Raw genomic sequence first — 229800 nt, 5'->3', positions numbered from 1 at the left:
CCATGCTTCAGGCGATCGGCCTGCTCGAAGGCGGGTTTCAGGGTCTGATCGAAATCGCGGGGACCGATGCGTCAAAGCTGTCGGGCGATGCGCGCACGGCGCTGCGGCGGGATCACATCGGCTTTGTCTATCAATTCCATCACTTGCTGCCCGATTTCACGGCAACCGAAAATGTCGTCCTGCCGCAATTGATCGCCGGAACGCCCAAGGCCGAGGCGACCGCGCAGGCGCGCAGCCTTCTCGAAACGCTGGGGCTGGAACATCGGCTCGATCATCGGCCCAGCCAGCTTTCGGGCGGCGAACAGCAACGCGTCGCGGTGGCGCGCGCGCTTGCCAATCGCCCCTCGCTGGTGCTGGCGGACGAGCCCACCGGCAATCTCGACGAAGCGACCGCCGACCGGGTGCTCGACGAATTGCTGCGGCTGGTGCGCGGCCAGGGCAGTTCGGCGCTGATCGCCACGCACAACGAACGGCTCGCCTTTCGCATGGACCGGGTGCTGCGCCTGCATGAAGGCGTGCTCGAATAGCCTTGCGCGCCCGTGCCGTTGCCGTACCCTGTTCGCCATAACGATACGGGAGAAACGCCGTGGCCGAACCGCGCACGATTGCCGATTTTACCGCAAAACTGCCCAATGGCGACGAGATCGCGCTGAGCGAAAAGCTGGGCAAAGTCCTGCTGGTGGTCAACACCGCCTCGAAATGCGGCTTTACCCCGCAATACGATGGGCTTGAGGCGTTGTGGCGTGATTATGGCGACAAGGGCTTCGAAGTGCTCGCCTTTCCCTGCAACCAGTTCGGCCATCAGGAACCGGGCAGCGCGGACGAGATCGAAAGCTTCTGCAAGGTCAATTTCGGCGTGAGCTTTCCCCTGTTCGCCAAGATCGACGTCAACGGCGATGATGCCACGCCGCTCTACCAATGGCTCAAGGCCGAAGCGCCGGGGATCGTCGGCACCAAGGCGATCAAATGGAATTTCACCAAGTTCCTGATCGACCGCGACGGCAAAGTCGTGCGCCGCTATGCCCCCACCGACAAGCCCGCGAGCATCGCCAGGGACATCGAGAAACTCCTGTAATCAGGACAGGTGATAACCGGACAGGGCATCTCCCGATTTTCCTTGGGCACGCTTATATAGTGGCCCATGCCTTACGCCCCGTTCGTCCCGCTTCGCATCTATTCCTCCTACACCATGCTCGATGGCGCGGTGGACCCCAAGGCGATTGCCAAGACGGCGGCGGAGCGCGGGTTTCCGGCGGCGGCGATTACCGATCGCAACGGGCTCTATGGCTCGGTTGCCTATGCCAAGGCGTGCAAGGATGTCGGCGTGCAGCCGATCATCGGCACGATGCTGGCCGTCGCGCGGCCCGAACGCGGCGGTGCGGCGCAAAGCGGTTTCGGGCCGGGCGGGCAGCAACAGGCGCCGACGATCGACTGGATCGCGCTCTATGCGCAGAATTCGACCGGTTATGACAATTTGTGCCATCTGGTCAGCCGCGCGCATCTCGACCGGCCGCTCGAATTTGCCGCGCATGTGCGGATCGAGGATCTGGACGGGCATACCGACGGGTTGATCTGCCTGACGGGCGCGGGGGAAGGGGCGCTCACCCGCCTGTTCGCCGATGGCCAGCACGCGGCGGCGGAAAACTATGCCGAGACGCTGGCCGCACTGTTTCCCGACCGGTTTTACATCGAACTGGCCCGGCGCAACGATCCGGCGGAAGAACGCGCCGAGCCCGCCCTGATCGATCTCGCCTATGCGCGCGACTGGCCTTTGGTCGCGACCAATCCGGCCAGCTTTGCCGAGCGCAGCTTCTACCCTGCGCACGATGCCATGTTGTGCATCGCCAGTTCGACTCACGTCGACAGCCCCGACCGCCCGCGCTCCTCGGTCGAATGGTGGATCAAGCCCGCGCTGGTGATGGAGGAACTGTTCAAGGACATTCCCGAGGCGCTGGCCAACACGCTCGTCATCGCCCAGCGCTGCGCGGTCATGCCGCCCAAGCGCAAGCCGATCCTGCCCAGCCTTGCCGGTGACCAGGAAGGCGAAGCGCGGATGTGTGCCGCCGACAGCCGTGTCGGGCTGGTCCGTCGGCTTGAGCCGTATTATCCCGCCGAGGCGCACGAAGATCTGGCCCGCCTGCTGACCCTGGGGCCGGATGGCGATCCGCAAAGTTCGGATTATCCCGCGCTGGAGGCCGCCGGGATCTGGGGCGAAGTCAACGACTATCGCAACCGGCTCGAATTCGAAATCGGCATCATCAATCGCATGGGGTTTGGCGGCTACTTCCTGATCGTTGCCGACTTTATCAAATGGGCCAAGGACAACGGGATTCCGGTGGGGCCGGGGCGTGGTTCGGGCGCGGGCTCGCTGGTCGCCTGGGCGCTGACGATTACCGACCTCGATCCGATCCGGCTCGGCCTGCTGTTCGAACGTTTCCTGAATCCCGAGCGCGTGTCGATGCCCGACTTCGACATCGACTTTTGCGAAACCCGGCGCGGCGAAGTGATCCGCTATGTCCAGGCCAAATACGGCATGGATCACGTCGCGCAGATCATCACTTTCGGCAAGCTCAAGGCGCGGGCGGTCCTGCGCGATACCGGCCGCATCCTGCAGATGAGCTATGGTCAGGTCGACCGCCTGTGCAAGATGGTGCCCAACCATCCGACCGACCCCTGGCCTTTGCCGCGCGCGCTCAACGGCGTGCTCGAACTGAAGCGCGAATACGACAACGATCCCGAAGTGCGCCGGCTGATCGACCTTGCCATGCAATTGGAAGGTCTGCCGCGCAACAGCTCGACTCACGCGGCGGGCGTGGTGATCGGCGACCGGCCTCTGGCGCAACTGGTGCCGCTCTATCGCGATCCGCGTTCGGACATGCCGGTGACCCAGTTCGACATGAAGCATGTCGAGGATGCGGGGCTGGTCAAGTTCGACTTTCTCGGGCTCAAGACGCTGTCCGTCCTGCGCAAGGCGGTCGACCTGCTCGCCCGGCGCGGCATTTCGATCGATTTGTCGATGCTCGCCTGGGACGACGCACAAGTGTACCGTTTGCTGCAATCGGGCGACACGGTCGGCGTGTTCCAGCTCGAATCCGAAGGCATGCGGCGCACGCTGGCTGCGGTCAAACCGACCAATTTCGGCGACATCATCGCGCTCGTCTCGCTCTATCGCCCCGGCCCGATGGACAACATTCCGCTATTTGGTCGGCGCAAGAACGGGCTCGAATCGATCGAATACCCGCATGACAAGCTCGCCGGGATCCTGTCCGAAACTTACGGGATTTTCGTCTATCAGGAACAGGTGATGCAGGCGGCGCAGATACTCGCCGGGTATTCGCTCGGGGATGCCGACTTGCTGCGCCGCGCCATGGGCAAGAAGATCCAGGCGGAAATGGATCAGCAACGGCTGCGCTTTGTCGCCGGTTGCAAGGACATGTCAGACATCGACGCGGCCAAGGCCAACGAACTGTTCGATTTGATCGACAAGTTTGCCGGATACGGCTTCAACAAGAGCCACGCGGCGGCCTATGCCCTGCTCGCTTATCAGACCGCGTGGATGAAGACGCATTATCCGCATGAATTCTATGCCGCATCGATGTGTTTCGACATGCATCAGTCGGAAAAGCTCAACGTCTTTGTCGATGACATGCGCCGCAACGGGATTGCGCTCGCCGGGCCCGACATCAATCGGTCGGAGGCCGAATTCAGCGTCGAGCGGACCGAGGAATCCTATGCCGTGCGCTATGCGTTGGCGGGCCTGAGGAACGTCGGCGAAAAGGCGATGGACGCGATCGTCGCCGAGCGGGAAGCGAACGGGCCGTTTGAATCGCTCGACGACATGTTCCGCCGTTTGCCTGCGGGCGCGATGAACCGGCGCCAGTTGGAAGCGCTGGCCGCAGGCGGCGCACTCGATGGCCTTGAATCGAACCGGGCCAAGCTGATCGCCAATGCCGAATTGCTGATGGCCGTCGCCGACGAGGCGGCCCGCGCGCGGACATCGGGGCAGCACGGCCTGTTTGGCGGCGACGATCATGTCGAACAGGCAACGCGTCTGGCCGAAACCAGGCCATGGACCCGCGCCGAACAGATGGCCGCCGAACGCGAAAATTTCGGGTTCTATTTTGCCGCGCATCCGGTCGGAGAATATCGCGCGATTGCCGTTGCGAATGGCGCGCGGACGTATTCCAGTCTGATGGCGGCGGGCGCTACCGCTGCCGGGCGGACCGGCGCGGTGATGGCGGCGATGGTCGAGGCGGTGCAAAAGCGCAAGACGAAGCGCGGCAAGGACTTTGTCATGGCCGACTTTTCGGATTCGAGCGGCCTGTTTTCCGCATCCTGCTTCGAGGAAGGCCTGGTCGAACCGTTCGTGCAATGGGCGCGCGAGGGGACGTGCGTCCTGCTCAATGTCGAACTGGACCGTCCCAATGTTGATGAGCCCCCGCGCGTGACCGTGCGCAGCGCACGACCGCTCGCGTCGGTGACCAACGCATCGAAAATGATCCTGCAATGCGAAATCCTGCGCCCCGAGGCGGTTGGCGAACTGGCCATGCTGTTGCCGCGTGCGCCCGATGCGCGCGGCGAAGTGCGCGTGCATCTGCGCACCGGGCGCGGGCGCGAGCCCTGGGCGATCCTGGGGCAGGATTTCCGGCTCGACAGCGAATTAATCGAACGGTTGATTCCGATCGAGGGGCTTGCCAATGTGGCGCTGACGGCGAAGCCCGACAGACACCTGCGGCTCGTCGAATAGCAAGATCACTGGAGAATGGATGATGCTGGGCGGGATGCAGGACTGGAAACTCAGGGTCACCGCCCTGATCGATCATGCCGCCCGCGAAAGCGGCACGCGCGAAATCGTCTCGCGCTGGGCTGACGGCAGCGAAAGCCGTACCAATTGGGCCGGGGTGCGCCGCGATGCCTTGCGCATGACGCAGGCGCTGCGCGCGCTGGGGATCAAGCCCGGCGAGCGAATCGCCACACTGGCGATGAACCACCACCGTCACCTGATCAGCTGGTACGGCGCGGTCGGTGCCGGGGGCATTCTGCACACGATCAATCCGCGCCTGTTCGACGATCAGCTCGAATATATCGCCAACCATGCCGAAGACCGCGTGTTGTTGTTCGACCGGCAGTGGACGGCAATCGTCGAGCGGATGAAGCCGCGCTGTCCGACCATCGAGCACTATATCTGTTTCGACAGCGATCAGCCCGCACCCCATTTTGAAGACTGGATCGCCCCTTTCGACGGCGAAACCGAATGGGCAGACGGCGACGAGCGTGACCCGTGCATGCTGTGCTATACCAGCGGCACCACGGGAAATCCCAAAGGTGTGCTCTACGAGCACCGCTCGACCATGCTTCACGCGATGGCGTGCATGACCGCGCCGGTGTTCGGGCTCGACACGCGCACGGTGATGATGCCGATCGTGCCGATGTTTCATGCCGCAAGTTGGGGCACGCCGTGGGCGGGCGCTGCGGCGGGGGCCAAATTCGTCTATTCGGCGGTCAACGATCCGGCGGTGCTGTGCGACTTGTTCGAGCGCGAAAAAGTGACTGCCGCCGCCGGCGTTCCGACCGTGTGGCTGGGCGTGTTGCAACATCTGGAAAGAACCGGAAAACCGATTCCGCCCAGCCTGTCCCAGGTCGTCTGCGGCGGCTCTGCCATGCCGCGCGCCATGGTCGAACGCTTCATGAAAGAAGGCATTCGCGTCGCCCATGCCTGGGGCATGACCGAAACTTCGCCGATCGGCACGACCGGCGCGGAAACCGCCAACTGGGACGAACTGACTTTCGACGAACAAGTCACGATCAAGGCGATGCAGGGGCGTCCGCCATTCGGGGTCGAGCTGCGCTGCGTCGATCTGGGCGATGCGGACAAAGTCCTGCCGCGCGACGGAAAGACGGCGGGCGTGCTGCAAGTGCGCGGCCCGTGGGTGGTCAAGCGCTATTTCAAGGCCGAACACGACGCGACCAATGCCGAAGGCTGGTTCGACACCGGCGATGTCGCAGTGATCCATCCCGATGGCACGCTGCAACTGACCGACCGCACCAAGGATGTGATCAAATCAGGCGGTGAATGGATCAGCTCGGTCGAGCTGGAAAATGCGGCGATCGGCCATTCCGCCGTGGCCGAAGCGGCCGCGATCGGCGTCTTTCACCCCAAATGGGATGAACGCCCGCTGCTGATCGTGGTGAAAAAGCCCGGTGCGGATGTCGATGAGGCAGAACTGCGCCGCTATCTCGGCGAGCACGTGGCGAAATGGTGGGTGCCCGACGAAATCGCCTTCGTCGACGAACTGCCCCACACGGGCACCGGCAAGATCAGCAAGAAAGACTTGCGCGATACCTTTCGCGATTACCGTTGGAGAGCATGATGGTGCAGGACACGGGCTTCATCGACCCCGATCGGGCAAATTTCGACCGGTTCAAGGCGCTGCCACGCGACACGCCGATCCACATGCTCAATCTTGTCCGGTTCAGGCCGCTGGCCGTGTACCCCGCCGGCCATCCGCTGGCGGACAAAGGGTTGACCGGCGCACAGGCCTATCGCGAATACATGCGCACGATCCAGCCCGTGCTTGAACGCGCCGGTGGGCGCATCGCCTGGTCGGGCGGATTCGAATGCGTGGTGACCGGCCCGGCGGAATGGCCGTGGGACGAAACCTTCGTCATGGCCTATCCCGACGCGCTGTCATTCCTGGGCATGATCAAGGACCCGGACTATGCCCCCGTCGTGGTGCACCGGCAGGCCGCTGTTGCCGACAGCCGCCTTGTCCGGTTTTCGCCGCAAAACCGCACGCCTGGCTAAAACAGCGCCAACTGACCGTCGGCGGTGGGCGGGCGAAAGTGGCTGCAATCGAGCACGGGCCGGGTCTGCGCGATTCCGGCGCGTTGGCGGGCAAGGCGAAACCGGGTGCGGATCAGATCGGCCCAGACGCCCTGCGGCTTCATCCGGGTGAAAAACGCCGGATCGTTGTCGCGGCCCTCGCGCATCGAACGGATCGTGGCCATGACTTTGTCGGCGCGGTCGGGGAAATGCGCGTCGAGCCATTCGCGGAACAGCGGGGCGACTTCTTGCGGCAGGCGGATCATGATCCAGCTTGCCGATCGAGCGCCTGCCGCACCGGCGCGGGCGAGGATCGCCTCGAGATGGCTGTCGGTGATCGCCGGGATGATCGGTGACACGTTGACCCCGACATGGACCCCGGCTTCGGCCAGCCTGGCGATGGCCAGCAGCCGCTTTTCCGGAGTCGATGCGCGCGGTTCGAGCGTCGCCGACAGCCGCGCATCGAGCGAGGTCACCGAAATCGCCACGGCAATCAGATTGTCGCGCGCCATCTGCGCAATCAGGTCGATGTCGTCGCAGATCCGTGCCGACTTGGTGGTGATCGTGACCGGATGGCGCGCCTCGGCGCAGATTTCGAGAATTTGCCGCGTCAGGCGGTATTGGCTCTCGATCGGCTGATAGGGATCGGTGTTGGTGCCCATCGCGATCGGCGCGGGGCGATAGCCCTTTGCGCCCAGTTCGCGGCGCAACAGCCGCGCCGCATCGGGTTTGGCAAACAGCCGCGTTTCAAAATCGATCCCGGGCGACAGATCGTGCCAGGCGTGCGTCGGTCGGGCGTAGCAATAGACGCAGCCATGCTCGCAGCCACCATAGGCATTGATCGAGCGGTCAAAGGGAATATCGGGCGAGGTGTTGCGCGACAGGATCGTCCGCGCGGCCAGCGCGGTAACGTGCGTGCGCAATTTGGGCGGTATGCCGTCGATCGATGCCGCTGCATCGAGCCAGTCGCCATCAGCCTCGCGCGCGGGCAGATGATACCGCCCGCTCGCGCGGTTGCTGATTGCGCCTCTGCCCTTGATCGGTTCCATGGGTGGAACGTACCAAGAACAAAGGCGCTATTCCAGTCAAATCAGGCGTTATGAAAAATCAGATTCGGGCATCATTCGTCGTCGTACAGGCCCCAACCATCGGATTCGCCGTTGAACGACTGCGCCAGCGCTTCGAGCCGCGCTTCGATCTCGCTGATCGCTTCGGGGGTGGGGACGAGTTCGATGGTCACCGCGACTTCCCACGGATCGACTTCGTCTTCGGGTTCGAGCACGTCGATGTCGATGCCTTCGCCCGCCGCAGCTTCGGCAAAGGATGCGGCTTCGGCTTCGCTGGGGAAGACATGGGCGAATTCAACCGCACGGACCAGCGTCAGGTCGAGCCCATCGGCTGCGAATTCCTTGAGATAGGCGGTGTTTTCTTCGAGAAGGGCCATGAGAATGCCTCTGGGCTTGAGGGGAAAGGGGGGCTTGAGAAAAAATGGATTTGGTCGGGAGGATAACGCCGGTTCTTGGCAGTTTCGGGACGGTCAGGCCCCTTGCGACGCCCGGCTTATTTCTCGGTCAGACGCGGCATCAGCTCGACGAAATTGCAGGGCCGGTTACGGCTGTCGAGCTGTTCGTCGAGGATCTTGTCCCACCCATCCTTTACCGCACCGTTCGATCCGGGCAAGGCAAAGATATACGTCCCGCGCGCCACGACCGCGCAAGCGCGCGACTGGATCGTCGACGTGCCGATGGTCTGATAGCTGACCCAGCGGAACAGCTCGCCAAAACCGGGAATGTCGCGCGTCTTGACCCGGTCGAGCGCTTCGGGGGTGACATCGCGTCCGGTCAATCCGGTGCCGCCGGTGATGATCACCGCGTCGATGCCGCGATCGTCGATCCAGTTGTTGAGCCGGGCGGCAATGCGCAAGGCATCGTCCTTTTCGATCGCACGCGTCACCAGCGCATGGCCTTTGGCGCGAATGCGCTCGGCCAGAATGTCGCCCGACGTATCGTCGTCAGGCCCGCGCGTATCGGAAACGGTCAGAAGAGCGATGGTGATCGGCTTGAATTCACGGGTCGTATCAATCGCCACGCGACGCCAGCCTTACGTTTTGCGCGCCGCCGAGCCCGGGGAATTTCGGCCACAGGCCCTGAACCAACCCCAGTCGGCTTTCCGACGGGCCGCCCGCCTGACGTTCGTACATCCAGTAATTGCGCATGACAGCAGAGACATAGCCGCGCGTTTCCCAATAGGGAATCGATTCCATCCACAGCAGCGGATCGCCATGATCACGGATCTGCGCGTTCCAGCGATCGACCGGCATCGGCCCGGCGTTGTAGGCGGCGATGACTTTGGGAAGGAGGCCCTGCGTCGCCGGTTTGTCGCGCAACACCGTGAGGTAGGCCTGCCCAAAGGCAAGGTTCACGTCGGGCAGTTCGAGTTGCTTGTCGCGCCCTTCCATCGCCGGATCGAAGCGCACGAGCAGGCGCGCCGTTCCGGGAAGCACCTGCATCAGCCCACGCGCGCCCGCCGGGCTGGTCACTTCGGTGCGAAAATTGGATTCCTGCAGCGTATGGGCAAACAACAGCGCGGGATCGACTTTCCAGCCGTTGGCCGGAACCCATTTCGGCGCCGGGAAACGTGCTGCGTCATCGGCATGGGCGCCGGCGGGCGCGTTGCTCGCCATCCACAGCTGCGTCGCGGGCAGGCCAAGATCGCGCGCCAGGCGCGACAGCGGGGCATAAAGCGACGGATCGCCGATCCGGGCCTGATGGCGCAAGACCTGATCGGCAAGCCCATCGGCGCCGATTTCCGCCAATTGCACCGCCAGCCGGACATTGCCCAGCGTGCGCAGTTTCTGCCAGTCGTCGTTGCTGAAATCGGGCGGTGCGGCAGCGGCGGATTCGCGCAGGCCGAGCGATTCTGCGGCCATCATGCCATAAAGCGTATCGCGCGCCGCCGCTGCCGCGCGCAACGAAGGGACGACGCGTTCGGGCTGCCGCGCCCGCAACCAGGCGCGCGAGGCCCAGTAATTGCCGGCGGACGCGAGTTCGGGATTCTGTGTCAGCCCGGCGGCGCGCGCAAAGGATTCGGCGGCGGCGGGATAATCGTTCAACCGCCAGGCCGCGAGCCCTGCGGTCCACATCGCTTCGGCCACCCAGGGCCCGCTGCCGCCGTCAAACGCCGAAAGCGCCACGCTCCGCGCGGTCATGTCGTCGTTGTTGATATAGAAGGCCCAACCGATTTTCTGGCGCCATTCGGCCCGCGCCTCGCTCGACAGCGTGGCGTCGATGCCATCGAGCAGCGCGCGCGCGCCGGTCGGATCGTCGGCCTTGATCCGGGCCTCGATCGCGCCGGCGACGGCGTCGGGCATCGTCCCGTCGGCGGTGCGGTGCGGCTTGGCCCGGCGCGCCATGGCCGGTTGGGCAAACAACTGCTGCGCATCGGGCAACGCGGCGGGCAGGGTAGTCGCCCCGCGCTTGATCGCCAGCCGCGCCAGCGCGTCGGACCAAGGCAAATCGGGCGCTTGCGCGATCAGATCGGTCAAAGGCTGCAATTCGGCGCGCGGCGAACCGGGGGCAAGGAACATCTGCGCGCGGGCCACGGCATGCAGCGGCCCATCGCTCCGCTTGTCGAGCAATTGGCGCGCGCCGCTCCAATCCTGCTTTGCCATCGCGGCAAAGATCTGGCGGTAATAGTCGCGATCGTCCTGGGTCAGCAGGCTGGGAACGGCAGTGCGGTCGGCGCGGCTGCGGAAGTAGTCGGCGGCTGCCGAATTGGCGCGCGCGGGCAGGCTCAGGCCCACACCCGCAACGGCGGCAAAGGCGCAAACCGATACCCGGAGGCGCAACAACACCGTCACGCCTGATCGAACCCCATTTTCACCCGAATTCCCACTTTGCGCATAGCCCCGTTATATCATGTCATTCGATGATGCCGGTATCCCAGTCAAGCCAGCGATTCCACAGTCCGGCCTTGAGCGCCGGCCGTGCCACGATCGCTTCGAGATCATAGACGGATAACGCCGGAACAGTTGCACCATTATGGTTGAACGGAGGTAAACGCGTGGGGTTATTCGGTGAATCGTTGCGCAGGAGCGTTGAAATGCCGTTTTGTCCGAACAGGATGGCCCGTTGCGGCCTGACCAGCGCGATATGGTGCGCCAGCAGGTCGCCCAGCCCCTGCTCGGCGAGCGCGGCCCAGTCGGGCGCCGCGACTCGGGCGGGAAGAGCCGCCGCGCAATAGACTTCCGCACGCGATAGCCCGGCGGCCGCCAGAAATCCGTCGAGCAAACGCCCAGCCGGGCCCGACAACAGTGATTCGCTGTCCTGCGCCTCGGGCATCGGCACCACGATCATCATTGCGGGCGCTTCGGGCCCCGCAGGCGGTACGCGCAGCGCGCCATTGGCGGCAAGCGCGGGCTCGGTCATCCACCATGCGGCAAATCCGGCCAGATCGGTGGGCCAGGCATCGCGTCCTCCGGCGATCGCCACCGCTACGGCGGGCGGTGCTTTTTCGACCGCCCTGGCCTTTGGAGGAGGGCTCGGGCGGGTAACCGCAAGCCAATCGCGCGGCGTATCGGCAAAGTCCGCATCCACGCCCGCATCGCGCCACCAGGCCAGCGCAGCCTCGACAGCCTGTGCAAGCCCAGGGGCCGAAAGGCCGGAATACTGGCCGGCGGCGGCGCTGTCGCCCGCTGTGAATTGCGAAATCGGTGGAACCATGTAAGCGGTATTGACCTTGAGCGAGACAGCTTTCAAGGCAGAGCAGAGATTCAATTACGCGGTTAATCCTGCCGTTGGGCAAGAAGGCCGCATTTGCGCGAGACGGAGCGGGGAATGAGCGAACGGGAATCGATGCCCTATGACGTTGTCATCGTCGGCGGCGGACCGGCGGGACTGGGGGCTGCGATCCGGCTGAAGCAGGTCAATCCGGACCTGGCAGTCTGTGTGCTCGAAAAGGGCTCGGAAATCGGCGCGCATATCCTGTCGGGCGCGGTCGTCGATCCGCGCGCGCTTGACGAATTGCTGCCCGACTGGCGCGATCGGGGCTGCTCGCTGGCCGATACGCCGGTGACCGATAACTGGCACTGGGCGCTGACCCGCACGGGCAAAGTGTCGATTCCGCACTGGCCGATGCCGCCGTTCATGTCGAACCATGGCACTTATACCGGCAGTCTCGGCAATCTGTGCCGCTGGCTGGCCGAACAGGCGGGCGAGCTTGGGGTCGAGATTTTTCCCGGCTTTGCCGCTGCCGAAGTGCTGTTCGACGAAAACGGCGCGGTCATGGGCGTCGCCACGGGCGATATGGGAATCGGCAAGGACGGCGAGAAAAAGTCCGATTATCAGCCGGGCATGGAGCTTCATGCCAAGTATACGCTGTTTGCCGAAGGCGCGCGCGGCCATCTGACCAAGCGGCTCAAGGCGCATTACGATCTCGAGCGCGATTGCCAACCGCAAGTCTATGGCATCGGCATCAAGGAATTGTGGGACATCGATCCCGACAAGCATGTGCCGGGCCGGGTGCTGCACACCCAGGGCTGGCCGCTGTCGGAATCCAATTCGTGGGGCGGCGGGTTTCTCTATCATCAGGCGAACAATCAGGTCGCGCTCGGGTTTGTCACCGCGCTCGATTATGCCAACCCCTATGTCTACCCCTATGAGGAATTCCAGCGCTGGAAACAGCATCCGGAAATCCGGGCGATCCTCGAAGGCGGGCGCCGCGTGTCCTATGGCGCGCGCGCGATCAACGAAGGCGGCTGGCAATCGGTGCCGCACCTGGCGTTTCCGGGTGGCGCGCTGATCGGTTGCTCGGCGGGCTTCGTCAATGTGCCGCGCATCAAGGGCAGCCATACCGCGATGAAGTCGGGCATGCTTGCCGCCGAAGCGATTGCGGCGGCGATCGGCGCCGGGCGCGAACATGACTCGCTCGAAGAATATGACGCCGCCGTGCGCGAAAGCTGGATCGCCACCGAGCTGAAACTGGTGCAGAACGCGCAGCCGCTGGTGGCCAAATTCGGCGGTTCGCTCGGCACCGTGCTGGCGGGCGCCGACATGTGGGCGCGCGTGCTCAAGGTCAATCCGTTCAAGGGCATGAAGCATCACACCGATGCCGAAGCGACCCAGCGCGCCGATCTGTACAAGCCGATCGCCTATCCCAAGGCTGACGGCGTGATCAGTTTTGACCGGCTGACCAATGTCGCCTATTCCTATACCAACCACGAAGAAGATCAGCCGTGCCATCTCGTGCTGACCGATCCCGACGTGCCGGTGAAGATCAATCTGAAACTCTACGCCGGGCCCGAGGCGCGCTTCTGCCCGGCCGGGGTCTATGAATTCGTCGGTGTCGACGAAGGCACCCCGCGCTTGCAGATCAACGCGCAAAACTGCGTCCACTGCAAGACGTGCGACATCAAGGACAAGACCCAGAACATCACCTGGATCACGCCCGAAGGCGGCGGCGGGCCAAACTACCCCAATATGTAAGCTTTTTCAGGCGCCGCCCCCCCATGGGGGCGGCGTTTGGGGGTTGCCCGAGGACGCATTCGCCTGCAGGGACATGTGCGATGGCTGCCGATCCCTTTCGTGAAACCGCTTTTGCCAAGATCAATCTGGCGCTGCATGTCCGCAAGCGCCGGGACGATGGCTATCACGAGCTCGAAACGCTGTTTGCCTTTGTCGATGCGGGTGACGAACTGGTGGTCGCTCCGGCGGACCGGGACAGCCTGATCGTCTATGGCGAATTTTCCGGCGCGCTCGATTGCGGTGACAATATCGTCGAGCACGCGCTGGCGCTTCTTCCGAGGCAGGACCACTGGGCCGTCAGCCTCGACAAGCGGTTGCCCGTCGCGGCGGGGCTGGGTGGCGGGTCTGCCGATGCCGGGGCGATCTTTCGGCTGGTGGAGCGGTTGCATGGCTTGCCGGACGACTGGGCGAGCCTTGCGGCGGGGCTCGGCGCCGATGTGCCCGCATGCGTGCGCAGCCGCGCGGCTTTGGGTCTTGGCACAGGGACCGAGCTTGTCGAAGTGAGCAATGATCTGGCTGGTGCGCCGGTTTTGCTGGTCAATCCGCGTGTGCCGCTGCCGACCGGGCCGGTGTTTCGCGGCTGGGACGGCCTCGATCGCGGGCCTTTGCCGAGTGGCGATTTGCGCACGATCGCCATGCATGGCCGCAACGATCTCGAACCGGGCGCGATTGCGCTGGTGCCCGCGATTGCCGATGTGCTGGGCTGGCTGGGGCAAAGCGGGGCGTGGCTGGCGCGGATGTCGGGCTCGGGCGCGACCTGTTTTGCGCTTTATGCGGATGCTGCCGCGCGCGATGCCGCTGCGGCGGACGTGCCCGCCGCATGGTGGCATTGCGCCGGAAACCTGCGATGAGCGGCCCCTTTCGCGTGATTGGCGATACCGCGCCGGGCGGAATCCTCGTTGTATCCGACCATGCCTCTGCCCGCATTCCCGACGACATCGATCTGGGCATCGATCGCGCCTTGCTGCGCCAGCATGTCGCTGTCGACATCGGCGTTGCCGCCATTGCCGAGGCGCTGGTCGAGCGACCGGGCTTTGCCGCGTTTCTGGGCGATGTCAGCCGACTGGTATGCGATTTCAACCGCGACGAACATGGCCCGAGCGTGGCGCCGATCGCCAGCGACGGCCATGCCATTCCCGGCAATGCGCTCGATCATGACGGCCATGAAGCACGGCTGGCGCGGTTTTACCGGCCCTATCACGCAGCCCTGGCCGATCTGATCGACCGCATGCGACCCGGCCTGATCGTTTCGCTGCACAGTTTTACCCCGCATCTGGCGAGCCGCCCCGATGAGGCGCGCCCCTGGCACATCGGCATTCTCTACAATCGCGACCGGCGCGGCGCGGCGCTGGCGCTCGACCTGCTGCGCCACGAACCGGGCCTCGTCGTCGGCGATCAGCAACCCTATTCGGGCGCGGTACTCAACGCGACGATGAACCGTCATGCCGAAGCGCGCGGTGGCCTCTATTTCGGCGCCGAAATTCGCCAGGATCTGATCGCGGATGTGGCGGGTCAGGCGCAATGGGCCGATCGTGTCGAACGGGTTGCGCGCGCGGTGGCGGCTGCCGCCTGATCGTTGCAAATTAACCTTTCGACCTTGGCCTTGCTCTCGTCTAGGGCACCCGGTCACACAGTCCGTCACTTGCCGTACCAATTCGGAGTCGCCCGCAATGCCGCCCTATCGTTCCCGCACCACCACCCACGGTCGCAACATGGCCGGCGCCAGAGGTCTGTGGCGCGCGACGGGGATGAAGGACAGCGATTTCGGCAAGCCGATCATTGCGGTGGTCAATTCGTTCACGCAGTTCGTGCCGGGGCACGTCCACCTGAAAGATCTTGGCCAACTGGTTGCGCGCGAGATCGAGGCCGCAGGCGGCGTTGCCAAGGAATTCAACACGATCGCGGTCGACGATGGCATTGCCATGGGCCACGACGGCATGCTCTATTCGCTGCCCAGCCGCGATCTGATCGCCGATAGCGTCGAATATATGGTCAATGCCCATTGCGCCGACGCGATGGTGTGCATTTCCAACTGCGACAAGATCACGCCGGGCATGCTGATGGCGGCGCTGCGCATCAATATCCCGGTGGTGTTCGTCTCGGGCGGGCCGATGGAAGCGGGCAAAGTCCTGCTGCGCGGCAAGGAACACGCGCTCGACCTGATCGACGCGATGATTGCCGCTGCCGATGACAGCTATACCGACGAAGAAGTCACCACGATCGAGCGCTCGGCCTGCCCGACGTGCGGATCATGCAGCGGCATGTTCACGGCCAATTCGATGAACTGCCTGACCGAAGCTTTGGGGCTGAGCCTGCCGGGCAACGGCTCGATGCTGGCGACCCACGCCGACCGCGAACGCCTGTTCCGCGAAGCGGGGCGGGTGATCGTCGATCTGGCGCGCCGCTGGTACGAACAGGACGATGCGAGCGCCTTGCCGCGCACGATCGCGGGCTTTGCCGCGTTTGAAAACGCGATGAGCCTCGACATCGCGATGGGCGGGTCGACCAACACCGTGCTGCATTTACTCGCCGCCGCGCACGAGGGCGAAGTCGATTTCACCATGACCGACATCGACCGCCTGTCGCGCCGGGTGCCGTGCCTGTCGAAAGTGGCCCCGGCCAAGTCCGACGTCCACATGGAAGACGTTCACCGCGCGGGCGGGATCATGGCTATCCTGGGCGAACTCGAACGCGGCGGGCTGATCAACACCGATCTGCCGACCGTGCACAGCCGCACGCTGGGCGATGCCCTGGCGCAATGGGACATCGGCCGGACCAATTCGCCGGCGGTGCAGGAATTCTTCCGCGCGGCGCCCGGCGGCGTGCCGACGCAAGTCGCCTTCAGCCAGAACCGCCGCTGGGCCGAGCTCGATCTCGACCGCGCCGGCGGGGTGATCCGCAATGTCGACAATGCCTTTTCCAGGGACGGCGGACTTGCGGTGCTGAGCGGCAATATCGCGCTCGACGGCTGCATCGTGAAAACGGCGGGCGTCGATGACAGCATTTTGAAATTTACCGGCCCGGCAGTCGTGTTCGAAAGCCAGGATGCGGCGGTGACCGGCATTCTGACCGGACAAGTCAAGGCGGGCGATGTCGTGGTGATCCGCTATGAAGGGCCGCGCGGCGGGCCGGGCATGCAGGAAATGCTCTATCCGACCAGCTATCTGAAATCGAAAGGCCTCGGCAAGGCTTGCGCATTGATCACCGACGGGCGCTTTTCGGGCGGCACGTCGGGGCTGTCGATCGGCCATGCCTCGCCCGAAGCGGCCGAAGGCGGGACGATCGGGCTGGTCGAAAACGGCGATGTCATCGCCATCGACATTCCCAATCGCACGATCCGGCTCGATGTCGCCGACGACGTGCTCGCCGCGCGCCGCGCCGCGATGGAGGCCAAGGGCGACGATGCCTGGAAACCGGCCAAGCCGCGCCCGCGCAAGGTTTCGGTCGCTCTGCAGGCCTATGCCGCAATGGCGACGAGCGCGGCGCGCGGCGGCGTGCGCGATCTCGCCCAATTGAAAAAGCGGACCAAATGAAAAGGGTTTTGATCGAGCGCGCTTGACCCGGTGGGCAAAGCGCCGGATGGGAGAGGCATGCGCAAGGTTGCTTTCCTGATCCCGTTGCTGCTGGCGCCGTTGCTGTTGGCAGGGTGCGGGCGCCCGGCGGGCGATCCCGAGCCCGACATGCGCCCGATCGACTGCGCGCTGAACGGTGCGAGCGGCTTTGCCCCGTTGTGTCAGGTCGAACAGGCGGGCGAAATGCTCGTCATTCATGAGCCCAGCGGCGCGTTTCGCCGCTTGCGCAAAGTCGATGACGGGCGCGGCGTGGTCTCGGCCGACGGGGTCGAAGAAGCCCATGTCGCCTGGATCGCCGATGGTCGGCTCGAAGTCGCGATCGGGCCGGATCGCTATCGTTTTCCCGCCAAAGTGAGGCCGGACCCCAAAGTGAGCCCCGACCCAAAGTGAGCCCCCACGATGCCCCGAAACACTGATCAGGTGCTGACCGTCGCGGCGATGCGCGCGGCGGAACAGGCGCTGATCGATGCCGGTGCATCGGTCGAAAGCCTGATGGAGATGGCCGGGCACGGCGCCGGGGCCTATGTTCATCGCGTGGCAGGCGGGCGCGCGGTGACGATCCTGTGCGGGCCGGGCAACAATGGCGGCGACGGCTATGTCATCGCGCGCCACTTGTTCGAACGGGACGTGCCGGTGCGCGTCATCGCTGCGCTGCCGCCAAAGACTCGTGCGGCGCTGGCGGCGCGCGCGGCCTTTGCCGGGCCGATAATCGACGGGGTGCCCCCAAAATTGCCGCGCGGCGATGTGTTCGTCGATTGCCTGTTTGGCAGCGGGCTGACCCGCGCAGTGGACGCCGATCTCTTCGCCATGCTGAGCGCGCTGTTCGATCGGCACCATCATCGCATCGCGATCGATTTGCCGAGCGGGATCGAAAGCGACAGCGGCGCCGTGCTTAATCCCGGCTTGCCTGCGTTTGACCTGACAATTTCGCTCGGTGCGTGGAAACATGCGCATTTCGCCATGCCTTCGACGGCACTGATGGGCGCCTTGCGGCTGATCGACATCGGCTGTGCGGCGCAGGGCGATGCGGCCGGCGTGTTGCAGCGACCGCGCCTTGGCATACCAGCGCCCGATGCGCACAAGTATCGGCGCGGTTTGCTGGCTATCGTCGGCGGAGCGATGCCGGGCGCGACGTTGCTGTCGGCCAGTGCGGCGCGGCATGCCGGGGCAGGCTATCTGCGGCTGATCGCCGGGGCCGATCCGGGGCCGGTTCCTTATGATCTGGTCATCGTGCGCGAAACACCGGCGCAAGCGCTGGGCGACGGGCGCGTGGCGGCGGTATTGGTGGGGCCGGGGCTTGGCCGCGACCCCGGCGCACGCGAACGTTTGGGCGCGGCGCTGGCGGCGGGGCTGCCGACGGTTGTCGATGCAGACGGCCTTGTGCTGCTGCGTCCGGGGCAATGTGCCGGGGCGCCCATGGTGCTGACCCCGCATGAAGGCGAACTGGCCGCGCTCGAACGCGCGTTTGGCCTGCGCGGCGAAGGCGTGAAGCACGAGCGCGCCTTGCGCCTGGCAGCGGCGACCGGTGCCGTCGTGCTGGCCAAGGGGCCCGACAGCGTGATCGCCGCGCCCGATGGTCGCCTGATCCTCGCCCCGCGCGCGTCATCGTGGCTGTCGGTGGCGGGAACGGGCGATGTCCTGGCGGGGATCGTGGCAAGCCGATTGGCGGTTCACAAGGACGCCTTGCGCGCCGCGTGCGAGGGCGTTTGGCTGCATAGTGAGGCGGCACAGCTCGCCGGGCCCGCTTTTGCCGCCACCGACCTTGCCGAATGGGTGCCGCAGGCTGTACGGGCCTGTTTGTGATAGATACATCAGGATTGATCGTTCGCGTTGCCGCCAAAGGCGACGGCGCCACTGCCGATGGCCGCTATATGGCGCTTGCCGCGCCCGGCGACGTTATCGAGGCAGACGGCACGCTGACTCATGGCCCCGACCATGTCGAGCCGGCCTGCCGCCATTTTCCGACATGCGGCTCGTGCCAGTTGCAGCATTTGTCCGACCGCGCGCTGGCCACTTATGTCGGCGAACGCGTCGCGGGGGCGGCGCGGGGGCAGGGGATCGATCCTGACGAAGTGCCGCCCGCGCATGTTTCGCCCGCAGGGGCCCGGCGCCGCGCGACGCTCCATGCCCAGGCAATCGGCAAACGCGTGGTGATCGGCTTCCGCGAACAGGCATCGCATCGCATTGTCGATTTGAAGCAATGCGCCGTGATCGAGCCCGCGCTGTTTGCGCTCGTCGCCCCGCTGCGCGCGCTGTTGGGGGTGAATCCCGACCGCAAGCTGTCGGTCGATGCCGAAATGACGCTGTGCGATCAGGGCGTGTCGCTTTCGCTTTCGGGCTATGAGGCCGAGGGCCTTGCCGCGACCGAGGCGCTGCTCGATTTTGCGCGCGAGAATGCGCTGGCTCGGCTGACGCTCGACAACGGGCTCGGCCCCGAAACCGTGTGGGAGCCAGAGCCCGTCACGGTGACGTTTTCGGGAACCCCGGTGTCGCTGCCGCCGGGTGCCTTTCTTCAGGCCACCGTCGATGGCGAAGCGGCGCTGGTCGATGCGGCGCGCGAATGGCTGGCAGGCGCCGCGACCGTGGCCGATCTGTTTTCCGGGCTCGGCACGTTCGCTTTTGCCTTTGCCGCGACGGGTGCCAAAGTGCTGGCCGTCGAAGCCGCGCGCGATGCGCATATGGCCTGTCAGGGCGCGGCGCGGATGACGGGGCGGCCGGTCCATGCGCTCCATCGCGATCTGTTCCGCAATCCGCTGCGCATCGAGGAGCTTGATCGCTTTGCCGGAGTCCTGCTCGATCCGCCGCGGGCGGGCGCGCGCGAACAAGTCGAACAGATCGCCGGCTCGCGCGTCGCGCGGGTGGTCTATATCAGCTGCAATCCGGCAAGCTGGGCGCGCGATGCAGCGCATCTGATCGCGGGGGGCTATCGTCTGGCCGGGCTTCGCGCGGTGGGCCAGTTCCGCTGGTCAACGCATGTCGAACTGGCCAGTTTCTTCGTGCGCGATTAACGGCCCATCACCGCAAAACAGTCCGCCGCCGCGCGGATCGCCAGCACGACGAGGCAGGCTGTGTAAATGTTGAACAGCGCAAAGCGCACCGGGATGCGGTTGACCAACGCCTGCCACAGCGAATGCACAATGCGCAAGCCCACGTAGCCCCAGGCCAGCGCGACATCGATGCGATCCGCGCCCATCAGCGCAAGGATCATGGTCACGGCGTAGAACAGCGTCGGCTGTTCGGTCAGATGCGAATAATTGTGCGATTTCCAATTGATACGCGGCGGCAATACGGTTTCAAGATCCTGCCCGCGACCACCGGGCGGCGCCTTGCCGAGCCCGGCAACGCCGCCAAGCGCGGGTATCCGGGTCAAGCCCATCCAGCCGAGCATGATCAACGTCCAAAGCACCAGTACCGCCGCCGGTGCCAAAATCGCCGCGTGCATGGCTTCTTGCATCGCATCCCCCTGTTGTATCCTTGCAGTCCAGACTGCGCACGGTGGGGAGCGGTGTCAAACCCTCGCTATCGACTCTCGCTGCAACTCTCGCGTCAGGGCCGACTGAGCGTGATCAACTGGTAATAGCGCAAGGGGCCATGCGCCTTGGCAAAAGTCAGCCCGTGCGATGCGGCGATCCGTGCGGCATGGACGCTCATGTCGTCGCGCGGGGTGACATGAAACAGCCGCAACCAACCGCGCAACAACGCCGAGAGCGGGCGCGGCAAGTCGGTCAGATCGCCGAAATCGACGATATGCAGCCGTCCTCCGGGCGCCAGCAGCCCGGCGGCATGGGCAATCGTGCCCTGCCAGTCGGGGATCATCGACAGCGCATAGGACAGCACGACATGATCGAACCCGGCGGTCCCGAACAGGCTTTGCGGATCGAATGCTGTCGCATCGCCCGCCGCCAGCCTTGCGCGGTCCCCCAGTTTGGCCGCCGCCAGCGTCAACATCTCCTGCGAAATGTCGAGGCCGTAAAGCCGCATATCGGGCCAGGCCCGCTCCACTTGGGCAAGATTGCGTCCGGTGCCGCAGCCCAGTTCGAGCACGCTTTCGCCGGGCCGCGCGTCCAGTTGGGCAATCAGTCGGTCGCGCCCAAACAGGTAATATTTGCGCGTCAGATCATAGATATGTTTCTGGCGGCGATAGACGCGGTCCATCAGGGCGCCATGCCCGGCAACGGCGCTGGTCATGCGGGCAACTCGTAAAGGTGAACCCCGCCATAGATCGACGAGCGGTCGCGGCGGGTATAATCGGCCGATGCCTCGGCATGATAGGTCCAGCGCGACAGGATCGCATCATCGACCCGCCCCGGCAGGAGGCTGGGCTCGGCAGCGGTGCGGAACAGCACGCGCGCGCCGGGCCGCGCGGTGCGGGTCACTTCGCGCCACAAGTCATTGAGCTGCGCATCGCTCATCCAGTCCTGCGCATCGAGCAGGACATAGCGATCGAGCGAGGCAGCGGGCTGGCTGGCGAGATATTCGGTCAGATTGGCATGGCGTACATCGACCCGGTCGACCCGCGCGCGCACGTTGTCCCAGTTCGCCTGTTGCAGATAGGGCGGCAGCGGCGCGTCGGCCTCGCGGCCATAGCCGCGCGAAAACGCCTGCCAGGCGAAATAGTTGTCCTCGACCGCGAAATCGCAGGCCAGCTTTTCAAGGCGGCGGCGCAGGACTTCGGCCATCGGCTGATTGCCCGCCAGCGCGTCGAACTGCGCCGGGGGAATGCCGAGGCCAAACAGGGCGGCGGGCTGTTCGGTCAGCCAACGGACGAATTTCTTGTCGAACACCGGCGCCAGTTGCGCTTCGAACACTTCGCGCTGCGCCGCGCGGGTCGGCGCGGTCAGGATCGTTTTCAGGTCGATGCGATAGATCTTGGCCAGCAAGTGCGCCATGCCGATGAACCCGCCGAGCAGCCCGCGCTTGTAGATCCCCTTGCGAAACCCGCCGATGCGGCGACGCAACGTCAGATCGCGGCCTTCCCAATAGCGCCGGGTCGGCTCGTCGAGATAAGGCGCAACATAGGCGTGATAGGCGGCAAGGTTCGACGGCTTGTCCGCTTCGGCGAAAAAGCGGCGGAAATGCGCGTAATCGGGCAAGTGCCTGGCCGAGGCGAGCTTCAGCTTGCCCAGCGCGACATGCGCGGTGTTGAGATCGACCGCCGTGATCGCGGCAGGATCGGCAACGAGATAGGACAGGACATTGCACCCGCCGCTGGCAATCGCGATCATGCGGCTGTCGGGGCGGATCGCCAGCGCCTCCATATCGACTTCGGGATCTTCCCAGATCTGCGCATAGACGAGGCCGCGAAAGGCAAAGGCAAAGGCATGGTCGAGCACTTTGCCGGCAACACCCGCGCCCTTGCGCACCACAGCCTTGGCAATCGGCGGTTTTGCGCCGTTTATCGTGGCGTCTGCGGTCTCGCGCGGCAATTTCATGACCATCCGTAATAACCCTATGACTTATTGTGATGCGGGTTTTAAGGCAGTCCTGTTGCGGATTTGTGGCAAGCGCCTGGCGAATGTGACTCTGCCGGGCCCCCACATCACGGACCGGTACATCCGCCGTAGCAACGATGCAGGACCGCCGTTTGCGTCTTGTGAAGGTTTTACCCTTATTTAACGACAGTCGGATACGCGCGTCATGCGGGTTTGCGGGAGGGATACATGGCCATTCCAAACTTGTCCGGCGAGCAGATGCGTACGGTGCTCAAGTCCCTCGAACAGGCCCTGTATAGCCATGAGCAATGGGCTGAAGCTCTTTACGGCGCCTTGATCTGCCGTCTGGAGCCTGATCAACGGGATGTCAGCAGCGAGGCCCATCGTCTGTGCCGCTTTGGTCAATGGTATTACACATCGGGTATCGCCGAACTTGGCCACCACCCCGGTTTCCTCGAGATCGGTCTCGAACATGAACGCATGCATCAACATGCGGCGGATCTGCTGCGCGCCTCTATGAATGGCCTGACGATCCCGATCCACGCCTATGAGCGGTTTGGAACCGCGTTGAAGCGTCTGCGTCTCGAATTTGAGACCCTTGAGTATGAAATCCATGAGGCGCTGGTAAATCTCGATCCCTTGACTGGAACGCCGAACCGCGCCGGGATGCTTACCAAACTTCGTGAGGAGCGCGAACAGGTATCGCGCGGCATGCATAACTGTGCTGTCGTGATGATGGATCTGGATTTATTCAAAACGGTCAACGACCAGTACGGACACCGCGTCGGAGATCGTGTGCTGAGCGAATTTTCCTACTACGTGATGGCTCAACTGCGACCTTATGATAAGGTTTTTCGTTATGGGGGAGAGGAGTTTCTGATTTGCCTGCCGGACACCGACCTCGAAACAGGGTGGGTCATCATCGAACGGCTGCGTGAGGGGCTCGCGGCGTTGCTGTTCGACGCCGACGGAGGCAGGCAATTCCAGGTTACCGCTTCCTTCGGCATAACTCTTCTGGATCCCCGGGTTCTCGTAGAACGATCGATCGATCGCGCCGACAAGGCCCTCTACGCAGCCAAGGGCAAGGGACGAAATTGCGTCGTGACCTGGGATGTTTCCATGGACATCTGGCCCGTGAAATCCGAAAACCCTGATTAGGATCCAAGGCTGGAACGACTGCTCTTGAAGCGGAATCTGCGGTCAATCCGGCCGGGACACACCAGAGTTCGCAGCGCTCACTGATAGCGCAACGTGTTCTCGAACCCAACATTGGCCTTGGTCATCCGGGTCAGTTTTCGAAGATTGGCGCGGACATATCTTTCAAAGCGCCGATCATCATAAATACCCGTAATCCGATACTCATCCCGACCGAGCAATTGCTTGAGGCGATCCGCGAAACTGGCCTGATCATCCTTGCCGGCGGCGGTTTTCAGGGCTTGGCAGACCCATTCTTCGGCGGCTGCCTTGTCATAGTCGTCCTGGGCTTCATAGCCCTGCTTGTCAGCCGCCGCCTGATCAAGGCGCGCTGCGTCGATGCGGCATTCCAGCCATTTGCGGACCAGTGCGCTGTCCCACGCCTTTAAAGAAACGCTCATCATGCTCTCCAACCCCGGCCCGCGACGACAAGCTGCGACTAATGGTCCAATTCTGACATTCGCTACCGCTTTCGGCCAGTCAATCCTCGGCGATCAGCATTCGCGCATAAGCAGCGCGATCGACATTGCCGCCCGACAGGATGACTGCCGTGCGGCCGTCGGCGGGGACTTTACCGGCGATCAGGGCGGCGAGGGCGACGGCGGCGCCGGGTTCGATCACCAGATGCAACGCAGCAAAGGCCAGTCGTTGTGCCGCGCGGATTTCGGACTCGGTGACGGTGGCACCGGTTACGCCGTTGTCGCGCAAGACGGTGAAATTGATCGGAAAGGTGGCCAGCGTCTGGAGCGCGTCGCAGGCGGTGGGCGGGGCATTGGCGGCGACGGTTTCGATCGTGCCGGTGGCAAGGCTGCGGGTGACGTCGTCCCAGTGTTCGGGCTCGACCAGCACGACTTGCGCGTCGGGGCAGGCCAGCGCGAGGCCGGAGGCAAGGCCGCCGCCGCCGCAGGGGCACACGATGCGCGTCGGCGCGCCGCCCGCCTGGCTGGCCATCTGGTCGGCCAGTTCGATCCCGGCGCTGCCCTGGCCTTCGATCACCCAAGCATCGGCAAAGGCGTGGACGAGGATCGCGCCCGATTGGGCGACGAGTTCGGCGGCGATGGCGTCGCGCGATTGCGCGCGCCGGTCATAGAGCACCACGTCCGCGCCCAGCGCCCGTGTTGCGGACAGCTTTACCCCCGGCGCGTCGGTGGGCATGACGATAGTCGCCGCGATCCCGAGCCGAGCCGCCGCCCAGGCGACGCCTTGCGCATGATTGCCGCTCGATACCGCGACGATCCCGCGCGCGCGTTCGTCCGCCGTCAGGTCGGTCAGGCGATGCCAGGCGCCGCGAATCTTGAACGCGCCGACGGGTTGCAGGCTTTCCACTTTGCACCACACCGTCTCGCCGGAAGGCAGGGCCAGCGGGAGCAGCGGGGTGCGCGGCAAGAGCGCGGCAATCTTGCCGGCGGCGCGCAGTACGCCTTCGCGCGTCGGCAGGCGGCTTTTTGACGGGGATGAAACGGGACTTGGGTTTGTCATCGTGATATTCTACACGCGCGCTCCATTGCCTGTCGCGCCCTTTTGCGTGACGGTCCATTCGTGTTTCGGAGAATCCCCATGGCCAAGGTCCTTGTCATCGGCGCCGGCGGCGTCGGCTCGGTTGCTGTCCACAAGATGGCAATGAACCCCGGCATTTTCAGCGAAATCGCGCTGGCAAGCCGGACGAAGTCGAAATGCGACGCGATTGCCGCCTCGGTCAAGACGCGCACCGGGGTCGATGTCGCGACCTATCAGATCGATGCCGACGATGTCGCCGCGACGACCGCGCTGCTGCGTGACATCAAGCCGGTGCTCGTGGTCAATCTCGCGCTGCCCTATCAGGATCTGGCGATCATGGATGCCTGCCTTGCCGCCGGCGTCAACTATATGGACACCGCCAATTACGAGCCGCGCGAAGAGGCGAAGTTCGAATACAAGTGGCAATGGGCCTATCAGGAGCGGTTCCGCGCGGCAGGGCTGACCGCGCTGCTCGGTTCGGGCTTCGATCCGGGCGTGACCAGCGTCTTTGCGATGTGGCTGAAAAAGCACAAGCTCGACACGATCCGCACGCTCGACATTCTCGATTGCAACGGCGGCGATCATGGTCAGGCCTTTGCCACCAATTTCAACCCGGAAATCAACATCCGCGAAGTGACCGCGCCCGCGCGCCACTGGGAAAACGGGGCCTTTGTCGAAACCCCGGCGATGAGCGTGAAGCAGAGCTTCGACTTCGAAGCGGTCGGCCCCAAGAACATGTACATGATGTATCATGAAGAGCTGGAAAGCCTGGCGAAGTTCATCCCCGAAATGGAGCGCGCGCGCTTCTGGATGACCTTTGGCGATGCCTATCTCATGCATCTGACCGTGTTGCAGAATGTCGGCATGACGCGGATCGATCCGGTGATCTATGAAGGCAAGGCAATCGTCCCCCTGCAATTCCTGAAAGCCGTGCTGCCCGAACCGGCCTCGCTCGGCGCCACGACCAAGGGCAAGACCAATATCGGCGACATTGCCACCGGCACCAGGGACGGGGTCGAAAAGACGTATTATATCTACAACATCTGCGACCACGAAGATGCCTATGCCGAAACCGGCAACCAGGCGATCAGCTATACCACCGGGGTCCCGGCGATGATCGGCGCCGCGCTGCTGGTACAGGGCGTGTGGAGCGGGGCGGGCGTGTTCAACATCGAACAGATGGATCCCGATCCGTTCATGGACATGCTCAACACGCAGGGCCTGCCGTGGCAGGTCAAGGAACTCGACGGGCCGCTGGCGTTTTAATCCAAAATTCGCGGAAGGGCGAATTTTGAAGCGGCACCGGCCCGCTCCCCCACCCGACCACCCATAGGGTACATCCGTCGGGTGGTCGGGTGGGGGAGCGGGCCGGCTCCGCAACCTTGCAATGGAGCGACGACGATGGAAACCAGGGCTGGCGATCCGGGGGCTTTTGCCCATTTCGACTTGTCGCGGGTCGACAGCCCCGCTTTCGTCGTCGATGCGGCGGCGCTGCGGCGCAATCTCGGCGTGTTGGCGGATGTCCGCGACCGCGCCGGGATCAAGCTGCTTGCCGCGTTGAAAGCATTCAGCATGTGGCGCGTGGCCCCGTTGATCACGCGGTATCTCGACGGGGTGTGTACCTCGGGCCTGTGGGAAGCCAAACTGGCGGGCGAACATTACGCCGGTGGCGAGATCGCGACCTATTGCGCCGGGTACAAGGCCGAAGACCTGCCCGAAATTTGCCGCCTGTCGGATCATATCCTGTTCAATTCGCCGGGCCAGATCGCGCGCTTTGCCGATGCCCTGGCGGCCGCACGGCTGCGCGGCGACAGCTTTGACGTCGGTCTGCGCATCAATCCGCTGCATGCCGAAGGCGAAGTGCCGCGCTATGACCCGTGCGCGCCGCATTCGCGGCTCGGCTTTCCTGTCGACCAATTGGTCGAGGCGCATCTCGAAGGCGTCGACGGCATTCATTTCCATACCCTGTGCGAACAGGATTTCGAGCCGCTGCGGCGGACGTGGGATGCGGTCAAGCCCCGATTGAAGCCGTTTTTCGGGCGCCTGAAGTGGCTCAATTTCGGCGGCGGGCACCATATCACGCGCGCCGATTACCAACGCGACGACCTCGTCGCGTTCCTGAAGGCGGTGAAGGCCGAGACCGGTTGCGACATCTATCTCGAACCGGGCGAGGCAGTCGCGCTCGATGCGGGGATTCTGGTCGGCACCGTGCTCGACGCCCATGAAAACGGCATGCCGCTGGCGATCACCGACATTTCCGCGACGTGTCACATGCCCGATGTGATCGAGGCGCCCTATCGCCCGGCCATGCTCGGCGAACAGGGCGAAGACAGCGGCGATGATCCGGTGCGGCTTGGCGGGCCATCATGCCTCGCAGGCGATGTGATCGGCGATTATCGCCTGCCGGTGCCGTGCGAGCCGGGCGCGCGCTTCGCCTTTCTCGATCAGGCGCATTATTCGATGGTCAAGACCACCACGTTCAACGGGGTGCCGCTGCCGTCGATCTGGCTGTGGGACAGCGAAACCGACGCGCTCGAACGCGTGCGCAGCTTTGCCTACGAGGATTTCCGCGACCGTCTGTCGTAAAGGCTTGGATTTTCCCCGGACTGCGGCAGACTGCGATGGGACATCACAGGCTGCATACCGGGAGAGAATGCCATGACCGAACCCCTGCTCGACGCCGTTGCCAGCAATCCCGTCACGATGGGCTGGATGCAGGGGTTTCCGCCGCCGCGCGACAAGCAAGTGCTGTGGCGCGAAGGCGATCATTGGCGCTTTCCCAAGACTCGCTGGGCCTTTTCGCATTACCGCGAATTGCTGCCGACAGTGCGCGTCGCAGGGCGCGCCGCTGCCGCGCTGCCCCGCGCGATCGACGAAGATCTGGGCAAGCTGTCGTTTACTCCGCTGGGCAGCGAAACCCCGATGACGCTCGATCAGGGGTTGCTGGCGACATACGCCGATGGCCTGCTGGTGGTCCACAAGGGGCAAGTGATCTTTCAGCGCTGGTTCGGCGCAACCGGGCCCGAAACGCGCCACATTGCCTTTTCGGTGACCAAGAGCTTTGTCGGCACGATCGCGGCGACGCTGATCGCGCAAGGGCTGCTCGACCCCGCCGCGCCGGTTGCCGCCTATGCGCCCGAACTGGCGAGCAGCGGCTTTGGCAATGCCACCGTGCGCCAGGTCATGGACATGACGACCGCGGTCGATTTCAGCGAGGAATACACCGATCCGAAATCGGGCATCGGCGCCTATAGCGCGGCGGTCGGCTTCATGCCGCCCCCGACAGACTATGACGGCCCGCGCGACATGTGGTCGTTTCTGGGCGCGATTGCCGCCAGCGGCGATCATGGCTGGGCCTTTACCTATCGCACATGCAACACCGACGTGCTCAACTGGATCGTCACGCGCGTCACGGGCAAGAGCTTTGCGACCAATCTGTCGGAACGGTTCTGGCAGCCGCTGGGCATGGCCGATGCCGACGTGATGGTCGATTCGATCGGCACTCCGTTTGCGGGCGGCGGGCTGTGTCTTCGCCTCGAAGACCTCGCCCGGTTTGGCGAAATGATCCGCCAAGGTGGGGAGGGGGTGGTCCCGCCCGCCGCGATCGCCGCGATCCGCCTCGGCGGGCGGCCCGATCAGTTCGACACGCCGCACTATCCCTCCTTGCCGGGATGGAGCTATGGCAGCCAGTGGTGGCACAGTCATGGCGCAGATGGCGGCTTTTCCGCACGCGGCATTCATGGTCAGGCCTTGTGGATTGCGCCGGAGGCCGATCTCGTCATCGCGCGGTTCGGTTCGCACCCGGTGGCCGGGAACGCCGGGAACGATCCCATTTCGATCCCCATGTGGCAGGCTGTCGGTCGCCACTTGCGCGGTTAGCGACCATTTTGTTTCAGTTTTTTGACAGCTTTGAGATCCAGCAAATTTTTCCCTTGAATTGGGGGGGGGAGGGGCTATTTACGCCCTTCGCTGCCCCATGGGGACTTCCAAACCGCAAGGCAGCTTTGTCCAACTATTCGTTTGGGGGTCCCTTGAGTTGCACCATTATCTCGATGCTTTGGCCGTAGTCGGCGCCACCGCGCCCGATCAACCCGCCATTCTCAATCGCCCGCATGCCGCTGCGCGTGCCGCCCGCTTCTTTGTCGAGAAGTTTCCGGGCAAGACGCTCTATGCGGTCAAGGCCAACCCGTCGCCCGACCTGATCAAGGTGCTGTGGGAGACCGGGGTCACTCACTATGACGTCGCCTCGATCGGCGAAACGCGGCTCGTGCGCGGGCTTTTGCCCGATGCGACGCTGTGCTTCATGCATCCGGTCAAGGCGCCCGGCGCGATCGTCGAAGCCTATCGTGATCATGGCGTGCGCACGTTCAGCCTCGATTCGATCGAGGAACTGGACAAGATCCGCAAGGCAACGACCGAAGCGAACGGCGGGATCGAGCCCACCGATCTGACGCTGTGCGTGCGTCTGCGCGTCTCCTCTGAATATTCCGAGCTGAGCCTGGCGTCCAAATTCGGCTGCGAGCTGGCCGATGCGCGCGAACTGCTTCAGGCCGCGCGGCAACTGGCCGATTGCCTGGGCATCTGTTTCCACGTCGGCAGCCAGGCGATGACGCCGTTTGCCTATGTTCAGGCGCTGGAAAAGGTGCGCGCGGCGATCGTCGATGCCTCGGTCACGGTCGACATCATCGATGTCGGCGGCGGCTTTCCCTCGATCTATCCGGGGATGGAGCCGCCCCCGCTCGAAGATTTCTTTGCGCTGATCGACCGCACCTATGAATCGCTGCCGGTGTCCTATTCGGCGGAACTGTGGTGCGAACCGGGCCGCGCGCTGTCGGCGGAATACAATTCGATCGTGGTGCGCGTCGAACGCCGCCGCGACAACGAGCTGTATATCAACGATGGCGCCTATGGCGCGCTGTTCGATGCGGCGCATGTCGGCTGGCGCTTTCCGGTGCGGCTGTTGCGCGCCGAAGGCAGCACGGCGGAGCTGGTTCCGTTCAGCTTCTACGGCCCGACGTGCGATGACATGGACCACATGGCCGGCCCGTTCGATCTGCCCGCCGATACCGGCGCCGGCGATTATATCGAGATCGGCATGCTGGGCGCCTATGGCGCGGCGATGAAGACCGTATTCAACGGCTTTGGCGCGACCGAAGTCTTTGAAGTGTCGGACGAGCCTATGGCCAGCCAGTATCGCGGCGACCGGCGCGATCCGCGCGTCAGCGATAACGTCGTTTCGCTGCGCTGAGTCGAAATAGACGCCTCCCCCGCCGGGGAGGCGTTTATGCGTCGAAGCCGATGAAACGGGCCGCTTCCTCGACGCTTTTGCGTCGCGAGACGACGGCATTGGCGGGAAAGCTGTCATCGGGCCAACCCATCGCGACGCAGATCATGATCACCTGATCGTCGGCGATCTGCGCGTATTCGCGGACCACCGGGCTTTGCATGATGCCCTGGCTGTTGATCACGCAGCCAAGCCCCCGCGACCAGGCGGCATTGACCAGAGCCGTCGTCACCGCGCCGCAATCGAACGGCGCGATGTCTCCGCCAAACAGCGCGCGATCATACGTCACCACGATCGAGACCGGCGCATCGAACTGGCGAAACCCGCGCAAGACCCAGTCCTGCCGCTTTGGCTTGTCTTCGCGCGCGATGTCCATCGCTGCAAACAACTGCTTGGCGATGTCCACCTGTCGTTCGCGGTGCGCGCCTTCATAGACTTCGAATTTGCGAAATTCGCGCGATTCCGGGACACCTTCCAGCGTGCGGCGCGTGTTTTCGGCGCGGATGCGATCGAGCGGCGCGCCGGTGACGACGCTGAAATTCCATGGCTGCGTGTTGAGCGATGACGGCGCGCGCATGGCCAGGTGCAGCACTTCCTCGATCAGCGCGCGCGGCACCGGTTTTTGCAGAAACCCGCGAATGCTGCGGCGTCCGAGCACCACTTCGTCATACGACAGCCCTTTGTCCAACACCATCTCTCCCGTTTCATCTCTCAACCGATCGATTAAACGGTTTGTGGCGCAGGACAAGACCCACTTCAAATTAGCTTGGGTCATGGTCTTGCAGACCAGACCCAAACGCAAAACGCGCCGGACCATGGCTGATCCGGCGCGCGCGCGAACACGGTGTCCGTGGTGCAGCGGCTCAGGCGGCCTTGCGCTTTTCGAGCGCGAGGCGCTGCCAGATTTCGACGAGCGCCTGGGTCAGGTCGACCATCATGGCGCGGGTATGCTGCGGGCCCGGTGTAAAGCGCAGCCGCTCGGTCCCGCGCGGAACGGTCGGGAAATTGATCGGCTGCACATAGACGCCATATTCGGCCAGCAGGATGTCGCTGACCTTTTTGGCGCGCACCGGGTCGCCGACCATCAGCGGCACGATGTGCGTGGTCGAATCCATCACCGGCAGGCCCGCCTCGGCAAACAGCGCTTTCAGCGTCGCAGCGGCTTCCTGTTGCGCCTCGCGCTCGACATTCGAGGCCTTGAGGTGACGCACAGCCGCGAGCACGCCCGCGACCAGCACCGGCGAAAGCGACGTGGTGAAGATAAAGCCCGGCGCATAGGAGCGGATCACATCGATGATCCGGCGATCGGCGGCGATGTAACCGCCCATCACGCCAAACGCCTTGCCCAACGTACCTTCGATGATGTCGATCCGGTGCGCCGCGTCATCGCGTTCGGAAATGCCGCCGCCGCGCGCGCCATACATGCCCACGGCGTGGACTTCGTCGATATAGGTGAGCGCGTTGTATTTTTCGGCCAGATCGCAAATCGCGTGGATCGGCGAAATGTCGGCATCCATCGAATAGACGCTTTCAAACGCGATCAGCTTTGGCAGCGCGGGGTCGGTTTCGGCCAGCAGCTCTTCGAGGTGTTCGACATCGTTATGACGGAACACGCGCTTTTCCGCGCCCGAATTGCGAATGCCCGCAATCATCGAGGCGTGATTCAATTCGTCGGAAAAGATCACGCAGCCGGGCAGGACTTTGGCCAGCGTCGACAGCGTCGCATCGTTCGAGACATAGCCCGAGGTGAACAGAAGCGCGGCTTCCTTGTCATGAAGGTCGGCCAGCTCGGTTTCGAGGTCGATGTGATAATGCGTGTTGCCGCCGATGTTGCGCGTCCCGCCCGAGCCGGCGCCGACATCGTGCAGCGCCTCTTCCATCGCGGCGATCACTTTGGGGTGCTGGCCCATGGCGAGATAATCGTTCGAGCACCACACCGTGATCGGCTTGGGCCCATTGTGACCGGCAAAGCATCGCGCGTTGGGATAGGCGCCCTTGTTGCGCAGGATGTCGATGAAAACCCGGTAACGACCCTCGGTATGCAGCCGATCAATCGCGGAGTCGAAAACCTGATCGTAATTCACCCGCCGCTCCTTTTCGCTCGGAAGGCCATGCATGCCCCCGGCGGTCTGTCCAGCCCATCCTTCTCCCCAGGTAATGGGCTTGATCATCGCTTTACCCCTGTTTCTCGGCGTTTGCCAACCGGTTTCAGGCCTTATCCAAAGGTCTCAGGCAACGTTCTGATATGGATCAAAACGTTCTGATATGGATCAAAACAGGGCAATCCGTTCGAGGCCCGCTGCGGAAAGCGCAGGCGTCAGCTCGGCGAGATCCTTCTCGTCGCGGGTAAACAGGGCCAGATCGGGCTCGCAGCGGGCAAATTCCTGCCCCTGGGTCAGCGATACGATGCGCCGGGCGATCCCCTCGGCCCCATCGACGAAACGCACGCCGGGACCAAAGCTTTCGTGTAATTCGTTGGCGATCAAGGGAAAATGCGTGCAGGCCAGAACCACCGTATCGATCCGGTCGCCCCCCGGCATGGCGCGCAAGGCGGCCACTGCGCGGCGGGCGGCTGCCGGATCGACCGGATGCCCGCGCAATCGCGCCTCGGCTGCGGTAACGAGTTCGGGCGCGCCATGGCGCAACAGGATCTTGTCTGCGGCGAAGAGGGCCTCGAGTCGATCGACATAGCCCTGGCGGATCGTCGCTTCGGTGCCGAGCAAGCCGATCACGCCGCTTTGCGTCATCGCCGCAGCCGGCTTGATCGCGGGCACCGTGCCGACAATCGGCACTTCGAGCACGTCGCGCACCGCCGCAAGCGCGATCGTCGATGCCGTGTTGCAGGCAATGCACACCAGGCGCGGGCGCAACCGCTCGGTCATCCGCCCGAGCAGCCCCGACACCCGCGCGGCGATTTCGGCCTCGGACTTCTGTCCATAGGGAAGCCCCGCATTGTCGGCGACATAGATCACCGGCGCCTGCGGCAAGAGCCGACGCAAGGCCGCCAGAACCGACAGGCCGCCCACGCCGGAATCGAACATCAGGATGGGCTGGCCCGGATCGTGTCGGGCAGGGTCATGTTCTGTCTGTGGGGCCATGATCCCCCGCGATATGGCCCCTGGGAGTCGAAACGTCGAGATCCCCGCGCCACTTTTACCCTCTCCCTTTTGCGCGCGGTCATCGCTACACGGCGTGGAAATGGTTTGGAGGCATGCTTACCGATGATCGGCGATCCCTTGCGTCATGTGCTGTTCGCCGTGCTCCTTGGCTATGGCCTTGGCGCGATCCCGTTTGGGCTGATCCTGGCGCGGATCGGCGGCGCGGGGGATCTTCGCGCCATCGGGTCGGGCAATATCGGCGCGACCAATGTCCTGCGTACCGGGCGCAAGGGGCTGGCTGCGGCGACGCTGCTGCTCGATCTGGCCAAAGGCGCGGCGGCGGTATGCCTGGCGCGGGCGCTGTGGCCGGGGTCCGAAGGCGCGGCGGCGGCAGGCGCGGTGATCGGACATTGCTATCCGGTCTGGCTGCATTTTCGCGGCGGCAAAGGGGTGGCGACCTTGATGGGGGTTTCGCTCGGGCTCGCCTGGCCGATCGGGCTGGTCTATGCGGTTGTCTGGCTCGGCGTGCTCGGCCTGTCGCGGATTTCCTCGCTTGGCGGGATATGCGCCGCGGTCGCCGCTCCGGTCGCCGCGCTGGCGCTCGGCCATGGCGCCTATGCGCAAGTGCTGGCGCCGCTCGCGCTGCTCGTGGTGTGGCTGCATCGCGCCAATATCGCGCGGCTGCGTGCCGGGACCGAGCCGCGCGTGGGCAAGCGGGCATGAGCCTTGCGCTGCCGGAGGCGGAACGGTTCGCCCGTGTGCGCCTGTTGCGCTCGCCGCATGTCGGGCCGGTTACTTATTATCACTTGCTCAGCCGCTTTGGCAGCGCCGAAGCCGCGTTGCCCGTGCTGCCCGATCTCGCGGCGCGGGGCGGGGCGCCCTATCGGCTTGCGGCGGCGGATCGGATCGAGGCCGAATTCGAAGCCGCCATGCGGGGCGGGGCGCACTATCTGTTTCACGACGGCCCCGATTATCCGCTGGCCTTGCTGGCAATCGATCATCCGCCGCCGGTGCTGAGCGTGCGGGGCGATCTGTCGCTGTTCGATCAGCCCGCCGTGGCGATGGTCGGCGCGCGCAATGCCTCGGCGGGCGCGGTGCGCATGGCGCGCGATTTTTCCGCCGGGCTGGCTGCGCGCGGCTTTGTCGTCATTTCGGGGCTGGCGCGCGGGATCGACGCAGCAGCGCACCTCGGCGCGCTGGGCGGGCGGCGCGGAGATGGCGGCACGATCGCGGTCATCGCCGGGGGGATCGACGTGGTCTATCCGCCCGACCATGCCGAATTGCAGGAACGCATTGCCAACGAGGGCTTGCTCGTTGCTGAAATGCCGCCGGGCACCGAGCCGCAGGCGCGTCATTTCCCCTCGCGCAACCGGATCATTGCCGGGCTTGCCGCCGGGACCGTCGTGATCGAGGCGGCGCCCAAGTCGGGATCGCTGATCACCGCGCGGCTGGCGGGGGAATATGGGCGAGAGGTCATGGCCGTGCCCGGATCGCCGCTCGATGCCCGCGCGCAAGGCTGCAACCGGCTGATCCGCGAAGGCGCGATCCTGGTGCAAAGTGCCGAGGACATTGCCGAACTGGTCGAAACGTTCGAAGGCACCGCGCGGTCTACTTTCCGTGACAGCGGGATTGCCGATTACCAGGGCAGCGATCCCGAAGAGGCGGACAGCACCGATCTCGTCGAACGCATCGCCGGGCTGCTTGGCACCGCGCCGGTGGCGATCGACGAACTGATCCGCCAGAGCGGCGCCGCCCCCGGCACGGTGCAGGACGCCTTGCTCGATCTCGAATTGGCCGGGCGGCTGGTGCGCCATGCCGGCGGGCGGGTCAGCCTGATGGCGTGACTTTGGCGCTTAATCACTTGACGGCACCCCAAGGCTTTCCCCACCCTCGCGTGTACGTACACGTAGCCCATCCCGTTTTCAGGACATTCGGCACTCGCCCATGAAGCTGGTCATCGTTGAATCCCCGGCCAAAGCCAAGACGATCGAGAAGTATCTCGGTCCCGGCTACAAGGTTCTCGCATCGTATGGGCACGTCCGCGACCTGCCGGTCAAGGATGGCTCGGTCCGTCCGGATGAAGACTTCGCGATGGATTGGGAGCTTTATGCCGACAAACAGGCGCGGATCAAGGCCATCGCCGATGCCGCCAAGGGCGCCGAACGTCTGATTCTCGCGACCGACCCTGATCGCGAGGGCGAAGCGATTTCGTGGCATGTGCGCGAATTGCTGGCAAAGCGCCGCGTCCTGCCCAAGGATGTGCAGCGAGTGACGTTCAACGCCATCACCAAGGCGACCGTGACCGCCGCGATGGCGCAACCGCGCGAGCTCGATCAGGATCTGATCGATGCCTATCTCGCCCGCCGTGCGCTCGATTACCTGTTCGGCTTTACGCTCTCGCCGGTGCTGTGGCGCAAATTGCCCGGCGCGAAATCGGCAGGCCGCGTGCAATCGGTGTCGCTGCGCCTGATCGTCGAGCGCGAGCGCGAGATCGAAGCGTTCCGGTCGCAGGAATATTGGTCGGTCGCCGCCCGCATGGAGCATGGCGGCACGCCCTTTACCGCGCGTCTGGTGCGCTTTGACGGGGAAAAGCTCGACCGCCTGTCGCTGGGCGACGAAGGCGCCGCCAATCGTGCCAAGGCCACGGTCGAAGCGGCGACTTTCCGCGTCGAGGATGTCGATACCCGGCCCACCCGGCGCCATCCGCAGCCGCCGTTCACGACTTCGACCCTGCAACAGGAAGCCGCGCGCAAGCTCGGCTTTTCGGCCAGCCACACGATGCGCGTGGCGCAGACGCTGTATGAAGCAGGCGCGATCACCTATATGCGTACCGACGGGGTCCAGATGGATTCCTCGGCCATTTCAGAAGCGCGCAAGGTCATTTCCGACCGCTATGACGGGCATTACCTGCCCGAAAAGCCGCGCCTTTACGAAACCAAGGCCAAGAACGCGCAAGAAGCGCACGAAGCGATCCGCCCGACCGAATTCACCCGCGATCATTTCGGTTCGGGCGACGAAGCCCGGCTTTACGATCTGGTGTGGAAGCGCGCGCTGGCCAGCCAGATGGCCTCGGCCAATATCGAGCGCACGACGGTCACCTTGCGCGAAGGCACCGGCAAGCACGAACTGCGCGCCACGGGCCAGGTCGTGCGCTTTGCCGGGTTCCTTGCGGTCTATGAAGAAGGCCGCGACCAGAAAGCCGACGCAGAGGACGATGAAAGCGGCCTGTTGCCCGTGATGCGCGCCGGGGATCTGCCGGCCAAGCGCAGCGTCGAGGCGACCCAGCATTTCACCCAGCCGCCGCCGCGCTATTCCGAAGCCTCGCTGGTCAAGCGGCTCGAAGAGCTCGGCATCGGTCGACCTTCGACTTATGCCTCGACGCTGCAGGTGCTCAAGGACCGGATGTATGTTCGGGTCGAAAAGAACCGCTTCTTTGCCGAGGAATCGGGTCGGTTGCTGACCGCGTTTCTCGAACGGTTTTTCGATCGCTACGTCGCCTATGAATTCACCGCCGGGATGGAAGAAGAGCTTGACGACGTGTCGGGCGGACGCGCCGCCTGGAAAGACGTGCTCGCCGCATTCTGGCGCGATTTCAAGCCGAAGTCGGACGAAGTGATGGAGCGCAAGCCGAGCGAGGTGACCGCCGAGCTTGACACGTTCCTGGCCGATTACCTGTTTCCCCCGCGCGCCGACGGCACCGATCCGCGCCAGTGCCCCAAATGCGAAGGCGGGCGGCTCGCGCTGCGCGGCGGGCGTTATGGCGCATTTGTGGCGTGTTCGAACTATCCCGAATGCAAGTTTACCCGCAAATTCGCCCAGGGCGGCGACAATGGCGACAGCGGCGCGAGCGAAGATGCCGCGCTTGGCCGCGATCCGGTCACCGACCTTGAAGTCGTGCGCCGCACCGGGCGGTTTGGCCCCTATATCCAGTTGGGCGACGGCAAGGAGGCCAAGCGCGCCTCGATCCCCAAGGACATCGCCGAGCTTGATCTCGAATGGGCGCTCAAGTTGCTGTCCTTGCCGCGCGAAATCGGCGCGCACCCGGAAACGGGCAAGCCGATTACCGCCTCAATCGGTCGCTATGGCCCCTATCTGGCGCATGACGGCAAATATGCCCGGCTGCGCTCGACTGCCGAAGTGTTTGAAACCGGCATGAACGCCGCCGTGGTCAAGCTGGCCGAAGCCGCTGCCGGCGCGGGGGCCCGCGCGGGGCGGGCGACAGAGCCGCTCAAGGTGTTTGGGCCGCATCCGGTTTCCGGCGTGGACGTGCGGCTGATGGCCGGGCGCTATGGCGCTTATGTCACCGACGGCACGACCAATGCCACCTTGCCCAAGGACAAGGCGCCCGAAACGCTGACGCTCGAAGATGCGGTGGCGCTGATTGACGCGCGTGCGGCGGCTGCTCCGGCCAAAGGGCGCAAGAAGGCACCGGCCAAAAAGGCCCCGGCGAAAAAGGTTGGCGCAAAAGAGGCGGGCACAAAAGAGGCCGCGCCCGCCAAGGCGAAGAAGCCGCCCGCCAAAAAGAAAGTTGCAGCGGAATAGGGCGTGTGCCGCTGCTGAAACGGGTCCAGGAGACGCTGAGGCGAGGACGAAACGATCCTCGCACGTTACGCGGCGAAATTCTCCTGGCCTCGGAATTCCCGAGTGTGGTCGTTACGCTGTTATCGGGCCATTTGCTGGGCGGCAGGATGCGGGGCAGCCTGCCACTGGTCGGGCCCGATGCAGCAGAAGGCGCCCGTCGCGTGGGCGCGGGCCCGCAGGGGCGCGGGCAGAGCGCTGCACGCCAACACCGCGCCTGATGATTGGCGCTGCCTGAGATAGGCAAGCGGGTCGGTCAGCCTGCCGCTCCATTGCGGTTCGAGAACCGATATCTTGTGATCGGGCAAGGGCGCATCCATGAAGGTGAAATACGTCACGTCATCCACCAACAGGCGCGCGGGGTGGCCTTGCGGCGTGATGCCACAGGCTGCGGCGGCACGCAGGATCTGGCGGCGTACCCCGCCATAATCGGCCAGCCCCACCGAATCGGACTGCCCGGGCAGATAACCGCCCTTGCCTATCGTAGCGACCAGCGAGGGGCCGTAAATTGCCAGAATCGCCATCGCGCTGATGGGCAACGCGAGACCGATCGTGATCGCCACGCGGCGCAAGGCGGTGGGCACGCGTTCGGGCAAGACGCGGGCGGACAAGGCCAGCGCATAAGTCAGCGTCAGGAGCGGCAGGACAAAGCTGGCCTCATAGACATTGCGCACCACCTGCGACACGCACCACGCCGAGGCGCAGGCGAGCGTGACCCCGGCCAGCCACAGCGAGCGATCCATCCGCCGCCCCCACCAAGCCGCGACAAGGGTCCACACCGTCAGCACGAAGCCGGCCAGCCACAGGGCGATCATCACGACCGTCCATGCGATCTGGGTCGGCTTGCCCACCAGGTGAGGTTGCAGCCAGTTGGACATGGGCGTGACATCGGGTGTCGCCTGCGCGACATAGACGGGCAATTGGTAATTGGCGATCAGGCGCAAGGGCGCCATGGCCCAGCCGCCGCCTGCCAGCAATTGCAGGCCCAGGCTCTGCCTGGCATGCTCGGCGGCGATCAGGGGGTCGCCGGGACAGGCCAAGCGCCCGAACCAATAGCGCGCGGATACCGCCGTCACCGCGAGAAGCGCCAGAATGCACAGTCCCTGGATCATCCAGGCCCGGCGCGGCGGTGCCGCCGCGATCATCGCGGCGATGAACAAGGGCACGAGGATCAGCGCCTTGAAATGATAGGACAGCGCAATCACGCCCAGCATCAGGATCGACACTGGCGCCCACCAGCGCGCGGGGGCATCTCTGGCCGGGCCGCAGGCGATCAGCAGGCTGGCCGTCGCGGCCAGAATGATCGGCTGTTCGGGGCGGCTCCACACCAGCAGCCACGGCATCACGCCCAGCCCCATCAGGCCACAGCACAGCATCGTCAAATGGTTGCGGCGCTGCTGATCCCCAGCGACCCGGCGGATCAGCACCAGCAGCATGGCCCCCCACATCAGCGCATAGGCCACGCCCGAGAGGCGTACCGCAAACGGCGCGGGCCAGGCGGTGTTGAAGAATGCCGAATACCAGCGCACCGGCCACATGAACCATGCCGGTGCGGCCAGCGTGTTGGGCCCGCACTGTTCGGAATACAGCTTGTCCACGCCATCGATGCCGGCGCGTTCCTGAAGGCGCCACCCCACCTCGTCCGTGTAGAGCGGCAGGGCCAACCCCACCAGCAACATCAAGAACAAAATGGCAGGTGTCGATTTCGGCAACCAGCGCGCCAAACGCGATGCCGGGTCGAGTGAAGTATTCATGAAGGGCAATTTGCACAACGTGTGTTGGATCGCAACCGGGATGCCCCAATAGAACCGGGCAATCGGGTGCGTTTGCGCGGGCCAAATCGGCGAAATGCTGAATCCCTGCGCCCCTTGATGATTGGGACGTGGAGCACAAGAAAGACAACGCGGGACGAGGTGCTGTATGGTGACATTGGTTTTCTGGACTATTTCTCGAATTTTCCGGATCAACGCCAGTTAATCAATGTGGTCTATCTGCTTGATGAGATGGCGCTTCTGTCGCTTTTGGCAGTGCCGGCCGGGGCCGTGACGTTTTTCGACATCGCCCGCTTCGGCGAAAACAAACTCTATCTGCGGCGCAGGTTTCCGCCGTTTCAGCAGTGCTTTGTGGCCTGGGTGGCGGGTCGCGACCGTCAAACCAATCGGCGTTCATTCCAAAAGAAGGGTGCTACCGCGCCGCCCGCAAATTCAGCCGGTGTGTTTTAGCCGGTATAGGCCGAAATGGTGCGTGCCAAGAACAAACTCGCTATAGCGTTCATAGTCATGCGCCAGAAAATCGGCCACCACCGCCCGGGTGATGTGGTTGGGCATATAGACCTCCGTCCATTCGCCGACCAGCACGACATCGGGGCGCGATATCATGATACGCGCCACTTCGCGGCCGGAGTCGACGCCGATCGCCGGTGCTTCGGTCCAGGTGTTGAGGTGGATGGAAAAGGCATAGCGCGTCGGGATGCAGGCATCGACGCTGCGATAGAGCCCCGGCTCGCCATCGAACTGATAGAAACAGCCGCCGTGCATTTCGCTCCGGATCAGTTGGGTCATGGCCTCGAACTGGTCGGCAGTGCCGCGGTTCTTTAACTGGATGCCCATGACCGCCAGTCCGCCGACCGCACTCGCCACCAGCAGGAAACGACCGAACCAGCGTTCAGCCGGGACCGGCCGCGCCAGAACCGGCGCCGACAAGACCGCCAGCGGGGTCAGCATCGGCGCGACATAATGGTCATACCAGGTACCAAACACGAGGTATCCGATGACCGCCGCCACCGCCCATGTACGCAGCACCGCCGGGACGACCGGATGGTGCGGACGCGGCATCGCCATGAAACGCGGCGCAACCAGCACCGCCAGCCAGAACGGGGTCAGCGCGATCAATTGTGTCGCCAGCCGCGGCCACGAGGCATTGCCGTCGGGCAGGCGTTGCAGGATCGAGATGAAATTGGCCTGAAGGAATTCCGGGCCGTGGCCGATCGCGGCAAACCAGCCATAGGCCAGCGCCGTCGGCGCCAGCGCCGCCAATGCCCAGGCGAGCCCGGCGAGCGCGAGCCGCCGCCAGGACCAGACATCAGCCCAGCCGCGCGCCAACAGCATCAGGCCAAAGGCGATCCCTTCGAACAGCACCGAATATTTGATCTGCAGCGCCAGACCGACCAGCAGCATGATCGCCATGCCGCGCATGACAAGATGCGGCGCTTCGGGGCGCTTCCACGCTTCGACCAGCAACATCGCGGCCAGCGCCATCAACAGATTGTAAAACACCGGTGCCTGGCCAAAGGCGCAGGAAAAAGCCGGCATCGCGAAAATGTAGACGGCACCCGCCAACCACGCCGACGAAGGGCGCGAAATTTCGCGAGCCAGACGCTGCACAACCAGCGCGGTAGCCGCAGTCGAGGCTATCCCGAACAATTGATAGATGCGAACCGGATCGCCCGGAACGAGCAGGAACATGCGATAGAGCAGGAAGAGACCGATCGGCTTGCGGTCCCAGATGTCGACGAAAGGCAGTGCGCCGTGATTCCAGCGATCGGCGACCAGCAGATAGAATTGCTCGTCGACATGAACGACGGGATTACCAAATAAAATCAAACGGAACGCAAGCGCAACTGCGGCGTATTGAAGAAACGTGAGCCATGCCCCGGACAGCCCGAACGAACTGATAGGCAGGCGAGCCGGCAGGCCGCCAGCCGCCGGTACATAAGTCGCGCCTGCCAATTCCTGCATGCATTCGCTCCGCGTTCCCCGATACCGGTCCCTAACGAACCAGAGCGGCGATTCCTTCCGAAAATAGCTGCGCGTTACAATTATAAACCCAAGATGAACGATTGGCGGCGCAATTCCTGCCGACAATCGTTCATGAAACCCCGCCACCCGTGGAGCCAGCCTTGGTCCGGGCTGTCAAGCTCTTACTGAACCCAGTCGAGCCCGATCTCTTCATAAAGATCGCGGCTGTCGGCCCAGTTTTCCTCGACCTTGACATGAAGGAACAGGTGAACGCGTACGCCGAGCAGCTCTGCCAGTTCCTTGCGCGCGGCTTCGCCGATCACTTTCAGCTTGGAGCCGCCCTTGCCCAGGACGATCGGTCGCTGGCTGTCGCGCGCGATAACGATCTGCTGGTGAATCTCGACCGAGCCGTCGGGCCGGACCTTGTAGCTTTCGGGCCGTACTGCGCTGTCATAGGGCAATTCGTCGTGAAGCTGGCGATAGAGCTGTTCGCGCGTGATCTCGGTGGCCAGCAGGCGCTCCGACGCGTCGGACACCTGATCTTCGGGATAGTGCCAGGGGCCTTCGGGCATCAGCGCACCCAGCCGGGCCTTCAACTCCGCAACGCCATCGCCGGTCAGCGCCGAGATGAAGAACACTTCGTCGAATCCGCCGGCGGCGCTCAGTTCCTGTGCAGCGACCAGCAAGGGCTCCTTGGCGGTGGAATCGACTTTGTTGAGCACGAGAATGCGCCGTTCGGGCCGCGTGGCCAGCGTCGTCAGAATCGGTTCGAGATATTCGCGACGCTTCTTGCGCGCATCGACCACCAGGACAATCGCATCGGCGGCCTCGGCGCCGCCCCAGGCGGCATGGACCATCGCGCGATCGAGCCTGCGGCGTGGCTCGAACAGGCCGGGCGTGTCGACCAGCATGATCTGTGCCGGGCCTTCGAGCGCAATGCCCATCAGCCGGGCGCGCGTGGTCTGCGCCTTGTTCGAGACAATCGCGACCTTTTGGCCGACGAGCGCGTTGACCAGCGTTGATTTGCCCGCGTTGGGCGCGCCGATGATCGCGACAAGACCGCAATGCGGCGCAGCGGTCGGTTCGGAGGAGGGGGGCGTGTTGGTGATGTCGGTTCCGGTCATGCAAAAGTCTTCATGAAATCGCGGGCGGCGGCTGTTTCCGCCTCCTGCTTGCTCGATCCGCGCGCGGTGCATTCGCCGACGCCCGCCACTTTGACCGATACGATGAAAGTGGCGGCGTGGTCGGGGCCTTCGCGCGCGGCCAGGGTGTAGACGGGCGGCTTGCGGCGATTGCCGGCGGCCCATTCCTGCAAGGCCGCCTTGGGATGTTTGCGCTGTCCGGCGCCGGAGGCCATCGGCGCGGCCCAGGCGCGCCGCACGAAGTCGCGCGCATCGTCAAAGCCGCGCTCGATGAACAGAGCGCCGATCAGCGCCTCCATGACATCGCCGAGGATATTGTCGCTTTGCGCGCCGCCGTCGTCGCGCGCCTGCTTGCCCAGTCGGATATGCGGCGCGATGCCCAGCGCGCGCGCAACATCGGCGCAGGTTTCACGGCTGACCAGCGCATTGAGCCGCTGCGACAGCTTTCCTTCGCTGGCGTCGGTATCGGTATAGAGCCAATCGGCAATCGCCAGACCCAGAACCCGATCGCCGAGAAACTCAAGCCTTTGATAATCGCGCGCTTCGCCCAGAGAGCCGTGCGTCAGCGCTTCGCGCCAAAGATCCTCGCGGCCCGGATCCTCGCGACCGGAATCATCACGACCGAAATCATCACGACCGAAATCATCACGACCGGGCGCGTCGCCGAACAGCTCCAACAGGAACTGCCGCGTGCCGGGCTCGATCGGCGCGCTCAGAACAGGCCTCCGATGCGGTTCCACCGCGCCGCCGTGAACCAGGTCCAGGGCAGGAACCAGTTGGCGCCGCCATCGGTCGACCACATCACGATCGTGGCGCGCCCGACCAGGTTTTCCTGCGGCACGAGACCGATGCCGCCGCCTTCCATGGCGGGGAAACGGCTGTCCATCGAATTGTCGCGATTGTCGCCCATCAGAAACAGGCGGTCGGCCGGGATGGTCACCGGCACTGTGTCATCCTGCGGGCGATAGCCGAGGTCGAGCACGTTGTAGCTCTTGCCCTCCGGCAGCGTTTCCTTGAACTGCGGATAATGACAGGTCGGCGTACCGTCTTTTTCGAGCACTTCGAATTCGGGCGAAACGCAATTGGTGTTGGGCGAAATGCGGATGACGAAATCCGCTTGGCGCACTTTGGGCACCGCCATGCCGTTGATGAACAGCACGCCGCCCTTCATCTGGATGGTATCGCCCGGCAGCCCGATCACGCGCTTGATATAATCGACATCGTTGCCCGGGGGCGCCTTGAAGATCACCACGTCGCCACGGGCCGGCTGATGCGGCAGGATCCGTCCGGGGATCAGCGGCAGGCTGAACGGCATCGAATATTTCGAAAAGCCATAGGGCCATTTTGCCGCGAGCAGATAATCGCCGTTTTCGAGCCGTGGCAGCATCGATTCCGACGGAATGTTGAAGGGCGAAAAGATGAAGCTGCGGAAAATGCCGACGATCAGGATCAGCTTGATCAGGAAGACGAAGAAATTTTCGTCTTCTTTCTTGGGCTTGTCGAGCGTTTCGCCGCGTGCAATCTTTGCCGCGATCGCGGCGACGGGGTCAGCCGAGGAATCGCGAGCGGGCTTGGTCGCAGCGCCTTCCGGGCTCTGTTCGGGCTTATCGTTCATCGTCGCGGTCATGTTGGGCCGGTTGCGTTCCGTCAAGCGTGTTCATCAGGGAAAATGCGATAGACGTTCCCTAAAGCGACACCGTCGCCACGCATAGCAATGCGCAAGGCGTTGATCGAGCCATGCCAACGCTTGGCGGAAAAGCCGAGGTCGGGCACAAGACACCGCAATCCACCTGGCGCGAAATTTGGAGTTCATGATGACCGATGCCCCCGCGGCGCTCTGGAATGCGCTTGAGACGCTCGAATTTCCGACGCTTGGCGCGCTGTTTGCCGTGCCGGGGCGGCTCGATCGCTATTGCACGACGCTCGACCTGCCCGGCGGGCCGATTCGGTTTGACTGGTCCAAGACGCATCTGTTCCCCGCCGCCGAAGCGATCCTGGCGCGTCTGGCCGAGGCGCAGGGCCTTGCCGAAAAACGCCGCCAGCTGATCGAAGGCGAAGCCATCAACAATACCGAAGGCCGCGCTGCCGAACATACCGCCCAGCGCGGCGTGGGCGCGCCGGCCAGCGTGGTCGAGGCCGAAGCGCTGCACGAACGCATGCAAGGGCTGGTCGAAGCGATCCATGAAGGGCTGTTCGGCGAAGTGCGCTCGCTGATCCACATCGGCATCGGCGGGTCGGCGCTCGGACCGGCGCTGGCGATCGACGCCCTGACTCGCGACGGCGCGCGCGTTGCCGTTCATGTCGTGTCGAATATCGACGGCTGCGCGCTCGAAGCGGCATTCCGGGGCTGCGATCCGGCAACGACGATGATCGCGGTAGCCTCCAAGACGTTTACCACCACCGAAACGATGACCAACGCCGCTTCGGCGCTCGACTGGCTGCGCGAAGGCGGGGTTGACGATCCCTATGGCCGCGTCGTCGCGCTGACCGCTTCGCCCGAAAAGGCCGTCGAATGGGGCGTCGATGATACCCGCGTGCTGCCGTTTTCCGAAAGCGTCGGCGGGCGCTATTCGCTGTGGTCGTCGATCGGCTTTCCCATCGCGCTGGCGATCGGCTTTGAAGGGTTTGCCGAATTCCTCGCCGGAGCGGCGGCGATCGATCACCATTTCATCGAGGCCCCGATCGACAGCAATGTCGTCGTGCGCGCCGCCTTTGCCGACCTTCTCTATACGCAGGCGTTCAAGTGCCAGACCCGCGCGGTCTTTGCCTATGACGAACGCCTCGCGCTTTTTCCCGACTATCTGCAACAGCTCGAAATGGAATCGAACGGCAAACGCGTGACCGCCGATGGGCAGCCGCTGACCCGGCCGAGCGCGCCCGTCACATGGGGCGGCGTGGGCACCGATGCGCAACATGCGGTGTTTCAGCTGCTGCATCAGGGGACGCATATGATCCCGGTCGATTTTCTGGCGATCAAGATCCCCGGCCACGATCTCGATCCCCTGCACCATCAGATCCTGTTGTCGAACTGCTTTGCGCAAGGCGCGGCGCTGATGGCGGGCAAGGCTTCCGACGACGGCGCGCGCGCCTATCCCGGCAATCGCCCTTCGGCAACGTTCCTCGCCGAAGATCTCAATCCGGCCACGCTCGGCGCGCTGATCGCGTTTCACGAACATCGCACGTTCGTTTCGGCGGCGCTGCTGGGGATCAACCCGTTCGATCAGTTCGGCGTGGAACTGGGCAAGGCGATCGCCAAACAGATCGATGCGGGCGACGGCGAAGGCTTTGACCCGTCAACCGAAGCGCTGCTCGCAGCGGCGGGTCTGCGGGGCTAGAAAATCGCGCAGGACACGCCATATCGTGCGCTTCCATTTTTACAGGACCAACCCATGCCGCAATCCGCGTTCGACTATGACCTGTTCGTGATCGGCGCGGGCTCGGGCGGGGTGCGCGCGAGCCGCATTGCCGCCGGGCATGGCGCGCGGGTTGCGGTGGCGGAGGAATTCCGCATCGGCGGGACATGCGTCATCCGGGGTTGCGTCCCCAAAAAGCTGTTGGTCTATGCCTCGCAGTTTGCCGATGATCTGGGGCACGCGGCAGACTATGGCTGGACTGTCGAAGGCGCGCGATTTGACTGGCCGAAATTGCGCGACGCCGTTGCGCGCGATGTCGATCGGCTCAACGCCGCCTATACCCGCACGCTTGAATCCAACAAAGTCACGCATTTCCTCGATCGCGCCGAGATTGTCGGCCCCAACAGCGTGCGGCTGAAAGCGTCGGGCGAGACGGTGACTGCCGCCAAAATCCTCATCGCGACGGGTGCCTGGCCGGTCATGCCCGAATTTCCCGGCGCCGAGCATTGCATCACGTCGAACGAGGTGTTTCATCTGGAAACGTTGCCGGCCAGGGTGGTGATTGCCGGCGCGGGCTATATCGCGATGGAATTCGCGGGAATTTTCAACGCGCTCGGCTGCGCCGTGACCGTGGTCAACCGCAGCGACACGATCTTGCGCGGCTATGACATCGATTTGCGCGAACGCCTGCTGGCGATCACCCGCGCGCGCGGGATCGCCTATCGCTTCGACGCCCCGTTTGACCGCGTCGAAAAAGGCGAAGACAGCAGCCTGCTTGTCCATGTCACCGACGGGGGCGCGCCGATTGCCGCCGATGTCGTGCTCGTCGCCACCGGGCGCCGACCCAATACCGCCGGGCTGGGGCTGGAAAACGCCGGAATTGCGCTTGGCACGCGCGGCGAAATCCCGGTCGATGCCGACGGGCGCACGTCATGCCCCAGTGTGTTTGCCGTGGGTGATGTGACCGACCGGGTGCAATTGACTCCGATCGCGATCCGCGAAGGCCATGCCTTTTCCGACACCCAATTCGGCGGCAAACCCGGCGCCGTGTCCTACGAAGCGATCCCGAGCGCGGTATTTTCGCAGCCGCCGCTGGCATCCGTCGGCCCGACCGAAGCCGAAGCCCGCGCAACGCACGGCGACATCAGGATCTTCACCAGCGATTTCCGCCCGATGAAGAATATTTTCAGCGAGCGCATCGAACGCGGCTTCTACAAGCTTGTCGTCGATGCCGCGACCGATCGCGTTCTGGGTATTCACATGATCGGCCCCGACGCCCCCGAAGTGCTTCAGGCGGCGGCGATCGCGGTCAAGGCCGGGCTGACCAAGGCCGATTTCGATGCGACTGTCGCGCTGCACCCCTCGATGGCCGAAGAACTCGTGCTGATGCGCTGATTCCCCATGCCGTCAATTCCGTTGCACATAGCAACTGAATGGGTATTGTTGGCGCGATAATGACACGAACAGGGGAAATCGATGCAGTTCGCGGGCAAAGTGGCGCTTGTTACCGGCGGGACCGACGGCATCGGGCGGCAAATCGCGCTGCAATTGCAAGCTCTGGGCGCGCAGGTGATCGTGACCGGGCGCGACCCCGATCGGCTTTCGCGCGCGCGCAGCGAAGGGATGGAAACGATCTGTGCCGATCTGACCGGGTCCGCTGGGGTCGACGCGGTCCTGCAGACGCTCTCGGGACGGACGATCGACGTACTGGTCAACAATGCAGGCATGGGGGCGGCGCATGATTTCCGCGCAGGCATGCCCGATCCGGCCGATGACGAGCGCACGCTCTGGCTCAATGTCCATGCGCCGATCCGGTTGATCGTCGGCCTGATGACGGCATTGCAGGCCCGGCCCGAGGCGATGATCGTCAACGTCACCTCGGGGCTCGCCATCGCGCCGAGCGCGGGAGCGCCGGTCTATTGTGCGTCCAAGGCGGCGATGCGCAGCTATACCCAGTCGTTGCGCGCGCAGCTCAAGGCGACGCGCGTTCACGTGCTCGAAGCGTTGCCGCCGCTGGTCGATACGGCGATGACCAGTGAGCGCGGCGGGCGCAAACTCTCGGCGCAGGAATGCGCGCGCCAGATCGTGGCGGCGATGCGCGCCAATGCCGATGAAGCCAATGTCGGCATGGTGCGTGCTCTGAAAGCGATCAATCAGGTCGCGCCCTGGGCGGTACGGCGGATCATGATCGGATTCTAAAAAACAACAGAGGGGGAAGGGGGCAACATGACGGGCACGGTCCTGGTCACCGGGGGCAGCGGCTATATCGCCGGATTCCTGATACAACAGGCGCTGGCCGAAGGCTGGCAAGTGCGCACCACACTGCGCAATCCGGCGCGCGAGGTGCGCTTGCGCGGCCTGTTGGGCGGCACTGCCGACAGCCTGCGTTTTTTCACGGCGGATCTGACCGCCGATGCCGGTTGGGCCGAAGCGATGGCCGGGTGCAGCCATGTCGCGCATGTCGCCTCGCCATTCAGCACCAACGCCCCCGATCACGAGGATGACTTGATCGTACCGGCCCGCGAAGGCGTGCTGCGTGCGCTTCGCTTTGCGCGCGAGGCGGGCGTTACGCGGTTTGTTCAGACATCGTCGGTTGCCGCGATCGCTTATGGCCATGGGAAAGGCGTACACCGGTTTACCGAGACCGACTGGACCAATCTGGCGGGCAACGATGTCTATGCCTATGTCAAATCCAAGACGATTGCCGAACGCGCCGCGCGCGACTGGATTACGGCTGAGGGCGGGGCAATGGAATTCGTCTCGATCAACCCGGCGGCCGTGCTCGGGCCGGTATGGAGCGATGATTTTTCCGCCTCGATCGAGGTCGTGCGGCAATTGCTGGGCGGGCTGCTGCCCGGATGCCCCGATCTCGGCTTTGGCATTGTCGACGTGCGCGATGTTGCCGATCTGCATCTGCGCGCGCTGACTGCGCCGGGAATTGCGGGCGAGCGGTTCATCGCTTCGGGCCCGTTCATGAAGCTGGTCGATGTGGCGCGCGTGCTCAAGACGCGGCTGCCGGACCATGCGCGCAAAGTCCCGATGCGGCGCCTGCCCGATTGGCTGGTGCGGTTTTCGGCACGGTTTAACCCGATGATCCGCCAGATCACCGGCGAACTGGGCAATGTGCGCGATGTCGACGCCGGCCATGCGCTCAAAGTGCTGGGCTGGAAAACGCGCCCGGCGGAACAATCGATCGTCGATTGCGCGCTCAGCCTGATCGACCGGGGGATCGTTCGCGTCTAGATTCCGGCATACCACTGGTAATCGTGGGCATCTTCCCAGAAGCCGCCTTTGCCGCCGTGAAGTCCTGACAAGCTTTCGACCGCTTCGATGCGCATGACGTATTTTGCGTGTTTGTAGCCCAACTGCCGCTCGACGCGCAGGCGCAGCGGCGCGCCGTGGCCGATGGGCAGCGGCGCCCGGTTCATGGCGTAGGCCAGGATCGTCTGGGGATGGAATGCGTCGACCAGATCGATGCTTTCGTAATAGGGTTTGCCGGCCAGGCTGTCGGCGCAGTGAAACACGATATAGCGCGCGCGGGTACTCAGCCCGGCGCGGCGCAGCAGCAGGCCCAGCGGCACCCCGGTCCATTCGGCAATCGCGCTCCACCCTTCGACGCAATCATGCCGGGTGATCTGCGTACGCGACGGCGCCGCGCGCAAGGCACCGAGCGACAGCGACAACGGCTGCGCAACGAGTCCGTCGACCGCCAGCGTCCAGTCGGCAAATCCGTTTGCCGCATGGCGCATATAATCGGCCGCCGTGACGTGCGTCGAACCATTGACGCGAAACACCGGCGACAGGTCGGCGCGGGTGAATTCGCTCGCCAGCGCCTGCCGATCGCCGATCAGCCAGCGTTGTGCGCTGCGCGAGGCCCTTTCACCCCATGACAGCGTCTCGCGCACGGTGGGCGAGGATGACACGCGATCACACCCGGCGAGCAGCAGGCTGCCACCGCCGACGAGCAGATTGCGCCGGGAAACAAGTCCGGTCATGCCCGATCCTCCGGCACGCGTCTTTCCGGCGGCAGGCGATACCATCCGGTGATCATCGAGCGCAGTTCGTTGATCGGCCCGGCCAGCACGACCATGACAAGGTGAACCATAATGAACGCCGCGAAGGCCCCGGCGCCGAGGAAATGCAGCGATCGCGCCGACTGGCGCCCGTCGAACAGCACCAGCAGCCACGGCCAGGCGGCATCCATCGCCGGCGACATGGCCAGCCCGGTCAGCACCATCAACGGCAGAAATCCGAACAACACGAGCAGATAGGCGATTTTCTGCAAGGGATTGTAATGCCGCGCCGCCTCGCCACGGGGCAGGCGCAGGCGGGCATGCGCCTTGATGTCGCGCCACAGCGATGTCCCGCGCATTTCCTCATGCGAAAGCAGAAGAGTATTCCATAAATGATTGGAAAAAATCATGTAAATGCAGAAAAACACCCAGCCAATGACCAGCACCCAGGCAAAGGCGAAATGCCACAGGCGCGCGGTCGCCAGATCATAGTGCGAAGGAATGGTGATCAGCGGTGGAAAGGCTTCGGCCGTGCCCATCGCATAGCCCAGTACCCCCGTGGTCGGAATCTCCACCCCAAGCAGCGTCACATAACCGGTGGTACCTCGGCTACCGATCTCGAGCCAGGCATGATCGAAATTGGCGCCGTAGGCCCCCCAATAGAGCCGGGGATGCGCGTTGAAGATCATCAGCCCGCTCATCAGCATGACAAAGACCGTCAGCGCATTGGTCCAGTGCCACAGCCGCACGGGCAGGCGCGTGCGATAGATCAAGGCGGGGGGCGGCACGGGATCGGGCATGGTCATCATTCCCCTCTTCGCTGCGCTACGCGATCCGGTTACACTATGCCCTCATTGGGGTGATTGGGAAAGCTCGTGCAGGGTAAAGTGCCGGGCCTGTGCTTCTCGCCGCGTTCGTGCCATCACGGGCAAGGCGCTCTGCATCAAAGCACGCGCGATCCACCCGATCTTGCGGGCGTTACTGACGACGGTACGGCTGTCCCACGCCTTGCTGCCGCGCCGTTCGACTTGTCGGGCAATGTCGCCATAAATCCCCGCTGCGGCAAGGATCGCCCAGCGCTGGCGCCAGCCGAGCCGACGCGCCCCGATCCGTGCCGAGCTTTCGTGCGCCGCCGCAAGTCGGCAAAGGCGCCGGGCCAGCCCCGCGAGCGCGTTACGATACGGCGGTTTCAATTCTTCGCCCGGAGGAATATCCGCCTCGGCCAGCCATTCGGCGGGCAGGTAACAGCGTTGCGCCGCGTTATCTTCGGCCAGGTCGCGGGCGATATTGGCCAGTTGAAACGCCAGACCCAGGTCGCATGCACGTTCGAGCGTCTCGTTATCGTCCGGATCGACCCCCATGACCACCGCCATCATCACGCCGACCGCGCCCGCGACATGCCAGCAATAGCGCATCAGGTCAGCCTCGGAGCGCGGGTGCCATTCCATGGCATCGAGCGCAAAGCCCGCTATCACCGCGTCGGCCATCGCTTGCGTCAGCCCGGTTTCGGCGGCGACTACGCCAAGGCAGGCAAACGCGGCATCGTCGGTATCCTCGCCGCGCAGCGCCCGGCTCGTGAGCGCACGAACTTGCTCCAGTCGTACCGTGACGTCACTGCTGTCACCCAGTTTGCCGCCAAGATCCTGCCCGTCGATCAGGTCGTCGCAACGCCGGCACCAGGCATAAAGCAGCCAGACGCGTTCGCGCGTGACGCGATCGAACAGACGGCTGGCGGCGGCGAAACTTTTCGAACCTTCGGCGATCATCGCCGCCGCCAGCGTTACAAGATGGGCTCGCCGAGCGTTGGCGCCGGGCGTCACGTTACAGGTCCGATGCTTTCATCCCAAAGATCGGGACATGGGGCTCGTGCCCGGTCATGCGCGCCAACAGAAGGTCGAGATCGGGCTCTGCCATGATGATCCCGGCGTGCGATTGCCGCACGAATCCGGTGGCGACCATGTGATGATTGAACGCCAGCAAATGATCGAAAAAGCCGAAGGCGTTGAGCAGGCCCACCGGCTTGGCATGATAGCCGAGCTGCGACCAACTGACCGCTTCCCACAATTCATCCATCGTGCCGACCCCGCCGGGCAGAGTCAGAAATCCATCGGACAAGTCGACAAAGGCGCGCTTGCGCTCGTGCATGCCCGTTACCACACGCAGATCGGTGCAGCCCGGATTGGCGATTTCCGCAATGGCCAGCGCCTCGGGAATCACGCCGATGACTTCGCCCCCGGCATCGAGCGCGCCTTGTGCGACTGCCCCCATCAATCCCCGCATTCCGCCGCCATAGACGACGCCGATGTTACGCGTTGCGAGCGTTTGGCCGACCTCGCGCGCCAGCGCAACATAACGTTCATCGGCGGGTGTGGCCGATCCGCAATAGACCGCAATCCGTTTCAAGCAAGATCCTCCACCATCAGCCGTGCGGTCGCCTTGGCACTGCCGACGACGCCGGGAATGCCCGCCCCGGGATGGGTGCCGGCACCGACCAGATACAGGTTCGAGATGGCATCGTCACGGTTATGCGCGCGGAAAAATGCGCTTTGTGTCAGGAGCGGTTCGAGGCTGAAGGCACTGCCCAGATGCGCGGCAAGATCGTGACTGAAATCGGCCGGCGTATAGTGGAATTTCGTTACGATACGGCTGTGAATGTCGGGAATGAGGCGACGGCCGACTTCGTCGAGCACGCGTTTTTCAAGGATCGGGCCGATCTCGTCCCAATCCAGCGGCAGCTTGCCCATATTGGCCACCGGAACGAGCGCGTAGAACGTGCTCATCCCTTCGGGCGCCATGCCTGGATCGGTCACCGTCGGGTGATGCAGATAGATCGAGAAATCCTGCGGCAGCACGCCATATTTGTAGATGTCGTCGAGCAGGCCTTTGTAGCGCGGTCCGAACAGGATCATGTGGTGCGCGATCCCCGGCCAGGTGCCGGTGATGCCGAAATGGACGACAAACAGGCTCGGCGAGAAACGCTTTTTTACGAGCGATTTGGCATGGCGCTTCGCATAGGCGTTGTCGCCCAGCAGGTCGCGATAGGAATGGACGAGATCCGCATTCGAGGCGACCGCGTCGAAATTGGCCTGCCAACCGCTCTGCGTGATTACCCCGGTCACGCGATTGCCCAGCGTCTCGATCCGCGAAACCGGATCGCCCAGGCGCACTTCGCCGCCGATCCGTTCGAAATGACGCACCATGCCCGCGATCAGGCGATTGGTGCCCCCTTTGGCCCACCACACGCCGCCGTCCTTTTCGAGCTTGTGGATCAGCGCATAGATCGCACTGGTGGTCATCGGATTGCCGCCGACCAGCAGCGAATGAAAACTGAACGCTTCGCGCAGCTTTTCGCTTTCGATGAATTTCGACACCATCGCGTAGACCGAGCGCCATGCCTGATAGCGCGCGAGCGCAGGCGCTGCCTTGATCATGCTGGCGAAATCGAGAAACGGCACTGCGCCGAGCTTGACATAGCCCTCGCGGTAGACACCTGCGGAATATTCGAGGAATTCCTCATAACCCGCTACATCTCTTGGGCTTATTTTTGCAATTTCGGCGCGCAACGCGGTATCGTCGTTGGAATAGTCGAAATTGGTCCCGTCGGGCCAGTTGAGCCGATAGAATGGCATCACCGGCATCAATTCGACATCTTCGGACAGGCGATGTCCGGTCAGCGCCCACAGTTCTTCGAGGCAGGGCGGATCGGTGATCACGGTCGGCCCGGCGTCGAAGGTAAATCCGTCGCGTTCCCAGAAATAGGCGCGCCCACCCGGCTTGTCGCGCGCCTCGACCAAGGTTGTGGCGATTCCGGCCGATTGCAGGCGGATGGCGAGCGCCAGTCCGCCGATCCCGGCTCCGATGACACATGCCCGTTTCATCGTCGCGATTTCCTTACTATGGCCCGGCTTGCGCTCAGGGCCGATGTTTTACCCGATGTCATGAAATTCCGCCCGACACCTGATCGAGTTGGCCCTGATCGAGTTGGTTTGCCCGCGCACCAAGGCCGGTCAACACGCCCAGCGCGGCGCCGATCGGCACCGGAGGACGCCCGGCCAGAATGCGCGCCTTGTCGGCCAGCGAGGATTGTCCGGCATAGAACCGCTCGATCAGACGTCGGTCCAGTCGGTAAAACCGCTGCAACACGCGATAGCGATCTGCGGGCTGTGCCGCAGCAAACAGCATGGCGCTCAGCATGCGATAGTACCAGCCTTTATTCCAATGGCTTCGGCCATACTGTTCACAGAATGTCGAGATGTCATCGGTGCCCAGGCCGGGCCATCGCGCCAGCGCCACGGCAAAGCGCAGGCCATCGGGCAGTGAATAGCTGGTCAGCGGATGAAACAGCCCGGCGCGCGTGCCCGCCAGCGCGGCGCGATGGCCCGCCGCGCCGCGCAAGCGGTCGAAATCCCCACCGGCCACGACCGGCAGGACGCCCTGTTCTTCGGCCACGACGCCCAGCACCTCCCAGCCCATGGCGCGCGCATAGGCGGCAATCCGCTGGGCCAGTAGATCGCGGTCGAGCGCCGGATCGTCGGCGTAATAGGTGTCTTCGACAAAGACTTCGTCGCTGGCAAACGGCAGGCAATAGACAAAGCGATAGCCGTCATGTTGCGCAACGGTTGCATCCATCACGATCGGCCGGGCCAATCGATGCGGTCGCGCCAATTTCAGACGTTGTCCGAGAAACTTTTGCCAACCACCTGTAATAGATGGCAAATCATGAATGCCCCGTGCATCGATCACAGCGCCTGCGGCAAATTCCCGACCATCGGCAAGCGTCACACCGGTCGGCGTGCAGGCAACCACGTGCGCGCCTGTCACCAAGGCCTGTGCGGGCAGGGCCTGGCGCAGCACCCGATCGAGCCGATGCGACGTCGTCGCGCGATAGGGTGTGACCAACGTCCGGACATAGTCGGGAAAGCGGACATCATAGCCTGCCCATGCCGCATCGACCAACGGCGCAACGAGTTCTTCGCCATCGGCGGACAGATCGGTCGCAAAAAACGACCAGACATGGTTGCCGCCCAGCGCCGCGTCACGTTCGAACACCATGACGGACAAGTCAGGTCGCCAGCGGGCAAGCGCCAGCGCGACGAGACCGCCTGCCAGTCCGCCGCCGAGGATCGCGATGTCAGCCTGTGTTGCGCCCATGGCAACGGGGGTTAGGGGCAAGCCCGCGCGCGTGCAACAAACCCTTTCGGGACAGACGGAGAAAAGCGGGCCTTTGCCGGGTCAGCCCAATCCTTGCAATGCACCCCGGCAATGTATTGCGAATTTCGGTTGCAATTTGAGATGTATCAAGGTTTGCTGGCTCCATTGAAGCAACCCTGAAGGCATGGAGAACCGGGCGGCAAAGAATCACGCCCGGTCCCGAGAGGATGAGGACAAGGCATGACTGCAGAGCATTTCGACGTGCTGATTGTGGGCGCGGGCATCTCCGGGATCGGATCGGCCTATCATCTTCAGCACCAGTGCCCCGACAAGAACTATGCGATCCTTGAGGTCAAGGACACGTTCGGCGGAACCTGGGTTACGCACAAGTATCCCGGCGTGCGGTCGGATTCCGACCTCTACACGTTTGGCTATCGCTTCAAGCCCTGGGTCGGCGCGCCGATCGCCAGCGGCGCGGAAATCCTCAAATACATGGGCGAGGTGATCGAGGAAAACCACATCGATCGACACATCCGTTACGGCACGCGGATCACGTCGAGCGACTGGTCGAGCAAAGACAACCTGTGGACCGTTACCACACGGCGCGAAGCCGACGGCACGGAGCAGGTGTTCACCGCCAATTTCCTGTGGATGTGCCAAGGTTATTACGACCACGAACGGCCCTATGTCCCTGACTGGAAGGGTCTTTCGGATTACAAGGGGCACTTCGTCCATGCCCAGCTGTGGGATCCGGCGACAAACGTTACGGGCAAGCGCGTGCTCGTCATCGGATCGGGCGCGACGGCGGCAACCGTGGTGCCCGCGTTCTGCGACGCCGGTGCGAAAGTGACCATGTTGCAGCGTTCGCCGACCTATTTCTTTTGCAACCCGAACCAGAACGAACTGGCCGACAGGCTGCGCCAGATCGGTATCGACGAGGAAACCGTTCATCGCGTCGTGCGTGCGCAGATCATGTTCGATCAGGACATGATGAACAAGCGATGCGTCGAAGAGCCCGACGTCGTGTTCGAAGAGTTGAAAATGCTCGTGCGCGCCTATGCGGGCGAGGATTTCCAGTTCGAGCCCCATTTCACGCCGCACTATCGCCCCTGGCAGCAGCGACTGGCATTCTGCCCCAATGGCGACCTGTTTCAGCATGCCGCTGCCGGCAACGTGACCGTGGTGACCGACACCATCGACCGCTTTACCGAAAAAGGCGTGCTGACGGCGTCCGGCGAAGAGCTGGAAGCGGACATCATTGTCGCCTGCACCGGCTTTCGCCTGTCGGTCATGGGCGACATCCCGTTCAGCATCGACGGCGCCCACCTCGATTGGCACGAAACCATCAACTATCGCGGCATGATGTTTACCGGCGTGCCCAATCTGGTCTGGGTGATGGGCTATTTCCGCGCCAGTTGGACGCTGCGCGTCGACCTGCTTGGTGATTTCGTCTGCAATCTTCTGAAACACATGGATGAACTGGGGGCAAAACGGGTTGATGTCGCGCTGCGGCCCGAAGATGCCGGCATGGAACTGTTGCCGTGGATCGAAGCGGACAATTTCAATCCCGGCTACCTGATGCGCGGGCTCGATCAATTGCCACGCCGGGGCGACAAGCCCGAATGGCGCCACAATCAGGATTACTGGCGCGAACGCGAGGAAATCCCGAAGATCAATCTCGACGGCGTCGAATTCCTTTACGACGGCCAACGCGCCGACCTGCGCACGCTGCAAGCGGCGGAATAACGTAACGGGCGACGGCGGAGCAAGCCGTCGCCCATTACGTCGCGGGCATCCGTCACTGGACAGCCCGCGACGACCGGCCTAGAAGTCCGCCTACGAACCTCGGGGAGCCTGTGTGGGCTGAGAGGGGCCAGTCACGTGGCCCGACCCGTCGAACCTGAACCCGTTAGCACGGGCGGAGGGAAGGGCCGGCGATCGCAATCTGTGCAAGCCCGTCATTTCTCCTTCCCCCGCGAAGGAGCGACCATGGCGGACATCAACAGCAAGCTCGAAATCGGCGTTACCACCGGCGCAATCCGCGGCAGCCGCAAGATTCACATCGATTCCCCACGCTTTCCCGAGGTCAGTGTCGCGATGCGCGAAATCGCGCTGGAGCCGTCATCGGGCGAGCCGCCGGTGCGCGTCTATGACACCTCGGGCCCCTATACCGATGTCAAAGTGTCGATCGACATAGCCGCCGGGCTGCCGCTGCTGCGCCATGACTGGATCGTCGCGCGCGGCGATGTCGAGCACTATACCGGCCGCGATTGCCGCCCCGAAGACAATGGGCAGCTTGGCCCCGACCGGTCGGGAGGGGTTCCGCCGTTTCCCGGCGTTGCCCGCGCACCGTTGCGGGCCCGCAGCGGTCGTAACGTGACGCAGATGCATTACGCGCGGCAGGGAATCATCACCCCGGAAATGGAATATGTCGCGATCCGCGAAAACCTTGGGCGCAAGGCGCTGAAGGAGGCCCTGGCCCGCGACGGGAAGGACTGGGGGGCGGAAATCCCCGATCACGTAACGGCCGAATTCGTGCGTGACGAAGTCGCCCGTGGCCGCGCCATCATCCCTGCCAATATCAACCACCCGGAAAGCGAACCGATGGCGATCGGCCGCAATTTCCTGGTCAAGATCAATGCCAATATCGGCAATTCGGCAGTCGCCTCGGACGTTGCCAACGAAGTCGACAAGATGGTCTGGTCGATCCGCTGGGGCGCCGACACGGTCATGGATCTGTCGACCGGGCGCAATATCCATGACACGCGCGAATGGATCCTGCGCAATTCGCCCGTGCCGATCGGCACCGTCCCGATCTATCAGGCGCTCGAAAAAGTGGGCGGGATCGCCGAAGATCTGACCTGGGCAATTTTCCGCGACACCCTGATCGAACAGGCCGAGCAGGGGGTGGACTATTTCACCATCCACGCCGGGGTCCGGCTGGCCTACATTCCCATGACCGCGCGTCGCGTAACGGGGATTGTCAGCCGGGGCGGCTCGATCATGGCGAAATGGTGCCTCGCGCATCACAAGGAAAGCTTTCTCTACGAGCATTTCGACGAGATCAGCGAGATCATGAAGGCTTATGATATCGCCTATTCGCTGGGCGATGGTCTGCGCCCCGGATCGATCGCCGATGCCAACGACGAAGCGCAGTTTGCCGAGCTTTACACGCTGGGAGAGCTGACGAAGCGCGCCTGGGCGCACGACGTTCAGGTCATGATCGAGGGCCCCGGCCACGTGCCGATGCACAAGATCAAGGAAAACATGGACAAGCAATTGGCGGCCTGCGGCGAAGCGCCATTTTACACGCTCGGGCCGCTGGTGACCGATATTGCGCCCGGTTATGACCATATCACCAGCGGGATCGGCGCGGCGATGATCGGCTGGTTTGGCACGGCCATGCTTTGTTACGTTACGCCGAAAGAGCATCTTGGCTTGCCCGACCGTGACGATGTCAAAGTCGGCGTCGTTACGTACAAACTGGCCGCGCATGCCGCCGATCTGGCCAAGGGCCACCCGGCGGCCCGGCTGCGTGACGACGCCCTGAGCCGTGCGCGCTTTGATTTTCGCTGGCGCGATCAGTTCAATCTCAGCCTCGATCCCGATACCGCCGAGCAGTATCATGATCAGACCTTGCCCGCCGAAGGCGCCAAGACCGCGCATTTCTGCTCGATGTGCGGGCCCAAATTCTGTTCGATGAAAATCACGCAGGAAGTGCGCGATTTTGCCGCACGCCAGAACAACGCGCCCGACAGCTTTATCGCTGCCGAAGAGGTCGAGGCGGGAATGGCCGAAATGCGCGAAAAGTACCGCTCCGGCGGCGATCTCTATATGCCCGCGGCGGAGTGATCCGCCGGCCAACGCAGGCGCACAAAAAAAGGCCCCCAGCGAACCGGGGGCCTTTTTTGGATCGGAAAACGGCGATCAGTTGCCGAGGTCGAGGCCCAGCTTCTTAACGTCCGACAGTTCGAATTCGACCGGCTTGTTGTTGAACGTGCCGGTGACCATCTTCTTGTGGATGTGCAGTTCGAAGGGAACCTTGCCCGCATAGGCGGTGCCGCGAACGACCTTGTCGCCGCCCTTGTCTTCGGTGGTGTAGTTGTAGTCCACACCCTTGTGGGTGAACTGGCCGGCGTCGTCGCTGGCGGCAAGTGCCAGAGTCGGAGCAGCAGCAGTAAGCAGCGTGGCGGCGATCAGCGTGGTCTTCAGCATGGCAATCACTCCTTTACCAGTGAGGGAAGGCCCTCTGCACCGAGATGATCAGCACCCGGTCATTTGCTGGCGTGACCCCGATTTATGCTGCATCTGCGAACGAGCAAATGCTTTCCGCGCGCGTCAAGATGCATAAAATGCAACAAAACTGAAATATGGGGTAATAATCAGGAGCAAATTGCAACCTTTTTCCCCTTGGGGCAGGGTAACGGCGAATCCAATTGCGCATGTGCGAAACGCAACGGCCGCGAATCAAGTGCCGGGGCGCCATCCTGGCGCTGCCAATTCGAACCCTGCGAAGTCAAACCCGGGCACCACGACGCACGAAACCAGCGCATGGCCGTGCGCCCCGTCAAGCGGAACGGCCGCCTGCCATTGCCCGGCGGGAACCACTGCCTGCAACAGATCCCCAGCCAAAGGGTCCGGCCCAAGCATGATCCGCCTGGCAGGGCCGGCCGCATCGGCGGCGATCGCCAGTTCGATGCGATCGCCGCCCTGCCACAGCCAGATCTCGTCGGCATCGACCCGATGCCAATGCGATGACTGCCCGGATTCGAGCAGGAAATGGATCAGCGTACCCGCCGCACGCGTCCCCGGCGCCGCCTCGGCGCGCCAGGTTTCGCTGTACCAGCCGCCCTCCGGATGGGGGATGAGCCCCAGACGTTCGATCAGGGCGCGCGGATCAGTCACGCAGCAGATCGTTGATCCCGGTCTTGCTGCGGGTCTGCGCATCGACCGTCTTGACGATCACTGCGCAATAGAGCGACGGCCCCGGCGTTCCGTCGGGCAGCGGCTTGCCGGGCAGCGCGCCGGGCACGACTACGGCATAAGGCGGAACGCGGCCGATATGCACTTCGCCCGTGGCGCGGTCGATGATCTTGGTCGAAGCGCCAAGGAAGACGCCCATCGACAGGACGGCGCCCTGACCGACGATCACGCCTTCGGCAACTTCGGACCGCGCGCCGATAAAGGCGCCGTCTTCGATGATCACCGGCCCGGCCTGGAGCGGCTCAAGCACGCCGCCGATCCCGACGCCGCCCGAAATGTGGACATTCTTGCCGATCTGCGCGCACGAACCGACCGTGGCCCAGGTATCGACCATGGTGCCTTCATCGACATAGGCGCCGATATTGACAAAGCTCGGCATCAGCACGGTGCCGCGCGCAATATAGGCACCGCGCCGCGCCACAGCGCCGGGCACCACGCGAAAGCCCGCTTCGCGAAAGCTGTCTTCATCCCATCCGGCAAACTTCGAAGGGACTTTGTCGAACGCCGGGGCACCGCCCGCGCCGCCTTCGATCACCACGTTGTCATTCAGCCGGAATGACAGCAGCACGGCCTTTTTCAGCCACTGATTGACCTGCCACATGCCATCGATCTTTTCCGCAACGCGCGCCTTGCCGCTGTCGAGCAGGCCAAGCGCGGCTTCGACCACGGTGCGCACATCGGCGCTGGCCGGGGTGACTTCGGCACGGTTTTCCCAGGCGGCTTCGATCGCGGCGGCAAGCTGGTCGGTCATGTCGGAAACTTTCGTACTGGCAGGGGGATTTCGGCAGGCAGATTTTCAGGCGCGCCTAGCCCAGCTGTGGCCCTTGGGCAAGTTCGCCCGCTACGGCATCGAGCCAATAAGCCATGTCGTCGATCATCACGTCGATCGCGGAATCATCCTTGGCGCGGTCGCCCCATTCGGTTGCCATGTCGATCCACACCGTCTGCATGCCGAGATGCTTGGCAGGGGGCAGGTTGCGCGCCGTATCCTCGACGAACACCGCGCGCGTCGGGTCGATGCGGAAATGATCGATCAGCCCGGCATAGGCGCTCATTTCCGGCTTGGGCCGGTAGGCCATGGCATGAATGTCCCAGATCCCTTCGAAACAGTCGGCAATTCCCAAGGCATCGAGCGCGCGCGCGGCATAGTCCGCATCGGCATTGGTAAAAACCAGGCACCGCCCCGGCAGGGCGCGCAGCCGGTCGGCCAGGCGCGGCGCGGCATCGAGCACGCTCATGTCGACATCATGGACAAAGGCCAGGAATTCGGCCGGCTCGATCGCATGATAATGCATCAGCCCGGCAAGCGTCGTGCCATGATCATGGAAATAGAGTTTTTGCACGCGACGCGCCTCGGCCAGATCGCAGCCGAGCAGATTGGCGATGAACCGCCCCATCAGGACATCGATCTGGCTGAACAGATTGGCGCTGGACGGATAGAGCGTATTGTCGAGATCAAAGATCCAGCAATCGACGCGGGTGGGATCGAACGGCATGTGCGGGATCTCTGCTTGATGGGGGAGGGGGCTTGATGGTGGGCGTCATCGCGCGATAGGAGGCGAAGCCATGTCCTGTCCATCCATCTTGCCCATAAGTGGCCTGCTGATCGGCGTCGATGAAGCCGGGCGGGGGCCGCTGGCCGGGCCGGTGGTCGCCGCCGCGGTCGTGTTGGGCCCCGATGCGCCCGATGGTCTGGCCGATTCCAAAGTCCTGTCGGCGCGCCGCCGCGCCAGGCTCGATCCGGCCATCCGCGCCACATGCCTTTGGGGCATCGGCGTTGTCGAAGCCGATGAGATCGATCGGATCAACATCTTTGCCGCGACGATGAAGGCGATGACGCTCGCGGTATCGGCGCTCGTGGGCAAGCGCGATGATGTCGCCATGGTCCTGATCGACGGCAACAAGACACCGGCGGGCCGCGTGCCCGAATGGATCTGGCCGGCGCGCGCGATTGTCGGCGGCGATGCAACCGAGCCCGCGATTTCCGCAGCCTCGATCCTCGCCAAGCAGCACCGCGATGCGATCATGCATGCCGCCGCGCTGGAATGGCCGCACTATGGCTGGGACCGCAATGCCGGTTATGGCACGCGCCAGCATCTCGACGCGCTGAGGCTCCACGGCCCATGCCCGCTTCATCGCCGCAGCTTTGGCCCGGTGGCGCAACTGACGCTGATCTGATCGCCGGAAATATTTGTTCTGCCCCGCACCCACCAGATGTGGCGTACCGAGGGCGGGCCGGACTCAAGATATGGCCTGCGGACTCGTTCCGTTCCCCTTTTGGATTCACCGCGACTCGTGCTGACTCCACGAGTCGAGCCTTGACGGCGAGTCGCGTTTGATTCAGAATCAGGGGGTATTGCAGCGAAAGGCACGGATAATCATGGCAGTCTTGGTAAAGGAACGGATCGCAACGCGCACACGGGCAAAGGCACGCCCCGCGCCGGCGGCCAATCCCGTACTGCCGGTCAACAGCATCCTGCGCGGCGACTGCATCGAAGCCATGCGCGCGCTGCCTTCGGCCTCGATCGACATGATCTTTGCCGATCCGCCGTATAACCTGCAATTGGGCGGCGATCTCGCCCGCCCCGACGGCAGCCATGTCGATGCCGTCACCAACGACTGGGACAAGTTCGCCAGCTTCGCCACTTATGACAAATTCACCCGCGAATGGCTGACCGAGGCGCACCGCCTGCTCAAGCCCGACGGCTCGATCTGGGTCATCGGCAGCTATCACAACATCTTTCGCGTCGGTGCGTTGCTGCAGGATCTGGGATTCTGGATTCTCAACGACATCGTCTGGCGCAAGGCCAATCCGATGCCCAATTTCAAAGGCACGCGCTTTACCAATGCGCACGAGACGCTGATCTGGGCCTCGAAAAGCGAGAAGTCGAAATACACGTTCAACTATCGCGCGATGAAGACGCTCAACGACGAATTGCAGATGCGGTCCGACTGGGTGCTGCCGATCTGTTCGGGGCAGGAGCGCATCCGCAAGGACGGCATCAAGGCGCACCCCACGCAAAAGCCCGAGGCCTTGCTCTATCGCGTCCTGCTGGCGACGACTCATCCGGGCGATGTCGTGCTCGATCCGTTCTTTGGCACCGGCACCACCGGCGCGGTGGCCAAGCGGCTCGGCCGCGACTGGATCGGCTGCGAGCGCGATGAAGGTTATATTGCGGTCGCCGAGGAACGCATCGAAATGGCTCTGCCGCTCGATGAATCCGCGCTGAAGACGATGCAGAGCCGCAAGACCGCGCCGCGCGTCGCCTTCGGCCAGCTTGTCGAATCCGGCTGGATCGCGCCGGGTGCCGAGCTTTCCGATAAGAAAGGCCGGTTCCGCGCCACGGTCCGCGCCGATGGTTCGATCGAGGCGGGCGCAGAGCCGGGGTCGATCCACGGCCTCGGCGCAAAGCTGCAAGGCGCGCCGTCGTGCAATGGCTGGACATTCTGGCATGTCATGCACGAAGGCGAAGTGAAGCCGCTCGACGCGCTGCGCCAGCTCTACCTGCTCGCCACCGAAGACTGAGCGCCATGGCCGAAACGGTCTATATCCGCCCGATCGCGCTCGCCGAAAGCCCGCAAAGCGAAGAAGGCGGCGCAATCCGCCTGGGCGGCAGCATGGTCTGGGCGAGCCGCTTTGCGCTCATCCGCCGCCGCGATGGCCGTATCGTGTCGCGCGATCGTCTGGGCGCGCGCGATGTGCCGGGCGCCATCGCCGCCCTGCCCGAGGCCTTGGCCGCCGAGGCGCTCGCGCAATGGCAGGATCTGGCGCGCACCCATGCCCCGATTGCCTGCGGCGCGCGAATGCTGCGGCTCGATCAGCCATTGGTCATGGGCATTCTCAATGTCACGCCCGACAGCTTTTCCGACGGTGGAAAATTCCTCGACAAGCCCGACGCCGCGCTCGAACATGCCCATGCCATGCTCGAAGCGGGCGCGGCCCTGATCGATGTCGGCGGTGAATCCACCCGGCCCGGCGCTGCGGCGGTATGGGAAGGCGATGAAGAGCGCCGCGTTGTCCCGGTGATCGCGGCGCTGGCTGCGGCGGGCGCGGCGATCTCGATCGACAGTCGCCGCGCGAGCGTGATCGGCGCGGCGCTTCGTGCGGGCGCGCATATCGTCAACGATGTCTCCGCCTTGCGCCATGATCCGCGCACTGCCGCGCTGGTCGCGCAAAGCGGAGCGCCGGTCGTGCTGATGCATGCGCCGGGCGATGCTGGCGACCTTCATGCCGACGGCGTCTATCGCGATGTCGTGCTCGATGTGTTTGACGCTTTGCGCGAACGGCGTGATGCGGCCTTGGCGGCGGGCATCGCGCGGAACAGGATCCTGCTCGATCCGGGCATTGGCTTTGGCAAGACTTTGGCCGAAAACCTGCTGTTGATCAACGCCCTGCCGATGTTTCACGGACTGGGCCAGCCGATCCTGTTTGCCGCCAGTCGCAAACGCATGATCGGCGCTCTCGCGGGCGAAATACCGGCGCACAAGCGTATGCCCGGCTCGTTGACGCTGGCCTTGCGCGCGGCGGATGCGGGCGCACACATGGTGCGTGTGCATGACGTGCCCGAAACGGTCCAGGCCTTGCAGGTCTGGCGCGGATTGCGCGATGCGGCGCTGACCGATTTCAGCCAGTTGGTCGATTAGGCAGCGTTATCGATGCCCAGTTCGGAAAGCTTGCGGTAAAGCGTCGAGCGACCGATCCCGAGGCGGCGCGCGACTTCGGTCATGCGCCCGCGATAGTGCCCGATGGCAAGGCGGATGACGTCGGCCTCGATGTCTTCGAGCGGGCGCAGATTTCCATCAGGGCCAAACAGCATGACTCCGGCGCCGTCGCCGATCGGTTGCGGCACGCGCACGGTATCGCCGACCATATTGGCCAGCTTGGGAAAATCCTGCGCGGTCAAGGCTTCGCCGTCACAGAACACCGCCGCGCGGAACAGCGTCGCCTGCAATTGGCGGACATTGCCCGGCCAGTCATAGGCGCCGAGCAGCGCCAGCGCGCCGTCGGTGATCCCCAGGGGGCGCAAGCCCGGCTGTTCGCCGATCCGCGCGAGAAAATGGCGGGCCAGCGCCGGAATGTCGCCCGCCCGCTCGCGCAGCGAAGGCACGTGCACATGCGTCGCGGAAAGCCGGGCGAGCAAATCCGCATCGAACAGCCCGCCTTCGACCAGATCCTTGAGCGGCGCATTGCTGCACACAAACAGGCGCACATCGAGCCGAAACGAATGGCGCGCGCCGATCGGTTGAACATCGCCGCGATCGACGAACTGCAACAGCCGTTGTTGAACGGCGAGCGGCAGGCGGTCGATCTCGTCGATCACCAGCGTGCCGCCGTCGGCATGTTGCAAGGCCCCGACATGGCGTTCGAAAGCGCCGGCAAAGGCACCCTTTTCGTGCCCGAACAGCACCGATTCAATCTGATTGGACGGGATTCCGCCCGCATTGACAATGCGCAAGGGCAGTTTGGCACGCGGAGATGCGGCGTGCATCGCGCGTACCAGCATTTCCTTGCCCGTGCCGCATTCGCCTTCGATCAGGACATGGGCATGGGTCCGCGCGGCTTTTGCCGCCACCGCAAGCGCCGTTCGGAAGGACGAGGCCGCGCCGATCATCGAATCGAAATCGAGCGAGGCGCCCAGTTTTTCGGTCAGCGGATGCAATTCAGAGCTTTGCACTTCGGGCGCGGTCGCCGCGCGCAAGGCGGAAACGAGACGATCGGGCGCGACCGGCTTGATCAGGTAATCGGTGGCGCCTGCACGCATCGCTTCGACCGCGAGCAGGGGCGATGAACTGGTGGTCAGCATCAGGATCGGCAGGGCAGGGCGCCGCGCTTTCAGCTCGGCAATCAACTCACAGGCCTGTTCGCCCGGAACCCATTGATCGAGAATGATTGCGCCCAATCGCATGCCCTGACGCGTGCCGAGCATCGCGATCGCGGTTTCCGAATCGCGGGCGACGACGGTGCGCCATCCTTCGCGCGCAGCGAGCGCGGAGACGAGCCGGATCTGCGCCGGTTCGTCATCGATGAGCATCAACAGGCGATCTTCAGTGTCAGACATTCGCCATCCGGTCAGGTTTCCTGAACCACAGCTCTTAATCAGGTTAGGTAAAAAGCGGATTAAGGCCGCCGATAAGCTTTGGCGGCGCGTGTTGGCGCTTGAGCAGGCCGCCCATGATGGCTAGACCATGGACGAGCGGCATCGACCAAGGACATGCCGCAATGCAGACAATGACGCATAACAGGCAAAAACGAGGGGTTGGATATGGCATCGGCAAACGACATCAAGGCCGCGCGCGCGACGTATGACGGCTTTATCACCCTCATCAAGGTAGCGGTTCCGGTCATCGCGGCGATTGTCGCATTCGTCATCTATCTGATTCACTGATCGCGCGGCATGGCGCATTCGGTCACAATTGCCGTCCTGCGTGAGCGGGCGGCGGGGGAAACGCGTGTCTCGGCAACGCCGGAAACGGTAAAAAAGCTGATCACGCTGGGGGCCGGGGTCACGGTCGAGGCCGGGGCAGGGCTTGCCGCCTCGATCGGCGATGCCGATTATATCGCGGCGGGCGCGCGCATCGCCGAAACCGGCGTGGCACAAGGTGCCGACATCGTCTTTGCGGTGCAAGGCCCGGACATCGCCATGCTGGCGGGGGCCAATCCCGGCGCGTGGGTCGTTGCCGGGCATGATCCGTTTGGCCAACGCGATCGGGTGGAGGCTTATGCCGCCGCCGGGTTCGAAGCGCTGGCGATGGAATTCATGCCGCGCATCACCCGCGCGCAATCGATGGACATCCTGTCGAGCCAGGCCAATCTTGCCGGGTACAAGGCTGTGCTGATCGCGGCCAATCTCTATGGCCGCGCCTTTCCGATGATGATGACCGCCGCCGGTACGATCAGCGCCGCCAAGGCCTTTGTCATGGGCGTGGGCGTTGCGGGGCTTCAGGCGATTGCCACGGCGCGGCGGCTTGGCGCGCAAGTATCGGCGACCGACGTGCGCTCGGCGACGAAGGAACAGATCCAGTCGCTCGGCGCCAAGCCGATCTTCGTCGAAAATGTCGCCGGGATCGAAGGCGAAGGCGCGGGCGGCTATGCCACCGAAATGAGCCCCGAATACCAGAAAGCGCAAGCCGAACTGGTATCGAGCCATATCGCCAGGCAGGACATCGTCATCACCACCGCGCTGATCCCCGGACGACCGGCGCCGCGCCTGATCAGCGATGCGCAGATCGCAACGATGAAGCCGGGCAGCGTGATCTATGACCTGGCTGTTGCGCAAGGCGGCAATGTCGAGGGCTCTGTTCCCGATCAGGTCGTAGAGCGCCACGGGGTCAGGATCGTGGGCTTTGCCAATACCCCCGCGCAATTGCCCGCCGATGCCTCGGCGCTCTATTCGCGCAATCTCTACAACTTCCTCGCCGCGTTCTGGGACAAGGAGCATGGTCGCCCGGTGCTCGATGAGGAAATCGGCAATGCCATCCGCCTGACGCAAGGCGGCAAAGTGGTCCACGAAAGGCTGCTGGTTTGAGCGCGCAACCCAATCCTCCCCGAACCGGGGAGGGGGACCACGCGCAGCGTGGTGGAGGGGTATCGCCCACCGCACTGCGACCGGTAGTTGGGCGGGCCCGTTCTCTGCGCAAAACGATGACTTTGCCCGAAGTCCTGCTCTGGCAGCAATTGCGTCTGCGCCCAAAGGGCCTGAAATTCCGCCGCCAGCACCCGATCGGGCCTTATGTGGTCGATTTCTGCTGCCTCGCCGTGCGATTGGTTGTCGAAATTGATGGGTTCGCACACGATGTTGGTGCTCGAGCAAGCCGAGATGCGGTCAGAACGCGGTTTTTCGAAGACAACGGCTACATAGTACGACGAGTTTCCGCCTCGCATGTCTTGGCGGATGCTGTTGGTGCGGCTGAGGCGATCGCGGTAGGCGGGGCAAGGCCCCTCCACCACCCTTCGGGCGGTCCCCCTCCCCGTGCCGGGGAGGATTTGTAATGGATTTTGTCAGCATTCTGTCGATTTTCGTGATGGCCTGTTTTGTCGGCTATTACGTCGTCTGGTCGGTCACGCCCGCGTTACACACGCCGTTGATGGCCGTGACCAACGCGATTTCCTCGGTGATCGTGGTCGGTGCGCTGATTGCGGGCGCGGCTGATGGCTCTGCGGTGTCGAAATGGCTGGGGCTGGGGGCGATCGTGCTGGCCAGCGTCAACATCTTTGGCGGCTTTGCCGTTACCGAACGCATGCTGGCGATGTACAAGAAGAAGGAAAAGAAGTGATGGAATCCGCTTCCTCTTCCTGGGTTTCGCTCGCCTATCTGATCGCGGGGGTCTTGTTCATTCTGGCGCTGCGCGGTCTGTCGAGCCCTGCAACGTCACGCGCGGGCAACCGTTACGGCATGATCGGCATGACGATCGCGGTCGTCACCACGCTGATCACCCATGCCATTGCCAGCCTGCCCGAAATCGTCGCGGCGCTGGCGATCGGCGGGGGCGTCGGCTTCGTTACGGCACGCCGGATCAAGATGACCGACATGCCGCAACTCGTCGCCGCGTTTCACTCGCTGGTGGGGCTGGCGGCGGTGCTGGTGGGCTGGGCGGCTTATCTCAATCCGGGCGCTTTCGGCATTCTCGAAGGGGCTCAGATCGCCGCGCACAGCCGGGTCGAAATGGGCCTTGGCATTGCCATCGGCGCGATCACCTTTTCCGGCTCGATCATCGCCTTTCTGAAGCTGGCAGGCAAGATGAGCGGTTCGCCGATCATGCTGCCGGGCCGCCATGTCCTCAATCTGGGCACGCTGGCGCTGATCATCGGGCTTGTCGGCTGTTTTACGCAAGATGAAGCGCTGTGGGTGATTGCCGCGATTACCGCGCTGTCGTTTGCCATCGGCTTTCTGCTGATCATCCCGATCGGCGGGGCGGACATGCCGGTCGTCGTCTCGATGCTCAATTCCTATTCGGGTTGGGCCGCGGCGGCAATGGGCTTTACGCTGCACAACACGGCGATGATCATCACCGGCGCGCTGGTCGGATCATCGGGCGCCATCCTGTCGTATATCATGTGCAAGGCGATGAACCGCAGCTTCATTTCGGTGATCGCGGGCGGCTTTGGCGCCGCTCCCGAAGCGGGCGGCGGCCCGGCGAAGGAGCAGCGGCCATGGAAACGCGGCAGCGCGGAAGACGCGGCCTATATCATGAAAGAGGCCGAAACCGTCATCATCATCCCGGGCTACGGCATGGCGGTCAGCCAGGCGCAGCACGTTTTGCGCGAAATGGGCGACCAGTTGAAGGCGGGCGGGGTCAATGTGAAATACGCGATCCACCCGGTCGCAGGCCGCATGCCGGGGCATATGAACGTGCTCCTGGCCGAAGCGAACGTGCCCTATGACGAAGTGTTCGAGCTGGAAGACATCAACGGCGAATTTGCCCAGGCCGACGTCGCCTTCATCATCGGCGCCAACGACGTGGTCAATCCGGCGGCCAAGACCGACAAATCATCGCCGATCTACGGCATGCCGGTGTTTGACGTCGACAAGGCCAAGACGATCTTCTTCGTCAAACGCTCGATGGGCGGGGTCGGCTATGCCGGGGTCGATAACGACGTCTTCTACATGGACCAGACGATGATGCTGCTGGCCGATGCGAAGAAGATGGTCGAGGACATCGTCAAGGCGCTGGCGCATTGAACCGACCTTGCCTAATCGGCGGCAATGACAACGAGAGCCCCCTTTGCCTGCGACCCGGAGCATTCACGCGGACGTGAGTTCGCGCCCGAGGGGGTGACCGCGCGGGGGCCGCGCAGTGTGTTTCAGCGCGATCGCGATCGGATCATCCATTCGATCGCGTTTCGCCGCTTGCGCCACAAAACACAGGTCTTCGTCGCGCCCGATGGCGATCATTACCGCGTCCGCCTGACGCACAGCCTCGAAGTCGCGCAGATCGGCCGGGTGATCGCGCGCGCGCTGGGGCTCGATGAAGACCTGACCGAGGCGCTGTGTCTTGCCCATGACATCGGCCATCCGCCCTTCGGCCATGCGGGCGAAGATGCGTTGCAGGCTGCGCTCGCCGAGTGCGGCGGATTTGACCACAATGCCAATACCTTGCGCGTTTTGATGCGGCTGGAAAGTCCTTATGTCGAACACGACGGGCTCAATCTCACCTGGGAAATGCTCGAAGGTCTGGCCAAACATAATGGTCCGGTTCTTGGGGGTCCGGCGCGCCGCGCGCCCTGGGCGCTGGCCGAGCTCGACGCGGCCTTTCCGCTCGATCTGACAAGCCATGCCTCGCTCGAAGCGCAAGTCGCGGCGATTTCGGACGACATCGCCTATGACAATCACGACATCGACGACGGTTTGCGCGCCGGTTTTCTGACGCTCGATCATCTGCTCGAACTGCCGTCGCTGGCCGAGCAATGGTATGCGATCGAAGCGCGTTTTCCCGGTGCCGCGCGCGATCGGCTGTTGCGCGAACTGGTGCGCGGGCAGATCGGGCGCATGGTCAACGACGTGCTTGGCGAAACGCGCGACCGCATCGCGGCAAGCGGCGTTGCCCATGTCGACGATGTCCGCGCTGCCGGGCGGGCGCTGTGCGGTTTTTCCCCGAAGCTGCAGGCCGAGGAACGCGCGCTGAAGAAATTCATGTACGCCCGGCTCTATCTCCATCCCGAACAAGTTGCCGCAGCGGACACGGCGCGAGAGGTCATCGCCAGCCTGTTCGCCGCCTACGCCGCCGATCCGGCGCTGTTGCCGTCATCCTGGCAGGCACGCTTGCCCGGGGGCGAGCCGGGGCGGGCCCGGACGATTGCCGACTATGTCGCCGGGATGACCGACCGCTTTGCCATCGACCAATATACCAAACTGACCGGGCGCATCCCCGAACGGCTGCGCAATGTCTGAGCCCGATCGCGTGCCGCTGCTGCTGGTCGGTGCAACCGGACTGATCGGTACGGCGGTAATCGCCGCCACGGCGGCGCGCGCGGATATAAAGCTTGCCGCGCTTGCCCGTCGCGAAGTCTCGCTGCCGGCTGGGGCAAGGCTTGAAATGCTGGTCGCCGATCCCGCCGATTGGCCCGCCGCCATTGCGCGGGCGCGCCCGGTGACACTGGTCATTGCGCTGGGCACGACGATTGCCGCAGTTGGCGGCGACCGGCAGGCGTTTCGTGCCGTGGATCATGACCTTGTGCTCGACGTGGCGCGGGCGGCACGCGCGGCGGGCACGCGACAGGTCATTCTGGTGTCTTCGGTTGGCGCCGATCCGGACGCGCGCAACTTCTACCTGTCCGTCAAGGGCGAGACCGAAGCCGCTGTAAACCATATGGGTTTTTCGAGGCTCGACATTCTGCGTCCGGGCCTGCTGCGGGGGCATCGCAGCGGACCGCCACGCCCGGCCGAGCGACTGGGGCAGATCATTGCACCCCTGATCGATCCGTTGTTGCGCGGGGGGCTCGCGCGCTATCGCTCGGTTCGCGCGCGCGATGTCGCAACGGCGATCCTGGCGCTCGCCGGACAGCAGGGACGGGGGCGCCACGTCCATTACACGCCGGATATCCACAGCCTTGCCCACCATGGCTTGACGTGAATCAGAAAAATAAGGCAGGGGCATAAGCGTCACTGATCGACGCGGGAGAGTTCTGCGCGAATCGCCTTGTTTGCAGGGCGTTTGGCAAGGACGCCGAAGGAGCAACCGCCCCGGAAACTCTCAGGCACAATGGACCGCGTGGATCGACAGTGATGCTCTGGAAAGCGCACCGACCCTTTGGGCTGGTGCCACCGAAGGGGTAACCCCGCTGCACCGCCGATATCGGTGGCGCCTCGGGGAAAACTCTCAGGTTCCGCGACAGAGGGGGCTCCGTTTGACGCCCTTGATGCGCGGAGCCGATATTTGTGAGCAACACTGACGATATTTCGCAAGATCTGCGGGTACTTCCGCTGGATTCCTGGCACCGCGCACGAAATGCGCGAATGGTCCCGTTCGCCGGTCATGCGATGCCGGTGCAGTACGATGGAATCATCGCCGAGCATTTGTGGACGCGCGAAAATGCGGGCCTGTTCGATGTGTCGCACATGGGGCAACTGCTGATCGCTGCGCCCGGTGCTGACCAACCGCTCGCGCAAGCCGCGCTCGAAGCCTTGCTGCCCATCGATCTGGCGACGCTTGGCCAGGGGGCGCAGCGCTATTCGCTGCTGCTCAACGATCAGGGCGGCATTCTCGACGACCTGATGGTCACGCGTTGGTCCGACGGGTTTTTCCTGGTCGTCAACGGCGCGACCAAACACGCCGACATCGCCCATATATCCGCGCGTCTGCCCGCAGGCGTCACGCTGACCGAGCGCAGCGATCACGGCCTGCTTGCGCTGCAAGGGCCGCGCGCTGCGCAGGCGCTGGCCTCGCTGGTGCCCGCCGCGCCGGACGATCTGTGGTTCATGACCGCCGATACGTATCGTTGGAACGGGGTCGATCTGCATATCAGTCGCTCGGGCTATTCTGGCGAAGACGGCTTTGAAATCGCGGTCCCGATCCCGGCCATCGCCGCCTTTGCCGACGCCTTGGCAGAGCATCCGGCGGTCCGCCCGATCGGCCTCGGCGCCCGCGATTCGCTGCGGCTGGAGGCGGGACTGCCGCTTTATGGCCATGATCTGACGCCGGACATCGATCCGGTCGAAGCGGACTTGCGCTTTGCCCTTGCGCAGCGGCGACGGCGCGAAGGCGGCTTTCCCGGTCATGCCCGGATCATGGCTGCGCTGGCCCATGGACCGGGACGCCGCCGCGTCGGGCTTGTCCTCGATGGCCGCATGGCCGCGCGCGAAGGTGCCGTTGTCCTCGTCGGCGAAACGCCGGTCGGCACGGTCACCTCGGGCGGATTTGCCCCGAGCCTGGGATACCCGATCGCCATGGCGCTGCTCGATGTCGCCCATACGGCGCCCGATACCGCATTGACCATCGATGTGCGCGGCCGCCGGATTGCGGCGCGCGTTGTCCCCATGCCCTTCGTTCCCCATCGCTATCATCGCAAAGGAGTTGCCTGATGCCCCGCTATTTCACCCGCGACCACGAATGGATCGAGGCTGACGGTTCCTCCGCCCGCGTCGGGATCACCGACTATGCGCAAGGTCAGCTTGGCGACATCACTTTTGTCGAGGTTCCGGCCGTGGGTGCCAGCCTGACCAAAGGCGACAGCGCGGCGGTAGTGGATTCGGTCAAAGCCGCGAGCGACGTCTATGCGCCGGTCGGCGGCACGGTCACGGCAATCAACACCGCGCTCGAAGACGCGCCCGACCTTGTCAATTCGGCGGCGGAAAGCGACGGCTGGCTGTGGGACATGGACCTTGCCGATCCGACCGAACTCGATGGCCTGCTTGATGCAGCGGCTTATGCCGAACTGGTCGCGGGGCAATAATGCGTACACTCCCGCTCACCGAGGCGGATCGCGCCGCCATGCTGGGCGCGATTGGCGCGGGATCGATCGATGACTTGTTCGTCGATGTCCCCGCCGACGCGCTCTTGCCCGGGCCGATCCCCGGCCTGCCGTTTCATGCCAGCGAACGTGCGGTCGAACGCCATATGGCGGCGCTGTCGGCGCGCGCCCTGACCGCCGATGATGCGCCGTTTTTCTGCGGCGCGGGGGCCTATCGCCACCATGTCCCGGCCAGCGTCGATCATCTGATCCAGCGCGGCGAATTCCTGACCGCCTATACTCCCTATCAGCCGGAAATCGCGCAGGGCACCTTGCAGGTCCTGTTTGAATTCCAGACGCAAGTGGCGCGGTTGTTCGGCTGCGATCTGGCCAACGCCTCGCTCTACGACGGGTCGACCGCGTGCTGGGAGGCGATTGCCATGGCCACGCGCGTCACCAAGCGCAGCCGCGCGGTACTGTCGGGCGGGCTTCATCCGCACTATGCCGAAACGGCCGCGACGATGGCGCGCTTTGCCGGCGACAGCCTGGTGACTTTGCCCCCGCGCGCCGAGACAGACAGCGACGATGCCGCCGTGATCGCCGCGATCGATGGCGAAACCGCCGCAGTCGTGGTGCAATACCCCGACGTATTGGGCCGCATCCCCGATCTGGCCGCGATTGCCGAGGCGGCCCATGCCATGGGCGCGCTGCTGATCGCGGTGGTGACCGAGCCGGTCGCGCTCGGCCTGATCGAAAGCCCGGGCACGCTCGGCGCGGATGTCGTGGTGGGCGAGGGGCAGGCGCTGGGCGTCGGGCTGCAATTCGGCGGGCCTTATCTAGGCCTGTTTGCCTGCTCGGCGAAGTTCGTGCGGCAGATGCCCGGTCGCCTGTGCGGCGAAACGCTCGATGCCGATGGTCGGCGCGGCTTTGTGCTGACCCTGTCGACGCGCGAACAGCATATTCGGCGCGAAAAGGCGACCTCGAATATCTGCACAAATTCAGGTCTTTGCGCGCTTGCCTTCAGCATTCACCTGACTTTGCTCGGGGGCGGGGGGCTGATGCGCATGGCCGAATTGAGCCATGCCCGCGCGGTCGCGACGGCGCGGCGGCTGGAGGCGATTCCCGGCGTTTCGCTGATCAACCGGGTCTGGTTCAACGAATTTGCCGTGCATCTGCCGCGTCCTGCCGCCGATGTGGTCGAGGCGCTGGCGGCGCGCGGTGTGCTGGGCGGCGTGCCGCTGTCGCGGCTCTGCCCCGACCGCGCCGATCTGGCCGATGTCCTGCTGATCGCGGCGACCGAATGCACCGACCCCGCCGATATTGCCGCGCTGGGCTCCGCGCTGGAAGAGGTTTTGGCATGAACGATTTGAATCCCTCCGGCTGGCGCCCTTCGCTCGGCACCGCCGAGCCGGTGACGAAGACCGGAAACCGTGCGCTCGAACTGGAAGAGCCGCTGATTTTCGAAATCGGCGATGCCGCGCGCTGCGGCGTCGATTTCGATGCGTGCGAGGGCGATATCCTGCCAGGTTTGCGCCTGCGCGCAGCGCCCGTCGATGTGCCCGGCCTGTCGGAGCCCGAAACGGTGCGCCATTACACCCGCCTGTCGCGGCAGAACTATGCCATCGACCTCGGGCTGTTTCCGCTGGGGTCATGCACGATGAAGCATAACCCCCGGCTCAATGAAAAAGTCGCGCGGATGCCCGGCTTTGCCGCGGTCCATCCGTTGCAGCCGCAATCAAGCGTCGAAGGCGCGCTGACCGTAATCGCAGAGCTTGCCGACTGGCTGGTGCAGCTGACCGGAATGGCGGCAGTGGCGATGAGCCCGAAGGCGGGTGCGCATGGCGAATTGTGCGGCCTTCTGGCCATCCGCGCCGCGCTTGAAGCGCGCGGCGAAGCGGCAACGCGCCGCGTGATCCTCGTGCCCGAAAGCGCGCATGGCACCAATCCGGCGACAGCCGCCTTCGCCGGGTTTGGCGTCGCGACGATCCCCGCCGGACCCGACGGGCGCGTCGATCTGGCGGCGCTGCTGGCGCGGCTCGGGCCCGATGTGGCGGGCGTGATGGTCACCAATCCCAATACCTGCGGCCTGTTCGAGCGCGATCTCAAAACGATCGCCGACGCGGTCCACGCTGCGGGCGGCTATGTCTATTGCGACGGGGCCAATTTCAACGCGATCGTCGGGCGCGTGCGCCCCGGCGACCTTGGCGTCGATGCGATGCACATCAATCTGCACAAGACCTTTTCGACGCCGCACGGCGGAGGCGGGCCTGGGGCTGGGCCGGTGGTGCTGTCGGCGGCGCTCGCCCCGCATGCGCCGTTGCCCTATGTGGTGCGCGATCCGGACGGACGGCCAAGGTTGGTCGAATCGGCTGCCGAGCGGCCCGAAACCTTTGGCCGGATGTGCGCATTTCATGGCCAGATGGGCATGTTCACGCGCGCGCTTGCCTATATCCTGACGCATGGCGCCGATGGTCTGGCCCAGGTTTCGGGCGATGCGGTGCTCAATGCCAATTACGTGCTCGCGCGGTTGCGCGATGTGCTCGACGCGCCGTTCGCCAAGACCGGCCTCTGCATGCACGAAGCCCTCTTCAGCGATGCCGGGTTTGCCGACGGGTTTTCGACGCTCGATCTCGCCAAGGGGCTGATCGACGAGGGGTTTCACCCGATGACGGTCTATTTCCCGCTGGTGGTGCATGGCGCGATGCTGATCGAGCCGACCGAAACCGAAAGCCGGGCAGGGCTCGACCAGTTCATCGCGGCGATGCGCAGCCTTGCCGATCGCGCGCGCGCAGGCGACGAAAGCCTGCACACCGCGCCGCATTTCGCGCCGCGTCGGCGGCTCGACGAAACGCTCGCCGCCAGGAAACCCCGGCTGGTGTGGACGGCGCCATAGTCGCTCTACAATTGCGCTTGCGCTTCTCCCCGATCGATTTAATCATCTGATTAAACGGCAAGTCCGCGCGGAGCAATCTCCGCGCGGGCCAAGCCAGGGGAGAGGTCATGCGCGAAACCGCACAGTTTCTGACGTTCGACGCCTTTTTTAACCATTGGGCGCACGATCGGGGCGACGCCATCGCGCACGAAGAGGGCGGGCGAACCACCACGTTTGCGCAGATGGACGTGCGTTCGCGCAAGATCGCCGCCTTGCTTCGCGAACTTGGCGTGAAAAAGGGCGACCGCATCGCCTGGATCGGCAAGAACGCCGACATCTATTTCCAGATTTTCTATGCCGCCGCGCGGATCGGCGTGGTCATGGCGCCGATCGGCTGGCGGCTTGCCCCTGCGGAAATGGCGTTTATCCTCAACGATACCGGGGCAAAGGTGGTCTTTGCGGGCGAGGGCTTTGCCGAGACGGTCGAAGCGCTGCGGGCGGACATTCCGGCCATCGCGCATGTTCTGGACGAAAACACCGCGCGCGCCGCGATCGAGGCCATGCCGGACATCGCCATCGTGCCCGCCGGTCCTGACGATGCCGCCTTGCAGCTTTATACCTCGGGCACGACCGGCCATCCCAAAGGGGCGGTGCTGTGCCAGCGCAATTTCTTCGGGCTGCGCAAGCCTGCGCTCGATGCCGGGCTGCCCTGGGCGGAATGGGATCGCGACGAAGCGATTCTGGTGTGCATGCCGTGTTCGCATATCGGCGGCACCGGGCTGGGGATCATGGCCTTCAGCGGCGGCGTGCGGGCGATCATCCAGAGCGAATTCACGGCCGAAGGCGCGCTGCGCGGCGTCGCGCAGGGGATCACGCGCTTTTTCATCGTGCCTGCGGCCTTGCAGATGTTGATCCAGCATCCGTTGGCGCAGGAAACCGACTTTTCCCGGCTGAAATACGTACTCTATGGCGCGGCGCCGATTCCGCTCGCATTGCTGAGCGAAGCAGTGACGACGATCCCCAATGCGCAATTCATGCAATGCTATGGCATGACCGAAACCACCGGCACGATCTGCATCCTGCCGCCGGCGGACCATGACATGGCGGGCAATGCGCGCATGCGCTCGGCCGGGCGCGCGGTGCCAGGCGTCGATCTGCGCATTGTCGATGTCGTCGGCGGCGAAGTGCCGCGCGGCACGGTCGGCGAGATCGAAACGCGCAGTTCCAGCAACATGCTGCATTACTGGAACCTGCCCGAGGCGACCGCGCGGACGATGAACGCGCAAGGCTGGGTCCGCACCGGCGACGCGGCGTATATGGACGATGACGGCTATGTCTATATCCAGGACCGGATCAAGGACATGATCATCACCGGCGGCGAAAACGTCTACCCCGCCGAAGTCGAAAGCGCGATCTACGGCCATCCCGATGTCGCCGAAGTCGCGGTGATCGGCGTGCCCGATGCGCGATGGGGCGAAGCGGTCAAGGCCTGCGTCGTGCCCCGCGAAGGGCATGGCGTCGATCCCGAGAGCGTGATCGCCTGGGCGCGTCAGCGGATCGCCGGATTCAAAGTGCCCAAATCGGTCGACATCATTCCCGCCTTGCCGCGCAATCCCACCGGCAAGATCATGCGCAGGGCCCTGCGCGAGCCCTATTGGGCGCAAATGGACCGGCAGGTAAACTGAGCTTTCAGGATCGTGTGGCGCGCAGATGTTCGCGCCGCGCGATGATCGCCCCTGCCGCGATGATCGCCGGTGCGCCCAGCCAGGTGCTCGCCGGCGGCAAATGATCGAACACCAGCCAGCCCCACAGCAACGACCAGCCGAACTGCGCATAATCCATCACGATCACGCTCGACACCCGCCCATAACGCAACGCCGCAGTCATCAGCAGTTGGGAAAACATGCCGAACAGCCCGATCCCGCCGATCATCAGCCAGGTGATCGCATCGTGGTGAAACGGCCGGTCGTGGCCGCCCGGCGCAAAGGGCAGCAGCAGCGCGAGCACGGGTGCGCTCATCGCCGAGAAATAGAACACGATTGTCACCGGCTCTTCGGTGCGGCCCAGATCGCGCAACTGGATCGACACCAGCGCGACCATGAACGCCGCACCGACCCCGACGGCCAGCCCGAACAACGGCAAGTGCGACTGGCTCGGATTGGCCATGATCACCACCCCGATCAGCCCGAGCACGACCGCGCCGATGCGCCAGACTCCGACGCGTTCATGCAGCACCAGCACCGACAGGATCACCGCAAAGATCGGCGCGGTAAACCCCAGCACGGTCGCTTCGGCCAAGGGCAGCAACAGCACCACGCCCAAAGTCATGAACATGCCGACCGACCCGATCGCCGCGCGCCGGGCATGGACCCAGGGCCGCGCGGTGCGCAACCGGTGCAATTGCCCGTGCCCGACCAGCCAGCCCAGCAGCAGAGCGCTCGGCACCACTTGCCGCCAGACCAGCGTTTCGGGAAACCAGACGCCGCGATCGCCGGTCAGCTTGATCAGCAGCAGAACGACCGAAAACAGAAATGCCGAGCCCAGCCGCAGCCCCAGCGCCAGCATCGGGCGCTGTTCGATCGGCGGCCCGGGGTGCAGCGCGCGAATGTGATGATCGGGGGAAGACGCCATTGCCGACCGCCCTAGGGGCGCGACGGCGCGCGGATCAAGCAAAACCCGCGCCCCCTTTTGTGCAGCGCCTCGACCAGAAAAATCAAATTCCGGCAGGGAAAATCAAATTCCGGCAGGAAAAATCAAGTCCCGGCACGAAAAATCACAGGCAGGCTTCGAGGAAGGCCTGATCGAAACCGTATTGCCGGGCCTTTTCCAGCGTATAAGGGCGCAGACCCGCTGGGCGGAATTCGCCGATGATCGTTCCGTCGTCGCTTTCATCGAGATATTCGAACTTGAACAGTTCCTGCGTCACGATGACATCGCCTTCCATCCCGATCACTTCGGTGATGTTGGTGGTCCGGCGCGAGCCATCGCGCAAGCGCTTGACCTGAACGATAAGATCGACGGATTCGGCGATCTGGCGGCTGATCGCTTCCTTGGGGATCTTGATGTCGCCCATCAGGATCATGTTTTCCATACGGCCCAGGCATTCGCGCGGGCTGTTGGCGTGAAGCGTACACATCGAACCGTCGTGGCCGGTGTTCATCGCGGCAAGCAGGTCGAAACATTCCGCGCCGCGAATTTCGCCGAGGATGATCCGGTCAGGACGCATACGCAGCGCGTTCTTGACGAGATCGCCGATGGTGATCGCGCCCTGACCTTCAAGGTTTGGCGGGCGGGTTTCAAGCGGAAGCCAGTGCGGCTGTTGCAGGCGAAGTTCGGCGGCGTCTTCGATCGTCAGCACGCGCTCGCCCGGATCGATCATCTTGGACATGGCGTTGAGCATGGTCGTCTTGCCCGAGCCCGTACCGCCTGAAATGACGATATTCATCCGGCTGGCGCCCGCGATTTTCAGCGCGGTGCACATCTTGTCGCTCATCGAACCGAAATCGCGCAACATGTCGAGCGTGATCGGCTTTTCGGAGAATTTGCGAATCGAGATCGCGGTGCCGCGCAAGGACAGGGGCGGGACGATGACGTTGACGCGGCTGCCGTCCTTGAGGCGGGCGTCGGCCAGCGGGGTGGTCTGATCGACGCGGCGACCGACCTGGTTGCAGATCCGCTGAGCGATCTGGAACAAGTGATTTTCGTCGCGAAACCGGATCGGCGCGAGCGTCAGCTTGCCCTTTTTTTCGATATAGGTCTGGTCGGGCCCGTTGACCATGATGTCCGACACATCGGGGTCGTTGAGCAATTCTTCCAGTGGCCCAAACCCGAGCAATTCGTCGATCAGCACTTTTTCCAGCGCGAACTGTTCGCGCCGGTTGAGCGTGACTTTCAGCTCGGCCAGCACTTCCATGATGATCGGGCGGAATTCCTCGGACAGCTCTTCCTTGGTCAGGGTGGCCGCCGCTTCGGGATCGACGCGTTCGAGCAGATGCGGCAGCACCTGTTCCTTGATCTTGTGGACCGAGGCTTCGAACCCTTCGGCATGGTGATGATTTTCAACGACCTGATTGACCCGATCAGCCAGCCGCGCCAGCGCGTCGGAATTCCTGCCGTTGGCATCGCCCGGTTCGAAGCTGCGTCCGTCATTGCCGGGCACTGGCACGGCGCCCGCCGCCGGGCTCAACGGCGCGGCGCTGTCATTGCCTTTCATCGGCCGGGCAACGCCGAACGAAGGGCGCATCGCCGCGCTTCCTCCGCCCGTACCAGCCTTGCGACCAAATGCGCTCATGCCCCGTATCCCGTCTTATTGATGCCCACTACGGCAGACTCCGCATGTGCAAGTGTTTCGGATCGATAACCGTCAATAGACCGAAAAATGCTTAGGATTTGCTAAACGAACAAACTTCGACCGCTCTTGGTCCGGTTGCCCCCGTAACCATGCCGCGCCAGATCATCGCGCCGGGAAAATCCTTCGCATGGCATAGTCCGCAGCGCGGGCCTGCACCTCATCAAACCAGGGCTCATGATGGCTGCCCACGACAGACAACCAAAAGGCTTGAAATTTGCTGAATTCGGCACAAAATCATCGGAAAAGCGGTGTAACCGCACGCGTTGGGGCAGATTCTGCCCAAGTCCCGGATGGGGCTGCAAATCGGGGCGATGCGAGGTTGGCAAACCGGAGTGACTATTTCATTCCCGGTAACGATTATGAAGCGCCTGCCGATGCATGTCTTGCGGCCCATTCCGAAATGTGGTCGCTTGCATTTTATGATTCCCGAGACTTTCGACATTGATCGCCCGCGTCCCATTCATGGCCTGAGCCCGCGGGCAATCTTTTTCATGCTTTTTGGCATTTTGGTCGCCATGCAGGCCGCCTTGTGGGCTTTTTTGGCGATGCCGCTGTGGTGGTCGTTCGTCGCGCTGACCGGTTGCGGAGCGATTGGCTGGGCCGTTTGGCGCGCACAATGGCCGGGACGCGTGTCGGCAGAGACGCTTGGTGCATGTTTGGCGGTCGCCTTTTGCCTGCTCCTGCTGGGAGGTGAGGGTCGATTTTTCTATGCCAACACCGATTGGCAGGTTCGAAATGCAGTGCTGGGAGATCTGGCGCGATTTTCCTGGCCTTTTGCTTATGATCAGCCTTTGGGCGCAAAAATCTTGCGCGCGCCTCTCGGGATGTATTTGCTTCCGGCGTTGATTGGCAAATGGGCGGGCAGCTATGCTGCCGAAGTCGCCTTGCTGGCGCAGAACACCGTGATGCTGGCGCTGATCCTGGCGCTGGGGTCGGGGCTGTTTGCCGAACGGCGACAGCGGGCGATTGCCCTGGGCGTGTTCGTCGGCTTCAGCGGCATGGACGTATTTGGGCAAATTCTGATTCGCCATCCGCTTTCGCTGCATCTCGAACAGTGGTCGAACCTGCAATATTCCTCCCATGTCACCCAAGCATTCTGGGTTCCTCAACATGCCATGACAGGGTGGCTCTTTGCCATGCTGTATCTTTTGTGGCTGAGAAAGCGGGCCCCGGCGATTGCGCTGTTTGCGGTAATGCCGCTGCTCGCGCTGCTTTCCCCGCTTGCGTTGATGGGATGCGTGCCTCTTGCTGCCCATGCCTTCCTGTCGACAGCGATTCGACGCGACCTGACTCCCGGCATGATACTGTGGCCCGCCCTTGCGGGAGCAATCAGCCTGCCCGGGCTGCTGTACCTGACAGCCAACAGCGGCGCGGTGGGTGCCGGGGGAGCTTCGCTCAACTGGTGGGTTTACGGCATCTTTCTGACCCTCGAAGTCGGAGGCTATTTCTATGCCCTGCGGCTGACGCGGCGGCAGTTGCGATTCGGGGGCACGGCGACGATGCTGGTCGTGGCCATGCTTGCGATCATTCCACTGGGACGGGTGGGCGATTCCTCGGATTTCATCATGCGCGCGAGCATTCCTGCACTGGCGATACTGTCCGTGATGATGGCGGCGATTTTGGCGGAAGATGGACCACAGGACGATCGCGCAGCCCAGCGCAAGGCAAGGTGGCTGATCCTTGTCGTATTGGCTGTGGGGCTGATAACGCCCCTCGGCGAAATCGGCAGGGCGCTGATGTGGCCCGCTTCGCCTCGCGTACAGTGCAGTTACATGGGCGTGGTGCCCGGAGGGGCCCCCACTTACGTCGCGCCGGTATCCAGCCTGCCGAAGATGATCCGGCCAAAGCGCTTTACCCTGGTGCGACCGGTAGAGCCGCGGCACTGCTGGGACGGGCCATGGCCGGATGGCGTCACCGGGCGCGACAGCAGCATCGATCCGAAGTAAATCCTCTCCCGTCACGGCATCCGGAAAAGCGGAGGACACGAGCGATCCGCCGCTGGAGCGGACATGCCCGTGCAAAGGTCCGTGCACGGCGAAAGGGGTCGCAGCGGTCCTTCGGCCGATTGCCGCGTCGTGACGGGCGAGACCGGGCTTGCCGTCTTGTCGTGTGGTACAGTAGTCATGCGCCCTCCCGAAGGCGCGTTCGGCTTCGCCCTGTCAGCGAAATCGCCAATCAAGGCCGGCACCACGGAAATGAACGCAAGCATGTCAAAAAAACGCAGACAATACCTTGATCTTGAAGAAGACGCGGCCCCCGCAGCCCCCGCGCCGACCTGTTGGTTGTGCCTTCGCCCGCTCGGCGAGCAGGTCGATCGCTATCATCCCGTGCCGAAAAGTCGGGGAGGGCGGGCCACCGTGGCGGTGCATCCGATCTGCCGCCGCACGATCGAGACGGTCTTTACCAATGCCGAACTCGCGCGGAGCGGGGGCGATCGCGACAAGCTGATCGAGCATCCCGAGATCGTGCGCTTTCTTGGCTGGGTCGCGGAAAAGGCGCCCGATTTTGACGCGCCAACTGCGCCCCGACGCAAACGGTAGCGTCTGACGCATAAATGCGCATAGCTATGAACCGCATACTTATGCATGTTTTACGCAAGACGTTTCGCCTCTAGGGCAGGCACGGCCCCGGCTGGATCCGTCCGGGGACAACTCCGGGAGATATGCCAAGATGGCGACAAGCTGTTCCGCCCTGCTGCTGTTTGGCGCAACGGGCGACCTGTCTCGCCGCATGTTGCTGCCCTCGCTGTTTGCGTTGCACGAAGACGATCTGATTGCGCCGGGCTTGCGCATCGTCGGCACGGCACGGTCCGACCTTGATGACGCGGGCTTTCGCGCTTTTGCCCAGGCCGCGCTCGACGAATTTCTGCCCGATGACCGCAAGGACGCGGCCCGGGTCAGCGGATTTCTCGACCGGCTGCAGTATCAGGCGCTCGATGCCTCGCAGATCGACGGGTTCGGCGCCCTGGCGGCAAAGTTGGGCGATACGTCGGGGGGGCTTGCCATTTTCCTGTCCACCGCGCCCGCCTTGTTCGAGCCGACCATCGAGGGGCTGCGCCGCGCCGGGCTTGCCCATGATCAGGTGCGCATCGGGCTTGAAAAGCCGCTGGGCAACGATCTGGCGAGCAGTGCGCGGATCAATGACGCGGTCGCCGCCGGTTTCAGCGAAGCGCAGATTTTCCGCATCGACCATTATCTCGGCAAGGAAACGGTGCAGAACCTGATGGCGCTGCGCTTTGGCAATGTCCTGTTCGAGCCGCTGTGGAACGCCGCACATATCGACCATGTGCAGATCACGGTCAGCGAGACGGTCGGGCTCGAAGGGCGCAAGGGGTTCTATGACGACACCGGCGCCTTGCGCGACATGGTGCAGAACCACATGCTGCAATTGCTCGCGCTGACCGCGATGGAGCCGCCGTGCGATTACGACGCGACCTCGATCCGCGATGAAAAGGTCAAGCTGTTGCGCGCCTTGCGCCCGGTCAAGCCCGAAGAGATGGTGCGGGGGCAGTATCGGGCGGGCGCCGTTCAGGGGCAAGCGGTCGCGGGCTATTGCGACGATCTGGGCCAGCCCTCGGACACCGAAACCTTCGTCGCGATCAAGGCCCATATCGACAACTGGCGCTGGCAGGGGGTGCCGTTCTATCTGCGCCACGGCAAGCGCCTGGCCGAGCGGCGCAGCGAGATCGTCGTCCATTTCAAGGATGTGCCGCACAATATCTTTGCCACGCGCGGCGGGCGTCCGCGCGCCAATCGGCTGGTCATCCGGCTGCAACCCGAAGAATACGTGCGCCTGCAGGTCATGGCCAAGGAGCCGGGGCTCGATCGGGCCGGGGTGGTGCTGCGCGAGGTCAATCTCGACCTGTCGCTGACCACGGCCTTTGCCAAGGCGCGCCGCCGCATTGCCTATGAACGCCTGTTGCTCGACCTGATCGAGGGCGAGCAGACGCTGTTCGTGCGCCGCGATGAAGTCGAGGCGCAATGGAAATGGATCGACGCTATCCGCCAATCCTGGGCCACCGGCGATGACGAAGTGAAACCGTATACTGCAGGCGGCTGGGGCCCCAATGCGGCGATCGCGCTGACCGAACGCGACGGCAGAAGCTGGAATGACTAGGCGCCCCCCTGTCATCTGGGCCGAGCCTGGCGATGCGGCGGCAGTGGCCGCGCGGATCGAGGCCGAAGTACGCGGAGGCGGCGCAAAGCGGATCGCCTTTACCGGGGGATCGACCCCGCTCAAGGTGCTTGCCCTTCTGGCGGACCGCGCTCTCGACTGGTCGGGCGTGACGATCGCGCTGACCGACGATCGCCGCGTGCCCGACGATCATCCGGCATCGAATTTCGGCAAGATCCATGCGGCGCTCGGGGGTTCGGGCGCGAAATTCGAACGGCTGGAAGAGGGCGCCCCGGTCGCGCCATTTGATCTCGTCTGGCTGGGCATGGGCGAGGATGGCCATGTCGCCTCGATCTTTCCCCACATGCAGACCGTGCTGCGCCCCGGCCCGACAGTGCCCGGCCCGACAGTGATTGCCACGACGCCGATCCCTTTGCCGCCCGAGGCCCCGTTCGACCGGCTGACGCTCAACAAGAAGGCGTTGAAAGCGAGCAGGGAAATCATCCTCGTCGTGACCGGCGCAGCAAAGCGCGCGCTGATCGAGCGCGCGCTGGCCGGGGACGACGCCTATCCGGTATCCGATTTCCTGCGCGGCGACGGCCCGCCTGTCACGATCTATTGGAGCGAATGATGGCTCTTCATCCCGTTGTCGCGCGCGTTACCGACCGCATCGTTGCGCGTTCGGCGCAAACCCGCGCCGCCTATCTCGACCTGATCCACCGCGCGCGCGAACAGGGGCTCAATCGTCCGCAATTGTCGTGCGGTAATCTGGCGCATGGATTTGCCGCTGCGGGCGATGACAAACCGGCAATCCGCGCGGGCAAGGCGATGAACATCGGCATCGTCACGGCCTATAACGACATGCTTTCGGCGCATCAGCCGTATGGCCGCTACCCCGACCAGATCAAACTGTTCGCCCGCGAAGTCGGCGCGACGGCGCAAGTCGCGGGCGGGGTTCCGGCGATGTGCGACGGGGTGACCCAGGGGCAGCCCTCGATGGAACTGTCGCTGTTCAGCCGCGACACGATCGCGATGAGCGCGGCCATCGGGCTGAGCCACGCGATGTTCGAAGGCGCGCTGCTGCTCGGCATTTGCGACAAGATCGTGCCGGGGCTGCTGATCGGCGCCTTGCGCTTTGGCCATTTGCCGACGATCCTCGTGCCGGCGGGGCCGATGCCGTCGGGCCTGCCCAACAAGGAAAAGGTGCGCATTCGCCAGCTTTATGCCGAAGGCAAGGTCGGGCGCGACGAACTGCTCGAAAGCGAAAGCGAAAGCTATCACGCGGCGGGCACTTGCACCTTTTACGGCACTGCCAATTCCAATCAGATGATGATGGAAATGATGGGGCTGCACATGCCCGGATCGAGCTTTATCGCACCGGGGACGAAGCTGCGCCAGGAACTGACCCGCGCGGCAACGCATCGCATCACGCAGATCGGCTGGGGCGGCGACGATTATCGCCCGCTCGGCGCCTGTGTCGATGAAAAGGCGATCGTCAACGCGATCATCGGCCTGCTCGCAACCGGCGGATCGACCAACCACGTCATCCATCTGCCCGCGATCGCCCGCGCCGCCGGGGTACAGATCGACTGGGACGACATGGACGAACTGTCGCGCGCGGTTCCGTTGATTGCGAACGTCTACCCCAATGGCGCGGGCGATGTGAACGCGTTCGCGGCGGCAGGCGGGATGCCTTATGTCATCCGCGAACTGGTCGGCGCGGGGCTGGCACATGACGATATTCGCACGGTCTATGGTGCATCGCTTGGGCAGGGTGCGCAGCAGCCGGTGCTCGATGGCGATGTCCTGCGCTGGACCCCGGCGCCCGAAGCCAGCGCCGATGCCGCGCTGTTGCGCCCCGCTTCGGCCCCGTTTCAGCCCGAAGGCGGCTTGCGCCTGCTCAAGGGCAATCTCGGGCGCGGCACGATCAAGGTCAGCGCGGTGGACCGCGCGCGCTGGACGATCGAGGCTCCGGCGCGGGTCTTTTCCGATCAGGATGACGTCATCCGCGCGTTCAAGGCGGGCGAGCTTGAACGCGATGTCGTCGTCGTCGTGCGGTTTCAGGGCCCGGCCGCCAATGGCATGCCCGAATTGCACAAACTGACACCGTCGCTCGGCGTGCTGCAGGATCGCGGGTTTCGCGTCGCGCTGGTCACCGACGGGCGCATGTCGGGCGCTTCGGGCAAAGTCCCGGCAGCCATCCACGTTTCGCCCGAAGCGAAACGGGGCGGCGCGCTCGCGCTGCTGCGCGATGGCGATCTGGTGCGGGTCTGCGCGGAAAGCGGCGAGCTGACCGCGCTGGTCGATGCCGATGCATGGGCTGCGCGCGAGCCCGCCCCGGCGCCGATCGAGGCGATGGGCGTCGGGCGCGAATTGTTTGCGCTGATGCGCGCGCATGCCGATCCGGCCGAACGCGGCGGATCGGCCATGCTGGCCGCAGCCGGACTCTGAAGGAGACACGGGGATGCGTCTGGTCGCAGTCGACATCGGGGGCACCCATGCGCGCTTTGCCATTGCCGAAGTGGCAGGAGGCAAAGTCGTCGCATTGGGCGAGGCGGTCACGCTCAAGACGGCCGATCACGCCAGTTTTCAGCTCGCCTGGCACGAATTTCAGCGGCTGAGCGGCGGCAAGTTGCCCAATGCTGCGGCGATCGCCGTGGCCGGGCCGGTCGGTGGCGACATCATCCGCTTTACCAACAATCCCTGGATCATCCGCCCGGCGCTGATCCCGGAAAAGCTGGGCGCGGAACGCTATGTCGTGGTCAACGACTTTGCCGCCGTCGCCCATTCGGTGGCGCAAGCCGATGACGCCCATTTCATCCACGTCTGCGGCCCGGACGAGCCTCTGCCGAGCGCAGGCGCAATCAGCGTGGTCGGCCCCGGCACCGGGCTCGGCGTCGCGCTGCTGCTGCGCCATGCGCATGGCTATCATGTGCAGCCGACCGAAGGCGGGCATATCGATTATGGCCCGCTCGACCGCATCGAAGACCAGATTCTCGCGCGCCTGCGCCACCGCCATCGCCGCGTTTCGGTCGAGCGTGTAGTCGCCGGGCCGGGCATCGTCGACATCTATGAAACGCTGGCGGGAATCGAAAACCATCCGATCACGCAGCGCGATGACAAGGCGTTGTGGGCCGCCGGGATGGACGGCAGCGACCCGCTCGCCGCTGCGGCGGTCGACCGCTTCTGCCTTTCGCTGGGCAGCGTCGCGGGCGATCTCGCGCTGGCGCACGGGGCCAAGGCGCTGGTTCTCGCCGGCGGGCTCGGTTACCGGATCCGCGATACGCTGGTCACCTCGGGCTTTGCCGACCGCTTTCGCGCCAAGGGACGCTTCGAAGGGCTGATGGCGGCGATGCCGGTCAAGCTGATCACGCATCCGCAACCCGGCCTGTTCGGTGCCGCTGCCGCGTTTGGGCAGGCGCATCTCGACGCCTGATTGAACGCTTGCCAAAATGACGGGGTGGCGATAGCCCGACTTAATTGCGTGATTAAAACGGGAGAGCAGGACGTGAGCTTCGAAACCATCCGCCTGGAACATCTGGGGCCGGTTGCGAAAATCGTGTTGAACCGGCCGGAGCGGCTCAACGCCTGCCCGCCGTCCATGGCGGTGGAAATTTCCGACGCTCTGTCGATGCTCGGCGATGCCCGCGCAGTGCTTTTGACGGGCGAGGGGCGCGCGTTCTGTTCGGGTGCGGACCTTGCCGCATCGGGCACGCGCAGCATCGCCGGGGGCGCGGGCAGCTACAAGGCGCTGACCGAATCGTATAATCCGATGATCCTGAAATTGTCGCGTCTGGCCATGCCGGTGGTCATTGCCGTCAATGGGCCGGCGGCAGGCGTCGGCTGTTCGCTCGCGCTGGCGGGCGATTTCACGCTGGCCGCGAAAAGCGCCTATTTCCTTCAGGCTTTCGTCAATATCGGGCTGGTTCCCGATGGCGGATCGAGCTGGATCCTGCCGCGCCTGATCGGCAAGGCGCGCGCGACACAGATGATGATGCTGGGCGAACGCATCGGCGCCGAACAGGCCCAGGACTGGGGCCTGATCTACAAGGCGGTCGATGACGCAGCACTGGCAGACGAGGCGCTGGCGCTGGCCACCCGGCTTGCAAACGGGCCGACCGTGGCGCTCGGCACGATGCGCCAGAATCTTGCTCGCGCGATCGACTGCGACCTTGCCGCCGCGCTCTTGATCGAAGCCGAAGGTCAGTGGAAAGCGGGTGACAGCGCCGATGCCGCCGAGGGCATTCTGGCGTTTCTCGAAAAGCGCAAAACGCAGTTCACCGGACGCTAAGCGGGCTTGCTCGCGTCGCCGGATCGTGATCGACAGGCGCCATGCATCTCGATCACGATCCCGCCGCGCCGCCCTGTGAGCCCATCGCCTTTGGCGATTTCCTGAAAGTCGATATTCGCATCGGCACGATTGTCGTCGCCGAGCCTTATCCCGAGGCGCGCAAGCCGAGCCTGAAACTGCGCATCGATTTCGGCCCCGGCATCGGCGAAAAGAAATCGAGCGCGCAGATCGCCGCGCTCTACAGACCCGACGATCTGATCGGCAGGCAAGTGGCCGCCGTGGTCAACTTTCCCCCGCGCCAGATCGGCAAGTTCATGTCCGAAGTGCTGACCGTGGGCTTTGCCGATACGGGCGGCAACGTGGTGCTGTTTGCCCCGGATCGCCCGGTGCCCAACGGATCCCGGCTGTTTTAGCGCCGCAATTCGACATCAAGGAACGTGGCGATGTCGGCCAGATCGACGTTTTTGGCCAGGAACGTCTGCCCGATCCCGCGCATGAGCAGGAAGGGCAGGGTGCCTGCGTCCATTTTCTTGTCGTGCAGCATATGATCGGCCAGCCGGCGTCCGTCGCAGCCGAGCCCCAGTGATCGCAGCGACGCGGGCAAGCCCACGGCAGCAAGATGTGCGGCGATGCGTTCCGCATCCTGCCCGTGCATCAGCCCCTGGCTCACCGAAAACCGCGCCGCCAGCACCATGCCGAGCCCTACGCCTTCGCCATGGATCAGGCGGTCCGAGAATCCCGTCTCGGCCTCCAGCGCATGGCCGAACGTATGCCCGAGGTTGAGCAGCGCACGGACCCCGGTCAGCTCCTTTTCGTCCGCTGCGACGATCCGCGCCTTGGCCGCCACGCTGCGCGCGATGGCCGTCACCCGCGCTTCGGCATCCCCGGCGATCAGCTTCGCACCGTTGGCCTCGCACCAGGCAAAGAATTCGGCATCGTCGATCAGGCCATATTTGACCACTTCGGCATAACCGGCGCGGACATGGCGCGGGGGCAGCGTGTCGAGCGTGTCGGGATCGGCGAGCACGAGGGCGGGCTGATGAAACGCGCCGACGAGATTCTTGCCCGCCGCCGTGTTGATCGCGGTTTTGCCGCCGACACTCGAATCGACTTGTGCCAGCAAAGTCGTCGGGATCTGGATAAAGCCGCAGCCGCGCTTGACCATCGAGGCGGCAAACCCGACCAGATCGCCGATCACCCCGCCGCCCAGCGCGATCACCCGGTCGCGCCGTTCGACTTCCTCGGCAATCAGGAAATCGACCACTTGCGCCAGATGTGCCCACGATTTGGTCGATTCGCCCGGCGGCAGGATCAGCCAGCGCCCGTTCAGCCCCGCCGTCGCCAGCGCCGCATCGACGCGCGCCTGCCACTGCGCGGCGACATGGGTGTCGGTGACGATGGGCACGCTGTCCTTGCGCACGAACGGACGCACTTCAGCGCCGATACGGTCGATCAGGCCCGGCTCGATCACCACGTCATAAGGCGCTCCGGCAATGGCGACGGAGATGCGGGCGGATGCGGTCAAAGCCATGCGTCGATTGCTTTCAGGATGGTGTGCGCCGTCGCGACGTGCGGCTGATGCCCGCTGACGACGTGGATCGGGGCCTGGCTGTAAAAGGGCGCGCGGTCTTCGCGCAGGCGCGTGAGGATTTCGCGCGGGTTGCCCTGCCGCAACAGAGGCCGATGGTCCTTGCGCCCGACTCGTTCGACCAGCGTATCGACATCGCTGTCGATCCAGACCGTCGCCGCACGGTCGAGAAGCAACCGGCGCGTTTCCGGATCGACAAAGGCGCCGCCGCCGGTGGCCAGAATCTTGCGCCCGGAATCAATCTTGCGCCCGGAATCAATCTTGCGCCCGGAATCGGCGTCTCCCACCAGCCGCGCAATCACCCGCCGCTCGCCATCGCGGAAATGCGCCTCGCCATATTGGGCAAATATCTCGGGGATCGTCATTTGCGCGGCGCGTTCGATTTCCTCGTCCGCATCGACAAACGGCAGACCCAGCAGGCTGGCCAGTTTTCGGCCCACGGTGGTCTTGCCAACACCCATCATGCCGACCAGCACGACCGAACGGTCGAGCTTTTGGGCGATCCGCTGAATATCGCTGTGCGAGAGGATGTCGTGCTCCATTGCCGGGTCGCCTATACTTGGGCTAGGGCCAAGCGCAAGCGGCCCCCATCGGGACTTTTTCCAGATGCGGGCGGGCCAGGCAATGCAACGAGAAGGCGACAAGTGAAAATCGGGGTCGGAAAGCTCGGATTCAGTTTGGCCGCCGGCGTGGTGATCGTCGTGGTGGTGGCGATCGCGGCGGCGGCATGGATCAGGGGCGGCGTGCAGCCGGCGCAGATGGTGGAAATTCCGGTGAACCAGAGCAGCCTTCACGCAGGTGGCGCATGAGCATGCGCCGTCGCCCCGCCGCCCTGACTGCGCTTGGCCTCGTGCTCTGCTGCGGCCTGACCGGAATGCTTGCCGCACAGGAATCGCTGTTGCCGCCGGGGTTTGACGAACACCCCGCGCCGCGCCCGCGCGCCACGCCCGCAAGTCATCCTGCGCAGACACCCCCGCACACCCCCGCAACGCCGCACCCCGCCGCCACCTCACCGCGCGCGGCCGCGCCCGCGCCGCACTCGACGGCTGCGGCGACGCCGGTTCGCCCGGCACCCCTGCCGCTCGCCAGTAGTGCCATTTTGCCGGAAGATACCGCCGTTACCGCCGGTGCGGCGCCCGCACCGGCCGCCGATCCCATCGATTCGCTCGATCCGGCAGTGATCGACCAGTTGGTGCAAAGCGCTGCGCCGCGCTTCGACATTCCGCCAGAGGCCCAACGCAGCCTCGACCGCGTCGGTTTCCTCGCCGAAACGGACGGCGGACTGCCCGCCGTTTCGACGCATTACCTCAGCGGAGACTATGTCGGCGCCCTGCTGGGCAAACTTCAGGGGCCGCTCGTTTCGCGCTGGGGGCACATCCTTTTGCGCCGCGTTCTGGCGAGCCGGCTCGACACCCCGGTCGGGATGAACGGTGCCGACTGGGCCGCGCTGCGCGCCGCGCTGCTGCTGCGCATGGGCGAGGCCGATGCCGCGCGTGCGCTGGTGCAGGAAGTCGACAGCGGGTTCTATACCCGCGGGCTCGAAGACGCGGCGATGGCGACGTATCTGGCGAGTGCCGATCCCGCCGGGCTGTGCCCGATCGAAGCGCTGACCGCTGCGGCGCGGCCCGGCTGGGATTGGGATCTGTCGCGTTCGATCTGCCTGGCGTTCAACGGCACCGAAGGATCGCCCGCACTCGCCCAGCTCGACCGCGCCATGAGACGCGGCGCGGCGGCAAAGATCGACATCCTGCTCGCACAGAAATTCGCAGGGTCCGCCAATACCACGCATCGCGCGATCCAGATCGAATGGGCCGATGCCGACGAACTGACCCCGTGGCGCACCGGGCTGGCCTTTGCCAACGGGCTGGAACCGCCCGAGACGCTGCGGCGCAAGGACTGGACCAGCTATGCGATGGTCGCGACGCGCGCGCCGATGCTGCCTTTGGGCTCGCGCGCGGCGGCGGCGGACGTTACGGCTGCGGCAGGCATCCTGTCGAGCGCGGCGATGATCGATCTCTATGCGCAAATCACCGCCTTGCAGGAACCGGACACGACATGGGGCCCGCTCGCGACGCAATTGCGCACCGCCTATGTTGCGGGCGATCCGGGCGAACGGCTCGCCGCGATCAAGGCGTTGTGGGGCGATTCGAGCGATCCGGCGCGGCAGGTTTCCCGCCAGGTGCTGACCGCTTATGCCGCCGCGCGGATCGAACCGGCCGCCGCCTATGACAGCGATGCGGCCGGTTTGATCAGCTCGATGCTGAGCGCGGGTCTGGATCACAATGCGGTCCGCTGGGCGCCGTTTGTCGCTGTGGGCAGCCAGGCATGGGGCATCCTGGCGGTGGCTGCGCCCGCGAAGCTCGCGCCGGTCGGCAGCGATGCGCTGGCGGCGTTCAAATCGGCGGACAACAGCGATGGCGCCTTGCGCTCGGGCCTCTTGCTCGGCGGGTTGATGGGGCTTGGACGGCTCGATTCGCAGACGTCGCGCGACTTTGCCGCAAAGCTTGGCCTTGCCATCGAGCGCAAGAGCCGCTGGAGCGAAGCGATCGATGCGGCCGCCGGATCGCATAACCCCGCGCTGGTGGCCATGCTTGCGGCCTACGGGATGCAAGGCGCGGGCTGGAACCGGATGACGCCGATGCATCTCTATCATATCGTCGGCGCGCTGCGGCAGGTCGGGATGGAAGCAGAGGCGCGGATGATCGCTGCCGAGGCCGTGGCGCGGACCTGATCGGGATGGAGGCAGACCGCGGCACGGTCACGCCGGACAACGCGCACCGCGCGGGCAATCAGGCCGCGATCACGCAATTTCTCTCCATGCTGGCCGCCGAACGCGGCGCCGCAGCCAACACGCTCAGCGCTTATGCGCGCGATCTCAACGGCGCGGCGGCGATCGTCGGCGATCTCGTCATGGCCGATCGCGCCGCGCTGGCGCGACTCGGCGAGGCGTGGTCCGGCCTTGCCCCGGCGAGTCTGGCCCGCAAAGCATCGGCATTGCGTCAGTTCTACGCCTTTCTGGTCGACGATGGCCGCCGCGAGGACGATCCCGGCGATGCCTTGCCGCGATTGCGACCGCGCCGCCCGCTGCCGCGCCTGTTGTCGCATGGCGAGATCGCGGCGTTGTTCGCGCTGGCCGAAGCCGATGCCGCGACGGGCGAACCGGCGGCGCTGCGCATGCTGGCGCTGATCGAGCTGCTCTATGGCTCGGGCCTGCGCGCAAGCGAACTGGTCTCGCTGCCGATGATTGCCGTGCCGCGCGATGCGCCCTTTCTGACGATCACCGGCAAAGGCGGGCAACAGCGCATGGTCCCGGTCGGCGAACGCGCCGGGGCGGCTCTGCGGCAATGGCTGTGCGTCCGTCCGGCGGGGGGGCGGCATGTTTTTCCCAGCCCGCGCGGCGGACATCTGACACGCGTGCGGCTGTTTCAGCTTGTGCGCGAGCTGGCCTTGCGCGCGGGGCTGGACCCGGAAAAAGTCAGTCCGCACGTCCTGCGACATGCCTTTGCGACCCATCTGCTCGAAGGCGGGGCGGACTTGCGCGTGTTGCAGACCTTGCTCGGGCATGCCGATATATCGACGACGCAGATCTATACCCATGTCGACGGTGCGCGGCTCGTGACTCTCGTCAATCAGCGCCATCCGCTTGCGCACCACGCGGCTTGACCATTGACCGGAAGCGCTCGCTTGCCTAGCGCAGGGTTCATGATTTCCTATCTCGAATTCGAAAAGCCGATTGCCGCACTCGATGCCCGCATCGCCGAATTGCGCGACGCGGCCGAAGCGCCCGACTTTGCCGGCGATCTCGACATCGCCGCCGAACTGCGCAAGCTCGAAGCCAAATCGGCCGAGCTGCTGGCCAATACCTATCGCTCGCTGTCCCCCTGGCAAAAGACTCAGGTCGCCCGCCACCCGTCGCGTCCGCATTTCCGCGACTATGTCGCGCGCGCCTTTGCCGATTTCGTGCCGCTGGGCGGGGATCGCTGCTTTGGCGAAGATCAGGCGATCGTCGGCGGCTTTGCCCGACTGGGCGACCGTCGCGTCATGCTGATCGGCCATGAAAAGGGCAACGATACGCAAAGCCGCATTCGCCACAATTTCGGCATGGGCAAGCCCGAAGGCTATCGCAAGGCGGTCCGGCTGATGGAAATGGCGAGCCGGTTCGGCCTGCCGGTGGTGACGCTCGTCGATACGTCGGGCGCGTTTCCCGGAATCGAGGCAGAAGAGCGCGGCCAGGCCGAAGCGATTGCCCGCTCCACCGAAGCCTGTCTTGCACTGGGCGTACCCATGGTCGCGACGATCGTGGGCGAGGGCGGCTCGGGCGGCGCGGTTGCGCTGGCCAGCGCCGAACGCGTGCTGATGCTCGAACATGCGGTCTATGCGGTGATTTCGCCCGAAGGCTGCGCCTCGATCCTGTGGCGCACCGCAGCCAAGGCAGCGGACGCCGCCGAAGCGATGAAAGTCACGGCCCAGGATCTGTTGCAATTGGGTGTGATCGACCGGATCGTCGCCGAACCGGTCGGCGGCGCGCATCGCAATCCCGGCGCGATGGCCATTACGCTCGGCAACGCCATCGGTGAAGAGCTCGACGCGCTGGCGGGCCAGGCCCCCGAAGCGTTGCGCGCGATGCGCGAAGAGCGGTTTTTGCGGATTGGTGCCTGATACCGGCGCGATTTTGCCGAACCGGTTAAGATAGAACCGTCAATGCCGAAACTGGCGCGAGAGGTGTTGCGCCTGTCGTCCGCAAACCACGCCCATCAAACCAATCAGGGCGAGTTCTTGGCCATCGCGTTCGAGGTATAGCCGTTGACAATAAGATACGTGTTGACCAACTGATTGGCAAAGTTCTGGTAGGCGGTGATCATGACAACGGCTATCAGCCCGACCAGCAGACCGTATTCGATCGCGGTCGCGCCGGAATCATCGCGCAGCAATCTTTTGATCAAGCCTTGCACGCATAATTCCTGATGATGACAGCCCGCCACCAGTCTACGGTGCAGCGCCTAACAAATCGTTAGGTGCGCAATCATGGGCCAAATGGACGATGTCGGAAGAACTGATACAACCGGGCGCAGTGTCGCACGCGCCCGCCACTCTTCTGCCCGCTCTACTCGTCGTCGCGGCCGCGCTCATTGATTCCTGCGGTCGCGTCTTGATGCAACAGCGCCCGGCTGACCGGGAACATGGCGGGCTTTGGGAGTTTCCGGGGGGCAAGCTTGAACCGGGTGAGGGGCCTGTTGCCGCGCTGGTGCGGGAATTGCGCGAGGAACTGGCGATAGAGGTCGCGCCGACCGCTTTTGTCCCACTGGGCTTTGCTGCGCATGAAGGCGGCCCCGACCGCCGCTGCGTCGTCCTGCTGCTCTATGGCTGCCGCGAATGGGCGGGAGAACCGATCAGCCAGGAAGACGCGACGATCGCCTGGTGCGCACCCGGCAGGCTGTTTGCGCTGGCCATGCCGCCGCTCGACATCCCTCTGGCGCAGCTTGCCGCAGACTTCATCAGGGCGGGCGATTAACCTCGTCGAAATTTCAAGAAAACCTCTTGCCAAGCCCGGCACACACCCCTAAGTGCGCGTCTCCCCGGCGCCCGTAGCTCAGCTGGATAGAGCATCAGACTACGAATCTGAGGGTCGGACGTTCGAATCGTTCCGGGCGCACCATTTCCCCGCACACCAGCGGACGAGATGGTTACCAGCGGGGGATCTGCCGTTGCGGCAGAATGATGACATGGCCATGCGCCCGTAGCTCAGCTGGATAGAGCATCAGACTACGAATCTGAGGGTCGGACGTTCGAATCGTTCCGGGCGCACCATGCATCACACCATTTCCATCCCGCCAACATCACCCCGCTCCCAGGGCACGCCCTTGGGCCGAGCCCCTTTGACAAGCGCGCAAAGCGACGCGCTTGCCATGGTGCAGTGCGGCTTTGCGTCACGATAATGCGATTTGCCTGACCTTATCGCCAATCAGGTGATTGAAAATGGTTAGTTTGGTTATTTGCGGGAATAGCTATCCGCAAAAGGCCCCAAGTCGCCTGTTCGACATTGCGCACGGCTCCGGCTTGCCCTTATACAACGGTGACGCGGTTCGATGCGGGTCAACCCTTCGTGCGAACCGATCAGAGGCTGCCAGAAAAGAAGGACTCCCTCACCTTGGCCAAACCCGTCCGGCCGCGTGCCCCCCGAGCTGTGAAAGCTCCTGCAAAGACAGGCGCTCCTGCCACGACGCCGGTCAGCCCGGCCATCATCGAAACCGAAACCATCGCAGGCGAAGAAGATGCGGTGTTTGCGCTGCGCAGCCTGCAACAGGCGCATGCCAACAACAAACGCTACGAAGCGACCGACGCCGAGCTGCTGCACTTCTACGAGCAGATGGTACTCATCCGCCGTTTCGAAGAGCGCGCCGGGCAGCTTTACGGCCTCGGCCTGATCGGCGGCTTCTGCCACCTCTACATCGGGCAGGAAGCGGTCGCCGTCGGTGTGCAGTCCGCGCTCAAGGGCGGCCACGACAGCGTGATCACCGGCTATCGCGACCATGGCCACATGCTCGCCTATGGCATTGATCCGCGCGTGATCATGGCCGAACTGACCGGACGCGGCGCAGGCATTTCGCGCGGCAAGGGCGGTTCGATGCACATGTTTTCGACCGATCACAAATTCTATGGCGGCCATGGCATCGTCGGCGCGCAAGTGCCGCTCGGCGCGGGGCTGGCCTTCGGGCACAAATACCGCAACGACGGCGGCGTCTGCATCGCCTATTTCGGCGACGGCGCGGCCAACCAGGGGCAGGTCTACGAAACCTTCAACATGGCCGCGCTGTGGAAGCTGCCGATCGTGTTCGTGGTTGAAAACAACGGCTATGCCATGGGCACCGCAGTACGGCGCGGTTCGGCCGAAACGCATTTCTATCGCCGCGGCACCGCGTTCCGCATCCCCGGCATGGATGTCAACGGCATGGACGTGCTCGAAGTGCGCCAGGCGACCGAAGTTGCGCTCGATTTCGTCCGCGCGGGCAACGGGCCGGTGCTGATGGAGCTCAACACCTATCGCTATCGCGGCCATTCGATGTCCGACCCGGCGAAGTACCGCAGCCGCGAGGAAGTGCAGGACATGCGCGACAATCATGACCCGATCGAAGCGGCGAAGCAGGAATTGCTCAAGCGCGGCGTGACCGAGGACAAGATCAAGGACATCGACAAGAAGATTCGCGCGGTCGTCGCCGAAGCGGCCGACTTTGCCGAAAATTCGCCCGAGCCGGATGCCCCCGAACTCTACACCGATGTGCTCGTGGGGAGCTACTGACATGGCGATCGAACTGAAAATGCCCGCGCTTTCCCCGACCATGGAAGAAGGCACGCTCGCCAAGTGGCTGGTCAAGCCCGGCGATTCGGTCAAATCCGGCGACATTCTTGCCGAAATCGAAACCGACAAGGCCACGATGGAATTCGAAGCCGTCGACGAAGGCGTGATTGGCAACCTTCTCGTTCCAGAAGGAACCGAAGGGGTTAAAGTCGGCACTGTCATCGCCACCTTGCAGGGCGATGACGAAGACGCCGCCGCCGCGCCGGCACCCGCTGCAGCCCCCGCGCCGGTCGCTCCGGTGACGGCGGCGCCGATCGCCGTTGCCGCCCCCGCGCCGACCGTGGCCGCCCCGGCTGCGCCCGAAGTCCCCGCCGGAACCGCGCTTGTCGCGCAGACCGTGCGCGAAGCGCTGCGCGACGCGATGGCCGAGGAAATGCGCGCCGACGACCGCATTTTCGTGATGGGCGAGGAAGTCGCCGAATACCAGGGCGCCTACAAAGTCACGCAAGGCCTGCTCGAAGAGTTCGGGCCGCGCCGCGTGATCGACACCCCCATCACCGAATATGGCTTTGCCGGTATCGGCACCGGCGCGGCGATGGGCGGCTTGCGCCCGATCGTGGAATTCATGACGTTCAACTTCGCCATGCAGGCGATCGATCACATCATCAATTCCGCGGCCAAGACCAATTACATGTCGGGCGGGCAAATGCGTTGCCCGATCGTGTTTCGCGGCCCCAACGGCGCCGCTTCGCGCGTCGGCGCGCAGCACAGCCAGAACTACGCGCCGTGGTACGCCGCCATTCCCGGCCTGATCGTCATCGCGCCCTATGATGCCGCCGACGCCAAGGGCCTGCTCAAGGCGGCGATCCGCAGCGAAGACCCGGTCGTGTTCCTCGAAAACGAACTGGTCTACGGGCGCAGCTTCGACGTGCCGCAGATCGATGATTTCGTCCTGCCGATCGGCAAGGCGCGAATCGTGCGTCCGGGCAAGGATGTGACCATCGTGTCCTATTCGATCGGTGTCGGGCTTGCGCTCGAAGCGGCCGAAACGCTCGCCGCCGAAGGGATCGAGGTAGAAATCGTCGATCTTCGCACCTTGCGCCCGCTCGACAAGGCAACCATCCTCGAAAGCCTGTCGCGCACCAATCGCATGGTCGTGGCCGAAGAAGGTTTTCCGGTCTGTTCGATCGCGTCCGAAGTCATCGCCATCGCGATGGAAGAAGGCTTCGACTACCTCGACGCGCCGGTCTTGCGCGTATGCAACGAGGATGTGCCGATGCCTTATGCCGCCAATCTCGAAAAGGCAGCGCTGATCAACGCGGGCAAGATCGCCGATGCCGTGCGCAAGGTGTGTTATCGCTGATCGCATGACAGGGGGGGAGGGCGTGCCTGATACGGCGCTCTCCCCGCTGACCGCCCCCCTGACCGCCGTTGCCGAATGGCTGTCGCCGCCCGAACGGTTGGCGATCGCTTATGCGCCGCGCGCGCTGCGCCCCGCCTGGTCGGGGCTTTTGGCGTTTGACCGGCGGCTTGCCGATGCGGCTCGTGCCGGGCGCGAGCCGATCATGATCCAGTTGCGATTGGCCTGGTGGCGCGATCGACTGGCCGAACCGGCAACGGCCTGGCCGCGCGGCGAGCCGCTCTTGGGCCTGTTGATCGCCTGGGATGCGGAACGCGCCGCGCTTGGCGCGCTCGTCGATGGCTGGGAAGCGCAAGTCGTTGGCGAAGACGGCGGCACCGCGCTGGATCGGGCGCGGGCGCAGGCGATTGTCGCGCTGGCGCGACTGGCGCAGGTCGCCGAAACGCCCGCGCTGGCCACAGCCGCCGCCGATTGGGCCGAAGGACGCGGACTGGGCGCCAACCGCTTGCCGCGCGCCTTGCGCCCCCTCGTTCTGCTCGACCATTTTGAACGGGCCGGAACGGCGGCGCCCTGGCGCGTCATGCTCGGCGCAGTGCGCAAGGGTTGGCTGGGGCGCTGACTCGATCTCGCCAAATTGGCGGGATCTCCCGCTCGCCACACTCTCCTGCGCGCCCTAGGCTCGGATCGGGTTTGCGCAGGCGGCAATAAAATGAACAGAATCGTGATCGGGGCGCTGGGCGCGTTGCTGCTGGTGGCCGCAGGGGTATTCTGGTGGCAGGGCCGCGCCGCGTCTGACAATGCCCCGCAAGTGCCGCATCTCGCGCTGCCCGCGACAAAAGGCACAAAAGCCGCCGACGAACCTTTGCCCGAAGCCGACGCGGGCGATGCCACTGGCCCCGATTTGCCCGATGTGCCCGAAGAAACCAAGGAACAGAAGCGGTTCGACCGGCTCGACCGCGACCGTGACGGCAAGATCACGCTGCCCGAAATGCTCGCCCCGCGCGCGAAGGAATTCCGCAAACTCGACGTCGACGGCAACAACCTGCTGACGTTCGACGAATGGGCGGTCAAGACGATCAACAAGTTCAAGGCTGCCGACAAGAATGGCAGCGGCTATCTCACCCGCGACGAATTCGCCACGACCCGCGCAGCGCCGAAGAAACAGACCTGCAAGTGCAAATGAACGTTCAGAGCGTGACGATCCACGGGGCAATGTCGGCCTTGGCGCGGCTGGTATAGGCTTCCTTGCGCTGTTTCTTGCGCACGCTTTCGCCGAGCTGCGGAAACAGGCCGAAATTGACGTTCATCGGCTGATAGGTTTCGACTTCGGCATCGCCGGTGACATGGGCGAGCAAGGCGCCGAGCGCAGTCGTGCGCGGCGGCGCGGTCCATCCGCGACCGGCGAATTGCGCCGCCGTCATCAGCCCGGCGAGCAGGCCGATCGCGGCGCTTTCGACATAGCCTTCGCAACCGGTGATCTGCCCGGCAAAGCGCACGCGCGGATCGCGGTGCAGGCGCAATTGCCGGTCGAGCACTTTGGGCGACTGGATGAACGTGTTGCGATGCAGCCCGCCGAGCCGCGCGAATTCGGCCTTTTCCAGCCCCGGAATGGTGCGGAACAGGCGGACTTGTTCGGCATGTTTGAGCTTGGTCTGAAACCCGACGATATTCCACAGCGTGCCGAGCTTGTTGTCCTGGCGCAGCTGCACCACGGCATAGGGCCAGCGCCCGGTGCGCGGATTGTCGAGCCCGACCGGCTTCATCGGGCCAAAGCGCAAGGTGTCTTCGCCGCGCGCGGCCATGACTTCGATCGGCATGCAGCCTTCGAAATAGGGGGTATTGGCCTCCCATTCGCGAAATTCGGTCTTTTCGCCATCGAGCAGACCCTGGCGAAAGGCGATATATTGATCCCGGTCCATCGGGCAATTGATGTAGTCCGCCTCGCCCTTATCCCAGCGACTGGCTTTCCAGCAGATGTCCATGTCGATGCTCTCATGATGGACGATCGGCGCAATCGCGTCGAAAAAGGCCAGCGCATCGGCCCCGGTCGCATCGCCGATCGCAGCGGCCAGCGCAGGCGCGGTCAAAGGGCCGGTGGCGATGATCACGGCGCCCTCGGCGGGCACGGCGTCGACACGTTCGCGCACCACTTCGAGCGTCGGCAGGCTGGCCAGCGCCTCTTCGACCGCTGCCGAAAAGACGCCGCGATCGACCGCCAGCGCCGATCCCGCCGGAACTTGCGCGCGCGCGGCGGCAGCCATGATCAAGCTGTCGCATCGGCGCATTTCATGATGCAGCAGCCCGACCGCATTGCTGACGTCATCGTCGGAGCGGAATGAATTCGAACAGACCAGTTCGGCAAGGCCCGTGCCCTGATGCGCCGGAGACATGTCGCCGCCGCCGCGCATTTCCGACAGACGCACGCGTATGCCGCGCCGGGCAAGCTGCCATGCCGCTTCGCTGCCGGCCATGCCGCCGCCGATGATGTGAACCTGATGTGTCATGAATTGGCCCTTGGCACCGGTGCTGCCAATCGGCAAGCTCTGCGGCGGGAACGGAGGCCACGGGAATGAACAGGCACGCGTGGCTGCTGGTCAGTCTGGTGTTCGGAATCGGATATTGGGCGGGGGCAGGGCTGATCCCGCCCGGGCCATGGCGTATCGTGCTGAAAGGCGGCGGGGTGGCCGCGCTGGCGGTCCATGCGCTGATACGATCGGATGCGCAAACGCGGCCGATCGCGCTGGTCATGGCGCTGGGCGCGCTCGGCGACGTGCTGATCGAGGGCAGTCTCGTCGCAGGCGCGCTGGCGTTTCTGGCCGGGCATGGCGTCGCCTGCCGGTTCTATGGGCTGCGCAAGCCGGTGATCGTGGCATCATGTGCCGTGGCGCTGGCCGTTCTCGCCCCGCTCGCGAGCGGCAATCCGGCGACCGCGCTCTATGGGCTGGGGCTGGGGGCGATGCTCGGATGCGCCTGGCTCAGCCGGTTTCGGCGCGACCTCGTCGGGCTCGGCGCCGCGCTGTTCGCGGTGTCGGATGTGCTGCTGTTTGCGCGCATGGGGGTCTTGGCGGGCAGCCCCTTGCCCGCATTGCTGGTCTGGCCAACGTATTACTTCGGGCAAGTCCTGATCACGCTGGGCGTGGTCGGCGTTTAGGGCAGGATCACCGCGCCATTGGCATCGCGCGCCATGGTGCCATGCGCCAGCGCGACGCCGAGCGGCAAGGGGCCATAGACATGCGGAAACAGCGCGCCGCCGCGCGACGGCTCCCAGCGGATCAGGTCGCCCAGCGCGGCAAGATCGACTCGCACCACGACAAGGTCATCCTGCCCGGCAAAGTGCTTGTTCGCGGTTTCGGTCAGTTGGTCGGCGCTCGACAAGTGTACATAACCGTCCGCCAGATCCACCGGCGCGCCGATGAAGCTGCCGGTGGCCTGCCAGTCCGCCCATTGCGGGGCGGTCAGGATCTTGAACGCAACTGCCGGCGCAGACATCATTCGCCCGCCGGCTCGGTGCCGTCGGCCGCGGCCTCTTCACCCGTTTCCTCGGGCTCATCGGTTTCCGCAAGGCGCGCGGCGCTGACGACCTGTTCGTTGTCGGCGACGCTGAACAGACGGACCCCGGCGCTGCCACGCCCGATCACGCGCAGCGAAGACAGCGGCAGGCGGATCAGCTTCGCCTGATCGGTGACCAGCATCAACTGATCGGCGGGTGCAGCGGGGAAGCTGGCGAGGACCGGGCCGTTGCGCTCGATATTGTCGATATTGACAATGCCCTGTCCGCCGCGCCCGGTGCGCCGGTATTCATAGGCCGACGACAGCTTGCCATAGCCATTGGCGCAGACCGTCAGGATGAACTCTTCGCGTTCGGCAAGCTCTGCAAAGCGCGCCGGATCGATCGAAGGTTCGCCTTCGCGTTCGGCTTTCCAGGGCGCAAAGCGCAAGTATTCGTCGCGTTCTTCCTGATCGCGCACGCCGACGCGATGCAGGATCGACAGCGAAATGACTTCGTCGCCTTCCTTGAGCATCATGCCGCGCACACCGGTCGAGGTGCGGCTTTGGAATTCGCGCACATCGTCGCCGGGGAAGCGGATCGCCTTGCCCTGACGGCTCGCGAGCAGCACGTCATCGCCTTCGGACAGCAGCGCGACGCCAATCAGGCGATCATTGTCGCCTTCTTCGAAGCGCATCGCATATTTGCCGTTCGACGGAATATTCGCAAACGAATCCATTGCGTTGCGCCGGACATTGCCCAAAGCGGTGGCAAACATGACGTTGAGCTTGCCCCATTCCGCCTCATCCTCGGGCAAGGCGAGTACGGCGGCGATCGTTTCGCCCTGATCGAGCGCAGGCAGCAGATTGACCACCGGACGTCCGCGCGTCGCCGCGCCGCCTTCGGGCAGACGCCAGACTTTCAGGCGATAGACTTTGCCGGCGGTCGAGAAGAACAGCACCGGGGTATGCGTGCTGGCGACGAACATCGTGCCGACGGCATCTTCGTCCTTGGTCGCCATGCCCGAACGACCCTTGCCGCCCCGGTTCTGCGCACGGAAGGTCGAAAGCGGCGTCCGTTTGATATACCCGTCGAGCGTGATGGTGACGACCATGTCGTCGCGCTCGATCAGGTCTTCGTCGTCGATCCCGTCGGCAGGCGCGGTGATTTCCGACAGACGCGGCGTGGCATAGGTGGTTCTGACTGCCAGCAATTCGTCGCGCATGACGCCGTAAAGCTTGTTCCGGTCGGCCAGAATCGACAGGAATTCGGCAATTGCCTTGGCCAGCGTTTCCAGTTCGTCACCGATCTCGTCGCGGCCGAGCGCGGTCAGGCGATGGAGGCGCAGATCGAGAATGGCGCGCACTTGCGTTTCGGACAGGCGATAGGTCAGCGCGTCCGCCGGGGCGTCGTCCTCGATCGCCTCGACCAGGCGGATATAGGGCGCAATGTCGCCCATCGCCCATTCGCGCGTGAGCAAGGCTTCGCGCGCGATCGACGGATTGGCCGATCCGCGAATGATTTTCACCACTTCGTCGAGATTGGTGACCGCGATGACCAGCCCGAGCAGGATATGGGCGCGATCGCGCGCCTTCATCAGCTCGAACTTGGTGCGCCGCGTGATCACTTCCTCGCGGAAGCGGACGAAGCATTCGATGATGTCCTTGAGGCTGAGCGTTTCGGGGCGTCCGCCGCGAATGGCCAGCATGTTGGCGGGGAAATTCGACTGTGCCGGGGTGTTGCGCCACAACTGGTTGAGCACGACTTCGGGCGTCGCGTCGCGCTTGAGGTCGATGACCACGCGCACGCCTTCGCGGTTGGATTCGTCGCGGATGTCGGCAATGCCTTCGATCCGCTTGTCCTTGGCCGCTTCGGCAATCTTTTCGACGAGGTTCGACTTGCCGACCTGATAGGGGATCGAGGTCAGCACGATCGAGCGGCGGCCATCGCCGCGCCCGCGCGTTTCCTCGATGGCATGGCGCGCGCGCATGATGATCGAGCCGCGGCCTTCGGTATAGGCCTTGCGCGCGCCCGCCGTGCCCAAAATCAATGGCGCAGTGGGGAAATCGGGCGCCGGAATGATGCGGATCAGCTCGTCGATCGAAATCGCCGGGTTATCCATATAGGCCAGGCAGCCGTCGATCACTTCGCCGAGATTGTGCGGCGGGATATTGGTCGCCATGCCGACCGCGATCCCGCCCGCGCCGTTGACCAGCAGGTTGGGGAACCGCGCCGGCAGCACTTGCGGCTCGTTTTCCGCCCCGTCGTAGTTCGGCTGAAAATCGACGGTGTCTTTTTCAATGTCGGCGAGCAGCGCTTCGGAAACTTTGGCAAGGCGCGCTTCGGTATAGCGCATCGAGGCCGGCGGATCGGGGTCCATCGATCCGAAATTGCCCTGACCATCGATCAACGGCACGCGCAGCGACCAGTCCTGGGTCATGCGCGCCAGCGCGTCATAGATCGCCGAGTCGCCGTGCGGGTGATATTTACCCATGCAATCGCCGACGATGCGCGCCGACTTGCGATAGGGCTTGCCCGCGGTGAACCCGTTTTCGTGGCTGGTCCACAAGATGCGCCGGTGCACCGGCTTCAGCCCGTCGCGCACATCGGGCAGCGCGCGCGACACGATCACGCTCATCGCGTAATCGAGATAGCTCGACTTCATTTCATCGACGATGTCGATCCGCTGGAATTCCGGGCGCGGGGATTCCGGCTGGCCCACAGGGGCGGTGGGATCGATCGGTGGGGTGTCGTCGCTCACGTCTGGCGCTTTCGCTACTGGGCAAATCGGGCTTGTTGCGGCGAAACCGCCGCAGGGCCGGGTTGGATCAAGCCTTTGGCCCTAGACCGTGGAACCGGCGATGGCCAGTCGGGGTTGCTCCAACAGGCCCGGTTTTTCCACATTTCGCTCGTGGTTTCACCAAGGGCCTGCGACGAAGCGCCGTTCAATTGCGGTTCACCGCAGCGGGCCTAGCGGGAAGACGTTGCAAAGGGGCCAATTCCGCGCCACACGAGCGACAGGCCAAACGAGAGGGCGCACGCGCGACAGGGCATGGAAAGCCTGCGCCGTGCGAGTCCCGGGTCGAACAGGAGATTAAGGACAATGCGGGGTACATTCGCTTCATTCGGCCGGTCGACCGCCGCCGCCGCTCTTGCCGTCGCGCTGTCGCTCGGCGCAGTCGGCGTTGCCGCGCCGGCCATGGCCAAGGACGCGCCGAAAGTCACCAATTCGGCCGAATTCAGCAAAGTCGCAGGGCCGTTCCAGAAGCTGTTCAACGATACCGCCGCCAAAAAGGGCAAAGTATCGGACGACGAGATGAAGACCGCCGGCACCGCGCTGGTGCCCGAGCTGGCCAAGCTTGAGCCCAATGTTAAATCGCCGCTCGACAAGCTGATCTTCGGCGACTGGCAGCGCCAGATCGGTGGCTGGACGGGCGATAACGCGCTGCTCGCCAAGGGCCTGCAGAACATGCTCGACAGCGGCCAGCTTCAGCCCAATCTGGTCCTCACCGTCAGCGCGATGCTCGGCCAGATTTCCTATCTCGCCAAGGACTATCCGACCGCGATCAAGGTGCTCGGCCCGCTGATGACGAACGCGGCCGTCGATGACGCGGTCCCGCAGATGCTGGCCGAATCCTATGCTTCGTCGGCCCAGCCCAAGCAGGCGCTCGACGCGCTCAAGACCGCGATCGCCGCACGCAAGGCCGCCAATGCCGCCGTTCCCGAAGAATGGTACAATCGCGGCAACCGCATCGCCTATACCGCCAAGCTCCCCGCCGAATCGACCGAATGGGCGCTTTTGCTCGTGGCGGCCTATCCGACCCCGCTCAACTGGCTTGGCGCGACGCAGCTGGTGCGCAACAGCGCGACCAATTTCACCAGCCAGGAAGAGCTCGATGTCAGCCGCCTGATGGACCAGGCCGGCGCGCTCAAGCTCGAACCCAAGTTCGTCGAGCGCGAATATGTCGCCTATCTTCAGGCGATCGACGCCCGCCGTTTCCCCGGCGAAGCGGTCCGTATCGCCGAACAGGGCGTCGCGGTCGGTGCGCTCAAGCCTGACGACACGTTCGTCAAGGACGTGTTGACCCAGGCTCGCCCGCGTATCCCTGCCGACAAGGCCTCGCTGCCCGGTCTGGCCAAGGAAGCTGCCGCCGCGCCTTCGGGTAAAGTCGCGCTGGCTGCCGGCGATACGTTCCTGTCTTATGCCGATGCGGCCAAGGCGGACGAGCTTTACACTCTCGCGCTGAGCAAGGGCGGCGTCGATGCCGAAAAGGATCGCATCCTGACCCGGCTTGCAATCGCGGAAATCGACGAAGGCAAATTTGCCGACGCCAAGGCGAATCTGGCCAAAGTCGCCGGGCCGCGCGCGCCGATCGCGCAGCTCTGGGCGATCTACGCCGACCAGAAAGCGGCGGGCAAGTAAGACAGCTTCTTCCCCGGACCGGGTCCGGGGAAGACTTTCCGACCCAAAAAAAACGGCGGCCCCATCCGGGAGCCGCCGTTTTTTTACGCCGGTTGGCACCACTCATTCAACCGCCACTCATTCAACCGCCACTCATTCAACCGCCACTCATTCAACCGCCACTCATTCAACCGGATGAAATTTCCCGCTGGTTTCGTCGAGCAGGTTGAGCAAGCCGTCGCTGATCGAGAAAAACGCGCCGGTCAGACGCAGCGTGCCCTTGGCTTCCTTGCGGCTGATGCAGGGAAACGTGCGCAAATTGGCGAGGCTGGTGCACACACCGGCGTGTTCCATGGCGCGTTCGGCATCGCGCCCGGTGGTGCCGTATTGCGCCACGACCGGGCCGCGTGCATCATCGAGCAGCGCAATCCAGTCGGCGACAAAGCCGCCTTCGCCAGGTTCGGAGCCCTGCAGGCTTTGCGTCAGCGCGGCCTGACACCCGCCGCACATGCCGTGGCCCATCACGATGATTTCCTTGACCTTGAGCACCTGGACCGCGAATTCGAGCGCCGCCGAAACGCCGTGATGCCCAGGCGTGGTCTCGAACGGGGGGACCATCGCGGCGACATTGCGCACGACAAACATCTCGCCCGGATCGGTGTCAAAGATCTGCGCCGGATCGACCCGGCTGTCGGAGCAGGCGATGATCATCACTTGCGGACTTTGCTTGTCGCGCAATTCGCGCCAGCGCTCGAGCTTTGGCGTCCAGCCCTGTTCGCGAAAACGGCGATAGCCGCTGATCAGGTGGTCCAGTGCAGGGGAAAGGGGATCGGTCATTTGCATTTCTCCCTCAGACGCATTGGCGTCCCCATGACCGCAAGCGGCCGTTAGTGCAAGCGTCGTTCGGGTCTGGCAATTCGCGCGCCGAAGGCTTATCTGGCCGTCCATGACCAAGCCCTCGATCGCGCCCGCACCCTTGGAAACCGACTCAGCCCCCGCCCGCGAGCGCAAGCCCGACTGGATCCGGGTCAAGGCGCCGACCAGCAAGGGGTACGGCGAGACGCGCAAGCTGATGCGCGATTTGAAGCTGACGACGGTGTGCGAAGAGGCGGCTTGCCCGAATATCGGCGAATGCTGGACCAAAAAACACGCCACCGTGATGATTCTGGGCGATGTCTGCACACGCGCCTGTGCGTTCTGCAACGTCAAGACCGGCATGCCGCGTGCGGTAGACGCCTCGGAACCGGGCCATGTCGCCGAATTGGCGGCGCGCACGGGGCTGGAACATATCGTCATCACTTCGGTCGACCGCGATGACTTGCCCGACGGTGGCGCGGGACAGTTTGTCAAAGTGATCCGTGCGCTGCGCGATCAGGCGCCCAATACGACGATCGAGATTCTCACGCCGGATTTCCGGGGCAAGATGGCCGCAGCGGTCGAGGCGATCGTGGCGGCCGGGCCTGATGTCTATAACCACAATCTCGAAACCGTGCCCCGGCTCTATCCCACGATCCGCCCCGGTGCCCGCTATTACGCTTCGCTGCGCCTGCTCGAGGAAGTGAAGCGCCAGGATCCGCGCGTATTCACCAAGTCGGGCGTGATGCTCGGCCTTGGCGAAGGGCGACTCGAAGTGCACCAGGTGATGGACGACATGCGCTCCGCCGGGATCGATTTCCTGACCATGGGGCAATATCTCCAGCCGACTCCGAAACATGCCAAAGTGATCGAATTCGTCGCACCGCAGGCTTTTGCGGCCTATGGCGCGATTGCGCGGGCGAAGGGCTTCCTGCAAGTCGCAGCAAGCCCGCTGACCCGGTCGAGCTATCACGCGGGCGAGGATTTCGCGCAAATGCGCGCCACGCGCGAGGCGCAATTGGCAAAAGCGTCGGGAAAGCTGGGCTGAGATGCCGCGCATCGCCGAAACCCGGCACCTGAAGTGGTCGCCCGAGCAGATGTTCGATCTGGTCGCCGACGTGAAGCGCTATGCCGAATTTCTGCCCTGGGTGGTGGCGACGCGCATCCGGTCGGACAATGGCCACGAGATGATCGCCGACATGATGGTCGGTTTCAACGCGCTGCGCGAAAAATTCACCAGCCGGGTGACCAAAGATCGCCCCAACGAGGCCGATGTCGGCGCGATCATGGTCGACTATCTCGACGGGCCGATGAAAAGCCTGTCGAACTCGTGGCATTTTGCCCCGGACGAGGGCGGCGGCTGTCGGATCGATTTCGTTTGCGAATTCACGTTCCGCAACGCGCTGTTCGAAAAGCTCGCCGGACAATACCTCGACCGCGCGTTTCGCAAGATGGTCACCGCGTTCGAGACGCGCGCCGCCCGGCTTTATGGGGCCGATGCCGCCATCGGCGCGGTTTCCGGGGGCAAGAGCAGTTCGAGCGCGACCAGCGCCGCCTGACGCCGCACTTCGGCGCGGCCGCCCGGGCCGGTAAAATCGCCGGAAAACAGTTTGGTTTCCGCTTCGACCGCATCTTCGTCGTCCTGTCCCCGGCGGGCGCAGGCAAAGACCACGGTGCCGACCGGCTTCTGCTCGGACCCGCCGTCGGGGCCGGCAATCCCGGTGATCGCCACGGCCACATCGGCCGATGACCGGCCCAGCGCGCCTTGCGCCATAGACCAGGCCACAGCCACCGAGACCGCCCCGAACGTGTCGATCAGGTCTTCGGAAACGCCCAGCATCTCGATCTTGGCCGCGTTGGAATAAGTCACAAAGCCACGATCGAGCACGGCCGAACTGCCGGCAATTTCGGTCAGCGCGGCGGCGACCAGCCCTCCGGTGCAGCTTTCGGCGACGGCCACGGTGCGCCCCAGCGCCTTGTTCGCGGCAATCACGCGGGCGGCCATGCCGACCAGATCGGCGGGAAGCAGACTGTCCATGGATCAGGTATCCTTCAGTGCCCCGATCCGGATGGTATCTCGGACGGCGCGGGAGAGGGGCCCGAAACAACCGGGCAAAGCGGAATTCGCGGTTTTTGCCCTGGCCTCGGGCGTTCGAGCCGCCGAACCAGAAGCGTGATCAGACCGGCGGTATTTTCAGGCGGCAAGGGCGCCATCAAGTGCAGGGCCTGCTCGATTTCGGCACAATCGGCAGGTCGGATCGACTGGACCACGAATTGCCCGACATAGCCCGTGGCAAACCCCTGCAAGGCGCTGTCGGGCAGGAATGCGGCAAATCTGCCCAAGCCGCCGCCTGCTGCAGACGTGCCGATCTTGAGCGCCGCCGCTTTGGCAACCGGCCAGGCCGCCGCCTGTCCGACACGATAGCGCGCGGCGAGCGAATCCGTCCCGGTCGCGAGGTATCCGTCGCGCGACAGGACCGGACGGCACGCCTGCGCCGCCGATTCGATCACCGTGGGCAGCGCGTAGGCAAATGTCGCGTCGAGCTCCGCAGGGGTGAGACAGGCATCATCCCCCGCGCGCGCCGCCGTCGCACACCCCAGCGCCATCAGCGCAAGAACGGCAGGAATCGAATGGCGCATGGTCATGCCCCGAACACCGTCGCGATCGCTTGCGCAGCGATCCCTTCGCCGCGCCCGGTCAGGCCCAGTCGCTCGGTCGTCGTCGCCTTCACACTCACCTGATCGACAGCGATGTCCAGAATGGCAGCCAGTCTTTCGCGCATCGCCGCCTTGTGGGGCCCGATCTTCGGTGCCTCGCAAATGATCGTCACGTCGACATTGCCGACGGCAAAGCCACGGGCACGAACCAGCGCGGCGGCATGAGCGAGGAAGCGGTCGGAGGCGGCGCCTTTCCACTGCGGGTCGGACGGGGGGAAATGATCACCGATGTCGCCTGCGGCAATCGCGCCGAGCAAGGCATCGACCAGCGCATGAATCGCGACGTCGGCATCGCTGTGGCCAGACAGCCCGCGCGGATGATCGATCTTGACACCGCACAGCCACAGGTCTTCGCCTTCGACCAGGCGGTGTACGTCAAACCCGGCGCCGGTGCGGGTCATCATCGCCGTTGTCCTGTCATCATGGGAATCGCGATCAGCCGAATCAAAATCCTCGGCAAAGGTCACCTTGCGCAGCCGCTCGTCGCCCGAAACGAGCGCAATGGCAAGCCCGGCGGCATCGCCCACGGTGGCATCGTCGCCCGCTTCTGCCGCATCGCGCCATCCGCGATGCGCGGCCAGAATCGGTGCGAAGCGAAAGGCCTGCGGCGTCTGCACCCGATAGAGCCCGTCACGCGACTCCGCCGCCTGACGCAAGCCGCCGTCCCCGCGCACTACGCTGTCGACCACGGGCAAGACCGGGATCGCGCCCGGCGCACCGTCGAGCGCCGCAACCAGCGCCGCAATAACCTCGCCCGGCAAATCGGGCCGCGCGGCATCATGGATCAGCACGCGTTCGATTCCGCCCCGGCGGTCCAGCCATTCTAGCGCGGCGCGCACCGAAGCCTGACGCGTCGCGCCGCCGGGAACCAGGACCACCGGGCCAAGACCGGCCAGCGCCGCCTCTGCCTCGGCCCGCCAGTCGTCGGGAATGGCTACAACAAGCGGGGCGGCACCTGCGTCAAGCAGGCGCTCGACGCTGTGGCGCACCAAGGGCGTGCCACGCCAGAGCGCAAACTGTTTGGGCACGCAGCCGCCCGCGCGCAGCCCCTTGCCGGCGGCAACCACCACGGCCGCAAATGGGGCCATTGGCGCCGGGCGCGCCTCGTCATGCGGTGGGTTTGCGCAATTCATCGTGAGCGCCCCTTACAAACTTGCCCAAGCCCCGGCAATTGGCTAACGCCTGCCTGTTTTTTAGGCAGTAAGCGACGCAAGAATGAACAATGATCCGAAACCTCCCGTGCTGACCCCCATCGCTGTCGGCCCGGTGCGCATTGCATGCCCCGTGGTGCTGGCGCCGATGACCGGGGTTTCGGACTTGCCGTTCCGCCGCATGGTGCGCCGGTTTGGGTCGGGGCTCAATGTGACCGAAATGATCGCCAGCCCGGCAGCGATCCGCGAAACGCGCCAGTCGGTTCAAAAAGCGGCGTGGGATCCGATCGAGGAACCGGTGTCGATGCAACTGGTCGGCTGCGAACCGGAACAGATGGCCGAGGCGGCACGCCTGTCCGAAGATCGCGGCGCGGCAATCATCGACATCAACATGGGCTGTCCGGTGCGCAAGGTCGTCAACGGCGATGCCGGATCGGCATTGATGCGCGACGTGCCGCTGGCCGCCGCGTTGATCGAAGCGACGGTCAAGGCGGTCTCCGTCCCGGTCACCGTCAAGATGCGCATGGGCTGGTGCCACGACAGCCTCAACGCGCCCGAACTGGCGCGGATCGCGCAGGATCTCGGCGCAAAGATGATCACCGTGCACGGGCGCACCCGCAACCAGATGTACAAGGGCTCTGCCGACTGGAGCTTTGTCCGCCGCGTCAAGGATGCGGTCGATATTCCGGTGATCGTCAATGGCGACATCTGCTCGATCGCCGATGTCGCCACGGCCATCGAACAGAGCGGCGCCGACGGGGTGATGATCGGGCGCGGCAGCTATGGGCGTCCCTGGCTGCTCGGGCAGATGATGCACTGGCTGAACACCGGCGAAGTGCTGTCCGATCCGACTGTCGGCGAACAATATGGCGTAATCGTAGAGCATTACCACGATATGTTGAGCATTTACGGCAAGACGGTCGGTGTCAACATGGCGCGCAAGCACCTCGGCTGGTACACCAAAGGGCTGACCGGATCGGCCGAATTCCGCAACTGCGTCAATTTCATAGACGATCCCGACGCGGTGCTGGCGAGCCTGGCGGATTTCTACGGACGTTTCGATCCAGATTCCGAACGTCGCCTGGATTCCGTACGCCAGGTCGCGGCTTGAACGCGGCGAAAAGACCTATGGCCGTCATCAGCCCCCCCTTTGACGGACCCCATGACCGTGATCGCCCCAATGACCGTGATCGAGATGAATCCGGCCCGCCCGACCCCAGGCGCGTGATCGCCAGCCTGCCGCAGGCGTTGTTCCTGCTTGCCCCCGATCTATCGGTCACATCGGTCAATCCGGCGGGCGAGCAACTCGTTGGCCAAGGCGCCAGCCGGCTGATCGGACGATCGGTGCACGATTTGTTTGCCTTTGAAGAGGCCGTGATTCTCGAACGCCTGGGCGAGCGCGAGGCGCACCTTGTGGCGCGCGGCTCGCTGGTGCGGATCCTTGATCAACCGGCACGTGCAATCGACCTGATGACCGCGCCGGTGTTGCATTTCCCCGGCTGGCAGATCCTCGTGCTGCAAGAACCGGTCGGCGTCGAGGCGCTGACGCTGGGTATGGCGGGCGGCGATGAGCCGGGCGGGGGAGTGCTGCGCGCACCCGAAGTGCTGGCGCACGAAATCAAGAACCCGCTCGCGGGAATTCGCGGCGCAGCGCAATTGCTCGATCGCCGGGTCAGCGAGGGCGATCGCGCCCTGACGGGGCTGATCACCACCGAAGTCGACCGCGTCGCCAAGTTGATCGACCAGATGCAATCGCTCAGCCGGCGCAGCCTGGAACCGGCAGTCGATTGCAATCTCCACGAAGCTTCGCGCCACGCGCATGCAATCCTTGTGGCAGGAAGGGGCGGGCGAGACGCAAAGGGCGAGGGCCCGATCATCGAAGAGGAATTCGATCCCAGTCTGCCGCCGATCAGCGCCAACCACGACTCGCTGGTGCAAGTCCTGCTGAACCTCATGACCAATGCCAGGGATGCATGCGAAGGTGTTGAATCCCCGCGCATTATCGTGCGCACCCGATTTGCCAGCGGCATTCAGGTCCATTCCGGCCCGGGGGGCGCGCCGCTGCGCCTGCCGATCGAACTGCGCGTCACCGACAATGGCCCCGGCGTCCCGGCGCCTTTGCGCGACCATATCTTCGAACCGTTCGTCTCGTCCAAAAAGAGCGGGCAGGGGCTTGGGCTGGCGCTCGTGCAGAAACTGGTGCGCGAAATGAATGGCCGCGTCACCTATGACCGCGACGAGGTGAGGGGGCTGACTCACTTTCGGCTGCATCTGCCCGTTGCGGGCTCGGCGCCATCGCGGAATTCCGGTACAAAGAGGGCTTGAAAAGATGAACAGGTCGATCCTGCTGGTCGAAGATGACGCCTCGATCGCCACCGTGATCACCACCGCGCTGGCGGCCGAAGGGTTTGCCGTCGCGCGCACGGACAGCATTGCCGGGCGCGACCGCTTGCTGGCCTCGGGCGATCACGCGCTGATGCTGACCGATGTCATCCTGACCGATGGTGACGGGATCGAAACGCTTGGCCAGGTGCGCGAACGCCACCCGGAGATGCCGATCATCATCCTTTCGGCGCAAAATACGCTCGATACCGCCGTGCGCGCCAGCGATACCGGGGCATTCGAGTATTTTCCCAAGCCGTTCGATCTCGACGAGCTGATCGCGGCGGTCCATCAGGGCATTGGTCATGGCGCCGCCGCCCGGACAGAACCAAACGATGGCGACGCCGTGCCGCAGGGTCTGCCGCTGGTCGGGCGCAGCGCGGCGATGCAGGCGGTCTATCGCATGATCACCCGCCTCTTGCGCAACGACCTGACCGTGCTGATCCTCGGCGAATCCGGCACCGGCAAGGAACTGGTGGCCGAAGCGATCCACCAGCTCGGGAATCGGGGCGCGGGGCCGTTCGTCGCGGTGAACGCCGCCGCGATTCCTCATGACCTGATCGAGAGCGAACTGTTCGGGCACGAAAAGGGCGCATTTACCGGCGCCGTCGCCCGCCATGTCGGCAAATTCGAGCAAGCCGCCGGGGGCACGCTGTTTCTCGATGAAATCGGCGACATGCCGCTCGACGCGCAGACCCGGCTTTTGCGCGCGCTGCAATCGGGGCGCATCCGCCGGGTGGGCGGGGCCGACGAAATCATGCTCGATTGCCGCATTATCGCGGCGACCAACCGCGATCTCCTGCCGATGATTGCGGCGGGGACGTTTCGCGAAGATCTCTATTACCGCCTTGCGGTTGTGCCGATCGAATTGCCCCCCTTGCGCGACCGCGCCGACGACATTGCGGCCTTGGCGCGCCATTTCCTCGCCTGCGCTGCCAATGAGGGACTGCCGCGGCGTCACCTGACTCCCGCCGCCGCGGCGCTGCTGGCCCGTCAACCCTGGCGCGGCAATGTGCGCGAATTGCGCAACCTGATCTATCGCCTTGCGCTGATGGCGCGGGAGGAAATGATCGATGTCGCCGCGATCGAGCCGATGCTCGGCGGCGACGCGGGCCATGCTCCACGCGCCATGGATCCTGCCCGCGGAAACAGCGATATGGCGACGGCGCTGCTGCACTGGCTGGCCGAGACTCCGCCGGTTGCCGGACAGCTCTATGACGATGCGCTGGCGATGTTTGAAAGGCCGCTGTTTCTTCATGTCCTGGGCCAGACCGGCGGCAACCAGTTGCGCGCGGCGCAGATTCTGGGGATCAATCGCAACACGTTGCGCAAACGGCTGTCGGAGCTCGGGATTCACCCGGAGGATGCCACGCTTCGCGCCTGATCGGGCTCGGTCCGTCGCATGGACACCCCGCGCGGCGTAAATTTGCTTGCATTTGGGCAACAGGGGTGTTGTCACAGAGCAACTATGGTTGGTCAGGTTGCAGCAATAAGGCCCAGGCGAGCCCGGCGATTGCCGCGTTGGTGGCGACGCCTGCTGATCTGGCTGCGCCGAGCCAATATCTTCCTGTCGCTCGAAACGATCGCTGCCTGCTGGCTGGTGTTCATGGTGACGTGGAGCTGGTACAAGCTCAACCCGCTGCACGCCTCCGGCGACCAGCTTTTACCCGCCAAGCTGACCACCAGCCTGCTGATCGGCTCGCTCGTTCCGGCGATGGCGCTGATCGTGCTGGGCGGTCGGCGCGTTGCGCTGGCGCGTGCATCGCGCAGCGTTCTGGGCAGCAATGGCCGATTGCATGTCCGTCTGGTCTGGCTTTTTTCGCTGATTGCGGCGGTGCCGACTCTGCTCGTGGTGATCTTCGCCTCGCTGCTGTTTCAGTCGGGGGTCGAATTCTGGTTTTCCGACAATTCGCGCGGCATGCTCGAAAACGCCAACAGCCTGGCCAAAGGCTATTATGCCGACAAACTGCGCGATGTGGGCAAGGAAAGCGTCGCCATGGCCGGCGATATCCGCAGCTATCTAGGCCAGGCGCCGATGACCAGCCAGGAATTTGCCGAAGGCTATTCGTGGCAGGTGATCAGCCGCAAGCTCGACGAATCCGCGATCATCGAACGCGGCGAGGACGGCACCTTGCGCACTGCGGCGATCGTCGATCCCGCCCGCAACGATACGCGCCAGCGTGTCACGGCGGGCGAATTGCGACGGCTGGCGGGGGGCGAGCCGGTCGTGGTCAACGCCTCGGCGGAAAAGATCGAGGCGGTGACCCCGATCGACCGGGCGCGCGGCATCTATCTTTATGTCGCGCGCAATTCCGACCAGCTGGCATTCAGCCAATGGAAACGCGCCGAATCCGTGCTGGGCGCCTATGATATGCTGACCCGGCGCGCGCGCGCCTTGCAAGTGCGCTTCAACCTCGCGCTGCTCGGCATTTCGCTCGCGCTGGTGATGCTTGCGGTCTGGGCCGCCTTGCGCTTTGCCGACCGTCAGGTCGCGCCGCTGGTCGAACTGGTGGTTGCCGCGCGCAAAGTCGGCAGCGGCAATTTTGCCATGCGCGTCGCCCATGGCAAGGCGCCCGACGAAGTCGGCATGCTCGCCCGTGCGTTCAACCGCATGACCGCGCAGCTGGAAACCCAGACTCGCGCGCTGGTCAGCGCCAATGCGCAGCTCGACGTTCGCCGCGCCTTTATCGAGGCAGTCATCGAATCGATCACGGCCGGGATCGTCTCGATCGATCGGCAAGGCACCATCCGCCTGATCAACAGTTCGGCGCAGAAACTGATCGGCGAAGACAGCGGCAGCGATTCGATCGGCGCCTCGCTCGAACACGTTGCCCCGCAGCTCTATCAATTGGTGACCAGTGGCGAGGCGAGCGGCGTCGTGCACTATGCCAAGGCCGGCGATCTGTTGACTCTGGCGGTCAAGGTGACGCGCGATGCCAACGGCTATGTGGTGACGTTTGAAGACATCACGCGCCAAATCGTCGATCAGCGCCGCGCCGCATGGTCCGATGTCGCGCGGCGCATCGCGCACGAGATCAAGAACCCGCTGACCCCGATCCAGCTCGCCACCGAGCGATTGAAACGGCGCTATCTGCGGCAGATCACCACCGACCCCGAATTGTTCGAGGAATTGACCGCGACGATCATCCGGCAAGTCGGCGATCTGCGGAAAATGGTCGACGAATTCTCTTCGTTCGCGCGTTTGCCCAAGCCGGTATTCCGGCCCGAGGACGCAGGAGAACTCGCGCGTCAGGCCATTTTCCTCCAGGAAGTCGCGCATGGCGCGATCGGCTTTTCCTATAGCGGATCGACCAACGAACCGATTGAGGCAGACCGCCATCAATTCAGCCAGGTCATGACCAACGTCCTCAAAAACGCCATCGAGGCGATCGAGGCCCGCGCGCGAACCGAGGACATCGACTACAAGGGGCGCATCGCCGTCAGTCTGGACAGCGACGCGCAGTCGATCACGATCAGCGTCACCGACAACGGCATCGGTCTTCCGGCGGAACGCGACCGCATTCTCGAACCTTATGTCACCACCCGCGAAAAAGGCACCGGGCTCGGCCTCGCCATCGTCAACAAGATCGTCGAGGAACATGGCGGCGAAATGGCCTTTGCCCCGGTCGAAGGCGGCGGTGCGCGGGTGATCATGCGCTTTGCCCGTTCGCAGTCGACCAACGCCGCCGACAGCGCCGATCCCAGGAGCGCTCCGACGCCACCATCTGCCCAACATCACCCCATCCGCGAAAAGACGCGTTGAAGGATTTCACCACAATGGCCCTTGATATCCTGATCGTCGACGATGAACGCGACATCCGCGAACTCGTCGCGGGCGTGCTGAGCGACGAAGGTTATTCCTGCCGCGTCGCCGGTGACAGCGTGGCCGCGCTCGCCGCCATCGACGAACGTCGCCCCAGCCTCGTTCTGCTCGATGTCTGGCTGCACGGTAGCCCGATGGACGGGCTCGAAGTGCTGGACGAGATCAAAAAGCGCGAACCCGAATTGCCGGTGGTGATCTTTTCCGGCCACGGCAATATCGATACCGCCGTTTCCGCGATCAGCCGCGGCGCGATGGATTTCATCGAAAAGCCGTTCGAAGCGGAACGCCTGCTGCTGCTGGTCGAGCGCGCGACCGAAACCGAGCAATTGCGCCGGGAAAACGCCCGCTTGCGCCGCGATTTCGGGATGGCCGATGAATTCACCGGCAATTCCTCGGCGATCAACGCGGTACGCGCAACATTGAAACGCGTCGCCCATACCGGCAGCCGCGTGCTGATCACCGGCCCTGCCGGATCGGGCAAGGAAGTCGCGGCGCGCCTGCTGCACAGTTGGAGCACGCGCATCGACAAGCCGTTCGTCACGGTCAATTCGGCGCGAATTACCCCGGAACGCTTTGAACAGGAACTGTTTGGCGAAGAAGCCGACGGCAAGCTGATCCGCGCCGGGCTGCTCGAAATGGCAGACGGCGGCACGCTGTTCCTGGACGAAGTGGCCGACATGCCCGCATCCAGCCAGGCGCGAATCCTGCGCGTGCTGACCGAGCAGGCCTTTGTCCGGGTCGGCGGCCATCGCCAGATCCGCGTCGACGTGCGCGTGGTATCGTCAAGTTCGCGCCCGCTCGAAAAGGAAATTGCCGAGCGCCGTTTTCGCGAAGACTTGTTCTATCGGCTCAATGTCGTGCCGGTGGCGATCCCGCCGCTGTCCGATCGGCGCGAGGACATCCCCGCGCTGATCGACCATTTCTTTGCCCGCTTTGCCACCGAACAGGGGCTGCCTGCGCCGGGCGTTGCCTCCGAAGCCATGGCCGCACTGCAAAGCTATGATTGGCCAGGCAATGTGCGCCAATTGCGCAATGTCGTCGAACGCACGATGATTCTCGCGCCGCGCGGCCGATTGGCACGGATCGAAGGCGACATGCTGCCGACGGAAATCATCAGCACGCCGCTGGCGGGCGACAGCGGCAGCGCATCGCTGATGGGGGTGCCGCTGCGCGAAGCGCGCGAAAACTTCGAACGCGAATACTTGCGCGTCCAGATTCGCCGCTTTTCCGGCAACATTTCCAAGACCGCCAGCTTCATCGGCATGGAACGCTCGGCCTTGCATCGCAAGCTCAAGCTGCTCGGAATGGCAGAACGGCGCGAAGACGAAGACGAGGAAGCAGGCTGATCGACTCGGGATTTGTCTGCAAAGGGTGCAAGATCGACAAGTTGACGGTTTACGCGAGGGGGGGCGGGCCGTTATAGGAACCTTCGAAGCGTTTGCTCTGTGAAGACCGGACAATGGGTTCGGGATTTCAGGCCAAACGCTTGGCGGCAAGGCAAAGGACCGGGCATCCCCCGATTCCGCGCTGCGCCAGATCGCGAAGGCACCGGGGATAAGCCGGGCCGAGCCAATATAAAACACCAAGGAGTCAGCCAAATGACCGGTCGTACGCTTTCCGCCCGTCCCCGCACTGCCAAGGACGAGCCCGAACAGGAAGGCGCCCCCCAATCCACGTCGTCCGGCGCCCCCTCCTCTGGCGCAATTTCCGCCATTCCCTCCGGCGGAAAAGGCCAGAATCTTCAGGACGTTTTCCTCAACCACCTGCGCAAGAACAAGATTCCCGTCACCATGTTTCTGGTGAAGGGCGTCAAGCTGCAGGGTATCGTCACCTGGTTCGACAATTTCTCGATCCTGCTGCGGCGTGATGGCCAGTCACAATTGGTCTACAAGCACGCGATCAGCACGATCATGCCGGGCCAGCAGCTTTCGGTCGCCCATTTCCAGGCCGGTGGCGAAGAATCCACGAAAAAGCGCCTGTTGCAGGAAGTGTTCCTGTCAAGCGTCCGCGATGCGGGCGTGCAAGTCACCATGTTCCTCGTCAACGGTGTCATGCTGCAGGGCAAAGTCGCGGCTTATGACTTGTTCTGCATGTTGCTCGAACGCGAAGGTTATGTGCAACTGGCCTACAAGCATGCCGTTTCGACTATCCAACCGGCGGGCCATGTCGACCTGTCGGGCGATTGGGATGGCGAAACCGTCTGATCGCGCTTCCACCGGGCTCTGGACTGGTCTAGGCCCGGTGGAATGAGCGGTTTTGAATTTGGACGTAACCCCGACGATCTCATGGGCGAAGTCACGCGCGGCGCCAAGGCGCTCGTCGTGCTCCCCGATTTGCGCCAAAAGGGCGGCCTCGATGCCGAATCCCGGCTCGATGAAGCAAAAGGGCTGGCCCGCGCGATCGGTCTGGAGATCGCCGATGCCTTTATCCTGCCCATTCGCGCCGTGCGTCCGGCAACCCTGTTTGGCGAAGGGCAGGTCGATCGCATCGCGGTAGCCTGCGAACAATCCGGCGCCGAACTGGTGATCGTCGATGGCGCGCTCTCGGCAATCCAGCAGCGCAATCTTGAAGACAAGCTGCGCCGCAAGGTCATCGACCGCACCGGGCTTATTCTCGAAATCTTTGGCGAACGCGCCGCCACCGCCGAAGGGCGGATGCAAGTCGAGCTGGCGCATCTCGATTATCAGGCCGGGCGACTGGTCCGATCATGGACTCACCTCGAACGGCAACGCGGCGGCTTCGGCTTTCTCGGCGGTCCTGGCGAAACCCAGATCGAGGCCGACCGTCGCTTGATCCGCGGCCGCATGGCGCGCATCCGGCGCGAACTCGAACAAGTGCGCCGCACGCGCGGGCTGCATCGCGAACGGCGCCACCGCGCGCCCTGGCCGGTGATCGCGCTCGTCGGCTATACCAATGCGGGCAAATCGACGCTGTTCAACCGGTTGACCGGGGCCACGGTCATGGCCGAAGATCTGCTGTTCGCCACGCTCGACCCGACGATGCGCGCGATTCGTCTGCCCGCAGTGGACAAGGCGATCCTTTCGGACACGGTGGGCTTCATTTCCGACCTGCCGACGCAATTGGTCGCCGCCTTTCGCGCCACGCTCGAAGAAGTGACCGCCGCCGATGTGATCGTTCATGTCCGCGATGTCGCCAATCCCGCCAGCGCCGATCAAAAGCGCGAGGTCGAGGCGATCCTCGCCGATCTGGGCGTCAATGCCGAGGACGGCCCCACTATCCCGATCATCGAAGCCTGGAACAAGATCGACCTGCTGTCGCCGGAGGAACGGGCGATGCGCGAAGACCTGATCGCGCACGATGTGCCCGATCGCCCGGCGGTGCCGATTTCCGCCGTGACCGGGGAAGGGGTCGATGTCCTGCTCGAACGGCTCGGCGCACTGCTCACCGGCGAGGCGCAGACTCTCGAATTGACCATACCGATGGGCGAGGGGCAAAAGCTCGCCTGGCTCCATGCCCACGGCGAAATCCTCTCGGAGCACGATACCGAAGATGCGCAGGGCCATCCCGCCTCACGCATCCGCGTCCGCCTTACCCCGCGCGAACTTGGTCGTTTTTCAAGTCTTTAAGCTTTTTCGGCAGCCTTGACCGCCTGCCACAATGCTTCCTGCCCATCGAGATCGCGACCGGCAATGCTACCGCCCGCCAGCGCTTCCATCGCGCGGAAACGGCGCTCGAACTTGGCATTGGCCGCGCGCAGGGCGTCTTCGGGCGCAATGCCATAGGCGCGCACCAGATTGACGGCGGCAAACAGGAAATCGCCGGCTTCTTCAAAACGATGCACGTCGGTCGCCGCTTCGGCCAGTTCGGCGGTTTCCTCGACCACTTTGGCCGCAGGCCCTGCCGGATCGGGCCAGTCGAACCCGACGCGTGCGGCGCGTTTCTGCAATTTTGCGGCGCGCATCAGGGCCGGCAGGGCAAGCGCGACGCCTTCAAGCGCGCTGGTTGCGCCTTTGGCCGCGCGTTCGGCGGCCTTGGCATTTTCCCAACGTTCCTCGCGCGGTTGGCCCGCTTCGCCCGTCTCGCCAAAAGCCGTCCCGCCAAAAATATGCGGGTGGCGCGCTTCCATCTTGGTGGCGATTGCGTCGGCGACATCGGCAAAGGCGAAATGGCCCGCCTCTTGCGCCATCCGGCTGTGAAACACGACCTGAAGCAAGAGATCGCCCAATTCCTCGCGCAGCGCGGCCATGTCCTCCCGCGCGATGGCATCGGCGACTTCGTAGGCTTCCTCGATGGTATAGGGCGCGATCGAGGCGAAATTCTGCGCCAGATCCCAGTCGCATCCGCCGACCGGATCGCGCAGCCGCGCCATGATCGACAAGAGGCGGGACAGCGGATCGGCAGGTGTGGTCATGGCACGCCCCATGCGCAGGTCACGCGGGCTTGGCAAGTCCCTCGATCGCGGCGGGGATCAACACGATCAGCCGGAAATCGCCACGTTCGACATCGGCAAGGACGTGCTGGATAAAAACCAGCGGTCCATCTTCGGGATGATCGAACTGCCGCAGCCCCCCTTCGCGGCCGAGAACCCCCTGCCGTTCCCACAGCGCGGCGAACAGCGGGCTGTTTCCACACAACCAATCGACAATGCCGCGCACGCGTGGGTCATGCATCCCGCGCCCATAATCGCGGCGGAATTCGGCCATGACCCGTTCGCAGCGCGCCTCGTGGTCGGGCAACAGGTGGCGCGCCTCGGGGTCGGTAAAGATATAGCGCAAGAGATTGGGCGAGGGGGGACCGCGATCATCAAACAGGCCGACAAACAGCCGCCGCGCCGCGCTGTTGGCCGCGACGACATCCCACGCCGGATCGAGTCCATAGGCCGGATGCGCCAATGCCTCGACCACGGCAGCGATCGCAAGCGGCGCGGTATCACCGACAGCACCAAACGGATCGGCGGGATCATGTCGGGCGGCCAGCGTGAACAGATAGGCGCGTTCGGCCGATCCCAGGCACAGGGCATCGGCGAGGCGCGCAAACGTCGCCGCCGATGCCCGAATGGCGCGCCCCTGCTCGATCCACGTCACCCAGGTCGCGCCGATTCCCGCGCGCGCCGCCAGTTCCTCGCGCCGGAGACCGGGGGTGCGGCGGCGGGTGCCTGGCTGATCCGGCGTCAGGCTTTCTCGCCTGGCGCGAACAAAGGCTCCCAACTGGCGGCGTTGTTCGGCGTCGATCATGGAACCATTTATACCAGGATAATTTTATACATTGTAACAGGGTAAAGAGACTCGCACCATGGCGTCAAGGAGATCAGCCATGACCAACCTCGATCAAAACAGCGTGATCCGCCAACAGTTCGGCCCTGCCGCCGCCGATTATGTGACCAGTGCGGTCCACGCGACCGGCTCCGACCTCGCGCGGATCGCCGAAATCGCCGCCGAATTCGCACCCGCTCATGCGCTCGACCTGGGTGCCGGGGGAGGGCACGTCTCTTATGCCATGGCACCCCATGCCCGGCGCGTGACCGCCTGCGACTTGTCGGAGGCGATGCTGGCGGGCGTCGTTGCCGAATCTACCCGGCGCGGCCTGACCAACATCGCCCCCTTGGCTGCTGCGGCAGGTGCCTTACCGCTGGAAGACGCCAGTTGCGACATGCTTGCCTGCCGCTTTTCGGTGCATCACTGGCGCGATCCGGCGGCCGGATTGGCGCAAGCGCGACGCGTCCTGCGGCCCGGCGCGCCCGCCGTATTCGTCGATGTGATCGCTCCGCCCGAACCTGCCGCCGACACGCATCTGCAAGCGGTCGAAGTGTTGCGCGATCCCTCGCACGGGCGCGATTTCACCATGCGCGAATGGCATGCCATGCTGGATGCCGCAGGCTTTGCCGTGACCGCAACCCGATCGTCCCGGCTGCGCATGGATTTCGCCGAATGGACCGCGCGAATGCGCACGCCGAGTGTGCAGTGCGCTGCCATCCGCGCGTTGCAGGCGCTGGCCGGGGCCGAAGTCGCACGCCATTTCGCCATCGAAGCGGATGGCTCGTTCATGATCGATGTGATCCTGATCGAAGCAAGGTGACCGCCTGCCGCCAGAATGGTCGCGATAGGTACGCCTCGCACTCATTTTGGCGGCAGTTACGCTCGAAATTCCACGCCAACCGGCGAAAAGGGCAAGGCACAAGACATCATAAAGCATGTTGCCATTGGAGACCGGTCGTGAAGGACACCATCCTGTTGAACAACGGAGAACCCGTCGAACACGCGCTTGGGCTGCTCAGCCGGGTTATCACGATCCTCGACCGGGAAAACCTCCCGATTGCCGCCGCCAAAGTCGATGAAGCGCGCTGCGCGATCCGGCGCACGACCGCGAAATTGCATGCCGTGGCGCCTACTGAAAATGCCTAGATCAACGCCCTCCGCCTGATTCCCGTCCATCCCGACGGTGTTGTTCTTCAAATATGTCGCGAAATTTATCGTCAATTCTTGTCACAGCCTGCAATACTTTGGGATCAAACATGGACGGATTTGTCCGCATGTCGCCACGAATGAGAACATGCATCGCATCATCATGGCTTATCGCATTTCGGTATGGACGATCTTCTCTAAGCGCGTCATAAACATCGCAGATTGCGACTATTCGGCTCTCAATCGATATTTCCTCGCGCGACAAACCAAATGGATAACCGGTTCCATCCCATTTTTCATGGTGTTGCAGGGCAATTTCAGATGCCAACTCTGCAACAGGATCGCCCTTGAACACTTTTAAGTGGTTATGGCCATATATAGTATGTTTTTTTAGATCCAGGAAATCTCGCTCATTAATCGGATGAGAGTCATTGAGAATCTCATTGGATATATAGAGCTTTCCAACATCATGCCATGCGGCAGCCCGTCCTATGCGAAGACATTGGAATTCATCCAGGCCAAGCGCCGATGCAACCGCCTTGCTCAAAACCGATACACTTTTTTGATGAAGACGCAGTCGCAAGCGCGTTGGTTCGTTCATGACGGGCGAGGCTATGGAGCCATCGGCAGTGATCGGCGACATATACATGCAATTGACCCTGGTGAAGAACAGCCAATCTGGAGCCAAATTATGAAAAAAGCTTTAGGCCGGGTCAAGATTATCCCATTGTTTCAATTAAGTGCACTGTATCGATCGCGAGACGGAGTTCATCACAGGTCGACCTTGGATAACCTGCAAAGCCAAGCCCGGGTGACGCTGCGCCCCTGAATGAGCCGCAGCGTGTTCCTGCCATTTAGAGAAGACACAATTTCCGTCAGATAGAGATGGCACAGATCGTTCCAGCAGGGGCTGCGTGGAACCCTCCAGATTGTGCAGCGCAGACCCTGCTGATGCGCTGGGCTGGCGTGGACATACCCGGACCCGCTGCTTTGCAGCGGGCCCCATCAAGCCAGTTCCATCGCCTGCTGCATTTTTCTCGGCAAGGGTAACCTTGCTGCTTGCGATCCAAACCGCCTGAAATTGTAGCCACGCCACAGACCTTTGGCACGGAGATCAAAATGGCTGGCGACACGACAGACGGTCACAAGGGCGGCAACCCTTGGCACGACCCGAAATCAGGACGGTTTACGTCTGGTCCGACGGTAGGATCGGCAGAGCCGAGCAATCCGCCAGGAAATAATGGAAACGAAATTGTCGTTACAGCGCCGCGTTTTCGAACGCAGGGCGATCGGCCTTCCGCTGGGGCACATCAGCAGCTATTGGCGGCAATCAAGCAAACAGGATTGCTGAGTTTGCGAATTGCAGAATTGCATGCCGAACATGCGGCCGATTTTCGCGACACCCTCATCAAGAAATACGGCTTGCCCGCACCGCTCGCAGCAGCGCTGGCGGCCAACGCAGAAATGGAAAGTGGTCTGGATGCATCCGTTACGCAAAGCGGCAAGAACGGTAAGGGCCATGGCTTGTTTCAACTGACCGACCCAGCGCGCAAGGCGTCGTTCAAACAATTCAACGGCGGAAAAAGCCTTGAAAAATCCAACGCAGATCAACAAATCAAATATCAGCTTTATGAATTGGCCAATAGCGAGCAGCGTACATTTGCGTTGGCTCAGCGGGTTGGATCCGATGCAGCCAGCCTCGCGGCGGGCTATTCTTATTATGTCGTAAGACCCAAGAAAAACTTTCGGGATTCTGCCGATAGATATGCGGTTGCACGGGCGCTCGCTAAAATTCCAATCAAATGAAATTCTTGAACGTTACGGAATTTTGTGGGCGTCAGAACAACGCATCCAGTGGTTATCCGCCTCAATTGGGTCCATCTTCTCAGAGTCCCAGCACCAGCCAAGATGCGTAAGTTTTAACAAGATTCGGCCGCGTTCCAAGCAAACACGCCCATTTGGGTCCCCTCCCGGGGCCCGGCAGCGATCGTCAAGCGCGTCCTCCTTGCGAATCAGCGCCTTGATTTTGGCACTCATCTGCGGAGGCTGCTTTGCCAAAGCCGCCGCAGGGTAGTCCGTTGCACCGATCATGAAAAGCGCAAGCATGGGAAATATCAGCCGATTTCGCACCGCATCCCCCTCATGTCCAAAATTTCATTGAGTGCCTGTTTTAGTGATGTGTTCCATAATTGCATTCAAATTGTTGTGGTTCCACGACGAATTGTCTCGCAATTGGATATGTTTACGGCGACGGCAATGCGCGCTGCGCCTTTTCCTCGACAGTCAGTTGCCGCAGAGGAGGGCGCCCGCGCTTCCGTTTGCCCGGCGATGGTGCAGCACCGTGGTCCGGCACCGCGAACATGTGCAGCCCCTGCGATCGACGTCGCGGCTCGTTGTTGTTCCGCTTCCTTGGCGGCAACTGTTCCTGCATCAGTTTGGCCATCATCAGCGCTGCATCGAGGTGCTTGTTCTCGACGATCGCCGCCTGGTTCACCTGCCGGATCTTGTCGAACACCCGATAGGCCAGGACATGATCGCCGTGCCGGATCTCAAAGTTGCCATCGGGATAGTCGCAGACATCAACCCGCTTGCCCGCGAGCGGCCGGCTGATCTCGGTAGGCTCAAGAATGAACAGCATTTTGTTGTAATGCAGCGTCGATGCTGACGTCACCGTGCGCTGCTCGCGCCAAACCATCTGGGCTTTGAGGTAATCATGCGGGGCGAGGGGGTGGTGCAGATCACGCAGATCGAACGCCACCTTGGCGAACTGCTTGTTGTGCCGCTCCATGTAGCGAGGCAGATACGCATTGGCCTCGGCAATCGTCGCGATGCCCTCAAGCCGCATCGCCTTCACCAGTCGATCCTGCAGCGTCGCATTCGCGCGTTCGACACGGCCCTTGGCCTGTGGCGAATTGGCGCAGATGATCTCGATATTGAGCGCCTCCAGCGCACGACCGAAATGCGTCATGCCGTCACCTTTGGCAGAAGCAGTGTTGTTCCGGAACACCGAGTGCTTGTCCGAATAAAACGCCACCGGCTTTCCATGCCGATCGATATATTCCCGCGTCGCATCCATGTATGCGAACGTGCTCTCGCTCTCGACCATCTTCACTCTCGACCATCTTCAAATGCATCAGCTCGCTGGTCGCGTCGTCGATGTAAACGAGCAGCGTGCATTGCGGCCCGCGCGAGCCAAACCACCAATGCTTCGAGCCGTCGACCTGAATCAACTCGCCACGGCAGTCGCGGCGAAAGCGAGGTTGGTAAGGCCTAGGGCGGCGCGCATCCCGATCCTTCCACAGTCCTTTCTTGATCATCCACTTGCGCAGCGTCTCGTGCGAAATGGTGATCTTGTGTCGTTCAGCGAGGTACTCAACTGCCAGCGTCGGGCCGAAATCCTGGTAGTGCTCGCGCACGAGGTCGAGGACGCTGTCCCGGAACGTATCGCCGAGATCCCGGTTGCTCGTCCGGCCGCGCTTCCACGAAACCAGCGCTTCTGGGCCGCCGGCACGCAATCGGTCGAGCAGTCGGTAAACTTGCCGACGACCAACACCCAGCAGCATTGCGGCATCTTCAACCCGCAGTTCGCCTCGTTGAAAGCGCAGCAACGTATCGTACCGCGAAAGCTCGCCATGGCTCATCGCCACCACCGCCATAAGCGCGTCCGCCCGTCATGCGGAAGAACATGCCTCCAAGACCGCGAGACGTCCCGATTGTGACGTCTCTAACTTGCGGGGAGTGACATTTCTAAATTGCGCTTACAGGCGCTAGGATCGATAATAATGATTATGTTAAATTGCGGGTCGCAAACAAGCCCCGTGGCTTGGCCTTTACATCCCGTCCGGGCGGAAATGGCGGAACGCCAGAGCCGCAGCCGCGATGATCCCCGCCCATACAAATGCCAACCACACAAGCGTCGGCCAGGCTGCGCGCGGCACACGAAAACCATTGGTCACGCCACGTCCAAGGATCAGCGTCAGCGCCATCAGGATACCGATCACGCCGACCCAGTCATCACCGTTCAGATTGCCAATGGCATGAATGGGATTCACAGCACGCGCTCCAGTCCGTCATAACCCGGCTCGGTCTGTGGCGGCAGTTCGTCGCACAACGTCCGGTAATCCATAGACTTGTCGAGATGGGTCAGAATCGCGTGGCCCGCGCGGGTTGCCTCGGCCAGTTCCAGCGCCATGGCGAGATTGGCATGAGTCGGATGCGCCTTGCGGCGCAAGGCATCGACCACCAGGACGTCGACGCGATAGAACAAGTCTATCATGTCGGCGGTAATTTCACTGAAGTCCGTCGCGTAACCGATTGATTTTCCGCCCTGATCAAAACGAAATGCAGTCGATTGCGCGGGCCCGTGCGCCATCTGGCAATGGCTGATGGCGATTCCCGCGATCATCCGCACCCGATCGAGATTGTCGAGGTTGCAAATCGTGGGATAGCCGTGTTGCCCGGCGAAGACATAGCCAAACCGCATTCGCAAACGGCGCACCGTCTCATCAGCGGCATAGGCTGCAATCGGTGCGGTGCGGCCCATCCGCAAAGGACGCAAGTCATCGATGCCATGCGTATGATCGGCATGGTCGTGAGTCCACAACACCCCGTCGATCCGGCCGATCCCGGTGGCAAGCAACTGTGCGCGAAGATCGGGCGGTGTATCGACCAACAGGCGCGAACCGTCATCACCCTCGACGACGATCGCCACGCGTGTGCGCCGATTGCGCGGTTCCGCCGGGTCGCAATCGCCCCAGTCGTTGCCGATCCGCGGCACGCCGGTCGACGTGCCCGAGCCAAGCATGGTCAATTTCACAGCGCGGCTTTCCCGAACAAGGCACGAAAATTGGCGCCGGTCGTTTCGCTCAGCGCTTCGGCGCTGGTGCCGCGCAGGCCTGCAACAAAGGCCAGTGTGTCGGCGACGAACGCCGGCTCGCAAGTCTTGCCGCGATGCGGGATCGGCGCAAGAAACGGCGCGTCGGTTTCGACGAGCAGCCGATCCTCGGGTATTTCGACAGCAAACGCCTGCAAGTCCTTGGCATTCTTGAACGTCACAATACCCGACAGCGAAATCGTCAGCCCGAGATCGAGCACGGCCCGACCAAAATTTGCCGTCGCGGTAAAGCAGTGGATCAGCGCGGGGAAGGCGCCCTTCCCCATCTCGTCGGCCAGAATGCGCAGCGTGTCATCCTCGGCATCGCGCGTGTGGATGACCAAAGGCAGGCCGGTTTCGCGCGCGACGCCGATATGCGTGCGAAACAGCGCCTGCTGCACCTGCCGGTCGGAATGGTCGTAGAAATAGTCGAGCCCGGTCTCGCCGATCGCGATCACGCGCGCGTCGTGCGTCGCCGCGCTCAGGACACCGGCGCCAAGATCGGCATGACTATCGGCTTCGTGCGGATGAATGCCCACGCTCGCCCAGACATCGGGTTCGCGATGCGCGGTGGCGATCACCGCATCCCATTCGCTTTGCCGCGTCGAGATGTTGAGGAATCCCCGCACGCCGCGTTCCCGCGCGCGGGTCAGGATCTCGCCCTGGTGTTCGACGAGACCCTTGTAATTCAAATGACAATGCGAATCGATCAGCATCAGGCGGCGGTTTCTTCGCTTTCGAGTTCAATGCGGGGAAAGGCCCCCACGGGTTGCCCAAGGCGTTCGCCCGTCGCGACCCGCGCCAGATACCAATCCCCATTCGCCAGATCGACGATGCGCCGCTGTTCGGCCGGAATGCCCAATTGATCGAGCACTTTGGCCGCCGTTGCCGGGACCACCGGCGCGATGGCGATGGTCAGATCGCGGATCGCCATGAACAGCGTATAAAGTACCGCGCGCATCCGCTCCGGATCGGTCTTGCGCAGCGTCCAGGGCGCCTGTTCGTCGATATAGGCGTTGCAAGCAAACACCGCGCGCATCCACGCCTCGATCCCGGCCGAGAAATTGAGCGCGGCAAATTCGCGCGGCAGATCCTCGCGCGTGGCAGCAGCGACCGTCGCGAGCAGCACATCATCAGCCTCAGCGCTGGAAAAAGCACCAAGTTCGCCACCGATGTTTTTGAAAATCATGGATAATGTGCGCTGCACGAGATTGCCGTAGCTGTTGGCGAGTTCGGCATTGCAGCGGTTCGCGATGGCCTCGGGCGAATAAGAGCCGTCCTGCCCGAACACGACTTCGCGCATCAGGAAATAGCGCAGCGGATCAACGCCGAAGCGCGCGGCCAGATCAACCGGATCGGTCACGTTGCCAAGCGATTTCGATTCCTTTTGCCCGCGATTGAGCAGGAAGCCATGGCCGAACACCTGTTTGGGCAGCGCCAGCCCAGCGCTCATCAGGAACGCCGGCCAATAGACCGCATGAAACCGCACAATGTCCTTGCCGATCAAATGCAGGTCGGCAGGCCAGAACCGCTTGAATTCCTCGGTTTCTTCGGGCCATCCGAGGCCGGTCAGGTAATTGGTCAGCGCGTCGACCCAGACATACATGACATGGGTATCGTCATCGCCGTCATCGGTGGGAACCTTGATCCCCCAATCGAAACTGGTGCGCGAAACCGACAGATCGCGCAGCCCCCCTTCGACAAAGCGCGCGATTTCGTTGCGCCGGCTTTCGGGGCGGATGAAATCGGGATTGTCGTTGTAATACGCGAGCAAACGGTCGCCATAGGCCGACAGCCGGAAGAACCAGCTTTCCTCGACCGTCCATTCGACCGGGGTGCCCTGCGGCGACAGCTTTTGTCCGCCCTCGCCCGCGATCAGCTCGCTTTCGTCATAATAGGCTTCGTCGCGGACCGAATACCAGCCTTCGTAGCGATCGAGATAGAGATCGCCATTGGCTTTCATCCGCCGCCACAGCTCTCTTGTCGTTTCATGATGGCGCGGCTCGGTGGTGCGGATGAAAACATCGTATTCAATGTTCAATGCCGCGCACATATCTTTGAAATACTGCGACATCTCATCCGCCAGCGCGCGCGCCGTGGTGCCCATGTCACGCGCCTTTTGCGCCATTTTCAGCCCGTGTTCGTCGGTCCCGGTCTGCAGGCGCGCGTCGCGACCGATCGAGCGCATGAAGCGGACAATCGTGTCGGCGGCAATCGCCTCATAGGCATGGCCGATATGCGGCCGCCCGTTGGGGTACGAAATCGCGGTGGTCAGATAATAAGGTTCGCCCATCGGGACGTCACTTCCTTTTGGCGAGGGATCGCTTGAATGAGCCCCTCCCTAGAACATCCGGCAAAAGAGAGGGAACCGGTTTTTTCGAGAAAAGCGACGCGGTCGACGCTCAGGCGCGCGCCACGCCTGCCAGCAAGGTGCCGATTTCCAGCATCAGCAAGCCCGCATCATAGTTGTAGGTCGGCGCCTCGCGCGACAAGACGACCAGCGCGGCATGTGCATCGGCGAGCGCGGGATAGCGCGCCGGATGGACCTGTTCCATCGCGTCGACCAGCACCATGCGCGCCGCGGTCAAGGCCGCCATTTGCCGTTCACGATCAGGCCGCTGACCGATCGCGGCGGACAATTCGCCGCGCAAGGCCATATCGCCATCGCCGCGCGCGACGATCTGGCGCATGATCTGCCAAACCCGGCCCAGATCCTGCTCGGCAAAGGCCAGCGCCGCCCCCGGCGCGCCCGCGCCGACGGCAATCGCCGCCTCGCGCGTCAGGGCATCGATCCCCGGCGCCCCGGCATCGAGCGCGCGCCCCATTTCCGCCGCATCGAGCGGGCGAAAGCGCAAGACCTGGCACCGCGAACGGATCGTCGGCAGCAGGCGGCCGGGCTGATGCACCACCAAGAGGAAGAACGTGCCCTGCGGCGGCTCCTCAAGACTCTTGAGCAAGGCATTGGCCGAAGCCTTTTCCAACACATCGGCGGCATCGATGATCACGGCCCGGTGCGCGCCCAGCGTGGGGCGCGTGACGAGCCTGCGCTGCATTTCGCGCACTTGCTCGACATTGATATTGCGCTTGGTCGCATAAGCACGGCCATCGTCGCGTTTCTTCGCGTCGTCCTCGCTGGCCGGCAGCGGCGTCAGCCACAGAATGTCGGGATGGCGGTCCGGCGGCGGCTGCGGCACGCCCGGTTCGGCAACGAGGTCCGCCGCGGCGGCACGGGCAAACCCGGCCTTGCCCAGACCTTCGCGCCCGACCAGCATCCAGGCATGGTGCATCCGGTGCCCGGCGCGCGCAGCATGCCATTCGCGCCAGACAGCGTCATGCCCGACATGATTGCCGGACTTCATCGCTCGAGCACGGCCGCAAGCACGCGGGTATGGACTTCGTCAGGCGCGCCCGAGGCATCGATCAACGCAAAGCGATGTGGATCGGCCTCGGCAAAGTGGCGAAATGCGGCGGCGACACGCGCATGATAGGCAATGTCGCGCCCACCGATCCGGTCGCTGTGCCCCCGGTCGCGCTCGGCAAGCCGCCGCGCCGCTTCGTCCGGATCAAGCTGCAACAGCACGGTGCGATCCGGCAGGAGCCCCCCGCTGCCGATCCGATGCAGCGTCAAGATATCGGCATCGTCCAGCCCGCTGCCACCGCCCTGATAAGCGCGGCTCGAATCGAGATAACGATCGGTCAACACCCAGTCGCCGCGCGCGAGCGCGGGACGGATCAGCCGCTCGACATGATCGGCGCGCGCCGCCGCAAACAGCAAGGCCTCTGCCCGCGGGCCCCACCCGTCTCCCGCCGGATCGAGCACCATCGCGCGGATCGCTTCGGCGCCCGGCGTGCCGCCCGGTTCGCGCGTCGTCACCACGCCAATGCCGCGCGCGCGCAAGGCTTCGGCAAGCAGGCGCAATTGCGTCGATTTGCCTACGCCCTCGCCGCCTTCGAGCGCAAAGAATCGACCGGGCGCATTCATCGTTTGATCATCGCGGGCTTGATCATCGCGGCAAATCCGTCGCGCAGCCGGTCAAGCGCCCCGCCGACCCGGACATCGCGCGCCGCAACGAGCGGCAAGCGCTCGATCGGCTGCCCCGGCGCGCGCACGATCAGGCTGGCGACTTCGTCTCCCCTGGCGATCGGCGCGGTCAGCGGAGCGCGATAGCGGATCGCCAGCGTATAATGCGGCCCCTCGCCATGCGGCACGGTTATGCTGTAGCCGCGCGGGGCGATCAGATCGACCGAGCGCGCGGTGCCGCCCTGGACCGGCGCAGTGCCCAGTTTTACCCCTGCGCCGACGATCGGATGCGAATCCCATGCGGCAAAGCCCCATTCGGCAAAGCGGCGCGACTGTTCGGTGCGTTCGACGGGGCGCGGATAGCCGCCAAGCACAAAGATGATCCGTCGCCCGTCGCGCGCGACCGAGCCGACGAAGCCATAGCCGGCCTCTCCGGTAAAGCCGGTCTTGACCCCGTCGGCACCGGCGGTGTGGCCGTAGAGCGGATTGTGATTTTGTTGCTCGATCCCGTTGAACGCGGCGCGCTCGTGACCGTAAAAGCGACGATAGAGATCGCCATGACGCGTGATCAGCGCGGTCGACAGCGTGGCCAGGTCGGCCGCCGAAACATAGGTCTGCCCCTGATCCATCCAGCCGTTGGGCGTGTTGTAATGGGTGTTGCGCATGCCCAGCTTTCGGACTTCGGCATTCATCATGGCGGTAAACGCGGGGACCGACCCGGCGATTCCTTCGGCCAGCACGATACACGCATCATTGGCCGAAACCGTCACGATCCCTTCGAGCAGGTCGGCGACGGTGGTGCGGCTGTTATTGCCCAGAAACATCGTACTGCCCACGCCGTGCCACTGGCGAAAGGTTTCAGGCCGCATGACAAAGCTCTGGTCCAGCCTGAGCTTGCCCGACGCGATCAGTTCAAACGCGACGTAGCTGGTCATGATCTTGGTCAGCGAAGCGGGGACGAAGCGGCGCTGCGCATCGCGCGCAAACAGCACGCGGCCCGAATTGACATCGACCATATAGGCGGCCGGTGCCGTGATCTCGGGCATCACTGCGGGGTCTGCGGGCGCGTCATGACTGCGCGCGCCGACGGGGGCGCAGACGGCGATCGTCGCCAAACCCGCCCCGCAAAGGACACGACGAAACGGCGAAAGGGGCAGAAACGAGCGGTTCATCGACAGGGAAAACGATCCAGACAGGACGAGACAAAGGACGGTAAACGCACCCTGCCCCGATCAATCGTGGTGCAGGATCATCGCCCCCGCATAGCCGGACTGTTTCGCCTTCGCCAGTGCGGCGCGGGCCTGTTCGTCGTTGCTCGCGACAATGCGTACCCGCCACAGTTTTCCGACCGGCTCGACTTTGCCGCCCACTTGGGCCGCCGCCTTTTCCGCCCGATCTCGCGAAGAAAACGCAGCGACCTGCACGACCAGATGCCCCGATGCAGCATGAGGCGCCGCAGCATGCACGGGCTCGGCAGGGGCAGGCGCGCCATGAGCAGGTGCGCCATGAGCAGGTGTGGGGGCAGCCACAGGCTTTGCGACCGGCTTGGGCGCGGCGGGCTTTGGCGCGGGCTTGGCCACCGGCGCTGTGGGCGTTGCCGTCTTCGTTTCGACCGATTTGGCCACCGGCGCCTTGGGCGGTTCGGCCCGAGGCGCGGGAGTCGGCGATGCGGCTGACGGCGTAGCCGGAGCAACCCGTGGCGCGGGCTTCGGGGCTGCGGGCAGGCTTGGCGCGACGGCCTTTGCCGCAGGCGCACCCGACAGCGTTGCCGAAGGCGGCTCATCCGGCGTGGCCGGTGTGGCAACGCCAAGCTTGCGCCGCAGCGCGGTCAACAGGCCGGGCGGCGTGTCCATCCGATCGGGCGCGTGTTTCCCGGTGCGCAGCAACGCGCGCTCCGTCTCGGGCGGATTGACCCGGCGCACGCGCACCGCAACATCGGCGCCCGGGGCAAAGCCCAGTTGCGCCCAGGCGGCAGGCGACAATTCGACGAGCTGCTTTCCGGTCATTGGCCCGCGCCGGTCAAGCCGGACCAGAATCGTGCGCCCGGTATCGAGCGCCGTCACTTCGACATAGCACGGCAAGGGCAGCGTATGATGCGCCCCGCTGATCCCGGAGCCTTCGCTGCCGGCATGGGCATAGCCGACCGCATCGTAATTGAGCGTATCAGACGGCGTATAGCTCACCCCGCCGATGACATAGGGATCGCCGATGGTCACCGGGTAATCGGCCTCCGGGCCATACGGCACAACGGCAGCGGGCGGCGCGGTGTGCGCCTGCGCGAGCGAGATCGGGACCAGCGCGGCCGGGACCAGGAGGGCAAGCGCCGGGGCAATGAGCGCCCGCGCGGGGGCTTTAACGGCTGATTTCATCGGCGAGCAGTCCTACCGAAAGAGCATAGAAGTTCGAACAGTTGTAATCGAGGATGACCCGATAATTTCCGGTTAGCAGCCAGGCCGGGTGTCCGGGGCCATCGGGCTCGAACAATGTCGCCTGCATGCGATCGTCGGGCCAGATGCCGCGCGTCGGCACGATCCCCGCCGCGCGCCATTCGGCTATCGTGCGCCAGCGCGAATGACGCACAAACACTTGCGGGCAGCGCGGGCTGACCAGACGGGTCGCCATCGCCCCCCGGTCAAACCCCGCCGGAATCGTTACGCCAAAGCCCCAGGGCTCGCCCCGGCGCCAGCCCGCGTCGCGAAAATAATTGGCGATGGAGGCGAGCGTATCCGCGCGGTTGGTCCAGATGTCGGCGAGCCCGTCGCCATCGGCATCTTGCGCCACGCGCAGATAGACGCTCGGCAGGAACTGCGGATTGCCAAAGGCCCCGGCCCAGCTGCCCTGGAGCCGCCAGCGCGGCACGCCCCGGTCGATCATTTTCAGAAGCGCGACGAATTCCTGCGAAAACAGTTCGCGCCGCCGCCCTTCATAGGCAAGCGAGGCAATCGCCCGCGGCAAGTCATACGTGCCGGTAAAGCTGCCGTAATTCGTCTCATGCCCCCAGATCGCCAGAACGATCGGCCCCGGCACGCCGTAGCGCGCCTCAACCCCGGCAATGAGCGGCGCAGAGGCCCCATAGATCGCGCGCCCCCGCGCAATTCGCCCGGAATCGACATGGGTGCGGCGATAAGACTCGAACTTCGGGATCGCGGACGATGGCCCGCCCGGCTGGCTGCGATCGTGCCAGACGACTTCGGGATCATAGGCAAGACTGTCGATCACCGAATGGATCGTCGTCTCGCGCACACCCTCTGCCCGCGCCCGCGCCGCCAGCAATTGCAGAAATCCGGCAAACCCGCCCTGCCCGATGGCCGGGGCTGACGCCGCAGCGGGCAAGGCGCCGGCCTGCGCCTGTGCCTCGGCCAATCCCGAAACCATGGCCAAAGCCAGCACAAGAGGTCGAAATATCGCGATCATCATCCCGCTTGTCGCACAGGCGAGCCCCGCTTGTGAATTCCCGCCGTGAAAAATCCCGACTGCTAAAAACCCCCGGCGGTAAAAACTCTTGCCTTCGCGATCCGCCGCACTATCGACAGCCGCTGCCCGGCGTTGACGCCGGGCAGCGGACAGGTGGCCGAGTGGTTTAAGGCAGCGGTCTTGAAAACCGCCGTGGGTGCAAGCTCACCGTGGGTTCGAATCCCACCCTGCCCGCCAACATCCCTGTCCCCCAATATGATCGCCACGCTCGCCTGCGAAATCCCCTACGGATCCCTGGCACGCAGGGAAGAACGCCCAGGCAGTCGCTCCTGCAAGCCCTTGTGCAAACCCGAAGCCGCGCCCACTTCACGATTCAGTCGAAAGTTCCCTCGACGGTCTTTCCGGGGGTCATCCGTGACCGTTTCACAAGCCAGAGCGCCTGATGTCTTTGCAAGGCTGAAAGCAGCGGCGCCGCCGCACGGCGATGCGCTGCGCCGCATGGATCTGGTCGCCCGATTGCTCGACGCAGCGTTTGTTCTGCCCGGCACCAACCGCAAGTTCGGCATTGACGCTGTCATCGGCCTGATTCCGGGCGTGGGCGATGTCATGACCACCCTGCTTTCGACTTACATTGTCTTGGAAGCGCGCAACATTGGCGTGTCACGCATGGCAATCGGCCGAATGCTGACCAATCTGGCCATTCATGCATGCGTCGGCACAATTCCGATAATTGGCGGTATATTTGACGCGTTCTTCCGGGTAAACCAGCGTAACATGCGGATCGTGCGCGGCGATTTGGGTCGCACTTTGCGCTGAACTCGAGTCGCATTTGCCATGCGCAATCCCTGATCCAATGGAGAGAAAAAATGAGCAATCTTGATCTGGTAAAAGAGAATATGGAAATCATCGGCGCCGATGGCGCACACCTTGGCACGGTCAAGGCGGTCGAAGGCGATCGCATCAAGCTGACCAAGACAGGCAGCGGCGCTCATGGCGGGCACTATCACTATCTGTCGGGTGGCTTGGTGGCCGAAGTAGAGGGCAACAAAGTGCGCCTGTCGGCGACCGGTGCAAACGCTGTCCTTTTCGAAGAAGAACGGGACGGCGAGTCGCTGATTGACGAAAAGGACTGATCCGGCGCGGAGCGCGGTCACCAACGCGCCGTCTGACCGACCTTGGAGCCGCGACGTCGAAAATGAAATGATTTACCCTCCCATCGGCGGAGGGTAAATCACTGCTGCCGGGCTCGGTGTCCAATGGCGACGCAGCGCGGCGCGGATAAACCCGGCGGTCGCAGGTGCCTGCTTGCGCCCTTTCCCACCCTATCGCCTCGATCAACTGCGCGCGATTGCGACGGATCAGGGTGGCCAGCAGCGATTCCCTCGCGGGAAAGTGCCGGCAGGAGACGGGTGTCGTCGCTTCGAGCGGAATGCGGCCTGAGCCGACGATCACGCAATTGGCTGGCCCCCTCGTGCACCCAAAACCATCCAGATCGGTTATTTTACTTATTTGAAAGCAAACGTCTGTTAATCGGGAGGCTGATTTTACTGACCCGAGGGACAAGTGCTTCGTGAGAAGTATCTATTCACGCCTCAAGACCCAGAAAGCCGACTCCCCTGCCCGTGCCGCGCCGCAAAGGATGCTGGCGCTGCGCGGGGCAGAGGCGGACGAGATGTGCGCAACGTTTGAGGCGCTCAATCTTGGCGGATTCTGGTCGACTGATGCGGACGGACACATTTGCTACCTCTCGTCCCCGTTGCTGAATCCGCTGGTTCATCGCGACGATGCGACCGGGCTTGATTTTCTCGGCCTGTTTGTGGCGCCGCGCGCCGGGATCGACGGGCAGCGGACATTGCCCTTTGTATTTGCCCGCAAAGGGCGGTTCGAGCGGGTCATCGCGCGTAGCGAAATGGGCGATGCAGAAACGCTGTGGTCGATTTCGGGGGAGCCGATTATTTCTCCCGATGGCGCCTTTACGGGGTTTCGCGGCCATATCGTCGATGTGACCAGCGATCGGCAAAGCGCCGAAGAAGCCTCGCAAATGGCGACCACCGACGCCTTGACCGGGCTGCTCAATCGTCGCGCGATGACCAGCGTGCTCGAACGCACCGTTGCCGCGTTTGCCCCGCAGCGCCGCCCCTGCGCCGTCATGCTGATCGACCTCGACCGCTTCAAACAGGTCAACGATACGCTCGGCCATGCGGTCGGCGATGCCTTGCTCAAACAAGTGGCACAGCGGCTGATCAAAGTGGTCGGCGACAAGGATCGCATTTGCCGACTGGGCGGCGACGAATTCAAGGTCATCCTGCCCGACGTCGATGATCGCGGCCGACTGGGCGATCTGGCGTCGCGGATCATCACCATGCTGTCAGAGCCTTATTCCATCGCGGGCGACCGCTGCACGATCGGGGCTTCGGTCGGGATCGCGGTCAGCCCTTACGACGGCGAAACGGTCGACGACATGGTGCGCAATGCCGATCTTGCGCTTTATGCGGCAAAGCATTCCGGCCGCGGGCGCTTCCGGTTCTATTCGAAAGAAATGCTCGAAACCGCCGAACAGCGGCGCCAGCTTGAAGAGACCATGCACGATGCCCTGGCCAAGGGCGAATTCGAGCTGCGCTATCAGCCGCTGGTCGATCTTTCGAGCAATCGCGTGGTCGGGACAGAGGCGCTGGTGCGGTGGATTCACCCAGAGCGCGGGATGATTTCGCCGGCGCTGTTTATCCCGATCGCCGAGGAATCGACGATGATCTGCCGGATCGGTGAATGGATTTTGCGCAAGGCCTGCGAAGACGCGGCCAAATGGCCCGGTCGCACGCGGGTCGCGGTCAATGTCTCTCCGGTCCAGTTTGCCGATCCGCAGTTTCCCAAAGTCGTGGCCCTGGCCCTGGCCCAGACGGGGCTCGATCCGGACCGGCTGGAGCTGGAAATCACTGAAAGCGTCTTTCTTCAGGAAGGCGAAGCCACCGACACCATGTTCAAAGTGCTCAAAGGGCTGGGCGTGCGGCTGGTGCTCGACGATTTCGGCACCGGCTATTCGAGCCTTGCCTATCTGAAAAACGCGCCGTTCGACAAGATCAAGATCGATCAGAGCTTTATCCGCGGCGCGACCAGCAATGCCAATCGCAACCGCGCGATCATCAGCGCGATCGTCACTCTGGCCGAGGCGCTGGGGATGGAGACGATTGCCGAAGGGGTCGAATCCTTCGATCAGCTGGCTATGGTGCGCGAGCTGAAAATCGGCCATGTTCAGGGCTATCTCTTCAGCAAGCCGATTCCGGTGGAGGATCTGTTCAAGGATCTCCCCGCCGAAGACTGGGTGCTCGAACCGAGCGGTCCGGCCAGACAGCGCCATGAACGCCGCGCCATGTTCCGTTCGATCGGGGTGATCCACGCAGATCACTATTACCCGGTCATGCTGCGCAATCTTTCGGTATCGGGCGCGTTGATCGAAGGCCTGCTCGACGTTCCGCTCGGTACGCCGTTCATGGTCGATTTTGGCGAGGGGCAGTTCGAGTTGGCGACCGTAGTGCGGTCGCGCGAAGCCTATCAGGGCATTCATTTCGAACGCGAGCTGGTCAGCGACGGTAACGGCGGCCTGTGTACGCGGCATCGTTTTCTGCAACATCACCTTGCCGCTGCCGGTGTTCCGCGCAGCGCCGACGAATTTTTGACCCAGCAAGCCGGGCTGCTCGCCAGCGGCAGGATCAGCCTGCCGCAATTCGCCGTCATCAATCGCGGCGACAAACGCGCCGCCACTATCCCGCGACAGTGGTCCTGAACCGATGCGAGCGAACCTGTCATGCCCGACTTGTCCGGTCAGCACAGGTTCAGGAAAGCAGGTGATAAGATAATCCGCGATCGGTGTCGCGAGCCTGTGATTTTCCTTGCCTTTGGCGTCCGCCCGCCATCATCTGGCGCGGAGCCCGGAAAGGGATGGTCAGCCGGACTGACGCCGACGGGATAAGGAACGGGCGATGAAACATCTCTCCAGCATTGTTGCCGCCGCAGCCCTGGCGCTGACGCCGGCATTGGCCGACGCGCAAAGTCACGGCGGCGGTCGCGGAGGCGGTGGCGGGGGTCATGCAGGCGGTAGCCATGCAGGCGGCGGCGGTCGCGCGGGACCAGCGGCATCCGGCGGCTGGCGCGGCGGCTCCGGGTATCGCGGCGGGTCGGGCTGGCGCGGTGGCTCGGGCTGGCGTGGTGGACCGGCTTGGCGCGGCGGCGGCTATTGGGGTGGGCCCTGGTTCTATGGGCCGCCGCTTGGCGTCTATCTCGGTTATTGGGCCGATCCCTGGTATTGGGGCTATCCCTATGCCTATTACGGCTATCCCTATTACCCCTATTACAACGAGCCTGTCGCGCCCGGGCCCGACACGGGCGAAGCGCCGCCGATGGCCAACGCGCCCCAGTATACGCCACAACCCCAGGCCGCGCCGCAGCAGCCCGCTTGCGGCAAGTGGCAATGGAGCGACACGGACAAGCAGTATCACTGGATGACCAATGGCTGCAATTGATCGGCGGTTCGCCATGCAAGCGACCAGGACCAAAATCGCCGCGCTCGCTGTCGGCATCGCGCTTGTCACCGGTGCCGCGCAGGCGCAATCGATGGGCCCATCAAACGGGGCATCCTCGCTCGAACAGTTGCACGTGGCGCTGCACCTTTCGGCTCCGCAGGAAGGCGCCTGGCAGCTCTATCGCAGCGCGGCGGACATTCCCGACAAGGCGCAGATGCGGCGCCGGGCTGCATCGGGCCTGTTCCGCACGCTCGACGCGCCGCACCGGATGGATCTGGTCGAGGCCGAAATGCGCGCTGAACTGGCCGATCTGCAGCGCCAATCCCAGGCGCTCAAGGCATTTTACGGCGCCTTGAGCCCCGAACAGCAGCGCATCTTTGACGCACGCACGTTGCCACCGTCGGGCGACGCGCAGCAAAATCAGGCGCCTTACTGAAAACAGCACATAAAAAGGGGAGGCGTCGATGGATCGACGCCTCCCTTTTTGGTGTCAGGCAAATCAGATGTGCAGCGCGCGACCATAAGCGGCGAGCACGGATTCATGCATCGCCTCGCTGATCGTCGGATGCGGAAACACCGTCTGCATCAATTCGGCCTCGGTGGTTTCGAGCGTCTTGCCGACGACAAAGCCCTGGACCATCTCGGTCACTTCGGCGCCGACCATGTGCGCACCAAGCAGTTCGCCGGTCTTCGCGTCGAACACCGTCTTCACAAAGCCTTCGGGTTCGCCCAGCGCGATCGCCTTGCCGTTGCCGATGAACGGGAATGTCCCGGCGCGCACGGTATAGCCCGCTTCTTTCGCCTTGGCCTCGGTCAGGCCGACGCTGGCAATCTGCGGGTGGCAATACGTACAGCCGGGGATATTCCGGCGATCGAGCGGGTGCGGATGAACCTCTTTGTTGCCAAGCTCGGCGGCGATCGCTTCGGCCACGGTCACGCCCTCATGGCTCGCCTTGTGCGCCAGCCAGGGGCCCGGAGTCACATCGCCCAGAGCCCACACGCCCTTGGCCGAAGTCCGACCATAAGGGTCGATCGCGATGATCCCGCGCTCGGTCGTGATCCCGACCGTTTCCAGCCCGATATTTTCGGTATTGGCAACAACGCCGACCGCGACGATGACATGGCTGAAGCTGTCTTCGACGATCTTGCCGCCGCGCCCCTTGATCTTTGCCTTGATGCCGGTGGCGCCGACCTCGATCGATTCCACACCGGTTCCGGTCAGGATCGTCATGCCCTGCTTGACCAGCGCCTTTTCCAGGAACGCGGAAACATCGGCATCTTCGACCGGGACCACGCGATCCATCATTTCGACGACCGTGACCTTCGATCCCATGTCGTTATAGAAACTGGCAAATTCGATACCGATTGCGCCCGATCCGATGACCAGCAGCTTGCTCGGCAGCTCCTTGGGCGTCATCGCGTGGCGATAGGTCCACACGCGGTTGCCGTCTGCCTTGGCAAAGGGCAGATCGCGGGCACGGGCGCCGGTGGCCACGATGATATGCTTTGCGCTGAGCAGCTCGGCGCCTTTTTCGCCGACGACTTCGAGCTGCCCTGTGCCTTTCAGCGTGCCGGTGCCCATGTGCACGGCGATCTTGTTCTTTTTCATCAGGTGGGTGACGCCCTGATTGAGCTGTTTGGCCACCCCGCGCGAACGCGCCACCACGGCGCCAAGATCGGCGCGCACATTGTCGGCCGCCAGCCCATAGGCCTTGGCATGGTTCATCTGATGAAAGACTTCGGCCGAGCGCAACAGCGCCTTGGTCGGGATGCAGCCCCAGTTGAGACAGATTCCGCCCAGGTTTTCGCGCTCGACGATCGCGGTCTTGAGCCCGAGCTGGGCGCAGCGGATCGCCGCCACATAGCCGCCGGGGCCCGATCCCAGCACGATCACGTCATAGGTTTCAGCCACGCTCTGCTCCTTGATTGGTGTCCGGCCGGATTTGCGGGAGGGGGGGGACCGACCTGGGGCGGCGATCTTCATCGATCGCCACGAATATGAAGCGCGCCTGGGTCACGCGCTCGCGCTCGTCACCAGTGCGCGCACGGCGCCATGATTCAACATCGATCACCATAGAGGTGCGGCCGACCGAGATCAGCGTGGCATAGACCGAAACTTCGTCGCCGATGTGCACCGGGTGATGAAATTTCATGCCTTCCACCGCGATCGTCGCGGCGCGACCATGGCAATGACGCGCGGCGATGATCCCCGCCCCCATGTCCATCTGCGCCATCAGCCATCCGCCAAAGATGTCGCCGGCCGGGTTGGCGTCGGCAGGCATGGCCGTGATGCGGATCGCCGGTTCGCCGATCGGATAGACGGGCTCGGCAGAATCGCTCATGCGACAAGCGCCAGCGGATTTTCGACCAGCGTCTTGAACGCCTGCATCAAGGCGGCGCCGTCCGCGCCGTCGATGGCGCGATGGTCAAAGCTGCCGGTGGCGGACATGACCGTGGCAATGGCCAGCGCGCCGTCGACCACAAAGGGTCGCTGTTCGCCCGCACCGATGGCCAGGATCATCCCTTGCGGCGGGTTGATCACCGCTTCGAACTGCTTGATGCCAAACATGCCCAGATTCGACAGGCTGGCCGTTCCGCCCTGATATTCGTGCGGCTGCAGCTTGCCATCGCGCGCCTTGCCCGCCAGCGTCTTCATTTCGCTGGCGATGGCCGAGACCGACTTGGCGCCGGCATCGACAATGATCGGCGTAATCAGGCCCGAAGGCGCGGCGACCGCCACCGAGATGTCGGCGCGCTTGAAACTGCGCAATTCGTCACCGGCAAAGCTGACATTGCACTTGGGCACTTGCACCAGCGCCTTGGCCAGCGCCTTGATCAACAAGTCATTGACCGACAGCTTGATCCCCTGCCCTTCGAGAGCTGCATTGAGCTGCGCGCGCAATTTGAGCAGCGCGTCGAGGCGGACATCGACAGTCAGATAGATATGCGGGATCGTCTGCTTCGCCTCGGTCAGGCGGCGCGCGATCGTCTTGCGCACATTGTTGAGCTTTGCCGCTTCGAAGGGAATGCCGAAATCGGGCACGGCGGCAGGCGCCGAGGAGGCCGTGGCCGGCGCGGGCGCAACCGCTGCTGCCGGAGCGACCGCAGACACCGCAACCGGCGCAGGCACGCGATCGAGATCGGCACGCACGATACGGCCATTGGGGCCGCTGCCCTTCACGGCGGCAAGGTCGATCCCCTTGGCAGCCGCGATCCGCTTGGCCAGCGGGCTGGCGACAATGCGGTTGCCCTTGGCAATGCCAGGTGCCGGGACAGGCGCCGGAGCTGGAGCTGCAGGCGCCGCAACGACGGGTGCTGCGACGACGGGGGCGGCAACCGGCGCAACCGGAGCCGGAGCAGCGCCAGCGTCTTCGTCTTCGCCGGCCAGCGTTGCGATGACCGTACCGACTTTGACGCCTTCGGTCCCTTCCGGGACATTGATCGCCACGATCACACCATCATCGATGGCTTCGAATTCCATCGTCGCCTTGTCGGTCTCGATCTCGGCGAGAATGTCGCCCGATTTGACCGTATCGCCGGCCTTCACCAGCCAACGGGCAAGCGTACCTTCTTCCATGGTCGGCGAAAGCGCGGGCATCTTGATGGCAATCGGCATGGCAAGCTTTCCGTTCTGGTGTAAAATTTGCCAGTTTGGCGTTGATATGTTTGAAATATTACCAATAAGGTTAAATTGGCACCATTTCGGGTTCGCCGCTATTTCACCATCGCCACGCCATTGGTCAAGTGCCCAAGCGTTCCCGTCGCATACGAATTATGGCATGAGCCGATAAGCGGATGCGAATGGTCCAGGCTTGTGAAATCCGGGCCCCATGAAGCAAAGAGCAGATGGAGCGATGAGGATGACGCAACAGGACGGGCAAGCGCAAGCGGGAAACGACCCGACGCGAAGGGTCTATCTCGTCATCGTCGACGAGACTCCCGAAGCCGCCCGCGCGCTGCGCTTTGCCGCGCGGCGCGCAGGCCGCACGGGGGCTGCGATCCATCTGCTCGTGATCGTGCCACGGGGCGATTTCGTCGCATTCGGCTCGATTCAGGCGACTATCGAGGAAGAAGCCCGCGACCGAGCGGAAATGCTCGCCGGAATCGCCGCCGGCAGCCTCGCCAGTGAATCCGGGCTGACGCCGACGATCGTCGTGCGGACAGGCGACGGCCCCGAAGTCGTGCGCGCCTATCTGCGCGATCATCCCGAAGTATCGGCGCTGGTGATCGGCGCAGCCGGCGGCCCCTCGCCCGGCCCGCTTGCCACGCATTTCGCCGCACAGGCAGGCACTTTGCCTTGCGTGTTGATGATCGTGCCGGGCGGCGCGGACGAAGCCCGGATCGATGCGGTCAGCTAGGGTGCAAACTCAGCGCTTGCGGCCCTGATGGCGGATGTTGGCGGGGCGTCCGCGTTTGCCCGCGAAATGGTTGCCGCCGCGCCTTCCTTCGCCGGTCCGCGCCAGATGCGCGCCGCGTCGTTCGATCGCGCTGGCCCCGGCATGGAGATCGACCGGCTCGAATTTCAGCGCACCGGTCAAAGGGTTTGCTTCGGCAAGGCGCAGTTTCAGGATCATGCCGATGGCAAAGACTTCGCCTGACTCCTCGCCGATCAGGCGCTGCGCCTTTTCGTCATAGCCGAACCGTTCGGCCCCCAGCGTCGAAACCGGGCACAGGCCATCGCCGCCCAGCCCGATGATCGTCGCAAACAGGCCGAATTTCTGCACGCCGGTAATCCGCGTATCGAACACTTCGCCCACGCGCACCGACAGCCACGCCGCGACATAGCGGTCGATCGTCTCGCGCTCGGCCTCCATTGCGCGGCGTTCGGCGGCGCTGATCACTTCGCTGATCCGGGCAAGGTCGGCACGATCGCGGTCGGCCAGGCCGCTCGCCGCGGGCACGTCCGCTTCGGCAGGCGGGCGCGGCTGTTCGAGCAGATAGCCGTCGACCAGCGCGCGATGGACGAGAAGATCCGAATAACGCCGGATCGGCGAAGTGAAATGCGCATAGCTGCCCAGCGCGAGCCCGAAATGCCCGGCATTGCGCGGGCCGTAATACGCCTGGGTCTGGCTGCGCAACACCGCTTCCATGACCAGCGCCTTTTCGGCTTCGTCGCTGACGTCTTTCAACATGCGGTTGAACAGGCCGGGCGTGATCACTTGCCCGAGCGCCAGCTTGCGCCCGAACGTCGAGAGGTAATCCTTGAGCGCGATCAGCTTTTCGCGGCTCGGCGGCTCGTGAATGCGATAGACCACGGGCGCGACTTTGGCTTCGAGCGCCTTGGCCGCCGCGACATTGGCCGCGATCATGAAATCTTCGACCACGCGATGCGCATCGAGCCGTTCGCGCAGCGCGATTTCGGCAATCCGCCCCGCTTCGTCGAGCACGACGCGGCGCTCGGGCAATTCGAGCTCGAGCGGATCGCGTGCCTTGCGCGCCTGTTCGAGCAAGCGCCAGGCGCCCCACAGATGTTCGAGATGCGGCGCCGCGGTGCCGCCGTCGATGCGCGCCTGTGCTTCTTCATAGGCGATCACTTCGGCAATGCGCACCCGCGCCCGTGTAAAGCGAAACGCGGTAATCCGGCCATGCGCATCGATCGTCAGATGACAGGCCATCGCCGCGCGCGGTGCACCGGCCTTGAGCGAGCAGACATCCGCGCTGAGCACTTCGGGCAGCATCGGCACGACGCGATCGGGGAAATAGACCGAATTGCCGCGCCGCCGCGCTTCGCGATCGATCGCGCCGCCGGGGCGTACATAAAAGCTGACGTCGGCAATCGCGACGACCGCTTGATAGCCGCCCTGTCCGTCGGGCTCGGCCCAGATCGCATCGTCATGATCGCGCGCGTCAGTCGGGTCGATCGCGACGATGGGCAAATGCGTGAGGTCTTCGCGCGCGTCTTCCGACAGCGGCAGGCGCGCGGCGCGCTGCGCTTCGTCCAGCGTTTCCTGGCCAAAGACAAACGGAATGCCGTGTTTGTGAATGGCGATCAGGCTGAACGCGCGCGGCGCCAGCGGATCGCCGAGCACGGCGGTCACCTTGACCCCGGCGCGCGACGATCGTCCGGCAGGCTCGGCGAGCACGAGCTGCCCGACCTCTGCCCCGCCCAGATCGGAAATCGGCACCGAATGGCGCACGCGTTTGTCGACCGGCGCAAGCCAGCCTTTGCCGGTGCCGTCGAATTCGACCACACCCAGCACCTGATCGTCCATCGCGGGCAGCTTCTTCATCGGATGGGCCACCCAGCCCGCGTCGGTTTCCTCGGTGCGCGCCAAAACGCGGTCTCCGGGGCGCAGGGCGGCCCCGTCCTTCGTCGCGCTGCGCCCGCCTTTGCCCCGCGTTTCGATCACGCGCAGACGCGGCGCGGGCGAGGCATCGTCGGGCTGCCAGGCATCGGGCACGGCGACCGGATCCCCGTCATCGATTTCGATCACGCGCAGCACGGTCACGCGCGGCACGCCGCCCATGCGATGAAACGCGGTGCGATTGCCGTCGATCAGCCCTTCTTCGGCCATGTCCTTGAGCAAGGCCTTGAGCGCGATCTTTTCCGTGCCCTTCAGCCCAAAGGCGCGCGCGATTTCGCGCTTTCCGGCAGGCTCGTCGCTTGTCGCGATGAAATCGAGCACCTGCTGGCGTGTGGGCATGCCCTGGGGCGGTTTTTCGGTATATCGGTGGACCATTGTCCCGGCCATGCGCGCCTTGTTGTCCGTTTGCAACCAGATGGATCAATTGGCAGATGGATCAATTGGCAGATGGATCAATTGGAGCCTGCCGGTGCCATCGGAACGGGAAAATTCGGCGAACTTACCTCATCCTGACGGATTTTTCCACCATACGGGGGCATCGACGACCTGCGACAGGGCGCGTTCGGCCGATTTCAGCAGCTTGCGCCGCGCCGCACCTTGCCTTTCGAGCACATCGTCGAAGCGCGCGGCCAAGCGCGCCGCCGTGATCGGATCAAGGTCGGCAAAGAGCCGGTCACGCCCGGCCACTGCGACAGCCATATCGTTGAGCAAGCCCAGACTGTCCTGAAGCTTTGCCAGTCCTTTGACAAATCCCCCGCGCGCGGTGCCGCGAAAGAGCGGCGCAAAAAAGTCGGCAGCATAGCGCAGCTTTTTCACGCAGATCCGCAATCGGTGGCGCTCGGCGTCTGCCATGTCGATCACGCCCTCTCCCCCATCTGGCCCTCCCGCCTTTTGCAAGCGCCGCCGCCGTCGGGAAAGCGCCCGGGCAGCAAAGGGCGCCAGCGGCAGGCTGCCGCCGGTTTCCGCCTTCTGCGCCAGCCATCTGCCGCCCTCGATCCAGGCCGCAAACCGAAACAGCAGGCGTTGAAACGGTTCCGCCGCCAGCATGGCTTTGGCCGCTTGCGTTGCCGCATCGCGACGGGTGGCGAGATGCGCCAGCAATGCCGCGCCATCCGCCTCTTCGGCCCGAACCAGCGCTTCGATCCGGCCCAACATGACATGCAGATCCCGGGCAGGGGCAAGTCCCGCCGCGACCGCCTTTATTTCGGCATGCAGCACGTCTGCATCGCCATCATCCACCACATCGCCAAACAGGCTGAACGCAGCGCACAGGCGGCGCACAGCAACGCGCGACTGGTGCACCGCTTCGGGATCGCCCGAGGCGATGACGATCGGGTAATTGGCGAGCAGTTGGTCGAGACAGTTCCAAGCGATGGCCTGAAAACCGCAAGCCGCGTCCATGCTTCGCCGCAATCCCACAGGCCGGGCCAGGATCGCGGCCGGCGGCGCCCCGAAAGCAAGCCCCTGACACCGGTTGCTCTTGCTGGCCAGCGACCACGCAAGCTCAGGCCCCAGCGGCAATTCGAGCACGAGATCGATGACATCGGCAAACCGGCCTTCCATCAGCTCCAATTCGATTTCGCCCACCGCTTCGCGGCAATCACCGGCCTCAATCGTGCCCTCATCGAAGGCGATCTCGATGAGCGAGCCGCCAAACCGGACCCGGCGCGTGGTGCGCGCAATTCGGGTCAAGCCGATGGGCTCCAGCCTGTTGCCCTTGAGCATCTGCACGAGCGTTGCTCTGGGGCGGGCCGGAAACGCCCCAAGGTCGGGGCAATCGCCACCAACCGGCGCATTCCACTCTACCCGGTGAACAGCGGATTCACCGGGCGAGGCCAGTTTCAGGGTTTGCTGGCGCCCCTTGCCGCCGACACGGATGCGCAGTGCTGCGTCACGGCGACGGAGGCGCCGGTCGGCGGTATCGAAATACGTGGTGATGATCGTGCCGGTCGCATCGGCCCCGGCCAGTTTTGGATGCCCGCGAAGATGCTCCAGCATGGATGGCGAGGCAGCGAGCTTGATCTCGGTTTCGATCGGATTGCCCATGATGCCCCTTCTGCGTCAATTGCTAATTCCCGAATCCGCCGCCCGGCAGCGCCGAGGCGATCGGGCTGGCGCTGCCGTCGGCGCCAATCGCGCTGACGCCAAAGAACCAGTCGTCGGCACGCACGCCGTCGAGCAGCGCGCTGCTGGCGGTCGTCGTCACCACTTTGTCCTCCCACGCGGGGGCGTCGGTGCGGCGTTTCCAGATGGCATAGCTGACCGCGCCGGGAACGGGCTTCCAACCGATCGTGGTAAACGTCTTGACCGCGCCGTTGATGTCGGCGGCGGGCGGCATCGGCGCCGCCGCCAGCACGGTCAACGCGCGGACATTGAGCCGGGTTACCCGCGCGAGATAGGCAAAGTCCATGCGGTCGGGCGTATCGCCATAGGTATGGCCGCCCTCGACGCGCGGATCCTGGTGCTGCGCTTCGTAGTTTTCGACCGCGACCGTCAGGCGCACGGCCGGATAGCCCCCCTCTTCAAACGGAAGATGATCGCCGCCGCGCCCCATCCGGTCGGCCCGCCAGATCTGGCGCACGGCAAGTCCGGGTTCGGCCAATCCGGCAAGGAAGCGCGACAGATTGCGCGACGGACTGTCGTTTTCCCCGCCGTAAAGTCTTTGCGCATGGTTCAGCGCGGCATCGGCATTGGCGCGCGGTCCTTCGGAAAAGACGCGGACATGGCTATCGTCGACCGACCCGTCAGACCCGCGCGAATTGCCGACGATGTCGTTGTTGAGCACCGCCTTGACGGTCCAATGCTGCGCGCGGGCATAGTCGGCGAGCAGTTTTCCGCCAAGCAGCCCCTGTTCTTCGCCGGACAGCACCGCATAGACGATCGTGCCGGGGAAATGGCTGTGGCACAGCACGCGTGCGGATTCGAGCACGAGCGCCGTGCCCGAAGCATCGTCATTTGCGCCCGGCGCATCGCCGACCGGGTCCATCACATCGCTGCGCATCGAATCGATATGGCCCTGAACGATGACCACTTCGTCGGGGCGCTCGGTGCCGCGCTGGATCGCCACGACATCGATCAGGCGCGTCGACTGGGGCACGCGCCTGCCGGTGACCATGGTCTCGGGCTTGACCACTTCGACCGCATTGCCGCACGCGGCGCGAAATTCCGCCTCTGCCCAGGCCCGCGCCGCGCCGATCCCGCGCCGGGGATCGGTCTGCGACGACAGCGTGTGGCGCGTGCCAAAGGCGGCGAGCCGTTCGACGCGCGCCTTGAGCCGCGCCTCGGACACGTCGTCGGCAGGCGCGGCCAAAGCCATGGGGGCCAAGGCGGGTGTGGCCAACAGGACAGCGGCGAAAAGGGTATATCTCATCGCGCCAGACTACCACCCTGCCCGATGCGGGCAAGCCGCCGTCGGCAGTCTGTCAATAAGACCGCGCGACCAGGATCGTTTCGACCGCAGGCAACCCCGTGAACACGCAAGTCCCGCCGGGCGCGGGCGCATGGAGCGGGGTGTTGCGGATGGTGAGCTTCAACGCCTTGAGCTGTTCGACAACCGCATCGAGCGCGGCGCCGGTCGGACGCGACCAACCGAGTTCGACCCAGCCCGGCATGGCCTTGTCTTCGGCGAAATAGGCCGACAGTCCGGCCAGATCGCTGATGCCGCGTTCGATCCGCGCATCGCGCCAGGCGCTCGCCTCTTTGTGCAACGCCTCGCCATAAGCCTCGATTTCGGCAGCGGCGGTGGCCAGGAACTGATCCTGCGGCATGGCGGCGAAATCGACTTTGCCGTCTTCGCGCCACAGCCGGTCGCGGCGAAGCACCGAAACCTGCCCGTTTTCGGCATCGCGACCGCCGATTTCCAGCACCAGCGGCACGCCTTTCTTGACCCAGGCCCAGCGCTTGGCCGTCGCCTTGCCCGGACGCTTGTCGAGCAGGACGCGCACGCGCTCGCCATAGACGGTCTGCGCCGAGAGCGCAGAGCGCAAGGCTTCACAATAGGCGAGCAGCGCGTCATCGCCGTCGTTGTCGCGCAGCATCGGCAGGATCACGATCTGGTGCGGCGCGACTTGCGGCGGCGTGCGCAACCCGTCGTCATCGCCATGGGTCATGATCACCCCGCCGATCAGACGCGTCGATACGCCCCAACTGGTGGTGTGGCACAGCACCTGCTGGCCCTCCCTGTCCTGATAGCGGATGCCCGCCGCCTGCGCGAACGTGGTGCCGAGGTAATGCGACGTGCCGGCCTGAAGCGCCTTGCCGTCCTGCATCATCGCCTCGATCGAGAATGTCTCGACCGCGCCGGGGAAACGTTCGTTTTCGGGCTTGGGTCCGGCGACCACCGGCATCGCCAGCACGTCTTCGGCAAAGCTGCGGTACATTTCGAGCGCGCGCAGCGTCTCGGTCATCGCGTCGGCTTCGTCGCCATGGGCCGTATGCCCTTCCTGCCACAGAAATTCGCTCGTGCGCAGGAACATCCGCGTGCGCATTTCCCAACGCACGACATTGGCCCACTGGTTGGTCAGCATCGGCAGGTCGCGCCACGATTGAATCCAGCGCGCCATCGCCGCGCCGATCACCGTTTCCGACGTCGGCCGGACGACCAGCGGCTCTTCCAGCTTTGCCTCGGGATCGGGGATCAGCCCGCCTTCGCCATCGGAAATCAGGCGATGGTGCGTGACCACGGCCATTTCCTTGGCAAAGCCTTCGACATGCTCGGCCTCGCGGGCGAAAAACGACAGCGGGATGAACAACGGGAAATAGCAATTGTCGACGCCCGCGGCCTTGATCCGCTCGTCCATCAACTTTTGAATGCGTTCCCAGATGCCATAGCCCCAGGGCTTGATCACCATGCAGCCGCGCACGCCGGATTCCTCGGCAAGCTCGGCTTCGGCGATCACCGCCTGATACCACTGGGCAAAGTCTTCGGCCCGCTTGACGGGCAGCGCGTGCTTGATCTTGGTGCTGGTCATTCGCCCCGGTTAGGGGCCTGCACAGATTCGGGCAACACCCAGCACCATGCCGGATGTCGCCGTTTTTCCTACTTCACCAGTTTGTCGAGCTTCTTTTGCATTTCCTCGACCTGCTGACGCAGCGTCGAAAGCTCTTCGTGATCGCCGGTTGACGCTTTTTCCGCAGCCCCCGCAGCAGCACCCGGCACAAAGGCGGACGCAGCGGCCTTGAAGATTTCCATGTTGCGCTGGGCGAGCTGGGCCAGAGGATTGGCGCCGATGCTGTCCTCGATCGCCTTGCGCAGCTTTACCTGATTTTCGCGGAAATGTTCCATCGAGGCTTCGAGATAGCCCGGCAGCAGCGCCTGCATCGAATTGCCGTACATCGAGATAAGCTGACGCAGGAAATTCGTGGGCAGCATCTGGGTGCCGCCAGCCTCTTCGTCCATGATGATCTGGGTGAGGATGGTGTGCGTCAAATCGGCGCCGGTTTTTGCATCAATCACTTTAAAATCAACGTTTTCCTTGACCATCTGGGCAAGGTGGTCGAGCGTGATGTAGCTGCTCGTGCGCGTGTTGTACAAACGCCGGTTGGCGTATTTCTTGATGATGACCGTCTCGCCGTCTTTCGCCGTATTCGCCATCGTGTAACGCCCCGCTTCCAGATAAGGTGTCGAACACTAGCAGCCGCAGCATGTGCATTGCAACAAAAGCCGCGTTACCCTCAATGCTGTCAGGTAAATCTTGCGAAACGCCGGTGCAAGAGGGTCAGCAGTTCATATTGCGAAAGTCCGCTCTGCGCCGCCGCCTGCGGCAAGTCGTAATCGACTGCCAGCCAGTCGCCTTCGCGCACGTCCGGCGCCGCAGAAAGGTCGATTACCGTAAGGTCCATCGATACCCGGCCAGTCACCGGCAGGCGCACGCCGTCGCGACAGAGCGCGCCCCGGTTTGACCAGCATCGCAGATAACCGTCGGCATATCCGAGCGCGACAACGCCCAACCGCATCGCGCGCGGCGCAACAAATGTGGCGTTATACCCCACCCGATCGCCCGCCGCGACGTCGCGAACCTGAATCACCGCCGCCTCGGGCGTAGCGACTCGGCGCACCACGCCGGCGAGTTCCTTTCGCGCGATACCGCCGTAGAGCGCGATCCCCGGACGCGTCAGGTCGGCATGATAGGCGCTGCCAAGGGCGATCCCGGCGCTGTTGGCAAGGCTGTAGCGCCGCGCGCGGACCATGCCTTTTGCCGATTCGAACCGGGCGAGTTGTTCGGCATTTTGCGCGACATCTTCGTCCGCGCTGGCGAGGTGGCTGATGCACAGATCGACATCGAGCCGCGCCAGCACGGGATCGGACAAGTCGGCCATGGCCAGACCGAGCCGGTTGATCCCGGTATCGACCATGATGTGGCACGCCCCGCCGCCGCCATCGAGCCAGCGCGCCGCTTGTGCCAGCGAATTGAGCACCGGACGAACACCCGTGGCCCGCGCAAAAGCGACATCGGCATGATCGAGCGGCCCATGCAGCACCGCGACCTGCTCTGGCGCGACATGCGCGATGACATCGGGCACTTCGCGCCAGTGCGCGACAAACCAGTCGCGGCACCCGGCCCCGGCCAGAACCGGCACGACTTGCGCCGCACCCAGACCATAGGCATCGGCCTTGACCGCCGCACCTGCGCGCGCCGCCCCGCTCAATCGATCGAGCGCCAGCCAATTGGCGGCCAGTGCAGCCGCATCGAGACGCAGGCGCAGGGGCGAAGGCGGCAGGATGGGTGGCGAAGGCGGCAAGACGGGCGGTGATGAAGGCAGCATTGTTACCTGATTGCAGTTGGGCACACGGCGGATACGCGCGATAGGCACAACCGCGCGATTGCGCCAGCGCCTGTTGGCGCGCGATCAGTCGGCAAGCGCATCAAGCGCCGCATCCCAGGCCAGCACGATCGCCCCATGGCGCGCCGGATAGGCGCGCGCCGGGGCGATCACGTCGAGCCCCGGCCAATCCGGCAAGTCCCCCCCGCCCGTCAGCCAGTCGCCCAAAGCCGCGCGCGCGGCGGCAATCGCGGCCCGGTTCTGCCCGGTTGCGGCGCTCGCAAAGGCATGCGCGGCGGCCTGACCAATGGCGCACGCGTGCGCACGGATACCGATCGCGACAATGCGCCCCCCGCCATCAAGCGCAAGGCCCATGGCCAGCACGCTGCCGCAAGTGCGCGACCGCGCCTGCCCCTTGAACGCCAGCGTCTCATCCCATGGCCAGGCGGCAAGCCCCGTCGCGGCGGCGAGGACATCCGGGGTGTAAAGCGTCACCGCGCGCGGCGCGTTCATTCGGCCGCGTCCGCCGCCGGGTGACGGCGATGCGCATGACGGGGCGGCGTATGGGTGGGGCGGCTCTCGGCCTCGGTCGACGTTTCGTCGGCCCCGGTTGCGGCGTCGAGCGCGGCATCCTCGCCGCGGGTCCGCACCGATTTGACCGCTTCGCTTCGCCGTTCGGCGACCATCGACAGCAATTCGTCGCTGGCGGCATTGAGAAAGGGATAAGTCCGCGCGTCCCTGATCCAGGCCGGTCGTCCCTTCGCGCCCCAGACCACGTCATAGGCAAAGACCAGCAGCGAAAAGGCCAGGACCATGATGACAAAGCCCTTGATCGCCCCAAAGCCAAAGCCGAGCACGCGATCGATCGGCCCGAGCATCGAGCCGCGACTGGCGCTGCCAAGGTGTCGGGCGACCAGCTTCGTTCCGAAATAAGGCACTGCCAGCAGGATGCCAAAGGCCAGAACCCCGGCCCCGGTTTCACTGCCCACTTCGGCGGTCAAGGCCCCGGTCAGCGCGGCATGGCCATAATGGACCGCCAAAAGCGCCAAGCACCATGCCGCCAGCGCCAACACTTCCTCGACAAAGCCGCGAAAGAATCCGGCGATCGCGGCCAGGCCGACGACGAGGAACACGACATAGTCAAAGCCGCTCATGGGGCCGACCTAAGCTGCGCCCACGATGCGGTCAACGAGATTTGGCAACAGCGTCAGCGGGGTGTGCCGCGCGCCGCCTTCGACGTCGATTCCGCCCGGCCCAAAGGTCTGGCCAAAGCCGAGCTTGGCCGCTTCGCGCAGGCGGATTCCGGCATGGGCAACCGGGCGCACTTCGCCCGCCAGCGAAACTTCGCCGAACCAGACCGCATCGGCAGCCAGCGACCGGTCCGCCAACGCCGAAACGAGCGCAGCGGCAACCGCAAGGTCGGCGGCCGGATCGGTCAGGCGATAGCCGCCCGCGACATTGAGATAGACTTCGGCAGAGGAGAAATTGAGCCCGCAGCGCGCTTCGAGCACGGCGAGCAGCATCGCCAGCCGCCCGCTGTCCCACCCGACCACGGCGCGGCGCGGGGTTGCCCCGCTGGCCAGACGAACGGTCAGCGCCTGAATCTCGACGAGCACCGGGCGAGTGCCTTCGAGCGCAGGAAAGACCGCGCTGCCGGGCACCGGATCGGATCGGCCCGACAGGAACAGCAACGAAGGGTTGCCCACTTCCTCCAGCCCCGCCCCGGCCATGGCAAAGACACCGATCTCGTCAACCGCGCCAAACCGGTTCTTGAGCGCGCGCAAGATGCGGTATTGATGGCTGCGTTCGCCTTCAAAGCTCATCACCACGTCGACCATGTGTTCGAGCACGCGCGGCCCGGCGATCGTGCCATCCTTGGTGACATGCCCGACCAGGACCACCGCCGCGCCGCTTTCCTTGGCATAGCGGATCAGTTCAAAGGCGCAGGCGCGCACCTGGCTGACCGTGCCGGGCGCGCCCTCGATCGTGTCGGAATGCATCGTCTGGATCGAATCGATCACCACCAGCGCGGGCGGCGGCATCGATGACAGCGTGGTCAGGATGTCGCGCACCGATGTCGCCGAAGCGAGCAACAGCGGCGCCGTGCCCAGCCCCAGCCGCCCCGCGCGCAGCCGCACCTGATCCGAAGCTTCCTCGCCGCTGATATAGACCGCGCTGGCGCCGCTCGCCGCGATGCGCGCCGCCGCCTGAAGCAGCAGGGTCGATTTGCCGATCCCCGGATCGCCGCCCATCAGCACCGCCGAGCCCGCAACCAGCCCGCCGCCCAGCGCCCTGTCGAATTCGGCCAGCCCGGTCTGCCGCCGCGGCGGCAGTTCGACCGGATGATCGAGCGGGACGAAATTGACCCTGCGCCCGCCGCCCGAAAGATCATGCCGCGCGGAAAACACGGTTTCCGGCGCCTCTTCGGCAAGCGTGTTCCATTCCGAACAATCGGGGCACTGCCCCTGCCAGCGAGTGGTGACGCTGCCACAGGCCTGGCAGACATAGCGACGTTTTGGTTTGGCCATGCCCCCGCCTACCCTGAACATTTGGGGAACACAAGTGCCGAACGGGATGACCCAGACACCCGGTCGAATGGCGCGCCGCACGCGCCGAGGGAGCGCAGGCAACACCCTTGTTGGACCAACGCCACACCTTGCGGCCAAGTGCCGAACGGCGCGGCCGAATTCGATTTGCAGCGAATCGGCAATTCGCCATTTTCCGCAACAAGACCGCCAGTTTTGTCCAGCCTAATTGATCTTGATCAAATCACCGCCGCAGCACCCGTGCGCATTTTCCGCAGTAAGAGCCATGACGGCATGGAAAATATACGCCAAGCCAACTGCAGGCCAATATTTTACAAAACCTTGTAAACATCCTTATATAACACTATAAAATCCAATCATGATTGTAACATTTGCGTCATAAAATGAATGTGTATTGTAAAACTCGCATGAAAATATTCCAACCTTCCCGGTTGACATCTACAGTCGATCATTAAGGTCATGACCCCCACATAAATTCTCATAATGCCTTGTATGGCCGAGAACTCACCGGCATACCTTGACCCAGGGAAAAGCGGCACTTGATTGACCGCCAACCCATCAGCTCGGAGGCGGCACCGGGGGCACAGCCAATTTGATGGTTGCAGTTTTTGCACGCGCAAGCATCTGCATACCGTTCCAGGCATGATTTCGGCGATCGCCGTTCCGAACGGCAAAAAACCCAGGGGGGTTCTATGAAAACCAGTATCCAGATGCTGAAAGTCGGGCTTTTTGCAGGCTCTGCGCTATTTGCGCTAAGCGGCACCGCCCATGCAGAGGCGCCGGCGGCGACCGCCGCGACGGCGCCGTCGGGCGAAATCATCGTGACCGCCAACCGCCGCGATCAGTCGCTGCAGGACGTGCCGATGACGCTCCAGGCGCTCAGCGCGGACTCGCTGAGCAAGCTCAACGTGTCCACTTTCAACGACTTGTTGAAATACACCCCCAACGTGACGTTCGGAAACAACGGCCCAGGCCAGGGCGTGATCTTCATGCGCGGTCTTTCGGCCGGGATGGGTGCCACGCAGTCGGCCGCGACGATTTCGCCGTTCCCCAACGTCGCGCTCTATCTCGACGACCAGTCGATGCAGTTTCCGGGCCATAACGCCGACGTCTATGTCGCCGACATCGAGCGCGTCGAAGTGCTCGAAGGCCCTCAGGGCACGCTGTTCGGCGGCGGCGCCGAAGCCGGTGCGGTGCGCTACATCACGGCCAAGCCCAAGCTCGACAAGTTCGAAGGCAAGATGGAGGGCAGCTTTGGCGGGACCGCAGGCGGCGCCGCCAACGCCTCGTTCAACGCGATGATCAACATTCCGATCATCCAGGACAAGCTGGCCGTGCGCGCCGTATTTTATGACGATCACCATGGTGGGTATATCAACAACGTCTATTCGACGTTTACCCGCATGGATACCGACCTTGGCAACAGCTATCTGGGCAACGGCGGCAAGACCCTTCCGACCTCGCAGCAGTCGAACAACGGGCAGTACAACAATGCCAACATGGTCCAGAAGAACGCCAACCCGCTGGATTATGTCGGTGGCCGGCTTGAATTGGCATGGGCCGTTGCGCCCGACTGGGACGTGCTGCTGACCGAATCCTATCAGACCCAGAATGCACGCGGCTCGTTTGCAACCCAGTCCTACAGCTATGATTATCAGCCGATCCCGGCTATGTCGTCGACCCTGTTTGAACCCAACTACAACGATGACAAATACTGGAACACCGCCTGGACCGTGAACGGTAAAGTCGGTGACTTCAAAGTGGTCTATACCGGCTCGTACATGTCGCGCCACATTCAGTCGCAGGGTGACTACACCAACTACGCCCGTGCGTCATACGGCACGTTCTACCAGTGCACCGGTGGCAGCACGTACTGGGGTAAGGGTCAGACCGCCTATTGCTATGCGCCGAACGCCTACTGGACCGATCAGGTCAAGACGACGCACCAAAGCCACGAATTCCGCGTGACCTCGCCGGAAGGCAAGCGCCTGCGGGCCATTGTCGGCGCTTATTACGAAAAGTTCCGGGTGTCCGACGACAACGACTGGGCTTACCGCACGATCCCGGGCTGTACCGCTGCAACGCTTAACACCGCATGCGTCGGTTCGGTTTCGCCCATTCCCGGCTCGACCATGAACATCCCCGGTCAGCGCAATCCCGCAGTGGCTTTCGGTGAAGACACGCAGCGCGGCTATGAGCAGGTTGCCTTCTTCGGTTCGGCCGACTTCGACATCCTGCCGACGCTGACCCTGACCGGCGGCACCCGCTATTTCGATTACACCGAGTTCGAAACCGGTTCACAATACGGTTCGTTCACGACCGCCTGCTATCAGGCATTGACTTGCGATGAAGGCATCAACATCAACGCCGCCAACGGCGGAGCCGGCGACCACGTGAAATACACCGGCTTCAAGAGCCGCGGCGTGCTGTCGTGGAAGCCGCAGCCGCACACAATGCTCTATGGCCTGTTCAGCCAGGGTTTCCGTCCCGGCGGTTTCAATCGCGGGACCGGCGAGGTCGCCAAAGCCGTCGATGGCTCGGGGCCCCAGCTCAACAAACCCAATGGCTACACGCCTGACTCGCTGACCAATTGGGAAATCGGGTTCAAGACCGATCTGTTCGATCACAAAGTGCAGTTCAACATGTCGGCCTATTACATGATCTGGAAGGACGCCCAGCTCCTGTATTTCAACCCGGCCGCCGGTTTCGGCAACACCGCCTTTGCTACGAACGGGCCGAGCTATCACATCAAGGGCGTCGAGGCACAGGTCGTCGCACGTCCGATTAGCGGCCTGTCGATCCAGGGTTCGGCCACGTACAACGACTCCAAGCAGTCGAATTCGCCGTGCTTCGTCTCGAACATCGCCGCCTCGACCAGCTACGGCCAGTGCATCACTTCGGTCCTCAGCGGCGGCGTGGCGAAAACGGTCGCCAGCCCGTTCGGCACTGTCGGCAGCGCCACACCGTTCAGCCCGCACGTGCAGGCCAATGCGCGCGCCCGCTATGAATTTGCCGGCAAGGCCGACATGAACTGGTTCGTTGCGGGCGGGGTTACCTACACCAGTTCGATGTACAACGAACCCTCAAGCTACCCGTCGGGCGCGGTTGCCGATGGCATCTCGTCGTTTGCCGGACCAAACGGCACGGTCATCCCGGGCAGCACATTGCTGCGCTACAAGATGTCCGGTTATGCGTTGCTGGATGCCTCGTTCGGGTTCAGCCGCGAAAACTGGACTTTTACCGTGTTCGGTGAAAACCTGACCAACAGCCATGCCAGCACCAACACCTCTTCAGCCGAATTCATCAAGACCGAAATTCCGGTGCGCCCGCTGGTCTATGGCGTGAAAGTCAGCACGAAGTTCTGATGTGAATACCCGATCCCGACACCGCGACGGCGGTGTCCGGACGGAAAGGGGCGGCGCTTTCGGGCGCCGCCCTTTTTTGAGCGCATTGACCATCCCAACGATGGCTTTGACAATGGCCCGCCGATTGCCGAGAGAAGCGCGCATCATGGCTTCGCAACAGACCCGCCCCGCCCCCCCGACGATGTCCCCGCTCGAAGCCGAAGTCATTCGGCTGCGCGCCCTGCAGGCGCAAGGAAACCATCAGGCCGCACTCGACAGCGTCGGCGCACTGCTGGCCAGCCATCCCGAAAACCGTGACTTGCTGCTGATCGCGGCGATCACGCTGCGCCATTTGCAACGCACCGATGAAGCGCTCGCCACGCTTGACCGCCTCGCCGCGCTGCAACCCCAATACAGCCAGATGTGGCAGGAACGCGGCCTGTGCCATGTTGCCCGCCGCGACGCCCCGCAGGCGATTGCCGCGTTGCAGACCGCCGTCGCCATCAATGCCGCGCTGCCGATGGCCTGGAGGATGCTCGACGGGCTGTGGCAGATGTCCGGCGACACCGTCAATGCCGCCAATGCGGCGAGCCATGGCGTCCATCTCGCCAGCCTGCCGCCACCGGTCCTGCGTGCGAAGATGCTGTTTGGCGATGGCGAAATCGAACCGGCTGAAATGATGGTGCGCGATTTCCTGCTGACGTACGGCGATCATCCCGAGGCGATGCGCCTGCTCGCGCAGATCGGCCACTTGCGCGGCGTCTATGACGATGCCGAATTGCTGTTCGGCGGCGCGCTGGGCATGGTCCCCGATCATCACGACATGCGCGACGAATATGTCGCGACGCTGATCGCGCGCCACAAATTTGCGCTTGCCCGCGAAACGCTTGCCCCCCTGCTCGCGCTCGATCCCGGCCATCATGGTTATCGCACCCATGCCGCGACGATCGCGGTGGGGCTTGGCGAGCATGACGAAGCGATCGCGCTCTATCGCGGCATGTTGGCCGAAACCCCCGCCGAGCACGACAGGGAAGGCCTGCGCCGCGCCGATCTCGCCATGTGGCTGGGGCACGCACTCAAGACAGTGGGCGAATTGCCCGAGGCGATCGCCGCCTATCGCGCCGCGACCGAGGTCCGCCCCGCATTCGGCGATGCCTGGTGGAGCCTTGCCAATCTCAAGACCTATCGCTTTTCCGACGCGGAAATCGCCACGATCGAACGCGCCGAAGCCGATCCGGCAACCGCGCCGCACGATCGCGTCCACCTTGCTTTTGCGCTCGGCAAGGCGCTGGAGGATCGCGGCGATTACGAAGGGTCATGGGCGGCCTATGCCCGCGGCAATGCCGCCCGCCGCGCCGACAGCACGTATAGCCCCGAAATTTTCGAGACCAACACCCGCGAACAGAAACGCGTGTGTACCCCGGCCTTTTTCGAGGCCCGCGCCGGTTGGGGCGATCCGGCGCCCGATCCGATTTTCGTGCTCGGCCTGCCGCGTGCGGGATCGACTCTGCTCGAACAGATCCTGGCGTCGCACAGCCAGGTCGAAGGCACCCAGGAACTGCCCGACATCCAGTATATCGTGCACGGCTTGCAGGGGCGCGAAATGGATTTCGAAAATCCGCGTTATCCCGGCAATCTGCCCGAACTCGATGCCGACACCGTACGCCGGTTCGGCGCGCAATACCTGGCCGACACGCGCGCCTATCGCGGGCTGGGCCGGGCCTTCTTCATCGACAAAATGCCCAACAATTTCCGGCATATCGGCCTGATTCACCTGATCTTGCCCAATGCCACGATCATCGATGCGCGGCGCAATCCGATGGATTGCTGCTTTTCGAACCTGAAACAGCTGTTCGCGCAAGGACAGGAATTCACCTATTCGATCGAAGACATCGCGCGCTATTACCGCACCTATCTCGAGCTGATGCGGCATTGGGATGCAGTTCTGCCCGGGCGCGTGCTGCGCCTGATCAACGAAGACCTGATCGACGATCCCGAAGGACAGATCCGTCGCCTGCTCGATCATTGCGGGCTGCCGTTCGAGGACTCCTGCCTCAATTTTCACCAGACCCGGCGCAGCGTGCGCACGCCAAGCTCCGAACAAGTGCGCCGCCCGATCAGCCGCGCCGGTGTCGACCAGTGGAAGCCTTATGCCCCCTGGCTCGGCGAATTGACCGAAGCGCTGGGTGACGCGCTGGATACCTGGCGCGACTGACCGCTCGCACAGCAAGCCGGGCCGCGAAGCGAATCGCACGACGAGCGGCGCGTCCTGCCCGCGTGCGAGGCCCCGCTTTATGACCCCGCTTTATAGCGATGTATTTTTGCAACATTCCACGACTGTCGCCACCCGACAAGCGAAATCCAAACGACGCGACAGCCTTGTCCATCGTGCAGACGCATCCACAATAACCGCCTAACCATATGAAATACCGCACTATTGCATAAGCGGACGAGCCGTTCCAAAGACCATCCCCGGCACATCGCAATATGACAGTGATGCGTCAACAATCGGTCGGACTGCTTCGGCCTGTCACAATCACACAGCATAGCCCCGCCAGGAACCGGCCCGATCAAACGGGACGGCCGCGCGATCAGTCTTGGCTGGGGGCACCGCCAAACGATCCCGACTTCGCACCTGCGGCGAAGACGTGATCGCGGCAAAGACCTCCCCACTGGTCGATTTGAGAACCATGCCCAGGGGGGTTGTGTATGACGACCGAAATTCGCTCGCTGAAATCTGCCTTGTTCGCCGGCTGCGCCATGTTTGCACTGGCCGGCACCGCCCATGCCGAAACCGCTCCTGCCACGCCTGCGGCCAGCGACGCCGCCGTCCTGCCGGGCGAAATCGTCGTGACCGCGCAGCGCCGCAATGAATCGATCCAGAACGTGCCGATGACGCTTCAGGCGCTGAGCGGCGACGCGCTCAGCAAGCTCAACGTCACGACTTTCAGCGATCTTCTGAAATATACCCCGAACGTCACGTTCGGCAGCAACGGCCCGGGCCAGGGCGCTATCTTCATGCGCGGGCTCTCGGCCGGTTTTGCCGGCAACCAGTCGTCGGGCACGATTGCGCCGTTCCCCAACGTTGCGCTCTACCTTGATGATCAGTCGATGCAGTTCCCTGCACGCAACGCCGACATCTACATGGCCGACATGGAGCGCGTCGAAGTGCTCGAAGGGCCGCAGGGCACCTTGTTCGGCGGCGGCGCCCAGGCCGGCGCAGTGCGCTACATCACCAACAAGCCAAACCTGGAAAAGTATCAGGGCAAGATCGAGGGCAGCTTTGGCGGCACCGCCGGCGGCGCGCCCAACGCAGCCTTCAACGCCACGATCAACGTGCCCTTGGTCAGCGATACGCTGGCGATCCGCGCGACGGTCTATGACGACCATCACGGCGGCTATATCGACAACGTCTATTCGAATTTCACCCGTCAGGCCAGCGATCCGGGCAGCGTGAGCTATGGTTTCATCCCGACCGCCACAAATCAGGCGAACGCCGGACAGTACAACAACGCGTCACAGGTCAAGAAAAACTACAACCCTGTCGATTATCTTGGCGGTCGCGTCTCGCTCAAGTGGCAGGTAACACCCGACTGGGATCTTTTGGTCAGCGAAAGCTATCAGCAGGTCAATGCCGAAGGAACGTTTGCTTCTCTTCCGACCGGGTCCGATTTCCAGAAACTGGGCGCGCTGCAAACCACGACTTTTTCGCCCTCGTGGAACGATGACACGTATTGGAACACCGCATGGACGGTGAACGGCAAGATCGGCGACTGGAAACTGGTCTATACCGGCGCCTACATGACGCGCCACATCAATGAGCAGCAGGACTACACCAACTATTCGCGCACTGGCGGCGGCATGTACTATCAGTGCACCGGCAGCGCCACCGGGTTCGGCAGCGGATCGACCTATTGCTATTCGCCCGTTGCCAACTGGAACGACCAGATCCGTAACACGCATCACAGCGAAGAATTGCGCGTGTCGAGCCCGGAAGACAAGCGCATTCGCGTGATTGCCGGCGCCTATTGGGAACAGTTCCGGATCAGCGACGTGATGCGTTTCAACTATGAAACCATTCCCGGCTGCACCAGTTCTGTGACCACCGCCTGCGTCGGTCAGGTGCAGACTTATCCAGGTGCAACCGCCAACCAGCCTGGCCTCGAACCGGCGGGTACGGCTTTCGGTGAAGACACGCAGCGCGGTTACCGCCAGTTTGCCTTTTTCGGCTCGGTCGATGTCGACATTCTGCCGAACCTGACTCTTACCGGCGGTACGCGCTATTACAATTACAAGGAATACGAGCGCGGCTCGCAATACCAGACCGGCACCCAGTGCTGGCAGGTCCAGGTCTGCCCGCTTTCAGGTGTTCCGGCGACCGACATTGCCAGCGGCAATGTCAATATCGACGCGCTGGGCGACAATGTCACCTACCACGGATTCAAGAGCAAGGCCGAGCTGGTCTGGAAGCCGCAGCGCGGCGAGATGTTCTATGCCGTGTTCAGCCAGGGTTTCCGCCCCGGCGGCTTCAACCGCGCGCCCAAGAGCGTGTTGTCGGCCTCGCCCTATGGTTCGGCGAACGATGGGGCGGCTGGCAACTGGCAATTCCTGCGCCCGGTCAGCTATGCGCCCGACTCGCTTACCAACTGGGAAATCGGCAGCAAGACCGACTTGTTCGACCACGCGCTGACGCTGAACCTGTCGGCCTATTACATGGTCTGGCAGAACGTGCAGCTGGCGTTTTTCAACCCGCCGGCGGGCCTTGGCAACACCACGTTCTTCACCAACGGTCCCAATTATCACATCAAGGGCGTCGAAGCGCAGTTCGTCGCACGTCCGACGTCGCAGTTCAACGTTCAGGGGTCGGCGACGTATAACGACAGCAAGCAGGTCAATTCGCCGTGCTTCGTGTCGAACATCTCGTCTTCGCCGACGTATGGTCAGTGCATCACTTATTTTTATGCCAAGAATGCAACCACGTCGACCCCGGAACCACTGCTGTTCGGGGCACCGGGCGGCACCACGCCATTCAGCCCGCATTTCCAGGGCAACATCCGTGGCCGTTATGAATGGCAGGGCGCGGCCAATCTCAATTGGTTCGCCACTGCGGGCGTGACCTATACCGGCGGGATGAACAACGTTCCGGCCAACTATCCGACCGGCGAAACACTGAACCCGCCTTATGCCAACAAGGGCCCCAACGGCGTACTGGTCCCGGGCACGACCACGCTGCTCTATCGCCAGCCGGGCTATGCGCTCGTCGATGCGTCGATCGGCTTCAGCAAGGACACCTGGACGATCACGTTCTATGGTGAAAACCTGACCAACACCCACGCCTCGACGTTCACCACTTCCGGCCAGTTCATCAAGGCCGAAGTCCCAGTGCGTCCCCTGGTTTATGGCATGAAGATCGGCACCTCGTTCTAAGGTGCTTGCCGGATCGACGTGATCCGGACCAGACAGACGGGGCGGCACCGGTGACGGTGCCGCCCCGGGCTGTTTGATCCAGAGATAAACACTTCTATTCCAAGGAGATGCCTGGCGTTATGGGCAAAGTGTATGATCTGGCGGTGATCGGCGGGGGCATCATCGGCCTTGCCCATGCTGTAACGGCGGCGCGCCGGGGCAAGCGCGTGGTGCTGATCGAGCGCGAACGGCGTGCCAACGGCGCCTCGATCCGCAATTTCGGTTTCGTCACCGTGACCGGGCAGGAACGCGGGGAATCGTGGAGCCTTGCCCGCCGCACGCGCGACGTCTGGGCAGATATCGTGCCCCAGGCCGGAATCACGGTCGAACATCGCGGGCTCTATCTCAGTGCACGCTCGCCAGAGGCCATCGCCGTGATCGAGGCTTTCCTCGAAACCGAAATGGGCGAAGGCTGCGGCCTGATCACGGCCGACGCCTACCGCGCCGCGACGGGCGGGCTCGGCGGCCCCGATTTGCTGGGCGCGCTGTACAGCCCGCACGAAATCCGCGTTGAATCGCGCCACGCCATTCCGCTGCTGACGCGCTGGGCAAGCGAAAGCCTGGGCATCGACTTTCTGACCGAGACGGTCGCCTTTTCCAGCCTGCCGCCCATGATCGAAACCTCGCGCGGGGTGATCGAGGCCGGGCAAGTCGTGGTCTGCCCCGGCGATGATTTTTCGACGCTGTGGCGCGAACGGATCGCCGCCTACGCTCTGCGCCGCTGCCGCCTGTCGATGCTGCGCCTGGCCGATCCCGGCGTGCGCCTGCCCGGCGCCTTGATGAGCGATCTGTCGCTGACTCGCTATGCGGGCTATGCCGCGCTGCCCGAAGCTGCCGCGTTGAAAGCGAAACTGCTCGCCGAACAGCCGCGCCACTATGACAACGGGGTTCACCTGATCGTCGCGCAAGGCAGCGACGGCACACTGATCGTCGGTGACAGCCATCATTACGACGATTTGCCCGGGCCCTTTGCCCCGGCCAGCGCCGAAGACGACATTCTCGACGAATATGCCCGCGCGATCGGGCGCCCCGCGCCTGCCGTGCTCGAACGCTGGGTCGGGACTTATGCCACAGCCGATGATCGCACCTATCTGGTCGATACCCCGGCTGACAATGTGCGCATGGTGATCGTGACCGGCGGGACCGGCGCCTCGACATCGTTCGGCATTGCCGAAAAGGTCTTGAACGAATTGATGGGAGAAGCGTGATGGCGTTTCCGGTAAAAGCGGTAATCTTCGACTGGGCGGGCACAATGGTCGATTTCGGCTGCAAGGCCCCGGTCAACGCGCTGCTCGGCGTCTTCGCGGGCGAAGGCGTGCCGATCAGCGAAGCCGAAGCCCGCGCCGACATGGGCAAGGCCAAGCGTGACCATGTCGCGGCGCTCTTGTCCGAGCCGGGCATCGTCGCCCGCTGGACCGCGCATTTCGGCAAGGCCCCCGACGAGGCCGATGTCGATCGCGTCTATACTCTGGTCGAACCGGCCATGATCGAAGCGGCGCAGCGCGCAGCCGAATTGATCCCCGGCGCGGCAGAGGCTTATGCGGCATTGCTCGGCCTTGGTGTCAAAGTCGGATCGGGCACCGGCTATACGCCCGAGATGATGGCAGCGATCCGCGTCAAGGCCGCGGAACAGGGCTATGACCCTGCAGTGGTGATCTGCGCGGGCGATACGCCGAGCGGGCGCCCCGCGCCGCTGATGACCTGGGCCGCGCTGGTCGCGCTCGACGCCTGGCCCGCCTGGGCTGCGGTCAAGGTCGATGACGCGCCGGTCGGCATTGCCGAAGGGCGCCATGCCGGGGCCTGGACTGTGGGCATTGCCGCTTCGGGCAACGCGGTCGGGCTCGATGCGATCGAATTCGCCGCGCTCGATGCCGAAACCCGTGCCGCGCGCGTTGCCGCCGCTTCCGCCGCGCTGCGGGCCGAAGGCGCCGATTACGTGATCGATGACGTGTCGCATCTTCTGCCCGTGATCCATGAGATCGCCGCCGCGATCGAGGCCGGGCGCAAACCCGGCTCCGGCGCGGCATGACCGCCATCGCTGTCCCCGTGCGATCCGGCCCTGCTGCCGCGCTGCGCGGCTGGCTCGAACGCGCGCCGTCGGGGCTGTTCGGCGCTTATGCCGGGTTGATGACGTTCGGCACCTATTTCTGCATCTATGCCTTTCGCAAGGCGTTTGCCGCAGCGCATTTTGCCGGCGTCGCGCCGGTGCTGACGGTCGAATACAAAGTCGCGCTCGTGATCGCGCAAGTCTTTGGCTATGCGCTGGCCAAGCTGATCGGCGTGCGCGTCATCGCCGAAATGCCCGCAGACCGCCGCATCGCCGGGATCGTTGTGCAATGTCTGATTGCCGAAGGCGCGCTGGTGCTGTTTGCGGTAATCCCGGCGCCGTGGAACATCGCCGCGATGTTTGTCGACGGGCTGGCGCTCGGCATGGTCTGGGGCATCTGCTTTTCCTTTGCCGAAGGGCGGCGGCAATCCGATCTGATCGGCGCGATGCTGTGTGCCAGCTTCGTCATTTCCTCGGGGGTGATGAAATCGGTCGGTACGCTGGTGATGGATCATCATTTCGCCGATCAATGGTGGATGCCCGCGCTGACCGGCGCGCTGTTCATGCCCTTGCTCGGGCTATGCCTGTTTGGCCTGTCCACGCTGCCCCCGCCCAATGCCGCCGACATTGCCGAACGGGTGGAGCGCGTGCCGATGAATGCGGCGGCGCGGCGGTCGCTGGTCATGCGGTTTGGCCCGGGGCTGGCGGCGCTCGTGCTGCTTTATGTGCTGCTGACCGCGCTGCGCGATTTTCGCGACAACTTTGCCGCTGAAATCTGGGCCGAGCTGGGTCTGGGCGACAAAGCCGCGCTGTTTTCGCTGACCGAGCTGCCGATCAGCATCATGGTGCTGGGCGTTTTGGCCACGCTGACGCTAATCCGCGACAGTGCCCGCGCGATAGTGGTCAATTTCGCGCTGATCGCGCTCGGTCTCGCGCTTGCCGCGCTCAGTTCTGCGGCGTTCGTGATGCACTGGATCGGGCCGATCACCTGGATGACGGCGCTCGGCGGCGGGCTCTACCTCGCGTATACCCCGTTCAACGGCATGCTGTTCGACCGGCTTGTCGCCGCCAGCGGCAGCGTGGGCAATGCCGGTTTCCTGATCTATGTCGCAGACACCGGAGGCTATGGCGGCTCGGTTGCACTCCTGCTGCTGCGCAACATTCCCGGCCTGCGTCTGCCCTGGACCAGTTTCCTGATCGACGCGGGGATCGGCTGCGGCACGCTGGGCATGGCCTTGATGATCTGGGCCACGATCTATTTTCGCGGCAAGATCGGCCGGCACGCAAGACCGGCCTGATCCCTATTGATAGAGTCGCGGAAACCGGGCGCGCAGCCGCTCGACGCGGGCGACATCCCAACGGCGGATATAGGGATGGTCGGGATGACGAAGCATGAAGCGCTGGTGATAGTCTTCTGCCGGGAAAAAACTGCCGGTTTCGATCCGCGTGGCGATCGGTTTGCCAAAGACATGCGCCCTGTCGAGCGCCGCGATATAGCGCGCGGCAAGATCGCGCTGCTGCGCAGACTGCGGAAAAATCGCCGAGCGATAGCTGGGCCCCGTATCGGGATATTGCCCGTTTACCTCGGTCGGGTCATGCGCGACGGCGAAATAGACTTCGAGCAGGCGACCATAGCTGACTTGCGCGGGATCGAATTCGATGCGAATCGATTCGGCATGGTTCGTCCGCTCTGACGACACCGTGTCGTAATGGGCGGTGTCCCGCGTCCCGCCCGCATAGCCTGCCGTTACCGACCTGACACCGCGGACATGTTCGAACACCCCTTCCATGCCCCAGAAACATCCTCCGGCCAGCACGGCGACCTGCTTTCCCGAAGCAGGGCTTTCGGCAGGCGGTTCGGGAAACGACTGCCCCCAGGCGGGTGCGGTCATCAGCGCGAGCGCAGCAACGGCAAATATCCGCTTCATGCCGTCGTCCCCGGATGAAACGCGAGCGCGACGCCGTTCATGCAGTACCGTTTCCCGGTCGGAGGCGGGCCGTCATCAAAGACATGGCCGAGATGCCCCCGGCAGCGCAGGCAATGCACTTCGGTACGCGGCAGGCCCAGCTCATAATCGGTATGCGTGGCGACGGCATGCGGCAGCGGTTGCCAAAAGCTGGGCCAACCCGTGCCGCTGTCGTATTTCGTTTCCGAGGCAAACAGCGGCAGATCGCATCCGGCACAGGCAAACCGGCCACGGCGATGTTCCTTGAGCAAGGGGCTGGTAAAGGGCCGCTCGGTCCCGGCCTGGCGCAAGACGCGATAGGCCTCGGGGCTCAGCTTTTGCCGCCATTGCGCGTCATCGAGCGCAAACCCGTTTGCCCGGGCCAGCCCGGCGGCAAGCGTGCCGCCCAACAGCATGGCGACCATGGAACGTCGATCAACCGGCATAAACACCACCAAGGCTGTATATAGTGCGGAGCGCAATTACTCCGCCACCACACACTTCGCGGCGGGTCATGCCCCGGTTACAGCAGAACGCCAAAATCGGCGCACCAGCCATAAACACTCTTCAACGATGAATGGGGTATGAAAGGCGATACGGCCGAACGGGCAAGTCGGCCTTCGCAAAAAGTGGTGCCCCTGGCCCGACTCGAACGGGCACGGATCTCTCCAACCGATTTTGAGTCGGTCGCGTCTACCATTCCACCACAGGGGCACACCCGTACTGGCGAGGCCGACCGCTAGCCGACCTCGCGGACAGGATCAACTGCTCTTGAGCGCTCCGGCAAGCAACTTGTGCAAACGTGAATGGAGCGCGTCGTTACCGGCGAGCACGCTTTCCGAACAGATCGGCAGCGAACGGCCCCGGAAATCCGACACAAAACCGCCCGCTTCGCGAACGAGCAGGCACCCGGCGGCCGAATCCCAGATCGCGAGATCGGTTTCCCAGAACCCGTCGAATCGTCCCGCCGCGACCCACGCAAGGTCGAGCGCCGCCGCGCCATTGCGCCGGATACCGGCAACGCGCGGACCCAGTTCGTGATAGATTCGCATCCATTGCACCGCATCGCCGCGATTGGCGAAAGGGATGCCCGTGCCGATCAGCGCTTCGTCAAGCTGACGCCGCGCCGAAACGCGCAGACGACGGTCGTGCAGCCAGGCGCCGCGTGTCTTTTCCGCCCAGAAGCTTTCGTCGGTGATCGGCTGATAGACGATTCCGGCGATGACATCGCCCCAACCGGACCCATCAGCCCCCTTGCCGTCAAGCGCGGGTTCCTGCACCGCGATCGAGATCGCGAAATGCGGAATGCCGTGGAGAAAGTTGGTCGTCCCGTCGAGCGGATCGACGATCCAGCGCGGCTTTCTCGGGTCGCCCTCGATCGTGCCGCCTTCTTCCATGACAAAGCCCCAGTCCGGCCGTGCGGCCAGCAGCTCGTCATAGATCGTGCGCTCGGCATGCTGATCCGCCTTCGACACAAAGTCGGAGGGCCCCTTGCGGCTGACCTGGAGATGTTCGACTTCGCCGAAATCGCGGCGCAGACGCGTGCCGGCCTTGCGGGCGGCACGCTCCATGACGCGAATCAGACCGGAGATGGCGGCCATCCGGTCAGCCCACCTTGCCGACGTAGCTACGTTCGTAGACGTCGACGATGATACGCGTGCCGCTGCCGATATGCGGCGGCACCATCACGCGCACGCCGTTGTCGAGAATCGCCGGTTTATAGCTCGACGAAGCGGTCTGGCCCTTCACCACGGCGTCGGCTTCGACGATGGTGGCTTCGACCTGATCGGGCAACTGGACCGAAATCGGGCGCTCATTGTACATTTCCAGAAGCACGGTCATGCCGTCCTGAAGAAACGCAGCGGCATCGCCGAGAAGATCGCTGGGCAGATTGATCTGATCATAGGTTTCGACATCCATGAATACCAGATCATCACCTTCGGCGTAAAGGAACTGGAAATCCTTGGTATCGAGCCGAACGCGTTCGACGCGGTCTTCCGAACGGAAGCGCACATTGGTCTTGCGCCCGTCGATCAGGTTCTTCATTTCGACCTGCATGAACGCGCCGCCCTTGCCGGGCTGGGTATGCTGGGTCTTGGCAACCTTCCAGATGCCTTTTTCGTATTCCAGGATATTGCCCGGACGGATGTCCACGCCGCTGATCTTCATGATGGAAAGAGCCTTGCCTAACAGGATGCGATGGAGGCCCTTAGCCGCTGGCGCCGATTGCTTCAAGTCGCAGCCGTGTGGTAGCGGGCTTGTGTGATGAAACGCGACTTTGCCCGATCGGCCCGCCGCCCGCTGGCTTCCGCCCTGCCGGCCCTTCTGTTGGCCGTATTGACCGCCGCTCCGGCCCCGGCCGAGGCGGCGCCGGGCGGATTGTTGCGCACTTTGCTCAAGGGATACTGGATCTGCGAGACCGAGGGCGATGCGACCACGCCGCCCAAGCGCCTGCTGCAGGACAGCTTTCGCGTGATTGCCGATTCCAGCTATCGCACGAACAAGGGCGAAACGGGCACCTATCTGCTGCTGGGCAACGATCTGGTCATGACCACAGGGCCGTTCCGCGCGCGCAAATACATTCTTGTCGGCCAGGGCATTCTTCATCCGCTCGATGCCCAGGGCAAGCGCACCACCAACCGCTGCGTCCGGCAAAGCAGCGCCGGCGCGCTTGACAACGACGGGTCCGGCGACTGACGCCGGTAAAAGCTCAGCCCTCGGCCGCGGCGCGCAATGCGCTGCCGGTGGCAATGGCGCGGGCGAATTCGCCGATTGCCAGACTTTCATCGCCACCCCAGACGGCGCCGCTTACCGCCAGGAAATCGGCCCCTGCGGCCACCAGCGGGACGCAATTGGCAGGCGTGATCCCGCCGATCGCCACCACCGGCAATTCGAACAGGCCCGACCACCAGCGCAAGAGATCGAGATCGGCGACGTGCTCGGTCTGCTTGGTCGATGAGGGAAAGAACGCGCCGAACGCAACATAGTCGGCGCCTGCCTCACCCGCTTCCATGGCGAGATGGCGGCTGGCGTTGCAGCTCACGCCGATCTGCGCCTGCTTGCCAAGCCGTTGGCGCGCGTCGGCGACTTCGCCGTCGCCCTGCCCCAGATGCACCCCATCGGCGCCAAGGCGCTTGGCCAGGCTGATCGAATCGTTGACGATGAACGCCACGTCACGCGCGGCGCAGATTTCCTGCAACGGCGCGGCCAGTTTGACGGCGGCATGTTCGTCCAGGCCCTTGACGCGGAACTGAAACGCGGCAACCGGGCCGGCATCGAGCGCACGGGCAAGCCGGTCGGGAAACGAGCCCGACACATCGAGCGGCGAAATCAGGTAAAGCTGGCAATCAGGCACTGTCATGCGCCTTCGCCTAGAATGAAGCGCGCGCGCGCGCAATCGCGTCGATCAGAACCGCACCGGAAAGAACGCAGCGCACCTGCTCCACAAAAAACGCCCCTTCCCCGGTTTTCCGGGGTAAGGGGCGCACCTTTTGCATCCTCATCGCAAACGGGTATGCGGCAGCTTACGCCGCGACCGGCACGCTTTTCACAGTCGAGCCGGTGTAGATTTCGTCGATCGCGCCGCCCAGCGCCGCGTCGAATTCGGCATCGGTCATCTGCGCGCGCAAGTCTTCGAGCAGCGCGCGGCTGAAGCTGGCGATGATCCCGGCATTCTTGGCCAGTTCGACGCAAGCTTCGGGGCGCTTGTAGCCGCCCGACAGCGCCACGACGCGCAGCACGCCCGGATGCGCAACCAGCGGATCGAACGTGCCGGGCACCTGCGGCAGCGACAGCTTGAGCATGACCTGCACACCTTTCGGCAGGGCGTCGAGCGCGCCCAGAATTTCCTTGAGCAACAACGCGTCACATTCGGCGCGGGTCTCGCTCTTGATATTCACTTCGGGCTCGATGATCGGCATCAGCCCGGCGGCGAGCACTTCGTTGGCGACTTCGAACTGCTGCTTGACGACGGCAGCGATCCCGGCGGCATTGGCCGAATTGATCACCGAGCGCTCCTTGGTGCCGAACACGCCCAGCGCCTTGGACCGGGCGAGCAATTCGCCAAGGCCGGTGATCGGCTTCATCATCTGCACACCGTCGGCTTCGTTTTCGAGGCCCTTGTCGATCTTGATGAAAGGCACGACGCCTTTGGCATTGAGCACGGCTGGCACCGGCTGACCGTCGATCGTGCCGTCCATGGTGCGTTCGAACAGGATCGCGCCGATGACTTTTTCGCCAGTGAAGACGGGCGAGGAAATGATCCGCGCACGCATCGCATGGATCAGCCCGAACATTTCCTCATCGCTGCTCCAGGCGCCTTCCTCGATGCCATAGCCCTTCAAAGCCTTGGGCGTGGAACCGCCCGACTGGTCGAGCGCGGCGATAAAGCCTTTGCCGGCGGCGATCTTCTGGGTCTGTTCAGCGTGAGTCATGGCCAGTTTTTCCGTGCTTTCCCTTGGTGGCCCTTTGCCGGGGCCGCGCGCGTGGCGCGTGAAACTTGTCCGCGCATACCTATGCGCAGTTGTCGCCTTAGCGCCTTGCCGGTTGCAGCGCAACATCGCCTGAGCGCCCTTTTCGAGGTATTTTTCCGACAGGCCATGCCCGCCGCGCAGATCGCTTGACCCACAGGCGGAAATCGGGCGTCTTTGACGCTGATCGACGCCAATCAGGGGACTCCATGCGCATTCTTTCCATCGCTGCGAGCCTGCTGCTTGCGCTACCGACCGTCGCGCTCGCTGCCGGTCCCAAAGTGGGACAGATGGCACCCAATGCGCAGTTCGAGACGATCAAACACGAAAGGTTCGATCTCGCCTCGTTGCGCGGGCAAGTCGTGGTGATCAATTTCTGGGCGACGTGGTGCGGCCCCTGCCGCCAGGAACTGCCACTGCTCGATTCGTATTACCGCGCGCAAAAGCAACACGGGCTGGTCGTTCTGGCCGCGACGACCGAAGATTCGGTGCGCGAATATGATTTGCGCAAACTGTTTGCGGCGCTGGCGATCACCCCGCTGCACCGCCTCAGGGGCCCTTATGCCCCCATGCAGGCCGTGCCGACCAATTTCGTGATCGATCGTGACGGCGTGCTGCGTTACGCCAAGGCCGGGGCCTTCACGCTCGATGAATTGAACGATCTGCTCGTGCCGCTGCTGCGCGCCACACCGGCCGCAGCAACGACAACAGCAGCGGGATTCGGGGCAGCGGGATCCAGGCCCGCCGCCGTCATCGGAAAATCATCCAAGCTCAGCCGTTAAGCGCGGCAACCCCAGGAAGTTCCTTGCCTTCCATCCATTCGAGGAAAGCCCCGCCCGCCGTCGAGACATAGGAAAAATCGCCCGCCACCCCGGCATGGTTGAGCGCCGCAACGGTGTCGCCGCCGCCAGCGACCGAGATCAGCGCGCCTTCCTTGCTGAGTGCAGCGGCAGACCGCGCCAAGGCCACAGTCGCGGTATCGAACGGTGCAATCTCGAACGCGCCGAGCGGACCGTTCCACACCAGCGTCCGGCAGGTCTTGAGCACATCGGCCAGCGCTTCGGTCGCCTGCGGCCCGATGTCGAGAATCATTTCGTCAGCAGCGACTTCATGAACATTGGTCACGCGCAGCGAGGGCGGATTGGCGGCGAATTCCTTGGCCACCATGGCGTCATACGGCAAATGCACGGTGCAACCGGCCTTGTCTGCGGCATCGAGAATCGCCTCGGCGGTCTCTTTCAGATCGTGTTCGCACAGCGACTTGCCGACATCGATCCCGCGCGCGGCAAGGAAAGTGTTGGCCATGCCGCCACCGATGATCAGATGATCGACTTTGGTGACCAGATGGGTAAGCACGTCGAGCTTGGACGAGACTTTGGCACCGCCGACAACGGCGGCAACCGGATGCTCGGGATTCCCCAGCGCCTTTTCCAGCGCTTCGAGTTCGGCCTGCATCGCACGCCCCGCATAAGCGGGCAGGACATGGGCCAGCCCTTCGGTCGAGGCATGCGCACGGTGCGCAGCGGAAAAGGCATCGTTGACGTAAATGTCGCCCAGCTTGGCGATCGCCGCGACGAGTTCGGGATCGTTCTTTTCCTCGCCTTTGTGAAAGCGGGTGTTTTCAAGGACCGTCACCGACCCGGGCGCCAGCGCAGCGACCGCCGCTTCGGCTTCGGCCCCGGCGCAATCGGCAATGAAACCGACCGGACGACCGAGCACAGCCTGCAGCGCGGGCACGACATGGATCAGCGAATTGGTATCGCTGCGTTCGCCTTTGGGGCGACCGAAATGGGCCAGCACCAGAACCTTGGCGCCCTTGTCGGCCAATTCCGCCAGCGTCTGCACCGTGGCGCGCAGCCGGGTGTCGTCGGTGACTTTGCCATCGGCCATCGGCACATTGAGATCTTCGCGCACCAGTACGGCCTTTCCGGCCAGGTCGGCGAGGTCATCCAGAGTCTTGAAGCTCATCATCAAGTCCTTGGTTTCAAGAAAAGAAAAGCGGCGCGTCCCCGGGGCAAGGCCCATGCACCAGGCACGGGTGGCCGCCCCGGGGCGCGCCGCAATAAAGGATCAGAGCTTGCTGGCGATAACGCCCGCAGTGTCGACCATGCGGTTCGAGAAGCCCCATTCATTGTCGTACCACGACAGCACGCGCACCAGCTTGCCGTCGATGACCGCCGTTTCAAGGCTGTCGATGGTCGACGACGCCGGATCGTGGTTGAAATCGATCGAAACGAGCGGTTCATCGGTATAAGCCAGCACGCCCTTGAGCGGGCCTTCGGCAGCAGCCTTGAGCAGTGCGTTGACTTCTTCGACCGTGGTATCGCGCTTGGGCATGAACGTCAGGTCGACCACCGAAACGTTCGGCGTCGGCACGCGGATCGACGTGCCGTCAAGCTTGCCCTTCAATTCGGGCAGGACTTCGCCGACCGCGCGGGCCGCGCCCGTGGTGGTCGGGATCATGTTCATCGCCGCAGCGCGGGCGCGGCGCGGGTCCGAATGGATCTGGTCGAGGATCTTCTGATCGTTGGTATAGCTGTGGATCGTGGTCATCAGCCCGCGCTCGATCCCGATCGATTCATGCAGAACCTTGGCAAACGGCGCGAGGCAATTGGTTGTGCACGATGCGTTCGACACGATCAGATGATCAGCGGTCAGCTTGTCATGGTTCACGCCATAAACGACGGTCAGATCGACGTTCTTGCCCGGAGCCGAGATCAGCACGCGCTTGGCACCGGCATCGAGATGCTTCTGCGCGCTCGCACGATCGGTGAAGAAGCCGGTGCATTCGAGCGCGATGTCGATACCGTCTTCGCCATGCGGCAGCTTGGCCGGATCGCGTTCGGCCGTGACCTTGATCCGCTTGCCGTCGATGATCAGATCGTTGCCGTCAACTTCGACCGTCCCCGGATAAGTACCGTGGACGCTGTCGCGCTTGAACAGGCGGGCATTGGCCACCGGGCTGCCGAGATCGTTGATCGCGACCAGTTCGAGCCCGCAATCGGGGCGTTCGAGAATGGCGCGCGCGACGTTACGGCCGATACGTCCGAAACCATTGATTGCGACTTTGGTCGCCATGTTCACATCTCCTGTACGATCAAGCGATCCGGGCGAGAATTTGCGGAACGATTTTTTCCGCGGTGAGACCGAAATGGTCATAAAGAACATCGGCAGGTGCCGATGCGCCAAATGTGTCGATGCCGATGGTCAGCCCGTCACCGACGTATTTTTGCCAGCCTGCCGTCACACCGGCCTCGATCGACACCTTGAGCACGCCTGTCGGCAGGACATCGGCGCGATAGGCAGCGTCGGCCTTGTCGAACAATTCCCAGCTCGGCATCGAGACGACATCGGCGCCGATCCCCTGCGCTTCGAGCGCAGCAGCGGTCTTGACGGCGATTTCGACTTCCGAACCGGTCGCGATCAGCACGACCTTGCGCGCGGCATTTGCCGCCACGAGACGATAGGCGCCCTTTGCGCTGAGGTTCGCGGCGCCTTCACGCGGCAATTGCGGCAGGTTCTGACGCGACAGCGCAAGCACCGAGGGCGTGTGCGCGCTGGCGAGCGCGATCTGCCAGCATTCCGCCGTTTCGATGATGTCTGCCGGGCGGAACACCTGAAGATTGGGAATCAGGCGCAGGCTCATCACGTGTTCGATCGGCTGATGCGTCGGGCCGTCTTCGCCGAGCCCGATCGAATCGTGCGTCATCACATAGACCGCGCGCACGTGCTGCAACGCGGACATGCGGATGGCGTTGCGGCAATAGTCCGAAAACACCAGGAACGTGCCGCCATAGGGGATCAGCCCGCCATGCAACGCGGCGCCGTTCATCGCGGCGGCCATGCCGAATTCACGGATGCCGTAATGGACATGGCGCCCGCCATAAGCCTGCCGGCCAAACGAAGGCGTCGCGGCAACTTTGGTCAGGTTCGATCCGGTCAGGTCGGCCGAGCCGCCGAACAGTTCGGGCACGGCCGGGGCCAGCACGCCGAGCGCCAGTTCCGAAGCCTTGCGCGTGGCGACTTTGCGCGGTTCGGCCAGCCAGCCGGCAAACGACGCCTCAACCTCGGCCAGATCGGGCAGATCGCCGGCCATGCGACGTTCGAATTCGGCGCGCTGCGGATGCGCGGCCGTCGCTGCGGTCCATGCAGCATGAGCCTTGCGCCCGCGCTCGCCCGTGGCGCGCCATGCGGCAAGGATGTCCGCCGGAATTTCGAACGGAGCGGCGGTCCAGCCGAGGTTTGCCCGAGTGGCGGCGACTTCGTCGGCGCCCAGCGGGCTGCCGTGAACGTTGTGTCCGCCTTCCTTGTTGGGCGCGCCCTTGCCGATCAGCGTGCGGCAGGCGACCAGCGACGGGCGCGGATCGGCGGCAGCTTCGGCCAGTGCGCGGGCAATATCGGCATGATCGTGGCCATCGCACGAAACGACGTGCCAGCCGCTCGCACGATAGCGCGCCGGAATGTCTTCGCTCGTCGACAGGCTGGTATCGCCGTCGATCGTGATGCGATTATCGTCCCACAGGACATTGAGCCGCCCAAGCCCGAGCGTCCCGGCAAGGCCGACCGCTTCGTGGTTGATCCCTTCCATCAGGCAGCCGTCGCCCGCGATCACCCAGGTCTTGTGATCGACGAGAGCATCGCCAAACACCGCATTGAGATGGCGCTCTGCCATCGCCATGCCCACGGCCATCGCAAAACCCTGACCCAGCGGGCCGGTGGTGCATTCGACGCCGGGAATCAGGAAGTTTTCCGGGTGACCGGCGCAAACGCTGTCCAACTGGCGGAAATTGCGAATGTCCTCGATTGTCGGCGAGGCATAGCCGGTCAGATAGAGCGCGGCATAGATCAGCATCGAGCCATGGCCCGCAGACAGCACAAAGCGGTCGCGATCCGCCCAACGCGGCGCGTCGGGATCGAATTTCAGGAATTGCGACCACAACACCGTGGCCACATCGGCCATGCCCATCGGCATGCCCGGATGGCCGGAATTGGCGGCCTGGACGGCATCCATGGCGAGCGCACGAATGGCGTTGGCCATGGGCGCCAGCGCATTGGTTTCACGGGTCATACCTGGACGAGCAACCTTCTAGAGCGCGGACCTGCCGCAGGGGCCGGACTGATTCGGCACCGGCCTCTTGGGACAGGGCGCCACCCCCGTCAAGGCCGTGTCCGGGACCATCAGGCGCGCCCGGCCATCCCGTGCGCTTTTGGGCCCCTGCATTCCTATGCATTGGCGGAAATACGTCTGCGCTGTCAATCGTCCGCAGATCGCCGGACCGTGTCGCGACCCCCATCCCCCGACCCATCCCCCGACAGGCCCCGTGAGCGCTTGCGCCGACCGGACGATGTGCTAGCCACACAGGCATGACCACCCAAAGCCAGAACGGAATCCTGCAACACGAAAGTTTGCAGAACGATTTGGGCCGGATCGAGCTGGCGCTTGACCGGCTCGAACATGCGGCCACGGCGCGCGAGGCGGAATTGGCCGAAATGGCCGCGCTCAGGGCGCGTCACCGCCGACTCAAGGACACCGTCAGCAGCGAATTGCAACAGCTTGACCTGTTGCTCGCCAATCTGCCGCAAAAGCCATGAGCAACCGAACGAACCGCAATGTTGCGCTGACCATCGGCGGGCGCAACCATGTCATTTCGGTCGGAACCGACGAGGAGCCGCATCTTCGCCTGCTGGCGGGCATGATCGATGAGCGCGTGAGCAAGCTCGGCCTCGGCCAGGGGCAGACCGAAGCGCGCATGTTGCTGGTCGCGGCGCTGATGCTGGCGGACGAACTGCACACCTTGCAAAACGCCCCCGCGCCTGAGCCCGCAGCCGCACCGACGCCGCCCCCCGCACCCGAACCGGCGCCAAAACCAGCCTCGTCAGCGGCGGAAATCGCGCCCGAAGTGCTGGCGCGCGTCGCGGCTTTGGCCGATCGGGTGGAAAAGCTTGCCGCACGACTTGAGCATTCGGGCGAGCAACCCTAAATAGGCAGACGACGGGTTCTGCCCGGCACGAGCCGCATGAACATCCCTGAGGCTATAAGCAATCCTTGGGGGCTGTCCCTGGCCCGGACTCTGGTCCGGGACACACGGTCCCCACCTGACGTCGACGCGTCAGAGGATTTTCCGAGCAAACGACCCATGGTGGGCCCGTCACCCTTTCTCCATGGCAATTCCATCCGGCATTCGAGCAGAGGACGACAAGACCGGTGAGCGAAGGCGAAGACGCCAATCCGACCGACCCGGCCTTTTCCAAACCGGCGCTGCGCAAAGCCTTGCGCGTCGCGCGCCGCGCGCATGTCGAAGCGCTCAACCCCCGGATCCGCGCGCTCGTGCTGATGCGCCCGCCCGCCACGCTGGGCGCCCTCGTTCCTGCCGACGCGACGATCGGGCTCTATGTCGCCGCGCATGGCGAAGCGCCTGCGCTGGGCTATGCGCGCCATTTTCACGAGGCCGGGCACCGCATCGCCCTGCCCTGGTTTTCCAGCCGCGACAGCGCCATGGTCTTTCGCCAGTGGGATTCGCCCCATCTCGACGAATTGCTCGAACCCGGCCCTTACGGTGTTCCGCAACCGGCAGCCCCGGCGCCCGCGCTGATCCCGGATGTCCTGTTCGTGCCGCTGGTCGGCTTTACCGCCGATGGCGGACGACTGGGCCAGGGCGGCGGACATTATGACCGCTGGCTGGCGGCGCATCCGGGCACGACCGCGATCGGGCTCGCCTGGGATTGCCAGCTCGTCGAGACATTGCCGCGCGAGCCGCATGATCGACCGCTCGCCGCCGTGATCACCCCGACGCGGCTCTATGGCCCATTTGAAAGCACGACGTCATGATCGAGACCCGTATCGACGACCGGCGCCCCACCTGGCGCAAGCCGGTGGGCATATTGGCGCTGCTGGGCGCTTTGGCGATCTATGTCGGGCTGGTGGCGCATCTCGCCGGGGCGATCGGCGCGCTGCCGGTGCTGGCGCAGATGGTGGCCTATATCGTGCTGGGCACGATCTGGCTTTTGCCGCTGCGGCGATTTCTGATCTGGATGGAAACCGGCCGCTGGCGCTGAGTGAGGCGGCACCCTGAAGGGCGCCTGGGAGCGAACTGGCGCTCTGAAAGACGTCTGGTTCGAAGGACCATTTGGCAACCATGGCGCGAGTGACGGGGCTCGAACCCGCGACCTCCGGCGTGACAGGCCGGCACTCTAACCAACTGAGCTACACCCGCGCAGCCATGGTTTTGTTTCCCGAAGCGATGAATGGCGCGAGTGACGGGGCTCGAACCCGCGACCTCCGGCGTGACAGGCCGGCACTCTAACCAACTGAGCTACACCCGCGTTCCCGCTTGGGAGCCGGCCCTCTATGGCACGACATCGGACCTGTCAACAAAGCTCCATAAAGTTTTTTCGATGCGACCCCGACGCCCCGGGAAACCGGCACGGTCCGACCGCCGCGTTAACCGGATCTTTGCCATGGCATGCCATGAAAAACCGCGCAAAATATGGTTTGGGGGCACAATCTTGGCATTGCGAAAGACCTTGTGGATATTGGCGGGGGCAGCCCCTGTGGCGGCGCTTGCGGCGAGCAATCCTTCCGCCCGCCATAACGCGGGCAATGCGGCCCGTCCGGCCCCTATCCATCTGGTTGGCATCCATCTGGCTGGCGACGTCTTTGTCGAACGCCTTGAGCCGGCGCCGGGCGGGCGGACCGCGCGTGTGCTCGAACACGTCGGCTCGCTTCATTCGGGTGATCGCCTGGTCTTCGTGGTCAGCTGGCGCGGCGGCGACCCCGCAGGCTTTACCGTGACCAACCCGGTGCCGCGCAGCATCGCGTTTCAGGCGGGCACCGGCTTCCCCGACGAAGAGGTCTCGGTCGACGATGGGCGCAGCTGGGGCCTGCTTGCCGATCTTGTGATTCACGAAGGCGGCGGCTGGCGCCACGCCTTGCCCGGCGATGTGACCCAGGTGCGCTGGCGCGTACAGGGTGACACCGGACAAATCGCCTATCGCGGTGTGGTGCGCTAAATCAGGAGGAGTGACGGCGCTTCAAGCATGCGCCGCAAGGCCTGCACAAAGCTTGCCGCGTCCCAGCCGTCGACCACGCGATGGTCGCAACTGATCGACAGGTTCATCAGCTTGCGTTTGGCCAGGCGTTCGCCGCCGAGCCCGTCGGGTATGAACATCGGCCGCTCGATGATCCGGTTGGGGCCGATGATCGCGACTTCGGGCCGATTGATCACCGGCGTCGTCGCCACCCCGCCGAGGGGCCCGAGGCTGGTAAGCGTCAGCGTCGAACCGGACATCTCGCCCGCCGCAATCGTGGCGCCGCGCGCCGCGTCGGCCAGCCGCCCGATTTCACGCGCGAGTTGCCACAAGTTGCGATCCTGCGCATCGCGGATCACCGGCACCATCAACCCGCCCGGAGTCTGCGTCGCCAGCCCGAGATGCACCGCGCCGTGCCGCGTGACCACGCCCGCCTCATCATCATACCGCGCGTTGATCATCGGAAAATCGGGCACGGCGTGGCAGATCGCCGTGATCAGGAACGGCAGGAGCGTCAGCTTGCCCCGCGCGGCATGCGCTGTGTTAAGCTCGGCGCGCAGCCGCTCAAGCTCGGTCACGTCGATTTCCTCGACATAGGAAAAATGCGGGATGTGGCGCTTTGACGCGGCCATGTTTTCGGCAATGCGGCGACGCAGCCCGATCACCTTGATCGCTTCATCGGCGCGCCTTGCCCCCGCCGGAGCGAAGCCGCCCGCGTTGTAGGCGATATAGGCATCGAGATCGCCATGACGCACGCGCCCCTCGGGACCGGGCTGCACGCGGGCGAGATCGATGCCGAGATCATGCGCCCGCGCGCGCACGGCCGGGCTCGCCAGCACGCGCACGGCAGACGTGGCTTTCGGCTCCGGGGCAACAGGCTCCGGGGTAACCACAGGCGTCGATTCCGGTGTTGGCGCGGGTCTTGGCGCGGGTGTTGGTTCGGGCGCGGCCGCTACAGCCTCATCCTCGGTCTCGATCACCACCAGCGGCGCTCCGATCGCCACGCGATCGCCCTCCTCGCCCGCCAGTTCGATCACGCGGCCCGCAACCGGGCTTTCCATTTCGACCGTGGCCTTGTCGGTCATGACATCGGCAAGCCGACCGTCTTCGGCGACCCAATCGCCGATGCGGACATGCCAGGCGACGATTTCGGCTTCGGCAATGCCCTCGCCGATGTCGGGAAGGCGGAACGTATAGCGGCTCATGACGCTTTCATCCGTGCTGCAAAGAGGGATCAGGCGGCGATCAGGCGGGCAAACGCCTCGCCGATCCGCACAGGGCCCGGAAAATAGGCCCATTCGAGGCTGTGGGGATACGGCGTGTCAAAGCCGGTGACACGCTCGATCGGCGCTTCGAGCGCATGGAAACAACGCTCCTGCACCAGCGCTGACAATTCGGCGCCAAACCCGCCGGTACGCGTCGCTTCGTGGACGATCAGGCATTTGCCGGTCTTGTTTACCGAGGCTTCGATCGTCGTGATGTCGAGCGGGACCAGCGTGCGCAAATCGATCACTTCGGCGTCGATGCCCTGCCGCTCGGCAACTTCGCGCGCGACATGGACCATCGTGCCGTATGCCAGCACGGTTACCGCCTCGCCCGCGCGCACGATGCGTGCCTGCCCCAGCGGCACACGATAATGCCCTGCGGGGACCAGACTGTCGGGATGGCGCGCCCAGGGTATCGCCGGTTCGTCGTAATGGCCGTTGAACGGGCCGTTATAGAGCCGCTTGGGCTCGAAGAAGATCACCGGGTCATTGTCCTCGATCGCGGCGATCAACAGGCCCTTGGCATCGTATGGCGTGCTCGGCACCACGGTTTTCAGCCCCGCGACATGGGTAAACAGCGCTTCGGGGCTCTGGCTGTGAGTCTGGCCGCCGAAAATCCCGCCGCCAAACGGGGTTCGCACCGTCATCGGCGCGGTAAATTCGCCCGCCGAGCGATAGCGCAGCCGCGCCGCTTCGGAGACGAGCTGATCGAGGCCGGGATAGATATAATCGGCAAACTGGATCTCGGGCACCGGGCGCAAGCCATAGGCCCCCATCCCCACTGCCACGCCGATGATCCCGCATTCCGAAATCGGCGTGTCGAACACGCGAGTCTTGCCGTATTTCTTTTGCAGGCCTGCCGTGGCGCGGAATACGCCGCCGAAATAGCCGACATCTTCGCCCATCACGATCACGGCGCAATCGCGCGCCATCATCACGTCGAGCGCGTCGTTGATCGCCTCGATCATCGACATGCGGCGGGCACTTGGCGCCGGATCGCTCATCGCCCCTCTCCCACATCGGCATCGTCGCTCCATTCGGGCCATTTGACATGGCGTTCATGGATCGCCTGGCGGCTCTGTTCGACGAGGTGCCAGGGCAGCGTTTCGAACACGTCTTCGAACATCGTGCGGAACGGGTGGTGCAGCCCGTGGCCGAGCGTGCCGTTGGCCTCTGCCGCGCGCACGGCGGCGCGCACTTGCGCATCGACTTCCGCATCCATCGCCGCCTGCCGCCCGGCATCCCACGCACCGATCGCGATCAGATGCCGCATCAGCCGGTCGATCGGATCGCCCAGCGGCCATTGCGTGCCTTCGGCGGCAGAGCGATATTGGCCGGGATCGTCGGACGTCGAATGCCCCTCGGCGCGATAGGTGAAATGTTCGATCAGCGTCGGCCCGGCATTGGCCCGCGCCCGATCGGCGGCCCAGCGCACCGCAGCAAACACCGCCAGCGGATCGTTGCCGTCAATGCGCAGACCGGCAATGCCATAGCCGATCGCACGCGCCGCAAACGTCGTGCGCTCGCCCCCGGCAAAGCCCGAAAAGCTCGATATGGCCCACTGGTTGTTGACCAGATTGAACACCACCGGCGCGTTGTAGACCGCGGCAAACGTCAGCGCGGAATGGAAATCGCCCTCCGCGCTCGATCCTTCGCCAAGGAAAGCGCTGGCGATGCGGCTGTCGCCCTTGATCGCGCTCGCCATTGCCCAGCCGACGGCTTGCGGATACTGCGTGGCAAGATTGCCCGAAATCGAGAAAATCGACTGCTCGCGCGCCGAATACATGATCGGCAATTGCCGACCTTTGAGCTTGTCGGCGCGGTTGGAAAAGATCTGGTTGACCATCTCCACCAGGGGATAGCCGCGCGCAATGAACAGGCCCTGCTGGCGATAGCTGGGAAAGACCATGTCATCCTCGGCCAGCGCCATCGCCGTGGCCACTGCCGTCGCCTCTTCACCGGTCGATTTCATGTAAAAGCTGGTCTTGCCCTGCCGCTGCGCGCGCACCATCCGCGCGTCGAACGCACGGGTCAGCGCCATGAGACGCAACATGCGGATCAGCGTCGCAGCATCGAGCCCGGGATCCCACGGCCCATGCGCGCGATGATCCTCGCCCAGCACGCGCACCATGTCGAGGCACAGCGGATGCGTGTCGACCGCGCTGCACGTCTCGTCGGGGCGCGGCTGCATACCGGCGGGCGGCACTTTCAGCGTGGCAAAATCGACCTGGGCACCGGGCCGATAAGGCGGCTCCGGCACATGCAGCGACAGCCTTGGCAAATTGCCGTTGGTCATCCCCAAATTCCTGCTCCACGGCATCGCGCCGAGACTCGGCGCAAGACCTATTGTTTTAGGCAGGCGTAATTATATTACTCAAATACGCAATGGTCAATCGCCACTGTCATACCGCAACCGGTGCCGCCAAATGGCCCTGCGGATGATAATCATGCACGATGAAATCCTCGATCGCATAGTCGAAAATGCTGTCGGGCCGACGCCGGATTTCGAGCCGGGGCGATCCCGCAGGCTGGCGCGCCATCTGCGCTTCGACCAGATCGGCATGATTGCGATAGAGGTGCGTATCGCCGCCCATCCACACCAGATCGCCAGGCACAAGGTCGCATTGCTGCGCCAGCATGGCGATGAACAGCGCCGCGCCCCACAAATTGAACGGCAGCCCCAGCGCAACGTCGCAACTGCGCTGATAGAGCACGCCCGACAGCCGTCCATCGGCGACATGGAACTGATAGGTCTTGTGACACGGCGGCAGCGCCATGGCGTCAAGCTCTGCGACATTCCATCCCTCGACGATGTGCCGCCGGCTGCCCGGATCGGTGCGCAGCTCATGGACGAGATCGGCGATCTGATTCACCCCATGCGCGCGGCGACGGTAAACACCCTCCCCCGCAGGCTCGTAAACCGGCCAGTCGACCCATTGCTTGCCATAGACGGGTCCGAGATCGCCCCAGCGCGCGGCAAAATCGGCATCCTCGACGATCCGCTGCGAAAAGACGGCGCGGTCGATGGCCTCGCCCGTCTCGCGCCGATACCGTGCCAGCGGCCAGTCGGTCCAGATTTCGACCCCTTGCGCACAAAGCGCGCGGATATTGGTATCGCCGGTCAGGAACCACAGAAATTCGCGCGTCGCGGTTTTCCAGAACACGCGCTTCGTCGTCAGCAGCGGCATCTGACCGTTCGACAGATCAAACCGGAGCATGGTGCCAAACACAGACCGCGTACCCACGCCCGTCCGATCGACGCGTTCATCCCCCTCGGCCCAGATTCGCCGCATGAGATCAAGATACTGCTGTTCGTAATGGGGGCTTGCCATGCGCAGACCCTAGCCCACCACGCCCGATCTTCCCAAGCGCAAACCCGCGCTTTCCTGTGGAACGCACCGGCAGCGTATGGCCCCATGCGGACTTTTTCAGAAAATGTCGCTTTCCCCGCTTGCCAGCCGGAAAACCGCTGCCTATAGGGCGCGCCTGCCTCGCAGTCAGGTGGCATCAGCCATCGGGTTTGCGGATCGGTCGGGGAGTAGCTCAGCCTGGTAGAGCACTGTCTTCGGGAGGCAGGGGCCGGAGGTTCGAATCCTCTCTCCCCGACCAACTATCGTCTTGTGAAAACAAGATTTGTGAGGGCGCCCGAAAGGGCGCCCTTTGCAATTCAGGTCCTAAGTTTACGGCCTGTGGTCCGGACACCGCGAGCCTGGCGCTCAGGCGGCCCAGCGCTGTCCTGCATCATACCGATGTTCGCCCACATCGAAGTGCTCGACGAGAGTGCCCATCGTGTTGGCCTCATGGGCCAGCGAGCGAGCGGCGGCAGTCGATTGTTCGACCAGGGCCGCGTTTTGCTGGGTGTTGCGATCCATATCGGCGACCACCGCATCGACTTGCATGATCGACGCCGATTGTTCGCGCGAGGCGGTGGCGATGTGATTGATCATCTCGGAAAGATCCTGTGTGCTTGTCACGATCTGGTTCAACGCGGCCTGCGTCTGGCTGATCATGGCCACGCCCTGCACCACATCGCGCCCGCTGGACTGGATGATGCCGGTAATATCCTTGGCGGCATCCGCGCTGCGCTGCGCCAGCGCGCGCACTTCGGTGGCGACCACGGCAAACCCCTTGCCGGCCTCGCCGGCCCGAGCGGCTTCGACACCGGCATTGAGCGCGAGCAGATTGGTCTGAAAGGCAATGCCCTCGATCAACCCGACAATTTCCCCCATCTTGCGGCTGGATTCGGCAATCTGGTTCATCGCCTCGACCGCATGGGCCATCACGTCCCCGCTGGTCTTGGCGCTGCCTTGCGCTTCGCCGGCAAGCTGGCGGGCCTCGTCGGCGGTTTGCGCGGTGCTGCGGGCCGATTGGGTCAATTCCCGCACGGCAGCGGCCGATTCCTCCAGACTGGCGGCCTGGCTCTCGGTGCGCGCAGCAAGGTCCGATGCCGCCGAAGAGATCTCGCCCGCGCCGCTGCGCACAGCCTGCGCGGCAGCGGTGACCTGACGCATGAGATCGGCCATGCTGGAGAGTGCGTCATTGAAATCTTCACGCAGACGTTCGTAATCGCCGGGAAAAGGCTGATCGATCGAAGCGGTCAGACGCCCATCCTTGAGCGCCGCGAGCCCTTTGCCCAGGGCCCCGACAACTTGCTGCTGAACCGCCATCTGGCGCTCGCCCTCGGCGCGGCTGCGTTGCGCGACGCCTTCCTTGATCGAGGCGAGCGCTCGACCGATCTGGCCCACTTCGTCGGTCAGGTGCTCGCCGGGAATGGCGCGGTCGAGATTGCCGCCGGCCATATCCTGCATCGCCTCGGTCAGCCTGATCAGCGGATTGGACAAGCGGTGGCGAAGCAGCAGGATGACTGCCAAAGCCATCGCGAGGACAAAGCCGATCAAGGCTTGCGCAATATGCGTGGCCCGCGCCACGAGCAGCGCACCTTCATCGCCCGCCTTTTTCGCGAGGACAGTGTTGTAATCGATTTCATCCGCCAGCGCCTTGGTAAGCGATGCGCCGACCGGGGTGATCTCGGTCTTCATCATGCGCTCGGCCTCGTCGGCCTGACTGACCGGAAGATTGACCATGGCGCCGGCCTTGACCTTGTACGCGCCCCACAGCACCTGCAAGTGGTCGTATTCCCCCTGCTCGGTCGCGTCGGACACCATCGGGCGATAGTCGTCCAACGTCTTGGTGGCCTCGCTCGCGCGGGCAGTCATCTGGTCACTGAGGTCGCGGGCTTCGGACGGGTCCTTTGCCAGCAGATACTTGACGACCAGCAGCCGCACATCGGCGATCTCGCTGCGCACCATGGCCAGTTGCTTCAAGCTGGGCACAGTGTTTTCGGTCGAATAGGCAAGACTGTTGCCCAACGTATGCGCCGTATTCAGCGCCATTATCGCGCTGCCTATGGCGATCGCAGACAACACGAGATTGCCGGCCAGTGCCACGGTTTTGATCCGCCAACTACCAAGAACTGCCATCGCGCTTTTCCCTGCGCGAATCGCCCATGCACAGCCATTCGCGGCTGGGATCATGAGCCGGCGATCGATAAGCCAGGCCTAGGAGCGGTATGCGTAATCGAACCTAACGCACGATTATCCCCCGCGCAGCAATTGCACGCCCCAGTCGCGTTCGAACAGATAGAGCAGCGTGCGCGCCGCAGCCCCGCGCGGGCTGTCGAGGCCGCCGTCGCGCTCCATCAACAGCCGCGCGTCATCGTGGGCCAGCGGCAAAAGCCTCGCGATCTGGTCGAAACTGGCGACGCGAAACGGGGTGTCGCCCGATTGGCGCGTACCGAGCAACTCGCCCCCGCCGCGCAAGCGCAAGTCTTCCTCGGCCAGGCGAAAACCATCCTGCATCTCGCGCATCAATGCCAGCCGTTCGCGCCCGACTTCGGACAGGGCCTCGCCGCGCAGCAAGAGGCAGGTCGATTTGCCGGTCCCGCGCCCGACCCGGCCACGCAACTGGTGCAATTGGGCCAGGCCAAAGCGTTCCGCCTGTTCGATCACCATCAGCGTGGCATTGGGGACATCGACCCCGACTTCGATCACTGTCGTCGCCACCAACAGCCCCGCCTCGCCGCGCGCAAAACGCTCCATCGCGGCGTCCTTGGCCTCGGGCCGCAATTGCCCATGGACCAGTTCCACGCCGTCGCCAAAGCGCTCGCGCAGCATGGCATGGCGCGCCTCGGCGGCGGCAATGTCCTCGGTTTCCAGCTCGCGCACCATCGGACAGACCCAATAGGCCTGCCCCCCTGCGGCAAGGTGCCGCCCGACGCCCGCAATCACTTCGTCGAGCCGTTCGGTCGATACCACGCGGGTATCGATCGGCTGACGCCCCGGCGGCATCTCGTCGAGCCGGGACACGTCCATTTCGCCATATTGCGCCAAAGTCAGCGTGCGCGGAATCGGCGTTGCCGTCATCGCCAGGCAATGCGCGGTGGTCCGCGCCTTTTGCGTCAGCATCAGCCGCTGGCCCACGCCAAAACGATGCTGTTCGTCGATCACCACCAGCGCGAGATTTTTGTAGGCGACCGCCTCCTGAAAGATCGCATGGGTGCCGACGCAGATCTGGATCGAGCCGTCGAGCAGCCCCATCAGCGTCGCCTCGCGCGCGCGGCCCTTGTCGCGCCCGGTCAGCAGCGCGATCGACACGCCCGTTCCTGCGGCCATCCGCGTCAACGTCTCGGCATGCTGACGCGCAAGGATTTCGGTTGGGGCAAGCAGCGCCGCCTGTGTCCCGGCTTCGACCGCGATCAGCATCGCATGGAGCGCGACCGCCGTCTTGCCCGACCCGACATCGCCCTGCAGCAGACGCAGCATCGGCGCACCTTGCGTCAGGTCTTCCTCGATTTCGGCAATCGCGCGGGTTTGCGCCCCGGTCAGCGAAAACGGCAGGTTCAGCCGACTGCGCAACCGGCCATTGCCGTGCAAGGGCACGCCGCGCCGACTGCGGTTGCTCGCCCGCACGAGCATCAGCGCAAGACTGTTCGCAAGCAATTCGTCATAGGCCAGCCGATCGCGCGCGGCCTTGTCGTCGCCCTTGTGCGTCGTCAGCACCGCTTCGCGCCAGGTCGGCCAGCCTTCGCGTGCCAACAGCCCCGGCTCGATCCATTCGGGCAATTCGGGCAGATGGTCGAGTGCCTGCGCAACGAGCGCGGCGATACGCCCCTGGGTCAGGCCTTCGGAAAGCGGATAGACCGGTTCGGTCAATTGGCCCGACAGCGCGGCGCTGTCTTCGGCAATATGGTCTGGGTGAACGATCTGGCGGCTTTGGCCAAACTGATCGAGCCGCCCCGCGACCCAGCGCCGCTCGCCGCTCGGCAGCGCCTTTCGCGCGGAATAGGACGCGCGCCCGAAATAGGTCAGCGCGACAATATCGCCCGCGTCATCTTCGGCAAGCACGCGCAAAGGCCCCCGCCCGCCGCTGGCGCGGTGTTCGCGCACGGTCAGCGCGATAACGATGTTTTCGCCGATCGCGGCATCATCGAGCCGCGTCACCACCCGGCGCGACACGAACCGATCGGGCAGATGATAGGCCAGATCGCGTATGCGCGTCAGCCCGAGCCGTTCGAGCGGACGCGCAAGCCCCGGCCCGACGCCTTTGAGGCCGGTGGTTTCGGCAAACAGGGGATTGAGCAAATCGGGCCGCATGATAGCCGCTCCTTATCCGCCGCGCCCGTCCAATACCACCACCCACACCAATCCGGCGGGGGATTTTGATCCAGCGCATGGACGCCGGCCCCTGCGTTGCACGAGATGAATCCGTGACCGTTTCGGCGGTCGGAAACGATGAGAGGAGATCCCCCATGCTGCTTACCCACGGAACGCTTGTCGCACTTGTCGACAGCCATAACTGGCGCCTGTTGCGCAATGCCGGGACCGAAGCCGTACCCGTCCTCGTGGCTGTCGAAACGCCCGCATTGGCCGAAGCGCATCATGCCAGCGGCAGTGCCGGCCAGCGGCTGGCCGAAGCAAGCCATGCCGCCGCGATCGGCGAATGGCTGAACCATCAGGTTGTCGGTCATCATGTCGAACACGTCGTCCTGATCGCGCCGCCGCGCGTGCTGGGCGAATTGCGCCACCATTTCACCCCGGCAGTCGAACGCGCGATTATCAAGGAAGTGCACAAGGATCTGATCGGGCGGCATGAAAACGAGGTTCTCGCGGTGTTGCACGGGTAACTGCGGCGCAAACCGGGGGCGATCGCGACGGGATCGCTTCCGGCGTGCACAGCCTTTGGCCCGCACCGCCATATTGCGGCGGCGCGGGCTTTGGCCTAGGTCGCGGGCCATGCAGACAAACGACCGCCTTCGCCGCCTGAAATTCCGCGCCTGGCACCGGGGCACGCGTGAAGCGGATTACATGATCGGCTGTTTCTTCGACCGGTATCACACCGGGTGGAGCGAGGCCGAAATCGACTTGTTCGAACGCATGGTCGAAGAAGACGATGTCGACATCATGGCCTGGGCGCTCGGCACCCAGTCGGTGCCCGCCGAATATGCAGGGCCGATGATGGACGCAATGATCCGGCTCGATTACGTCGACATTCCGCGCTGATCGGGCAGGCCGCAATCTTCGCCATGCCCGATCTCGCCCGCATCCTGTCCGCCACGGCGCCGCTGACCCTGTCGTCGGTCGCGCGCGGAAGCCAGCCTTTGCTGCTGGCCGATCTGGCGCGCGCCGCAAAGGGCCGCGCGGTGTTTATCGCCGCCGACGAAGCGGCGATGCGTGCCGTGGTCGATACCGCCGCGTTCTTTGCGCCCGAGCTCGAAGTGCTGGAATTCCCGGCTTGGGACTGCCTGCCGTTCGACCGCGCCTCGCCCGCCTTGTCGGTCAGCGCACGGCGACTGGCGGCGCTGGCCCGGCTTCAGGTCAAGCGCTCGGCGCCGCAATTGCTGGTCACCACGGTCGCGGCGGTGCTGCAACGCGTGCTGACCCCGTTCCGCATCCGCGAATCGACGCGCGTGCTGAAAGCGGGCATGGAAATCGGCCGCGACAGCCTGATCGCGCTGTTACAGCGCCAGGGCTATGCGCGCACCGATACCGTCGTCGATTCCGGCGAATACGCGGTGCGCGGCGGCGTGTTCGACCTCTATCCGAGTGGGCTCGATCACGGGCTCAGGCTCGATTTCTTTGGCGACGAGCTGGAAACGCTGCGCCTGTTCGATCCCAACACGCAACGCTCGATCCAGCCGGTCGACAGCCACTTGCTGATCCCGGCCAGCGAAGCCCTGCTCGACGAAGCCAGCATCAAGCGTTTCCGCAGCCGCTATCGCGAGATTTTCGGCGCCAATGCCACCGGCGATGCCCTCTATCAGGCGGTCAGCGAGGGCCGACGGCTGGCGGGCATGGAACACTGGCTGCCGCTGTTCGAAGATCGCATGGTCACGCTGTTCGACCATCTCGGCGAAGACGACCTCGTGCTGTTCGATTCGGGCGCGGCAAAGGCGGCGGAAACGCGCCTGTCCGACATTGGCGACTATCATCAGGCGCGCGTCGAATCCGCCCGTGCGCAAGCGGGGCAGTATCGTCCGCTCGAATCCGCCTCGCTCTATCTGGGCAGCGACGAATTCGAACGCGCGCTGGCGGCATGGCCGGTCCATCGCCTGTCGATCTTTGCCGAGCCCGAATCCCCGCGCACGCTCGATTTCGGCTTTACCGGCGCGCACGATTTCGCCCCCGAGCGCGCACAAGGCGTCAATGTCTACGAAGCTGCGGCCAAGCACCTCGCCGCGCTGGCGACACGCGGGCTGAAACCGATCCTGGCCGCCTATTCGCCGGGCTCGCGTTCGCGCCTCGCGACTCTGCTCGGCGATGCGGGCAAGACCAGGCCGGTCATGGCCGAAACCTGGCAGGAAGCGCTCGGCCTCGCCGCGACGGGCAAGATCGCGGCGGTGGTCCTGCCGCTTGATCACGGCTTTGCCAGCGATGCGGTGGAGCTGATCACCGAGCAGGACATTCTCGGCGACCGGCTCGTGCGCCGCAAGCGCAAGCGCAAGGACGCCGACGCGTTCCTGGCCGAACTGTCCGCGCTCAATCCCGGCGATCTTGTCGTGCACATGGAGCACGGCATCGGTCGCTATGAAGGGCTGGAGCCGATCCGCGTCGGCGACAGCCCTCACGATTGCGTGCAGCTTACGTATGCGGGCGGCGACAAGCTCTATATCCCGGTCGAAAACCTCGACGTGCTGTCGCGCTATGGCAACGACAGCGACGGCGTTGCGCTCGACCGGCTAGGCGGCGAAGGCTGGCAGCGACGCAAGGCCAAGCTGCGCGAGCGCATTCTCGAAATGGCGGGGCAGCTCATGGCCACGGCCGCCGTGCGCGCGCTGCGCGAAGCAGACGTGATCGAGCCCGATCCGGCCAGCTTTGGCCCGTTTGTCGACCGCTTTCCCTGGACCGAGACCGAGGATCAGGAACGCGCGATCGACGACGTGCTCGGCGACCTGGCCTCGGGCAAGCCGATGGACCGGCTGGTCTGCGGCGATGTCGGCTTTGGCAAGACCGAAGTCGCGCTGCGGGCCGCGTTCGTCGCGGCCATGGCCGGGCGGCAAGTCGCGGTGATCGCCCCGACGACGCTGCTCGCGCGGCAGCACTATACCTCGTTCCTCGAACGCTTTTCGGGCTTTCCGCTCAATATCGGGCGGCTGTCGCGGCTGGTTCCGGCCAAGGAGGCCGCCGAAACGCGCGCCGGGCTGACCAACGGCACGATCGACATCGTCATCGGCACGCATGCGCTGCTTTCGAAATCGATCGAATTCCGCCACCTCGGCCTCGTCATCGTCGACGAGGAACAACGCTTTGGCGTGACTCACAAGGAAAAGCTCAAGGAGCTGAAAGCCGATGTCCACGTCCTGACGCTGACCGCCACGCCGATCCCGCGCACGCTGCAAATGGCGATGTCGGGCCTGCGCGAGCTGACCACGATCCAGACCCCGCCGGTCGACCGGCTCGCGGTGCGTACCTATGTCATGCCGTGGGACGATCTGGTCATGCGCGAAGCGCTGATGCGCGAACATCAGCGCGGCGGGCAAAGCTTCATCGTCGTCCCGCGCATTGCCGACATGCCCGAGATGGAGGAATGGCTGCGGCTGAATGTGCCGGAAATCCGGGCCGTTGCCGCGCATGGCCAGATGAACCCGAGCGAAGTCGAAGACCGCATGAGCGCGTTTTACGACCGCAAATACGAAGTGCTGCTGTCGACGACGATCATCGAAAGCGGCATCGACATCCCCAGCGCCAATACCATCATCCTCCACCGCGCCGACCGCTTCGGCCTCGCCCAGCTCTATCAGTTGCGCGGGCGGGTCGGGCGCGGAAAGCTGCGCGCCTATGCCTATCTGACCTACCCTGAGGACAATGCGCTGTCGGTCATCGCCGAAAAGCGGCTCAAGGTTCTGGGCGATCTCGATTCGCTGGGCGCCGGGTTTCAGCTTGCCAGCCACGATCTCGATTTGCGCGGGGCGGGCAATCTGCTCGGCGACGAACAATCGGGGCATATCAAGGAAGTCGGCTTCGAGCTGTACCAGTCGATGCTTGAAGACGCGATTCTGGCGGCCAAGGCGGGCGATTTCGGCATGATCCGCGAACGCGGCGCGCTCAATCCGCAAATCACCGTCGATGCGCCGATCATGATTCCCGACGAGTACGTGCCCGATCTTGCCGTGCGCATGGCGCTCTATCGCCGCATGAACGACGCCGAAAGCCCCGAAGCGATCGAATCGCTGGCGGCGGAAATGATCGACCGCTTCGGCCCCCTGCCCCCGGCAACGCAAAACCTGCTGCGCCTGATCGAAGTCAAGCGTCAGGCGCTCATCGCCGGGATCAGCAAGATCGACGTCGGCGCCAAGGGCGTGCTGGTCAGTTTCCACGGCGATACTTTCGCCGATCCGCTGGGCCTGATCGCCTATGTCGAACGCCTCGGCGGCGTCGCCAAACTGCGCCCCGACAGCAAGCTCGTCATCCAGCGCGCCTGGTCCACCCCCGAAGCCCGCCTCAACGGCCTGGTGCAATTGACACGCGGCCTGTCCGCCATCGTGCGCAAGGCGACAAAGAAAAAGTAACACCGACCATGCGTAAAAAGCGTCGCTATCTCACGGCAACACTGCCCGACGGCTATGTGAAAACCATCGGCCCAACCACCGACAGCTTTACCCATTATTGGCGTATCGTTGCCGAGCTGGGAAACGGCAAGACCGAGGTGTTCTGGGGCCACACGCGATCAGAGGCCGACGCGCGCAAAAAACGCGCCGCCGCGCAAGACGCCGCCCGAACACGCGGCTGGGCCAGCTACGCGTTCGAAATCGTCGCATTGGTCGAAGTCCCGATCGAAGACGCTTGAAGGGCGCCTGTCCACAGCCGCCCGGTGGACAATTTTCCGCCGGTGTCACAGACGCAAGGCCGGATCACGACAACATGGGAAAACAATGACCGAGCCTTTCACGATTCAGGATCTGCGCGATCACTTTGCCCATTGCATGCAAGTGCTTGGCGGCGTCACGGCAGCCTCGCGGCGCCTCGACATCGACGAACGGGCCATCCGCCGCTTCATCAACGGCGAACGCCCGCTAAGCCCCGGCCTCTTGCAAGACACCGCAAAGGCCCTGCGCCTGCTGATCGCGGACGCCACCGCCGCAGAAGCCCACCTCACCGCAACCTTGGCCGCCCACCCCAACGCCCCCCAAACGCCGCAAGCCTGAACGGAACACCCAACCCCCGCTGTCTCTTCAGTTGGGATGTTTTCAGCCGCACGTACCCATTGCGTTAGCAAACCTGCGTTCCCCACGCTCCAGGTTGGCAGACCCGGTTGACAGGTCAGATTTCCGGTCCGCCGCTTGCGGTTACGCGGGTGATCCCGCGATATACTCGGCGATATGACCCCGCCAGATCGTGGCAAGCAGGTCGGTCTGATCGATGATCCCGAGCAGGTTTCCGGTCGAATCGACCACCACGGCCTCGCGGTAGATCCCGCCCGAGAGGATCGGCAACAGGTCGTCGATCGGTGTGCCCGGCTGCACGACGCAGGGCGATGGATTCATGACTTCGGCCACGGTGCCGGTCGCGGCTGCCGTCGCGAGGATGCCCGCGCTCACCAGGCCCTCGACATGGCCATCCGCGTCGACCACCAGCAGCGCCCGCTCGCCGGACTTTGCCAATATCATCACCGCTTGCGCGATCGGATCTGCGGGACGCACGCTGGCGATAGCGGATCGCATGATAGTCTCGCAGCGGATCACCCCGTGCAACCGGCGATAGGCCCGTGCTTCGACCTGCCGGAACAAGGTATCGAGATCTTCGCTGCTGACGTCGAGCAACTCGTCATATTGGGCAAGCACCGACTCCACGTCGGCGATCGTGAAGCCTGCAGGTGCGCCGCCGGGGGCGATATATTGCGCGGAGCGATGCGGATAATTGCCCCGTATCGCGGCATTGAACAGCCAGCCGAACACCACCAGCAACACGCTGTCTGCCGCCACCGGCACCAGCGCAAACGACCAGCCTGCCGCAGCGATGGCATGGCCGCCGATCACCGTCGTCAAGGCCACCGCGCCCCCCGGCGGGTGCAGGCACCGGGCCAGGCTCATCGCCGCGATCGCGCTTGCCACGGCAAGGCACGCGGCATAGCCCGGATCTCCGATCAGCTTCAGACAGGCGATCCCGGCCAACGCAGAGACGGTATTTCCGCCAACGATCGCCCATGGTTGCGCCAGCGGACTGGCCGGCACGGCAAACAACAGCACTGCCGAAGCACCGATCGGCGCGATCAGCAGCGGCAGGCCCATGCCACCGGCCGCCCCCAGATGAATCACGAAGCCGGTGAGGAATATGCCGACGCTCGCCCCGAGGAACGCCTGCGCAATGCGCGTCGGCGTCGTCTGCGGCTGAATACCGATGAGGTGGGCAAAGCGGGCAACGGGACCGCTCGCATGAGCGTTTGCGGTCACGACGCGGATTCCAGCATCCATGGTGCGAACGCGGGTGCATGCGACTGCGCAGCCGTCGCCAGACTCGTCCGGTCCAGCACAGCGAAAAAGGCGCCGAGCGCCTCGGCCAGCACCGAACTGGTGAAGCAATCAGCGCCCAGCGCACAATGCGCACAATCGACCAGGCGCAAGCCCGGCTCCATCGCCCGCACCACTTCGCCGAGCGTGATCGTTTCTGCCGGCCGGGCGAGCGCGACGCCTCCGCTGCGCCCGCGCAGGCTGACGATGAACCCTGCACGGCCGAGCGCATGCGCGACTTTGGCGATGTGATTGTACGACAGGCCCTGCTCTGCCGCGAAGCCCGGCAGCGCCAGCGGGCCGCCGCCCTTGCGCGCGAGGATGATCAACAGACGTAGCCCGAAATCGGTGTGCTGAGTGAGTTGCATGGCAACGGTCTTGCGCGAAACCGGGTTGCAAAATCAAGCGCAACTGATACCTGTATTTCAAATACGTGATAAAAGGATCATCACATGCGCAATGCCTCTCCCGCCTCCATCGATATCGTCAAGGCCACCGCTCCCGCGCTCGAAAAGCACGGGGTAGCGATCACCACTGCCATGTACGCGCGCCTTTTCGAGAATGCCGAGGTCGCCGCGATGTTCGATCGCGCCGCGCAGGACAGCGGAGAGCAACCGCGCCGCCTTGCAGCCGCGATCCTTGCCTATGCCCGCAATATCGATCGGCTCGGCAACCTCGGCCCGGCCGTCCAGCGCATGGTCGCCCGTCATGTCGAGACCGGGGTAAAAGCGGAGCATTATCCCCTGGTGGCCGCTGCGCTGCTTCCAGCGATTCGCGACGTATTGGGGGAAGATATCGCCACCGATGCGGTGCTGGCGGCATGGGGCGAGGCATACTGGATGCTCGCCGACATTCTCATTGCCGCCGAGCAGGATGCCTACCGCGAAGCTGCCAACGCCTAAAGCAGCCTGCGCGCAATCTTCCAGCCCGCGCGAACGTCGCCGCAGGCCCCCGATCAGGTCTGCGGTGACGAAATGCCGGGCTGGCGCGCCAGTACGGCGAAGTCTTCGGGGGAAACCGGCCCGGCGCGCAAAAAGCCCTGGAACAAATCGCAGCCTTCTTCGGCAAGGATCGCGCGCTGGGCTTCGGTCTCGATTCCTTCGGCGATGACTTTGAGGTCGAGCGCGCGGGCCATGGCGATCATGGCCGATACGATCGCCCGGTCACGCGGGTCTTGCGCGATGTCGCGGACCAGCGAGCGGTCGAGCTTGAGCGTGTCGAGCGGCAGGACTTTCAGCGCGCGGAAATTCGAATAGCCGGTGCCGAAATCGTCGAGCGCGACTTGCACGCCGTCGTCCGCCAATTCCTGAAGCGCGCGGGCACAGGCGTCGAAATCGCCGATCAGCGCCTGTTCGGTGATTTCCAGAGTCAGCCGGTCGGCGGCAAACCCGCTGTCCTTTACCAACGCGCGGACCCGCCCGGTCACATCGCCGAGCGCGAAATCCTCGGCCGTGACATTGAGCGAAAGCCGCAAGCCCGGATCGGGCCACTGCGCGGCCAGAGCGAGCGAACGCGTGGCGATATGGTGTGACAATTGCGCGACGTGATCGCCGCGATCGGCCACGGCAAACAGCGTTTCCGCCGCGATCCGGCCAAAGCGCGGGTGCTGCCAACGCGCCAGCGCCTCGGCTCCGGCCAGGGCCCCGCTGACAATGTCGAATTGCGGCTGAAACAGGATGGCGATCTCGTCACGGTGCATCGCGCCGAGCAAGTCCGCTTCGAGCAGGGCGATGCTCGCCCCCGGCACGCTTTCCCCCTCGTCGGCCCACAACACACGCCGCCCCGGCAGACGTTCGAGCGTGGCGGCGGCCTGGGCCAGCCGGTCGATCATGGCATCGCCCGTGTCGCCCGCGCGGGCCTCAAGCAGGGCAATACGCGGCACGAGGTGCAAGGCATCGTCTTCGACCGTCAACACGCGACCGATCACACGTCCCAGGGCCTCGGCAAGATATTGCCAGCGATCGCGCGCCGCAACGCCCTGCGATCCGATCAGGAACTGCCCCCCGGCCAGCCGCGCGATCAAGGTGTCCGCGCCGATTTCGGATTCGGCGAATTCGCGGATGCGATGCGCCATTTCGACCAGCACCTGATCCCCGGCAGGCTTTCCATAGGCCAGATTGACCGATTGCAGGCGCGGCAGGCTGACCAACATCGCCTTTACCGCGCCCGTCTTGACCGCCTCCGCCGTATCGAGCCAGTCGCGTGCGGGCCCCGCGCCGACAAGGCCGGTCAGAAAATCGGAAAGGTCGGACTTGATCGAAATGGAACCCTGCATCGCATCGGCATAGTCCAACTGTCTGCCTAAATCATCACCATCCCCGCATTAGGGATTGCACCACAATGGGGCGCTCCATAAACCCGGCATGAAGCGCACAAGGCCCGGTCGTTCCGACCGGCCCGATCGCAAAGGTGCCCCGAGAGAAAGATGCCCGAAACGCACACACGGCTCGCGCTGGTCGCCTCGCCGACCGACCGTGCGCAAGAGGCTGAGTCCGAATTGCGCAACGGCTACGACTGGGTCGAATTCGATCGGGCCGATGTGGTGGTCGCGCTGGGCGGCGACGGCTTCATGCTGCAGATCCTGCACCACATGCTCGACAGCGGGCGGATCAGGCCGGTCTATGGCATCAATCTGGGCACGGTCGGGTTTCTCATGAACCGCCTCAAATCGAGCCGCCCGCTCGAAGAACGCATTGCCCGCGCCCGCTCGATCGCGGTTTCGCCGCTGTGGATGGAGGCGACGACCAATGCCGGCGAAGTACTGACCTCGTGGGCGATCAACGAAGTCTCGCTGCTGCGTGAAACGCGCCAGACGGCCAAGCTCGAAGTCGTGGTCAACGGCAAAGTGCGTATTCCCGAATTGAGCTGCGACGGCGTGCTGGTGGCAACGCCCGCCGGTTCGACCGCCTATAACCTGTCGGCCAATGGCCCGATCCTGCCTTTGGGATCGAACATGCTCGCGCTCACCCCGATCAGCCCGTTCCGCCCGCGTCGCTGGCGCGGGGCAATCCTGCCGGAAAACGCCGAGATCATTTTTCGCGCGCGCGAATCCGTCAAACGCCCGGTGCTCGTCGTCGCCGATCAAAAGGAAGTGCGCGACATTCGCGAGGTACGCGTGCGCGCCTGGCCGGAGCATCAGCTGACCTTGCTGTTCGACAAAGGCAAGAGCCTCGACGAGCGCATTTTCGCCGAGCAGTTCATGGTATGAAATTTTTACACCGGACAGGCGATTTGGGTGCTTGCCAAACGGCAATCGCCTGTTATTAGCGCGCTCCTGCCCCGGGCAACCGGGGCTGCTCCCTGATAGCTCAGCGGTAGAGCTCTCGACTGTTAATCGAGCGGCCGTAGGTTCGAATCCTACTCAGGGAGCCATTTTCCTTTAGATCAGGCCCCGCCCCAGACGACCGGCAGCGCGGCCTTGCCGGTCGATGTCAAGCTGTCTCTTGCCCAGCAGGCAGGTTTCGCGCCGCCCCTGTGATAATCAGGCCTTTTGTGCAGATCGAGCCGCAATGTTGTCCGATCAGGGATCAGGCAGCGACTCCACCTGCCATCGAGGCAAAATCCGGTTGCTCCACGCAGCATGCCACCGTAATATTGGCCCTAATTTGTCTCTTCCCGCAGCCTATCCGGGAAATGTCGAATGCGACAAAGCCAAATTCTGCCGTGATATTTGTCTTGAATTCCATATAATAGGCGTATTTGAAAAATTGCTTTGAGAGCAATAATATTCGTGATATTTTCAGGCGCAGGGTTGTAATTTACTGCACCTCTGCACACCGGGGAGGTGTGCGATGAGCGTTTATAAACCATTGATGGTAAACGAATCATTTTCTCATCTACAGCGACGGACTGCACTCAAGGCAATGGGCGGCGTATCAGTCATTGCCTTGCTTGGATTTCCGCAAATCACGATGGCAAGCGAAGTGACCCAGCAGGGCTGGCGCTGGTGCAGCAAATGCCAGGGTATGTTTTACGCGGCGTCTTCCGGCGCGATGCACATGGGCGTCTGCCCAGCTGGCGGAAATCATATCCAGACCGGCAGTGGCCACTACCTTGAACAGACCGGCATCGACGATCCCAAGAAGAGCCAAGCCGGATGGAGCTGGTGTAACAAGTGCCAGGGCTTCTTCTATTCGCGGGCAAGCCAGGGGGCTGGCGGAATGGGTCATTGCCCGGCTGGCGGTACGCATTCCAAAGACGGTAGCGGAAACTACATTGCATTGATTGGCGAGGATGGACCGCGCCAGCAAGGCGGTTGGCGCTGGTGTGACAAGTGTATGGGCATGTTCTATTCGCGGGCCAGTGCCGGCAAGGGTGTCTGTCCGGCGGGCGGCGCACACAGCGATGCGGCAAGCGGCCACTACGCAACGTTGTTCACGCCCTGACAATCCGAAAATCCCGTCCGGGCGCACCGATGCGCTCGGACGGGCGAAATCCATTTAGCTGACAGCTCACAAAACCTGTTCAATATGGGGCATACGAGCTTGCGTTGCAGCAGGAGTCGACGGCTTCGGTCACCGCGCACCAGACACGCTCGACGCCGTTCGGCCCGCGCTGCAGCAGGAGTCGACGGCTTCGGTCACCGCGCACCAGATGCTTGGCGGCACGTCCCCGCTTTCAGCTTTTATCAGGTCGTCGGCGAATTCGAACACCGCCACGGTGTTTCAGGGCACCCCGGCGCGGTAGGCGCGGCCTTGTGGATGAACCATGGCGTATCCGCAGTTATGCCGACGCGATCGTTTGATGCATAACCAATGCCACCGCGCCCGATGTCACCCAAGTCCAGTCGGTCACGCGCAACCGGATCACCGGACATCGCGCTGTAGGGCGAACGCTGGCGCCGCACTACACTACAGCGCGCAAACAGATGCCCCCCCGGGACAGATGTCCGGGGGGGCATGGCGGTTGACAACGTTCGCGGGTTCAGACCGTCGCGCCGTGGCAGTGCTTGTACTTCTGGCCCGAACCGCATGGGCACGGGGCGTTGCGGCTGATGTCCGCGCCTGCCCAGGGGTTGCCCGCTTCGGGGTCTTGGCCTGGGCCTTGCGCGCCGATCATGCCGAGCGCCGAGGCAGGGCTCGGGATCGGGCGGCTGTCGTCTTCGCCGGTCAAGGGGTCGAGGTGGCTGAACAGCGTGCCGGGCTGAGTCAGGAAATCAGGCAGATCGGGCAACTGCATCGTTTCTGGCGCGGTCATGCGGAATTCGGCGGTCATCAGGATGCGCGTCACGTCTTCGCGGATCGCTTCGAGCATCTTTTCGAACAGGCCGAATGCTTCCTGCTTGTATTCGTTGATCGGGGTCTTTTGCGCATAGGCACGCAGGAACACCACCTGACGCAGCGCATCGAGCGTGGCGAGATGTTCCTTCCAGTGATGGTCGAGCCGTTCGAGCAGGATCGCCTTTTCCAGATTGGCCCAGGCGCCGGGCTCAAATCCGGCAATGCGCGCTTCCATCTGCGCATCGGCAAGAGCGCAGAGGCGTTCGTCGATCACTTGCGGCTCGAGGTGATCTTCCTCCATCCACGCGTCGATCGGGATGGCCAGGCCCAGCACTTCGAGCGAGCGCGTCCTGAGCGCTTCGACATTCCATTGTTCGGGGTACGATCCCGGCGGGCAGGCATCGCCGACCAGCGCGTTGATCGTGTCGCGGCGCATGTCGATCACCACGTCGCCGACGGCTTCGGCATCCATGATGTCCGAGCGCTGCTCGTAGATCACCTTGCGCTGATCGTTCATCACGTCATCGTATTCGACGACCTGTTTGCGGACGTCGTAATTGCGCGCTTCGACCTTTTTCTGCGCAATCTCGATCGCCTTGGACAGATAGCGCGATCCGATCGCTTCGCCGTCGGCCAGATTGGCATTCATCATGCGCGAAAACATCGTGTCGGGGCCAAAGATGCGCAACAGATCGTCTTCGAGGCAGAGGTAGAATTTCGACAGGCCGGGATCGCCCTGACGCCCCGAACGACCGCGCAACTGGTTGTCGATCCGGCGGCTTTCATGACGTTCGGTGCCGATCACGCAAAGCCCGCCGGCGGCGAGAACCTTGTCCTTTTCGGCGCCGACTTCGGCCTCGATCCTTGCGATCGCGGCGTCGCGTTCGGGACCTTCCGGCATGTCGGACAATTCGTCATTGACCAGGAATTCGACATTGCCGCCCAGCTTGATGTCGGTCCCGCGCCCCGCCATGTTGGTGGCGATGGTTACCGCGCCCAGACGCCCGGCCTGCGCCACGATATGTGCCTCGCTTTCATGGAAACGGGCGTTGAGCACGGCGTGTTCGACGCCTTCGGCCTTGAGGAAGTCCGACAGCATTTCCGACTTTTCGATCGACACCGTGCCGACCAGCACCGGCTGACCGATTTCGTGCTTTTCGCGGATCAGGCGGGCGATCGCGGCGAATTTGTCGGCGGTGTTCTTGTAGAATTCGTCTTCCTCGTCGACGCGCTGGACCGGCACGTTGGTCGGGATGGTGACGACATTCATCTTGTAGATGTCGAAAAATTCCGCCGCTTCGGTCGCCGCCGTGCCGGTCATGCCCGACAGCTTGGGATACATGCGGAAATAGTTCTGGAACGTGATCGAGGCCATCGTCTGGTTTTCGGGCTCGATCTTCACGCCTTCCTTGGCTTCGACCGCCTGATGCAAGCCGTTGGACCAGCGGCGACCATCCATCATGCGCCCGGTAAATTCGTCGATGATGACGACTTTGCCGTCCTTGACGATATAGTCGATGTCGCGCTTGAACATGACATTGGCCTTGAGCGCCTGATCAAGGTGATGGACGACCATGGTGTTTTCCACGTCGTAGAGATTCGACCCGACCAGCAATCCGGCGTTTTCCAGCTCGCGCTCGGCCCATTCGACGCCGTCCTCGGTCAGCGTGATGCTCTTCTGCTTTTCGTCGGCTTCGTAATGCACCGGGTCGATGCGCTTGATCACCGCGTCAACCTGGACATAGAGCTCGCTCTTGTCCTCGGTCGGGCCCGAAATGATCAGCGGCGTGCGCGCTTCGTCGATCAGGATCGAATCGACTTCATCGACGATCGCATAGTTGAACGGGCGGTGCACCATCATGCCCCGCTCGTGCTTCATATTGTCGCGCAGATAGTCAAAGCCGAGCTCGTTGTTCGTCGCATACGTGATGTCGGATTCATACGCGACGCGGCGCTCTTCCTCGTTGAGGTTGGGCACGATCACGCCGACGGTCAGGCCGAGAAAGCGATAGATCTGGCCCATCCATTCCGCATCGCGCCGGGCGAGATAGTCGTTGACGGTCACGACGTGAACGCCCTTGCCCTCGATCGCGTTGAGATAGGTGGCCAGCGTGGCGACCAGAGTCTTGCCTTCGCCGGTGCGCATTTCGGCGATTTCGCCGCGATGGAGCACGATCCCGCCGATCATCTGCACATCGAAATGGCGCATGCCCAGCACGCGGCGCGAAGCCTCGCGGCAGGTGGCAAAGGCTTCGGGCAGAATATCGTCGAGCGACTGCCCCTCGGCCAGTTGATCGCGGAATTTCTGCGTCTGCGCCTTCAGCTCGTCGTCCGACAGGGCCTCCATCGCCGGCTCGAACACATTGATCTTGCGCACGATTTTATCGAGAGACTTGACATAACGGTCGTTGGACGAGCCGAACAGGGCCTTGGCAAGGTTGCCGAACATACGCAAAATTCCCGGAAAATTCATGGTTGTGGCTCAGGCACGCGCGGTGCCGCGCGGCCTTGATGGGATCAGGATCGATCGGGCGCGCATGACAGGCGCCCCGGGCGCGCTATTCGTGCGGCCGGTCGGCAATGGTGACGCCGCAAGGGCGGGCAAAGCCGCTATCTGCCGGGGCCAGGGGCCAGGCACGATCGATGCGCAAACGGGCACGCGCCACACGGGCGCGCACCGGGCAAGCCTGTGCCGCCGGGGCCAGTTCGGCCGCAGCAAGCTCTGCCCGGCCGACCACTTCCGCCGGCGACGCCGCAATCGCGACATCGGCCAGCGACAGGCCCGACAACATGGCAAGAAGAACCAGCAGAAAACGCATCGCCAGAACCGATAGAGCCAATTTGCTTAATCGTCCATTGCCAAAGCGCGCGAGGGGATCCCCCCCGGTCGCCATGGCCTCCATATCGGGAATTGCATGTACCTGACGCCTTAGCCCACTCACGCCTCATCTTAACATACTGTTTCATAACACCTTCGTTCATCCTGAGCCTGTCGAAGGATGCGCGATACAGTTGCCCGAGGAGATCCTGGCGGGTGCGCGGGGCTGGCGTTGGCGCGCATCCTTCGACAGGCTCAGGACGAGCGTAATCATTTGATATTATGCAACAAAATAACCACAGGATGGTGTATTGGCCACCCCGCCTGTCAGATGCAAACATCAGAGCGATCACTACAAACAACTCCCCGATCATAATGGACGCGCGCGCGCCACCGCGCTAGGGGATTGGGCCATGTCTGACGCCGTCTCTCCGCTCGCCATGCCCTTCCCCGCCCTGCCGCCGATTGCCGGCGTAACGCTGCACACTGTGCGCGCGGGCTACAAGGATTGGGGGCGCACCGATCTTACCTTTGTCGAACTGGTCGAAGGGACCGCCGTTGCGGGGGTATTCACCCGCAATGTCTGTTGTTCGTCCGAAGTCGAACTGGGGCGGCAGAACGTGGCGCAGGGCCATGCTCGCGCGCTGGTGGTCAATGCGGGCAATTCCAATGCCTTTACCGGCTATCGCGGGCGCGAAGCGGTCGAGGCGATCATGGATCAGGTCGCCGCGCATCTGCACGCGCCGCGCGAACAGGTGTTCGTCTCGTCGACCGGTGTGATCGGCGTGCCGCTGCCCAAGGACAAGGCGCGCGCGGGGATCGAAGCGGCGCTGACCGCGCCTGCCGCGACATGGGAAGAGGCCGCGCGGACCATCGGCACGACCGATACTTTTCCCAAGGGCGCGACCGCGACCGCGCTGGTCGGCGGGACCACTGTCACGCTGTCGGCGATCATCAAGGGATCGGGCATGATCGCCCCCGACATGGCGACGATGCTCGGCTATGTCTTCACCGACGCCGATGTCGCCCCGGCGTTCCTGCAACGGGCGCTTTCGGCAGTCAATTTGCGCACCTTTTCGTGCATCACTGTCGACAGCGACACCTCGACCAGCGACACCGTGCTCGCCTTTGCCACCGGCAAGGCGGGCAATCCGCGCATCGAGGATGAAAATTCGCCCGGCGCCGATGCCTTTGCCGCCGCGCTCGAAGAGGTTTGCCGCACGCTTTCGCATCTGGTCGTCAAGGATGGCGAAGGCGCGCAGAAATTCATCGCGGTAACGGTGACGGGCGCGGTCGATGACGCGAGCGCGCGCCGTATCGGGCTGTCCATCGCCAATTCGCCTTTGGTCAAGACCGCGATCGCGGGCGAGGATGCCAATTGGGGCCGCGTCGTCATGGCGGTCGGCAAAGCGGGCGAACCGGCGGACCGCGACCGGCTGTCGATCGGCTTTGGCGGCACCTGGGCCGCGCGCGAGGGGCAGCCGCTGGCCGATTACGACGAGACGCCGGTCGCCGCGCATCTCAAGGGCCGCGAAATCTCGATCGAGGTCGACATCGGCCTCGGTGAGGGCCGCGCCACGGTGTGGACTTGCGATCTGACGCACGGCTATATCGAAATCAACGCGGATTACCGGTCATGATCACGATCTGGGGTCGGCTCAATTCGCACAATGTGAAAAAGGTCGCCTGGGCGGCGATCGAGATGGATCTGCCGCATCGGCGGATCGATATGGGCGGATCGTTCGGCTATACGGACGAGTACCTCGCGAAAAATCCCAACCGGCTGGTGCCGATGATCGAGGATGACAGCGTGCCGGGCGGCTTTGCGCTGTGGGAATCGAACACTATCCTGCGCTATCTCGCCGATGCCCATGCCCCGGCCTTTCGTCATGCCGGCGCGACCGCGCGGGCGCAGGCCGAAAAGTGGATGGATTGGCATTTCGCCTTTGCCGATGCGCAGCGCGCGGCGTTTCTGGGCTTTGTCCGGCAGGGCAAGGATGCCACCGATCCGGGGGTTGCCGCCTCATTGAGCGCGACGGTCGCCCTGGCGCGGATTCTCGATGCGAAACTGGCGCACAGCCCGTTCCTTTCGGGCGACCGCTTCGGCCTCGCCGACATTCCGATGGGCGTCTATGCGCACACCTTCTTTTCGCTGGGGTTCGAGCGGCCCTCGCTGCCCAACCTTGAAGACTGGTACGCAGGGCTGACCGAACGACCCGGCTATGCCAGCCAGGTCATGATTGCGCTGACATGACGCGCGCGCTCGACGCCGAAGTGGGGCCGCTGATGGCCCGGGTCGCGCAGACCGCGATCCTGCCGCGTTATCAGCATCTGGCCACCGGCGACGTGATCGCCAAAGCGGTCGATGACATGGTCACCGTCGCCGATACCGATGCCGAGGCGCTGTTGAGCGAAGCGCTCGCGCGCATCCTGCCCGAAGCGGCGATCGTCGGTGAAGAAGCCGCCCATGCCGATCCCGCCGTGCTCGACCGGCTGGGCGATGGGTTGTGCTGGATCATCGACCCGCTTGACGGCACCAACAATTTCGCCGCCGGGCGCCCCCCGTTCGGCATCCTGATCGCGCTGGCCGAGCGCGGCGAAGCGATTGCCGGATGGATCTATGACGTGCTGTCGGGGCGGCTGTGCAGCGCGCATCGCGGCGCGGGCGCATGGATCAACGGCGAACCGGTCCGCGCGCGCACTTCGGCGCAAGAGCCGCCGATTGCGGCGATTTCGCTGGTGTTCCTCGACCCCGCCCGGCGCGAGGCGATGAAAGCCAAAGTCGCGCCCTATTATACGCTGGTCGACATCCCGCGCTGCGCCGCGGAACAATACCCGCGCATTGTCACCGGCGTAAACGACGTATCGATTTTCGAACGCACGCTGGCATGGGATCACGCGGCGGGCGTCCTGTTCGTCAACGAAGCCGGTGGTCGCGCCGCGCGGCCCGATGGCAGCGCCTATCGCGTCGACCGCCATCTCGACCCCGGCCTGATCGCGGCCGCCAGCCCCGCCCTGTTCGAGGCGATGGCCAAGCGGCTCGCGGGTCTCTAGTGGATTGTTTTTGACATTTGCACACTACCTAGCCGAGAGTGGTAGCAAATGTCAGAATCGGACCACTAGGGAACCTCTGATCAAGTCCCATTCGTGAGAATCAAACCGTTGTTCTGACTCACCTGGCCCTCAACCATCGTCATTCCCGCTTTCGCGGGACGAACAAAAATGGAATGCGAATGCCGTAGGGACTATGTGGACGGCCCCTTCCTGCAAGAGGTGTTGAGCAGAAATTCTGATCGATCGCATGCGTTCATATGTGCGGCCTGTTGGATGCGATCACACATGATCGCTGGCCAAGATGGGTTCCGCAGCGCCAGTTCCAAACACGTCCACGGTCTTTGCGACCAGTGATCCGGGCGGAGTGTCTGGTGCGTTGGATCGATCGATCACACCATCTGCTGGTTGTCTTGCAAGTTACGGCCTCATCGCGGCAAGGTTGCTTTGATTGTTGCGATCCCTGCCGGCTGAGCTTCATATGGCTTGAGCCTCACGCATTGCGTATTTCTCCCCTGAGATCATGAGCTTCCAGGCGATCCGGGCGATCTTGTTGGCGAGCGCGACGGCGACAAGCTTGGGTGATTTGCGTTTGAGCAGCTCGGTCAACCACAGCGATACGCCCTTGCCCCGTTGCTTGCGCACCTGCTGGAGCAGCGAAGTTGCCCCCAAAACCAGCGTACTTCGCAAAATCTCGTCACCGGCGCGGGTAATACCCCCCCAGTCTGACCTTGCCCCCGGTAGAATGATCTTTCGGGGTCAACCCCAACCATGCCGCAAAATCGCGGCCTGAGCGGAACTGTTCAGGCGCAGGCGCCTTCATCGACAACAGCACCGCGCCAATCGGGCCGACGCCCGGGATCTTTTCCAGACGCCGGCTGCGTTCATCGGCCTTGTGCAAGGCTGCCAACTCGGTGTCGATCTCGTCCAACCGGGTTTCCTGCTCGGCATATGCAACCCCGAGCCGGGCAAATAACCAATGCGCCAGATCAGGCGGCGCCGTGTCCCGGAATATCCGTTCAAGAAGCGGTCCGACATGTGCGAACCGCCTGGCTGCAGTGATGCCGAACTCGCTGGCATGACCCCTGATCGCATTGCTGAGCTGGGTTCGTGTATGGATCAAGCGATCGCGCACCGTGATCAGCATAAGCGCCGCCTGCTGGTCGGGGCTCTTGACCGGTACGTAGCGCATCGTCGGGCGGCTCATCGCCTCGCACAATGCCTCAGCATCCGCCGCATCGTTCTTGCCCCGTTTGACATAGGGCTTCACGTGTTGCGGCGCGATCAGCTTAACCTCATGGCCAAACGAACCCAGCTTGCGCGCCCAATGGTGCGATGCCCCGCACGCTTCGATCGCAATGACGCATGGCGACAGCTTCGCGAAAAACTCTTCCATCGCTTTGCGGGTAAACCGCTTGCGCAAAACCCGCTGCTCTGCCGCATTTACCCCATGAAGCTGAAACACATGCTTTGACGTGTCCATACCAATGCGTTTAATCTCGTCCACGGACGATCCCCTCGTCTGAGTTGCAACGACTCATCCTGGCAAATCGCGATGCCGTCGGGGCCGTCCAACCCAACAAGTCCGGGGTGACGATGGGGGTGATGTCGGCGCCCTTTGGCCTATGCCCCGTGCGCGCCCTTTTTCGGCGAGGCGCGGTCGAGCGCGAGGTCGAGCCCGGCGAAGCGGATCGGGGTGCGCACGCCGGGGATCGGGGTGCCGTCCTCGGCAACGAGATCGATTTTCATGCCGCGCGAGACAATCTGCGGATCGGCAAACGCTTCGGCGACGCTGTTGATCGGCCCGGCCGGTACGCCCGCTTGCGCCAATTGCGACAGCAGGTCGTCGCGGTCGAACCGCCGGGTCACCACGCGGATCGCGTCTTCGAGCGCGACGCGGTTGGCGAGACGGGCAGCATTGCCGATGAAGCGCGCATCGGCAGCCAGTTCGGGGCAGCCTGTCACATCGCAGAACTTGCCGAACTGGCGATCGTTGCCGACGGCCAGAATGAACCAGCCATCCGCCGTCGGATAAACCGCATAAGGCGCGACATTGGGATGCGCATTGCCCATGCGTTTGGGGCTGACCCCCGAAACGAGATAGTTGAGCGCCTGATTGCCGAGCACGCCGACCATGACATCGAACAGGGCCATATCGATATGCTCCCCGCGCCCGGTGCGTGCGCGCGCGGCCAACGCCGCCTGGATCGCGATCACCGAATAGAGCCCGGTCATGATGTCGGCAAAGGCGACGCCGATCTTTTCGGGCGAGCCGTCGGGTTCGCCGGTCAGATCCATGATCCCCGACAGCCCCTGAACAATGAAATCATAGCCCGCGCGCGGGGCATAGGGCCCGTCCTGACCAAACCCGGTGATCGAGCAATAGACCAGACGCGGGTTGATCGCGGACAGACCGGCATAGTCGAGCCCATATTTGGCCAGGCCGCCAAGCTTGAAATTCTCGATCAGGACATCGGCATCGGCGACGAGATCGCGCACCAGTTGCTGCCCCTCGGGGGTCGCGAAATCGGCAATGACCGAGCGCTTGCCCCGATTGGTCGCATGGTAATAGGCGGCATCGCGCGTACCGTCGGCATATTCGACGAACGGCGGGCCCCATCCGCGCGTATCGTCGCCCGCCTCGCTTTCGACCTTGATCACCTCCGCACCAAGGTCGGCGAGAATCTGACCGGCCCAGGGACCGGCCAGAACCCGCGCGAGTTCGACCACTTTCAATCCGGCGAGCGGGGTCTCGCGTGTCATGCTCAGAACGCCGCGATGCCGGTGATCGCGCGCCCGAGGATCAGCGCGTGAACGTCGTGCGTGCCTTCATAAGTATTGACCGTTTCGAGGTTCGCGAGGTGGCGCATGACCTGATATTCCTCGGAAATACCGTTGCCGCCGTGCATGTCGCGCGCCACCCGCGCAATATCGAGCGCCTTGCCGACATTGTTGCGCTTGACGATCGACACCATTTCCGGCGCGAACTGCCCTTCGTCCATCAACCGCCCGACGCGCAGCGAGGCCTGAAGCCCGAGCGCAATGTCGGTCAGCATGTCGGCGAGCTTTTTCTGGAAAAGCTGCGTCGCGGCGAGCGGACGGCCAAACTGCTTGCGATCGAGGCCATATTGGCGCGCGGCATGAAGGCAGAATTCCGCCGCGCCGAGCGCACCCCACGAAATGCCGTAGCGCGCGCGGTTGAGACAGCCGAACGGGCCCTTCAACCCTTCGACATCGGGCAGCAGCGCGTCTTCGCCGACTTCGACATCGTCCATCTGGATCATGCCGGTGATCGAAGTGCGCAAGCTGAGCTTTCCGCCGATCTTGGGCGCGACCAGCCCCTTCATGCCCTTTTCGAGCACGAAACCGCGAATCGCCCCGCCATGCGCGTCGGACTTGGCCCAAACGACAAAGACATCGGCGATCGGCGCGTTGGAAATCCACGTCTTGGCGCCCGAAATGCGATAGCCGCCGTCGATTTTTTGCGCGCGGGTGATCATCCCGCCCGGATCGGAACCGGCATCGGGCTCGGTCAGGCCGAAGCAGCCGATCAGTTCGCCCTTGGCCAGACCCGGCAGATACTTGCGCTTCTGCTCTTCCGAACCATAGGCATAGATCGGGTACATCACGAGGCTCGACTGCACGCTCATCATGCTGCGATAGCCCGAATCAACGCGTTCGATTTCGCGCGCGATCAGGCCATAGGCGACATAGGACGCGCCCACCCCGCCATAAGTTTCCGGCACCGTCGGCCCGAGCAGGCCAAGCTCGCCCATTTCGCGAAAGATGTCGGGATCGGTGGTTTCCTGCGACCAGGCAGAGATAACGCGCGGCGCCAGACGGTCCTCGGCATAAGCCTTGGCCGCATCGCGGATCATGCATTCCTCTTCCGTCAATTGCGTATCGAGGAAGAACGGGTCGCTCCAATCGAACCTGGTCATGCCGGCCATTGCTTCAAGCCTCTCGTTGGTGATCCCGGCGCCCCGCCGGGTCAGGATGTAGTCCAGCAAATAACCCTGTTCAAAATTGTGAGCAAGTGTTTTAAGAGGCTGTGACGACGGTGTGGTAAGGAAACGGCATGACCGATGGATTCGACGTAGGCCAGCGCTTGCTCGAACTGCGCCGCCGTGCGGGGCTGTCGCAACGTGCGCTCGCCGCGCGCGCCGAAGTGCCGCATGCCCAGATCTCGCAAATCGAATCAAACCGGATCAGCCCGTCGATCGCCTCGCTGCGCCGCATCCTCGGCGGGCTTGGCCTGACCATGGCCGAATTTTTCGAGCCCGAGCGCAAAGAGGCCGATCAGGTGTTCTTTGCCGCCGAAGAGCTGACCGACCTGACCTCTGCGCTCGGGCGCAGCGACGCGGCGGGCGAGCCGCGCCTGATCATGCGCCAGGTCGGCAATGCGCTCGCCCACGGGTTGCAGATCATGCACGAACGCTATCTGCCCGGCGCCGACACCGGCGAAACCCTGCTCGAACATGGCGCGCACGAAGGCGGTTTCGTCATTGCCGGGCAGATCGAAATCACTGTCGGCACCCAGCGGCGCGTGCTCGGTCCGGGCGAGGCCTTTCTGTTCGACAGCCGCCTGCCCCATCGCTTTCGCAATGCGGGCGACGAAGTAGCCGAAGTCATTTCCGCCTGCACGCCGCCTTATCTCTAAATCTCCCGCCCTTGAGGATGGGCTTCGGCAAATTCGACGTGCCAACCCCGCCGACTTGCGCGATGACAGGGCAATGCATGCCACCATCCCCGACACCCGCGCGATCCTTGACCGCCTGATCGCCTTTCCGACCATTAGCCGCAGCGGAAACCGCGCTCTCGTCGAATACGTCCGCGCGCTGGTCGAACCGGCAGGCGCGCTGGTCGAACCGGCAGGCGCGCTGGTCGAACTGACCGACGATGGGGACAGCGCCAACATGTGGATCAGCGTGGGGCCGGATGACGCGCCCGGACTGGTCCTGTCGGGGCACAGCGATGTCGTGCCGGTTGCAGGCCAGGCCTGGAGCCGCGATCCGTTTGCACTCCATGGCGAAGACGGGCGGCTATATGGGCGCGGGACTGCCGACATGAAGGGGTTTCTTGCCTCGGCGATCCGCACTGTGCTGATCGCGGCGCGCCGGCCGCTGAAAACGCCGCTGCATCTGGCGATTTCCTTCGATGAAGAGATCGGCTGCGTCGGCGTGCGCTCGCTGCTGCCCCTGCTCGCCGCGCGGCCCGTCCGCCCCTTGCTGGTGTGGATCGGCGAACCGACCGGGCTGGCGCTGGCCAACGGGCACAAGGGCAAGGCCGCCTATCGCGTCACGGCAACCGGCCGCGCGGCGCATTCGGCGCTGACCCCGCAAGGGCTCAACGCGATCCATCTTGCCGCCGATTTCGTCGGCGCCTTGCGCGCGGCGCAGCAAGACCTGATCGCGCGCACCGTGCCCGATCCGGCTTATGACGTCGGCTATTCGACGATCCATGTCGGCACGATCCGGGGCGGCGAAGCGCTCAATATCGTGCCTGCGACATGCACGCTCGATTTCGAGATCCGCAATTTGGCCGCCGACGATCCACACGCGATCGAAGCCGTCCTACGTGAACAGGCCGAAGCGATCGTCGCGCCGTGGCGCGCGCGCTTCCCCGAGGCCGCGATCACGATCGAACAGGTCAACGCCTATCCCGGTCTCGACACGCGCCATCCCGCCGCGCTGGCTTTGGCGCGCGCGGTCTCGGGTCACAACGGGGCCGAAATCAAGCTGGCCTTCGGCACCGAAGGCGGGCTGTTTGCGCAAGCGCTTGGCGTACCGGCAGTGATTTGCGGCCCCGGATCGATGGATCAGGGGCACAAGGCCGACGAATTCGTCACCGAGGAGCAAATGGCGCGCTGCGATGCCATGCTGCTGCGTCTGATCGATCGGCTCGAAGCGGGGCTTGGTTCGGAATTTCCGATGCAAGATTGACATTTTTTATCGTTTTGCAAAAGTAAGGCCGCCCCTAAACACGCGCCGTCAAGGTCAAGAGGGATAACAGGCAATGAGCAGCGAAACGGTCGAAACGCTGGTGATCGGCGGCGGGCAAGCGGGCATCGCCACGAGCGAGCACTTGTCGCGCCACGGCCTGTCGCATCTTGTGGTCGAACGCGCGCGGATTGCCGAACGCTGGCGCGCCGAACGCTGGGATTCGCTGGTGGCCAATGGCCCCGCCTGGCACGATCGCTTTCCCAACCAGACATTTGACAGCGCGCCCGATGGCTTTCCCGGCAAGGAAGAGGTCGCCGATTACCTCGCACGCTATGCCGGGGCGATCGATGCGCCGATCCGCACCGGGGTTGCCGTCGCCCGCCTGAGCCGCCGCGCCGACGGGCAGTTCCTGGCCGAAACCGCCGATGGCGACACGATCGTCGCTGCCAACGTCGTGATTGCCACCGGCCCGTTTCAAAACCCGGTGATCCCGCCATTGATCCCCGCCGAAGCGGGCGTGATGCAGATCCATTCGGCGAATTATAAAAACCCCGCGCAATTGCCCGAAGGCGGCGTGCTGGTGATCGGCGCAGGATCGTCGGGCGTACAGATAGCCGACGAGTTGAACCGCGCCGGAAAGCCGACCTGGCTCGCCGTCGGGCCGCACAGCCGCCCGCCGCGCCGCTATCGCGGCCGCGATTTCGTGTGGTGGCTGGGCGTGCTCGGCAAATGGGATCAACCGCCTGCGCAAACCAACGGCACGCATGTCACCATCGCGGTCAGCGGCGCGCATGGCGGGCATACCGTCGATTTCCGCGAACTGGCCAAAGCGGGCGTCACGCTGGTCGGCCGCGCCACCGGCCATGCCGACGGCAAAGTGACGTTTTCCGACGATCTCAAGCAGATCATCGCAGCGGGCGATGACGACTATCTGAACACGCTACGCGAATCCGACGCCTATGTCGCGCATGAAGGGCTCGATCTTCCGCAAGAGCCCGAAGCTTACGCAATCGGCCCCGATCCCGCATGCGTGACCCATCCGCTGGCCTCGCTCGATCTCAAGGCGGCGGGAATCACCTCGGTAATCTGGGCCACCGGCTATGCCTTTGATTATGGCTGGCTCGACATCGACGTGCTCGGCCCCGACGGCGCGCCAAAGCATGTGCGCGGCGTAACCGAGGTGCCGGGTCTCCATTTCGTCGGCCTGCCCGGATTGTGGCGCCGTGCTTCGGCGTTCATCTGGGGCGTGTGGCATGACGCAGCCTATCTTGCCGACCATATTGCCGCGCGCAAAGCGTCGCGCGACGCCGCCTGAGGAGCGAAAATGCCCGTTCATACCCGCATCCGCCCGTTCAACACCAAAGAGACCTACCCCGAGCAAAAGCTCGATAACGACTTGTGCCAGGCGGTCGTCGCCAGCGGGCGCATGGTCTTTGTGCGCGGGCAGATCGCGCAGGATCTCGACACGCGCGAAAGCCTGCATCCGGGCGATGCCACCTTGCAGACGCGCAAGGCGATGGAAAACATCAAGCTGCTGATGGAAGAAGCGGGCGGCGACCTGAGCCACGTCTGCCGCGTCGTCGTCTATCTGATCGACATCCGCTACCGCGAGGATGTCTATCGCGAAATGGGCCGCTGGCTCAAAGGCGTGTTTCCGGTTTCGACCGGGCTGGTGGTGTCGGCGCTGGCGCGGCCCGAATGGCTGGTCGAAATCGAAGCGACGGCGGTGATCCCTTGACCTTTTCGATCGTCGCGCATTGCCCGCGCACCGGGCAGTTCGGCGTCGCGCTGTCCTCGTCGAGCCCGGCGGTTGCGGCGCGCTGTGCGCACGCCCGCGCGGGCGTCGGCGCGGTGGCGACGCAGAATGTGACCGATCCGCGCCTTGGCCCCATCGGGCTCGACTTGCTGGCGCGCGGCCATGACACGGCAGCAACGGTTGCCGCGCTCGAAGCGGTGTCGGGCGACCATGCGCCATGGCGACAGGTCACCGCGATCGATTTCGCCGGGCAAGCGGCCTTCAGCGGCGCGCGCGCGCTGGGCCGCAACGGGCATTGCCTCGGCCCCCATGCGGTCGCCGCGGGCAACATGCTGGCAAGCGATCATGTCCTGCCCGCGATGCTGGCCGCCTTTGCCGCCGATCCCGCCGCCGATCTGGCCGAACGCCTGATCTGCGCTCTCGAGGCGGCCCTCGATGCGGGCGGCGAGGAAGGCCCGGTCCATTCCGCCGGGTTGCTGGTCGTGGCCAGACAGCCCTGGCCACTGGTCGATCTGCGCGTCGATTGGGCCGATGACGCCCCGATCGGCCAATTGCGCGCCCTATGGGCGCTGTATCGCCCGCAAATGCACGACTATGTCACGCGGGCGCTCGATCCGCAGGCGGCGCCGAGCTACGGCGTGCCGGGCGATCTTTGATCCGCATGGCCGCGCGCTTCACGCTGAAACAACTGGGCTATTTCGTCGCCGCCGGCGAAGCGGGCAGCATCACGCTCGCCTCGGACCGGGTGCATATCTCGCAGCCGTCGATTTCCGCCGCGATCGCCCAGCTTGAACACGAATTCGACGTGCAACTGTTCGTGCGTCACCATGCGCAAGGGCTGTCGCTGACCCCGGCGGGCGAGCGCCTGTTGATCGCGGCGCGCGACTTGCTGCGCGCAAGCGATGATCTGGGCGATCTGGCGCGCGACATCGCGGGCGGGGTCGCGGGCCCCTTGCGCGTCGGCGCGTTCCGCACGCTGTCTTCGCTGATCCTGCCCGAACTCGTCGCCGGATTTGCCGCGGCCAACCCGCGCGTCGAGCTGACCATGGTCGAAGACGACGAAGCCGAACTGGTCACCCGGCTGCGCAAGGCAGACATCGATCTGGCGCTCAGCTATGCGCAACGCGCCGACGACATCGCGTTCGAACCGCTCGCGCTGCTGCCGACCTATATCGTCCTGCCTGCGGATCATGCGCGGGCGGGTGCCGGGCGGCTGACGCTCGCCGATCTGGCGCACGAGCCGTTCATCCTGCTCGATATGCCGGTCAGCCGCGACTATTTCCGCTCTCTGTTCGATACAGCGGGCGTGACGATGAGCCCGGCGGCGCGATCGGATCAGCCCGAAACGATCCGCGCCATGGTCGGCAGCGGGCTCGGCTGGTCGCTGATGACCGCGCGCCCGGCGAGCCGCGTCGCGGTCAACGGCCGCCCGCTCGCCTATCTGGCGCTCGCCGACGCGGTGGCGCCGATGCAGCTCGGCCTGCTGACCCATCGCACGGTGCGCCAGACCCGCGCCGCGCAGGAATTTGCCGCATTCTGCCGCGCCCATATCGCCACCGACCGCCTGCCCGGCATGGCCGAGGCACCCGCTTGACGCGGCGCACCATTTTCGCCAAAAACTGTCATACGGCGATGGATTTCCGCCGGGTTTTCGGGCCGAACCGCCTTTACCAAAGGCTGATGATTCCTACCTGACGCCGCATTGGCACCAAGGAGGAATCGTGCCCGATCCTGTTCAAGACCACCCGTTGCAACACGCCGCAGCGGTCCTGCGCTGGGGGCTGATCCTCGTGCCGATGGCGTCGGCGGTGGGCACGCTGTGCGCCGCCTTTCTGTGGAGCCTCGATGTCGCGACGCGCGCGCGCTTCGATCACCCCTGGCTGCTGTTTCTGCTGCCGATTGCGGGCGCGGCGATCGGGCTGCTCTATCACTGGACCGGAAAAAGCGTCGAAGGCGGCAACAATCTGATTGTCGACCAGATTCACCAGCCGGGCGGCGGCGTGCCGCTGCGCATGGCGCCGCTGATTTTCATCGGGACGGTGGTTACGCATCTGTGCGGCGGCTCGGCGGGGCGTGAAGGCACGGCGGTACAGCTTGGCGGCAGTCTGGCCAGCGGGTTTGCCCGGCTGGCGCGGCTCGACGAAGCGGGGCTGCGCGTGATCCTGATGGCGGGGATCGCGGCAGGCTTTGGCGCGGTATTCGGCACGCCGCTGACAGGCGCGGTGTTTGCGCTCGAAGTGCTGGCGCTGGGCCGGATCGAATATGCCGCGCTGATCCCCTGTCTGGCCGCAGGGATCGTCGGCGACTGGGCCTGCCAGGCCTGGGGCATCCATCACACCGCCTATCGCATCGCCACTCCGGCCCTGGGTATTGCTCCGCCCATGCTGCTCAAGGCCGCGCTGGCCGGGGTTGCCTTCGGCCTTGCCGGTCGGATCTTTGCCGAAGCCAATCATACGCTGGGCGGCTGGATCAAGCGGGTCGTGCCGTATGGCCCGGCGCGGCCCCTGCTCGGCGGACTGGCGGTGATCGCGCTGACTTATGCGCTGGGCACGCGCGGCTATCTCGGGCTTGGGGTGTGGTCGCCCAATCCGGCGGACCCGACAATTGCGGGGTTTTTCACTGGGCCGGTCGATCACTGGAGCTGGGCGCTGAAAATGCTGTTTACCGTCGTCACGCTGTCGAGCGGGTTCAAGGGCGGCGAAGTGACCCCACTGTTCTTCATCGGTGCGGCATTGGGCAGCGCGCTTGCCGGAGTCATGGGCGTGCCGGTCGACCTGTTTGCCGGGCTCGGCTTTGTCGCGGTCTTTGCGGGCGCAGCCAATACCCCGTTTGCCTGCACGATCATGGGGCTCGAACTGTTTGGCGCCGCGCATATCGTGCCGATCGCGGTCGCCTGCTTCGTCGCCTATGCCTGTTCGGGACACGGCGGGATCTATCTGTCGCAACGCATCGCCGTGCCCAAGCTGTCCGGCAGTCGCCTCCCGCCCGAGGCCACCTTGCGCGATGTGCGCGCCGGGCGCTGACTCACCCCGGACGCAGCGGCGAAGGCACCGCGAGCACGCGGGGCATGCGCGCGGCCAGGTCGATAACCATTTCGCCGAACAGCCCGTTGGCCCAGGCAAACCATGGCCGGGTGTAGTGCGTCGGGTTCCCCGCCTCGAACGCTTCGTGCATGAAACCGGTGCCCGCGTGGCTGGTCTTGAGCTGGGCAATCGCGCCCGCAACCACGCGCGGATCATCGGATGACAGCGCGCGGATCATCAGCGACATCGGCCAGATCATCCCCAGCCCGACATGCGGCCCACCGATCCCGGTATGCCCGCCCTGCGAAAAAAAATAAGGATTGGCCACGCTCCAGCAGCGCGCCTCGGTGCGGCGAAACAGCGCATCGTCGCGCGGGACGCAGCCGAGATAGGCGAGCGACGACAGGCTCGGCGCGTTGGCATCGTCCATGAACGCGGTATTGCCAAAGCCATCGACTTCATAGGCCCAGACGGCATTGGCACCCTCGCCGATGCGGCCATATTGTGCCAAGGCGCTCTCGACGTCCCCCGCCAGCGCCAAAGCGTCATGCGCCAACGTCGCATCGTGCAGCACGCTGCCCGAAAGCTCTGCCAACCAGCGCAGCGCCTGCACCGCAAACAGATTGGCGGGGATCAGGAACGGATAGACGCAGGCATCGTCGGACGGGCGAAACATCGAATGGATCAGGCCGACCTTGCGCGTCGGCGCGCCCATCCCGCCAAGCATCAGGGTATCGGTGGGGTTGGGCGTCGACCGCTGAAAGCGATAGGGGCTGGTGCCGTCCTTGCGCTGTTCGGTGCGCAAGGTCGCGACGATCACTTGCGCGGCGCGGTGCCATTCGCTGTCGAAGGGCAAAGTATCGCCGGTCGCGCGCCAATAGCCATAAGCCAGCCGCACCACGTGGCACAGCGAATCGATTTCCCATTTCCGCTCGGCCACGCCCGGCCGCATCGCAGTCATGTCCGAAGAGACCCACCACAGCGGCGACCGCGCCGCATTGGGGTCGCGGGCAAAGGCATTGGCATAGGCATCGATCAGCACCGAGCGCGCATGCCGCCCGATCAGCCCGCGATAGAGCCGCTGCAGCGCTGCATCGCCCCTGGCGAGATGGAGATAGCCCCAGACTTGCGCCGAACTGTCGCGCAGCCACATCGCCGGAATGTCGCCGGTCAGGATAAAACTGTCGGCCCGCCCGCCCACAATCCCGACTTCGACCGTGGTATCGAGCGTGTTGGGATAGCAATTGGCGAAGAGCCAGGCCAATTCCGGATCGGCGATCTGCGCCGAAACCCGCGCAATTTCCGCCTCTACCGCAGGGCTCGAAAAGCGCCGGTCTTTGGGCGACGGACGGCGCGAGACGAATTCGGCCGCCTGCGCGCGCGGCGCGGCTTCGGGCAAGACACCCACCCCTTCGGCCAGCGCCAGCGCCACCGCCCCGGCAGAGCCAAGGCGCCTCAGAAACAGGCGACGATCACAAAGGGCAGCAACAGACAGGGTCACGACAGAAAGATCGACTCAAGACTTGGGGGGCCGGGACTCGGGACGACGCCCGAAATCGCGGTTTGGCTGACGCCCCATTTCGAACACCAGATGGCCGCCGCGCGCAAGCATTGCGTGCGCAATCCAGCTTTTGGTCCAGGGTCGCCCGTTCCAGCGCACCGACCGGACATAGACCGCATCGGGCCCGGCACCGGGCGCCTCGATCACCAGCCGCCCGCCCGCCACGGCCAGCTCGGCACGGGGAAACAGCGGCGCGCCCAGGATCCACACTCCGCTGACCGGATCGACCGAATAGAGCCCCAGCGCGCTCAGCACGAACCACGCACTCATCGCCCCGCAATCGTCGTTGCCGGGCAAACCGTCGGGCGCGGCGGTATACATCGTCGCCAACAGGCTGCGCACGCGGCTTTGCGTTTTCCACGGCGCGCCGCACCAGGCGTAGAGCCAGGCAATGTGATGGCTGGGCTCGTTGCCCTGGGCATATTGGCCAACCATGCCGGATATGTCGGGCGGCGCATCGGGCAAGAGCCCGCTGTCGGTGGCAAACAGCGCATCGAGCCGCGCCTCGAACGCCGCATCGCCGCCCATCAGGTCGATCAGGCCGTAAATGTCGTGCTGCGCCCCGAATGTCGCCTGCCAGGCGTTGCATTCGGTAAAATCGGGCCAATGCCGACTGTCATGCCCCAATGCGCGCGGGTCAAACGGTTCGGCCCAGCGCCCGTCGGACAGTTTCGGGCGGACGAAGCCGGTTTCGGGATCGTAGAGCGCGCGCCAGTTGCGCGACCGTGTGCGCAGCTTTGCGGCATCGTCATGCGCCCCGGCCGCATCGGCAATCACCGCCATGGCGTGATCGTCGATCCCGTATTCGATGGTCTTGCTGGCGGATTCACGCACGGTATCGGCGGGAATATAGCCAAGCCGGCGATAGGGTTCGAGACCATGGCCATCATCCTCAAACGCCAGCGCGCGCAGCCGGTGCCACAAGGCGGGCAAATCAAACCCGTCGGCGCCCTTGGCCAGCGCGTCGGCGATGACCACCAGCGAATGCCAGCCGATCATGCAATGCGTCTCGACCCCCTGCAACGGCCAGACCGGCGGCCCAAACGGGCTTTGCAGCGTCATCACCGCCAGATTGCGGGCAAAGCGCGCGTTTTGGGCAGGATCGATCAGCGTCAGCAACGGATGTGCCGCGCGCCAGGTGTCCCACAGCGAATAGGTGCTGTAATTCGTTTCGCCCGGCGCCGCATAGTGGATTGCGCTGTCCATGCCGCGATAGCGCCCGTCGCTGTCGACAAACAGGTTGGGCGCAATCGCGGTGTGATAGAGCGCCGTGGCCATGATCCGCTGCTGATCCGCCGTGCCGCCGGTGACGCGGACCAGACCGAGCCGATCGGCCCATGCCGCGCGCGCAGCGGCGCGCACGCCATCGAAATCCCAGCCGGGGCATTCTGCATCGAGATTGGCAATCGCCCCTTCGACATCGACTCCCGACAAGGCAACCTTGACCAGCACCGGCGTCTTGTCGGCCTCGGGCAGCATGATCGCCATTTTGAGCTGCGCCCCGGCAATGCCGCTGCTGCCCTCCGGCACGGGACCATCGGCGGTAAAGAAGCGGACGTCATCAAGCGGACACGACAGCCGCATGGCAAAGTGGATCTGGCGACCGTCGGCCCATTGGTGGACATGGCGGCTGCCGACGATCAGGTTCGCGCCGACGCGTTGCAGGCTGGCCTCGCTCACCCCCGTATCGGCCGCCGGATCATCGCGCAGGCTCGCGGTATCGGGCGTGGGCTGCGCACCATGCGCAAAATCGATCAACAAGTATCCGGGCGCGGGAAAGCGATAGCGGTGCAACCCCGTGCGCGCCGTCGCGGTCAATTCGACCGCAATGCCGCTGTCTTTGAGGCGCACGGCATAAGCGCCGGGCTCGGCCCGTTCGTCGGCGTGGTCAAACGCCTGGCGATAGCTGCCCTGGGGCCGTTCGCGCGTACCGGGATCGAGCACCAGCGCGCCGATGCGCGGCACGATCAGCACATCCATCAGATCGCTTGCGCCCGTCCCGCTCAGATGATTGTGCGAAAAGCCCATGATCGAAGGATCATCATGGTTGTAGCCCGAACAAGCGTCCCAGCGCCCGGTATCGGTATCGGGCCCAAGCTGCACCATCCCGTAAGGCAGACACGCCGCCGGAGTCGTATGGCCATGTCCGCCCGTGCCGATCATCGGATCGACCGCAGTCACGTCGCCGGCCCCTGCCCCATCCAGTGCCCGCCCCAGCGCGCGCGCTGGCCCGAGCGTCGCGGCAAGCCCCGCTGTCGCCTTGATCAAATCCCGCCGGGTGGTGGTCACGCGCATTCTCCTTGGCGGATCGGCGATAGAGCAGGACCGATGCTGCCAGCAAGGTCATGGACGATTTGCCCGACGCGACGTCAGGATTTCCCCGAAACCTGCTGCGCAATTGTCTCAACCAAACCGCGCGCCTTGAGATCTTCGGCGAATGCAGGATCGCACAGCAGGCCGATCCTGCGGCGAAAGGCATAGCCGGTCACCTCGATCGGCACTGTCCCCGGCACGCCCAGCGAGATCGGCGCCGTGGTGATCCCGAGGCCCGCCGCTACCATCGCGAGACACCGCTCATCGCTCTCGCTGCGCAAGGCAAAGCGCGGACGCACTCCGGCGGCAGTGAAAAACCGGCTGGTATCTTCCAGAATCTCGCAGGCGCGCCGCGCGATCATGATTTCGCTGGCGAGATCTTCGGGCGCGACTTCGCCCGCTTGCGCCAGCCGATGCGCGGCGGGCACGATCATCCGATAGGGTTCTTCCCATAGCGGAAAGGCGACAAGCGCATGTTCGACATCGCGCAACAGCGTCACCGCACAAGCGATCCGCCCGCTGGCAAGGCCCCCGCGCAGTTCATGATCGCTGCCTTCGATCACCTCGACGCCAAACGCGCCAAGCAAAGGCTCGACCACCGCGCGCAAGGCCGGTGCGGCAATCGTGCGGATCGTGCCCAGCCGCAACGTCGGCCAATCGGGCGCAGTCCCCCGGCCAAAGCTGTCGGCGGCGCGAAAGCCGCGTTCGAGATCGCGCGCAATCGCCAGAAACGCGCCGCCCGCCTCGGTCAGCCGGACAAGCCGGCGATTGCGCACAAACAGCCGCGTCCCGACCAGCCGTTCCAGCTCGGCGATCCCCGCCGACAGCGAAGGCTGCGTGATATGCAGCCGAGCCGCCGCCTGAACGAAGCTGCCCGCGTCGGCGACACCGAGGAACTGGCGAATGTGATGGCGCTTTATCATAGATAGAACCTATATGAAGGCGCGCCCATTTTCAATTTCCGACGAAGTCCATGTTCGGGTAATCTCGCCGAAATCGAAAAAAGAGGATGCCATGCGCGCGACGCCTGAATTCGACTTCGGCTTGTCCGAGCAAACCATGATGCTGCGCGATGCGGTCGCGCGCTTTGCCGACGAACGCATCGCGCCGATCGCCGCCGCGATCGATGCCGAGGACCGTTTTCCGCGCGAACTCTGGCCCGAAATGGGCGCGCTCGGGCTCCATGGGCTGACCGTCGACGAAGCCGACGGCGGGCTTGGGCTTGGCTATCTCGACCATGTCATCGCCGTCGAGGAAGTCAGCCGCGCCAGCGCCAGCCTCGGCCTGTCCTATGGCGCGCATTCGAACTTGTGCGTCAACCAGATCCGCCGCTGGGCGAGCCCCGAGCAAAAGGCGAAATATCTCCCCCGCCTGATCAGCGGCGATCATGTCGGCGCGCTGGCGATGTCCGAGGTCGGCGCAGGCAGCGACGTGGTCAGCATGAAGCTGCGCGCCGATCCGGTGCCGGGCGGATTTCGGCTCAACGGCACGAAATACTGGATCACCAACGGCTCGGTGGCCGACACGCTGGTCGTCTATGCCAAGACCGCGCCCGACAGCGCATCGCGCGCGATCACCGCGTTCCTGATCGAAAAGGACTTTGCCGGATTTGCGATCGGGCAAAAGATCGACAAGATGGGCATGCGCGGCTCGCCCACTGCCGAACTGGTGTTCGACGATTGCTTCGTCCCCGAAGACGCCGTGATGGGCCCCTTGCACGGCGGCGTCGGCGTCCTGATGAGCGGGCTCGATTATGAGCGCGTGGTGCTCGCCGGATTGCAATTGGGGATCATGCAGGGCTGCCTCGACACGGTCATTCCCTATGTCCGCGAACGGCGCCAGTTTGGTAAGCCGATCGGCACGTTTCAGCTGATCCAGGCCAAAATCGCCGACATGTATGTCGCGCTGCAATCGGCGCGCGCCTATGTCTATGCCGTGGCGCGCGCCTGCGACAAGGGCCAGACCACGCGTTTCGACGCGGCGGGCGCGATCCTGCTCGCCAGCGAAAACGCCTTTCGCGCGGCGGGCGAAGCGGTCCAGGCGCTGGGCGGCGCGGGCTATACGCGCGACTGGCCGGTCGAACGCTTTTTGCGCGATGCGAAACTGCTCGACATCGGCGCGGGGACCAACGAAATCCGCCGCATGCTGATCGGCCGCGAACTGATCGGAGCACGGGGATGAGGAAAATCCGCCCTTATCACGAAACTCCGCTCAGGATGAGCGGCGTTGGGGACACCATGGACACCCGCCGGAGCATGGCATGAGCGCGCCCGTCATCCCCACCACGCTCGACCACGCCGCGCCCGAGGCGCAAGCGCGCGACGCGCACAACCGCGCATTGGCCGCGCAACTGCGGACCCGCGTAGCGCGCATTGCCGAAGGCGGCGGCGCAAAAGCGCGCGAACGCCACACCGCGCGGGGCAAGCTCCTGCCGCGCGAACGCGTCGAACGCTTGCTCGATCCAGGCTCGCCCTTGCTCGAACTGGGCCAGATGGCCGCATACGGGCTCTATGATGACGAAGTGCCGGGCGCCGGGCTGATCACCGCAATCGGGCGCATTTCCGGGCGCCACGTCATGATCGTGGCCAACGACGCCACGGTCAAGGGCGGCACGTATTACCCGATGACGGTCAAGAAGCATTTGCGCGCGCAGGCGATCGCCGCCGAAAATCGCCTTCCTTGCGTCTATCTGGTCGATTCCGGCGGGGCCAACCTGCCGCATCAGGCCGAAGTCTTTCCCGACCGCGATCATTTCGGGCGGATCTTTTTCAATCAGGCGCAGATGTCGGCGCAAGGCATTGCCCAGATCGCCTGCGTCATGGGCAGTTGCACGGCGGGCGGGGCCTACGTGCCCGCCATGAGCGACGAGACGGTCATCGTGCGCAAACAGGGCACGATCTTTCTCGCCGGCCCCCCGCTGGTCAAGGCCGCGACGGGCGAAGACATCACCGCCGAAGACCTCGGCGGCGGCGATCTTCATGCGCGCAAATCGGGCGTGGCCGATCATCTGGCCGCCAACGACGATCATGCGCTGGCCATCCTGCGCGATATTGTCAGCACGCTGCCCCCGCCGCATCAGGCATCGGTCAACCGCCGCGAGCCAGCCGAGCCGCTGTACCCCGCCGACGATCTCTACAGCCTGATCCCCGAAGACGTGCGCGCGCCATACGATGTGCGCGAAGTCATCGCGCGGATCGTCGACGGCAGCGAATTTCACGAATTCAAGCCGCTGTACGGCACCACGCTGGTCACCGGCTTTGCCCATATCCACGGAATGCCGGTGGCGATCCTTGCCAACAGCGGCGTGCTCTTTTCCGAAAGCGCGACCAAAGGCGCGCATTTCATCGAACTGGCCTGCCAACGCCGCATCCCGCTGCTGTTCCTGCAAAACATCACCGGTTTCATGGTCGGCGGCAAGTATGAAGCCGAAGGGATCGCGCGCCATGGGGCAAAGCTGGTCACCGCCGTGGCCACCGCCAGCGTGCCAAAGATCACCGTGCTGATCGGCGGATCGTTCGGCGCGGGCAATTACGGCATGTGCGGGCGCGCTTATGACCCGCGTTTCCTGTTTACCTGGCCCAATGCGCGCATTTCGGTGATGGGCGGCGAACAGGCGGCAAGCGTGCTGGCCACGGTCCACCGCGACGCCGCGCGCTGGACGCCGGAGCAGGCCGAAGCCTTCAAGGCCCCGATCCGCGACCGCTTCGAGGAAGAAGGCAGCCCGTATTTCGCCTCGGCCCGGCTGTGGGACGACGGGATCATCGATCCGGTGCAGACCCGCGATGTCGTCGGCCTGTCGCTCGCCGCCTGTCTCGAAGCCCCCATACCCGAACGCGCGCAGTTCGGCCTGTTCCGGATGTAGCGTGATGATCCAATCTCTTCTCATCGCCAATCGCGGCGAAATCGCCTGCCGCGTGATCCGTACCGCGCGACGGATGGGCATTCGCACGATTGCCGTCCATTCCGACGCCGATGCGCAGGCGCTCCATGTCCGCATGGCCGATGCGGCAGTGACGATCGGCCCTGCCCCGGTGCGCCAATCCTATCTCGTCGGCGAGCGGATCATCGCCGCGGCGCTGGAATCGGGCGCGGACGCGATCCATCCCGGCTATGGCTTCCTTTCTGAAAACGCCGCCTTTGCGCAAAGCGTGATCGATGCGGGCCTGATCTGGGTCGGCCCCGATCCCGCCAGCATCACCGCGATGGGCCTGAAAGACGCGGCCAAGCGGCTGATGGCCGAGGCGGGCGTGCCGGTGACGCCGGGCTACATGGGCGAAAATCAGGCCCCGGACTTTCTCGCCGCCGAGGCCGCCGCAATCGGCTATCCGGTGCTGATCAAGGCGGTCGCGGGCGGCGGCGGCAAGGGCATGCGGCTGGTCGAAGACCCGGCGGACTTTGCCCAGGCGCTCGCCTCGTGCCAGCGCGAAGCCGCAAGCGCATTCGGCAATCCCCATGTGCTGATCGAAAAATACATCCTCAGCCCGCGCCATATCGAAGTGCAGGTGTTCGGCGATGCGCACGGCAACGTGGTCCATCTGTTCGAACGCGATTGTTCGCTGCAGCGCCGCCACCAGAAAGTGATCGAAGAGGCCCCTGCCCCCGGCATGGACGCGCAAACGCGCGCCGCCTTGTGCGCAGCGGCGGTGCGCGCGGCACGGGCTGTCCAATACCGGGGCGCAGGCACGATCGAATTCATTGCCGACGGCTCGGCGGGGCTCGATGCGAGCCGCATCTGGTTCATGGAAATGAACACCCGGCTTCAGGTCGAACACCCGGTCACCGAAGCGATCACCGGGATCGATCTGGTCGAATGGCAATTGCGCGTGGCGAGCGGCGAACCGCTGCCACTGATGCAAGAGCAGATCACGCTGACCGGCCACGCGGTCGAAGCGCGGCTCTATGCCGAAGACCCGGCGACCGGATTTCTGCCCAGCATCGGGCGGCTCGATCATGTGCGCCTGCCCGAAACCGGGCGCGTCGACAGCGGCGTCGAACAGGGCGATACGGTAAGCCCGTTCTACGATCCGATGCTGGCCAAGCTGATCCGCCACGCGCCCACCCGCGCCGAGGCACTGGACGGGCTGGCCGCAATGGCCCGATCGGTCGAATGCTGGCCGGTGCGCACCAATGCCGCCTTCGTCGCGCGCGCGCTGAGCGATGGCGATGTCGTGGCCGGGCGGCTCGATACCGGGCTGGTCGGGCGGCGCGGCGATGACTGGGCAGCACGCCCCGCGCCCGGCGAGGCGCTGCTGCGGGCCGTTGCCCGGGCGATCCACCCGGCGCCCGCGACGGCGCTGACCGGCTGGCGGCTCAACGCACCGCCCGCCCCCGTCGTGGTGCGGCTCGATGACGGCGACTGCGTTCATGCCGTCACCCCCGGCGCATCCGACAGCGCCGTGATCACGCGCTACAGGAACGGCTATCTGGCAAGCGAGGCAGGCACGACCTGGCTGATCACGCCGTGGCGCCCCGCCGGGGCCGAAGGCGAAGACGGCGCGGGCACGATCCATGCGCCGATGCCGGGGCTGGTCACCTCGGTCATGGTCGCCGCCGGGGATCGCGTGACCAAGGGCCAGACCCTGCTCACGCTCGAAGCGATGAAAATGGAACAGGCGATCAAGAGCCCGCTCGACGGGATCGTCATCGAACTGCCCGTCATCGCCGGGCAACAAGTCGGCGCCGATGCACTGTTGATCCGTGTCGAAAAGGAGCCTGCGTAATGCCCGGTCGTTTCTTTGAAGATTGGGACATCGGCACCCGCATCACGCACCAGCCGAGCCGCACCGTGACCGAGACCGACAACTTGCTGTTTTCGGCGATGACTCACAATCTGCAACCGCTGCACCTCGATGCCGAAACCGCGCGGGCGAGCGAATTCGGCCAGATTCTGGTCAATTCGACGTTTACGTTCGCCTTGTGCATCGGGCTGTCGGTCGGCGACACCACCGTCGGCACGCTCGTCGCCAATCTCGGCTTCGACAAAGTGATCACGCCCAAACCGACCTTCATCGGCGACACGCTGACCTGTCACAGCGAAGTGATCGACCGCCGCGAAAGCCGCTCGCGCCCCGAAGCGGGCGTCGTCACCTTCCGCCACTGGCTGACCAACCAGCGCGGCGAAGAAGCCCTGTCCTGCACCCGCACCGCCCTGATCAAGCGCCGCCCGCCAGCGGCGGAATGACAAGCGGCGTTCAGGTTACATCCTCCCCCCCCCCCCTCGTCATTCCCGCGAACGCGGGAATCCAGTTCTGATGCCTCGTAATTACGCAACCGTTGAGGCTGGATTCCCGCCTTC

204 protein-coding genes, 8 tRNA genes, 2 pseudogenes and 4 riboswitches (1 of these 218 only partly in view) are annotated in these 229800 nt (G+C 64.0%); of the genes and pseudogenes, 119 read left to right on the top strand and 95 right to left on the bottom strand.

The window, feature by feature from the left end; all coding sequences use genetic code 11:
- The 5 genes from AQZ50_RS09530 to AQZ50_RS09510 form a co-directional block, all read left to right on the top strand.
- A protein-coding gene (locus tag AQZ50_RS09530; RefSeq protein ID WP_067745863.1) for an ABC transporter ATP-binding protein crosses the window boundary here: on the top strand, positions 1–527 show its 3' portion. The gene continues 154 nt to the left of window position 1, outside the view; only the last 527 of its 681 coding nucleotides appear in the window; the start codon falls outside the window, past its left edge; its stop codon occupies positions 525–527.
- A gap of 59 nt (positions 528–586) precedes the next feature.
- Complete coding sequence (locus tag AQZ50_RS09525; protein ID WP_067745861.1) at positions 587–1075, top strand: glutathione peroxidase; 489 nt, start codon at positions 587–589, stop codon at positions 1073–1075.
- A gap of 66 nt (positions 1076–1141) precedes the next feature.
- Positions 1142–4747, top strand: a complete 3606-nt coding sequence (gene dnaE / locus AQZ50_RS09520; RefSeq protein WP_067745859.1) for a DNA polymerase III subunit alpha — start codon at positions 1142–1144, stop codon at positions 4745–4747.
- 22 nt (positions 4748–4769) lie between these two features.
- Positions 4770–6371 (top strand): long-chain fatty acid--CoA ligase, encoded by a 1602-nt coding sequence (locus AQZ50_RS09515; RefSeq protein ID WP_067745857.1) that lies wholly within the window; start codon positions 4770–4772, stop codon positions 6369–6371.
- Positions 6371–6805: a DUF1330 domain-containing protein gene (locus AQZ50_RS09510; RefSeq protein WP_067745943.1), complete on the top strand. Its 435-nt coding sequence runs from the start codon at positions 6371–6373 to the stop codon at positions 6803–6805. The genes AQZ50_RS09515 and AQZ50_RS09510 overlap by 1 nt, the downstream gene beginning before the upstream one ends.
- Here AQZ50_RS09510 and AQZ50_RS09505 read toward each other — a convergent pair.
- The 5 genes from AQZ50_RS09505 to AQZ50_RS09485 form a co-directional block, all read right to left on the bottom strand.
- Positions 6802–7872 carry a PA0069 family radical SAM protein gene (locus AQZ50_RS09505; protein WP_067745855.1) on the bottom strand — a complete coding sequence of 357 codons (1071 nt, stop codon included), beginning with the start codon at positions 7870–7872 and terminating at the stop codon, positions 6802–6804. The genes AQZ50_RS09510 and AQZ50_RS09505 overlap by 4 nt on opposite strands.
- A 71-nt stretch (positions 7873–7943) precedes the next feature.
- The gene (locus tag AQZ50_RS09500) at positions 7944–8267 is read right to left on the bottom strand and encodes a ribonuclease E inhibitor RraB (protein WP_067745853.1); all 324 of its coding nucleotides are present in this window, start codon (positions 8265–8267) and stop codon (positions 7944–7946) included.
- Positions 8268–8383: 116 nt separating this feature from the next.
- Complete coding sequence (gene moaB / locus AQZ50_RS09495) at positions 8384–8911, bottom strand: molybdenum cofactor biosynthesis protein B (RefSeq protein WP_067745851.1); 528 nt, start codon at positions 8909–8911, stop codon at positions 8384–8386.
- Positions 8901–10676: a lytic transglycosylase domain-containing protein gene (locus AQZ50_RS09490; protein WP_067745941.1), complete on the bottom strand. Its 1776-nt coding sequence runs from the start codon at positions 10674–10676 to the stop codon at positions 8901–8903. The genes moaB and AQZ50_RS09490 overlap by 11 nt, the downstream gene beginning before the upstream one ends.
- Positions 10677–10743: 67 nt before the next feature.
- Entirely contained in the window at positions 10744–11598 is an 855-nt protein-coding gene (locus AQZ50_RS09485) for a uracil-DNA glycosylase family protein (RefSeq protein ID WP_231730191.1), read from the bottom strand.
- A 60-nt stretch (positions 11599–11658) separates the two neighbouring features.
- Between AQZ50_RS09485 and AQZ50_RS09480 the strand changes: the two genes are divergently transcribed.
- The 7 genes from AQZ50_RS09480 to AQZ50_RS09450 all read left to right on the top strand — a co-directional run bounded on the left by AQZ50_RS09480 (position 11659) and on the right by AQZ50_RS09450 (position 19924).
- Positions 11659–13305 (top strand): electron transfer flavoprotein-ubiquinone oxidoreductase, encoded by a 1647-nt coding sequence (locus AQZ50_RS09480; RefSeq protein WP_067745849.1) that lies wholly within the window; start codon positions 11659–11661, stop codon positions 13303–13305.
- A gap of 80 nt (positions 13306–13385) precedes the next feature.
- On the top strand, positions 13386–14195 hold the full coding sequence (locus AQZ50_RS09475; protein ID WP_067745848.1) for a 4-(cytidine 5'-diphospho)-2-C-methyl-D-erythritol kinase: 810 nt from the start codon (positions 13386–13388) through the stop codon (positions 14193–14195).
- On the top strand, positions 14192–14917 hold the full coding sequence (locus tag AQZ50_RS09470; protein WP_067745846.1) for an N-formylglutamate amidohydrolase: 726 nt from the start codon (positions 14192–14194) through the stop codon (positions 14915–14917). The genes AQZ50_RS09475 and AQZ50_RS09470 overlap by 4 nt, the downstream gene beginning before the upstream one ends.
- 97 nt (positions 14918–15014) lie before the next feature.
- Complete coding sequence (ilvD, locus tag AQZ50_RS09465) at positions 15015–16877, top strand: dihydroxy-acid dehydratase (protein ID WP_067745844.1); 1863 nt, start codon at positions 15015–15017, stop codon at positions 16875–16877.
- A 57-nt stretch (positions 16878–16934) separates the two neighbouring features.
- Positions 16935–17306, top strand: a complete 372-nt coding sequence (locus tag AQZ50_RS09460) for a hypothetical protein (RefSeq protein ID WP_067745842.1) — start codon at positions 16935–16937, stop codon at positions 17304–17306.
- 9 nt (positions 17307–17315) lie between these two features.
- Positions 17316–18719: a bifunctional ADP-dependent NAD(P)H-hydrate dehydratase/NAD(P)H-hydrate epimerase gene (locus AQZ50_RS09455; RefSeq protein WP_067745840.1), complete on the top strand. Its 1404-nt coding sequence runs from the start codon at positions 17316–17318 to the stop codon at positions 18717–18719.
- Positions 18686–19924 carry a class I SAM-dependent RNA methyltransferase gene (locus AQZ50_RS09450; protein WP_067745839.1) on the top strand — a complete coding sequence of 413 codons (1239 nt, stop codon included), beginning with the start codon at positions 18686–18688 and terminating at the stop codon, positions 19922–19924. Before AQZ50_RS09455 ends, AQZ50_RS09450 begins: the two co-directional genes overlap by 34 nt.
- Here the strand turns inward: AQZ50_RS09450 and AQZ50_RS09445 are convergent.
- From AQZ50_RS09445 to AQZ50_RS09435, 3 genes are all read right to left on the bottom strand, one after another.
- Positions 19921–20358 carry an MAPEG family protein gene (locus tag AQZ50_RS09445; protein ID WP_067745937.1) on the bottom strand — a complete coding sequence of 146 codons (438 nt, stop codon included), beginning with the start codon at positions 20356–20358 and terminating at the stop codon, positions 19921–19923. The two genes, AQZ50_RS09450 and AQZ50_RS09445, sit on opposite strands and share 4 nt — an antisense overlap.
- Positions 20359–20462: 104 nt before the next feature.
- Entirely contained in the window at positions 20463–21104 is a 642-nt protein-coding gene (locus tag AQZ50_RS09440; protein WP_067745837.1) for a class I SAM-dependent methyltransferase, read from the bottom strand.
- A complete protein-coding gene (locus AQZ50_RS09435; RefSeq protein WP_067745835.1) occupies positions 21101–22354 on the bottom strand; it encodes a BtaA family protein in 1254 nt (417 codons plus the stop codon). Before AQZ50_RS09435 ends, AQZ50_RS09440 begins: the two co-directional genes overlap by 4 nt.
- A 222-nt stretch (positions 22355–22576) precedes the next feature.
- Here AQZ50_RS09435 and AQZ50_RS20030 point away from each other — a divergent pair, with 222 nt between their 5' ends.
- On the top strand, positions 22577–23506 hold the full coding sequence (locus AQZ50_RS20030; protein ID WP_082703533.1) for a diguanylate cyclase: 930 nt from the start codon (positions 22577–22579) through the stop codon (positions 23504–23506).
- A gap of 77 nt (positions 23507–23583) precedes the next feature.
- Here AQZ50_RS20030 and AQZ50_RS09420 read toward each other — a convergent pair whose 3' ends face one another.
- Entirely contained in the window at positions 23584–23943 is a 360-nt protein-coding gene (locus AQZ50_RS09420) for a hypothetical protein (protein ID WP_197412434.1), read from the bottom strand.
- A gap of 79 nt (positions 23944–24022) precedes the next feature.
- Entirely contained in the window at positions 24023–25021 is a 999-nt protein-coding gene (locus tag AQZ50_RS09415) for a threonine ammonia-lyase (protein ID WP_067745829.1), read from the bottom strand.
- Between the two features lie 78 nt (positions 25022–25099).
- Between AQZ50_RS09415 and AQZ50_RS09410 the strand changes: the two genes are divergently transcribed.
- From AQZ50_RS09410 to AQZ50_RS09395, 4 genes are all read left to right on the top strand, one after another.
- Positions 25100–26305, top strand: a complete 1206-nt coding sequence (locus AQZ50_RS09410) for a saccharopine dehydrogenase family protein (RefSeq protein ID WP_067745828.1) — start codon at positions 25100–25102, stop codon at positions 26303–26305.
- 135 nt (positions 26306–26440) lie between these two features.
- On the top strand, positions 26441–27625 hold the full coding sequence (locus AQZ50_RS09405; RefSeq protein WP_067745826.1) for a carboxynorspermidine decarboxylase: 1185 nt from the start codon (positions 26441–26443) through the stop codon (positions 27623–27625).
- 72 nt (positions 27626–27697) lie between these two features.
- Positions 27698–28918, top strand: coding sequence for a serine hydrolase domain-containing protein (locus AQZ50_RS09400; protein WP_067745823.1), 1221 nt, complete (start codon positions 27698–27700; stop codon positions 28916–28918).
- Positions 28919–29075: 157 nt separating this feature from the next.
- Positions 29076–30287 carry a type III PLP-dependent enzyme gene (locus AQZ50_RS09395; protein WP_197412431.1) on the top strand — a complete coding sequence of 404 codons (1212 nt, stop codon included), beginning with the start codon at positions 29076–29078 and terminating at the stop codon, positions 30285–30287.
- Between the two features lie 34 nt (positions 30288–30321).
- On the opposite strand, the gene AQZ50_RS09390 is transcribed toward AQZ50_RS09395, so the two are convergent.
- From AQZ50_RS09390 to murI, 3 genes are all read right to left on the bottom strand, one after another.
- On the bottom strand, positions 30322–31017 hold the full coding sequence (locus AQZ50_RS09390; RefSeq protein ID WP_067745819.1) for a nitroreductase: 696 nt from the start codon (positions 31015–31017) through the stop codon (positions 30322–30324).
- Between the two features lie 169 nt (positions 31018–31186).
- Positions 31187–32407 carry a 5-aminolevulinate synthase gene (hemA, locus tag AQZ50_RS09385; RefSeq protein WP_067745933.1) on the bottom strand — a complete coding sequence of 407 codons (1221 nt, stop codon included), beginning with the start codon at positions 32405–32407 and terminating at the stop codon, positions 31187–31189.
- A gap of 186 nt (positions 32408–32593) precedes the next feature.
- Positions 32594–33421, bottom strand: coding sequence for a glutamate racemase (murI, locus tag AQZ50_RS09380; protein WP_067745817.1), 828 nt, complete (start codon positions 33419–33421; stop codon positions 32594–32596).
- Between the two features lie 123 nt (positions 33422–33544).
- Here murI and plsY point away from each other — a divergent pair, with 123 nt between their 5' ends.
- The 3 genes from plsY (at position 33545) to topA (ending at position 37963) form a co-directional block, all read left to right on the top strand.
- The gene (plsY, locus tag AQZ50_RS09375) at positions 33545–34144 is read left to right on the top strand and encodes a glycerol-3-phosphate 1-O-acyltransferase PlsY (RefSeq protein WP_067745815.1); all 600 of its coding nucleotides are present in this window, start codon (positions 33545–33547) and stop codon (positions 34142–34144) included.
- Complete coding sequence (gene dprA, locus AQZ50_RS09370) at positions 34141–35265, top strand: DNA-processing protein DprA (RefSeq protein WP_067745813.1); 1125 nt, start codon at positions 34141–34143, stop codon at positions 35263–35265. The genes plsY and dprA overlap by 4 nt, the downstream gene beginning before the upstream one ends.
- 100 nt (positions 35266–35365) lie before the next feature.
- Positions 35366–37963, top strand: a complete 2598-nt coding sequence (topA, locus tag AQZ50_RS09365; RefSeq protein WP_067745811.1) for a type I DNA topoisomerase — start codon at positions 35366–35368, stop codon at positions 37961–37963.
- Between the two features lie 119 nt (positions 37964–38082).
- Here topA and AQZ50_RS09360 read toward each other — a convergent pair whose 3' ends face one another.
- Positions 38083–39669, bottom strand: coding sequence for a hypothetical protein (locus AQZ50_RS09360; RefSeq protein ID WP_156427289.1), 1587 nt, complete (start codon positions 39667–39669; stop codon positions 38083–38085).
- A gap of 243 nt (positions 39670–39912) precedes the next feature.
- Here AQZ50_RS09360 and AQZ50_RS09355 point away from each other — a divergent pair, with 243 nt between their 5' ends.
- Positions 39913–40221, top strand: coding sequence for a transposase family protein (locus tag AQZ50_RS09355; RefSeq protein ID WP_067745807.1), 309 nt, complete (start codon positions 39913–39915; stop codon positions 40219–40221).
- Here the strand turns inward: AQZ50_RS09355 and AQZ50_RS09350 are convergent.
- The 4 genes from AQZ50_RS09350 to lepB form a co-directional block, all read right to left on the bottom strand.
- The gene (locus AQZ50_RS09350) at positions 40204–41736 is read right to left on the bottom strand and encodes a hypothetical protein (RefSeq protein WP_231730190.1); all 1533 of its coding nucleotides are present in this window, start codon (positions 41734–41736) and stop codon (positions 40204–40206) included. The genes AQZ50_RS09355 and AQZ50_RS09350 overlap by 18 nt on opposite strands.
- A gap of 182 nt (positions 41737–41918) precedes the next feature.
- Entirely contained in the window at positions 41919–42860 is a 942-nt protein-coding gene (gene era, locus AQZ50_RS09345) for a GTPase Era (RefSeq protein ID WP_067745805.1), read from the bottom strand.
- A complete protein-coding gene (gene rnc, locus AQZ50_RS09340; RefSeq protein ID WP_082703532.1) occupies positions 42857–43618 on the bottom strand; it encodes a ribonuclease III in 762 nt (253 codons plus the stop codon). Before rnc ends, era begins: the two co-directional genes overlap by 4 nt.
- Complete coding sequence (lepB, locus tag AQZ50_RS09335) at positions 43591–44493, bottom strand: signal peptidase I (RefSeq protein ID WP_231730189.1); 903 nt, start codon at positions 44491–44493, stop codon at positions 43591–43593. The genes rnc and lepB overlap by 28 nt, the downstream gene beginning before the upstream one ends.
- Before the next feature lie 199 nt (positions 44494–44692).
- On the opposite strand from lepB, the gene pgi reads away from it, so the two are divergent.
- The 4 genes from pgi to AQZ50_RS09315 all read left to right on the top strand — a co-directional run bounded on the left by pgi (position 44693) and on the right by AQZ50_RS09315 (position 49474).
- A complete protein-coding gene (gene pgi, locus AQZ50_RS09330; protein ID WP_067745927.1) occupies positions 44693–46213 on the top strand; it encodes a glucose-6-phosphate isomerase in 1521 nt (506 codons plus the stop codon).
- Between the two features lie 54 nt (positions 46214–46267).
- Complete coding sequence (gene gorA, locus AQZ50_RS09325) at positions 46268–47626, top strand: glutathione-disulfide reductase (protein WP_067745802.1); 1359 nt, start codon at positions 46268–46270, stop codon at positions 47624–47626.
- An 81-nt stretch (positions 47627–47707) separates the two neighbouring features.
- Positions 47708–48430 carry an SDR family oxidoreductase gene (locus AQZ50_RS09320; protein WP_067745801.1) on the top strand — a complete coding sequence of 241 codons (723 nt, stop codon included), beginning with the start codon at positions 47708–47710 and terminating at the stop codon, positions 48428–48430.
- A 27-nt stretch (positions 48431–48457) separates the two neighbouring features.
- Complete coding sequence (locus tag AQZ50_RS09315; protein ID WP_067745799.1) at positions 48458–49474, top strand: SDR family oxidoreductase; 1017 nt, start codon at positions 48458–48460, stop codon at positions 49472–49474.
- On the opposite strand, the gene AQZ50_RS09310 is transcribed toward AQZ50_RS09315, so the two are convergent.
- The 6 genes from AQZ50_RS09310 to crtY are packed head-to-tail and all read right to left on the bottom strand — an operon-like array spanning position 49471 to position 55416.
- Positions 49471–50226: a molybdopterin-dependent oxidoreductase gene (locus AQZ50_RS09310; RefSeq protein ID WP_067745797.1), complete on the bottom strand. Its 756-nt coding sequence runs from the start codon at positions 50224–50226 to the stop codon at positions 49471–49473. The genes AQZ50_RS09315 and AQZ50_RS09310 overlap by 4 nt on opposite strands.
- Positions 50223–51050, bottom strand: a complete 828-nt coding sequence (locus AQZ50_RS09305; protein ID WP_067745925.1) for a cytochrome b/b6 domain-containing protein — start codon at positions 51048–51050, stop codon at positions 50223–50225. The genes AQZ50_RS09310 and AQZ50_RS09305 overlap by 4 nt, the downstream gene beginning before the upstream one ends.
- A 45-nt stretch (positions 51051–51095) precedes the next feature.
- Entirely contained in the window at positions 51096–52010 is a 915-nt protein-coding gene (locus tag AQZ50_RS09300; RefSeq protein WP_067745923.1) for a phytoene/squalene synthase family protein, read from the bottom strand.
- 55 nt (positions 52011–52065) lie between these two features.
- Positions 52066–52647, bottom strand: coding sequence for an LOG family protein (locus AQZ50_RS09295; RefSeq protein WP_067745795.1), 582 nt, complete (start codon positions 52645–52647; stop codon positions 52066–52068).
- Entirely contained in the window at positions 52644–54122 is a 1479-nt protein-coding gene (locus AQZ50_RS09290; protein WP_067745793.1) for a phytoene desaturase, read from the bottom strand. The genes AQZ50_RS09295 and AQZ50_RS09290 overlap by 4 nt, the downstream gene beginning before the upstream one ends.
- A 58-nt stretch (positions 54123–54180) precedes the next feature.
- Complete coding sequence (gene crtY, locus AQZ50_RS09285) at positions 54181–55416, bottom strand: lycopene beta-cyclase CrtY (protein ID WP_369801404.1); 1236 nt, start codon at positions 55414–55416, stop codon at positions 54181–54183.
- A 219-nt stretch (positions 55417–55635) separates the two neighbouring features.
- On the opposite strand from crtY, the gene AQZ50_RS09280 reads away from it, so the two are divergent.
- Both AQZ50_RS09280 and thiC read left to right on the top strand, forming a co-directional pair.
- Positions 55636–57141: a flavin-containing monooxygenase gene (locus AQZ50_RS09280; protein ID WP_067745789.1), complete on the top strand. Its 1506-nt coding sequence runs from the start codon at positions 55636–55638 to the stop codon at positions 57139–57141.
- Between the two features lie 90 nt (positions 57142–57231).
- Positions 57232–57339, top strand: a riboswitch (TPP riboswitch).
- A gap of 45 nt (positions 57340–57384) precedes the next feature.
- Positions 57385–59247 (top strand): phosphomethylpyrimidine synthase ThiC, encoded by a 1863-nt coding sequence (thiC, locus tag AQZ50_RS09275; RefSeq protein WP_067745787.1) that lies wholly within the window; start codon positions 57385–57387, stop codon positions 59245–59247.
- Positions 59248–59322: 75 nt separating this feature from the next.
- Here the strand turns inward: thiC and AQZ50_RS09270 are convergent, their stop codons facing one another.
- From AQZ50_RS09270 to AQZ50_RS09255, 4 genes are all read right to left on the bottom strand, one after another.
- The gene (locus AQZ50_RS09270; RefSeq protein ID WP_067745785.1) at positions 59323–59610 is read right to left on the bottom strand and encodes a hypothetical protein; all 288 of its coding nucleotides are present in this window, start codon (positions 59608–59610) and stop codon (positions 59323–59325) included.
- A gap of 252 nt (positions 59611–59862) precedes the next feature.
- The gene (locus AQZ50_RS09265; RefSeq protein ID WP_067745783.1) at positions 59863–60300 is read right to left on the bottom strand and encodes a cupin domain-containing protein; all 438 of its coding nucleotides are present in this window, start codon (positions 60298–60300) and stop codon (positions 59863–59865) included.
- On the bottom strand, positions 60293–61129 hold the full coding sequence (gene dapD / locus AQZ50_RS09260; protein ID WP_067745781.1) for a 2,3,4,5-tetrahydropyridine-2,6-dicarboxylate N-succinyltransferase: 837 nt from the start codon (positions 61127–61129) through the stop codon (positions 60293–60295). Before dapD ends, AQZ50_RS09265 begins: the two co-directional genes overlap by 8 nt.
- 55 nt (positions 61130–61184) lie before the next feature.
- Positions 61185–61874 (bottom strand): pyrimidine 5'-nucleotidase, encoded by a 690-nt coding sequence (locus AQZ50_RS09255; protein WP_067745779.1) that lies wholly within the window; start codon positions 61872–61874, stop codon positions 61185–61187.
- A gap of 70 nt (positions 61875–61944) precedes the next feature.
- Here AQZ50_RS09255 and AQZ50_RS09250 point away from each other — a divergent pair, with 70 nt between their 5' ends.
- From AQZ50_RS09250 to folP, 3 genes are all read left to right on the top strand, one after another.
- Positions 61945–62556, top strand: coding sequence for a ribonuclease HII (locus tag AQZ50_RS09250; protein WP_067745777.1), 612 nt, complete (start codon positions 61945–61947; stop codon positions 62554–62556).
- Between the two features lie 202 nt (positions 62557–62758).
- A complete protein-coding gene (locus tag AQZ50_RS09245) occupies positions 62759–63904 on the top strand; it encodes a site-specific DNA-methyltransferase (RefSeq protein ID WP_067745775.1) in 1146 nt (381 codons plus the stop codon).
- 5 nt (positions 63905–63909) lie between these two features.
- Complete coding sequence (gene folP / locus AQZ50_RS09240) at positions 63910–65022, top strand: dihydropteroate synthase (protein ID WP_067745773.1); 1113 nt, start codon at positions 63910–63912, stop codon at positions 65020–65022.
- Here the strand turns inward: folP and AQZ50_RS09235 are convergent.
- On the bottom strand, positions 65019–66437 hold the full coding sequence (locus tag AQZ50_RS09235; protein ID WP_067745771.1) for a sigma-54-dependent transcriptional regulator: 1419 nt from the start codon (positions 66435–66437) through the stop codon (positions 65019–65021). The genes folP and AQZ50_RS09235 overlap by 4 nt on opposite strands.
- A 204-nt stretch (positions 66438–66641) precedes the next feature.
- On the opposite strand from AQZ50_RS09235, the gene AQZ50_RS20025 reads away from it, so the two are divergent.
- From AQZ50_RS20025 to AQZ50_RS09185, 12 genes are all read left to right on the top strand, one after another.
- Positions 66642–66764 (top strand): aa3-type cytochrome c oxidase subunit IV, encoded by a 123-nt coding sequence (locus tag AQZ50_RS20025; RefSeq protein ID WP_231730188.1) that lies wholly within the window; start codon positions 66642–66644, stop codon positions 66762–66764.
- Between the two features lie 9 nt (positions 66765–66773).
- Positions 66774–67904, top strand: a complete 1131-nt coding sequence (locus AQZ50_RS09230; RefSeq protein ID WP_067745769.1) for an NAD(P) transhydrogenase subunit alpha — start codon at positions 66774–66776, stop codon at positions 67902–67904.
- The gene (locus AQZ50_RS20020; RefSeq protein ID WP_369801403.1) at positions 67901–68368 is read left to right on the top strand and encodes an endonuclease domain-containing protein; all 468 of its coding nucleotides are present in this window, start codon (positions 67901–67903) and stop codon (positions 68366–68368) included. The genes AQZ50_RS09230 and AQZ50_RS20020 overlap by 4 nt, the downstream gene beginning before the upstream one ends.
- Positions 68368–68652 (top strand): proton-translocating transhydrogenase family protein, encoded by a 285-nt coding sequence (locus AQZ50_RS09225; RefSeq protein ID WP_067745767.1) that lies wholly within the window; start codon positions 68368–68370, stop codon positions 68650–68652. Before AQZ50_RS20020 ends, AQZ50_RS09225 begins: the two co-directional genes overlap by 1 nt.
- The gene (locus AQZ50_RS09220; protein WP_067745766.1) at positions 68652–70058 is read left to right on the top strand and encodes an NAD(P)(+) transhydrogenase (Re/Si-specific) subunit beta; all 1407 of its coding nucleotides are present in this window, start codon (positions 68652–68654) and stop codon (positions 70056–70058) included. The genes AQZ50_RS09225 and AQZ50_RS09220 overlap by 1 nt, the downstream gene beginning before the upstream one ends.
- A gap of 24 nt (positions 70059–70082) precedes the next feature.
- Positions 70083–71267, top strand: coding sequence for a deoxyguanosinetriphosphate triphosphohydrolase (locus AQZ50_RS09215; RefSeq protein ID WP_067745764.1), 1185 nt, complete (start codon positions 70083–70085; stop codon positions 71265–71267).
- Positions 71260–71949 (top strand): NAD(P)H-binding protein, encoded by a 690-nt coding sequence (locus tag AQZ50_RS09210; RefSeq protein WP_067745762.1) that lies wholly within the window; start codon positions 71260–71262, stop codon positions 71947–71949. The genes AQZ50_RS09215 and AQZ50_RS09210 overlap by 8 nt, the downstream gene beginning before the upstream one ends.
- 32 nt (positions 71950–71981) lie before the next feature.
- A riboswitch (glycine riboswitch) is annotated at positions 71982–72096 on the top strand.
- Positions 72097–72221, top strand: a riboswitch (glycine riboswitch).
- 33 nt (positions 72222–72254) lie between these two features.
- Positions 72255–73397 carry a glycine cleavage system aminomethyltransferase GcvT gene (gcvT, locus tag AQZ50_RS09205; protein WP_067745760.1) on the top strand — a complete coding sequence of 381 codons (1143 nt, stop codon included), beginning with the start codon at positions 72255–72257 and terminating at the stop codon, positions 73395–73397.
- Positions 73397–73768, top strand: a complete 372-nt coding sequence (gcvH, locus tag AQZ50_RS09200; RefSeq protein WP_067745759.1) for a glycine cleavage system protein GcvH — start codon at positions 73397–73399, stop codon at positions 73766–73768. The genes gcvT and gcvH overlap by 1 nt, the downstream gene beginning before the upstream one ends.
- The gene (gene gcvPA, locus AQZ50_RS09195) at positions 73768–75126 is read left to right on the top strand and encodes an aminomethyl-transferring glycine dehydrogenase subunit GcvPA (RefSeq protein ID WP_067745757.1); all 1359 of its coding nucleotides are present in this window, start codon (positions 73768–73770) and stop codon (positions 75124–75126) included. Before gcvH ends, gcvPA begins: the two co-directional genes overlap by 1 nt.
- The gene (gcvPB, locus tag AQZ50_RS09190; protein WP_067745755.1) at positions 75123–76658 is read left to right on the top strand and encodes an aminomethyl-transferring glycine dehydrogenase subunit GcvPB; all 1536 of its coding nucleotides are present in this window, start codon (positions 75123–75125) and stop codon (positions 76656–76658) included. The genes gcvPA and gcvPB overlap by 4 nt, the downstream gene beginning before the upstream one ends.
- Before the next feature lie 107 nt (positions 76659–76765).
- Entirely contained in the window at positions 76766–78322 is a 1557-nt protein-coding gene (locus tag AQZ50_RS09185; protein WP_067745753.1) for a long-chain-fatty-acid--CoA ligase, read from the top strand.
- A 4-nt stretch (positions 78323–78326) separates the two neighbouring features.
- Here AQZ50_RS09185 and AQZ50_RS09180 read toward each other — a convergent pair whose 3' ends face one another.
- Both AQZ50_RS09180 and AQZ50_RS09175 read right to left on the bottom strand, forming a co-directional pair.
- A complete protein-coding gene (locus tag AQZ50_RS09180) occupies positions 78327–79268 on the bottom strand; it encodes a DMT family transporter (protein ID WP_231730186.1) in 942 nt (313 codons plus the stop codon).
- A 142-nt stretch (positions 79269–79410) separates the two neighbouring features.
- Complete coding sequence (locus tag AQZ50_RS09175; RefSeq protein ID WP_197412430.1) at positions 79411–80928, bottom strand: TadA family conjugal transfer-associated ATPase; 1518 nt, start codon at positions 80926–80928, stop codon at positions 79411–79413.
- A 419-nt stretch (positions 80929–81347) separates the two neighbouring features.
- Here AQZ50_RS09175 and AQZ50_RS09170 point away from each other — a divergent pair, with 419 nt between their 5' ends.
- The 8 genes from AQZ50_RS09170 (at position 81348) to AQZ50_RS09135 (ending at position 89805) form a co-directional block, all read left to right on the top strand.
- Entirely contained in the window at positions 81348–82934 is a 1587-nt protein-coding gene (locus AQZ50_RS09170) for a hypothetical protein (protein ID WP_067745751.1), read from the top strand.
- A gap of 261 nt (positions 82935–83195) precedes the next feature.
- Entirely contained in the window at positions 83196–83528 is a 333-nt protein-coding gene (locus AQZ50_RS09165; protein ID WP_197412429.1) for an HNH endonuclease, read from the top strand.
- A 130-nt stretch (positions 83529–83658) separates the two neighbouring features.
- Positions 83659–85104: a glucose-6-phosphate dehydrogenase gene (gene zwf, locus AQZ50_RS09160; RefSeq protein ID WP_067745749.1), complete on the top strand. Its 1446-nt coding sequence runs from the start codon at positions 83659–83661 to the stop codon at positions 85102–85104.
- Positions 85097–85732: a 6-phosphogluconolactonase gene (locus AQZ50_RS09155; protein ID WP_067745746.1), complete on the top strand. Its 636-nt coding sequence runs from the start codon at positions 85097–85099 to the stop codon at positions 85730–85732. Before zwf ends, AQZ50_RS09155 begins: the two co-directional genes overlap by 8 nt.
- Positions 85732–87552, top strand: coding sequence for a phosphogluconate dehydratase (gene edd, locus AQZ50_RS09150; RefSeq protein WP_197412428.1), 1821 nt, complete (start codon positions 85732–85734; stop codon positions 87550–87552). Before AQZ50_RS09155 ends, edd begins: the two co-directional genes overlap by 1 nt.
- A 13-nt stretch (positions 87553–87565) precedes the next feature.
- Positions 87566–88537, top strand: a complete 972-nt coding sequence (locus tag AQZ50_RS09145; protein WP_067745741.1) for a glucokinase — start codon at positions 87566–87568, stop codon at positions 88535–88537.
- 72 nt (positions 88538–88609) lie between these two features.
- Positions 88610–89392 (top strand): enoyl-CoA hydratase-related protein, encoded by a 783-nt coding sequence (locus tag AQZ50_RS09140; RefSeq protein ID WP_067745738.1) that lies wholly within the window; start codon positions 88610–88612, stop codon positions 89390–89392.
- Positions 89393–89433: 41 nt separating this feature from the next.
- Positions 89434–89805, top strand: coding sequence for a tRNA-binding protein (locus AQZ50_RS09135; protein ID WP_067745736.1), 372 nt, complete (start codon positions 89434–89436; stop codon positions 89803–89805).
- Here the strand turns inward: AQZ50_RS09135 and aroB are convergent.
- Positions 89802–90923, bottom strand: coding sequence for a 3-dehydroquinate synthase (gene aroB, locus AQZ50_RS09130; protein WP_067745733.1), 1122 nt, complete (start codon positions 90921–90923; stop codon positions 89802–89804). The genes AQZ50_RS09135 and aroB overlap by 4 nt on opposite strands.
- Positions 90914–91522: a shikimate kinase gene (locus AQZ50_RS09125; RefSeq protein ID WP_067745730.1), complete on the bottom strand. Its 609-nt coding sequence runs from the start codon at positions 91520–91522 to the stop codon at positions 90914–90916. Before AQZ50_RS09125 ends, aroB begins: the two co-directional genes overlap by 10 nt.
- Positions 91523–91624: 102 nt before the next feature.
- On the opposite strand from AQZ50_RS09125, the gene AQZ50_RS20405 reads away from it, so the two are divergent.
- Genes AQZ50_RS20405 through AQZ50_RS09110 form a run of 4 tightly spaced genes read left to right on the top strand, consistent with a single transcriptional unit; the run spans position 91625 to position 95639 of the window.
- A complete protein-coding gene (locus tag AQZ50_RS20405) occupies positions 91625–91789 on the top strand; it encodes a hypothetical protein (RefSeq protein WP_156427285.1) in 165 nt (54 codons plus the stop codon).
- On the top strand, positions 91786–93711 hold the full coding sequence (locus AQZ50_RS09120) for a hypothetical protein (RefSeq protein ID WP_067745727.1): 1926 nt from the start codon (positions 91786–91788) through the stop codon (positions 93709–93711). Before AQZ50_RS20405 ends, AQZ50_RS09120 begins: the two co-directional genes overlap by 4 nt.
- A 5-nt stretch (positions 93712–93716) precedes the next feature.
- Positions 93717–94643, top strand: coding sequence for a tyrosine recombinase (locus AQZ50_RS09115; RefSeq protein ID WP_067745726.1), 927 nt, complete (start codon positions 93717–93719; stop codon positions 94641–94643).
- 39 nt (positions 94644–94682) lie between these two features.
- Positions 94683–95639, top strand: coding sequence for an acetyl-CoA carboxylase carboxyltransferase subunit alpha (locus AQZ50_RS09110; protein ID WP_067745724.1), 957 nt, complete (start codon positions 94683–94685; stop codon positions 95637–95639).
- Between the two features lie 104 nt (positions 95640–95743).
- On the opposite strand, the gene AQZ50_RS09105 is transcribed toward AQZ50_RS09110, so the two are convergent.
- Positions 95744–95923 (bottom strand): Flp family type IVb pilin, encoded by a 180-nt coding sequence (locus AQZ50_RS09105; RefSeq protein ID WP_067745916.1) that lies wholly within the window; start codon positions 95921–95923, stop codon positions 95744–95746.
- A gap of 98 nt (positions 95924–96021) precedes the next feature.
- On the opposite strand from AQZ50_RS09105, the gene AQZ50_RS09100 reads away from it, so the two are divergent.
- From AQZ50_RS09100 to AQZ50_RS09070, 7 genes are all read left to right on the top strand, one after another.
- A complete protein-coding gene (locus tag AQZ50_RS09100) occupies positions 96022–96492 on the top strand; it encodes a (deoxy)nucleoside triphosphate pyrophosphohydrolase (RefSeq protein WP_067745721.1) in 471 nt (156 codons plus the stop codon).
- Positions 96493–96559: 67 nt separating this feature from the next.
- Positions 96560–96636: transfer RNA gene (locus AQZ50_RS09095), tRNA-Arg, on the top strand.
- Between the two features lie 75 nt (positions 96637–96711).
- A tRNA-Arg gene (locus tag AQZ50_RS09090) sits at positions 96712–96788 on the top strand.
- A gap of 340 nt (positions 96789–97128) precedes the next feature.
- Positions 97129–98277: a pyruvate dehydrogenase (acetyl-transferring) E1 component subunit alpha gene (gene pdhA / locus AQZ50_RS09085; RefSeq protein ID WP_067745914.1), complete on the top strand. Its 1149-nt coding sequence runs from the start codon at positions 97129–97131 to the stop codon at positions 98275–98277.
- A gap of 1 nt (position 98278) precedes the next feature.
- Positions 98279–99640 (top strand): pyruvate dehydrogenase complex E1 component subunit beta, encoded by a 1362-nt coding sequence (locus AQZ50_RS09080; protein ID WP_067745718.1) that lies wholly within the window; start codon positions 98279–98281, stop codon positions 99638–99640.
- A gap of 22 nt (positions 99641–99662) precedes the next feature.
- Positions 99663–100256 carry an isoprenoid biosynthesis enzyme family protein gene (locus tag AQZ50_RS09075; RefSeq protein ID WP_231730185.1) on the top strand — a complete coding sequence of 198 codons (594 nt, stop codon included), beginning with the start codon at positions 99663–99665 and terminating at the stop codon, positions 100254–100256.
- A gap of 90 nt (positions 100257–100346) precedes the next feature.
- Positions 100347–100820 carry an EF-hand domain-containing protein gene (locus AQZ50_RS09070; protein WP_067745716.1) on the top strand — a complete coding sequence of 158 codons (474 nt, stop codon included), beginning with the start codon at positions 100347–100349 and terminating at the stop codon, positions 100818–100820.
- A 4-nt stretch (positions 100821–100824) separates the two neighbouring features.
- Here the strand turns inward: AQZ50_RS09070 and trmFO are convergent, their stop codons facing one another.
- Positions 100825–102141, bottom strand: coding sequence for a methylenetetrahydrofolate--tRNA-(uracil(54)-C(5))-methyltransferase (FADH(2)-oxidizing) TrmFO (gene trmFO / locus AQZ50_RS09065; protein WP_067745910.1), 1317 nt, complete (start codon positions 102139–102141; stop codon positions 100825–100827).
- A 65-nt stretch (positions 102142–102206) separates the two neighbouring features.
- On the opposite strand from trmFO, the gene AQZ50_RS09060 reads away from it, so the two are divergent.
- The gene (locus AQZ50_RS09060; RefSeq protein WP_082703529.1) at positions 102207–102788 is read left to right on the top strand and encodes a lysoplasmalogenase family protein; all 582 of its coding nucleotides are present in this window, start codon (positions 102207–102209) and stop codon (positions 102786–102788) included.
- Here AQZ50_RS09060 and AQZ50_RS09055 read toward each other — a convergent pair.
- Both AQZ50_RS09055 and gyrA read right to left on the bottom strand, forming a co-directional pair.
- Entirely contained in the window at positions 102785–103129 is a 345-nt protein-coding gene (locus tag AQZ50_RS09055; RefSeq protein ID WP_067745713.1) for a DUF952 domain-containing protein, read from the bottom strand. The genes AQZ50_RS09060 and AQZ50_RS09055 overlap by 4 nt on opposite strands.
- Positions 103126–105885, bottom strand: coding sequence for a DNA gyrase subunit A (gyrA, locus tag AQZ50_RS09050; RefSeq protein ID WP_067745712.1), 2760 nt, complete (start codon positions 105883–105885; stop codon positions 103126–103128). Before gyrA ends, AQZ50_RS09055 begins: the two co-directional genes overlap by 4 nt.
- Positions 105886–106227: 342 nt before the next feature.
- Between gyrA and AQZ50_RS09045 the strand changes: the two genes are divergently transcribed.
- Positions 106228–107547, top strand: coding sequence for a hypothetical protein (locus AQZ50_RS09045; RefSeq protein WP_067745709.1), 1320 nt, complete (start codon positions 106228–106230; stop codon positions 107545–107547).
- 162 nt (positions 107548–107709) lie between these two features.
- Here AQZ50_RS09045 and AQZ50_RS09040 read toward each other — a convergent pair whose 3' ends face one another.
- Positions 107710–108363: a carbonic anhydrase gene (locus AQZ50_RS09040; protein ID WP_067745905.1), complete on the bottom strand. Its 654-nt coding sequence runs from the start codon at positions 108361–108363 to the stop codon at positions 107710–107712.
- Positions 108364–108472: 109 nt separating this feature from the next.
- Between AQZ50_RS09040 and lipA the strand changes: the two genes are divergently transcribed.
- Together lipA and AQZ50_RS09030 are read left to right on the top strand one after the other, a co-directional pair.
- Entirely contained in the window at positions 108473–109429 is a 957-nt protein-coding gene (lipA, locus tag AQZ50_RS09035) for a lipoyl synthase (RefSeq protein ID WP_067745706.1), read from the top strand.
- 1 nt (position 109430) lies between these two features.
- Positions 109431–109940 (top strand): type II toxin-antitoxin system RatA family toxin, encoded by a 510-nt coding sequence (locus tag AQZ50_RS09030; RefSeq protein WP_067745703.1) that lies wholly within the window; start codon positions 109431–109433, stop codon positions 109938–109940.
- Here AQZ50_RS09030 and AQZ50_RS09025 read toward each other — a convergent pair.
- The 3 genes from AQZ50_RS09025 to AQZ50_RS09015 are packed head-to-tail and all read right to left on the bottom strand — an operon-like array spanning position 109868 to position 112187.
- The gene (locus tag AQZ50_RS09025) at positions 109868–110419 is read right to left on the bottom strand and encodes a CinA family protein (protein WP_067745700.1); all 552 of its coding nucleotides are present in this window, start codon (positions 110417–110419) and stop codon (positions 109868–109870) included. The genes AQZ50_RS09030 and AQZ50_RS09025 overlap by 73 nt on opposite strands.
- Positions 110420–110433: 14 nt before the next feature.
- Complete coding sequence (locus AQZ50_RS09020) at positions 110434–111027, bottom strand: hypothetical protein (protein WP_067745697.1); 594 nt, start codon at positions 111025–111027, stop codon at positions 110434–110436.
- Positions 111024–112187: a bifunctional 2-C-methyl-D-erythritol 4-phosphate cytidylyltransferase/2-C-methyl-D-erythritol 2,4-cyclodiphosphate synthase gene (locus tag AQZ50_RS09015; protein WP_067745903.1), complete on the bottom strand. Its 1164-nt coding sequence runs from the start codon at positions 112185–112187 to the stop codon at positions 111024–111026. Before AQZ50_RS09015 ends, AQZ50_RS09020 begins: the two co-directional genes overlap by 4 nt.
- A gap of 127 nt (positions 112188–112314) precedes the next feature.
- Here AQZ50_RS09015 and dusB point away from each other — a divergent pair, with 127 nt between their 5' ends.
- From dusB to hflX, 7 genes are all read left to right on the top strand, one after another.
- On the top strand, positions 112315–113361 hold the full coding sequence (gene dusB, locus AQZ50_RS09010) for a tRNA dihydrouridine synthase DusB (RefSeq protein WP_067745695.1): 1047 nt from the start codon (positions 112315–112317) through the stop codon (positions 113359–113361).
- 17 nt (positions 113362–113378) lie between these two features.
- Positions 113379–114575: a two-component system sensor histidine kinase NtrB gene (locus tag AQZ50_RS09005; RefSeq protein ID WP_067745692.1), complete on the top strand. Its 1197-nt coding sequence runs from the start codon at positions 113379–113381 to the stop codon at positions 114573–114575.
- Positions 114576–114579: 4 nt separating this feature from the next.
- On the top strand, positions 114580–116016 hold the full coding sequence (locus tag AQZ50_RS09000; RefSeq protein ID WP_067745690.1) for a sigma 54-interacting transcriptional regulator: 1437 nt from the start codon (positions 114580–114582) through the stop codon (positions 116014–116016).
- Between the two features lie 84 nt (positions 116017–116100).
- Complete coding sequence (locus tag AQZ50_RS08995; RefSeq protein WP_082703528.1) at positions 116101–118395, top strand: sensor histidine kinase; 2295 nt, start codon at positions 116101–116103, stop codon at positions 118393–118395.
- 14 nt (positions 118396–118409) lie between these two features.
- Positions 118410–119801, top strand: a complete 1392-nt coding sequence (locus tag AQZ50_RS08990; RefSeq protein WP_067745687.1) for a nitrogen assimilation response regulator NtrX — start codon at positions 118410–118412, stop codon at positions 119799–119801.
- A 252-nt stretch (positions 119802–120053) separates the two neighbouring features.
- Positions 120054–120659, top strand: a complete 606-nt coding sequence (gene hfq, locus AQZ50_RS08985; protein ID WP_197412427.1) for an RNA chaperone Hfq — start codon at positions 120054–120056, stop codon at positions 120657–120659.
- Between the two features lie 42 nt (positions 120660–120701).
- Entirely contained in the window at positions 120702–122042 is a 1341-nt protein-coding gene (gene hflX, locus AQZ50_RS08980; RefSeq protein WP_067745682.1) for a GTPase HflX, read from the top strand.
- Here the strand turns inward: hflX and mazG are convergent.
- Positions 122039–122827 carry a nucleoside triphosphate pyrophosphohydrolase gene (gene mazG / locus AQZ50_RS08975; protein WP_067745680.1) on the bottom strand — a complete coding sequence of 263 codons (789 nt, stop codon included), beginning with the start codon at positions 122825–122827 and terminating at the stop codon, positions 122039–122041. The genes hflX and mazG overlap by 4 nt on opposite strands.
- Positions 122828–122846: 19 nt before the next feature.
- On the bottom strand, positions 122847–123650 hold the full coding sequence (locus AQZ50_RS08970; RefSeq protein ID WP_067745677.1) for a helix-turn-helix transcriptional regulator: 804 nt from the start codon (positions 123648–123650) through the stop codon (positions 122847–122849).
- Between the two features lie 79 nt (positions 123651–123729).
- On the opposite strand from AQZ50_RS08970, the gene AQZ50_RS08965 reads away from it, so the two are divergent.
- Both AQZ50_RS08965 and AQZ50_RS08960 read left to right on the top strand, forming a co-directional pair.
- Positions 123730–124491 carry a class I SAM-dependent methyltransferase gene (locus AQZ50_RS08965; protein ID WP_067745674.1) on the top strand — a complete coding sequence of 254 codons (762 nt, stop codon included), beginning with the start codon at positions 123730–123732 and terminating at the stop codon, positions 124489–124491.
- Positions 124492–124628: 137 nt separating this feature from the next.
- The gene (locus AQZ50_RS08960) at positions 124629–124817 is read left to right on the top strand and encodes a hypothetical protein (protein ID WP_067745671.1); all 189 of its coding nucleotides are present in this window, start codon (positions 124629–124631) and stop codon (positions 124815–124817) included.
- Between the two features lies 1 nt (position 124818).
- Here the strand turns inward: AQZ50_RS08960 and AQZ50_RS20015 are convergent, their stop codons facing one another.
- On the bottom strand, positions 124819–125466 hold the full coding sequence (locus AQZ50_RS20015; RefSeq protein WP_082703527.1) for an HD-GYP domain-containing protein: 648 nt from the start codon (positions 125464–125466) through the stop codon (positions 124819–124821).
- Between the two features lie 470 nt (positions 125467–125936).
- On the opposite strand from AQZ50_RS20015, the gene AQZ50_RS20400 reads away from it, so the two are divergent.
- Positions 125937–126623 carry a phage tail tip lysozyme gene (locus AQZ50_RS20400; RefSeq protein WP_156427283.1) on the top strand — a complete coding sequence of 229 codons (687 nt, stop codon included), beginning with the start codon at positions 125937–125939 and terminating at the stop codon, positions 126621–126623.
- A 436-nt stretch (positions 126624–127059) separates the two neighbouring features.
- Here the strand turns inward: AQZ50_RS20400 and AQZ50_RS08940 are convergent.
- From AQZ50_RS08940 to AQZ50_RS08895, 10 genes and pseudogenes are all read right to left on the bottom strand, one after another.
- A pseudogene (locus tag AQZ50_RS08940) lies at positions 127060–128473 on the bottom strand (ISNCY family transposase).
- A gap of 174 nt (positions 128474–128647) precedes the next feature.
- Positions 128648–128869 (bottom strand): hypothetical protein, encoded by a 222-nt coding sequence (locus AQZ50_RS08935; RefSeq protein WP_067745659.1) that lies wholly within the window; start codon positions 128867–128869, stop codon positions 128648–128650.
- The gene (locus AQZ50_RS08930; protein ID WP_067745656.1) at positions 128866–129633 is read right to left on the bottom strand and encodes an MBL fold metallo-hydrolase; all 768 of its coding nucleotides are present in this window, start codon (positions 129631–129633) and stop codon (positions 128866–128868) included. Before AQZ50_RS08930 ends, AQZ50_RS08935 begins: the two co-directional genes overlap by 4 nt.
- The gene (locus AQZ50_RS08925; RefSeq protein WP_067745653.1) at positions 129630–130406 is read right to left on the bottom strand and encodes a TatD family hydrolase; all 777 of its coding nucleotides are present in this window, start codon (positions 130404–130406) and stop codon (positions 129630–129632) included. The genes AQZ50_RS08930 and AQZ50_RS08925 overlap by 4 nt, the downstream gene beginning before the upstream one ends.
- Positions 130406–131983, bottom strand: a complete 1578-nt coding sequence (gene metG, locus AQZ50_RS08920) for a methionine--tRNA ligase (protein WP_067745650.1) — start codon at positions 131981–131983, stop codon at positions 130406–130408. The genes AQZ50_RS08925 and metG overlap by 1 nt, the downstream gene beginning before the upstream one ends.
- A gap of 109 nt (positions 131984–132092) precedes the next feature.
- A complete protein-coding gene (locus AQZ50_RS08915) occupies positions 132093–133049 on the bottom strand; it encodes a DNA polymerase III subunit delta' (protein ID WP_067745647.1) in 957 nt (318 codons plus the stop codon).
- Entirely contained in the window at positions 133046–133672 is a 627-nt protein-coding gene (tmk, locus tag AQZ50_RS08910; protein WP_067745644.1) for a dTMP kinase, read from the bottom strand. Before tmk ends, AQZ50_RS08915 begins: the two co-directional genes overlap by 4 nt.
- Positions 133669–134826: a D-alanyl-D-alanine carboxypeptidase family protein gene (locus tag AQZ50_RS08905; protein ID WP_067745641.1), complete on the bottom strand. Its 1158-nt coding sequence runs from the start codon at positions 134824–134826 to the stop codon at positions 133669–133671. The genes tmk and AQZ50_RS08905 overlap by 4 nt, the downstream gene beginning before the upstream one ends.
- A 117-nt stretch (positions 134827–134943) precedes the next feature.
- The gene (locus tag AQZ50_RS21180) at positions 134944–136080 is read right to left on the bottom strand and encodes an SPOR domain-containing protein (protein ID WP_082703525.1); all 1137 of its coding nucleotides are present in this window, start codon (positions 136078–136080) and stop codon (positions 134944–134946) included.
- Positions 136064–137125, bottom strand: coding sequence for a lytic murein transglycosylase (locus AQZ50_RS08895; protein ID WP_197412426.1), 1062 nt, complete (start codon positions 137123–137125; stop codon positions 136064–136066). Before AQZ50_RS08895 ends, AQZ50_RS21180 begins: the two co-directional genes overlap by 17 nt.
- A gap of 147 nt (positions 137126–137272) precedes the next feature.
- Between AQZ50_RS08895 and AQZ50_RS08890 the strand changes: the two genes are divergently transcribed.
- The 6 genes from AQZ50_RS08890 to AQZ50_RS08865 all read left to right on the top strand — a co-directional run bounded on the left by AQZ50_RS08890 (position 137273) and on the right by AQZ50_RS08865 (position 142078).
- Positions 137273–137362 (top strand) — tRNA-Ser (locus tag AQZ50_RS08890).
- A gap of 261 nt (positions 137363–137623) precedes the next feature.
- Positions 137624–137941, top strand: coding sequence for a DUF4112 domain-containing protein (locus tag AQZ50_RS20730; protein WP_197412425.1), 318 nt, complete (start codon positions 137624–137626; stop codon positions 137939–137941).
- 50 nt (positions 137942–137991) lie between these two features.
- Entirely contained in the window at positions 137992–138258 is a 267-nt protein-coding gene (locus AQZ50_RS08880) for a DUF2171 domain-containing protein (protein ID WP_067745636.1), read from the top strand.
- Positions 138259–138695: 437 nt separating this feature from the next.
- Entirely contained in the window at positions 138696–140906 is a 2211-nt protein-coding gene (locus tag AQZ50_RS08875; RefSeq protein WP_231730184.1) for an EAL domain-containing protein, read from the top strand.
- Between the two features lie 196 nt (positions 140907–141102).
- Positions 141103–141642, top strand: coding sequence for a hypothetical protein (locus AQZ50_RS08870; RefSeq protein ID WP_067745630.1), 540 nt, complete (start codon positions 141103–141105; stop codon positions 141640–141642).
- Entirely contained in the window at positions 141629–142078 is a 450-nt protein-coding gene (locus tag AQZ50_RS08865; protein WP_082703522.1) for a Spy/CpxP family protein refolding chaperone, read from the top strand. The genes AQZ50_RS08870 and AQZ50_RS08865 overlap by 14 nt, the downstream gene beginning before the upstream one ends.
- A 63-nt stretch (positions 142079–142141) precedes the next feature.
- On the opposite strand, the gene lpdA is transcribed toward AQZ50_RS08865, so the two are convergent.
- Genes lpdA through AQZ50_RS08850 form a run of 3 tightly spaced genes read right to left on the bottom strand, consistent with a single transcriptional unit; the run spans position 142142 to position 145258 of the window.
- Positions 142142–143554 (bottom strand): dihydrolipoyl dehydrogenase, encoded by a 1413-nt coding sequence (gene lpdA / locus AQZ50_RS08860; RefSeq protein ID WP_067745623.1) that lies wholly within the window; start codon positions 143552–143554, stop codon positions 142142–142144.
- Positions 143547–143984: an acyl-CoA thioesterase gene (locus AQZ50_RS08855; RefSeq protein ID WP_067745621.1), complete on the bottom strand. Its 438-nt coding sequence runs from the start codon at positions 143982–143984 to the stop codon at positions 143547–143549. The genes lpdA and AQZ50_RS08855 overlap by 8 nt, the downstream gene beginning before the upstream one ends.
- Positions 143981–145258, bottom strand: a complete 1278-nt coding sequence (locus AQZ50_RS08850) for a pyruvate dehydrogenase complex dihydrolipoamide acetyltransferase (RefSeq protein ID WP_067745619.1) — start codon at positions 145256–145258, stop codon at positions 143981–143983. The genes AQZ50_RS08855 and AQZ50_RS08850 overlap by 4 nt, the downstream gene beginning before the upstream one ends.
- Positions 145259–145502: 244 nt before the next feature.
- Here AQZ50_RS08850 and AQZ50_RS08845 point away from each other — a divergent pair, with 244 nt between their 5' ends.
- The gene (locus tag AQZ50_RS08845; RefSeq protein WP_067745617.1) at positions 145503–146000 is read left to right on the top strand and encodes a universal stress protein; all 498 of its coding nucleotides are present in this window, start codon (positions 145503–145505) and stop codon (positions 145998–146000) included.
- Between the two features lie 9 nt (positions 146001–146009).
- On the opposite strand, the gene AQZ50_RS08840 is transcribed toward AQZ50_RS08845, so the two are convergent.
- From AQZ50_RS08840 to radA, 9 genes are all read right to left on the bottom strand, one after another.
- Entirely contained in the window at positions 146010–148286 is a 2277-nt protein-coding gene (locus AQZ50_RS08840; RefSeq protein WP_197412424.1) for a ribonuclease R family protein, read from the bottom strand.
- Positions 148287–148451: 165 nt separating this feature from the next.
- The gene (locus AQZ50_RS08835; protein ID WP_067745616.1) at positions 148452–149993 is read right to left on the bottom strand and encodes a CYTH and CHAD domain-containing protein; all 1542 of its coding nucleotides are present in this window, start codon (positions 149991–149993) and stop codon (positions 148452–148454) included.
- Positions 149994–150015: 22 nt separating this feature from the next.
- Positions 150016–151317: a M28 family peptidase gene (locus AQZ50_RS08830; RefSeq protein WP_067745614.1), complete on the bottom strand. Its 1302-nt coding sequence runs from the start codon at positions 151315–151317 to the stop codon at positions 150016–150018.
- 52 nt (positions 151318–151369) lie between these two features.
- The gene (locus AQZ50_RS08825) at positions 151370–152917 is read right to left on the bottom strand and encodes an aminoacyl--tRNA ligase-related protein (RefSeq protein ID WP_067745611.1); all 1548 of its coding nucleotides are present in this window, start codon (positions 152915–152917) and stop codon (positions 151370–151372) included.
- Between the two features lie 68 nt (positions 152918–152985).
- Positions 152986–153540 carry a polyhydroxyalkanoate synthesis repressor PhaR gene (gene phaR / locus AQZ50_RS08820; protein ID WP_067745609.1) on the bottom strand — a complete coding sequence of 185 codons (555 nt, stop codon included), beginning with the start codon at positions 153538–153540 and terminating at the stop codon, positions 152986–152988.
- An 89-nt stretch (positions 153541–153629) separates the two neighbouring features.
- Positions 153630–154712: an alanine racemase gene (locus tag AQZ50_RS08815; RefSeq protein ID WP_067745895.1), complete on the bottom strand. Its 1083-nt coding sequence runs from the start codon at positions 154710–154712 to the stop codon at positions 153630–153632.
- 84 nt (positions 154713–154796) lie between these two features.
- Positions 154797–155222 carry an iron-sulfur cluster assembly scaffold protein gene (locus AQZ50_RS08810; RefSeq protein WP_067745606.1) on the bottom strand — a complete coding sequence of 142 codons (426 nt, stop codon included), beginning with the start codon at positions 155220–155222 and terminating at the stop codon, positions 154797–154799.
- Complete coding sequence (locus AQZ50_RS08805) at positions 155219–155863, bottom strand: CvpA family protein (RefSeq protein ID WP_082703521.1); 645 nt, start codon at positions 155861–155863, stop codon at positions 155219–155221. The genes AQZ50_RS08810 and AQZ50_RS08805 overlap by 4 nt, the downstream gene beginning before the upstream one ends.
- Before the next feature lie 9 nt (positions 155864–155872).
- Positions 155873–157237: a DNA repair protein RadA gene (gene radA, locus AQZ50_RS08800; protein WP_067745603.1), complete on the bottom strand. Its 1365-nt coding sequence runs from the start codon at positions 157235–157237 to the stop codon at positions 155873–155875.
- A 710-nt stretch (positions 157238–157947) separates the two neighbouring features.
- Between radA and AQZ50_RS08795 the strand changes: the two genes are divergently transcribed.
- From AQZ50_RS08795 to AQZ50_RS08770, 6 genes are all read left to right on the top strand, one after another.
- Positions 157948–160620 (top strand): TonB-dependent receptor, encoded by a 2673-nt coding sequence (locus AQZ50_RS08795; RefSeq protein WP_067745600.1) that lies wholly within the window; start codon positions 157948–157950, stop codon positions 160618–160620.
- Between the two features lie 145 nt (positions 160621–160765).
- On the top strand, positions 160766–162814 hold the full coding sequence (locus AQZ50_RS08790) for a tetratricopeptide repeat-containing sulfotransferase family protein (RefSeq protein ID WP_067745597.1): 2049 nt from the start codon (positions 160766–160768) through the stop codon (positions 162812–162814).
- 494 nt (positions 162815–163308) lie between these two features.
- The gene (locus tag AQZ50_RS08785; RefSeq protein ID WP_067745594.1) at positions 163309–166026 is read left to right on the top strand and encodes a TonB-dependent receptor; all 2718 of its coding nucleotides are present in this window, start codon (positions 163309–163311) and stop codon (positions 166024–166026) included.
- Positions 166027–166145: 119 nt separating this feature from the next.
- Positions 166146–167273, top strand: a complete 1128-nt coding sequence (locus AQZ50_RS08780; protein ID WP_067745591.1) for a TIGR03364 family FAD-dependent oxidoreductase — start codon at positions 166146–166148, stop codon at positions 167271–167273.
- Positions 167273–168094: a phosphonoacetaldehyde hydrolase gene (gene phnX / locus AQZ50_RS08775; protein ID WP_067745893.1), complete on the top strand. Its 822-nt coding sequence runs from the start codon at positions 167273–167275 to the stop codon at positions 168092–168094. The genes AQZ50_RS08780 and phnX overlap by 1 nt, the downstream gene beginning before the upstream one ends.
- Complete coding sequence (locus tag AQZ50_RS08770; RefSeq protein ID WP_067745587.1) at positions 168091–169410, top strand: DUF5690 family protein; 1320 nt, start codon at positions 168091–168093, stop codon at positions 169408–169410. Before phnX ends, AQZ50_RS08770 begins: the two co-directional genes overlap by 4 nt.
- A 3-nt stretch (positions 169411–169413) precedes the next feature.
- On the opposite strand, the gene msrA is transcribed toward AQZ50_RS08770, so the two are convergent.
- From msrA to efp, 5 genes are all read right to left on the bottom strand, one after another.
- Positions 169414–170004 (bottom strand): peptide-methionine (S)-S-oxide reductase MsrA, encoded by a 591-nt coding sequence (gene msrA, locus AQZ50_RS08765; RefSeq protein ID WP_067745891.1) that lies wholly within the window; start codon positions 170002–170004, stop codon positions 169414–169416.
- A 32-nt stretch (positions 170005–170036) separates the two neighbouring features.
- Entirely contained in the window at positions 170037–170474 is a 438-nt protein-coding gene (gene msrB, locus AQZ50_RS08760) for a peptide-methionine (R)-S-oxide reductase MsrB (RefSeq protein ID WP_231730194.1), read from the bottom strand.
- A 214-nt stretch (positions 170475–170688) separates the two neighbouring features.
- Positions 170689–170772: transfer RNA gene (locus AQZ50_RS08755), tRNA-Leu, on the bottom strand.
- 47 nt (positions 170773–170819) lie between these two features.
- Entirely contained in the window at positions 170820–171659 is an 840-nt protein-coding gene (locus tag AQZ50_RS08750; protein WP_067745581.1) for an inositol monophosphatase family protein, read from the bottom strand.
- 4 nt (positions 171660–171663) lie between these two features.
- Positions 171664–172227 (bottom strand): elongation factor P, encoded by a 564-nt coding sequence (gene efp / locus AQZ50_RS08745; RefSeq protein WP_067745578.1) that lies wholly within the window; start codon positions 172225–172227, stop codon positions 171664–171666.
- A 96-nt stretch (positions 172228–172323) separates the two neighbouring features.
- Here efp and AQZ50_RS08740 point away from each other — a divergent pair, with 96 nt between their 5' ends.
- Positions 172324–172755: a hypothetical protein gene (locus AQZ50_RS08740; RefSeq protein WP_067745575.1), complete on the top strand. Its 432-nt coding sequence runs from the start codon at positions 172324–172326 to the stop codon at positions 172753–172755.
- 13 nt (positions 172756–172768) lie between these two features.
- Here AQZ50_RS08740 and thiE read toward each other — a convergent pair whose 3' ends face one another.
- Both thiE and AQZ50_RS08730 read right to left on the bottom strand, forming a co-directional pair.
- Positions 172769–173419 (bottom strand): thiamine phosphate synthase, encoded by a 651-nt coding sequence (thiE, locus tag AQZ50_RS08735; protein WP_067745572.1) that lies wholly within the window; start codon positions 173417–173419, stop codon positions 172769–172771.
- A gap of 163 nt (positions 173420–173582) precedes the next feature.
- Positions 173583–174491 (bottom strand): fructose bisphosphate aldolase, encoded by a 909-nt coding sequence (locus tag AQZ50_RS08730; protein WP_067745569.1) that lies wholly within the window; start codon positions 174489–174491, stop codon positions 173583–173585.
- A gap of 245 nt (positions 174492–174736) precedes the next feature.
- Here AQZ50_RS08730 and AQZ50_RS08725 point away from each other — a divergent pair, with 245 nt between their 5' ends.
- Positions 174737–175309, top strand: coding sequence for a TlpA family protein disulfide reductase (locus AQZ50_RS08725; RefSeq protein WP_082703518.1), 573 nt, complete (start codon positions 174737–174739; stop codon positions 175307–175309).
- Here the strand turns inward: AQZ50_RS08725 and pgk are convergent.
- The 3 genes from pgk to tkt form a co-directional block, all read right to left on the bottom strand.
- Positions 175299–176495, bottom strand: coding sequence for a phosphoglycerate kinase (gene pgk, locus AQZ50_RS08720; protein WP_067745889.1), 1197 nt, complete (start codon positions 176493–176495; stop codon positions 175299–175301). The two genes, AQZ50_RS08725 and pgk, sit on opposite strands and share 11 nt — an antisense overlap.
- Before the next feature lie 102 nt (positions 176496–176597).
- Positions 176598–177605 carry a type I glyceraldehyde-3-phosphate dehydrogenase gene (gap, locus tag AQZ50_RS08715; protein WP_067745566.1) on the bottom strand — a complete coding sequence of 336 codons (1008 nt, stop codon included), beginning with the start codon at positions 177603–177605 and terminating at the stop codon, positions 176598–176600.
- A gap of 19 nt (positions 177606–177624) precedes the next feature.
- Positions 177625–179595 (bottom strand): transketolase, encoded by a 1971-nt coding sequence (tkt, locus tag AQZ50_RS08710; RefSeq protein ID WP_067745563.1) that lies wholly within the window; start codon positions 179593–179595, stop codon positions 177625–177627.
- A gap of 296 nt (positions 179596–179891) precedes the next feature.
- On the opposite strand from tkt, the gene AQZ50_RS08705 reads away from it, so the two are divergent.
- The 4 genes from AQZ50_RS08705 to AQZ50_RS08690 all read left to right on the top strand — a co-directional run bounded on the left by AQZ50_RS08705 (position 179892) and on the right by AQZ50_RS08690 (position 181583).
- Entirely contained in the window at positions 179892–180119 is a 228-nt protein-coding gene (locus AQZ50_RS08705) for a hypothetical protein (protein WP_067745560.1), read from the top strand.
- On the top strand, positions 180116–180508 hold the full coding sequence (locus tag AQZ50_RS08700; RefSeq protein WP_067745557.1) for a cell division protein ZapA: 393 nt from the start codon (positions 180116–180118) through the stop codon (positions 180506–180508). The genes AQZ50_RS08705 and AQZ50_RS08700 overlap by 4 nt, the downstream gene beginning before the upstream one ends.
- Before the next feature lie 224 nt (positions 180509–180732).
- Entirely contained in the window at positions 180733–181356 is a 624-nt protein-coding gene (locus AQZ50_RS08695; RefSeq protein WP_067745554.1) for a 5-formyltetrahydrofolate cyclo-ligase, read from the top strand.
- A complete protein-coding gene (locus AQZ50_RS08690; RefSeq protein WP_067745551.1) occupies positions 181353–181583 on the top strand; it encodes a DUF2842 domain-containing protein in 231 nt (76 codons plus the stop codon). Before AQZ50_RS08695 ends, AQZ50_RS08690 begins: the two co-directional genes overlap by 4 nt.
- A gap of 81 nt (positions 181584–181664) precedes the next feature.
- Here AQZ50_RS08690 and AQZ50_RS08685 read toward each other — a convergent pair.
- Positions 181665–181741 (bottom strand) — tRNA-Asp (locus tag AQZ50_RS08685).
- Between the two features lie 32 nt (positions 181742–181773).
- Positions 181774–181850 (bottom strand) — tRNA-Asp (locus AQZ50_RS08680).
- 183 nt (positions 181851–182033) lie between these two features.
- Here AQZ50_RS08680 and AQZ50_RS08675 point away from each other — a divergent pair.
- Complete coding sequence (locus tag AQZ50_RS08675; RefSeq protein WP_156427282.1) at positions 182034–182537, top strand: hypothetical protein; 504 nt, start codon at positions 182034–182036, stop codon at positions 182535–182537.
- Here the strand turns inward: AQZ50_RS08675 and AQZ50_RS08670 are convergent.
- From AQZ50_RS08670 to thyA, 4 genes are all read right to left on the bottom strand, one after another.
- Positions 182534–183760 carry a dihydrolipoamide acetyltransferase family protein gene (locus AQZ50_RS08670; RefSeq protein ID WP_067745545.1) on the bottom strand — a complete coding sequence of 409 codons (1227 nt, stop codon included), beginning with the start codon at positions 183758–183760 and terminating at the stop codon, positions 182534–182536. The two genes, AQZ50_RS08675 and AQZ50_RS08670, sit on opposite strands and share 4 nt — an antisense overlap.
- A gap of 29 nt (positions 183761–183789) precedes the next feature.
- Positions 183790–184794 (bottom strand): alpha-ketoacid dehydrogenase subunit beta, encoded by a 1005-nt coding sequence (locus tag AQZ50_RS08665; protein WP_067745887.1) that lies wholly within the window; start codon positions 184792–184794, stop codon positions 183790–183792.
- A 26-nt stretch (positions 184795–184820) separates the two neighbouring features.
- Positions 184821–186116 carry a thiamine pyrophosphate-dependent enzyme gene (locus AQZ50_RS08660; RefSeq protein WP_067745542.1) on the bottom strand — a complete coding sequence of 432 codons (1296 nt, stop codon included), beginning with the start codon at positions 186114–186116 and terminating at the stop codon, positions 184821–184823.
- A 106-nt stretch (positions 186117–186222) separates the two neighbouring features.
- Complete coding sequence (thyA, locus tag AQZ50_RS08655; protein ID WP_067745539.1) at positions 186223–187152, bottom strand: thymidylate synthase; 930 nt, start codon at positions 187150–187152, stop codon at positions 186223–186225.
- Positions 187153–187352: 200 nt separating this feature from the next.
- Here thyA and AQZ50_RS08650 point away from each other — a divergent pair.
- Positions 187353–187429 (top strand) — tRNA-Pro (locus AQZ50_RS08650).
- 107 nt (positions 187430–187536) lie between these two features.
- On the opposite strand, the gene AQZ50_RS08645 is transcribed toward AQZ50_RS08650, so the two are convergent.
- Together AQZ50_RS08645 and recG are read right to left on the bottom strand one after the other, a co-directional pair.
- Complete coding sequence (locus AQZ50_RS08645) at positions 187537–189300, bottom strand: methyl-accepting chemotaxis protein (RefSeq protein ID WP_067745537.1); 1764 nt, start codon at positions 189298–189300, stop codon at positions 187537–187539.
- Positions 189301–189414: 114 nt separating this feature from the next.
- Complete coding sequence (gene recG, locus AQZ50_RS08640; protein WP_067745535.1) at positions 189415–191472, bottom strand: ATP-dependent DNA helicase RecG; 2058 nt, start codon at positions 191470–191472, stop codon at positions 189415–189417.
- Positions 191473–191627: 155 nt separating this feature from the next.
- On the opposite strand from recG, the gene AQZ50_RS08635 reads away from it, so the two are divergent.
- The 5 genes from AQZ50_RS08635 to AQZ50_RS08615 all read left to right on the top strand — a co-directional run bounded on the left by AQZ50_RS08635 (position 191628) and on the right by AQZ50_RS08615 (position 196520).
- Positions 191628–192002: a baeRF12 domain-containing protein gene (locus AQZ50_RS08635; RefSeq protein ID WP_067745533.1), complete on the top strand. Its 375-nt coding sequence runs from the start codon at positions 191628–191630 to the stop codon at positions 192000–192002.
- A 109-nt stretch (positions 192003–192111) separates the two neighbouring features.
- Positions 192112–192378, top strand: coding sequence for an FAD assembly factor SdhE (locus AQZ50_RS08630; RefSeq protein WP_067745531.1), 267 nt, complete (start codon positions 192112–192114; stop codon positions 192376–192378).
- 23 nt (positions 192379–192401) lie between these two features.
- On the top strand, positions 192402–195884 hold the full coding sequence (gene mfd, locus AQZ50_RS08625; RefSeq protein ID WP_067745528.1) for a transcription-repair coupling factor: 3483 nt from the start codon (positions 192402–192404) through the stop codon (positions 195882–195884).
- An 8-nt stretch (positions 195885–195892) separates the two neighbouring features.
- Positions 195893–196162 carry a hypothetical protein gene (locus tag AQZ50_RS08620; protein ID WP_067745525.1) on the top strand — a complete coding sequence of 90 codons (270 nt, stop codon included), beginning with the start codon at positions 195893–195895 and terminating at the stop codon, positions 196160–196162.
- An 85-nt stretch (positions 196163–196247) separates the two neighbouring features.
- Positions 196248–196520 carry a hypothetical protein gene (locus AQZ50_RS08615; RefSeq protein WP_067745522.1) on the top strand — a complete coding sequence of 91 codons (273 nt, stop codon included), beginning with the start codon at positions 196248–196250 and terminating at the stop codon, positions 196518–196520.
- A gap of 141 nt (positions 196521–196661) precedes the next feature.
- Here the strand turns inward: AQZ50_RS08615 and AQZ50_RS08610 are convergent, their stop codons facing one another.
- Positions 196662–197765: an HPP family protein gene (locus AQZ50_RS08610; RefSeq protein WP_231730182.1), complete on the bottom strand. Its 1104-nt coding sequence runs from the start codon at positions 197763–197765 to the stop codon at positions 196662–196664.
- Positions 197762–198190 carry an RrF2 family transcriptional regulator gene (locus AQZ50_RS08605; RefSeq protein WP_067745515.1) on the bottom strand — a complete coding sequence of 143 codons (429 nt, stop codon included), beginning with the start codon at positions 198188–198190 and terminating at the stop codon, positions 197762–197764. Before AQZ50_RS08605 ends, AQZ50_RS08610 begins: the two co-directional genes overlap by 4 nt.
- Before the next feature lie 84 nt (positions 198191–198274).
- Between AQZ50_RS08605 and AQZ50_RS08600 the strand changes: the two genes are divergently transcribed.
- Positions 198275–198724, top strand: a complete 450-nt coding sequence (locus tag AQZ50_RS08600) for a globin domain-containing protein (RefSeq protein WP_067745511.1) — start codon at positions 198275–198277, stop codon at positions 198722–198724.
- A 53-nt stretch (positions 198725–198777) separates the two neighbouring features.
- Here AQZ50_RS08600 and AQZ50_RS08595 read toward each other — a convergent pair whose 3' ends face one another.
- Positions 198778–200115 carry a bifunctional diguanylate cyclase/phosphodiesterase gene (locus tag AQZ50_RS08595; RefSeq protein ID WP_231730181.1) on the bottom strand — a complete coding sequence of 446 codons (1338 nt, stop codon included), beginning with the start codon at positions 200113–200115 and terminating at the stop codon, positions 198778–198780.
- A gap of 132 nt (positions 200116–200247) precedes the next feature.
- Here AQZ50_RS08595 and AQZ50_RS08590 point away from each other — a divergent pair, with 132 nt between their 5' ends.
- The 3 genes from AQZ50_RS08590 (at position 200248) to AQZ50_RS08580 (ending at position 202207) form a co-directional block, all read left to right on the top strand.
- Positions 200248–201030 (top strand): NAD kinase, encoded by a 783-nt coding sequence (locus AQZ50_RS08590; RefSeq protein ID WP_067745508.1) that lies wholly within the window; start codon positions 200248–200250, stop codon positions 201028–201030.
- Positions 201031–201119: 89 nt separating this feature from the next.
- Positions 201120–201194: transfer RNA gene (locus AQZ50_RS08585), tRNA-Asn, on the top strand.
- Positions 201195–201613: 419 nt separating this feature from the next.
- Positions 201614–202207, top strand: coding sequence for a hypothetical protein (locus tag AQZ50_RS08580; protein WP_156427281.1), 594 nt, complete (start codon positions 201614–201616; stop codon positions 202205–202207).
- A 538-nt stretch (positions 202208–202745) separates the two neighbouring features.
- Here AQZ50_RS08580 and secA read toward each other — a convergent pair.
- Together secA and AQZ50_RS08570 are read right to left on the bottom strand one after the other, a co-directional pair.
- On the bottom strand, positions 202746–205490 hold the full coding sequence (gene secA, locus AQZ50_RS08575) for a preprotein translocase subunit SecA (protein WP_067745504.1): 2745 nt from the start codon (positions 205488–205490) through the stop codon (positions 202746–202748).
- 109 nt (positions 205491–205599) lie between these two features.
- Complete coding sequence (locus AQZ50_RS08570; RefSeq protein ID WP_231730180.1) at positions 205600–205881, bottom strand: hypothetical protein; 282 nt, start codon at positions 205879–205881, stop codon at positions 205600–205602.
- Between the two features lie 391 nt (positions 205882–206272).
- Between AQZ50_RS08570 and argJ the strand changes: the two genes are divergently transcribed.
- From argJ to AQZ50_RS08555, 3 genes are read left to right on the top strand one after another with little or no spacing between them, the layout of a single operon-like run.
- The gene (gene argJ / locus AQZ50_RS08565) at positions 206273–207499 is read left to right on the top strand and encodes a bifunctional glutamate N-acetyltransferase/amino-acid acetyltransferase ArgJ (protein WP_067745498.1); all 1227 of its coding nucleotides are present in this window, start codon (positions 206273–206275) and stop codon (positions 207497–207499) included.
- Positions 207496–208113 carry a glutathione S-transferase family protein gene (locus AQZ50_RS08560; RefSeq protein WP_067745495.1) on the top strand — a complete coding sequence of 206 codons (618 nt, stop codon included), beginning with the start codon at positions 207496–207498 and terminating at the stop codon, positions 208111–208113. Before argJ ends, AQZ50_RS08560 begins: the two co-directional genes overlap by 4 nt.
- On the top strand, positions 208110–208913 hold the full coding sequence (locus AQZ50_RS08555; RefSeq protein WP_067745492.1) for an inositol monophosphatase family protein: 804 nt from the start codon (positions 208110–208112) through the stop codon (positions 208911–208913). The genes AQZ50_RS08560 and AQZ50_RS08555 overlap by 4 nt, the downstream gene beginning before the upstream one ends.
- A 474-nt stretch (positions 208914–209387) precedes the next feature.
- On the opposite strand, the pseudogene AQZ50_RS08550 reads toward AQZ50_RS08555, so the two are convergent.
- The 3 genes and pseudogenes from AQZ50_RS08550 to AQZ50_RS08540 all read right to left on the bottom strand — a co-directional run bounded on the left by AQZ50_RS08550 (position 209388) and on the right by AQZ50_RS08540 (position 212860).
- Positions 209388–210417, bottom strand: a pseudogene (locus AQZ50_RS08550) (IS110 family transposase).
- 116 nt (positions 210418–210533) lie between these two features.
- Positions 210534–211673 (bottom strand): CaiB/BaiF CoA transferase family protein, encoded by a 1140-nt coding sequence (locus AQZ50_RS08545; protein ID WP_067745489.1) that lies wholly within the window; start codon positions 211671–211673, stop codon positions 210534–210536.
- Between the two features lie 2 nt (positions 211674–211675).
- Positions 211676–212860: an acyl-CoA dehydrogenase gene (locus AQZ50_RS08540; protein ID WP_067745882.1), complete on the bottom strand. Its 1185-nt coding sequence runs from the start codon at positions 212858–212860 to the stop codon at positions 211676–211678.
- 128 nt (positions 212861–212988) lie between these two features.
- On the opposite strand from AQZ50_RS08540, the gene AQZ50_RS08535 reads away from it, so the two are divergent.
- The 7 genes from AQZ50_RS08535 (at position 212989) to AQZ50_RS08505 (ending at position 219631) form a co-directional block, all read left to right on the top strand.
- Complete coding sequence (locus AQZ50_RS08535; RefSeq protein WP_067745486.1) at positions 212989–213570, top strand: cupin domain-containing protein; 582 nt, start codon at positions 212989–212991, stop codon at positions 213568–213570.
- Between the two features lie 73 nt (positions 213571–213643).
- Positions 213644–214852: an acetylornithine deacetylase gene (gene argE, locus AQZ50_RS08530; protein WP_067745483.1), complete on the top strand. Its 1209-nt coding sequence runs from the start codon at positions 213644–213646 to the stop codon at positions 214850–214852.
- Between the two features lie 73 nt (positions 214853–214925).
- Positions 214926–216167: a flavin-containing monooxygenase gene (locus AQZ50_RS08525; protein WP_067745480.1), complete on the top strand. Its 1242-nt coding sequence runs from the start codon at positions 214926–214928 to the stop codon at positions 216165–216167.
- 9 nt (positions 216168–216176) lie between these two features.
- Entirely contained in the window at positions 216177–216590 is a 414-nt protein-coding gene (locus AQZ50_RS08520; protein ID WP_067745477.1) for a RidA family protein, read from the top strand.
- On the top strand, positions 216587–217264 hold the full coding sequence (locus AQZ50_RS08515; RefSeq protein ID WP_067745474.1) for a DUF1028 domain-containing protein: 678 nt from the start codon (positions 216587–216589) through the stop codon (positions 217262–217264). Before AQZ50_RS08520 ends, AQZ50_RS08515 begins: the two co-directional genes overlap by 4 nt.
- A 5-nt stretch (positions 217265–217269) precedes the next feature.
- Positions 217270–218202, top strand: a complete 933-nt coding sequence (locus tag AQZ50_RS08510; protein WP_067745471.1) for a LysR family transcriptional regulator — start codon at positions 217270–217272, stop codon at positions 218200–218202.
- A 25-nt stretch (positions 218203–218227) separates the two neighbouring features.
- Positions 218228–218305, top strand: a riboswitch (Fluoride riboswitch).
- Positions 218306–218329: 24 nt separating this feature from the next.
- Entirely contained in the window at positions 218330–219631 is a 1302-nt protein-coding gene (locus AQZ50_RS08505) for a voltage-gated chloride channel family protein (RefSeq protein ID WP_231730179.1), read from the top strand.
- Position 219632: 1 nt separating this feature from the next.
- Here the strand turns inward: AQZ50_RS08505 and AQZ50_RS08500 are convergent, their stop codons facing one another.
- From AQZ50_RS08500 to AQZ50_RS08490, 3 genes are all read right to left on the bottom strand, one after another.
- Positions 219633–221132, bottom strand: a complete 1500-nt coding sequence (locus tag AQZ50_RS08500; protein ID WP_369801400.1) for a glycoside hydrolase family 125 protein — start codon at positions 221130–221132, stop codon at positions 219633–219635.
- Between the two features lie 15 nt (positions 221133–221147).
- The gene (locus tag AQZ50_RS08495; protein ID WP_067745468.1) at positions 221148–223487 is read right to left on the bottom strand and encodes a GH92 family glycosyl hydrolase; all 2340 of its coding nucleotides are present in this window, start codon (positions 223485–223487) and stop codon (positions 221148–221150) included.
- A gap of 74 nt (positions 223488–223561) precedes the next feature.
- Complete coding sequence (locus AQZ50_RS08490; protein ID WP_067745465.1) at positions 223562–224428, bottom strand: LysR family transcriptional regulator; 867 nt, start codon at positions 224426–224428, stop codon at positions 223562–223564.
- Positions 224429–224519: 91 nt separating this feature from the next.
- Between AQZ50_RS08490 and AQZ50_RS08485 the strand changes: the two genes are divergently transcribed.
- From AQZ50_RS08485 to AQZ50_RS08470, 4 genes are all read left to right on the top strand, one after another.
- Complete coding sequence (locus tag AQZ50_RS08485; protein ID WP_067745876.1) at positions 224520–225686, top strand: acyl-CoA dehydrogenase family protein; 1167 nt, start codon at positions 224520–224522, stop codon at positions 225684–225686.
- 79 nt (positions 225687–225765) lie between these two features.
- Positions 225766–227367 (top strand): carboxyl transferase domain-containing protein, encoded by a 1602-nt coding sequence (locus AQZ50_RS08480; RefSeq protein WP_067745462.1) that lies wholly within the window; start codon positions 225766–225768, stop codon positions 227365–227367.
- 4 nt (positions 227368–227371) lie between these two features.
- The gene (locus tag AQZ50_RS08475) at positions 227372–229225 is read left to right on the top strand and encodes an acetyl/propionyl/methylcrotonyl-CoA carboxylase subunit alpha (protein ID WP_067745459.1); all 1854 of its coding nucleotides are present in this window, start codon (positions 227372–227374) and stop codon (positions 229223–229225) included.
- Positions 229225–229686, top strand: coding sequence for a MaoC family dehydratase (locus AQZ50_RS08470; RefSeq protein WP_067745456.1), 462 nt, complete (start codon positions 229225–229227; stop codon positions 229684–229686). The genes AQZ50_RS08475 and AQZ50_RS08470 overlap by 1 nt, the downstream gene beginning before the upstream one ends.
- Positions 229687–229800 lie beyond the last annotated feature (114 nt).

Source organism: Novosphingobium sp. Fuku2-ISO-50, from assembly GCF_001519055.1.
Taxonomy (GTDB): Bacteria; Pseudomonadota; Alphaproteobacteria; order Sphingomonadales; family Sphingomonadaceae; genus Novosphingobium.
Note: the sequence above shows the minus strand (reverse complement) of the source record. Positions and strands in the feature narration are given on the sequence as shown.

Excerpts from the sequence above, each read along its gene's own strand:
- dnaE (WP_067745859.1), top strand. The coding sequence starts at position 1,142 with ATGCCTTACGCCCCGTTCGTCCCGCTTCGCATCTATTCCTCCTACACC.
- AQZ50_RS09515 (WP_067745857.1), top strand. The coding sequence starts at position 4,770 with ATGCTGGGCGGGATGCAGGACTGGAAACTCAGGGTCACCGCCCTGATC.
- AQZ50_RS09510 (WP_067745943.1), top strand. The coding sequence starts at position 6,371 with ATGGTGCAGGACACGGGCTTCATCGACCCCGATCGGGCAAATTTCGAC.
- AQZ50_RS09505 (WP_067745855.1), bottom strand. The coding sequence starts at position 7,872 with ATGGAACCGATCAAGGGCAGAGGCGCAATCAGCAACCGCGCGAGCGGG.
- AQZ50_RS09500 (WP_067745853.1), bottom strand. The coding sequence starts at position 8,267 with ATGGCCCTTCTCGAAGAAAACACCGCCTATCTCAAGGAATTCGCAGCC.
- AQZ50_RS09480 (WP_067745849.1), top strand. The coding sequence starts at position 11,659 with ATGAGCGAACGGGAATCGATGCCCTATGACGTTGTCATCGTCGGCGGC.
- AQZ50_RS09475 (WP_067745848.1), top strand. The coding sequence starts at position 13,386 with ATGGCTGCCGATCCCTTTCGTGAAACCGCTTTTGCCAAGATCAATCTG.
- AQZ50_RS09470 (WP_067745846.1), top strand. The coding sequence starts at position 14,192 with ATGAGCGGCCCCTTTCGCGTGATTGGCGATACCGCGCCGGGCGGAATC.
- ilvD (WP_067745844.1), top strand. The coding sequence starts at position 15,015 with ATGCCGCCCTATCGTTCCCGCACCACCACCCACGGTCGCAACATGGCC.
- AQZ50_RS09460 (WP_067745842.1), top strand. The coding sequence starts at position 16,935 with ATGCGCAAGGTTGCTTTCCTGATCCCGTTGCTGCTGGCGCCGTTGCTG.
- AQZ50_RS09455 (WP_067745840.1), top strand. The coding sequence starts at position 17,316 with ATGCCCCGAAACACTGATCAGGTGCTGACCGTCGCGGCGATGCGCGCG.
- AQZ50_RS09450 (WP_067745839.1), top strand. The coding sequence starts at position 18,686 with ATGGGTGCCGCAGGCTGTACGGGCCTGTTTGTGATAGATACATCAGGA.
- AQZ50_RS09445 (WP_067745937.1), bottom strand. The coding sequence starts at position 20,358 with ATGCACGCGGCGATTTTGGCACCGGCGGCGGTACTGGTGCTTTGGACG.
- AQZ50_RS09440 (WP_067745837.1), bottom strand. The coding sequence starts at position 21,104 with ATGACCAGCGCCGTTGCCGGGCATGGCGCCCTGATGGACCGCGTCTAT.
- AQZ50_RS09435 (WP_067745835.1), bottom strand. The coding sequence starts at position 22,354 with ATGGTCATGAAATTGCCGCGCGAGACCGCAGACGCCACGATAAACGGC.
- AQZ50_RS20030 (WP_082703533.1), top strand. The coding sequence starts at position 22,577 with ATGGCCATTCCAAACTTGTCCGGCGAGCAGATGCGTACGGTGCTCAAG.
- AQZ50_RS09420 (WP_197412434.1), bottom strand. The coding sequence starts at position 23,943 with ATGAGCGTTTCTTTAAAGGCGTGGGACAGCGCACTGGTCCGCAAATGG.
- AQZ50_RS09415 (WP_067745829.1), bottom strand. The coding sequence starts at position 25,021 with ATGACAAACCCAAGTCCCGTTTCATCCCCGTCAAAAAGCCGCCTGCCG.
- AQZ50_RS09410 (WP_067745828.1), top strand. The coding sequence starts at position 25,100 with ATGGCCAAGGTCCTTGTCATCGGCGCCGGCGGCGTCGGCTCGGTTGCT.
- AQZ50_RS09405 (WP_067745826.1), top strand. The coding sequence starts at position 26,441 with ATGGAAACCAGGGCTGGCGATCCGGGGGCTTTTGCCCATTTCGACTTG.
- AQZ50_RS09400 (WP_067745823.1), top strand. The coding sequence starts at position 27,698 with ATGACCGAACCCCTGCTCGACGCCGTTGCCAGCAATCCCGTCACGATG.
- AQZ50_RS09390 (WP_067745819.1), bottom strand. The coding sequence starts at position 31,017 with ATGGTGTTGGACAAAGGGCTGTCGTATGACGAAGTGGTGCTCGGACGC.
- murI (WP_067745817.1), bottom strand. The coding sequence starts at position 33,421 with ATGGCCCCACAGACAGAACATGACCCTGCCCGACACGATCCGGGCCAG.
- plsY (WP_067745815.1), top strand. The coding sequence starts at position 33,545 with ATGATCGGCGATCCCTTGCGTCATGTGCTGTTCGCCGTGCTCCTTGGC.
- dprA (WP_067745813.1), top strand. The coding sequence starts at position 34,141 with ATGAGCCTTGCGCTGCCGGAGGCGGAACGGTTCGCCCGTGTGCGCCTG.
- topA (WP_067745811.1), top strand. The coding sequence starts at position 35,366 with ATGAAGCTGGTCATCGTTGAATCCCCGGCCAAAGCCAAGACGATCGAG.
- AQZ50_RS09350 (WP_231730190.1), bottom strand. The coding sequence starts at position 41,736 with ATGCAGGAATTGGCAGGCGCGACTTATGTACCGGCGGCTGGCGGCCTG.
- era (WP_067745805.1), bottom strand. The coding sequence starts at position 42,860 with ATGACCGGAACCGACATCACCAACACGCCCCCCTCCTCCGAACCGACC.
- lepB (WP_231730189.1), bottom strand. The coding sequence starts at position 44,493 with ATGAACGATAAGCCCGAACAGAGCCCGGAAGGCGCTGCGACCAAGCCC.
- pgi (WP_067745927.1), top strand. The coding sequence starts at position 44,693 with ATGACCGATGCCCCCGCGGCGCTCTGGAATGCGCTTGAGACGCTCGAA.
- gorA (WP_067745802.1), top strand. The coding sequence starts at position 46,268 with ATGCCGCAATCCGCGTTCGACTATGACCTGTTCGTGATCGGCGCGGGC.
- AQZ50_RS09320 (WP_067745801.1), top strand. The coding sequence starts at position 47,708 with ATGCAGTTCGCGGGCAAAGTGGCGCTTGTTACCGGCGGGACCGACGGC.
- AQZ50_RS09315 (WP_067745799.1), top strand. The coding sequence starts at position 48,458 with ATGACGGGCACGGTCCTGGTCACCGGGGGCAGCGGCTATATCGCCGGA.
- AQZ50_RS09310 (WP_067745797.1), bottom strand. The coding sequence starts at position 50,226 with ATGACCGGACTTGTTTCCCGGCGCAATCTGCTCGTCGGCGGTGGCAGC.
- AQZ50_RS09305 (WP_067745925.1), bottom strand. The coding sequence starts at position 51,050 with ATGACCATGCCCGATCCCGTGCCGCCCCCCGCCTTGATCTATCGCACG.
- AQZ50_RS09300 (WP_067745923.1), bottom strand. The coding sequence starts at position 52,010 with ATGATCGCCGAAGGTTCGAAAAGTTTCGCCGCCGCCAGCCGTCTGTTC.
- AQZ50_RS09290 (WP_067745793.1), bottom strand. The coding sequence starts at position 54,122 with ATGAAACGGGCATGTGTCATCGGAGCCGGGATCGGCGGACTGGCGCTC.
- AQZ50_RS09280 (WP_067745789.1), top strand. The coding sequence starts at position 55,636 with ATGACTGCAGAGCATTTCGACGTGCTGATTGTGGGCGCGGGCATCTCC.
- thiC (WP_067745787.1), top strand. The coding sequence starts at position 57,385 with ATGGCGGACATCAACAGCAAGCTCGAAATCGGCGTTACCACCGGCGCA.
- AQZ50_RS09270 (WP_067745785.1), bottom strand. The coding sequence starts at position 59,610 with ATGCTGAAGACCACGCTGATCGCCGCCACGCTGCTTACTGCTGCTGCT.
- dapD (WP_067745781.1), bottom strand. The coding sequence starts at position 61,129 with ATGACCGACCAGCTTGCCGCCGCGATCGAAGCCGCCTGGGAAAACCGT.
- AQZ50_RS09255 (WP_067745779.1), bottom strand. The coding sequence starts at position 61,874 with ATGCCGTTCGATCCCACCCGCGTCGATTGCTGGATCTTTGATCTCGAC.
- AQZ50_RS09250 (WP_067745777.1), top strand. The coding sequence starts at position 61,945 with ATGTCCTGTCCATCCATCTTGCCCATAAGTGGCCTGCTGATCGGCGTC.
- AQZ50_RS09245 (WP_067745775.1), top strand. The coding sequence starts at position 62,759 with ATGGCAGTCTTGGTAAAGGAACGGATCGCAACGCGCACACGGGCAAAG.
- folP (WP_067745773.1), top strand. The coding sequence starts at position 63,910 with ATGGCCGAAACGGTCTATATCCGCCCGATCGCGCTCGCCGAAAGCCCG.
- AQZ50_RS09235 (WP_067745771.1), bottom strand. The coding sequence starts at position 66,437 with ATGTCTGACACTGAAGATCGCCTGTTGATGCTCATCGATGACGAACCG.
- AQZ50_RS20025 (WP_231730188.1), top strand. The coding sequence starts at position 66,642 with ATGGCATCGGCAAACGACATCAAGGCCGCGCGCGCGACGTATGACGGC.
- AQZ50_RS09230 (WP_067745769.1), top strand. The coding sequence starts at position 66,774 with ATGGCGCATTCGGTCACAATTGCCGTCCTGCGTGAGCGGGCGGCGGGG.
- AQZ50_RS09225 (WP_067745767.1), top strand. The coding sequence starts at position 68,368 with ATGGATTTTGTCAGCATTCTGTCGATTTTCGTGATGGCCTGTTTTGTC.
- AQZ50_RS09220 (WP_067745766.1), top strand. The coding sequence starts at position 68,652 with ATGGAATCCGCTTCCTCTTCCTGGGTTTCGCTCGCCTATCTGATCGCG.
- AQZ50_RS09215 (WP_067745764.1), top strand. The coding sequence starts at position 70,083 with ATGACAACGAGAGCCCCCTTTGCCTGCGACCCGGAGCATTCACGCGGA.
- AQZ50_RS09210 (WP_067745762.1), top strand. The coding sequence starts at position 71,260 with ATGTCTGAGCCCGATCGCGTGCCGCTGCTGCTGGTCGGTGCAACCGGA.
- gcvH (WP_067745759.1), top strand. The coding sequence starts at position 73,397 with ATGCCCCGCTATTTCACCCGCGACCACGAATGGATCGAGGCTGACGGT.
- gcvPA (WP_067745757.1), top strand. The coding sequence starts at position 73,768 with ATGCGTACACTCCCGCTCACCGAGGCGGATCGCGCCGCCATGCTGGGC.
- gcvPB (WP_067745755.1), top strand. The coding sequence starts at position 75,123 with ATGAACGATTTGAATCCCTCCGGCTGGCGCCCTTCGCTCGGCACCGCC.
- AQZ50_RS09185 (WP_067745753.1), top strand. The coding sequence starts at position 76,766 with ATGCGCGAAACCGCACAGTTTCTGACGTTCGACGCCTTTTTTAACCAT.
- AQZ50_RS09180 (WP_231730186.1), bottom strand. The coding sequence starts at position 79,268 with ATGGCGTCTTCCCCCGATCATCACATTCGCGCGCTGCACCCCGGGCCG.
- AQZ50_RS09175 (WP_197412430.1), bottom strand. The coding sequence starts at position 80,928 with ATGAGCGCATTTGGTCGCAAGGCTGGTACGGGCGGAGGAAGCGCGGCG.
- AQZ50_RS09170 (WP_067745751.1), top strand. The coding sequence starts at position 81,348 with ATGAAGCGCCTGCCGATGCATGTCTTGCGGCCCATTCCGAAATGTGGT.
- AQZ50_RS09165 (WP_197412429.1), top strand. The coding sequence starts at position 83,196 with ATGTCAAAAAAACGCAGACAATACCTTGATCTTGAAGAAGACGCGGCC.
- zwf (WP_067745749.1), top strand. The coding sequence starts at position 83,659 with ATGGCGACAAGCTGTTCCGCCCTGCTGCTGTTTGGCGCAACGGGCGAC.
- AQZ50_RS09155 (WP_067745746.1), top strand. The coding sequence starts at position 85,097 with ATGACTAGGCGCCCCCCTGTCATCTGGGCCGAGCCTGGCGATGCGGCG.
- edd (WP_197412428.1), top strand. The coding sequence starts at position 85,732 with ATGGCTCTTCATCCCGTTGTCGCGCGCGTTACCGACCGCATCGTTGCG.
- AQZ50_RS09145 (WP_067745741.1), top strand. The coding sequence starts at position 87,566 with ATGCGTCTGGTCGCAGTCGACATCGGGGGCACCCATGCGCGCTTTGCC.
- AQZ50_RS09135 (WP_067745736.1), top strand. The coding sequence starts at position 89,434 with ATGCATCTCGATCACGATCCCGCCGCGCCGCCCTGTGAGCCCATCGCC.
- aroB (WP_067745733.1), bottom strand. The coding sequence starts at position 90,923 with ATGGCTTTGACCGCATCCGCCCGCATCTCCGTCGCCATTGCCGGAGCG.
- AQZ50_RS09125 (WP_067745730.1), bottom strand. The coding sequence starts at position 91,522 with ATGGAGCACGACATCCTCTCGCACAGCGATATTCAGCGGATCGCCCAA.
- AQZ50_RS09120 (WP_067745727.1), top strand. The coding sequence starts at position 91,786 with ATGAGCATGCGCCGTCGCCCCGCCGCCCTGACTGCGCTTGGCCTCGTG.
- AQZ50_RS09115 (WP_067745726.1), top strand. The coding sequence starts at position 93,717 with ATGGAGGCAGACCGCGGCACGGTCACGCCGGACAACGCGCACCGCGCG.
- AQZ50_RS09110 (WP_067745724.1), top strand. The coding sequence starts at position 94,683 with ATGATTTCCTATCTCGAATTCGAAAAGCCGATTGCCGCACTCGATGCC.
- AQZ50_RS09100 (WP_067745721.1), top strand. The coding sequence starts at position 96,022 with ATGTCGGAAGAACTGATACAACCGGGCGCAGTGTCGCACGCGCCCGCC.
- AQZ50_RS09080 (WP_067745718.1), top strand. The coding sequence starts at position 98,279 with ATGGCGATCGAACTGAAAATGCCCGCGCTTTCCCCGACCATGGAAGAA.
- AQZ50_RS09070 (WP_067745716.1), top strand. The coding sequence starts at position 100,347 with ATGAACAGAATCGTGATCGGGGCGCTGGGCGCGTTGCTGCTGGTGGCC.
- trmFO (WP_067745910.1), bottom strand. The coding sequence starts at position 102,141 with ATGACACATCAGGTTCACATCATCGGCGGCGGCATGGCCGGCAGCGAA.
- AQZ50_RS09060 (WP_082703529.1), top strand. The coding sequence starts at position 102,207 with ATGAACAGGCACGCGTGGCTGCTGGTCAGTCTGGTGTTCGGAATCGGA.
- AQZ50_RS09055 (WP_067745713.1), bottom strand. The coding sequence starts at position 103,129 with ATGATGTCTGCGCCGGCAGTTGCGTTCAAGATCCTGACCGCCCCGCAA.
- AQZ50_RS09045 (WP_067745709.1), top strand. The coding sequence starts at position 106,228 with ATGCGGGGTACATTCGCTTCATTCGGCCGGTCGACCGCCGCCGCCGCT.
- AQZ50_RS09040 (WP_067745905.1), bottom strand. The coding sequence starts at position 108,363 with ATGACCGATCCCCTTTCCCCTGCACTGGACCACCTGATCAGCGGCTAT.
- lipA (WP_067745706.1), top strand. The coding sequence starts at position 108,473 with ATGACCAAGCCCTCGATCGCGCCCGCACCCTTGGAAACCGACTCAGCC.
- AQZ50_RS09030 (WP_067745703.1), top strand. The coding sequence starts at position 109,431 with ATGCCGCGCATCGCCGAAACCCGGCACCTGAAGTGGTCGCCCGAGCAG.
- AQZ50_RS09025 (WP_067745700.1), bottom strand. The coding sequence starts at position 110,419 with ATGGACAGTCTGCTTCCCGCCGATCTGGTCGGCATGGCCGCCCGCGTG.
- AQZ50_RS09020 (WP_067745697.1), bottom strand. The coding sequence starts at position 111,027 with ATGACCATGCGCCATTCGATTCCTGCCGTTCTTGCGCTGATGGCGCTG.
- AQZ50_RS09015 (WP_067745903.1), bottom strand. The coding sequence starts at position 112,187 with ATGGCCCCATTTGCGGCCGTGGTGGTTGCCGCCGGCAAGGGGCTGCGC.
- dusB (WP_067745695.1), top strand. The coding sequence starts at position 112,315 with ATGAACAATGATCCGAAACCTCCCGTGCTGACCCCCATCGCTGTCGGC.
- AQZ50_RS09005 (WP_067745692.1), top strand. The coding sequence starts at position 113,379 with ATGGCCGTCATCAGCCCCCCCTTTGACGGACCCCATGACCGTGATCGC.
- AQZ50_RS09000 (WP_067745690.1), top strand. The coding sequence starts at position 114,580 with ATGAACAGGTCGATCCTGCTGGTCGAAGATGACGCCTCGATCGCCACC.
- AQZ50_RS08995 (WP_082703528.1), top strand. The coding sequence starts at position 116,101 with ATGGTTGGTCAGGTTGCAGCAATAAGGCCCAGGCGAGCCCGGCGATTG.
- AQZ50_RS08990 (WP_067745687.1), top strand. The coding sequence starts at position 118,410 with ATGGCCCTTGATATCCTGATCGTCGACGATGAACGCGACATCCGCGAA.
- hfq (WP_197412427.1), top strand. The coding sequence starts at position 120,054 with ATGACCGGTCGTACGCTTTCCGCCCGTCCCCGCACTGCCAAGGACGAG.
- hflX (WP_067745682.1), top strand. The coding sequence starts at position 120,702 with ATGAGCGGTTTTGAATTTGGACGTAACCCCGACGATCTCATGGGCGAA.
- mazG (WP_067745680.1), bottom strand. The coding sequence starts at position 122,827 with ATGACCACACCTGCCGATCCGCTGTCCCGCCTCTTGTCGATCATGGCG.
- AQZ50_RS08970 (WP_067745677.1), bottom strand. The coding sequence starts at position 123,650 with ATGATCGACGCCGAACAACGCCGCCAGTTGGGAGCCTTTGTTCGCGCC.
- AQZ50_RS08965 (WP_067745674.1), top strand. The coding sequence starts at position 123,730 with ATGACCAACCTCGATCAAAACAGCGTGATCCGCCAACAGTTCGGCCCT.
- AQZ50_RS20015 (WP_082703527.1), bottom strand. The coding sequence starts at position 125,466 with ATGTATATGTCGCCGATCACTGCCGATGGCTCCATAGCCTCGCCCGTC.
- AQZ50_RS20400 (WP_156427283.1), top strand. The coding sequence starts at position 125,937 with ATGGCTGGCGACACGACAGACGGTCACAAGGGCGGCAACCCTTGGCAC.
- AQZ50_RS08925 (WP_067745653.1), bottom strand. The coding sequence starts at position 130,406 with ATGCTGATCGATTCGCATTGTCATTTGAATTACAAGGGTCTCGTCGAA.
- metG (WP_067745650.1), bottom strand. The coding sequence starts at position 131,983 with ATGGGCGAACCTTATTATCTGACCACCGCGATTTCGTACCCCAACGGG.
- AQZ50_RS08915 (WP_067745647.1), bottom strand. The coding sequence starts at position 133,049 with ATGAAGTCCGGCAATCATGTCGGGCATGACGCTGTCTGGCGCGAATGG.
- tmk (WP_067745644.1), bottom strand. The coding sequence starts at position 133,672 with ATGAATGCGCCCGGTCGATTCTTTGCGCTCGAAGGCGGCGAGGGCGTA.
- AQZ50_RS21180 (WP_082703525.1), bottom strand. The coding sequence starts at position 136,080 with ATGAAATCAGCCGTTAAAGCCCCCGCGCGGGCGCTCATTGCCCCGGCG.
- AQZ50_RS08895 (WP_197412426.1), bottom strand. The coding sequence starts at position 137,125 with ATGATCGCGATATTTCGACCTCTTGTGCTGGCTTTGGCCATGGTTTCG.
- AQZ50_RS20730 (WP_197412425.1), top strand. The coding sequence starts at position 137,624 with ATGGATCTGGTCGCCCGATTGCTCGACGCAGCGTTTGTTCTGCCCGGC.
- AQZ50_RS08880 (WP_067745636.1), top strand. The coding sequence starts at position 137,992 with ATGAGCAATCTTGATCTGGTAAAAGAGAATATGGAAATCATCGGCGCC.
- AQZ50_RS08870 (WP_067745630.1), top strand. The coding sequence starts at position 141,103 with ATGAAACATCTCTCCAGCATTGTTGCCGCCGCAGCCCTGGCGCTGACG.
- AQZ50_RS08865 (WP_082703522.1), top strand. The coding sequence starts at position 141,629 with ATGGCTGCAATTGATCGGCGGTTCGCCATGCAAGCGACCAGGACCAAA.
- AQZ50_RS08855 (WP_067745621.1), bottom strand. The coding sequence starts at position 143,984 with ATGAGCGATTCTGCCGAGCCCGTCTATCCGATCGGCGAACCGGCGATC.
- AQZ50_RS08850 (WP_067745619.1), bottom strand. The coding sequence starts at position 145,258 with ATGCCGATTGCCATCAAGATGCCCGCGCTTTCGCCGACCATGGAAGAA.
- AQZ50_RS08845 (WP_067745617.1), top strand. The coding sequence starts at position 145,503 with ATGACGCAACAGGACGGGCAAGCGCAAGCGGGAAACGACCCGACGCGA.
- AQZ50_RS08840 (WP_197412424.1), bottom strand. The coding sequence starts at position 148,286 with ATGCCCACACGCCAGCAGGTGCTCGATTTCATCGCGACAAGCGACGAG.
- AQZ50_RS08835 (WP_067745616.1), bottom strand. The coding sequence starts at position 149,993 with ATGGGCAATCCGATCGAAACCGAGATCAAGCTCGCTGCCTCGCCATCC.
- AQZ50_RS08830 (WP_067745614.1), bottom strand. The coding sequence starts at position 151,317 with ATGAGATATACCCTTTTCGCCGCTGTCCTGTTGGCCACACCCGCCTTG.
- AQZ50_RS08825 (WP_067745611.1), bottom strand. The coding sequence starts at position 152,917 with ATGACCAGCACCAAGATCAAGCACGCGCTGCCCGTCAAGCGGGCCGAA.
- phaR (WP_067745609.1), bottom strand. The coding sequence starts at position 153,540 with ATGGCGAATACGGCGAAAGACGGCGAGACGGTCATCATCAAGAAATAC.
- AQZ50_RS08815 (WP_067745895.1), bottom strand. The coding sequence starts at position 154,712 with ATGCTGCCTTCATCACCGCCCGTCTTGCCGCCTTCGCCACCCATCCTG.
- AQZ50_RS08810 (WP_067745606.1), bottom strand. The coding sequence starts at position 155,222 with ATGAACGCGCCGCGCGCGGTGACGCTTTACACCCCGGATGTCCTCGCC.
- AQZ50_RS08805 (WP_082703521.1), bottom strand. The coding sequence starts at position 155,863 with ATGAGCGGCTTTGACTATGTCGTGTTCCTCGTCGTCGGCCTGGCCGCG.
- radA (WP_067745603.1), bottom strand. The coding sequence starts at position 157,237 with ATGGCCAAACCAAAACGTCGCTATGTCTGCCAGGCCTGTGGCAGCGTC.
- AQZ50_RS08795 (WP_067745600.1), top strand. The coding sequence starts at position 157,948 with ATGAAAACCAGTATCCAGATGCTGAAAGTCGGGCTTTTTGCAGGCTCT.
- AQZ50_RS08790 (WP_067745597.1), top strand. The coding sequence starts at position 160,766 with ATGGCTTCGCAACAGACCCGCCCCGCCCCCCCGACGATGTCCCCGCTC.
- AQZ50_RS08785 (WP_067745594.1), top strand. The coding sequence starts at position 163,309 with ATGACGACCGAAATTCGCTCGCTGAAATCTGCCTTGTTCGCCGGCTGC.
- AQZ50_RS08780 (WP_067745591.1), top strand. The coding sequence starts at position 166,146 with ATGGGCAAAGTGTATGATCTGGCGGTGATCGGCGGGGGCATCATCGGC.
- phnX (WP_067745893.1), top strand. The coding sequence starts at position 167,273 with ATGGCGTTTCCGGTAAAAGCGGTAATCTTCGACTGGGCGGGCACAATG.
- AQZ50_RS08770 (WP_067745587.1), top strand. The coding sequence starts at position 168,091 with ATGACCGCCATCGCTGTCCCCGTGCGATCCGGCCCTGCTGCCGCGCTG.
- msrA (WP_067745891.1), bottom strand. The coding sequence starts at position 170,004 with ATGACCGCACCCGCCTGGGGGCAGTCGTTTCCCGAACCGCCTGCCGAA.
- msrB (WP_231730194.1), bottom strand. The coding sequence starts at position 170,474 with ATGCTGTTGGGCGGCACGCTTGCCGCCGGGCTGGCCCGGGCAAACGGG.
- AQZ50_RS08750 (WP_067745581.1), bottom strand. The coding sequence starts at position 171,659 with ATGGCCGCCATCTCCGGTCTGATTCGCGTCATGGAGCGTGCCGCCCGC.
- efp (WP_067745578.1), bottom strand. The coding sequence starts at position 172,227 with ATGAAGATCAGCGGCGTGGACATCCGTCCGGGCAATATCCTGGAATAC.
- AQZ50_RS08740 (WP_067745575.1), top strand. The coding sequence starts at position 172,324 with ATGAAACGCGACTTTGCCCGATCGGCCCGCCGCCCGCTGGCTTCCGCC.
- thiE (WP_067745572.1), bottom strand. The coding sequence starts at position 173,419 with ATGACAGTGCCTGATTGCCAGCTTTACCTGATTTCGCCGCTCGATGTG.
- AQZ50_RS08730 (WP_067745569.1), bottom strand. The coding sequence starts at position 174,491 with ATGACTCACGCTGAACAGACCCAGAAGATCGCCGCCGGCAAAGGCTTT.
- AQZ50_RS08725 (WP_082703518.1), top strand. The coding sequence starts at position 174,737 with ATGCGCATTCTTTCCATCGCTGCGAGCCTGCTGCTTGCGCTACCGACC.
- pgk (WP_067745889.1), bottom strand. The coding sequence starts at position 176,495 with ATGAGCTTCAAGACTCTGGATGACCTCGCCGACCTGGCCGGAAAGGCC.
- gap (WP_067745566.1), bottom strand. The coding sequence starts at position 177,605 with ATGGCGACCAAAGTCGCAATCAATGGTTTCGGACGTATCGGCCGTAAC.
- tkt (WP_067745563.1), bottom strand. The coding sequence starts at position 179,595 with ATGACCCGTGAAACCAATGCGCTGGCGCCCATGGCCAACGCCATTCGT.
- AQZ50_RS08705 (WP_067745560.1), top strand. The coding sequence starts at position 179,892 with ATGACCACCCAAAGCCAGAACGGAATCCTGCAACACGAAAGTTTGCAG.
- AQZ50_RS08700 (WP_067745557.1), top strand. The coding sequence starts at position 180,116 with ATGAGCAACCGAACGAACCGCAATGTTGCGCTGACCATCGGCGGGCGC.
- AQZ50_RS08690 (WP_067745551.1), top strand. The coding sequence starts at position 181,353 with ATGATCGAGACCCGTATCGACGACCGGCGCCCCACCTGGCGCAAGCCG.
- AQZ50_RS08670 (WP_067745545.1), bottom strand. The coding sequence starts at position 183,760 with ATGAGCCGCTATACGTTCCGCCTTCCCGACATCGGCGAGGGCATTGCC.
- AQZ50_RS08665 (WP_067745887.1), bottom strand. The coding sequence starts at position 184,794 with ATGTCGATGATCGAGGCGATCAACGACGCGCTCGACGTGATGATGGCG.
- AQZ50_RS08660 (WP_067745542.1), bottom strand. The coding sequence starts at position 186,116 with ATGACCAACGGCAATTTGCCAAGGCTGTCGCTGCATGTGCCGGAGCCG.
- thyA (WP_067745539.1), bottom strand. The coding sequence starts at position 187,152 with ATGGCAAGCCCCCATTACGAACAGCAGTATCTTGATCTCATGCGGCGA.
- AQZ50_RS08645 (WP_067745537.1), bottom strand. The coding sequence starts at position 189,300 with ATGGCAGTTCTTGGTAGTTGGCGGATCAAAACCGTGGCACTGGCCGGC.
- recG (WP_067745535.1), bottom strand. The coding sequence starts at position 191,472 with ATGCGGCCCGATTTGCTCAATCCCCTGTTTGCCGAAACCACCGGCCTC.
- AQZ50_RS08635 (WP_067745533.1), top strand. The coding sequence starts at position 191,628 with ATGCTGCTTACCCACGGAACGCTTGTCGCACTTGTCGACAGCCATAAC.
- AQZ50_RS08630 (WP_067745531.1), top strand. The coding sequence starts at position 192,112 with ATGCAGACAAACGACCGCCTTCGCCGCCTGAAATTCCGCGCCTGGCAC.
- mfd (WP_067745528.1), top strand. The coding sequence starts at position 192,402 with ATGCCCGATCTCGCCCGCATCCTGTCCGCCACGGCGCCGCTGACCCTG.
- AQZ50_RS08620 (WP_067745525.1), top strand. The coding sequence starts at position 195,893 with ATGCGTAAAAAGCGTCGCTATCTCACGGCAACACTGCCCGACGGCTAT.
- AQZ50_RS08615 (WP_067745522.1), top strand. The coding sequence starts at position 196,248 with ATGACCGAGCCTTTCACGATTCAGGATCTGCGCGATCACTTTGCCCAT.
- AQZ50_RS08605 (WP_067745515.1), bottom strand. The coding sequence starts at position 198,190 with ATGCAACTCACTCAGCACACCGATTTCGGGCTACGTCTGTTGATCATC.
- AQZ50_RS08600 (WP_067745511.1), top strand. The coding sequence starts at position 198,275 with ATGCGCAATGCCTCTCCCGCCTCCATCGATATCGTCAAGGCCACCGCT.
- AQZ50_RS08590 (WP_067745508.1), top strand. The coding sequence starts at position 200,248 with ATGCCCGAAACGCACACACGGCTCGCGCTGGTCGCCTCGCCGACCGAC.
- AQZ50_RS08580 (WP_156427281.1), top strand. The coding sequence starts at position 201,614 with ATGAGCGTTTATAAACCATTGATGGTAAACGAATCATTTTCTCATCTA.
- secA (WP_067745504.1), bottom strand. The coding sequence starts at position 205,490 with ATGTTCGGCAACCTTGCCAAGGCCCTGTTCGGCTCGTCCAACGACCGT.
- argJ (WP_067745498.1), top strand. The coding sequence starts at position 206,273 with ATGTCTGACGCCGTCTCTCCGCTCGCCATGCCCTTCCCCGCCCTGCCG.
- AQZ50_RS08560 (WP_067745495.1), top strand. The coding sequence starts at position 207,496 with ATGATCACGATCTGGGGTCGGCTCAATTCGCACAATGTGAAAAAGGTC.
- AQZ50_RS08555 (WP_067745492.1), top strand. The coding sequence starts at position 208,110 with ATGACGCGCGCGCTCGACGCCGAAGTGGGGCCGCTGATGGCCCGGGTC.
- AQZ50_RS08545 (WP_067745489.1), bottom strand. The coding sequence starts at position 211,673 with ATGACACGCGAGACCCCGCTCGCCGGATTGAAAGTGGTCGAACTCGCG.
- AQZ50_RS08540 (WP_067745882.1), bottom strand. The coding sequence starts at position 212,860 with ATGGCCGGCATGACCAGGTTCGATTGGAGCGACCCGTTCTTCCTCGAT.
- AQZ50_RS08535 (WP_067745486.1), top strand. The coding sequence starts at position 212,989 with ATGACCGATGGATTCGACGTAGGCCAGCGCTTGCTCGAACTGCGCCGC.
- argE (WP_067745483.1), top strand. The coding sequence starts at position 213,644 with ATGCATGCCACCATCCCCGACACCCGCGCGATCCTTGACCGCCTGATC.
- AQZ50_RS08525 (WP_067745480.1), top strand. The coding sequence starts at position 214,926 with ATGAGCAGCGAAACGGTCGAAACGCTGGTGATCGGCGGCGGGCAAGCG.
- AQZ50_RS08520 (WP_067745477.1), top strand. The coding sequence starts at position 216,177 with ATGCCCGTTCATACCCGCATCCGCCCGTTCAACACCAAAGAGACCTAC.
- AQZ50_RS08510 (WP_067745471.1), top strand. The coding sequence starts at position 217,270 with ATGGCCGCGCGCTTCACGCTGAAACAACTGGGCTATTTCGTCGCCGCC.
- AQZ50_RS08495 (WP_067745468.1), bottom strand. The coding sequence starts at position 223,487 with ATGCGCGTGACCACCACCCGGCGGGATTTGATCAAGGCGACAGCGGGG.
- AQZ50_RS08490 (WP_067745465.1), bottom strand. The coding sequence starts at position 224,428 with ATGATAAAGCGCCATCACATTCGCCAGTTCCTCGGTGTCGCCGACGCG.
- AQZ50_RS08485 (WP_067745876.1), top strand. The coding sequence starts at position 224,520 with ATGCGCGCGACGCCTGAATTCGACTTCGGCTTGTCCGAGCAAACCATG.
- AQZ50_RS08480 (WP_067745462.1), top strand. The coding sequence starts at position 225,766 with ATGAGCGCGCCCGTCATCCCCACCACGCTCGACCACGCCGCGCCCGAG.
- AQZ50_RS08475 (WP_067745459.1), top strand. The coding sequence starts at position 227,372 with ATGATCCAATCTCTTCTCATCGCCAATCGCGGCGAAATCGCCTGCCGC.
- AQZ50_RS08470 (WP_067745456.1), top strand. The coding sequence starts at position 229,225 with ATGCCCGGTCGTTTCTTTGAAGATTGGGACATCGGCACCCGCATCACG.